We start from the raw sequence: 230686 nt of genomic DNA on the forward strand, positions 1-230686 counted from the left end.
GGCCATGTCTTGATTCTCCCATCGGTACCGCTGCTGAAGATTTTCATCCCATCGGGAGTGACGCACAGATCGGTGACCACGCAGTGATGCCCCGTGAAAGTTTGAACCAAGTCTCTGGTCGTGACATCCCAGACTTTGACTGTCTGATCGACGCTGCCTGACACGAGTCTGCTACCGTCGCTGGTGAAAGCCAAGCAGGTGATTGTGTCCTTGTGAAGTCCGGAGACCGAACGCATCGCGACACCTGGCGTATCAGGCTTCGACGTGTCCCAGATGATCAAATGGGAGCCTCCGGTTGCAATCAGACTGCCACGCGGACTCACTGCCAATGACCGAACATCTTCGATATCATCGGCCAGGATTGTCGGTTCGGTTGGGTTGCTCAGATCAATCCGTGACAAACGTCCGTCATCACTGACCCATACGACTGACTCCCCGTCGGCAGAGAACTGGATATCTTGAACGGCAGCCCCAGAACTTTGCAGCGACTGTGGCTCGACTTCCACGTCCACGCCGTCGAATTTCCACATTTGGATCACGCCTGATGCGTTGCCGCTGACCAGTCGCTTGCTGTCGGCGCTGAATTCCGCGCTGTTGATCGCATTGGGATAGACCCCGATGGGCAGCGATCTCGGGTAGATCCCCAGTGATACGCCTGGGGCGAGTACCTGTTGCCGATAATCACTGGTGTGTTGCAACTCGAGTTTTCCATCAATGTGTCCGACACAGATCTTCTGTCCGTCAGGACTGTACGCGACGCATTTGATTTCAGAATACTTGCCCGCACGCGCGCCTTGGATGCCGCCGTGGTATGCATCGACGGTGTATACCCCGTACTGTTCGTTCTCTCCTCCTCCAGCGACCAACGAATAGGTGAATGACTCCGAGGAACCCGTTCTGACGGAATGCAGGGAACGTGTCGGTGGGCTTAATGCGATTGATTTGATGGAGTTGTACGGAAGTTGTAGTTCTGAAAAACCATTTGCAAAGAGCTGTTTCAGATAAAAAAACTCCCAGTCTCGCTGGTCGTCTTGCGTCGATTCGAGGTTTTGAAATGCGGATCCGGGGCGACCCCGTTGCCAATTGAGTAGAGCCAGTTTGACTTGGCTGCCGTAGGTGATCGATTGTGCTCGCTGGCTTTCGATTTCGGCCCGTTCACGTTGCCGATTGGCATTCTCTTGGGCGGTCGTGGCAGCCAGCGCGGACGCTTGCGCGTCTGCAAACGCTGCATTGGCTTCTTGGGTTGCCAATTGTGCTTGTGCCAACGCGTTCTCGGCCAGTCTTTCCTGTTTGGTTGCCTTGATGCCGAAAATGGTGGCGATGATTCCGACCGCTACGATCAGGTTCACCGCGATCACGCCGATCACTTTCCAACGCCGCCGGTCTCGCATGCGACGGTCTCTTGCGATTCGGCTCGCCTCGATCATGCGACGTTCGTCGGGCGTCCAGTCACGCATCCCATTATGGCCGGCTTCGACGATCGAAAGGTCTTCATCATCCAAAGGAGTTCCGATTTGACCGTTTTCCCATTGGCCCACACGATTCTCAAGGATCTTGCGCGCATGTTGGCCGGGGTATGGCGAGGCCTCAAAACGTTCTCGCACCAGTGGGGCCAATGTGTCGTGGGCCAATCGTGTTGAAACGATTTCATTGACGACTTGCGCATCCGGCATCGTCAGCAAATAGGCGTCCTGAAATGCCGTCAGTAGCTTGGAAAGGTTGCCTTCGTGATGTTGATACGTTTCCCTCAACTGACTCATGGCGATTTGATTGGCCGTCCCCAATGGCGTTGTGTGCATCGCTAGAGCATCGATCAACAGATCGGGCGGAGCATATTCACCGCATTCCTGCTCCAACAATCCGAGTTGCTCCTTGAGGAAATCGGTCATCAGCATTCCTTTACGCCGTGACGCGTAGAGTTCACGTGTGAATCGGGGTGATGCTGAGTTTGCCGCTTTGGCAGAATCCCACATCCGTGAGAGCAGAATCTGTAGAGTCGGCGCGATATTGCCTTGCGAATCCTCCAGCAGATCATCGCAGATTTGATCCGCCAATCCGTCATCGATACTCAGTTGATAGTGAGTCGCCAGGTCGGGATCGACGATCGGCCCCAGAATGGCATCGATCACACCTTCCCGATCCAGGTGCTCCAAGAAGACTTCGTTGAACAGGACTTCCCGCTGCTCAAGCTGTTTTTTGACATCGGCCAACCACTCTTTTCTGAAGCCCAGTATCAATCGACCTTGGGGACGTTGCTGCGGGTTTTCGAACACTTCTTGGACCGCGTCCATGAACCGTTTCATCTCGTCGGAGAGCGACGCGTTGGGACGAGTTTCGATTTCTTCCAGTTGATCCAGGATGATGGTCAACGGTCGACCGGTTTTCGCTTCATGCTCAAGCCATGTTTCCTTCGGTGAGCGATCCTCGACAATGTCAGGAAACGCATCGATGACGGTTCCCAAGAGTCCCCTGTCTCGATCGCGTCTCAGATAGGTGACTTCGTGTTTGGACTCCAGTCGTGGGATCAGTCCCGCGTCGAGCAACGATGACTTGCCCACCCCGGATCGACCGTAAAAGAGAATGACAGGTGCTGATGTTGGCGTTGTGATTTTTTTGTACAGGTCGCGGATTTCCTTGCCACGTCCAAAAAAGACCGCTGCGTCTCGCTTGCGATACCAGTTCAAGTAGCGATAGGGTTTTGCCGGCAATTCCATTCTCGGCAGTGGCGGCAAAGCCAGTAGAGGATTCTTGGATGCGGCGGGCAAGTTCCATCGGGCAACGTGGGGGTGTTTCTCTGCGATCGTCATCGTCCATGGAAACACATCGACGTTCGAATCCGCGTCCGTTGGATCATTGGAAACCAACCCGAGAGCACGCGTTCGTCCCGTCATCTTGGTCCGGGCTGCCGCTGTCGCCGTCTCAAATGCAGTCTGCAGATCGCAGTGGTTGGCAAGTGCGCGATAGAAGCATGTTGAAAAATCGGTGGCCACCTGATCGTTGATCGGCTGGCGCGTGCTGATCACACAAGGCATGCCGGCATCCAGCAAGGCCTGTGTTTGCTGGGCGGTTGAGCATCCATTGAGAAACGCCAGCTGCAGAGATTGTTGAAGCCCGAGAAAACTTGCCATGCCCTCGGCACCGGCGATTTCCGCATCGCCACCGACAGACTCCAACAGCAACTGAGTCGCTCCAGCGTGGCCCGCGAAATGAAAGATCGCGATTCGATCTTGATACCGAGGGTCCAAAAACACTTGAAACACGTCATCGGCTGCCGCTCCATTGCGTTCAACCACTTCGCAGAGACCCTTGGCAGCGGCCGACTGCAATGCGTCGCGAATCTGCTTCAACTCAACCTTCAGACTGGCCAGATGTTTACCATCGTTCACATAGTCGTTTGCGAAGGCAAGGAAGATGACGGGTGGTCGAAACATGGCAGTTGTGGTTTCGCATTCACGTATTCACGACGGTGGACGATGAGCCAATCATAGTCTATCCGTTGTCATGTGATCGCAATGCTCGCTGTCGTTGCCATTCAATCATCCTCGTCAGCAAACTCGTCGTCGTCATCTTCCATGTCGTCATCTTCCATGTCGTCATCGTCCATGTCGTCGTCGTAGTCGCCATCGTAGTCGTCATCGTCTTCATCACCGAATTCTTCTCCGGCAGCCATTTCTGCCGGGGACAAACGGATGCCTTGCCAAACGATGCCGGGCGAATCCTTGAATCCTTCTTCGATAAGTTGCATGCCTGCAAACTCCGCGGGCAGTTGAAAACACAGTGATTGCGCCGCCAAGACTTCTTCTTCTGCTTGCTCTTCACTTTCTGCCAACACGCCCCATTCGCCCAAGTAGGCCGGCCAGTCTTCCTGGTGCATCATTCGTCCGGGGAAGGACTGCCAGGAGTCGTCCAAGGGTTGCGAAACGAGACAACGATAGTAGTTCACCTGACCCGAGTCACGTTTCTCACGTTGCTCGGCAAAGAACTCCTCTGAGGCACATCCGGCCTGCAGCATTCGAGTCTGAAATCGGCTGACGAGATCCGGTGCGGAAGCCCGAGCGGCAGCTTCACAACGATGCAGCAGCGCGGAAATGCCTGCGGGCGAGAGCATGTCCGCTTCGTACAGCGGAGTTTCCGATGCCCGTTTCAGGAACTCCGCCGCCACGGCATGCTCACCCAATTGTGAATTGGCGCAGCCGGTGATCACATCCAAGTGAAACGCGTCTTGGCCGATCAGCTCTCGTTCACGTGTGATCGCTGCCTTGGCGCCCGCGGGGTCACCTTGTTCCATCAGCCCGATGCTGCGGTAATAGTCGATCCAAGGTTCGACACCGGCATCGGCTTGGTATTTGTCCAAGTACGACAGCATGACCTCGAAACGTTCGAGGCTGAAAGCCAACAACGCGGCTTCCCAGGCGACGCGGGTTTCCTCGGTGCCCTCTCGGATACACAAGTCCAGCACGTGCAAGGCATCCCGTGGCCGATCGGTGTCGCGGTACAGCGACGCCAAGCGCAAGGCGATGTCACCTGCATTTCGCAGCAGCCGAAATCCTCTCGCGTAACATCGTTCTGCTTCGCCATGATTGTCTTCGGCCATGAAGTGGTCGCCGCAGCGCATGTAGGTTCTCGGCCCGACATCATCCTGTTGCAGCGTTTTGCGAAAGATCGGATCGAGACGTTCGCTGGTGATCGTTGCCCCAAACTCTTCATTGGGTCCAAAGCGGATGCGATTGCCGAGATCTCCCAACAATGAAAGCGCCGCGGGATCATCATCGAATTTGCCCACCAATCGGTTCGCCCATTGCCAGACCGTCTCAGCTTCGGCGTGGTCACCGAGCATGTAGCTGATCATGAAAACCAACCCGCACGCGTCTTCACGATGGGTGATCGTGTCCATGTCGATCGCCATGACCTCATCGCGGAGTCCCTTCAACTGTTCCAGGTATCCTTCCTCGACCACTTCGCTCAACCGTCGACCGAACTCCGAGATCACGGGCGCCAAAGGTGTGTCCGGTGCCGATGTTTCCTCGCCCTGCTTGTCGGAGGTAAGCTCGGAATCATCGTGGCTGGACGAACTGCTGTCGCCGTGCCCGTTGGCGGATGTCGCGACAGGACGTCCGTAGATCGCCAGTGGAGTGGTTGGAAAGTCTTCGTCTTGCAGAGCGGTCAATCGCCGCAACGACAGCCAATCACTTGCCGCGCTGGCTCGTTTTTGCAACTGCTTGCCGAGTTTTTCAGCAAGTCGATCTTGTCCAGAGAGCAAGCTATTGGCGATCAGTCTCAGGCGAACTTCGAACCACAGGTTGGTGCCGTGCAAATCTTGTAGTTTCTTGTCCCAACGGGTCAGGATCTCAGCCGCTGCTTCGTACTGCTGCGAAACCGTCAATGCCAAGGCTTCGTTCAGCATTTTCAGATAGTCGTACATGGGGCACTCGCCTTCGGGCGGATGATGCTCCCAAGCCGGGTTGCTTTGCATCTCGGCGGGTTGGCCGGCGGAAATCAGCAGCGCGTCCAAGTCGTACAGCACACGGATTTTGGCTTCCAACGGCAAAGTGACTTCTTCGCTCTCGGCCAACTCCAACGCTTCGCGACACAGCTTGATCGCTTCGTCGTGTCGTCCGGCCAAGCACGCCAACGAGGCGAGTTTCTTCTTGACCAACCAGCGTCGATCGCCGCGGTCGGACAAAGGAGATGAGCCGTCCAGGACCAAGCTGCACTGGTGCGACGCCATCTCGGCATCGTCCGCAGCAAGGTAGACATCGCACGAGTATTCGCGAAAGCATCCCACACATGCCAGTTTGCCGGTCTTGCGACAAACGTGCAGTCCGTCGGCGATGCACGCTTGCATTCCTTCGCTGTTGTAACCTTCGATCTGCCCCGTGGCTTCGGCCAAGTTCTCGTAGGCGCAGGAACTCATCTGGTACACCAGAGCTTCGTAAAGCTGTGGTGGCATGTCGGGCTGGATCTTTCGACATTGCTCTTCGCTTTCCAGCAGCGAGATCAACTCGATCGCCCGTTCTCGCATGGTTTGAAAGTCCAGCAAATACTGGGCTTCGTCCATCTGATGGAACACGGAGGTGATATAGAAATAGGCACGCTGCTCGCGTTTTGCTTTTTGCCTCAATTGTCCGTAGAGATCGAACGACGTCTTGTAGATTCCGGGTTGAATCAACTCACCGGCTTGTTCGGCCAGCGATTCGAGTTGCTTGTCAATTTCGCTGAGGTCATCAAAGTCGTTCATGGACGGTTTCCGTGATCGATGGAATAAAAGTACGTCAGGCTTTCTAGCCTGACACGGAGTGTTGGACGCAACCCGGAAAGGCAACGCTGTGAAGCATTTTGACGGTCAAAAATACTAGCACGAAGCGCAAGCGAGTGAATAAGGTGACTCACTCACTTGCGCTTCGTGCTGGTAATTCCTGCGTTTCAGCAAAGAAAATGTTTTACAGCGTTGCCGGAAAGGCTGACGCAAATGTCTCTGGCGGTGGTGGATCAGGTATCGCGGCCCCAGAGGACTTCTGCGATCCAATCGAGGTCCTCGGACTGCATTTGTTGTGTCTTTCGATCCGAAGCGGCACCGGCGGCATGCAGTGCATTGCTGACAAGCAAACGAACAACGTTGGCCAGTGGGCTGCGTGTGCCACGTTCCAAGGCTCTTTTGACGAGTCGGTGTTCGCGGTTGAGGATGACTTCGTTTTGATCGGCCGGTGAGTTTTCAAAGTGGGCGTCGATCATGCGTTGGAACCCTCGTGGGATCTCACCTTCTTTTTTGAGATCTTCGAACGTTTTGGCCAGTTCGTAGCGTTCGTTCAAGAAAGCCATAACGGGTTGGTTTTGTCGATAGGACGCCCACAGCACTTTCGCCCCCGTGCCACTGAGGAACTCCGACCACTCCGCACTAGCGTCTTCCATGTCGGACATGCCCAAGACGCATTGATCGAACCCGGGACTCGAGGGGCTCGCGACACGAACGTCGACGACACTTTCCTGAGTGTCGGCGACCATGGACGCCAACAGCAATTCTTCGAAACTTCTCAACGCGTGCACACACAGCGTCTCGGTGCCGTCGAACACGTCGCTCAGATACCTTTCTTGGCGACGATCCGCGTTGTACCAAATCACCTGATCGGCTTCGGACTCATAAAGCGGATCGGCTTCGCATCTTTCGAGGATCTGTTCGAACGTCAGGTCGCCCTGGGTCGTCGAAAACCGGTAGCAGCTTCTCAGCAATTGACGCAGCGGTTCTTCGTCGAGAGCGGAACCTGCGATCGTGAATCGGTGCCAACTGATGATGGCTTCCAATCGTGCCGGCTGTTTTTCCGCCAATTCGTTCAAGTGGTCATAGATGATCTTGGCCAGCGTCGCTTTGGTGCGAGCGAACTGACCGTCTCGCACCAGGTCCTCGCGACTGGCGGTGGGCGAGCAATCGGGCAGCTCCAAAATGCCGCGCAGGAAAGATCCCCAGGAGGGCAACAAGTCTTGGACGTGACGTGAGATCACCATGCGGCGGATGGTGGCGGCAACCACGGAGTCGTCGGTGAAACCCGGCGTGCGTTGAGGCGAGATGTACAGGGCACCTTCGATCACCACCGGCTTTTCGACTTTGATCGGAATCACGTCCAGGGGTGTTTCTTCGAAATAGCTGGCCAAGTCCAGTTCGATGGTTTCTTCGTCATGGCCGCTCTCAAACCAAGACGCTTGGATCACATTGATCCGCTGCGAAGATCCGTTGAGAAAGATCGGCACCGGCAAGAAATCCGCATAACGTTTGACCGCCAGTTCCAGCATCTCCGGGTCGATGGCAAAGGACACGTAGTCTTTTTTCAGATGCAGACAAACGCTGGTTCCGTTCTTGTCGCGTTCGCAGGGGGACAACTCGATTTCCGTCCCAGCGCCGGCGACCCAGCGGACCGGTTCGACGTCGTCCGACTTGCGGCTTTCCACGACGAGTTGGTCGGCCAACATGAAGGCGCTGAACAGGCCGATTCCGAATTGACCGATCAGTTCATCGCCCGATCCGCTGACACTCTGGCGAGCTTCCTCGCTGCCGCGTCCTTTCAACAGACCGGTGATCCCGATGCCGAGCGTTCCCAAATACGATTCGGCTTCCTCGGCACTGAGCCCGATGCCGTCATCGGTGAAAGTGATCGTTCCATTTTCGGCGTCTTGGACGATATCGATCCGTCCTTGAAAACTCAGATCGCGACTACGACGACGCATGATCGCGTCATGCGAGTTCTGGATCAGTTCACGAATCGGAGTGTCCAGCCGGCTGTAGAGCGAGGACCCCATGATCTCGATGATGCCGGCAATGTCGACCTTAAAGGGAATCCGGCGATTCCACATGTTGGTTGGATCCTGGTGATTCAAGATAATAATGACTGAGAGAGAAAAGGAAGCGGAAGATCAGGATCGAAGTTTTTGCTTGATCGTCTTGAGTCTTTGTTGGAGCTCAAGTTCGAAACCGCGTGAGACGGGATGGTAATACGTGCGGTCGTCGCCCAAGTAGTCCTGTGTGGCCACGCCGTCGTTTTCGTTGTGACTATAAATGTAGCCATCTCCGTGCCCCAGTTGTTTCGCACCGCCGTAGTGAGCGTCTCGCAGATGAGCCGGGACCGGTAAGAGCTTCTTTTCTTGGACGTCCTTGACCGCCGCACCGATCGCGGTGGTCGCGGCATTGCTTTTGGGAGCAAGTGCCAGATAGGCCACCGTTTGGCTAAGCGTCAGTTGACATTCTGGCAACCCGATCCACTCACAGGCTTGCATGGCAGCGACGGCAAGCGGCAGGGCTTGTGGATCCGCGTTGCCGATGTCTTCACTGGCCAGGATGACCAACCGACGACAAAGGAATCGGATGTCTTCGCCGCCCTCGAGCATTCTCGCCAACCAATAGATGGCCGCGTCGACGTCACTGCCTCGGATGCTCTTGATCAGAGCGCTGGCCAAGTTGTAGTGGTCGTCTCCCGTCGCATCGTATCCCCCCAGTCGCTTGCCCAATGATTCGGCGACCGCCGACTTGTCCACCACCGGCGGACTCGATTGGCAGCTGCCCACCGCGATTTCCAATGCCGACAATGCTCGACGGGCATCGCCTTCGCAAGCATCTGCCAAGTAATCAAGTGCGTCTGCCGTCACGGTGACGTCGCAATCACCCAGTCCACGCTCATGGTCTGACATGCAGCGATCCAACAGCGATCGAATTTCCTCCTGTGACAGCATGTTGAGTTGAAAGATCTGGCTGCGGCTGAGCAACGCTCCGTTGACAGCGAAATAGGGATTGCTGGTGGTCGCGCCGATCAGAGAAACAATGCCCGCCTCGACATCGGGCAGCAAAGCATCTTGCTGGCTCTTGCTGAATCGGTGAATCTCATCGATGAACAACAACGGACGCGGTGCGCCGGTGGCGACCAAATCACCTGCCCAAGCGAGCACTTCGCGAACGTCTTTGACCCCGCCCGTCACCGCGCTGAGTTTGCGAATCTCGCTGCCGGTCTCGGTGGCCAGCAGGTGCGCCAATGTGGTCTTTCCGGTTCCGGGAGGACCGAAGAGAATGACGGACCCGAGTCGACGAGCGTCAATCATCCGCCGCAACAGTTTGCCTGGGCCTAAAATATGCTGCTGACCGACGTACTCACTCAAATTCTGCGGACGCATGCGAGCCGCTAGAGGCTGCGCGGCGCTGAGAAAATCCTTTTCTTGGGCATCGAACAGCGACGGAATTTGATTCATGAACATGCCCGCAAAAAGAACGGCTCCTCGAAAAATGATTTGGTTCATCATCTTAGCGTCCATCGGGATTCCGCTGGCCCTGGTGGTCTGGCGGGTGGACGACTGGAATCGCGATTGGACCACTAATCACGCGTCGTTGGAAGACACGGCAGTGCGTCCCGAGTTGCGTCCGCAAATATTTACGGGGGCGGTCGCCGATGTAGCTGACCGGATTGAACGCTGGAGCGAGCAACAATCCCACTGGGACTTGGTGCAGCGCAACGACACCGAATGGGAAACGACACTCAAAATGACTCGCACAACGGGACTATTTCGCTTCGTCGACGATGTCACGGTGCAGTTGCGTTCAGCACCGGAGTCAGAGGGGCATGTGACAATGTACGCGACAAGTCAGTCTCGGATCGGAAAAGGTGACTTGGGGCAAAACCCGAGAAATCTCGCCGAACTGGTGCGTGGCGTGAATGCCATGTGAAAGCGACGTGCGGCGGAGGAAACAACTGACGGCTACCTTTGCACTGTCACCTCCCCCAGAGAACGAGACTGCTGATTTATTGAACCGCAAGGCTGGACTGCTCGAAGTTTGGTGTTGTGTCTTTTCGGGTTTGCGCAAGTTCATGTCCCTACTGCCGGCGCAGCTCGTAGCCCCAGTGAGCCTCAGGCGCTAGCCGTGGGCCTGAGGCTGCCGGCGCAGCTCGTAGCCCCAGTGAGCCTCAGGCGCTAGCCGTGGGCCTGTTGATTTAATCGATATTGGGAACGCAAGGGTGAGCCGTGGGCCGTAAGGCCAATGCCACCTATTCTCTACTCTATCGAGTGGCGCGTTATGTTTTTGGCACGGAATTTGCGCTGCTGAATTGGTTTCAATTTGTCCGCCAATTTGTCACCAATTCAATGCTCGATCCCAAATCACACGCCACTGAGAACGAACAGCAATTCTGTCGCGCAAAAACATTGCTCGCGGATTTGCTTCAGCTCCCTACGATCGTTAAAGAGCTTGAGCAACAAGACGCCAGTTCCGCTGCAAAGATTTACACACAAGCACCAACACTTTGGCTACTGGTGCTGCAACGTCTCGGGGGAGGCCTCACTCTTGATCAAGCCGTCAGTGATCTGATCGACAATCACAAAGACCTCCTGCCCCCTAACCGGCGAGTTACTGAAGGGACGCTTTCAAAAAACAATTCCGCTTACAACCAAGCGAGAAAAAAACTGCCGATTAAGGTTGTCCAAGACTTTTCCAATCGCATTTGCGATCACCTGGCACGCAAGGCCCAGCCAGCTTTTCTTGAGCGGCGTGTGTTCATCCTCGACGGAACGACGATCACACTGCCACCCACACCGGCGCTCAAGAAAGCATTTCCACCAGCATCCAACCAGTACGGTGAATCCGTTTGGCCCGTTGCGATGCTCATGGTCGCCAATGAAATGCAGACCGGTTGCGCGTTAATGCCACAGATCGATCCGATGTACGGCCCCAACAATTCCAGCGAAACCAGACAAGCCGAGAAAGTCATCGACCGACTTCCAGAGAATTCGATTGTCAAGGCCGATAGCGGTTTCGGCGTGTTCTCAGTGGCTTTTCATTGCCAAACGCGTGGGAAAGAGTTCTTACTGCGTCTGACCAAACAGCGATACAAGGCATACCTCAAGAACGCCACGCTGGTAGAGGAAGGGCCTGGCTACGTAACGCACCATTTGATCTGGAAGCCATCGAGCAAAGAACGCAGGAACCACCAGAATCTTCCTGAGGATGCAGCTTGTGAAGTCTTTATTCACCAAGTCGAATTGGACAACGGTCAAACGCTGGAGTTGGTCACCAACATCGAAGCGGACGCCTTGTCCGTGGGCGAGCTTTACCGTCGCCGCTACGATGTGGAATTCGACATCCGGGACCTGAAAGTCACGATGGACACCGAGAATATCCGTGCCAAGAGCGTGGACACGATGAAAAAGGAGCTGATGGGATCGGTGATCGCCTACAATCTGGTGTCCCAGTTGCGCAAGCAGGCCGCCAAGTTGATTAATATCTCGCCTCGACGACTGAGCTTCAGTGGCGCGTGGCAGGACTTTCAGAGTGGCCTGCTTCGCAAGGAATTAACGACACTGGAGCAATGGACGCTTGCGTACCAGAAGACGCTCATTGATGCCTCGACGAGAAAGCTTCCCAATCGCAAGACACCGCGGAGCTACCCTCGAGTCGCGCATACTCGCCGCCAAAAGAGCACCAAGTTCCAACGTTTGGAAAGAAAAATAAAATCCAAAGCCTCCGAATCACCACCCGATTGACGACAAAGTAGGTGGCATTGGCCGTAAGGCCCACGGCTCACCCTTGCGTTCCCAATTTCGATTAAATCAACAGGCCACTAGGGACCGACTGTTCAAAATGAACATACAATGGTTGGCGACGACAAAAGTCGGCGCATAAAAAAGGTCGATCCGGTATGGATCGACCGATCGTTGGGCATCGTGGCCTGGCGGGCCGTTGTACGACATCTATTAGGGCCGACATGTGACGGGGGGCTGTAGCCGATCTAGCGGCTCAGCCGGACACCTCACGCGAAGCGATTCTTATTTCTTGCGGTGACGAATCTTCGCACGCATACGTCGTTTTTTTCGTCCCACTTTACGTCGGCCCTTTCCGGTTCTTTTCGTACCCACCTAGATCGGTCTCCCAATTGGTTGTGTCCGTCACGATTTTGAGGCGGCGGACAAGACAATGTGTTGATGTGTGAATGACTCGACCGACAGAGAGGACTGTCGGTGATTTCTGTAAAATCCTCCCCCCGTTAATGGGTTACCCGTCTGTGAGTTACCCGTCTGTGAGTTACCCGTTGATGAGTTACCGGTCGACAGGTTACCAAGTGACGAGTCACCAAGCGACGAGTTGCGTCCAGAGGTGGCAGCAACGGGGCCAACGGCCTCGTGGGGGCCCAATAGCGTAACAGAATGGCATCCGCAGGCAAGGTGGAATCAAGAGAGCACCAGGTTACTGCGGTGAACAACACTCTCGTAGGGTCGGTGGCCCAGAATCTCGCCGATCTGGTCACTGGGGCTCCCCAAGATTTTGGCCAGCTCATCGGACGGGTAATTGCACAACCCGCGGGCGATTTCGTGACCATTTGGATCTCGGATGGAGACAACGGCTCCTTGAGAAAAACGCCCCTCGATCGCTTTGATACCGATGGCCAGCAAGCTGCCACCGCCCACGGTCACGGCTTTTGCGGCCCCCGCGTCGACCGAGAGCGCCCCGGCGACGGGCGCCGACGCGCTGATCCAGCGACGTCGTCCACGGATCGACTTGGTGGGTGCCAGGAAAAGGGTCCCCACGGACTGCCCAGCCATGATTTGGTCCAAAACGTCGTCTTTTCGTCCCGGACCGATGATCACGTTGTGTCCGTGCGACGTCGCCAACTGGGCCGCCTTTAATTTACTCGTCATGCCGCCTTTGCTCATGATCCGTTTGGGCGATGCATTCTTGGCTTGGGTGTCGCTGCTTGCTTTCGGTTTTGGGAGTGCACCGGCTTGGCTCGTTGGGCCATCCAGGATGGCGGATGACGGGGAATCGGCGGCCAAAGCAAAGACAGAATCGTCCAAATGCTCGACCAACGGCACCAGCTTGCTGCCCGGCGCGGTAGGTGGGCCGGTGTAGAGACCATCGATGTCGGACAAGATGATCAACAGGCAATCGCTCAATAATCCCGCTACCTGTGCCGCCATCCGGTCGTTGTCACCAAAGGTCGTCATCAGCTCTGCGACGGCGACCGAATCGTTTTCATTGACCACTGCGATCGCACCGAAATCGTGGATTTGTGTCAGGGCGTTACGAACGTGCAGGTATCCGCTCCGTCGTCTGAGGTCGGAACTGGTCAGCAAGACCTGAGCAGCGTGACGTCCTTGAGCAGAGATCGCAGTCTCGTAGGCTTGGATCAGGTCCGTCTGCCCCACCGCCGCGACGGCTTGCAATTGAGCCAAGCCGCTGGGACGCTCCTCCAAACCCAGCTTTCCCATTCCGGCCCCCACCGCTCCGCTGCTGACCATCACCGTTTGACGCCCGGTATCGGCGATCCGACAGAGTTGTTGGCTGAGCAGGGCGATACGATGCCGGTCCAGCTTGCCCTCCGAATCAGTCAAAACCCGTGTTCCGACTTTGACCACAATCGATTTTGCCTGCGCGATCACGTCTCGCCGGCTGGGTGGGCTGTCAGAGAAGGAATTCGTTTGGGTCACTGGTTTTCTCAGCGGGGGCCGTTGAATGAGTGGGCTCGGGAGCGACGGAAATCTCGCAACAACTTGGTCCATTGTCACTTCGGCTCGCCGATCATGAAAGGGAGCGGTCGCCTTCGTTTGCCCGAGTCGACTTTTTTGATCATTCTGACCTGATCGACTATGCGGGCGGTTCGACAAACTCGCAGCGATTTGGACAATAGAGAACTGTGAGTTTTGCTTTCGGTGTTGTCTGCATTTCCCCTCTGGAACGTTTCGACGTTACCTCGCATCCCCCCAACTCTGGACCCATCATCGGTATGAGCGAATTGCATCATGAGTGCGGTGTCGCAGCCATTTATCACTTGTCGGGGCGTGGGCGTAGCCCCATGTGTGGCGAGGAGGGGCCGCGACAAATCTCTCGGTTGTTGCCCAGAATGCTGCTGGACATCCAAAACCGCGGGCAGCTCGCCGCCGGCATGACCACCCTGAACACGGAACGCCCGGACCTGCTACGGACCCGACGTGACGTCGGTACGGTCACGGAAGTCTTTCGGTTGAACCACCGAGCCAAAGCGGAATCGTTGATGAAGTCCTTGGCGGGACGGGCGGCCATCGGACACGTTCGCTACGCAACTTGCGGCCAAGACGACCGCAGCTACGCACAACCCTTTGAACGAAAGCACATTCACAAACGCAAGTGGTTTAGCTTTTGCTTCAACGGTCAGTTGGCCAATTACGGCGTGCTGAAAGAACGGTTGCTCGCTGACGGTGATCATCACCTGTCACTCGATACGGACACCGAAATCATCTTGCACGAGATCGGCCGCATCCTCAGCGAAGCGCCCGGTCGCATCGAGTGGATCGACGTGCTGCGTCAAGTCGCTGCGGGATTCGACGGCGCCTACTCGCTGGCGCTGCTGTCGGCCGAAGGAGAAATGATCGTCGCTCGCGATCCGCTGGGCATCAAGCCGATGTGCTACGTCCACGAGGGACCGCTGTTTGCCGCCGCCAGCGAAAGCGTTGCCCTGCTGAACTTGGGTTTCGAGTCCAGCCAAATCAAATCGTTGGCACCCGGACACGCCATCGTCATTCATCCCAAGAAAGGGCTTGAGATCCTGCAGTTCGCGAAATCCCCCAAGCCGGCGCACTGTTTCTTTGAATGGATCTATTTTGCCAACGTCGCCAGCACGCTAGACGACCGAAGCGTCTATCTGAGCCGAACTCGATTGGGCGAAGAATTGGCCAAGGCCGAGCGTGAAATGGGACGCGTGCCCCTGGATGACCCTGACACAATCATCGTGCCCGTTCCGGACACCAGCAAAGCCGCTGCAGACGCGATGGCCTACGAACTGTCGATTCCGTGTCGCGAAGGACTGATTCGCAATCGCTACGCCGGACGGACGTTCATCGAAGGCGGCCGGGCCAGAAAGGCCAAGGCGGCCACGAAGTACACGCCGCTGAGAGAAGTCATGGAGGGCAAACGGGTGATCTTGGTGGAAGATTCGATCGTCCGCAGCACAACGATGAACGTGCTGTTGGATCGGATCCGAGAAGTCGGCGGGGCCAAAGAAATCCACGTCCGCGTGGCCTGTCCGCCCATCATCGCGCCGTGTTTCTACGGCATCGATATGAGCACCATCGACCAACTGATCGCGCCCAAGTACTTCGGCGTGACAGGCGAACTGACCGAGAGCTCACAGCAGAAACTCGCCGACGACCTTGGCGCCGACACGCTCTCGTACCTGCCCGTCGAAGCAATCGCCCGCGCCATCGGGTTGCCCGCAGAACACCTCTGCCGAGCTTGCGTCACAGGCGAATATCCAACCGATTGCGGCCAGCACCTCTACCAAATCGCCCTGGATAACCGCGGTTCGAAACAGGACTCGCAACGAACCTACGAGCAACTCGCAGCTGCGCTACAGAAGTAAACTTGCTGGAGTATCGGCTTTAGCCGAAATACGCTGAACGACTCCAGCGACGATGACCCACCCTGGCGGCAGAAGCCTGTCCCAGGGTGCTGGTTGCGAACACAGAAAGAAAAGCAATAGGGCTGACAGGAGTCGAACCTGCACTTCCGAAGAAACTGGAACCTAAATCCAGCGCGTCTGCCAGTTCCGCCACAGCCCCGGTATTGCCGGTGTCCAAGAAATGATTGCCGACCCAGCGTCGCTGCCCGCCGCATACACGCTGGGTGGTGAATGCGGCGTATCGTGCGAAAACCTAGTTGGCGTTCGCGTTGTCTTGGCCCCTGAGGCGGCGGGGATGTTGCAAACCCCGGCCGCACTTACCGGCTTGTTGATTGACTCGTAGGTTGGCCACTGCTGGCCGACACTCAATACGCAGACGGGCACGAGCGCCCATCCTGATGCCATTCCCCCCAACGCGGACTAAAATCAACAAGCCGCTTAGGTCTCGCGACTCACAAAACAGGAGGCGACTAGCCCTGGACGTCGTCCGAGGCGGTGGGGACCACCCAAACCTTGAGGCTTGCGTCGACTTCGCTGTGCAGGTGAACGCGGACGGTATACAGACCGAGCTCCTTGAGCGGGCCGTCCAGGCGGATCTGATCGTTGGCCAGGCTGAAACCGGCTTCCTTGAGCGCGCCAACGATTTCTTGCGGACCGACGCTGCCGTACAAGTGGCCTTCGTCGTTCGCGTTGGCTTCGATCGTGATCGACTGTTTGCCCAGTTCGTCGGCGAGCGTTTGGTAGCTCTTGAGTTTCTCAAGCTCCATTTCACGAAGCTTCTCACGGTGCTTGTCGACCATCCGTTTGTGGTGGTCGGTGGCGATGGTCGCCATGCCGTGGGGCAGCAGGTAGTTGAGCGCGTAACCTGGCTTGACTTCGACAATGTCGCCCTGCTTGCCAAGGTGTTCGATGTTGTGGATCAACAGCAGTTGGATCCCGCCATTTTCGCCGGTGGGCAGTCGTTTGTAAGGTCGTTTGAACTTGCGTCCGCTACGGGTTTTGGTCATCGGAAAACTCGTTTTTCGATTCTGCTCAGTAAAAGCTGTTGATTGGAAAGTGTCTTAACGTGTTGTTCTGAATGGCGGGCATGATCAGTAATCAGATCGCCGATCAGAACGGTATCTCGGGGTCGTTGTATCCTGCTCCGCCGCCGGTCGGCTGGGCTTCGGCCGCCCCTGCAGATTCCCGGGCTGGCCTGGAGGGTTCTGGCCTGGAGGGTTCTGGTCTGGAGGGTTCCGGTCTGGAGAAGTCGGGTTCGTTCATCGGGGAGGAATCGTAGTGCATGCCGTGCTCGGCGGTCTGGGCTCCCTCGCGGGTTCGTCCGCTGCTGAGCATTTGCATTCGGTCGCACACGACTCGCAGTTTACTTCGTTTCTGGCCTTCCGATTCCCAGGTATCCAATTTCAATCGGCCTTCCACCAAGATCGGCGATCCCTTGCTGAGGTATTCGCTGGCGACTTCGGCGGTTCGCCCCCAGAGGGTGACATCGACAAACGTTGTTTCGTCGACCCATTCTCCGGTGGCTGTTTTTCGGCGGTCGTTAACCGCCATCCCGACGTCCGTGACGGCTGTCCCGCCTGCGGTATACCGCAATTCGATGTCTCGGGTCAAGTTACCGACCAAGATGACGCGATTGTAGCTGGCCATCGAAGGGGTCCTCTTGTCACGGGGAAACAAAAATCACTGTCGGAAAGTGCCACTGTCAAACGAGTGTCGCTGCCGAACGAGCCGAGCTCAGTCAACTGCCTCGACGGCGTCATCATCAGCAGTGTCCGCTGCCGCTTCTGCAATCTCGGTGCGGGGGACGATGTTCTCGCCGCGTGCGTTTGCCAAGATCGGCTCCACCAAACGGGCATCGAGCTTCAAGGTCATCTGACGCATCACTGGCTCGCAAAGCTGCAGGGCGCGGGCGACTTTGGTCAACGCATCGCCTTCCATCTCGTAGTAGGTCAGCCAGTAGGTGCCTTTCTGGTGCCCATCGATCGGATAAGCAAGCTTTTGTTCCATCCACAGTCGATTGACGAGGACGGTTCCGCCGGCGTTGGTGATGATGTCGTCGAGTTGCTTGGCGACGCCACCTGGATCACGCGCGTAGTGGTTGCTGTCCAGGATGCTCAGGGTTTCGTAAGTGTTGATGGCCACGGCTGTTTCGACTCTCCGTCAGACTGGTTCGCGATTTGGATTCAGGTTTTGTTGGATTTAGGATTCGTTTTTGGGGCCGGGCGATTGCTCGCCGGTTTCCGCATCGATCCTGGGCTTCGCGGCCGATGGTTTGTCGGCCACTGGTTTGTTCTTGGTGTTCACTTTCTTTTCATCGGTGTCGGCAGACGCGTTGAACTTGTTCATCGCGGCACCAATCCCATCATTCACCCAGCTGATCGCAGCATAGGCGGCTTGAGTGGTCGCTGATTCTATCGTTTCGATTTCATTCTTGGCGAATTTTCCAAGGACGTAATCGGTCACCGTCCAGCCATCGGGTGGACGACCAATCCCAATTCGCAACCGGGGAAACGATTCATCTCCCAGATGGCGAATGATGTCTTTCAATCCGTTTTGCCCCCCGGCACTGCCGCGAGGTCGGATGCGCAACCGACCCGGTGCGAGATTGAGGTCATCGCACAAGACCAGGATGTCATCGTGTTCCAATTTGTAAAAATCAACGGCTTTTCGAACACTTTGGCCGCTGGCGTTCATGTAAGTGTGTGGGCACAGCAAACAGACCTTGGTCCCGCTTGCGGATGCCTCTGCTAACTCGCCTTCGAACTTTACTTTCGAAGGACTCGCGGACAGCAAAGCGGCTATTTTAGCCACTGCGATAAAGCCGACGTTGTGGCGGGTGTCCTCGTATTTTTTTCCGGGATTACCCAGCCCAACGATCAGCTTCATTTGTTCATTTGTCGCGTTTCGGTCCGACAGCGGCAGGCTGCGATCAACCAGTGATCATACACTTAGCCACCGACCGAAGGCTTGACTCACTCCCCAGCTTCGCCTTCCTCACCCGTGCCTGCATCCTTGGCACCCTTGGGAATTTCGATCGTGTACACGACGGTTTCCACGGGGGTCAATAACTCAACGCCTTCGGGCAGCGTGATATCGCCAGCGGAGCGATTTTCACCCGCATCGACATCCAGCACGGTCAAGACGACGTACTCGGGAATGGTAACGGCCGAGCATCGGATTTCGACTTCGTGAACGTTTTCGACCACGATACCGCCGTGTCGCGCACCCACGGGCTCGCCGCGGAAACGAATCGGCACTTTGACTTCGACCTTTTCGCTCAAGTCAACGCGTTGCAGGTCGACGTGCAGGATTTCGATTCCCAAGGGATCCCATTGCAGGCTGCTGACCAGTGCGGTCTCGGTGACGGCACCTTGCAATTCAACAATCTTTGCGTGGTGACGCACGATCGACTCGGCGTCAGCCTGTGAGATCGCCAAGTGCTCGGTATCTTGTTTGTGACCGTACAAAACAGCAGGCACCCGGCCGCTATTACGCAGGCGTCGCGAGTTTGCCGATCCCAAGAGATCGCGTTTCTCTACTTGCAGAACTTCCGCCATCGCGGGTCTACCCTTCTGAGTCCAGTGAATGATTTGGATTCGTCATTGTCGTCGAGATGTCGGCCTGACAGCTCACCACAAAGACGGGGGGCGGGTCACACGTTGACCAACGCCAGCCCTCTGATGTTGCCGGGGCATTTGCCGCAGCGAAGCGGGTTAGTATGGCGTAAGACGGGGTCTTCGCAAGCCCAAACGGCGGACGATTCCGTCAGAGTTGATCAACCCCGTCCCCAAGTGGGCTGTCGAAGAGCCGCCGGTCGGTCACTCATGGCCGACATTCGCGAGTTTAGGGGAACAAGAGTGACCGTCCTGCTGGCTTTTTCAGTGCATTCGCGTCTCGCAGAGACGCGTCTAAGTGGAGTTCTTTTCGCGTTCCCAGAGACGCGGCTACGTGAATTGTGGGCTCCTGCTACCGACGAACAGGGCTGTGGGGTACGTTTTGGGGGCGGGGAAAGTTGCCAGCTCACGGGTTGCTGGACCCCGTTTTGCCCATTTTACAGTGACGTCCACGCCAAGTGACCTTTGCCCCCGAACGATCCGAATCTGCCGACATCGGCACGGCCGTCCTGCTGGGGACCGGGACGAGCGTGGGGGTTCCGGCGATCGGGTGCGATTGCGCGGTCTGCCAAAGCAATGACCCCAAGAATCAACGGCTTCGCTGTGCGGTCCTGATCCGGCTGCCCGGCGGCACGGTACTGATCGACACGCCGCCGGATTTGAGGACTCAGTTGCTGCGTGAACGAGTCCGCTTGGTGCATTCGGTCGTCTATACCCACGAGCACGCGGATCACGTTTTTGGGCTCGATGACTTGCGACTGTTTCCTTTTCGGTTGGGGGCACCGATACCGCTTTACTGTCGCCCAGTCGTGGAAGAGGCGATTCGACGCTCGTATTCTTATGCGTTTTCGGATCGGCAGCCGACGCATCCCGGCGCAACGCCGAAACTGGAGATTCGTTCGATCGATGAGTCGCCGTTCGATGTAATCGGGACAAAGTTCATTCCGATTCCGATGAAGCATGGACCGCATTTCAATGTCTTGGGTTTTCGGATCGGTGACTTTGCCTACTGCACCGACACGAACGAAATCCCCGAGTCGTCCATGGAAAAGTTGGCCGGTGTGCAGACGCTGGTGGTAGGTGCATTGCGATATGAGCCGCACCCGACGCATTTCAATGTGGAGCAAGCCGTCGAGGCGTCGCGTCGAGTCGGCGCGACGCGGACCTTTCTGACGCATGTTTCGCACGAACTGGATTACTCCGCGACGAACGAAGCATTGCCCCCGGGAATCGAGCTGGCCTACGACGGGCTGAACATTCCGATTCGGCTGTCACGCACGACTTTCTAGACGACGACTTCCGGGGGCCGTCAAGCACAACACCCAAACACAGCGGGCTGGCAAGCGAGTAGACTTTGCATTCGCAACTTTGCCATCAGGCCATCCTGCCGCGTGCCTTCTCTCATCACTCCTTCCCCCCTGACTGTGAGATCATCGTCGATGCACTCCGCTTCCGACTCGCGACAGTACAACTCCCGGCTGGGGTTGATTCTGTTTGCGATTTATCTATCGATTTACCTGGGTTTTGTCGTCCTCAGCGCCTTCGCATCGGGTGTGATGGAAAAGCGAGTCCTGATGGGCTTGAACCTGGCGATCGTGTACGGTTTCGCGTTGATCATTGGCGCGTTTGTGATGGCGATGATCTACGGGCTGATGTGCCGCAGCGAGCCGATCCCAAGCACCAAGCCGATCTCAGGCGTTAAGCCCAACCCTGACGTCAATGCGGCAGGAAAGACGAGCACCGCCAACGAGGAGGCTCAGTCATGATCTATGAACCATCGGTCATCGCCGTCGTCGTCTTCTTTGTGTTCGTCGGTGCCACGGTCGGATTGAGTTTCTTTCTCGGTCGCAAGGCCAAATCATCCGAAGGCTATTTCGCTGCTCACGGGCAGATCCCCTGGGCGGTCAACGGGATCGCTTTTGCTGGGGACTATCTGTCCGCGGCATCGTTCCTGGGCATTTGCGGAATGATTGCCAATTACGGCTACGACGGATTTCTGTACTCGATCGGCTTCTTGGCAGGCTGGATCGTTGCCTTGTTCGTGATCGCCGAGCCGATGAAACGTTTGGGCAAGTTCACCTTTGCCGATGCACTGGATTCCCAGTTTGATTCTCGGGGCATCAAAGCGGCTGCGGGGATCAGCACGCTGGTCGTCAGCGTGTTTTATCTGATTCCCCAAATGGTCGGCGCCGGGTCGTTGATTCAACCGCTGTTGGGGTTTCCGCATTGGGTCGGTGTTGTTCTGGTCGGGATCGTGGTGATCACGATTGTCGTCACCGCAGGCATGGTCTCGACGACATGGGTGCAATTCCTGAAAGGGTCGCTGCTGGTGATCTTCAGTGCCGTGCTGGTGGTGCTGTTGCTGATGCGAGGTTTTGTCGCCGAGCCGGACAGGTTTCGCGAGCTGGGACCGATGCCGGTCGCTGATCTGCAGAATGAAACGGTCGGCGGCTTGAAAGTGATCCAGGTGACCGACGGTTGGGAGTCGGTTCCACAGTTCGTGCGACTGCAGCGCGACGGCCAATCGGGATACGACATCTATGACGTCGTCCCGTCGAATGACCAGGAAACCGAAGTCGTTCTGCGTCAAGCACAGGCGGTCACGAAAACATCCGACGGCATTCTGATCAATGGCGCACCACGCGGCGTCGGTGAGCGAGAGCAACTCCTGCAGCCGGTGGGGACGATTTCCCGATTGCCTGACGGAGAAAGCGAGTCTGGGCCGCTCGGTCCCGTCGAGTTCTTCAACACGCTCAACGACAGTGAACTGATCTTGTGGAGAAACACAACGGTCGCGCACGCTGACGGCACCAAGACCGTGGTTCACTTTCAAAAACCCACGGCGGGCAGCGAAGTGCTGCGTCCGGGCGAGCATCCCAAGTTTGCCGGGATTCGCGGCGATGCGCTGATCGGCAAGCTCGATTTTCTCTCGCTGATGTTGGCGTTGTTTTGCGGAACCGCATCCTTGCCGCACATTTTGATTCGCTACTACACGGTCAAAGACGGTGCGGCGGCAAGGAAGAGCACGATCGTGGGCATCGCGAGCATTGGGTTCTTTTATGTGTTGACGTTGTTCTTGGGGCTCGGTGCCATGACCAGCGGCGCGATGGACTTGACCGACACCAACATGGCGGCACCTTTGCTGGCACGCAGCATCAGCACATGGCTGTTCGCGATCATTTCAGCGATTGCGTTCACAACCGTGTTGGGAACCGTCAGCGGTTTGATCTTGGCCAGCAGTGGCGCCGTGGCGCACGATTTGTTGACCGGCGTAATGGGCATCAAGATGTCCGGTGAAATGCAAGTCCGCGTGGCGAAGTTTGCTGCGGTGGTGGTGGGCGTGATCGCGATTGCGTTGGGGATCCTGTTCCGTGAGCTCAACGTCGGCTATTTGGTCGGCTGGGCATTCAGTGTTGCCGCCAGTGCGAACTTGCCAGCCCTGGTCATGCTGTTGTTCTGGAAAGGCACGACGCGACAAGGAATCATTGCCAGCGTGTTGGTCGGCATGATCAGTTCGCTGGGCTGGATTTTGTTGTCCGCGGGAACGTACAAGAGCGTCTACGGCCTGGACCCGTCGACGGCAATGACACCGTTTGATCAACCTGGGATCGTGACGATTCCGTTGGCATTCGTGACGTTGATCGTGGTGTCTTTACTGACGCATTCTGATCGTGTGGCGGTGAATGCGGAGTAGGTGTGCTTAGAGTCGGCGCCAGATGGCGCGTTGGCGGTCTGGGCCGGCGGCGGCCGTGATGGCTTGCCACTGATTGGCGACTTCACTCAACGCTTCTGCCGGTTTTGCTTGGCCGTCCAAGCAACGGACCACCTGAGACTCCAACGCGTCGAAATACTTGCCGCCGTCGATCAGTTGCAATCCGGGGCGCACGAGAGAAGTTCTCAATCGATCGGCAAGCCAGCGGTTGTATCCAGAAACATTGACCGCTGTGGCCTGCGTCGAAGTGCGTGACGGCGTCATGGAGCTCATTTGCCCCAGCATGGCGTCACGATTTTCACCGCCGGAGATCCAGGAGAGGAACTGTCTGGACACCCGCGTTTGACGACACGCGTTGCTGATCGATGCTACCGGCGAGAGTGAGTCAAGCAGGACTCGTGGAGATTGCAACTCGCTCGGCAAATCGCTGGCGGTGATGTCCAGCTCTATCTTTGCAACATCAGTGGCTGCTGAATTTGGATCTGCAGAGTCTGGATCGGATGCCTGTCCGGCCCAATCCGATCGAGCTTTCGCGGGCTGAAAACCGATACCGCCCTTCAGTTCCCCCGACCGCAGCGCCGTCCAGATTTCGGCGGACGTCTTGCGTTGCCCTTGATAGAGTCTTGCTGTGTCGAGCATCTGAGAGAGCACATTGATGTAGGGCTCGGTGTTGATCAGCGGTGAGACATCGTTTCGATCAAACAGCCAAGTATCCAGTACCGTCGAGGCGGCACGCTGCAGGAACGAGGACGCCGCCCAACCTTCGGCGAGAGGCTCGGCGGCCTTGCCATCGAGCGTCTGGACCCAATCGTGATAGTCCGACCACGTCGGCAGCTCATCGACTTCCTCGACAGACAACAACGCGGGCACTTTGGAGCCCAGCGAGACGGCAAAATACTGGTCGGCAAATCGACATGCTCCGCTGATCAGCGCGGGATAGGTCTTGCCCAGCTCGGTTTCATAGTCGTCGAACGACTCGTCCGTTTCGGCGACAATGTGCTCACTGGCGGCCAACTGACTCATGACGATCAGCGGATAGATTGCAACGTCGATCGATGCCAGTTTGTCCGAGACGATTTGGCCGATCCCTGACAAACGGGAACGATCCGCAGCGACCACGGTCACGTCCAGCGGCACCGGTGACAGTGCCCCCCAGCCTCTGCGTACTGCCTCTGCCTCGCTGTCGCTACCAACCAGCAGTAACCGCAGGGGAACGTCGGTACGTGTCTCGCGAGTCGTTTCGGTAGGCGATTCCGTGGGGCGATGACCGCAGCCCACGGTCGCCGTCGCGGCAGCCACGCCCAGCATCCATTCCCGCCTGCCGATTGAGGTCTCGTGTTTCATTTGCAAAAGGAGTCGTGTATCAGCAGTGTGGGAGAGGGGGAGTTCGACTGCGGTGTGCTACGCACTATATTGGCCGACTGTTCGCTCGCGTCTAAGCCCTCATTCTCCCCCACTTCATTCGAATCATCACCATGAGTCACTACATCGGAATCGACGTCGGAACCAGCGGAACCAAGACGCTCTTGATCGAAGCGGGGGGGCGTGTGGTCGCCGAAGCCGATGCGAACTACCCGCTGCATCAGCCGCAACCCGGATGGACCGAGCAGGACCCCGAGGACTGGTGGCGGGCAACGGTAAAGACGGTCCGCGCGGTCATGAAAGCGTCGGGGCTGAAACCGGAGGCCGTCAAAGCGATCGGGCTCAGTGGGCAGATGCACGGCAGCGTTTTCTTGGACAAAGATCAAAATGTGATCCGTCACGCGTTGCTGTGGAACGATCAAAGGACCGCCGCCGAATGCGACGAAATCACATCCTCCGCCGGCGGCAGAAAAGCGTTGATCAAGATGGTCGCCAACCCCGCGTTGACCGGATTTCAAGCACCCAAGATCCTCTGGCTGAGAAACAACGAGAAGCGAAATTTTGATCGCTTACGCACGGTGTTGTTGCCCAAGGACGAGATCCGTCGACGCCTGACCGGTGAACTTGTCACGGAAGTCAGTGATGCAAGCGGCACGCTGTTGCTCGATGTGGTCAAACGTCAATGGTCCAAGAAACTGCTTTCAAAATTGGACTTGGACCCGGGGCTGTTGCCCGCCGTGGTGGAGAGCGATGAAGTCACAGGCACACTGACGCCCGCGGTCGCCAAACAACTGGGGTTGTCAACCGATTGCAAAGTCGTTGGTGGTGCCGGTGATTGCGCTGCAGGCGCCGTCGGTAACGGCGTGGTGAAAAAAGGAGTCCTGAGCACATCCATCGGAACCAGTGGCGTGATGTTCGTTCACAGCGACGAGCCCCAGTACGATGCCGCCGGTCGGCTTCACACGTTCTGTCACGCGGTCAATGGCAAATGGCACATGATGGGCGTCAACTTGACCAGCGGAGGTTCGCTGCAATGGTGGGTCGAGTCCGTCCTGCAAGGACTCGCCGGACTTTCTGGCAAAAAGACATATGCGGCCGCGACAGCGGAAGCAGAAAAGATCGCAGCGGGTAGCAATGGACTGCTGTTCTTGCCGTATCTCAACGGCGAGCGAACACCCCACGCCGATCCCAATGCGCGAGGTGCGTTTGTCGGTTTGAACCTGACACATGATCGCGGTGCAATGACACGTAGTGTCATGGAAGGCATCACGTTCGCGCTGCGTGACTCGCTGGACATCATCCAGTCACTCGACGTACCCGTTGGCGAAATCCGAGCATCAGGAGGCGGCAGCAGGAATCCATTCTGGCGTCAGATGCAGGCGGACGTGTTCGGCAAGAAAATCACCACCCTGACGGTGGAGCAAGGCCCGGCGTTCGGCGTCGCACTGCTGGCGGCGGTCGGCGACGGTGCTTACAAAGACATCCAATCGGCATGCAATGCGACCATCGAGGTGGCCAGTCAAACGACTCCTGACAAAGATGCGGTCAAGCGATACGACAAACTGTTTCCGATCTACCGTCGCCTCTACCAAGACCTCGCCGAGTCGATGGGCGAACTGGCGTGCTACCAAGCCGGAAACTGATCGATTTGGCGGTAGATTTCGCTGCGGGATTCCAGTGCGGGATCCCGGAAACTTTCACGCGTTTCTAATCATCGAGTCCTTATGCCTGCAGGCAGGACGCGTCCTGAGTCAGTAACTTGGAGATGGTCCGCAAACGAGTGAATCTCTATTACCAGCACGAAACGCAAGCGAGTGAACCTTCATTCAGTGCGTCAATTCACTCGCTTGCGTTTCGTGATGATATGATGCCCCAAATGGTCGCGACACCACGTTAAACAAAAACACGGAGACAATCGATGGACGCAATGGATGTTTTGGGAGCGTTGCTGGGGGCGCAAATCCGGCGGCGGTTCTGCCGGCGGTAATATCCTGAAAGATATTTTGGGTGGACAAGCACAAGCGGCGCCGTCGCCTCAGCCGCGTCGAGCACCCGAGCCGCGTCGAGCACCCGAGCCACAGCGAGCCAATCGCCCAAGGACCATCAGCGATGCGGCACAGAGCCTGGAGGATTTGCTGAACGTATCACACGAAGAACACACACAACGTCGGCAAGCTCCTGCTCCTAGCCCTACGCCTCAGCGAGTCCCGCAGCCAACGCCGCAACGTGCTCCCGCACCGCCGTCGCGCAAGCCGTTGCCCCCGCGCGAAACGCTCAATGAGCAGTCGGCCGTCTTAGTTCGAGCGATGATCGGCGCGGCCAAAGCCGATGGGCAAATCACGCAAGACGAGCAGCAGCAAATCATTGATCAGTTGGGGCACGTCGACGAATCGACCATCGAGTTCCTGCGTCAAGAGTTCTCGCGACCAATCGACGTTAAAGAATTGGCTTGGTCGGTTCCACTGGGAATGGAGGAGCAGGCCTACACGATTTCATTGATCGCCATTGATTTGGATGAAAACAAAGAGGCGCAGTACCTGGGTGATCTTGCCCACGGATTGCGTCTGCAACCAAGCGTGTGCAATTCGATCCATCGCAAGTACGGCGCTCCTGAGATTTTCCACGACTAGTAGTTGGCTCGGTCAAATCCCCGGTCATTCCATTTTTCTCGTTGTCCGCCCCCCCCCCCTTTCTCATCACGGCAACCTCCATGTCAGAACTACTAGACATCGTCGGACAGCATCTCGACCAAGACGCAATCGCAGCACTGAGCCAGTCGCTCGGAGCTGATCCGGATCAAACCGAGAAAGCGATCGGCGCCGCTCTGCCGACATTGCTGGGGGCACTGACGCGTAATGCCGAAAATGAACAAGGTCAGCAGCGACTACACCATGCCTTGGTTCGCGACCACGATGGATCCTTGCTGGACCAACTGGGCGACTGGTTTGCTCCCGGGCAAGCACCGGCGGGAGTGAACGAGAAAGCGACGCAGGGCAACGCGATTTTGGATCACATCTTGGGCAATCGAAAGGAACGTGTGGAAGAGGGCGTCAGCCGCGCGAGTGGCTTGACCGGCGGGCAGACCATGAAGCTGATGGTGATGCTAGCACCACTCTTGATGGGAGCACTTGGCAAACGAACACGAGACAAAGAGCTTTCGCCAGGCGGTTTGGGCGACTTGCTCAACAGCGAACGCAAAGAAGTGGAGTCGAAAACATTTGGGGGCGGTTTCATAGCCCGGATGTTTGATCAAGACGGTGACGGTGACTTTGACATGATGGACATCATGAAATTCGGGATGAGCCGATTCTTTGGCCGTAAGTCATGACAGGATGACTTCCAGCAGTGTTCAACTGTCGAACCAAGTGTCCTCTGGGCAACTGCGTTGGCAAATTCATCCCGGCAGGCGACAAAAACCGACCAAGTTGGACATTCTGGCGGTTTGCTCTTGGTAATCTCCTGCCAGGGAGGTACAGTTCTGCTGACCGGAAAGAAGTTGGATCGATTTCTGACTGGTTAAACTGGCCGAAATGGAACGAGAAACGAAGTTGAATTCAACTTGCGTGTTTCGGCTCAGCGAGATGTTTTGCTGATTAAGGTCTCAGCCTCTCGCTCCGACGAACGGAGATTCGTCAACTGCTGCTTACCATCGGTCGAGTGTACCGCTCTGGATTGCCGCTTGAGTTGTTTCGACAACGCCCCGATTTCGAGACTTTCTTGTTGTCCGAAATCCATGAGCATCGCTCTGGGTCGCTTAACCAATAGCCGACCAGGACACGCTGCCGAAAAACAACCGGTCCCATGGTGCGCATCAACCCGGCACGCTGCCAAAACAGCCGCCGTCTGAACGCCCAGGGTCTCTCAATCAACACCTTGTGTTCCGACAAGCGAGGCGATGATCGCTGCCCAAATGATGGGCCGATGATCGACGATCCCACCGCAGCCGGCATACAGAAAATCAAACAAAGCACAAAGAGCATGAGCACTTTTGAATCGATGGATCTGTTCGCACCCATCAAGCGAGCCCTGGCAGAAGAAAAATACGAAACTCCGACACCCATCCAGGCACAGACGATCCCCGCGGCGATCGAGGGACAAGACATTCTGGGATGCGCCCAAACCGGCACCGGCAAGACAGCCGCATTCGCTTTGCCGATCCTGGATTTCCTGGGGCATGAAAAGCCTCCGTTGTCGTCCAAACACGCGACAGCACTCGTGCTGGCACCCACGCGGGAATTGGCGATCCAGATCGGAGAAAGTTTCAAGGTCTACGGCAAACACATGCGGTTTCGCTCCGCATTGGTCTACGGCGGTGTCGGTCAAGCACAACAAGTCAAAGCCATGCGGACGGGCGTCGATGTCCTCATCGCCACACCCGGTCGTCTGCTCGATCTGATGCAGCAAGGACACATCAGTTTGGCCAACGTTGAGATCTTGGTTTTGGACGAAGCCGACCGGATGCTGGACATGGGATTCATGCCCGCGCTCAAAAAGATCATCGCCGAACTGCCCAAGGAACGTCAGTCGCTGTTCTTTTCGGCCACGCTGCCCCCCAAGATCCGCGAGTTGTCGCAAGAACTGCTGTTCAATCCGATCTCCGTCAACGTGACGCCCAAGACGACCAGCGTACAGCAAATCCAACAAAGTGTTCGAATCGTTCCACGTGGTGACAAAGTCGCGTTGTTGAGCAAGACGCTCAAGAGCCAAGGGGTCGATCAGACCATTGTCTTCACGCGAACCAAACACGGCGCCAATGCGTTGACTCGCAAGCTGGAGAAAGAGGGCATTGCAGCCGTTGCGATTCACGGAAACAAAACGCAAAACGCCAGACAAAAAGCCCTCGACGCGTTTCGCCGAAAGAAAGTCACCGTCTTGGTGGCAACCGACGTGGCCGCACGTGGTATCGACATCGATGGTGTTTCCCACGTCATCAACTTTGACATGCCCAACGAACCCGAGAGCTACGTACACCGAATCGGTCGCACCGGTCGTGCGGGAGCCGAAGGCGTTGCGATCTCATACTGCATGCCCGACGAACGCGAGATATTGCACGCCGTCGAAAGCTTGATCGGTCAAAAACTGACGATCGAAAACCCCGAAGTCAAATTTGTTTCGGGCAAGCCCGTCGCCACCGGTGGACAGACTCAGAGCCGCGGTCGCTCGGGAAACCGACGCAATAACTTCAAGTCATCCGGATTCAAGAAAGCCAAGAAAGCCGGTCACACCGGAGGCCCCACCGCTTACGCCAAAGACAGTGGCAAGCGTCGGCATAGGAGTGCCTCTGCGTAGTGAAAAGCCACCATTTCGTCTGACCCACACCGCCGACGCAGACGAGGCAGTCATCCGTCGCCGTCACATGTCGTCGCAATCGCTTGTTGACGGCTACAGGGTCAAACAGTCGTTCCTCGAAACTAGGGAGTATTTGTTATCGGAAAGAATCAAAACACCATCGTCAAACGTCAACGCGAAATGGAAAAACGGCGCAAAGCCGAAGACAAACGAACCCGGCGACTGCAGCGCAAAGAGGCCGAGTTGAATCCGCCACCGGTTGCCATCGTCGAATCAGATGAGACAGACGAGAACACCCTGTCCGACGAGTCCGATGCACCAGTCGACAACAACGAGTGACGCATTCCGTAGTGGACGAGGTCACGAGTCCCGTGCGATAGGACTCATCACCTCGTCCACTACGCCAGTAAAGCATCGCTGGTTGCTAAACCACACCAACACACACGCGGCGTTTTCCATCACGGTTAGCAATGCACACGGCGGCGAACTTCGGTTCGTCGACACAGGTCGCCCAGTCGGCGACACATTTGGCCCGTTATCGGTCGCACTGAGGAATGACCTTCCTCGGAGATAACACGGTTTTGAGAGACGCCCGCCGAATCACGTGAACGTTTCACGCGAACTGGCGGCGGGTACTACTATTTTTTTGAAGTGAACTGGATAGAGACAATGGAACAAGGCACCATCAAACGCATTACGGACAAGGGATTTGGATTCATCGCCACCGCTGGCAAGGACACTGATATGTTCTTTCACAGCTCATCGGTGCAAGGCATTGATTTCAATAGCTTGCGTGAAGGCCAAGACGTGACTTACACGATCGGACAAGGCCCCAAGGGTCCACGCGCTGAAAACGTGCAACTTCGCGACTAAGCGTCGCCAACGCCAAGGCTCCGCGATCAGATGCGTACCGAAACCGACTTCAACCATCAGGTCGGTACCGGGCCGGCCCAAAAACCGGCGTCTGACGCGAGCCTGTCTTGGCATCTCTCCTTCTTTTTGTCGTCACTCTACAGACGACTCTGGCGTGACAACTCCGCTCCTCGGCGGGCTTGGGCCGTTTTTTCCTGAAAACATCTGCCAACACACCACGCGAAATCATCCGCGACTCAAGCTAAACTGTGCGATTCGTCCTTGCACAGCTTTTGCGCCGCCCCCCCGGGTCTCATGTCCCAGCTATCGCTCCAAGACTATTGCAAAACCCTTCAGGCCAGCGGCTTGATTTCGGTTGATGCGATGCGTGAACGCTACAAGGTTTTTCGCGATATTTGCGACGGCGATCCCAAGTCAAAATCAGCACTCGCCTTCGCCGACTTTCTGCAGTCCGATGGCAAATTGACCGAGTGGCAAAATGAAAAACTGCTGCGGGGCAAATACCGCGGCTTGAAACTCGGCAAATTTCATATCCAGGATCTGCTCGGCGTCGGCGGCATGGGACGCGTTTTTCTAGCCGAAGATGAGATTCTGCAACGCAGGGTGGCGATCAAAGTCCTGCCCAGCGAGCGATGCCAGGAAAGCGATTCTCTGCAGCGGTTTTACTTGGAAGCGAGGGCATTGGCGCGACTGAATCACAACAACATCGTGCGTGTTCATGATGTCAGCGCAGAGGGTGCTCGACATTTCATCGTCATGGAGTACGTCGATGGAATCAACCTGTACAAGAAAATTCGCCGTGACGGTCCGTCCACACCACGCGAAGCAATTGATTTCGTTCGCCAGTCGGCGTCGGGGTTGCAGCACGCTCACGATGCGGGATTGATTCACCGTGATATCAAGCCGCCCAATTTGTTGCTCGATCTCGATGGCAACGTCAAGATTCTGGATCTCGGGCTGGCGCGATTGATGGCCGACGACGCGGAGAACGTGGAATCGGGAAACGGTAAAACCGTCGGCACAGCAGACTTCATGTCGCCTGAACAAACGCGTGGCCTCAGCGACGTGGATCACCGCACGGACATCTACAGCCTCGGTTGCACCCTGTTCTTCTTGCTCACCGGCCGACCACCATTCAAATCGAGATCGATCAAGCAGAAGCTGATGGCTCACCGCACCGAACTGCCACCGGCGATCAATCCGTTTCGTACCAAGAAAGGATTGCCAACGATCTCACCGGAGCTAGCGATCTTGTGTGGCCGCATGATGGCCAAACAACCGAGTGAACGATTTGAATCGGCTGCGGCGTTGATCGAGTCACTCAATGAACTGCCCGAAAAACAACACGAAGAACAACACGAGCAGCTTGACGAATCGGCTGAGATCGCAACCGACGAACAAAAACGAACGGGTTGGGACGATCCCTTTTGGGACGAGTGACGATCAAGTGCCATGCTGCTGGGAAAGTGATTCACCAGATTTCCCACAACTCAGCCAACTGACCCACGCCGTCAGTTGATAGACCCATTGGTCTTCAAAGTTGGAGACAGCTGCCGCGCCGGAAATCAACCGTAGCAGCAAGGGCGCGCACAGCAACAAATAAGTTTGCGTCGCCCAACGTCGATCGGAGATCATACGTGCCCGGCTTGCCTGCCACGCGGCGATCACCACGAACAGTCCCGTCAACATGCAATGAATCGCGAACCCGAGTCCCGCAACCGGTCCCGCATAAGCGTGTCCCGACATCGCCAATCCGCTGGGATTCACCCAGCAGAACGACGATCACGACCAACACACGTCCAGCCAACCGATGGGCACCACGGAAACGGGCACGTCCGCCGGAAATCATCAGGGCGGTGCTCAACAAGAACGCCAACGGGCTGAAAACAATGTGGGCGTAGAACGCGATGCGATACCAGCCGGTAAACGTTTCGCGTCGGCCCAGTAAGAAAGTCGACTCGAAGTCGGCGGGGAAATAGCCGCGGTACTCGTAAAGCATCACGAGCAGGATCTTGGCCATCAGCAAGCCGATGGCACACACCGCTAGCCTCATCAACTTGCGTCCTCGGCGAGAATCCGCATGCAGCATGTTCATCGAACAGAATCCGCCTTCCTGAGTTTCAGGCTCTAGCGTATCAGATTCTGTACGAAAGCAGGCTCATTTCGGTTCGGTCAAGCGTTCAGACGACACTCAGGTGGAGTGCCATGTATATTCTTTTCATGCAAACCGGACGACATCATTGCTCAGAATTCCGATAAAGTGACCAGCCAGCCACCAAGTAGATCAAGCGAATTTCAATCGTTCCAAAAGCGATTGCATGACGGCGATTCGGACGCAATCAAAGCGTTGTTTGATCAGTATTCGCAACGTCTGATTCACTTGGCGAGCAAAAACATTCACCCTGCGTTGCTGAAGCGATTTGATGGTGAGGACGTCGTCCAGTCCGTGTTTCGTAGTTTCTTTCGGCGTCAAGAACAGGGCGCGTTTCACATCGAGCACTCAGAAGAACTGTGGCAGCTCTTGGTGACTTTGACACTGTGCAAGACCCGCTCTCAAGCTCGCAAGCACACCGCAGAGAAGCGAGATGCCTCGGCGGACGTCGTGATTTCCGACGTCAATCAGATGTTCGACCGACAGCCTTCGCACGAGGACGCGTTGGCGCTCTGGGAGGAAATGGAGATGGTTTTGCAAGGACTGCCCGATCGCACCGCTGAAATCATTTCGATGCGACTGGAAGGTTTGAATCGTTCGGAAATCGCCAAGCAACTCAACCTGTCGCGACAAACCATTCATCGAATCCTGAAACTCGTCCAGGAGCGTATTAAACAGCGTTTTGAGCAATTCTCTGCATTCGATACCAAGGATTCTGAAAAAGAAAGCGATTCTGGTTGACACTTTTTTCCCTCACGGCGATGAGACCTTTAGAACCGGAATTCAATTCGATCTGTCCACGATCAATGCCTTGAACACCAGCGACTGGAGCTCTCATGTCATCAGCTGATCCACTGGCCGTCCTGGAGGTCACCGACCGGAATGAGTTGGAAGCTCTCATGATGGATTTTGACCAAACTTGGGAGCCGGACTCGCTGGGGGAATTTGGGCGGCGTGTCATCTCGCATCCAAACCCACAGTTCCGCGATCTTGCCCTGTCCGAATTGGTGAAAGTCGACTTGCAGCGGAGTTGGTCGGCAGGCAGCGGTCGCATGCTGGAAGCATATCTTGAGAAGTTTCCATTCCTCGGAAGCCAGGAATCGGTTGACGTCGATTTGATCGTTGCCGAATTTGAAGCCAGATATGCCGAAGCCAGATGCGGTGACGCCCAACCCAATGTCGAACCAGCTGTTCTTTTGAACAGTTACGAGTCTCGGTTTTCGAATCAGTTTCCGCAGTTCCAACAACTCGCTCGCCTCATTTTGACTTCGAGCGAGACCGATTCGTTGCTGGGTCTCAGAAAAGCTGAACCGGCACAAGCGTCGATCGATACCAGCCGTATCGATCCATTGCGAGATACCAAAACAAGCGTTCAAAAACGCAGAACGGTTGTTGACTTGCCCGCCGAGTTCGGTCGCTACCGAATCATCAAGGCATTGGGCGCCGGCGCGATGGGCAAGGTCTACCTTGCGCACGACAGCCAACTCGACCGTCAGGTTGCTCTCAAGACGCCCAGCTTTTCTGGTGGTGACGATAACGGCATGGTCACGCGATTTTATCGAGAAGCCCGTGCGGCGGCCAAGGTTCAACATCGAAACATTTGCCCCATCTATGACGTTGGTGAAATCGATGGACGACATTTCATTTCGATGGCGTTCGTCAAAGGGAGATGCATGTCGGAGTTCATCAGGCCTGACAAACTACCCCCAGCGAAAACGTCCGCGATTCTGGTCCATCGATTGGCCTTGGCGTTGGCGGAAGCACATCGTCACCAAGTCATCCATCGCGATCTGAAACCGGCCAACATCATGATCGACACCAAGCGTGAACCGATTGTGATGGACTTTGGCTTAGCCCGACAAATGGATGTTGAAAGCCGCGTCACCCAAAGCGGAATGGCTGTCGGCACTCCGGCTTACATGTCACCCGAACAGATCCGTGGCAGCTTGGAAGAAGTGGGGGCGACTGCGGACATCTATGCGTTGGGCGTCATCCTCTACGAATTGCTTACCGGCCAGTTGCCGTTTCGTGGGGCCATCGCGAAGGTGGTTTATAGCATCGTGCATGAAGAGCCCGTCGCACCCACGAAAATCCGTGGCGAGATCGATCCTCAGCTCGAATCGATCTGCGCCACGATGATGGCCAAGAATCGGAGGGATCGATTTCAGTCGATGAGCGATGTTGCTGAGGCGTTGAAAGGGTACCTAAAAGGTCCAAAGACAACGGTCGAGGCGGATGTCTCGACCGCAGAAAGTTCCAGCGATTCAGCCGCTGATTCAAATCTTGCACAACTGACCGAAACCGGTGCATTGAATGCCTTCTTCGCTGCTCAAGACCGCGAGAATCCGATCGCGACGATGATTGAGTCCGCCCCGGCAATACAAAAGGCGACAAAGACCGCGACGCCACAGCAGAAAGTAGATGCGGGATTTCGTGGGGGTGACCGTGGTCGCAAGTTCCTGCTCGCGTCCGGCTTCTTTGGCGGTTCGCTGCTACTGGGAATCATCATCTATTTCAAAGGCGGCAAAGTCGAATTGGATGAAAATTCGGATGCGGTGGTCAACGTTGATGACGCGGGGAATCTCACGATCAAGCCGGGGTCGGCTGAAACGAACCGTGACGTCGGCTCTCCCGAAAAAATCGCCGGCCCGGTCACCGCAGCCGATTCGACGCCATCTGCTAACGATCGTCAGCGTCCTCCGTTGTCAGTTGATTTGCAACTCGACTTGCTCAATGAGTGGCCGCATGCAGATGCCAACTCTGGGAATTGTTACTTGGCCTCCCTCGCTCCAAACGGACGCCGTCTCGCATTCCGAATCGGTGATGGCCCGCTGCAGATTTTTGACACTGCATCAGCACGTGACATTGCGGTTCCCCCAGAAATGCAGGATGCGATCTCAATTGCGTTTTCTGCTGATGGTCGTCTGGTTGCGACGGGACATGAGAACAAGAAGATTCGCTTGTGGGACGCCGAGTCGCTCGCTCCTGTTGGCGAACCTTTCGAGTCGCCGATCGAGCCGAGGGTCGCATGGGTCCATTTGTCTGCGGACGGATCGAAACTCATTGCCGTGGCAAATGACCGCGAAGTGAAGCTCAAGGGGATGTCAACTTTTCTCACTTGGGAGGTATCGACTCGCAAGTTGATCAGTCGTTTTCAGGCTGAAATGGCCGATCAAAACTATTCCAGTAGTATCGACGCTTCAGCCAACGCGCAGACGGTCGCGGTGAACAGCGTCCGAGACGGCGTGAGTCTATGGGATACGAGCACCGGAAAACGACTGCCGGTGACATTCAATTTCCCTGAGAACATCGCCAACACGAAACGTGTGACGGGAATGGACCTTTCAGCGGATGGTTCTCGGTTGGCGTACGGTGTGCTCAATGGTGCCCCTTCGTATGCTGCGATATTGGACACTTCGACCGGCGAGGAAATTTGGAATAGTGGCAAACAAGGCGGTCGTGTGCATGCGGTCCAGTTCTCTGCGGACGGCCAGTGGCTGGTGTCGACGGCAGGTCGGATCAACGCTCACCAGTTGAGTCTGTGGGACACCAAGACAGGAGCCGAGATAAAACGCTGGAGCTATCCGTTCGAATCAGACAGCGAACACGCGGACCGCGTCAAATTCCTTTCGTTTTCGGACGATGGTTCGCGGTTGATGCTTGCCGGCCCCTATATCCCCGTGGTCGTTTGGAAAATCAAATCGGCTGTACCAGTGGTTCAAACTCCGAAGCCTGCAGTTGTGAAGGAGTTGAACGAGTCGGCGCAGGATCAAATCGGGGCGGAATGAAATGGCCACCAGAACCAGATGACGACGATCTCGCACCAAACATTTAACGCGTCTGGTGCCCACCATCCAACCAGTCCCATCGCGATGCAGAAACAGTAATCCCTCGACAAGCCAATGAACCGAAAATCATCACGCGACACAGACGAAGAACCCGTCATTCAAACGGTCGCCGAGCCGTTGCAGCAATTCTTGCAAAAGCAGGCTTTGCCGCAAACGCCACCGAAGAACGTTTCGGCCGCCGAGACCTCGCAGTCACCACAGGTGCGCGCATTCCGCCCCACCAATCGCCAGCCCTTGGCCCTATTGACGATTCTTGATGACGGCAGTCGAGATGAAGGTGAAACGGTTCGACTGCGTGATTCCAAGTTCACGATCGGTCGTGAGAAAGGCGATCTAGTCATTCCGTTTGATAGCGACATTTCTGGTCAGCACGCAGAACTACGTTGTCAAAAACAGAAGGGGCGTTTCCGCTGGTATTTGATTGACCGCAAAAGCACGAACGGGACGTTCGTCCGCGCATTCCGTGCATCGCTCTCTCGCGAAAGTGAACTCGTCCTCGGCGGTCGCCGATACCTCTTTCAGCTACCCGAAACTAGTGTCGAAGCCACGGAGACAGAAGCTCTGCAGACCAATGCGTATCGAGCGCCGACTCGCACCATGCTGGAACAATTTGTCCCGCGGCTGACCGAGGCCGGAACCGGCGAGAAGAACTCACGCTCGTTCTCACTTGGAGGCAACGAGATCTTTCTTGGTGGAGATCCTCGCTGCCAAATTGCGATCGAAGACGATCCGTTCATCAGTCCCAAACACGCCCGTCTGTACCAAGACGAAACGGAACGATGGATGATTGAAGACCAGAAATCATTGAACGGCATCTGGATTCGAGTCAAAAAATTCCCAATCGACAAACAAACGGAATTTCAACTCGGACAGCAACGTTTTCGCTTCCAGCCCAATGTTGCCTAAACAACCTCATTGAAAGAATGGAACACAGAACATGCCTCAGCAATCCTGGACGATTGGATCCGACTCATCCTGTGACGTTGTTGTCAACAACTCGACCGTTTCTAGCCAACATTGTCGGCTTGTTTCCGATGGTAGTGAATTGACTCTGACGGATCTTGGTTCGACCAACGGCACGTTTGTCAACGGAAAACGCCTCTCGGGACTAAGCAAAATCTCTACAACGGATCGAATCACACTCGGTCAAACACTGCCAATGCCTTGGCCAGAAAGTCTAAACTTCGTCGATGCCAGGCCGCTGGTGAATCCGTCGAGATCAAATCGCTCGGCCAAGACACCGCAGATCATCTCACTGGGCCGAGGATCCGACAACACCGTTGTTCTGAGCGGATCGAACATCTCCACGCATCACGCGCGGATGCTCGTCAATGACGCCGAAATCGTGATTGAAGATCTCGGGTCGACGAATGGTACTTCGATCGGAAAAGTTGAGAACAAGATCAGTCGCGCCATCGTTCAAGAGTCTGATACGGTTTTCCTCGGCTCCATCGCGTATCAAGTCTCTGATTTGCTCAGTCGATCGGAACCTAATTCTGTCGCTCCAATGAACCGTGGAACGAACTCAGCTCAGCCAGAAAATGTAAAATCCAATCGCACCGTCGTATTCGCGGCACTCGCGTGCAGTGCGTTACTGGTCGTTATGATCGGTTGGTTGGCAATGCGGAATCGAGGCATCTCGCAAACGGAGCCATCCGAGATGCTGATGACTGCGTCAGCGATGCCGGAATCGGAGGACACCAAAATTCCATCTGCAACAATGAGTGCAGAAAACGTCGAGATTCAGTCGGTGACTGAATCTGCTGAAGTCGGACTGTCGCCCGAGGAAGTATCGCCCGAGGAAGCATTGTCGCGGTCGATATTCTTGATCGTTTGCGCGGATACTGAGCGCGAGACTCCATTTCGCGTCGGCACCGGCTTTGCGATTGATTCCGAGAGCATCGTGACCACGGCAGCCGTGATCCAAGCGATGCGAAGTTTGCAACAGGACGGTTACCCCGATGCATTTTTGTTCTCACCCGCAACCGATAGTGAATTGGAAATCGCGTCCGTCACCACCCACCCGCAGTTCGAGTCTGCCGATAAAGTAGCACGGGAGGCACAGCAGGAACACGACACGATCTTTGATCAGTTGGAATCACAACCGCCCAACCCAGAAGCGTTCGAGAGCGTCAAGGATCGCTTGGTCGCGGCACGTATCAAAGCGTTGGAGGCGATTGATCAAAAGACGACTTACGATGTTGGGATCTTAAGAGCGAGTCGGCCAGTGTCGCATTGGTTGCCCGAGGCAGATGTCGACATCAAACTACGGGCGAATCAAAAGCTGAACGTCGCCGGCTTTGCGTTTGATATCGAAGACCCGTACTTTGATCGTACGGCTCCCATTGAACTTTCGACGATTGCAAGCCGCTTTGGCAGGCTGGTAAAATCGACTGAAGGTTCGACGAATCGTATCGTCGCCAAGGGAATTGCCCAGCAGAATGACCTTGCCTACCTTGGCAGCCCCGTGATGAACGCCACGGGGCAAGTCGTGGGAATCTATTCGCGACCGACACCGCCGATGGCGGAGAGTGCATTGGCCCCCGATCCATCGTTCGATGCTCCATTGATCCAGCGTGTACTTGAATGTCTGCATCCGTAATTGAGTTTACTTGAGAGCTTTCGGAGAATCCAAATGACCAAGAACACCATCACGGTATGCCTTCTGTGTCTTGTGGCCGCACACGGGGCGATGGCTCAGGATGTCGTTGTTGTCGACCCCGTTTATCGATATCCGACTCGAGTCCGCTGGGCGGTCTACGACCCGTACTATGCGGTCACCTCGCGAATCTATGCACAAGCAGATTTGATTCGCGCACAAGGCGACGCGGCCGTTGATTTTGCACATGCACGAAACCTGCACGCGGACGCGTACAGCAAGGAATTGGACAACTGGAAAAAGGAGCTGCGCATCTATTGGGAACGCAAAACGCTTGCCGAACAAAAGAAACTCGAGCTGGACCAGGTTCGTCAAATCGCTCGGATGAAGTACTTGAATGATCAAAAATGGCAAAACAGCCGTTTGTGGGATCGATTAAAGAACCATTCCGAGCTCAGTGGGCCCAACATCCGCAACGGTAGCGCTCTGAATTTCATGCTCGCTCGAATTGCCGCATCATCATTGCCCTATCAATTTGATCCCAAAACCAGCCGCTACAGCGAAGAAGCGCTGCGGCAGCTGGATCTCAATGACGATCTGCTTTCGCACATCACGTTGGCACAGGGACCATTCAAGTTTTCAGCGAGTCAGACGGTTGACGGTACCATCAGCCTGTGGCCCTACATTCTACGCTGGGAAGACTTTGAGACCACTCGTTCGGCGTTTGAGGCAGCTCGTCTGGCGGTCGTGAAGGAATCAGAAGCCAGCGGGCAGGCGTCCGTGGAAAGCATCCAGCGAATGGAAGCGTCACTCATGAAACTGACGAACGAATTTCACAGTTCGCAGAAAGTCAGACAGTGGGTCAAGCAACGCAATCGCTTCACGCACTTCTATTCGGGAGATCGATTTTTGCAGGAATTGGATCGTGAGATCTTGCAGCTTGAAAAATCAGGCGACATTCGTCCGCTGAGCGGGCAAAGCGGATATGACCCGAAAATCGATGCCGATCACGTCGTCGGCTTGCTTTGTTTCATGAACCGCAACGGTGTCGAATTTGCGCCGGCAAAACCCGGCAGCGAGTTTGCCTATCACAATCTATTCGTTCTGATGCGTGGCTTGTACTTGACCGTTGCGGAAGACGACGAATCACTCCAACCCGAGAATCTTGGAGAACTCGCCAAGTAGATCGCCGTATCTGTTGATTTCAAATTCGCCGTCGCTGATCAGGACGTCGCGACCGCTTGTTTTTGTTCTTCGGCGTGGATCATCTGAGACAGGATATCCTTGAGCGATACTCGGATGTCCCAGTCGGGATAATCGCGGCGAAGTTTGGCGAGGTTGCTGATGTAGCAGATGTGGTCGCTTTTTCGATTGTTGTCACCGAGGGAGAAATCGACTTTGTGTCCACCGATCTCTTCGATCATCGTGATGCACTCCAAGACGCTCGCCGCGTTGTCGCGACGACCGCCAATGTTGTACACCTCGCCGGGGCGCGGATTCTTAGAGAACGCTTCAAACGCTTTGACCACGTCGCTGCATTCGATCTGATCGCGAACCTGCTTGCCTTTGTAGCCAAAGATCGTGTACGGCTTGCCGGTCACAGCGACGTGCACGAGATAGCTAAGAAACCCGTGCAATTCCACGCCGCTGTGGCTGGCACCGGTCAGGCGATAAGTTAGAACTCGAGCGCGAATGACCGTTCGCAAGCTTTTTTGCCAACCGAAATCTCCTCGATCTGTGGATTCTAGAATAGTGCCTGATTATCAAGTTGACGTATTGGGTCTCGACCTGGACGGCGTGATCACCGACGCTCCCGGATTTTTCTCCGCCTGGACTCACGCCTGGCCCGGCAAGGTGATTGTGATTACGTATCGCCGCGATCGAGCGAAGGCGATTGCGGATTTGGAGGAGCGGAACATTCGTTATGACGACGTGGTTCTGGTCGATCGATTTGAAGCCAAGGCGGAAGTGATCGCCGAGTACGGTGTCACGATCTACGTCGATGATCAACCGGAAATGCTCAAGCACATTCCCGCAGGAGTGCAGGTGATGCTATTTCGCAATGAGGGCAACTACGATTTCGATGACCGCCGCTGGATGTTCAGCGGCGCTACGGGAAAGCAGGTATGCTGATACGACAGCAACTCTTCCAAAGTACGCGAAAAGGGGAAGGGGGTTTTAAAACAGGTTCTTCCGGGACGAGTGATAATGTCGATGAGTTCAATACGGTAAAGGGCCCCCGCGTGATCCAAGCAAAGTACGGTCGCCCGCGCTATTGGATGATGTATGTATTGGCGGCATGCTTTTCCGTGCTCCTGCTCGGCTGCGGGCATGAGTCTCCGCGTAAAGACTTGCTTGGCGCAACGCGGCATGAATTTGATATTCATTGGCCACCGCGTGATCCCAATTCGGAACGCCCGACCAATACGCCACCTCTTTTGCGGGGAAACGTCTGCTTGGAAGAATCTTCACAAATTGGACCGAGACGCGCTCTTCAAATCACCGTTGCGATCAATCGACCATCCACCGACTCGGCGCGGGAGCACTGGAACTCACAACTGGCTTTCGCTAACGTTCCTTGGATGGACTCCGTGAGAGTTTGGGATGCGGAAACAAAGTGGCAATGGCCTAATCTGCCCTACCTGTTGCGTTACCACGGAGAAGAACGCGTCGAGCGATACGGTGGCATCGATCCGGGAAAGCTTGTTGACAACGACTTCGCTGCCGTGCTGATACGGAAGTTTGATGCCGACGGACACGAAGAATCTCCAGCGAGTCTCAATATGCCCCTGGTGTCGGCAGAATGGAATGGAGAGATGGGAACCGAGACGGACATCCACACCGTGGTGCACACCGCGACCTCTGAAACATTCATCGTTGACGTCGGCGGAAGCGACGAGCATTCGCGGGGTATGTTGAAACTGTGGCTCATCTACGCCGATTTCCTCGGTTCGCGTCCCCCCAGTTCGTGGCCGAAAGAACCAGAGTGGGCAGGCGGAATCCTTGCGTACTGCGAAATCGGATGGGAGAAGCTGCCAAGAGATTCATGCCGCGGAACCGTCCGCTTCAAAGCACCTCCCACTGCAACGGGTTTTGATTGGAAAGAATGGTGCAATGACGTGGATTCTCCCGGAAAATCGCGACTGAAAGAAGAAGTGCCAAAGTAATTGAATCTCGAGGGATATGATCGGCGTCGAAAAGAGTTTCTGACGCAGTTAGCCGACGCCCGTGCAGCTTTCATTTTTTGTAGAATCGAAACACAATTGCGATGAGCGTACTCGACACTGAGAGTCGTGATGAGATTCGGACTGAGATCACTGATAATCGTCTTGATACTATCAGTTTTTGCCACAGCTTGGTTGCATGAACGTGAACAAACCCTGCCGCTTGATTGGGAACGCTATTCAGCTCAGCGCGTTCGGCAGGCGACAGAAACTGGTCGCGTCGTCTTGGTCTCGTTAATCGCTCGCTGGGACGTCGCCTGCATTTCGAACGAACCGTATGCAATACACAATCAAGAGATGATTCGCTTCATCAGAAACAATAAGGTCGTGCTGCTTCGCGCCGACATTACCGACGGGGATTTGGAAGCAACGCGACTGATGCAACGGCTTGGCCTAAAAAGCGTACCCGCTTTCATCGTGCACTCGCCATGCAGCCCAGACGCTCCCGTTGTTTTGTCCGATCTAACCAAAGAACAAATCCTACGTGATTCAATCTCGCAGGCGCGCAATTGTGAATGACGGATACCGTCGTGCATCAACTCGTTGCAACGCGTTTTGGCAAAGAAGATTAACGAAGTTCATCAATCCCAAATTTCCCAATTCAAATTGGCTTGCAACGTCCGATGCTTTGGCCCCTTGTCCTTCCATTCAAAATCACGGCCGTTGTATTGTCGCTTTTGGTGATCGCTGCCACTGCGCTGGGTTGGCCGCGATATTGGAGGCGAACGAAGACATTCGCGATGGGGTTCGCAAAGGGGAAGGGGGTTTTAAATGGGTTTTGGTTACACCCTTTTAGAATCACGTTTTATTGGCAGTTTTTATGCGGTTTCGAATCAGGACGGTGTTGAGCTTGACATTCGTCATTGCAATTTTGCTCGCTTGGTATTTGGACCATCAGAGGCTCAAGCACCAATTGGACGCTGCAAATTCGGCAAGGTTGGAAAAAGAGCGAATGCTGGCATTTCAAGAATCTTTGAAACTGTCAGATGCGTTGCGAGCACAACTAAACGCTGTAGATAATTGTACGGAGGGAAAAGCGAATTCGGTTGGGTCTGATGCGTATCGACGACAGCAAAAGGAGCTGCTTAAACATTTGGATGATTTCAGATTGGCCGAAGAGAACGAGCAATAAAGGGGACGGATTTTTACAAGCTGATCAAAGTGACTGATGTCGCCAATCAACATTGGTGCCCGTGCACAGTCGCGGATGCGACGGCAGCATTAAGCGTGGGGCGTCAGCCCCATGGGGTGTTACATTGACACGTCAGCGAAGCCACGAAGCGGCGACAGAAACGGGAGGGTATCAATCAGAATCTGTCGCCACCTTCGGGGCTTAATAGGGATCGTTGCGAAACGAAACCTGGGACTCACATCCCAGGCTTTACGCTTCCGCCGCCTCCGCGGCTCGACATTATGGGAGCGTTCACTTCTTAATACCCGATCCGTCTGCAGACCGCGCAGACGTTGAGTGAGGGGTTCTTTCTTTGGGACGTTACCAGCGAGAGCTTGCTTGTTTACCTGGTTGCCAAGACTGCCAGTGTGACTTGGGTACGCATAGCGTTTTCATTCTCTTGATCGTTTCAATGGAAGACGAAATGATCAACCTTGGCGACAGATTCTCGTCGCGATGAGACGTGGGAACATGCCAACTTGTGCCAAAATCTTCGTTGTGTGACTTCACTGACAATTGGCGAGCCTGATCGGTTTGCGAATGTAAACCAATGGGTGTGAGAGAGCGAGATTGAGAACGCTTGGTCGATGTCATGGCGTTCTCTCTGTGCAGTCCGGCCACTCTGCTTCTTCACTCACCAGCTCAAACATTGATCATCAGGCTGTATCAGTCCGCTGCGGATGCCATTGATGAATGCGTTCTTGCTCGGCATCCACCCCGTCACCTTCTCTTCCAAGACAGTCGTATTCATCACGAAGGTCAAGCGATTCAGTTGGTCAATTACGATTTGGTAGAAGATTACGGGTAGAAGATTGCCGGCGGGGACCGCGCGCGAAGAATCATTCTCTGCGACATTTTTCACCCGTAATCTTCTACCACCTTGGATCTGAGCAATAAGCACTGTCACGGTCGAACTTTGATTTGGCCGCCTTGGTAAGGTGCTCGCGTGTTTTGGTTCAGCGTGAGTTGGAGTGGAGATCGTAGCGAGAAAAGGGGAAGGTGGCGCGAAAAGGGGAAGGGGGTTTTAAAACAGGTACTCCGATCGAACCCGACACGATCACCGAGTACGGTCGCCGGGGTATCCAAGCTGCCAGCACCCACAAACCGGGAGCCTGTCACGTCTTTCGACACAGCATGGCCACCGCGATGCACGAAAACGGAGCGGACCTGACGCTGATCCAGCAAATCCTCGGCCACGCCAAGAGCGACACGACGCAAATTTACGCGCGAACGTCATTCCGCAAGCTCTTGGAAATCCACGACAAAACGCACCCTGCAGAGCGAAAAGAAAACTAACCGCCTCGCCACCCGATGCCGTACAATGACCTTCATACAACTACGACAAAAACTCCCCGCCGCCCTGTCTCCAGCAGCACCCGTGCGAGCGAGGGAAGTCGTAGTTGCCATTAGCCCGTGCGAAATTGTCTCACCAACGCCCCGCCGCATCAAACGCCACTGCACCTACGAGGCAGTCAGGCAAGTGATGAATTGGAATTGTTGCTTTGACGTAAATACAGCACACATCGACGCGAGGCCCTGAAAATGTGTGATGCTTTAGTGACTCATTCGGCAAACGTAATACTTTGTTTTGTTACCGTGATGCTTTCCGGGGTTGGCGTGCGAACTTGCTGGTCTCAGGATAGCCAATCAACTGGATATGCCTTTACTTCTCCAATGCCAATCAGCCTAAAGGTCGGCGACGAATTAGCGACCACAATCGATGATGTGGAGAACCTTTACTCCAAAGTTCAGTGGGGCCCGACGAAGGGAAGACTCGCAAGAGTCATTGCAGAGTTTTCAAATCCTCAGTCTGCGCAGGCACTGAGCGTGAGCGAAGATGTTGACTTGAGGATACTCGGTCAACGGCTTGTTGCGTTTCAGAGGTCGAATGCCGACGAAAAAACGGTGTCGAATGTTCAAAGCGATTTTGTACATGATGTTTTTCAATTGGCAAAGTCTCGCCCTTCCGCAGCGATGAGTGAGCTTTTAATGAGTCGACTCGATGAAGGGTCATGGGAGAAATATCTGAAAGATAGATCGTTTGCTGTCTCGCAAAGCTTTTCCGCGTCTAACGACCGCATTGCTCTAAACGATGGTCGCTTATGGCCAGTTCAAAAAGGCGTCGTTACTGGCATCGAAGACTTGATGCCCTTAGGCGCTGCACATGATGAGCGGCATCTTTTACTGAGTTTTACTAACGCCAATTCTAGTGATGTCCAGTCCCTAGTGATAGTTTTTGTGCTTGACCGATCCGGACAAGTGCTTATGAAGCATCACTGCATCGCGTGGTCTGATCGCGTATTCGATCAAGGCGGACAGTTCGCAATTGAAGTGGGGTTCAACGAATCAGCTGATCAGGCAGTTCTTTGGATCGCTCTGCCGGGCTCATTTGGTGTTGAGTGCCTCGCACTGGCAGAGCAACGGGTAGAGTGGTCATTCTTTTCCGCATGGCCAAAGGAACTTTTTGAGATCGGAAACAAACCGGAGAGAAAAACGGGACGGGAGAGAAAAACGGGACGGGGGTTGAATCGAATCAGTAGCAGGTTACGAAACGGTCACTTCTAAAATCCCGAACCCTCCTGCGAGCGCGCGGACGTTGATTGAGGGTTTCTTTCTTTGGGGTGCTGCCAGCTGGATTTTGCTGGTTTAGCTGGTTGCCGAGACTGCCCAGTGCGACTTGGGTGAGCAACGCGGTTTCTTGCTCTTGGTTGGCTCGATTGTAGACGATGCGATCACTCTGAGCGACTCGAAACAGTCGCGCTTTGAACGAGCAATAAAGAACGAGCAATAAAGGGAAGGGGGTTTTAAAAGCTGATTGAAGTGACTGATGTCGCCAATCAACATTGGTGCCCGTGCACAGTCGCGGATGCGACGGCAGCATAAAGCATTGGGCGTCAGCCCCATGGGGTGTTACATTGACACGTCAGCGAAGCCGCGAAGCGGCGACAGAAACGGGAGGGTATCAATCAGAATCTGTCGCCACCTTCGGGGCTTAATAGGGATCGTTGCGAAACGAGACCTGGGACTTGCGTCCCAGGCTTTACGCTTCCGCCGCTTCCGCGGCTCTACATTGTGGGAGCGTTCACTTCTTAATACCCGATCCGTCTGCAGACCGCGCAGACGTTGAGTGAGGGGTTCTTTCTTTGGGACGTTACTAGCGAGAGCTTGCCGGTTTACCCGGTTGCCAAGACTGCCCAGTGTGACTTGGGTAACCAATGCGTTGCTGTTCGCTTGATCGAGACGAACGCGAAAAGGGCAAGGGGGTTTGGAATTGGGTTTGAATGTTTGCACGCGAAGGCGCTAAGACGCGAAGGAGAGAGCACCTTTCTTCGCGCCTTCGCGTCTTAGCGTGAGCAAACTTGAGGAACGGAGAAACAGGAACAGCACTTTGTTGAGGCATCGTACTGTCTCAAACCGAGCAGAGGAAAAAGCGGGACTAAGATCGATTCGGTGAACCCGGCGGCAAGCAACAAAGTGCTGTGTCCCCGTAAGCCTGGCGACAAAACGCACCCTGTGGAGCAAGTAGAAAAGTAGCCGCATGGCAGCCCAATGCCGTACAATGAGCTCCATGCAACTACGACAAAAACTCCCCCGCCGCCCTCTCTCCAACCGCACTCGTGGCCAACGCGAAAAGGGGAAGAACGCGAAAAGGGGAAGGGGGTTTTAAATGGGTTTCGCTGCATTGGCGGCCGGTGAATTAAAGGAATTGCGAACCTGCGTCGATCGCTCTCGACCCTACGGCAGTGAGCAATGGATCGAGCAAGTGGCTGAAAGGCACGGGCTATGGCACACCTTGCGTCCCGCAGGCCGCCCACGCAAACGCCCAAAGCCAAAAGTCACTTCAGAGTGACCAATTCAACCCCCGTCCCGTTTTTTTTCCTGTTGTTTTTCCTGGTGCATTTGGTTTCCATCAATACCGCGTTGGCAGATGAGCCTGGAAAAATGAAGATCCAACCAGTCAATCACAATACTGTGCTCTCGCTCATTCAGGGGATCGAAGATCTTGAGCAACGGGAATTTGATTTGGGACAATTGAAGAAGATTACATCGGATCTCGGGCCGCCTGCGTTCGCGGACTATTATATTTTTGAAAAGGGGGCGGGAGACTGCGACTTCTGCACGAAGCTAGGGGGGCTTCCGTTTGTCGACAATAGGTTTAGCTGGCCAGTCGTGAACAATAAGCCGATGACATTTGTCGCACAGCTCTATTTAGGTGAATCTTGGGATATATTGAACGCCCGCCAAGGGAATCGTACATTTGCATTTGATGTGATTTCAATTTTCGCGGAATCGACGTTTCCAGACGGTAGCAGCCATTCGATCCGTGTGTACGGCTCAAACTCTCGTACTGGAAAGCGTGCTTCGGCGAGCGAAGTGCCTGATGGTGTTCGCGTCCTTACTGAGGCTAGAGGAAAGCGATTTAGGTTAAGCATCTTCCCGAATGCGCAGCACAAAGGAGTTTTCGTCAACAATCACATTGATATTGACATCGCATTCCCAAGAGGTTCATTTGTTTCATGCTATACAAAAAATATTCAGCCGAGCGACTGGAGGGCTAACGAAATTAATGAGCAAGGTTCAGGTGTAGCGGTATTTTTCGGCATCGACTTTGTAAACTTACCAGAATTGGGATTAAATCTTCCCAAGTTACTGCAGGGCGTTCATCCAATTGATCGCAATTGGCTGTCGCTAGGAGGGGGGCAGGTTATTGTTTCGTCGAGCTCTGGTGAGCTATCATCTTTTTTTCAGCGTTGAACGCACGTAACCGTTCACTTCTTAATTTCCGGTCCCTCCGACGAGCGCGCAGACACTGATTGAGGGTTTCTTTCTTTTGGGGAGTTGCCAGCAAGAACTTGCTGCTTGGTGCCACAATCGGCGTCGGGTAATAGAACAGACGTTCAGCCGCCACGCGATAGTGTCCGGTGCTTACACCTGTACTCGAGAAGTTGAGAATGGGTTTGGAATAGCCAAAACGACCCCATCCACTTTACACGCGCTCGGCTATGGGGCGTGAGCTGATCGGTGAGTCAATTTCCAGCGTGATGGCGGTTCATCGACCATTCAGACCAGCTACGACGGATTGAAAGACTGGTCAATGATCGCTCAAACGGTATTTAACCTTGACGAATGACCGCTATGTGCCGATGATGGATTTGAATCTGTTTTCCGTTTTGCATAAGCCGTTGCCGTGTTTCAGCATCTACTTCACCTGCTCATTTGCATCACCGTGCTGGTTTGTCCAGCGACGGGTGGGCGGTGTTGTGGCGGTGCGGATGATTCGCAATTGGCGACGACGGTCAGCGATTGTGATGATTGTTGCTGTCACGAAAAAACGGACGACTCGCGAAACGATGCTCCGGTTTCGCCATCGTGTCCCGACGAATGTCACGATTGCTTCTGTGCGGGAGCGTTGCCGCCCGCGTTTGAAACACCGATGCCGCAACTCGATTTCGATGCGTTCTTCGTCGTGTCGATGGATGCTGCCGTATCGCCTTCTGCTAACAAGGTCTCTCGAACAGACGACTTTCCCGACAGCTTCAAGCCGCCGAGTGGGCGTGCGCTGCTGACTTCTTATTGCACACTGCTTTTGTAACGACTCCCTGCTCTGAGTCTACAGCCTCCCTCGTTGGATGATTCGTGAAACGTGCTGCGCATGCACGAATTGCGATGCAAGGGTTATGGCTGGCGTTCTCTTTCGTTGCATGTCGTCTCTCCGGAAAGCATTGCTATGTCTGAAGCTAAAGTTCTTGAACAACCCGTCACTTCGCCTCAGCCAATCTCCGCCATACCCCTCTCACGCGAGCAACCGCCATCGGATCTGCCATCGGATGCATTGCCGACTCGTTTGGGAATCGTTGATCGTGCGAGAGGTTTCGTTTTCGGTTGGATGCCCTCCGTCTTGGTCGTCGCTGTGTTGGCTGGGATGGCTTGGTTCGGTCATCAAAACGATTGGAAACTGCCAAAGTTCAGTAGCGTGGCTGAGGATGTCGCAAATGCCGATCCCGCTTGGTGCGACAGTCATGGGGTGCCCGAGGAAGCGTGCATCGTTTGCCAACCGGGCCTGATCGAGGACGCGGCCGAGTTGACGTTCTGCCGAGAACATGGTGTTCACGGATGCGTACTGTGTCACCCGAGGCTGGCTGAAACGAAACAGCCAACGGAACCCACCACCAGCGACCTGGCTCGGGCGGAACGTGCCTTGATGTTGACACATCGCAAAGAAAACATCGCTGTCAGCAGCACTCCTGGAACTCGGATTCAGTTCGCGTCACTCGAAGCGATGACCAAAGCGGGCGTTGACGTCGAGCCCGTTGAGAGGCGTGCCATCACCGAGGAAATCACTGCGGCTGGCGAGATTCGATACGACGAGACCAAGACGGCCCAAGTCTCGCCGCAAATCGATGGGATCGTGCGGCGAGCGATGGTGCAAGTCGGTGACTGGGTGAAAGCCGGCGACGTAATGGCCGTGATCGACTCGCAAGAAGCCGGACGGCTGAAGACCGCGTTGTTGTCTGCGTTGCTGTACGAACAACTCAAGCAAGATCAACACGATCGCGTTGCCAAGCTGGCCCCGAGCGGTGCCATTTCCGGCAGCCGAGTCATGGAAGCAAAAACGGAATTGCGGCAGGCAAATGCGAACGTGGAACAAGCGATCCGTGCGTTTACCAACCTGGGTTTGCACGTGGACATCGAGAGACTGCGTGGGGAGGATCTCGCGAAGGCGAAAGCGATCATTCGTTCGATTGGTGCAGACCACATCAAGGATGTCGAGGACAGCGACAATCTCGTTGCCGTCACCGCGCCCATAGAAGGTCGTGTCGTCGATCGACTCGCGACGATCGGGCAAGTCGTCGATCGTGGCAGCAATATATTCCGCATCGTCGACACTCGCGCTGTGTGGCTTGATCTGAGAGTCGCGGCGGAACAAGCATCATTGGTTCGGATCGGTCAAACCGTTCGCTATTTGCCGGACGGTCAAACAACGACACACGAAGGAAGAGTTTCTTGGATTAGCACAGACGTTGATCCTCAAACGCGCACCGTTCGGGTTCGTACAGAGCTTTCCAACACGGATGAAAGCCTACGAAATGAATCATTCGGCGCGGGACAGATCGTATTGCGTGAGGAGTCCGACGCGATCGTTGTCCCCGAATCATCGTTGCAATGGGATGGGACAGGACATGTCGTTTTTGTGAGGGACGCGAGGTTCTTTGAAAAGAATCGCCCCAAGTTCTTTGTCGCGCGCAGTGTGCGGCCAGGCGTAAGGCGAGACAAATTCGTCGAAATCATCGCGGGCGTTTTGCCAGGCGAAGTGGTCGCGTCAAGCGGCAGCGACGTGCTGCGGGCTCAGTTGCTCAAGAGCAACCTTGGTGCCGGCTGCACCTGCGGCCACTGATCACTGCAATGTTGGACCATGAAAGGGAATTTTAGTGCTTGAACGACTAATTGAAGTATCGCTGCATCATCGCGTTGCCGTCTTGCTGGGCGTCATCGTCTTGATCGCCACCGGCGGCTATGCACTCAGCCGCCTGGACATCGATGCTTTTCCCGACACGACGCCGGTGATGGTTCAAGTCAACACGACGGCGGCATCGCTTGCACCGGAGGAGATCGAGCGGCAGATCACCTACCCGATCGAGCAATCATTGAGCGGATTGCCAGCTTTGGAGAACATTCGTTCGGTGTCAAAGTTTGGATTCTCACAGGTCGTCGTCACTTTCGAGGACGGCACCGACATTTACTTTGCTCGGCAGGTCGTTGGCGAACGACTGGCGACCGTTGAGCTGCCCATGGGAGTTAGTCGTCCCAAGATGGGCCCCGTCGCGACGGGACTTGGTGAAGTGTTCCATTACATACTGACTTATCCTGGCGTCGACTTTTCGGCGTTGCCCGACGAAGAGCGATTGCATTTACTGACTGAACTGCGGACGACGCATGACTGGGTCGTCAAACCACAGCTAAGAACGGTTCCTGGTACGGCAGAGATTAACAGTTGGGGCGGGTATGAAAAGCAGTTTCAGGTTCGGCTTGATCCGGCCGGATTGGTGTCACGCGGGTTGACGTTTGGCGAGGTTGTCACGGCACTTCAGCAAAACAACCGTAACGTCGGAGGGGGCAACATCGACCGCATGGGCGAAATGCTGCTGGTGCAGGGTCTCGGACGAACGACGGACATCGAACAGATCGGCAACATTGTCATCAAAGCCGTTGATGGAGTGCCGGTTCGCATTCGCGACGTTTCAACCGTCGATATTGGTCATGAAATTCGCCGCGGAGCGGTGACAGCGGATGGGCGAGGTGAAGCGGTGATGGGACTCGGTTTCATGTTGATGGGCGAGAACACTCACCAATACACCGAAGCGTTAAAGAAGAGGATCGAAGAAATCAAGTCCAACCTGCCGTCCGGTATGGCCTTGGTGACCATGTACGATCGAACCGAGTTGGTCGATTCGGTGATCGACACGGTTCGCAAGAACCTTTTTGAAGGCGGTTTGTTGGTTGTCGCGGTGTTGTTCTTCTTTCTCGGGAATCTGCGAGCCGGATTGATTGTGGCTTTGGCGATCCCGTTGTCGATGCTGTTCGCATTCACCGGCATGTGGCGTTTCGGAATCGCCGCCAGCTTGCTCAGTCTCGGTGCGATCGACTTTGGGTTGGTCGTCGACAGTTCCGTCGTGATGATCGAGAACTGTACGCGACATTTGAGCGAAGCCAATCCATTGAAGCGAAGTCGCTTGGAGATCGTTCGCGACGCAGCCGTTGAGGTGCGTGGACCGACGATGTTTGGTGAGCTCATCATCATGATCGTCTATCTGCCGATCCTGACGCTGGAAGGCATCGAGGGCAAAATGTTCCGTCCCATGGCGATGACGGTCATTTTTGCACTGGCCGGATCCATGCTGATGTCGATGACGTTGATGCCCGTGTTGGCGAGTTTGCTGTTGCCGAAAAAGATGACCGATCGCGAACCATTGCTCGTTCGTTTGCTGAAGCGTCTTTATCACCCCGTGTTGCATTTTACGATGCGGCAAAAGTTCGCCGTGATCGGTTTCGCATCAGGCGTTTTGCTGATCGCGTTTGGAATGATCGCTCCGAATCTCGGAACCGAGTTCATGCCACAGCTTAGCGAGGGTGCCGTTGCCATCAATGTGGTTCGCCTGGCGGGAACCGAACTCGATGATTCCCTGCGTTTCAATTCGCAGATGGAACGTGTGTTGCTCGATGAGTTTCCCGACGAAGTGGCGCATGTTTGGAGCCGTATCGGTTCGGCAGAGATCGCGACCGATCCAATGGGACTCGAATTGACGGACGTCTTCATCACGCTGCGTCCCCGCAGTCAGTGGAAACAAGCGTCCAGCCAAAGTGAGTTGACGCGGCGATTCGAGCAGACCCTCCGCGATTTGCCCGGCCAGCGACTCGCCTATACCCAACCGATCAAACTGCGACTGGATGAACTCGGAACCGGCAGTCGTAGTGATATCGCCGTGAAGCTGTACGGTGATGACCTGGATACGCTGTCTGCGAAAGCAGCTGAGATCGAGCAAGTGCTGCTCGCTGTTGAGGGCTCAGCGGACGTGGGTGCGACCCAATTGACAGGTCAACCGATGCTGCAAATCAAGATCAAACAGGACGTGATTGCTCGCTACGGCATCCCTGCGTCATCGGTGCTAGATCTTGTCGAAGCGATCGGGAACCGGCCTGTCGGTGACGTTTTTGAAGGTCAGTTGCGTTTTCCCTTGGTTATTCGTCTACCGAAGGCGAACCGCGATGACCCGGATGCGATTGCCGCGATTCCGGTGACCACACCGGCGGGCGAGCAGATTCCGTTGGGGCGTTTGGCAGATGTCGTCTTGACGACGGGGCCTTCGCAAATTGCCCGTGAATGGGGGCAACGACGCGTGACGGTTTCGGTCAATGTGCGAGGCCGTGATGTCGGCGGTTTCGTTGCCGAAGCTCGGCGAAAGCTTGACGAAAAAATCGTGATGCCATCGTCGCGTTACTACATCGAGTTCGGCGGACAGTTTGAACACATGATCGCTGCTCGCCAGAGGTTGATGATTGTGGTGCCTGTGGCACTGGTGTTGATTTTTTCATTGCTGTACATGACCTATGGAAACATCGTCGATACGGTTCGGGTTTTCACGGGAATCCCCTTCGCGTGGACCGGCGGCATCATCGCCTTGTGGCTTCGTGACATGCCGTTTTCGATTTCGGCAGCGGTCGGGTTTGTCGCTTTATCGGGTGTGGCGGTACTTGACGACATGCTGTTGGTGTCGTGCATTCGACAGCTTCGCGAAAAAGGCATGGCACTGGAGAAAGCGGTCGAGCAGGCTGCTTTGACTCGTCTGCGTCCGGTGCTCATGACGACACTTGTCGCGGCGTTGGGATTCATCCCGATGGCATTCAGTACTGGAATGGGTGCCGAGGTTCAACGACCGCTCGCAACCGTCGTGATCGGCGGCGTCATCAGTGCGATGGTGATGTCGCTGCTGGTACTGAGAGTGCTGTACATGGTCTTTCAAGGTCCGATTCATGCGGACGAACACAACTCACCGGGCAATGGCCCAACTCGCAAAGTCGATGGCGAGTCATTGTCTGATGTCGAAGCAATCGGCAGACATTCCGTTTCAAGGCAACCGAATCGTCTCGGTGTCGATGTTTGCTGATGCTTTACACGAAGGGAGAATGGAAATGAGATTGTTTTTTTCAATGATGTTGGCAGCGTTGGTATCCGTCGGCATCACTGGGTGTGGGGAGAAAACTCAAGAGGTCGTCCATGAGCATGCGGAAGGTGACCATGCGGAAGGTGAGCATGCGGCAGACAAGCATGCGGAAGGTGAGCATGCTTCGCACGACCACAGCGGTTGGTGGTGCAATGAACACGGTGTTCCCGAGGAAGAGTGTGCATTGTGCAAGACTTCGCTGATCGCTGACTTCAAAGCGAAAGGGGACTGGTGCGATGAGCACAATCGCCCTGATTCGCAGTGTTTCATCTGCAACCCAGACAACTTCAGCAAGTTTGCGTCCCGCTACGAAGCCAAGTTCGGCGAACAACCGCCCAAGCCAACTGAATAAGCGACGCGATGGCGGCAGCCAGTTTGTGGGTTCAGCGACGAGCCGCAGAAAAACCGGCGGCTCGTGGGGTGGCTCGTGGGGTGGCTCGTCCTGTGGCGGGCAGCGTTTACTTGCGTGGTTTCAGGGGCAGACGGTAGAGGAAGATTTCATGCGGGGCGTCCGTTTCAACGGATTTGATCGTGATCCTTTGCTCCGGTTGGAACGCTTCGATGGGAAAATCGTGACAGACGATGCGGGTTCCGGCCTTCATTTTCTGGATTTGTGGGACCAGTTGATCATTCATCTCGGGCAACAGATACAACGTCAGCACCGTCGCCGGTGCCAGATCCACTTTGAAAATGTCTTTCTGTTCGATGCGAACCAACGACTGGACGCCCGCTTGTTTGACTCGTTCACGAGATTGATCGATCTTTAACGGGTTGATGTCGAATCCAACCGCGCGACATCGATACTTGACCGCCGCGGCAACGACGATCCGTCCATCGCCACATCCGAGGTCGTACAACACGTCGTCCTTTTTGACTTTGACCAAGTCCAGCATCTTGGCGACGACATCGTCCGGCGTTGGGACCGTGATGGCACTTTCGACCGGTTCAACGGACCGGTCATCTGCCGTCGAGTGAGCCACAGTGGTGAATAAGCCGACGATTGTGACACTCCATGCAATGGCCGCAAAATGAAATCGAAGCATGGTCTGCACAATCCTATTTGGGGTGCCGTGAAAAACTGGGGACGGGAACCCAGATTCTAGCTCTTTTGTGCACGCGGGAGGTGTTTTTCTTTTTCAATCAAAACGCTCCGCCTCCGAAACCGCCTCCCATGCCGCCGCCGACGTTGCGGTTTTGGAAACGCAAGTCGGATTGGATCTGGTCGGCCAGTTCATTGCCGACAATCGAATGCTGCTTGTCCATTTCGACGCTGTAGGTGTAATGGTGATCCAACGCGTTTGCGCCGTGTCTCTCAGCCGGGATCGTCATGTCCCACCGCAGGATTCCGGCGGGGCGAGAAAGACGCAGGTACAACGGGTCGTCGGAAAGATTGGTGGTCTGCTCAGCGGTCAACTGAATGTCGATTGAACCGTCGGTTGCTGCGATCGGCATTCGGTCGAACAGCCGAATGTCGATCGGCGAGGCATGAAAATTACTGACAACCAATCGGAAGGCCATTTCATATCGTCGGTTGCCGCCTTGGATGGACTCACGCCGATTGAGCAGTTCTCGTCTTGTCCGCACCTGTCGGTCGCTGCCGAATCCCACGATCATCGGCTGCCCGGGTGCGGTGGGCTCAAGAGTGGTTTCTCCGATAAAGCGACCGTCAAGGTAGACGTCTGCATCGCCGCCGGGTAATGGGATGTCCGAATTGTTCGTGATGCGAGCTTCATGGTACGCGTAGCTGCTCAACAACGGCATGACGACGCGATACATTTCCGTAGGCAATGCTTGCTCCATCACAGGCAGTCGGTGCGGTGTTGCTCGGCAGTTTAGATCAAGTTCGCCGGGCACCGAAAACTGCAGGTCCGCAAGATCTTGATCCGCATCGGGGGCGATCTGACGTTGCACGCTACTGGCTCGTGATAATTCCGCAATTTGCTGATGGGAGGCCATTTGGTTCAGTGCGGCATCCTGTTGCCAGGACATCGGATTTGTGGTGCCGAGTCCCGGCATCACCGTGGTGGGAAACGCATTGTCCGTCGGCAGGCCCGACTCACTGTCGGCCGTAGATATTCTCAGGGGCACCATTTGCGGGTGACTCGTACGATACTCTGGCGACGTGCCGGCTAGAGTGACTTTCACCATGGGCCAATCCTCGCCACTTTGCTGAATCACGTTGGCGTCCATGGCCAATCTCACGGGCTCGCCGGCGTTTTGGCCAGGCTTCACGCTGGCTGTCGTGCCAAACACTTTGTAAACCGGCACCCAACTGACGTTGTGTACTTGGTAGGTCAACCGCAGTGACCCGCCGCCGGGAGAGCGTACGGTCAGGATCACATCGGAGGTCTCCTTGGCGTCGGATCGTAGCCATGGTTTCGGCTGTGACTCAAGCCGCTCGATGGCATCGGATATCTCCTGGACTTTTGCCTGCTGCTGAAACAGCTCGGTGGCGAGTTCACGGCGTCGTGACATCGTGAATTCAGCCAACTGAGTTAAGGCCCCCACATCGAGGCGAGCTTGATTGAGATCGTCTCTTGTTTTCTCTGCGGAGAACGCAACGAGTTTTTCTAATGTTGCGAGATCCTGCTCGACGACCGACTCGGTTTGCTGCGCGGTTCGAAGCTCCGTGTCGAGCTTTCGACGCTCATCCGCCCAAGCCTGTTTCTCCTCCTCAATTTGAGGGTTGAGAACTGCGTGGTGGGTATCAAGGTGCAGGCCGATCAAGTCTATGTCGTGGGCATCCTCCACCCGAACGCTGTCAGCGACGAGTGCCGATGGCAGACCGGTGCAACGGATTCGTTGAACCTCCATGGACGGCTCAATGACGACGCTTCTTTGCACTCTCGCTTGATCGCGGTACACAGTTGCCGATACCACTTTCGTTGCAACCGTTTTCTCCACCGCATCGTCACTCCATGAGATTTGGGCGGATGTGGCGGTGAAAAAGCACAGCATCAAGCATGTTGTCGCGGCAAACGCGTTTTGCGTGGTACCCAAGGTATGCGTAATCATGTCCATGGTTTCCTGATGTTTTTTGAGATTCGATTCGTCCGTGGCAGTTCAATCTGTTGCGATTTGCAACAGACGGTGTCGGAACCGTGTTGCCAAATCAAACGTGCTGATCGATAGGTGCTTGGAATCGTTGATGTTGATGATGCCGTTGCATTCGGCATACCAATTGCATCAATGGAAATGCATTCAAGCAGAACTGCCCCGCAGACTTCTTCAACTCGATCCCAACCCGAGCAATCAGGCGTCCTATGTTGAAACGAATTCGATCGATCATCCGGGCGTGTCTCATTCTCGGTGCGTTCATTCTGATGCCGAGAGCAATGCCTGCCTTGTTGATGGCACAAGACACAAGTCCTGCGTCTTCACGTTCTGTGAAGTCTTGGATTGCCGATTCACAAATGAGTTCGTCGCAGGAGGAAAATCTGGAACTCGTTTTGCAGGCACCATCACCTTTTGCTTGGGATCATCAGACAACGATTCTGGACATACATCGCGATCTCTCCACGGTCGTTCAGGCGGTCATCGATCAGCGTTCGTTCGATGAAATCGGTGTCGACTGTAACCGAGCCACGCGACCAGAATTGGCGAGTTCAATGTTAGCCAAACGCACTCGAGAGACTCGCGTGATCACGTCCAACTCGGACCCGTTTGGCAGTCCTGTCGTGGACGACGAACCGGCTGGCAATGAGTCCGCTGGTAATGAGTCCGCTTCGGACACGCCGTGGTGGAAATCTATTCCGGTCAAGCCTCGGGCGTCAAGCGATGTGACGAGCAACTCAATCAGCCTGTTGTCTCACTTGGATTCCTTTCTTGCCCCGGTGGATGCGACGATCACCATTCGATCGGGGCAGATCACGATCACCACGATCGAGTCTGCCGAGATGAATGGATACTTGAGAGTCTATGATGTCACTTCGCTGGTGGAGAAACTCAACGCGGCAACCAAGACTCCCGTTTTGACGCTGGATGGTTTCGTTCCCAATGATTCCAATGGCTGGCAGCTCACCGAATCGCTCCAGCAGATGGTCGAATCGGATTGCTGGGTCAACATGGGTGGAGCTTCAGATTGCAGAATGCATTGCCTTGGCACGCGGCGATACTTGGTGGTGCGGACTCGACTGATCACCCATTGCCAAGTGCAAGCGTACTTGGATTCCTTGGCACGCTAGCCTTGATCATTCACGCGGCTCGCTGCAGTCTTCGCAACACGTTTGCACAAAACGGTTTGCGCGGATTAGCACGAAAACAGTGTGCGCATATCAGCCGCCACGCGATAGCGTCCGGTTCTCACGCCTATAGTTAGGAACCGGACGCTATCGCGTTGCGGCTGATGAATAATCCGGACTAGAGACTAGAGAGGCAAAGTCGAGTGAATGTCGCTCGATTTTCCAAATCGATAGCGTGCTTCATCATACGGTCGGGCAAGTGGCAACCGCTGACCCACGGGCTCGCGGCGTGAATGCGTTTAGTGGATGGTTGATTTTAAGGGGCCGCACGCTAACGACTCGGAGAGTCGAGCGACAATTGCGACTCGGAGAGTCGAGCGACGATGGCGACACATCGTTCAGGCAAACCACTTCTCGATGGCACCGATGATATTGTCGGGCAAGGTCGTTTGTTGGTAATCAACCGTGCCGAGGAACTCGACGTTACTGTATCGTCGGATTTGCTCTGCGTTGCCTGTGCATGACGAGTCGGTGGTTGATTGCACGGCATTGAGCAGTAACCCTGACACCTCGCAGCCCAGCTGCTGTGCTGCCAGACAGGTGGCGAGGGATTGATGAATGGTTCCCAGGCGGTTGGCCGCAACGACCAGGAGTTTCGGTTGGCCCAGCTGACGATAGAGATCGATATTCAGCAGCCCGTCTGCCAGAGGGCTCATGAATCCACCGGCTCCTTCGACGATCAACCAGTCGTACCCGGAACGCCATTTGGCTGCACCATCGACCAACAACTTGGCGTCAACCTCGCGGTTTTCGGCTGCCGCTGCGGCGGGTGGGGCGACCGGCAGGGCAAACCGTTGAGGGCAAACGTCGTCCAATCGCCTGGGCATGCCAGCCGCTCGCCACAATTCAAAGGCATCGGTGGCAACCATTCCCCCAGAATCCCCGGACTGACCTGGATTCAGTTCCGGTTGACCGTCCACCATCATGATCGTAGCCGGGATACAACCGCTGGCTACTGGCTTGTACACTCCTACTCGCTGGCATTTTCCGACGAGCGTGCGAGCTAGCAGGGAAGCCACGTAGGTTTTGCCGACGTCGGTGTCCGTGCCCGTTACAAAAACGGTTTTTGTCGGATGCGTCTCCATTGTTTTATTGATTGCTCAAAAGGGAAAGAAAAGTGACAAGAACGGTTCGCTTGGCATTGCTACAGATGCGGTACGCAGGATCGCGAGACAAGACATTGGAAGCGACCGAGCGGCTGATTCGCGAGGCGACCCAGGGAGACTCTGGCGCACAAGTCATTTGTTTGCAAGAACTCTTTTGCGACGCTTATCCTTGCCAAACGGAGGACCACTGTCGATTTGACGATGCGATGCCGTTGGACGGCCCCGTGATCCAGATGATGGCTGGACTGGCTCGCGAATTGGCCATCGTGATTGTTGTTCCGATCTTCGAAAAGAGGGCGGCTGGCGTGTACCACAACACGGTCGTCGTCGTGGACGCCGATGGCAGCGTTGCGGGGACATACCGCAAGATGCACATCCCGGACGACCCGCTGTACTACGAAAAATTTTATTTCGCCCCCGGCGATCTCGGTTTCAAACCGATCCAAACGCGATACGCAAAACTGGGTGTAGGCATTTGCTGGGACCAATGGTTTCCCGAAACCGCGCGGCTGCTGTCGCTGGCCGGTGCGGAGATCCTATTGTTTCCCACGGCGATCGGTTGGATCGATGGTGAGAAAGAAGAGTACGGTGCCGGGCAACATGACGCTTGGCAAACGGCGATGCGAGCCCACGCGATCGCCAACGGTTTGTGGTTGGGGGCTCCCAACCGCGTCGGCAAAGAAGGCAAGGTTGAGTTTTGGGGAGGATCGTTCATCACCTCTCCGCGTGGCGAGGTCGTCGCCAAGGCCGATCATGAAAGTGAAACCTTCCTGGCGTTTGAATGTGAACTCGATGAAATCGATGTCGTTCGCACCCACTGGCCTTTCTTGCGAGATCGACGCGTGGACGCTTACCAGGATCTGACCAAGCGTTACTTGGACTGAGCAACACCGTCGCTCGGCTTTGCGAGGATCTTTGGCAATTGGCGGACCATGAATCGTGGCAACACCATTAGCGCACGTTCGGTCGTGGCATCGACCGCGATGTCAAAACGGATGGCGGCGTTGACTTCCGTCGCGACGCTGCTGGCCGCATCGCTGGCGAGTGCTGCACGCATGCGGGCAACAAAGTCATCCTTGTCGGCCAGTGGCTGGGTCCACAGGACCACGGGCAATCGATCATAAGTCGCTTCGCTGCCGACCCACCAGTAGTCCGAGTCCACGACTCGGACTTGCAATTCGAATGGCGACAAAGTATCGGCCAATGCCTCACCCGCACTGACGTCGTCACCCATGAAGGGCATCACGCGTTGGATGGGCGAAAACCGTCGGCGAATGCCGTCGTCCCAATTCACAAAGCAGTCTGCGTTGTTTCGCGCGGCGACCGAATGGAGCAAATCGATCGCGGTGATAGGCATCAACAACGTCGGGCCAGATCGTTGATCGGCCAAGACGGGCCAGTCGGCTTGCGCGGACTCGACGGGCTGAGCCCACTTGGCGAAAACGCCGTCCTTGATCCGAGGCGTCACGCCACGTATTCGCCGCATCGCGTCAGCGGCTAACGCACCGAGTTGCTTCTGAGTCAGAGTTTCGGGCGGCAGCACGCGATCCGGATTTGCTTGATTGGATTTGCCAAAGATCAGTTGATTGACGCAGTCGACACCGGCCGCGGTATCATTGCCGAGGTCCGCCAGATCCAACAAGGCATTCGTCGCGGCATCCAAGTTTGCTTGCGTGGGGCCGATTCGGATCACATAGTCTTCGATCGTCACTTCGGCTCCCGCTTGCTCGGCGATGTGGTTGAGCAAATCCTCGGATGTCTTCCATCCTTTGGGTACCGTGATGGGTTGCGAGATCCCTGATCCGATCAAATCAAAAGACACCCATTGCAGTTGAATCGGTGCGCCTGTCGTTTGGCTGATCAGGGTTACCAAGTCCATCAGGGGCATGGTGTCGCCGTCCGTGCTGAGCGCGTAACGCATCGCTAAGGCGCGACGAACGTTGATCGGGCTGGGAGGACTGGCGATCAACATCGGGTCCAAGCTTTCCTGAGCCGGTCGATCCACGATGACTTCATCCAAAGTCGGCGGAGCAGGTTCAGTGGGCGGTGCTTGGGGCCGATCCATCTCAAGATCAAAAAAATCTTTCCGCAAACCCTTCGGCAACGCCATCATTTCAGTCGCAGGGCCGGCATCCTTGGGATCATCGGTCAGTGGAGACTTCAATGGCGAAGGCCCCAACAGATCATCCAAGGGCGACTGTGGAAACAAGTCATTGGGGATCGCCGAAGTGTTCGCTGGCGGGCTGTTGTTGGGAGACGCGGCCATTTGCTCAGGCTCTGCCGCATCTGCCGCATCGTGGGGAGCGGAGGGATCGGATTCGTTGGCTGCGTCCCCAGTGTTGACGTCCGTCGCATCACCGGGCGGCATCGACTCGTCATCGGTTGCTACGTGCGAATCATCCGTCGGCGTCGCATCATCTGGTGGGTTGGGAGCATCGTTGATCGGTGATGGACTGGGATCGACCGAGCCGTCATCGACGACTCCAGTTGCGTCTGCCGTTGTTTCCGTTTTCCACGTGCGAACGAAGTAAACAAAGACAAAGACGGTGGTGATCAGCACGGAGGCCATCAATGCGACCAGCATCGCGATTTGTCGTGACCGCTGCGTCCGCTCGCTTTGCCAATCCGGCCGCAACGGATCACCAAACTCTGAGTAGTCTTGGCCTTCGCCCGTTCCTGCCAATGTTGAATCCGCGAGCGACGCGGTGTCCGCAGGCGCGGAATGAAAGCCGCTGACGGGAGGAGCCTGTCCGTGACCAGCAGTCTGCGAAGCGTTGGCATCTCCGACCGCGGACCCGCCATCGACGGAGTCTTGCGTCAGCGCTCCGCTGTCGACGGGGTGATCGCCGACAGCGATCTGTGGACCGCCGACAGGTGAGTATCCCGCAGGCACAGATCCCTCTGGCATAATTTGCTCTGGCGCAATTTGCTCTGGCGCAGCGATCTGCACCATCGATTGACAGCGTGGGCACGCCACGATCGTATCCACCAGATGCGGGTCGGTGACTCGCAGCCGGCTGGAGCATGTCGGGCACTGAACGGAAAAGGGCTTGAAGTTCAAGCTAGCGTTCTCTCGATGGGACTCGAATGATTCGTGGCTGGTTACAATCTATCATGCTTCAGTCGTCTGCCGCACGTCATAAAAGATGGCCAGGCCGGTCAGAAATCCACCACAATCCATCCCGCCGCCCTCACGACCTGTTCTCAAATGCGTTTTTTCCCCATCGCAGCGACTTTGTTGCTGGTAAGTGCCGGATTCCACCACTCCCCATTGCGGGCAGATTCTCCCTGGATCATCGACACCCACACGCATTTCAAGGGTACCGAGCAAGTCCTTGCTGAGCACGCCGCCCGATCGTTTGACCCACGAAACACACTGGGCCAAGTTTTTGTGCCCAATGACTACGCGCCGATCGCCGAGCGTCTGGGCATCCGTGCCACCGTCGTGGTCGAGGCGGTCGATCAAGATCTGTTGCGATTCAACGACTGGGTGATCGATCAAGCGGATTCGGATTTGATTTGTGGCTACGTGGCTCATGGCGATTTAACAGCAGACGACTTCGCCAGCCATCATCAGCGTTACATGGAAAGCGGTCACCTGAAAGGATATCGAATTCGAATGGGGGAACTGGCGTCCTGTCTGGAAAGCGAACAAGGACGCAAGCATCTCGCCATGCTGGAACAACAGGGCCTGGTTGCGGATTTGTTGATCGATGCCAAGCAGATCGATGACGTCATCACACTCTCCAACGATTTCCCCAAGTTATCGGTCGTCATCAATCATGGTTTTCGTGCACGCATGGTCGACGGCAAGCCAACCGAGCAGTGGCTCGCCGCCGTGCGCCGCGCGGGAACGCTGCCCAATGTGCATTGCAAGTTCAGCAGCCTGATCGATTTCTCTGGCGTCAAACCTTTCTCCGGCGAGGCGCCGAGCGATCTGAAGGCTTACCTGCCCGTGTTCCAACCGCTGATGGAAAGCTTTGGGGAAGACAGGCTGATCTTCGGCACCAACTGGGGCGTCTGCACTCACTACGGTTCGGTGGACGCTGTTGTCAGTTTGGCTTTGGATTATTTGAATCAACACGGTAAAGCGGCGGTGCAGAAAGTGATGCGAGACAACGCGGTTCGCGTCTATCATTTATCCGCCGCAGACGTTGAATAACGGATAAACTGCGTTCGGCATTGATGACACATCATCAATCGTTGGCGTCGTGGTTTTGGCAGAAAATCATTTGTGCAAGGAATTCTGGCGAATCCCATTACCTGATGCGTCAGTGAATGTATTGTTCTACTTAGCACATCCACCAACACCAATCGTTTGGAACTCGGCCACTCATGCGATCACCTTGGATCATCGGATTGTTTGTCATTGCGTTCGCGGTGGTTGTCTATTATTTCACGACCACCGGCAGTGACGGCCAACAAGACGATGTCGCAGAACGTCTTCGGCAGCGTCAGATGCGAGAGTCCGTCGGGTCAGCGGTTGTTGAGAACGACGTGGTCGCTGACGAGCCCGACTGGGCCGCGTTGGAAGCGGCGGGGAAAGGCGTGCCGGTTCCCAAAGTCTTGGATGTCAGGCCGGGCGAAGGTGGCATGTTTTGGTTCGTCGGATATCCAGGTGAGCCGTTTGGAATCGAGATCCCGTTCGGCGCAGGCCGCTTCAGAACGCCGCCAGCCGAGCAAGAACCGGTCCATGAAAACCCGGGATTCCTCGGCGCCAATGTCTGCGCGGAGTGCCACCAGGAAAAACACGATTCGTTCATTCACACCGCTCACCATCGCACAAGCCGATTACCTGAAACCGAAGCGTTTGGAGGCTCATTTGAAGAAGGAAAGAACGTCTTGTCGACAAAGTCACCTCAAGTCGCGTTCAAAATGGTGGAGCGCGACGGCAAGTTCTATCAGCGGGTGTCCTATTACGGCTGGCAATTCGAAGTCCCGATGGACATCATCGTCGGCTCCGGAAAACTCGGCGAAAGCTATTTGTACTGGCACGAGGATGGACTTTATCAAGCCAACGTCAGCTACGCCGAGACGGCAGACGGCTGGATCAACAGCCCTGGTTACCTTGATGGCGATGCAAACTATTCACGCAGCATCGGAAGCCGCTGCGTCGAATGCCATTTCACCTACGCGGACTCGCGTGGCGAGGGAAACCAGTTCACCGAAAGCAGTTTTATTCTGGGGGTCTCATGCGAGCGTTGTCATGGAACGGGCGAGAAGCACGTCGAATTTCATCGCCAAAACAAGGATGAGAAAAAAGGGCAACACATATCCGTCCCCACACAGCTTTCGCGTCAAGGGCAATTGGATCTGTGCGGACAATGCCACTCGACGGTCACGCCTGCCAAGGGAGAACCCTTCGCCTTTCAACCGGGCGATCGCTTTGAGGACCGATTCGAAGCCCCCGATCCCAACGAAGCCGGCAATAGCGTCCATACCAGCAATCAAGTCGCACGCTTATCGCTGAGCAAGTGTTTTCAGGAGACGGAGATGGCGTGTGCCGACTGCCATGATCCACACAAACATGAACGTGGAAACAAACGGCTGTTTTCCGAGCGTTGCATGAAATGCCATGAAGTGTCCGAGTGCGGGATGAACGATCAGCCCGTTGATGGATTGGACTTGGCCGCCAACTGCGTTGATTGCCATGTCCCCGTAAAGGAATCCGAACGGATGCGGATGGAACTCGGCAGCGAAAGCGTTTTTCCACCGCTGCGTGACCACTTCATCCGAGTCGACCGAGCGGCCACGAAGGAGTACCTGCAGTCGCTGAAAACGGTTCCTCAATAAATGACGTAGTGGACTTCGCCAGAAATCCCAAGCGAAAGGAAATCTGGCAAATCTCACTACCAAGTGCGCCAGTAGATGAATCGTTTTTCCTAGGATTCCCAACCATCGCTTAGTGAGCCGTTTCGCGGTTCTACTCAGGACGTCCTGTCCAGTAACGAAACGCTCGGATCGTTTGCCGCGCGGCTTCGTGTGGATCGGGCCAAGGAAACGCTTCGGCGCACAAGTATCCCTGGTACTGGATGCTTCGCAACGCATCAATGATCGGACCGTATTGCATGTGACCGCAGCCGACGGGCCGGCGATTGCTGTCGACGAAATGGATGTGCCCGACCCACTGTCCGCCCGTGATCAGGGCCGCAGCGATGTCTTCTTCTTCGATGTTCATGTGAAACAAGTCGCACAGCAAACGAACATTGTCGGTCGACAGCGACTCCAGAATCTGAACGCCGTCAGCGACGGTACAGCACTGGTTGGTTTCGTATCGATTGAGCGGTTCGTAGATCAAGGGCACGCCATACTTTGCGGCAGCGTCTCCACCGTCCTCCAGCGCTTCGCACAAATACGCCAGCGCGGTCTGCTTGTCCACCGCTCCTTCGCTACGGCCCTGCATCGAACCGATGATGGCTGCCGCCCCGAAACCGCCTGCCAGGTCGATGATGGATCGAACAAACGCCTTTGCCTGTTCTCGCTTTCCCGCGTCTGCGTCGGCGAGTTGCAAACGATGCTTGACCCAACCGGCACCGGTTCCCAACGCGGCAAGCTGCAACCCTGCGGAATCCAACATTCGCCCCAAATCATCTGCATCGATCGACTCAGGTCCGGGAGCAAAGATTTCTACCGCGTCGTAACCCAACTCGGCGGCAAAGGCGATGGACTTGTCCAGGCCGTCCCAAAGAACAAAGGGGCCGCCTCGCGATTCTTCGACAAGACTGATGGTGATGCAGGATTTCATGGAGCAGGAAGGTGTTTGATGGAGAGGAAAGTTGTGATCGTGGGTGGTGTTCCAGATCAACCGTCGTTGTTTTCTGGGCGTCCTTCGACGTAGACCCAATTGTGGATCGGAGCCAGGATTTCTTTGACCTCCGCGACCAGTTTTTCGTCCAAAGGTTCGTCCAGCCAATCGCACCACTGGCTGACCCGTTCTGGACTTGCCGACCCGGTCACACAACTGGCGAAGCTGGGGTGGGCGACCGAGTACTGCAACGCTAATTTCGCGATGTCGGTTCCGGCGTCCTCGCAGTGCTTGGCCGCTTTGGCAGCCACGGCACGAACCTCGTCCGTGGTTTTGTGCCACACGGGCAGTGGTGCGTTGGTCAGCAGTCTTGCGGAAAACGGCGCGGCGTTGATCAATCCGACACCGCGTTGCGAACAGGGCTCGATCAGATCCAACGCCATGTCGTTTTGCAGCGTGTAGTGGTTGTACGTCAACACAACATCCAAGTCCGCGCGAGACATCATTTCGTGAAAGATCTTCATCGGGTAGCCGCTGACGCCGATGAAACGCACTTTTCCCTTCTCGACTTCCTTTCGCAGCGCCGGGATGGTTTCATCAACAATTTGATTCAGGTCCACAAACTCGATGTCGTGGCAAAACACAATGTCGATGTGCTCGACTTGCATCCGCTCCAGCGAGATATCAATGCTTTCGGCGACGCGACGAGCGCTAAAATCAAAGTGGGCTGGGGCGTAGCGTCCTAGCTTGGTGCTCAGGACGTAAGAGTCGCGAGGAATCTCGGGCAACACCCGCCCCAGCATCACTTCGCTCATCCCGCGCCCGTAGTACGCCGCCGTGTCGATGTAGTTCATGCCCCGCTCCATCGCCACGTTGACACATCGAAGTGCCTCAGCGACATCGATCGGCCTGAATTCCGCACCGATGGACGATGCACCAAAGCCGAGTACAGAGAGTTCCAGACCGGTGTTTCCGAGTTTTCGTTTTTCCATTGCCGCGAGCGAAAGGAGTGAAGGAAAGAAGGAATTCAATATCGAGACTAGCGTACCAGATTCATTTCTCGTGACAGCCGGCAGAGGCGTCTGAAACGATCGGAACGAGCGGCAAAGCGATTCGGTACCGCAGGTTTATTGCCTTTGAGACACTTTTTGGGAGCAGTGCCGTTAAGGCGATCGCGTGGGAGGGGGCCGGTATGCGCAAGTTAACGATTGGCAATGGCAAGACGTTTGGCGGGGCACGCTATCGACTTGGAAAGTCGAGCGACAATTGTCGTTCGACTTTCCAAGTCGAAAACGAACACCACCATACGCCCCGAGATGTAACAGTGGACAAGAAACGGCTCAATGAATAACGCCGAAACATCAAGTCAACGACAACGTTTTGACAGACGAGCCTATCGCCCTAACTGACGCATCACTTTTTGGACGATTTGTTCGATCGTTTGTGTGGGCATGGTCAGGGTGTCGCCCGAGGCGTTGCTACTGGCGTCGGTCAGATGTGCGGCTTCATTGACCAACGCGTCGATCTCGCGTTGGGCTGCGGCGACCATGTCACGTTGGCGATCCGACAGCGGTGCGCGTCCTGCGCCAAGGTTCCATCCCCGTGATCTTGCTCCGGCCCGGAAACCTTCGGGGAACTCGCCTACTGAAATCAGTGCGTCAAACAGCGGCAGCAACTGAAACTGCAGCCGCATGGCTTCATCGATATTCCCCGACTGAACATTGCGATGGATCGCGCGGGTCAATTCGGGAACCACGCCGCTGGTCGCATTCGTGCCTCCGTCGGCGCCGATGATCAACATCGGTGCCAGCGAAGCGTCCCATCCGGTGAGGAAACTGAACTCGGGACGCATCGGGCGGATTTGTGAAATCATCCGCATCATGTTTGGCAAATCGCCACTGCTATCTTTGATGCCGATCACGCGTGGGCACTCCGACGCCAATCGCACCACCGTGCCGACTTCGATCGGTGAAGCGAACAGGGGGATGTTGTAGAGCGTGACGTCGACCGAGACGGCGTCGGCGATTTCGCGAAAGTAAGCGTAGACGCCTTGTTCGCTGAGTCGGTAATAGAACGGTGCGACGATCGCGACGGCGCGGACCCCCATTTCGCCGTAAGCATCACAGGCGGCAATCGTTTCTTTGGCATTGGCTTCGGCTGCCCCAGCCAGAATCGGAACACGCCCACGCGTTTGATCGACGACGATCTGGACGATGCGTCGGCGTTCGTCGGCGGTGAAGCGTACGAACTCGCCGGTGCTGCCGTTGGGATACAGCCCGTCGACGCCCCTTTCGATCAACCAGTCGACATAGCCCCTCAAGGTGTCTTCGTCGACTCGCCCCAGTGCATCGACCGGCGTGATGTTGGGCGTCAGGATTCCGGAGATTCGTTCGGACATGTGGGGCAGGCTGGGTCTAGTCGGTCGTGATTTGTTAGTGAATCGGGAATCAGTGAATTGGGAGAAGGCGACACCGAGAACGCATCGCCGAAACTACATCACTTCGTCGTCGGTTGCGATCACGTAAGCGGTCGCGTGAGTGCGGCAACCGCCCAAGCTGACGTGCAGTTTCTCGACGTCGTTTCGCATCGCGACTTCGGCCGCCGTTCCGTGCAACACGATCACGGGGCCTTCGGCCGGACGCACTTCCAACTCGATTTCGTTCCAGCGAACACCTTGGCGGCGACATCTCAGTGCCTTCATCGCCGCTTCCTTGGCCGCCCAGCGGGTGGCAAAATTCAGCGATGCGTTTCCCGAGCCCACACAATAGTCCACTTCATCGGCCGTGTAGACGCGTTCCAAAAATTGTTCACCGTGCGTTTCGATCATCGTTGCGATCCGCACAATCTCGACAATTTCGGTACCGATTCCCAGGATTGCCATATGTTGCGTTCCAGCCGTTTGCGTTTTGAGCTCTCGTGAGCCTTTATCTTAGCCCGCAAGCCGATTGGGCGCGGCCCAAGACTTTTGCGGCGACATTGCGAGCCTTTTCCGCTCCCTCTGCAAGCACTTGGTGGACGTAATCCACATTCTGTTCCAATTCTGCACGTTTTTCTCGGGCGTCGGCAAAGTAGGCTTCACTGGATTGGGCGATCGCCTTCTTGACGTCCCCGTAGCCGAAGCCTCCACGTCGGTACATCGCGGCCATCGCATCGATCTCGTCCGGGTTGCCGAATAATCGGAACAGTTGGAACAAGTGGTCGTCCTCGGGTTCTTTGGGATCCTCCATCGGCCGACTGTCCGTCGTGATCCTCATGATCTGTTTGCTGATTTTTTTCACTTCGCCGAACAGCGGCAGCGTGTTGTCGTAGCTCTTGCTCATCTTTTCGCCGTCGGTGCCCGGTACTTTGGCGCTGGCGTCCAACACATTGGCTTTCGGCAAGACAAAGGTGTCGCCGAACTGATGGTTGAAACGACTAGCGATGTCGCGGCATACCTCGATGTGCTGAACTTGATCGGCACCCACCGGCACCAGTTGGCTGTCATAGGCAAGGATGTCTGCGGCTTGCAAAACCGGATAAGTAAACAACCCCACGTCGGCCGGCAATCCTTTCTCAACCTTTTCTTTGTACGCCACGCAGCGTTGCAGCAATCCCATCGGCGTGCCGCTGAGCAGCAGCCAGCACAATTCGCTGACCTCGGGGATGTGCGACTGAACGAACAAGGTTGCTTTGGTCGGGTCCAGTCCCAACGCCAGCAGATCCATCGCGGTGTCGAGCACATTCTGACGCAGCACGGCGGCGTCTCGAACGGTGGTCAATGCGTGCAGGTCGGCGATGAAGTAGTAGCCTTCATTGGCCTCTTGCAGATCGATGTACTGACGGATCGCGCCGAAGTAGTTGCCCCAGTGCGGTCGTCCGGTCGGCTGGATCCCTGAGAGAACGCGTAAGGGACCCTTGGCGGATTTCTCGGTTGGCTCGGATGGGGACACGGGACGATCAGCGGACGACATGAAAGAATCCTCAAACGGATCTTCCGAGCATTGCTGTCGTCGTAACGATTCGACAGGACGCTCGGAATGGGGCAGCAATTTAGGACCGAGAATTGTGGTCGATTCGACGCAGAAAACAACGCCGGGAGCGGCAAGCGACTGATTTGCGTGCATTTCCTGGGAATTACACCTTGGGGAATCCACGCCAACGGTGCGAAAACCCGGCCGGGGTACGTAGAATCAACGAATGCCATCCGTGGCGAAACGCTTTGCTGCTGTCTTATCTAATCCAACCTCCCTGAGAGCTTGTCATGCTGATTCGTTGCCTATTGATTGCCATCGTTGTCGTCGCGACCTGGAGCGGAGCGGCCCGCACCGGTTCGGCGCAGAACGGCCAATTGATCGAAGGACTCTTTCGGACGTTGGCGGAAAGTCAACTCGAACGCGAGCGACAGAAACGTGCCGAAGCCGAAGAGCGGGCGCGACGCGAAGCAATCCAACGCGAACAAGAATCCAGGCGGGATCCGTACGAAGTGCGTTTGCCCAGTGGATTCGGTGTCCCGCAACCGAACTTGCCCGCACGTCCGCCAGTTGGCACGCCTCCTGGGGCTCCCATCAGGCCGGATCGCGGGCCGGAATTAGGCTCGATCAATGTGCGGAGTGAAAAGGCGGCCCAGTACGCGCAGAACCTGGTTGCGTTCAATCAATCGTATTCGCAATTGGTCGCCGAGTTGCGTTCTGCCGCGACGCGAAACGCTGAACTGCGTACGTTGATGCCACAAGTCTATGAGGTTTCCGCATCGGGACGAACGTTGCTCAGGCAGTGCGATGGACTGAGCGTTCTCTCGCCAATCATTCCCAGCCATCAGGAATGGGACAGTCGCTGGCGTAACATTTCGTTTCAACTGCGCAGGGTCGGTGGGCTGAGCGACAGTTGCAACGATGCCATTCGCACGTGTGATCAACTTTGCACTGCCATGAGCAGACAACTGAACATCCAACCACAGTTCGATCGGATCGCGTTACGAGATCAAATGACGACCGCTGCGGCGCACATGCAAACTTTGATGGACGATTTGGAACTGTCTTCGATTCCGCGGGACCAGTGCCATCGGCTGGAGCATGACTGTCGATTGTTGAGGCAGCAACTGCTGGCCGATGCACAACGGATCGACCGCTACGGGTACAACGAATGCGTTTCCAAGTTCAGTGACTTTGCCTCCCGTTGGCGAGCGTTCGGCGCGCAGGCCTACGCGTTGGGCGACGCGCACATCGCTCGACGTTTGGATCGGATCAGCGAGTGTGGCGAAGCGACTTATGAATTGTTGTGGATCCCGCCGCCGTCGTCGGTGACCGAAATCGGTCCAATCGCGACACGGCTGAAACAGAAGTTGGATTTGGTGACGGAAAAGATGACGCTGCGGGCGCTGACCAGCCTGCCGCCGGGTGATCAAGTCCGAGTGTTGGAATCGGTGCGCCAGTTGACCCAGCAGTCCGTACGCTTCACCAACCTCGCCACTTCGTCGCGTCCTCAACGAGCAGAATTGCAGTCGGCCTTCCGATCACTCGATGAAACCTGGTGTGCCGGGCAGCCTTTGTTCGTCAGGATTCCCACGGTCAACTTGGGGCACGTGGCCGAGATCAACCGAAGCTGCGAGCAACTGCGCGAAGCGTTGAACTTGCGTGCCGACTATGCGTCGCCGGTACGGTTGGCGGATTTGGTGCACTCGGCTGCGGCGTTGGAGGGGACCGCAGAGGTATTGCGTGACCATGTGTTGCGAAATCAGCGATACTTTCAGCCGAACGAGTTTCGGGCTGGGATCACCGAAAACGTGCAGAGTTTTTATCGCCATGCAAAAGAAGTCCACGAGTTGCTCAGCCGCGGTGACCGTATGAACGACCGCCGGCACATGGCGGAACTGCAGGAGGAGACTGGTCACCTGCTGGAGGATTGGAACCAATTGGCGCCGCAGCTCAGTCAGATTCAGAATCATGGGTTGTCGGGGCCGCGTGCCACCCAGATCCAGCAAACCGGGCAGGAGGCCGTCCCACCGATCGCTCAGCTCGCAGCCGCGTTGCTGGACCAAAGCTGAGGGCGGGCGTGCCGAAACGAAATCGGATCTCGGCTGGTTGAAACCTTGGCGTTGCCGTATCGTTTGATGGTGGCCGGGGCGACAGCTGAGCCGTGACGCGTAAGCGGCCGGGCCAAAGACCAAGCAGAAAACAAGCGTCCGATCAAAAGGTAGTGGACGAGGTAACGAGTCCTACAAGCTGGGAATCGTTACCTCGTCCACTACGACAGTCATTTCCAGTTCCCACTCACGTTTCATCCTATGACCATCGAGCGTAACACGACACGCGAAGTCAAGATCGGTTCCATCTGCGTCGGCAACCACAACCCGATTGCCGTTCAGAGCATGACGGCGACGAAGACACAGAATATCGATGCCACTGTCCAGCAGGCCGAAGCGTTGCGGGCGGCCGGTGCAGGTGTTGTCCGAATCGCCGTTGACAGCGACAAAGATGCCGCAGCCTTGGCTGAGATTCGCAGACAAACCACGGCGAACTTGGCCGTCGATCTGCAGGAGAACTTTCGTCTCGCCCAAATCGTCGCACCAAACGTGGACAAGATCCGGTACAACCCCGGACACTTGTACCATCATCAACGCGACAAGCCGTGGCAGGACAAAGTTCGGTTCATCATCGACCAAGCCGTCGAGCACGACTGTGCCATCCGCATTGGTGTCAATTGCGGCAGCGTCGATCCGGACAAGAAAGAAAAGTATGATCCGGAGGACTCGATCACCCCGATGCTCGAAAGTGCGTTGGAGCATTGCGACTTCGTCGATTCGCTCGGATTTCATCGCTACGTCGTTTCACTCAAAGACAGTGATCCGCAGAAAGTGATTGAAGTCAATCGTCGGTTTGCCGAGCGGCGTCCCGATGTGCCTTTGCATTTGGGGGTCACCGAAGCAGGCATGCCTCCGGATGGGATCATCAAGACTCGGATCGCCTTTGAACAGTTGATCGGCCACGGCATCGGCGACACCGTGCGTGTCTCGCTGACCGTGCCCAATCCACGCAAACCGGAAGAAATTCAGGCGGGATTGCAGATCATTGAAGACATCCATGCCGGTCGCGTGCGCACGGTGGTGAAGCTGAATGACCATTCGCTGAACATCATCAGTTGTCCGAGTTGCTCACGCGTGGAGAACGAGGCGTTCATCGATTTGGCGCAAAGCGTGAAAGAAATGTCCGCGTATGCCAAGGATTACGACATCACGATCGCCGTCATGGGCTGTCGGGTGAACGGTCCCGGCGAAACCGACGACGCAGACCTGGGGCTTTGGTGTGGTCCTGCGAAAGTCAATCTGAAACGTGGAACGGAAGCCTTGGGGGCGTTCGGCTACGACGAAATCCTGCCACGTCTGAAGCAAGAACTCGATCAACTGATCGCGTCCAAGTGAACCTGAGAAACCAGTCGGATTTCAGTTGTTTTGAATGTTCTGCTCACCAATGACGACGGGATCGACGCGCCGGGTTTGACGACGCTGCATCGATGCGTTACCGAAACCTTGGGGGACCAAGTTTCTCAGCTCGTTGTCGTCGCGCCCGACCGCGGACGGAGCGAGTGTTCGCACAGTGTGACGACGGGTGAGGACCTGTACATCGAAGAGATCCGACCGGGTTGGTTTGCGCTCAATGGGACGCCGGTGGACTGTTTGCGAGCCGCACTGTTCGGTTTGAAGTTCGAGCCTGACTTTGTTTTGTCGGGCGTCAACGCCGGTGCCAACTTGGGTGTCAATCTGATGGTCAGCGGTACGTTTGCCGCAGCCAGGGAGTCGGCAACGTTGGGCGTACCGGCGATGGCGGTTTCGCACTACCGACGACACGATGTCGCCAAGACTTGGGACCACGTGCCACGTTGGGTAGAGCAGACATTAAAGGAGTTCGCCGAAGTCGCACTTCGGTACCGGCAGGCCAAGAACGTGACCGACGAAGCGAAGACGCCGCCTCTGTGGAACGTCAACTTGCCCGCCGTGGATCCGTCGACACCGAGCGTTCCCCGGGAAAGATGCCCGGTGGACTGCAACCCGATCACACGGACGGCGACTATCGATGAAGGTCGCGTCGTGTACGAATTGGATTTCCACGGTCGACCGAGAAGTCGTGGAAGCGATGTGGAGCGTTGCTTCGCAGGCTCACTGACCATCAGCGATCTGTCCCCGTTCTTTCGTACGTTAGCCTCTCGTACGTCAGGCTTTCTAGCCTGACTTACTGCCGGCTCATGTCAGGCTAGAAAGCCTGACGTACGTAAGTCAGGCTAGAAAGCCTGACGTACATAGAAACCCTGACGTACTTTTTACGAAGCCATTTCTGGGCGTTGCGGGCGATCCGGGCGGTTGCCTTGTCCGCCACCGGGGCCACCTCGCCCGCCACGGTTTCCGCCGCGTCCGCCACCGAACATCGCGGCCATTCCGGCGCGGTACTCCTCTTGCGAGACCGCTTTGTCGCCGTCTTTGTCCATCTGATCCATGCGATCGGCCATCGGGCTGCCCGCCAGTTCATCGGCCGTCAGCTTGCCGTCTTTGTTGGCGTCACGCTCGTTGAAAATCGCCATCGGATCGAAACGGCCACCGCCACCCGCACCCCCAGGGCCGCGTCCGCCGCCCGGTCCGCCGCCCGGTCCGCCGCCCGGTCCGCCGCCCGGTCCGCCGCCCGGTCCGCCGCCTGGTCCACCTCGGCCACCACCAAATCCTCCGCGCTGCGGCGATTCTTCTGCTTGTGGCTCATCGGCCTTGGTGACGGAGTCCGCCGGGGCAACCTTTTCGTTCTTGTTCGTCACGCAGTACAGATGCTTGGAGCTACGCAAGACCATGCGTCCGTCGCTGATCGCCGGAGTTCCGCCAAAGGATTCGCTTTCTGTGGTGACGCGGTTGACCGCGATCTGTTTGGTCTGGTCGCCCAACTGAAACACAAACATTTGTCCGCTGCCGTTGAGATAGAACAATCGATCACCGACCGCGACGGGTGAGGGATAGTCCAACGAGCCGAAGCGGCCGCCGCCGCGTTGAGCGCCCTCCAAGCGGACTTGATCAAGTTTGTCTCCGCTGGCTGCATCGACCACGGTGACGACACCGTTGGAAACGACGTAAATCTTGGAGTCGTGTTTGACCGGTGTTGCAAAGCTGCCCGTGTCGTTGCCCGTCCAGACGGTTCTGTCGTCACTGATGTCTCCTTTGCCGCCGACATCCACGGCAACGCTGCCGCCGCCGCGTCCGGAGAAGACAAACGCGCGTTGACCGTCCAGGATCACGCTGGAGTGTGCTTGGTCAGCACCGGTCGCATCGGCATACCAACGCAGTTTGCCGGTCTCGGGATCCAGGCCCCAAAGTTCTTTGGCGACACTCATGACAAGGTCCGTTCGTCCATCGTCGACTTGGACCAGGGCCGGTGTGCCCCACATGTTGTCCAGTCCTTGGGCTTCCTGACGCCAGAGTTCTTTGCCGGTCGTTTTGTCCAGGCCCACGATCGCTTGGCTTTCGGCTGCTGCGGTCACGATGACGGTGTCTTTGTGGACGATCGGGCTGGAGGACGAGCCCCATTTCGGCGGATCGGACTCCTTGCCCACATCGGCTTGCCACAACGCGTTGCCGTCAAGATCGAACGCGTGGACGCCGCTCTTGCCAAAGAACGCGTAGACGTTCTTGCCGTCCGACACCGGTGTGTGCGACGCGTAGCCGTGGGCGGTCACGCCGATCCCGGAATAGGGATCCTCCGGCAGTGCTGCGGGGACGTCTTTCTGCCATAGTTTTTCGCCCGTTTGCAAGTCGACACAGACGAGGTGACGAACCAGGTTGTTCATGTCACCTGGGTTTTGCTGGTCCAGTCCGTAGCCCGAGTAGCAGGTCACAAAGACTTTCGAGCCGACGATGATCGGGCTGGAAACGCCCGGGCCGGGCATTTCCGTTTTCCAGGCGAGATTTGCCTCGGGCGACCATTGCGTGGGAATCGAGTCGGTCGAATCCACGACGCCGGCGCCTCCCGGTCCCCGGAACCGGGCCCAATCTTCGGCGTGCAGCAGGTCGGAGGAAACCAAAGCGGCGGTGACCAGAACGGCCAGAAATGAAGCGATCGGCTTGTTGGCCAATCCGCTGGAGAACAGGCGACTCATGACGGAACTCGCATGGAAAAAGAGAGAATGACGGGAGAAGCGATAGACTACCACAACCATTAAACGCCAGTTCGCCGATCGGGTTCCTGTGGTTTGGTGTACTTCGCCAGTGCGGTAGGCAGGGGTGTTCAAAATTTGGCGTTGACATTGTTTTTTCAGTCCATGTTTTTTTCCATGCATCGGAATCAAAGTGAGCCTCAGGCGCTAGCCGTGGGCCGGCACCGCAATCCGCCTCAGGCGCTAGCCGTGGGCCGGCACCGCAATCCGCCTCAGGCCCACGGCTAGCGCCTGAGGCTCACTGGGGGCCACCAGCTGCGCCGGCAGTAGCAACAACGAAGGTAGCCGTCATTAGTTTCCTCCGTTGAGACAAGCTCGGCGGAAGGAGCTTCGCGGAACAAAACATGCAAAACCAAAGTTTTCCTGCTGTCCCGGCTACGCGCGCCGGCGTTGGGCATCTGGTACAGTGGTAGCCTGCCGAGATCCCCTGAAAAGAATACGTCCACGAGATCCATTGAACATGAGCACTACCGTCGAAGCGATGCAAGCCGAAGCCGAAGCGTTTCGCAGTCGTTACACCGAAGTTCGCGAGATGATCGGCCGAGTCATTGTGGGCCACGATGACATCGTCCATGGCGTCCTGACGGCGATGTTGTGCGGCGGCCACTGCTTGCTCGAGGGCGTCCCAGGGCTGGGGAAGACGATGCTGGTGCGGACGTTGGCCGAAGTCATGCATTTGAACTTCAACCGCATTCAATTCACGCCCGACCTGATGCCCGCGGACATTTTGGGCACCAACATGATTGTCGAAGACGACGCGGGGCGGCGGAAGTTTGAGTTTCAAAAGGGGCCTGTTTTCACACAGATCTTGCTTGCCGACGAAATCAACCGCGCCACCCCCAAGACCCAGTCGGCGATGCTGGAGACCATGCAGGAAGGCACGGTGACCGCGGGCGGGCATCGATACACCCTGGACAAGCCATTCTTTGTGCTGGCGACCCAGAACCCGATTGAGCAAGAAGGCACCTACCCGCTGCCCGAAGCCCAGTTGGACCGGTTCCTGTTCAAGCTGGTGGTCGGCTACAGCAACCGAGAAGATTTGAACATCATCGTCGATCGGACCACGCGTGGCGAAAAGGCCGACTTGCATCGGGTGATGGACGGCGAAGAAGTCATCAAGTGGCAGCAATTGGTTCGCGGAGTCATCTTGGCACCGCACGTCCAGGATTATTTGGTGCGTTTGACCATGGCGACGCACCCCGACGGACCTCAATCGGTCGACGCGACCAACAACTACGTCCGCTGGGGCAGCAGCCCACGGGGGGCTCAAACCCTCGCCCTAGCCTCCAAAGTGCGTGCGTTGCTGGAAGGCCGTTACAACGTCAGTTTCGAAGACGTCCGACGGGTCTACTTGCCCGCCATGCGACACCGTGTCCTGCTCAATTTTGAAGCTCAGGCGGAGGGCATCGAAGCCGACAAGGTTTTGCTGGATATCTTGGAAAAAGTGCCGGAAAAAGCGGACTGAACGCAACCGGCAGGGGCGAAGCGAGACGTCAACCCCGGGAGCGATGGGGGATCCGGCTCGTCAATCCTCATTGAATCTTAACCGAATTCGAGGCCCTCTGACGGTCGTCAAAATTGGTGCGTGCTGGTATTTTGCCGGCTTGCTAGCGGTGGGCACCCCAGCCACCGAATAATCGCACCTTCCCCTCGACGACTGAAAGTTTTCGGATGAAACGTTTTCTTGGAAATGGCTTCTTGGCCTGCCTCGTTTGCCTTGTCGCCGTCACAGGCTGTGGGCCAAAGACCACCACCGCGACAACCGATTCGACCACGGCTGAAGCCACGTCCAGTGACCCAGCCGGCAGTGATTCAGCAGGCAGCGGCACGGCAGAAGTGTCGAACATGAGTGGCACGATCAAGATCAACGGCAGCTCGACCGTCGCGCCCATTAGCGATGCTGTTCGGGAGAAATTCATCAAGCAATACCCCAACGTCACAGTCAACGTCGACGGTGCTGGCACGGGCAACGGATTCAAGGACTTTCAAAAGAAAGCCACCGACATCTCCGACGCCTCACGTCCGATCAAACCGGGCGAATTGGACGCATGCCGCGAAAATGGCGTGCAGTTCATCGAGATCCCCGTCGCGTATGACGGACTGACCATCGTCGTGCACCCCGACAACGACTGGGTCAAGACGATGACGATCGAGCAACTCAAGAAGATCTTTGTCGCCGGTTCAGAAGCCAAGAAATGGAGCGATGTCGATGCAGCTTGGCCCGCCGAAGAAATCAACATCTTCGCCCCGGGAACCGGATCGGGAACCTACGACTATTTCCGTGAAGTGGTTGCCGATGGCGAGGGTGAGTCGCTTCGCAACGACATGAACCTGAATGAAGACGACAATATCTTGGTCCAAGGCGTTGCGGGCAACAAATACTCCATCGGTTTCTTTGGCGTCGCCTATTACGAAGAAAGCAAGGACAAGCTCAAGGCGGTTGAAATCGTCAACCCTGAGGACGGGACCGCGTATCTGCCGACCACCGAAAACATCGCCAGCAACAAGTACGCTCCGTTCAGCCGCCCGCTGTTCATCTACGTCAGCACGGCATCGCTGCCTCGCGCCGAAGTGGCGACCTTCGTCGACTTTTACCTGGAGAACGTCTCGGAGTTGTGCGAAAAAGTCGGCTACGTGCGTTTGCCCGAGGAAATTATCGCCAAAGGCCGGGAAAACCTGGACAACGAGGCGATCGGCACCCATTTCGTCGATGCCGAAGGCAACAAGCGAAGTGGCCCCCTGGCAGCCAATTTCAAAGCAGAAAACCTGACCAAGTAGGGGTTTGGCCTTCTGGTCGTTGACAGTCTAATGGCGTGGTGAGATGCCGCTTCCCACGCCATTGTTTTTTTGAGAATCCTGACGCATGTCCGTGCCCAAAGCGCTCCAAAAACGCGAGTTTCGATCGACGGATCTCAGCGTCCTGGTGGAACGCGTGATCGTTTTTATGCTGGCCGCCTGTGCGCTGACGACGGTGCTGATCACCGTGGGCATCATTTACATGCTCGTCAGCGAAAGTGCGGGCTTTTTCAGTAGCGAAGAAGTCACGGTCAAAGGCTTTTTGACCGACACCGAGTGGACGGCATTGCAATCCAGCGAACTGGAGAATGCCAAATTCGGGATCCTGCCGCTGCTCAGCGGAACGCTCCGAGTGACATTCATCGCGATGATCATCGCCCTGCCGCTGGGGTTGATCACCGCAATCTACCTGAGCGAGTTTGCGTCCAAGCGGATTCGGTCGTGGCTCAAGCCGACCTTGGAAATCATCGCGGGGGTCCCCACCGTCGTGCTGGGTTACTTTGCCATCCTGGTCATCAGCCCGTCGCTGCAACTGATCAGCGGCGGCGCGTTCGCCACGTTCAACGCGACCAGCGCGGGAATCGCCGTCGGTATCCTTTGCCTGCCGATGGTCTGCAGCCTTTCCGAGGACGCGATGCGAGCCGTCCCTCGTTCGCTGCGAGAGGGCGCCTACGGTTTGGGGTGCACTTCGTTTGAGACCGCCGTCAAAGTCGTCGTGCCGGCGGCGCTCAGTGGAATCATCTCCGCGTTCCTGTTGGCCTTCAGTCGTGCCATCGGCGAGACGATGGTCGTTGCCTTGGCTGCGGGCACGTTGCCCACGTTGACGGCAGACCCGACGCGTCAAGCACAAACGATGACGGGTTTCATCGTTGAGATGATCAAGAGCGAGAGCGAATACGGCACGGTCCAGTATTACAGTCTGTACGCGGTCGCGATCACCTTGTTCCTGATCACGTTCCTAATGACTTTGGTGGGCCAAATCATTCGACGCCGTTATCAGGAGTCGTATCAGTGAGTAAGGTCAAAGCAAGAGCGGCCGCCAAAGCGAGTACCCCCAAAGCCTTGGCCGAGCCGGATCTGGAGTACCAAGCACGCAACAGCAAGCGACGTGAGGCGACCAGTCGCTGGTTTTACGTGCTGTGTGTCGGCATCGCATTGTTGAGCGTGCTGATTCTGGTCGTTTTGTTGGTCTCGATCGGCTATCAAGGACAATCGCGGTTGCGGCCCAGTTTGCTGACCAACGCACACAGCGAATTGGAAATCGAACAGAGTGGAATGTGGCCTGCGATCCTCGGCTCCCTCGCGGTATGCGGCGTGTGTGCTTTGGCCGCCATGCCGCTGGGAATCGGCACGGCGATCTTCTTGGAAGAGTTCAAACCGACCAACAAGATCGCCCGAATGATTCACGGGTTCGTGCAACTGAATATTTCAAATCTCGCCGGTGTCCCATCGATCGTTTACGGGCTGCTGGGACTGACGGTGTTTGTCTACATGTTCAACGTGTTCGGGCAAATCAAAGTGAACGAGTCCAACGGTTGGGAAATCGTGGGCGCCGAGCATTACTATCAAGTCCTGTCGCTCGAGAGAGGCCAGGTGGTGATGATTCCACAAGCCGATCCCGAGCAGCGGCAGTTGACCGTCACGGAGCCCACCGTCGGTGTCGATGCCGACGGAAACGAAGTATCCATCGCCATATGGGAACCGGGCACGCCCAAACCGACCGATCCGGAAGTTCGCAAACGAACCGTCCGAAAGGGCGCGATCGGCGGGACGATCACGGAGCGCGCCTGGTACTATTTTCGCCTGCCCTTTGACAAAAGCTTCCTGGCTGCGGGGCTCACGCTTGCCCTGGTGATTTTGCCGATCATCATCATCTCCTCCCAAGAAGCATTGCGGAGTGTGTCGCCGTCGCTGCGTGAAGCCTCCTCCGGTTTGGGCGCCACCACATGGCAAACCGTCCGCAACGTTTGTTTGCCCGCGGCCTTGCCCGGCGTGATGACCGGCGCGATCTTGGCCATGGGCCGTGCCATTGGCGAAGCCGCCCCGATCCTGGTGGTCTTGGGAGCTGCGGTTGCCAAAGGAACCGGTCCTCAGAACATGATGGATACGGCCGTGACGATGCCGGTTTTGATTTTCAACTGGTCGGGACGTCAGCAAGACGAATTCAGGGAGCTTGCGGCTGCCGCCATCATCGTGTTGCTGATCATTCTGCTGATCCTAAATTCGGCTGCGATCTACATCCGCCATAAAATGCAACAACATTGATCCTGCCCCTGAGAATCAAATGATGACGAACGATTCAAAACAATCCGACGACACGATACTGGATTCGGGCCGGTCCGCGTCGACTTCGGAAGGCTCCAGCGTCTCCCCGGTGCTGTCCGACGCCGGAAAACAGCCTAAAGATCAGACTGCGGATTCGCGACCGGGCAGCGGCGCCGCTCAGACCCTGATCGAGATTCGAGATTTCAACTCGTGGTATGGTGACTTTCAAGCGATTCATTCGTTGTCGCTGGAGATCCCACGACACCAGGTCACGGCGTTTATCGGCCCCAGCGGTTGCGGCAAGAGCACGCTGCTCAAGTGGATCAATCGGATGAACGACATTGTCCCTGGCGCCACCGCCAAGGGGCACATGCAGATTCGCCAAGACGAGGGACGAGCTGACTTGAACATCTTGGACCCATCGCTTGATGTGGTCTCACTGCGACGGCGGATCGGGATCGTTTTCCAAAAACCCAACCCGTTTCCCAAGAGCATCTACGACAACGTCGCGTTCGGCCCTCGGCTGCACATGAGACTGACGAAGTCTGAGATGGACGAACTGGTCCAATGGTCACTGCAGAAAGCTGCGGTCTGGGAAGAAGTCAAGGATCGGCTGCATGCACCAGCGCTTGGACTCTCCGGCGGTCAGCAGCAACGGCTCTGCATTGCACGTGCCATCGCCGTCGGACCAGAAGTCTTGTTGATGGATGAGCCCTGTAGCGCACTGGACCCCGCCAGTACACTGGCCATCGAAGACTTGATCTTTGAATTGCGTTCACAGTATACCATTGTGATCGTGACGCATAACATGCAACAAGCATCACGTTGCAGCGACAAGACCGCGTTCTTCTTTGAAGGTCGATTGATCGAGTCCGGTGACACGGAAAAGATCTTTACCAAGCCAGAGAACAAACAGACCGACGACTACGTGCGTGGAAAGTTCGGTTAATCAGCCTCGGATAACAACACTCGGACGATACTAGATGTCAAAACATCTTCAGCGCGAATTGGACTTGCTACGTGATCGGCTGTTGCAGCAATTCACGGGCGTCGAACAGATGATCCAGCTCGCGGTCCGGTCTCTGGTCGAACGTAGCATCACGCTCGCCGATCGAGTGATCGAAAGCGATGCCGCGATCGATGCCACGGATATCGAGATCGAAGAAGAATGTTTGAAGCTGTTGGCGCTGCACCAACCGGTTTCCGGAGACATGCGCTGGCTGATCACGGTCGTCAAAGTCAACGCGGAGCTGGAGCGGATGGCCGACATTTCGTGCAACATCGCAGAGCGTGCCAAGGCGTTGGCTTTGTTTCCGCTGTTTCCCGTTCCCGATGAAATGAACGAGATGGTCAACGCCGCCGTCTCGATGGTTCGCAAAGCACTTGATTCATTTGTCGTCGGTGATGCCGATTTGGCGGCCCAAGTGATCGTGATGGACGATCGAGTGGACGCGCTCAACCGCGTGGTGATCGACAAACTGCAAGAAATAATGAAGGACGATCCCGAGCAGATCGAACCCGCCGTCCACTGCTTCAGTGCGTCTCGACACCTGGAACGGATCGCCGACTACGCAGAAAACTTGAGCGAAGAAGTGATCTACTTGGTCGACGGCGAAATCGTCCGACATCAACACGGCGTTCGCCGCGAGCCCAAGTCCAACGGCAACCACGCCTGACGGTTCGCGTTTGAGCGGTTGATGGTGTTCGTTTTCGAATCGGAGACCGTGCGGAAAATTAGTGTCGCGAAATCCACGTAGCAATCATCGCTTCGCGTGATTTTGGCAACGAGAGTGGACACTTATTCTCCAACCCGACCACGAAGTGGTTAAACAACATAGCCTGGGGTCGCAGCGAAGCCAGCGCACCCCGGGTTAGCTCCGATAGCTGCGGAGCAGCGACAGCATACAGCATGGGGTGCCAACCCCATGTTTCTGCAAGCGAGTCCGCCCAGAAGCTGCGGAGCAGCGACAGCATAAAACGTTTGGTGTAGCCCACAGCACGCGGTGGTCCGGATGCAATCTGTCGCCGCTCCGCGGCTTGTTGGCGGCGTCGGGCGGTGTTCACCTGGGGCTCGCGCCCCAGGCTGTATGCTGTCGTCGCATCCGCGACTGAGGGGATTGCTGGGAACGTGAAGAACCGGCGATGATCGCTGCGCTCTATCGCCGGCTACCGTCTGTGACCGCTTCACGGTCATATGCAGATAACCCAGGGCGTCGCTTCGCTTTGCCCTGGGCTTTCTTGTCCATGCCCTTTCAGGGCATACGCGATCAGCTCCTTTTCATCATCTCCCCCAGCTTCATCGGCAGATGACGACAGAAACCTGCGGCACACGGCTCTACCACGTCCCCTGATTTTGCAGCAACACGCTACGCCTCGACCTCCAGCTTCACTTCGATGCATCCGTCGTCGGATTCTCGGACCTCGAACGTCTGCTGCAGTGGTTGCCGATTGACGCATTGAATTCCGGTGGCCAATTCGTATTGCCAGCCGTGCCACGGGCATGTCACACAGCCGTGCGCGACGACGCCTTTGGCCAACGGACCGCCTTGATGGGCACACATCCCGTCGATCGCATGCAACGCCCCGTCGCTGCGAAAAACTGCGATGATGCGGCCTTCCAGGACGATTTCAATCGCCCCGCCCTCGGACAGCTCATCCGATCTTGCGATGTTTCTCCACTCTGACATTGCGATGGTCTCCTCTAGGCCCGTTATCGGTGATTGCCCACTGCGTTACAATCCGTCATACGAATCCAGATTCACTCTCCGCAGGAGCTTTCCCCGTGAATACCCCTTCCCTTTGGTGCGATCGAGCCCCTTGGTGCTATCGAGTCGGAGCGTTCTTGCTTGCGATTTGCTGCACGGCAACGTTCGCCCTCTCATCCGCCGACGCGCAAGAAAAATCCTCCGAAGACCAATCGATCATGAAAGTCACCGAAGTCGAAGGCATCTCAGAATACAAACTGGACAACGGAGTACGCGTCCTGCTCTTTCCCGATGACAGCAAAGACGTCGTGACGGTCAACATGACCGTTTTCGTCGGTTCTCGACACGAGGGCTACGGCGAAGCCGGTATGGCGCACTTGCTGGAGCACATGCTGTTCAAAGGCACGCCGGAGCATCCTGAGGTTCCCAAAGTCTTGCAAGAACGTGGTGCACGATTCAACGGCACGACGTGGGTCGACCGAACCAATTACTACGAAACACTGCCGGCGACCGAAGACAATCTCCGCTTCGCGCTGGAGTTGGAAGCGGACCGACTGATCAATAGCTTCATCAAAGGCGAAGATCTCGAGAGTGAGATGACGGTCGTTCGCAATGAGTTCGAACGAGGCGAAAACTCGCCGTTCCGCATTTTGATGCAACGTATGCAGTCCGCAGCCTATGACTGGCACAACTACGGCCAAAGCACGATCGGAAACCGCAGCGACATCGAGCGAGTGCCCGTGGTCAGCCTGCGACAGTTCTACCGCAAGTACTATCGCTGCGACAACGTGATGCTGATCGTCGCGGGCAAATTCGATCCCGAGAATGCACTGTCGCTCATCCAAGACACCTTCGGAAAACTCACCGCTCCTGATACCCCGATCGACCCGACCTACACCGTCGAACCGCCTCAAGACGGCGAACGTACAGTCGTTCTCCGTCGCGTCGGTGATGTTCAGTTGGCAGGTGCCACATATCACATCCCATCTGGCAGCCATCCCGAATACGCGGCCGCCAAAGTGCTCACGTACGCGTTGGGCGACGAACCGAGCGGACGTCTGTATCAACAGATGGTCGAGACGGAATTGGCCAGCAATGTCTTTGCCTTTGCGTTCGCCTTTGCCGAACCAGGTGTGTTGATGGCGATTGCGGAAATTCCCGAAGAGAAATCGCTGGAGGAAGCTCGTCAGACGCTGATCGATACGATCGAAAAATCCTTCTTGGAGAAACCCGTCACGGATCAAGAAGTCGACCGGGCCGTTCAACAGTTGCTCAAACAACGTGAGTCCGAAGCCGCCGACACCGATCGCTTGGCCGTTTCGCTCAGCGAATGGGCTGCCCAAGGCGATTGGCGTTTGTACTTCTTGTTTCGCGACACGCTGGAAGCTTTGACCGCGGAGGATGTTCAAGCCGTGGCGACGAAATACCTGGTGCGAAACAACCGCACCGTCGGCTTGTTCATTCCCAGCGAAGAAGCACAGCGGGTGTCGATCCCGCCATCGCCTGATTTGGCAGCCAAGCTAAAGGATTACAAGGGACGCGAAGTGGTCCAAGCAGGCGAGATCTTCGACCCCGAGCCCTTGGCGATCGAAGAACGCACTCAGCGAGGCGATTTGGTGGAGGGAGTCCGATACGCACTGCTGCCTAAGAAAACGCGGGGCGAAGTCGTCTCGTTGATGTTGACGCTCAGGTACGGAACCCCGGAAACTCTCCACGGTCGCATGGGCGCGGTCGAATTGATGGGCATGTTGATGTCTCGCGGTACCACGGACCTGAACTACCAGCAACTGCAAGATGAACTGACACGACTGCGTGCGGAACTGTCGATGAACAGCACCAGCGGCCTGCTGCAAGTCACCGTGAAAACCAAACGCGAGTTCTTGCCCGAAGTCATCACGCTCTTGAAGGACCTGTTGCGTCAGCCCCGATTGGATGCCAATGAGCTGGAAATCATCCGTCGCCAGATCGTGACCCAGTTGCAACAGAGCAGCAACGATCCGACCGCCAAGGCCGCACTTCGCGTTCGTCGAGAATTGTCACCCTACGAAAAAGGTGACATTCGTTACGTCCCGACCAACGAAGAAGAGATTGAGATGTACCAAAAAGTCTCGATCGACGAGATTCGCGAGTTGCATCGAGACTTTTTGAGCAGCCAAGCAGGCGAGCTGTCCGTTGTCGGTGATTTCGATGCCGACGACGTCAAACAGAGATTCTCTGACGCGTTGAAGGGCTGGACGACCGAGAATGAGTACGTGCGTGCCGGGCAACCAGCAAACACGGACGTCCCCGGCTCGCTGGAAATGATTGAGACACCCGACAAAGCCAACGCGTTTTTCTACTCGTCCAACCAACTCGATTTGGAGGACACGTCGGATGACTATGCGTCACTCGTGCTTGGCAACTTCATCCTCGGCGGCGGAACACTCAGCAGCCGGCTGGGCGATCGCGTCCGGCAACAAGAAGGCCTTTCCTACGGTGTCCGGAGTGGCGTGACGGCACGTACGAAGGACGGACGCGTGGACTTTACCTTGTACGCCATCACCAATCCGGCCAACATTCAACGGCTGATGACCGTGATCGAAGAAGAGATTTTCAAGCTACGGGAGAGTGGAGTGACCCAGGAGGAACTCGATCGAGCCAAGGGCGCGTACTTGCAAGCCCAACGTGTTTCGAGAACCGACGATGCAACGCTGGTCGCACAATTGCTGGGGACGATCTTCAATGATCGCACCATGCAGTACCGACACGACTTCGAAGAACGCGTCTCGTCGGCGACCGTCGAGTCGGTCAATGAAGCGATCCGCAAGTACATCGATTACAAGAAACTGGTCCAAGCCGCCGCCGGCGACTTCGCGGCCGCCAAAGAAGAGTAACCCGTACGTCAGGCTTTGTACGTCAGGCTTTGTACGTCAGGCTTTGTACGTCAGGCTTTGTACGTCAGGCTTTCTAGCCTGACCTACAGCAATCCGTACGTCAGCCTTTCCAGGCTGACACACAGCGCAATGTCAGGCTAGAAAGCCTGACGTACATTCCCAAACCTACACTAAAGCGAGTTTTCGTAGAAAACGGCGTGGGCGAATTTGTCTTGATAACATTGGCCGCCCACGGCGTTGAACAAGTCGATTGCGATCCGCGCCAGCGAGTACTCCGATTCCACGATGGCTGACTCTGCTTGCTGCAGTTGCGTGTACGCATTGATCACGGTCGTGGCGTCCGTGCGATCGGAATCGAACTGTTGCAGCGTCAACCGCAGCGATTCCGCAGCCTGCTGTTGAGTCTTTCGTAGCTGCGAAAGTTGATCCTGCGTTCGAAAGTACTCCGTCAGTCTCGCTTGCACTTCATCGGCAGCGTAAACCACAGCTTGCTGATAGCCGCCCATCGATTGTTGCAGTGGGGTGCGGAACTGGGAGGCGACTCCCAATTTGCTGTAGGGAGTCACGAATTGCCATGACTGTTGATTGCCCAAATCGATGCTCAAGGCGTTTTCGTCGATTTGACGAAACGCGTCGTCCATCGGCGATTGGCTTGCCGTCGGCGGCGTTGGGGTTGCTCGGATTTCGCCAGTCAACCCGAGGTGTGGATACAGTTCGGCTTCCGGGATTCCCGCTCGCATTCCCAACTGGGTCACCTGCTGCTCGGCGGCGCGGACATCGCAGCGTTGTCGCAAGATTTCGGCCGGCAGACGGTTTTGCAAATCATTCAAGGCGAGTTGCGGTTGGTCAGCCAAACTTTGCACCAACGCGGCCGTCATCGGTTGACCGACCAAATCACGCAGTCGACGAACGGCGGCATCCAACGCTTGGTGGTGCGTGGACGCGTTGGCTGCGCTGGTAGAGAGCAGCACGTTGAATTGATCGACATCCAATCGCCCCACCGAGCCCACTTGCATCCGCACATTGGCGCGTTGCAAGCCTTCGGACTGTCGTTGCTGATTGTCGGAGGTCACGACGAGCATGCGTTGGTGACGGTGTATCTCGGCGGCCAGGATCGCGATTTCAGTCAACAGATCACGGCGTAGCTGAGAAACCTCGTTGGACATCGGCAACGAAACATTGCGTCCCTGACGTGCCTGCGTCAATCGAGCTTGCAAGACACTCGCATTGCCCGCATTGCGAAGCCCCATTTCTTGCAGGACTTGCAAGCTCGGGTTTTGAAACCGCTCCCACGGATGCAGCAGTTGCTGATCGCTGGGCGGCTGAACGGGATGGTAAGCGACTGCGGCAGCATGAAAATGAGATGCTGTGACCGGTGTCGATTGGGCACTCGATGGGGCGGGAACGTACGAAGCGATTCGTTGATTGTGCAACGACGGTGGGCCGGACGAGAACATGTCCGTCGGCGTGGTCGAACATCCAGAGAATGAGAGCGTCGCAAGTGTCAGCGTGGTCGTGGCCAATCGTGCAATGGTTTTGGCGGCACTGGTTTTGGAGGCAAAGTGCGAGGGCAGCCTGCGGCCACGCGTCGATCGCACCCTTGGGTGAGCGTGAGTGTCAGGGTTCAGCGGCATGGTTGAAACTCGGCGAACACGTTGGGGGAACGACGTCTATTCGTTGTTTTCGTCTATCGAGCCCCCTCACAATGCTCATTGCTGTTGCCGCGGTCAGAATCGGCACAGACGTTAAAGTTGACACAGGTCGAGCGGCGGTTCAGTCAGTACCCTCCGCAGTGGACGAGGTCACGAGTCCCGGTAGCGAAAAACCAGTTCGAAAAACCAGTACGGGGACTCGTGACCTCGCCCACTACCGGTGAACTTTTCATCTGCCTCTCGCCCAACGATGCGTTCGCCCGCTTTCACAGCGGCGGTGAGACGCAAGTTGTTGCGGCAAAACGACTTAGGAAGGGCCAGTTGCGGTCTCAAAAGAATGTTTTGGGAAAGTCAAGCGAATCCCGCCCGCAATCACTCGCTTTTGGGCGTGTTTTTCCCCGACAAGCCCCCGACAATCGCTACATCTTGGCGAAATCCCCCGGCTTCAAGCCCTGCCAAGGCCACGAGCCATTGAAACAACGATGGGAGTGGATACCGTGAACAAAACGGTTTTCAGCATCTTGATGTAAACGGCAACGATACCATGCCCGCCAACGATCCTAGTCTGCCCAGCAAGTCCCCTTCGCAGCATTCCGCCGGCAGTCATGCCGCTGAGGAAACCACCGACAATCGCTCCGATGTCGCCCCGAGTTCTGAGCGGCCCCGCGTCGCTCCAATGGACAATTTGGACGTCTTGGTGCTGAACTGGCAGTCAGAGTCGTTCGCCGTGATGGCGATCGATGAACAATTCTTTGTGGTCGAAAGCCGAGAATTGGCCAGTGGATTCAAGGCAAGCGAGCCTGCCAAGCTATATGCAGGGGCGATCATTTCATGCAACGAAGCGTCCGTGCGGGTACGTGATCTACAAGAGCACCACATCCCGGTTCGCTTTTACATCGCCGAAACACACGACGACTTGGTGCGATGTCGATTCGCACCCCAGAGCGATGCCGTCAAGTCCGAGTTGCTGGAACTGCGTCAATCGTTGCATCGACTTGCGATCGACCCCACCGGCGCGGACACCGATTCGACTGAACTCGATGAGGTTTCCGCGACGCCTCTTGTTGCGACAAAGAAAGTCTCAGCAAAGGGCTCCAGCAACCATCCACAGCCGGAACGTATTGTTTCGGTTGGCAAGAAGCATCGTGGAGTGAAACCTGCTTTGGTCGGTGGTGCGTTGTGTGCCACGTGTTTCGCAATTTTTGCCACGGCCAAACCTGCGCCGCAAACCATTTCGTTTCGCGACGTCTCGCTGACATCCCAACACGTCACGGTCAAGTCCACCGCAGGTGGTCGTGTCACCGAGTTGTTGATCCGCCCCGGCGACCACGTCGAACAGGGACAAACGATCGCCAAGGTGCAGTATGCCGTCCATGACGAAGCCTCCGAGACGCTGGCACAACAGATCGCGGATGGCAATCGAGACTTGATCACGATGCAGCAACGATTGGCACGATTGCAAGACGCCTCGCGTGTCGCTCGGCAGAAAGCGATCACGGATCAACGCATCGCCGCCGCCGAATTGGCGAAACTCAATGCGATCGTGGACGAGGGCGAAGCCAAGTTGCGACGGATCGCACCGCTGATTTTCGACGGCAATATCGGCAAAGCCGAGGTGGACGAAATCAAAGCCTCCGTCGCGAAGGCGCGGGCCGAAGCCGAATTGCAACGCGCCGTGGTCGACCAGACGCAGTTGATCGCCCAGGCCGCAGACGACGAGATCTTGGTCACTCCCGAAGGCATCACACCGCTCCGCGAACTGCAAGCCCAGATCGCTCAAACGCGTGCCGACGTGCAACGGATGACGGTCCAGAGAACTCGATCGATCAATCAACCGCTCAACAGCATCGTGGTCGCGACAGCCAGCGGCACGGTCAAATCGGTTGATGTCGCCGTGGGGGAAACGATTGGATTGAACGAGTCCGTCGTAGTGATCGATCAATTGAACACGAGCTGGGCGACTGCCAAGCTGGCTCCCGAGTCAATCGACGCGATCAAAATCGGTCAAGCTGTCTCGGTTCGCGTCGCTGACAGCGATGTCGTCATGGCCGGAACGATCAAGTCATTGGGCGAATCGGTCGATGGTGAAGCGGTACCGGTGACGGTTGCGTTGGAAGAAATCGAATCTGTTCTGGCGGGACGACAACTGTCGGCCGATACTGAGTTGAAAATCACCGTTCCGGTCGAGCAGCCCAGTCGATGGAGCCAGTGGATGCAAAGTCTGAAGTCGCAACCAGAGCAAACCAGTTAGGGAGAACGAGGAAATGAAAGTCCACCAACTGAATCATGTCGCGATTCACGTGGCCGACGTGGCCAAGAGTGTTGAGTTTTATCGGGATGTGTTGAAGTTGCCGCAGATGGATCGCCCCGCCTTCGATTTTCCAGGTGCTTGGTTTCGACTGGGAGTCGATCAAGAATTGCACTTGATCGGAGACCGCGAACTCCCCGTCCATTCACACCATCGCGGCGGCCATTTCGCATTGATCGTGAGCGACCTGGATGCGTGGGAGTCGCATCTGGATGCAATGAACGCAACTCGCTTGGCCCGCAAAACACGCCCCGATGGTGCCCTGCAAACGTTCGTCAGCGACCCCGACGGCCACTGGATCGAACTGTGCGTCCCGCCGGACGATCAATAGCTTGCCCGCCGCTGATCGATAGCGTGTTTGTGTGACACGTGACAGACACCTCCACCAAGGAACTTGGGGGAGGTCGAGCAGAGCCGTTTAGGCGAATGCGAGGGAGGGGGCGGTCTGCGCAAGTCACCGATTGAGATTGATCTACGTTCTGCAGGGCACGCTATCGACTTGGAAAGTCGAGCGACAATGATTCGACTTTCCAAGTCGAAAACGAATCCCTCAAGGAACAGCTCTGCAACACAAGCCTTAACAGACGCAGTTGGCGATTGAAGTTCTTAGGCCTTCTTGATGGCTTCCACCACGGCGGTGCCCATGTCGGCGGGGGTGGGGGCGACGACGATGCCGGCGTCTTCCAACGCAGCGACCTTTTCCGTTGCCGTTCCTTTGCCGCCGCTGATGATCGCGCCGGCGTGGCCCATTCGTTTGCCGGGAGGTGCGGTGCGGCCGGCGATGAAGGCGGCGACCGGTTTGGTGACGTGTTCTTTGACGAACGCCGCGGCTTCTTCTTCCGCCGAGCCACCGATTTCGCCGATCATCAAAATCGCTTCGGTCTCATCGTCTTCTTGAAACAACTTGAACAAATCGATGTAGTTGGTGCCGACGATCGGGTCGCCCCCGAGTCCCACACAAGTGCTTTGGCCGAGGTTCAGACCGCTGGTTTGCCAGACGGCTTCGTAGGTCAGGGTTCCGCTACGGCTCATCACACCGACCTTGCCCTTCTTGTGGATGTAGCCGGGCATGATGCCGATCTTGCATTCGTCTGGCGTGATCAAACCGGGGCAGTTGGGGCCGATCAGGACGGCGTCGCTGGCGCGGACTTTCTCGTAGACGCGGACCATGTCCAAAACCGGCACGCCTTCGGTGATCGCCGCGATGACTTTGATGCCCGCGTCGAGAGCTTCCAGGATCGCGTCGGCGGTGAACGGTGGCGGGACGAAGATCATCGTGGCGTCAGCGCCGGTTTGCTCGACGGCTTCACAAACGGTGTCGAACACCGGAATGCCTTCGACGTCCTGACCACCTTTGCCCGGTGTCACACCGCCGACCATTTGCGTGCCGTAGTCACGACAGCCCAGCGTGTGAAAGGTCCCGGCGTTGCCAGTGATGCCTTGGCAGATGACCTTGGTGTTTTTGTCAATCAGAATGCTCATGATCGATTCGCGATTTATTGAGGGAGCAGCGAGGCTGTGATTGGTTGAGTGAAAGCGATGACAGAAAAACAGTCGCTCAGGCGACTTCGGCAGCAGCGGCGACGATCTTTTTCGCCGCGTCGGTGATGTCGACGGCGGAGATGATGTCGACGTCGCTCTCGGCCAACATCTTGCGTCCTTCCTCCACTTCGGTGCCTTCCAAGCGAACGACCAGAGGCACGGTGAATCCGACGGTCTTGCTGGCTTCGATCAACGCGCCGGCGATCGTGGTGCAGCGAGCGATGCCGCCGAAGATGTTCACCAAGACACCCTTGACGTTGGGGTCCGAAAGCAAGATCCGGAACGCCTCGGTGACTTGCTCTGCATTGGCACCGCCGCCGACGTCGAGGAAGTTGGCCGGTTGTCCGCCGCAGTACTTGATGATGTCCATCGTGGACATGGCCAAGCCGGCACCGTTGACGAGGCAGCCGATGTTGCCTTCGAGTTTGACGTAGCTCAGTCCCGCGTTGCTCGCACGAACTTCGCTCGGCTCTTCTTCGCCCAGGTCACGCAGTTCCAGCAGTTCCTTGTGCCGGAACAGGGCGTTGTTGTCAAAAGTGATCTTGGCGTCCAAGGCGATCATTTGGTCGTCGCCGGTGATGACCAGCGGGTTGATCTCGGCAAGTTCGCAGTCGTAGTCGACGTAGAACCGGCACATGGCGGGCATGAACCGCATCGCCGCTTTGGCTGCATTGCCCGTGATACCGAGTTTCTTGCAAAGCTTGCGGACCTGGAACGCTTCCAGTCCGACCGCGGGGTCAAAGTGTGCTTTGTGAATCAGTTCGGGGGTTTCTTCGGCGACCTTCTCGATCTCCATTCCGCCTTCGGTGCTGACCATCAGCACAGGTTTGGCCGCGGCGCGGTCCAAGACGATGCCGAGGTACAGTTCGCGAGCGATATCACAGCCGGCTTCGACAAAGACTTGGTTGACCGTTTGGCCTTCGGGACCGGTCTGGATTGTGACCAATTTTTTACCCAGCAAGCCTTCCGCCGCCGCGCGAGCTTCGTCGGCTGATTTGGCGAGCACGACGCCCTTTTGGTTGGGGTTGTCGATCACGTTGCCTTTGCCGCGTCCACCCGCGTGGATCTGGGCTTTGACCACCGCGATGGCACCGCCCAGTTTTTCATAAGCCGCTGCGGCTTCGTCGCCCGATCGGGCCACAATGCCTTCAAGAACCGGCACACCGGCTTGGCGAAAGAGCTCTTTGCCTTGATATTCGTGAATCTTCATCGATGATCTGGGACGCTGCGAAGGGTCGGCGATAGAACAGGGGAAAACAGAACGCTTTCCCGAACGCTGCGAATATAAGCCTCGACCGGTAACCTCGGAACCCGTGGATCAACACAATCCTGAGGAGGGCCAAACAGTCCTGAGGATAGATTCATGGAGCCGATTCGGACTTCGGTTCTGCTCGCTGTTACTTTCAACCATCATTCCTGTCTTTCTCACAACGCCATGACTCGCCTGATTCACTTGGACCCCATCGACAATGTGGCGATCGCAACCGAGGGAATCGGTTTGGGCATTACGGCGGTCGTCCGTGACCGAGAGGTGACCAGTCGGACGGCGATCCCGCGAGGGCACAAGATCGCGGTCTGTCGCGTGGAGAAGGGGCAGCCGCTGGTGAAATACGGCCAGCCGATCGGTGTGGCAACCGTTGATATCGAAATCGGCGACCATGTCCATACCCACAACGTTCGCGATCAACACGACGTCAGTAGCGACCTCAGCAGCGTGTCGCCTCCGCCCTTTCCTGAAAGTCAGCGACGTACGTTTCAGGGTTTCAATCGACCGGACGGCCGCGTCGGAACTCGCAACTACGTCGCCGTCATGTCGACGGTCAACTGCAGCGCCACGGTCTGCCATCAAGTCGTTGCCCGGTTCGATGCTCAGCGAATGCAGCGATGGCCGAACGTCGACGGCGTCTTCGCCGCCACGCACACCACCGGCTGCGCGATGCAGTATCACGGCATCAAGCATCAGATGCTCGGTCGCACGATGGCCGGGTACGCCAACCATCCCAACGTCGGCGGTTGCCTGATGATCGGATTGGGATGTGAACAAAACACTGCGGGCTACTTGGCTGAACACCACAACGTGGTCGCATTGTACGCCCCGAGCGGCGAAAAACTGACGCGCGATGACGGCATCGCCATGCTGACGATGCAAACCGAAGGCGGCACGCGGGCGACGATCGACAAAGCAGAGAAGTTGCTGGAGCAGGTGCTGGACCAAGCCGATCGATTTCAACGCAGCGAGACCGATGCCCGGCACCTGATGCTGGCAGTCGAGTGCGGCGGCAGCGATGGTTATTCCGGCTTGACCGCCAATCCCGCCGTCGGCGTCGTTTCGGATCACTTGGTCGCGTGTGGCGGCACGGTCGTGCTCTCGGAGACCACCGAGCTTTATGGTGCCGAGCACTTGTTGGTGCGACGCAGTCGTAACCAAGCGGTCGCGCAGAAACTGCTTGATCGCATCGAGTGGTGGAAAGAATACGTGGCACACTACGGCGGAGAGATCAACAACAACCCTTCGGTGGGCAATAAAGCCGGAGGGTTGACGACGATCACGGAAAAGTCACTCGGTGCGGTTTCCAAGAGTGGCTCCACTGCATTGGAAGCCGTCTACGACTACGCCGAGCGGGTGAACACGTCCGGCTTGGTCGTCATGGACTCGCCGGGTTTTGATCCCGCCAGCGTGACGGGCAAGGTCGCTGGCGGTGCAAATCTGGTGATGTTCACGACCGGTCGCGGCAGTTGCTTTGGCTGCAAGCCGTCACCGGTGATCAAGATCGCGTCCAACTCGATGCTATTTGACGCGATGCGTGAAGACATGGACCTCAACGCGGGCAGCTTGCTCGAGGGCGGCGACTTGCAGTCGCTCGGGGCGGAGTTCTTTGACTACGCGTTGCGAGTCGCCAGTGGGGAGCAAACCGCAAGCGAACGTCAGGGTTTCGGCGACCACGAGTTTGTGCCGTGGACGGTCGGCCCCACCGTCTGAGATGGCAAATGTACGTCAGCCTTTCCAGGCTGACCTACCTCCTAACACGCATTAGACGACGTAGGTCATGCTGTGCATGACGCCATGCGTAAAACGCAATCGAGCCAAGCCGGATGTTACCAAGAGGGGTAGTTCTGGGCTGTTCAAAATTTGGGGTTGTGGCACTATGGCGCTCCGCAAGTTTCTGTCACCTCTCCCGGCGCAGGTGGTGGCCCCCAGTGAGCCTCAGGCGCTAGCCGTGGGCCTGAGGCGGATTGTGGTGCCGGCCCACGGCTAGCGGGCCGTTGATTTAGTGAGTCGCGACGCGTAAGCGGCCGGGCCTACCGCATTGCCCGGTGCCTTACGGCCCACGGCTCACCCTTGCGTTCCCAATTTCGATTAAATCAACAGGCCACTAGCGCCTGAGGCGGATTGTGGTGCCGGCCCACGGCTAGCGCCTGAGGCTCACTCTGATTGCGATGCATGGGGCAAAAACATGGACTGAAAAAACAATGCCAACACCAAATTTTGAACAGCCCCGGGTAGTCCTGGCCACTTACGAGAGCGTACCGTTAGCATGGTCCAGTCTTAGAACGTGAGTTCGGTAGATGAGCCGTTTTGGCGTTAGCCACGGTTTTCGTGACACAACCGTGGCTAACGCCAAAACGGCTAACCCCAAAATCAAGACCGGACGATGCACTAGTCATGCAGAGCATGACCTACGAATCTACTTGGTTGGTACGTCAGCCTGGAAAGGCTGACGTACTTGGCAGGCTAACGATTACTCTTGGTCGCTCTGCTCTGGTTCGCCGCCGCCGCCGAGGAGTGATCCCAAGCTGGGCTCCGATTCCATCTCGGTGGATGCCGATTGGCTCATCGGATGATCCACGGGCGTCGCTGCCCCGAGGAAATCATCTCCGGCTTCGAGCAACGGGAAGCTTTCTTCCAAGCTCTGAACTGGTGCGGTGGCAAGTTCCTCGAGTGCTTCGCGGCGGTAGTTGACCTCCGATTCTTGGAAGATTCGGAATCCGGTACCGGCGGGGATCAAGTGTCCCAGGATCACGTTCTCCTTCAAGCCGACCAAGCGGTCGACCTTGCCGGCCAAGGCGGCTTCCGTCAACACCTTGGTCGTTTCTTGGAACGACGCGGCGCTGATGAAACTGTTGGACTGAACGGCGGCCTTGGTGATCCCCAGCAGCTGAGTACTGGCGGTCGCCGACTTGGGCTTTTTGCCCTTGGCCGGCGTGCCACCTTCGGCTTCGATCTGGGCGTTGATCTGTTCGAACAACTCTTTTGGAATGATCGTGCCTTCGCTGTAATCGCTATCGCCGGGGTTGGCGATCTTGATGCACTTGGCCAACTCCTGGTTGGCACGACGGAACTGGAATCGGTCCATCACCAAACCGGGCAACAGATTGGTGTCACCGGCGTTCTCGATCTTCACCTTGCGAAGCATGCGGGCGATGATGATTTCACAGTGCTTGTCGTTGATCTCAACCTTTTGCGATTGATAAACCTGTTGAATTTCGTGCAGCAAGTACTGCTGAACGGCTTCTTCGCCCGAAACGCGGAGGATGTCGTGGGGGACCAGCGGACCGTCGACGAGCGACTGGCCTGCTTTGACCACGTCTCCGGTGTGCACCAGGAATCGCTTGCCGGTGGGCACCATGTGCTCGCGTTCGATACCCGATTCACTGCGAACCACGATCGTCGTCTTACCGCGTTTTTTCTCGGCCAAGATTTCAACTTCCCCGTCCACCTCTGAGATGATCGCGGGATCCTTGGGCTTTCGAGCTTCAAAGATCTCGGTAACCCGAGGCAGACCGCCGGTGATGTCCGAAACACCACCGCTGTCACGCGGCATTTCGGCCAGCGTCATCCCCGGCTCAACGGTCATTCCGTCGGTACAGGAGATAACGGCCCGTTCGGGCAGGAACTGAACGTCCAGAGCTTTACCGGTGTTGTCTTCAACGACGATCTGCGGGTGCAGGTCACCCTTGTGATCGATGACCAACAATCGGCTCTTGCCGCTGGCATCCCGTTCGGTACGGACGGTTTCGCCTTCGACGACGTCTTCGAATCGAACTTTACCGGCGACCTCCGACAGAATCGGAACCGAGTAAGGATTCCATTGGCAGAGTGTTTCGCCATTGACGACCTTTTGACCGTCTTCGACCAACAGAACCGAACCGCTGGGGATCGGATAGCTTTCGAATTCGCGACCTCGATCGTCGACCAAGGAGATTTCACCGTTACGGGTGAGCACCACCATACGGCCTTCGCTATTCTTGACGGCGCGGATGCGGGTCAAGCGAACTTCACCGGACTTCTTGCTCTTGATGTCTGACTCTTCCATCGTCTTGCTCACGCTACCACCGATGTGGAACGTACGCATGGTCAACTGGGTACCGGGTTCACCAATACTTTGGGCAGCGATGATTCCGACGGCCATGCCTTCTTCCACCATGGCACCGGTGGACATGTCCATTCCGTAGCAGCGGCGGCAAACGCCCAGCGGAGCATCGCAGGTCATGGGCGTACGAACTTGGATCTTTTCCAAGCCCATCAGTTCGATCTTACGAGCGATTTCGGGGGTGATCATTTCGTTTTCGGCCACGACGACTTCGTCGGTCACCGGGTTGACGATCGACTTGCGGCTGACACGACCGTTGATCGAGTCGGCCAAACGGACTTCGACCTTTTCCCCACGATAGACGACACCCTTGGTGATGCCCTGAGTGGTCCCGCAGTTGTCCATCGTGATCACAACGTTCTGTGCCACGTCGGCCAACTTTCGAGTCAGGTAACCGCTGTCGGCGGTCTTCAACGCCGTATCGGCCAAGCCCTTGCGAGCACCGTGCGTGGAGCTGAAGTACTCCAACACCGAGAGGCCTTCGCGGAAGTTTGCCTTGATGGGCGTCTCGATGATCTCCCCGGTCGGCTTGGCCATCAGACCCCGCATACCGGCGAGCTGGCGAATCTGAGCGATACCACCCCGTGCACCGGAGTGACTCATCAAGAACACGGGGTTGATGTACCAGCCGCCTTCGCGGACATCGCTTTCCATCGCCGCCATCATGTCGGTGGTGATCAATTCGCGAGCCTTGGTCCATTCGTCCAGGACCAACTGATAGCGTTCGTCGTCTGCGACTTGACCGCGATCGTACGCCTTCTTCAGTCGCATGACTTCCTTTTCGGCTTCCTTGATGTACTCGGTCTTGGAGTCCGGCGTGACCAAGTCGTCGGTTGCGAAGGACAGACCGCTACGAGTGGATTCGCGGAAACCCATCTGCATCATGTCGTCCAGCAGGTGAATCGTCGCCTTTCGGCCCAGACGCTGATAGCAATCGCTAATCGCACTGGCCAAGTCACCGCTGCGCATCGCGCGGTTATAGAAATCCATCCCGTCGGGCAGCATGTCGTTGAACAACACGCGACCCGGGGTGGTTTCGATGATCGCACCGTACTTCGAATCTTCTTCCTCGGTTTTCAGGCGTTGGTGACGCGGCAGACGCATTTTGATCTTGGCGTGCAAGTCGACGGCTTTTTGCGCGAACGCAAATTCGACTTCTTGGTAGCCGGAGAAGATCATGCCCTCGCCCTTGCGACCGGGCAGCTGGGCCGTCATGTAGTAGCAACCCATCACGATGTCCTGTGAGGGGCTCATGATCGGCTTGCCGTTGGATGGTGCGAACACGTTGTTCGTGCTCATCATCAACGTGTGGGCCTCCACCTGAGCTTCGATCGACAGTGGCAAGTGGACTGCCATCTGGTCACCGTCGAAGTCAGCGTTGAAACCTTTGCAGACCAGCGGGTGCAGGTTGATCGCGTTGCCTTCGACCAGTGTCGGTTCGAACGCTTGGATCCCCATGCGGTGCAGCGTGGGGGCACGGTTGAGCAACACCGGGTGATTGGTGATCACTTGCTCCAGGATATCCCAAACCTCTTCGTCCTTACGCTCCAGCATCTTCTTGGCGGACTTGATCGTGTCGGCGTGGCCGAGTTCCTTCAAGCGGCGGATGATGAACGGTTGGTAGAGTTCCAACGCGATCTTCTTGGGCAGACCGCACTGGTGCAGTTTCAGTCGGGGGCCGACCACAATCACGCTTCGGGCGGAATAGTCGACGCGTTTACCGAGCAGGTTTTCGCGGAAACGTCCCTGCTTGCCCTTGATCATATCGGTCAAGGATTTCAGGGGACGGTTGGACGAGCCGAGCACGGGACGTTTGCAGCGGTTGTTGTCGAACAACGCGTCGACGGACTGCTGCAGCATCCGCTTTTCATTGCGAATGATGACTTCCGGCGCGTTCAAATCGACGAGCTTGCGCAAGCGGTTGTTGCGGTTGATGATCCGGCGATACAGGTCATTCAAATCGCTGGTGGCAAAGTTGCCGCTGTCGAGCAAAACGAGAGGACGCAAGTCGGGTGGAATGACGGGGATGACGTCGAGCACCATCCACTCGGGGCGGTTGTCGCTGTCGCGGATCGCTTCCACGATTTTCAGCCGGTTGATCAAGTCCTTCTTCTTTTGCTTGCTGCCGGTCTCGGCCAAGTCGATACGCAGTTGCTCGGACAATTGAACCAAGTCCAACTGGTTGAGCAGCTTGCGGACCGCTTCGGCACCCATGTCGGCTTCGAAAGACCCCGGGCCGTACTGAGTACGGGCGGCGCGGAACTCTTCTTCGGTCAGCAGTTGTTGGTGCTCCAAGTCGGTCGTGCCTGGATCGACGACGACGTAGTCTTGGAAATAGATGACCTTTTCCAGCGAGCTGGTTTTCATCGCCAACAGGTTGCCCAAGCGTGAGGGCATGGCTTTGAAGAACCAGATGTGTACGACGGGGGCGGCCAGTTCGATGTGGCCCATGCGTTTACGACGTACGCGGCTGTGGGTGACCTTGACGCCGCAGCGGTCGCAGATCATCCCCTTGTACTTCATTCCGCGATACTTGCCGCAGGCGCATTCCCAGTCCTTTTCAGGGCCGAAGATTCGTTCGCAGAACAAGCCGTCTTTTTCGGGGCGGTAGGTTCGGTAGTTGATCGTTTCCGGCTTCTTGACTTCGCCAAACGACCAACTCTTGATGTCCTGGGGACGTGCCAGGGAGATGCGAACGGATGCGTAGTCGTTAATGCGATCGTAGTTGCTGGTTTCGCCAATCGACATATGTGGGCTCCTAGCTATTAGCGGTGAGCAATTAGCTGTGATGGATGACTGTGTGAGAGGGAAGGTGCGGCCAAAGCGTGATCAGGTTCGGCCGCTGATTGAAATCAAGCGGATTGGCGGCGGTCACGTGTGCGTGACGGCCGCCGGGCTGTGGAGCGTCAGATAGGACGTTTTTCGAGTTGCATGTTCAGTGCCAGACCACGAATCTCGTTGGTCAACACGTCGAAACTGGCTGGCGTACCGGCCTCGAGCGTGTTCTCGCCCTTGACCATCGACTCGTAAATCTTCGTACGGCCTTCCACGTCGTCGCTCTTGACCGTCAACAACTCTTGCAAGATGTAAGCGGCACCGTAGGCTTCCAACGCCCAGACTTCCATCTCTCCGAAGCGTTGACCGCCGAAGCGAGCCTTTCCGCCGAGCGGTTGTTGCGTGATCAACGAGTACGGTCCGGTGCTGCGTGCGTGGACTTTGTCGTCGACCAAGTGGTGTAGTTTCAGCATGTAGATGTAGCCCACCGTGGTTTCTTGCTCCATCGGCTCGCCGGTACGACCGTCGATCAAACGAGCCTTGCCGTGCCGAGGCAATCCGGCTTCGGCCAAACACTCGTTGATGTCTTCTTCGCTGGCACCGTTGAACACGGGCGTGATCGCTTGGAAACCGAGTTTGGCTCCCGCCCAGCCGAGGTGGGTTTCCAAAATCTGACCCACATTCATCCGGCTGGGAACGCCCAGGGGATTGAGCAGGATCTGCAGAGGAGTTCCATCGGGCAAGAACGGCATATCGGCGATCGGCATGATCTTTGCGATCACACCCTTGTTCCCGTGACGTCCGGCCATTTTATCGCCGACGCTGATGACGCGTTTGGTGGCGATATAGACTTTGGCCATTTGCAACACGCCGCTGCGAAGCTCATCGCCTCGCTTCATGCTGTTGAGCTTACGGTCACGCGTATCGATCGCGTATTCGACGTTGCCCCAGTGGGTCTGATAGGTTTCTTCGACGGCCGCCTTTTTGTCGTCTCCGTTGACTTGATCCAAGACATGTTCCAGGCGGAACGCGATGGCGCGCTCGGCGACGAACTTGGGATCTTGTCCGTCGGCCAATGGTGTTCCGGTGGAATCCTTCAGCTTGGTACCCGCTGCGGCTTCGAGTTCCCGGATCAGGGCTTCAAAGGTGTGGGCGATCTCTTGGTTGCCGACCGCTTCGACCTCTTTGAGTTCACGCTCAAATTCCTTTCTCTCGTCTTCGGAGAGACTCATGCGACGCGAGAATTTCTGGGTGTCGATGACGATCCCCTCGATGCCCGAGGGGACTTCCAGCGAGTCATTCTTGACGTCCTCACCGGCACGGCCAAAGATCGCGTGCAGCAGTTTTTCTTCCGGCGTCAGTTCCGTCTTGCTCTTGGGGCTGACCTTGCCGACCAAGATATCGCCCGGCTTGACGTAGGTTCCCACCTGCACGATTCCGGTGTCGTCGAGATTGCGAAGCGCTTTCTCGGAGACGTTGGGGATGTCGCGGGTGAATTCTTCACGTCCCAGCTTGGTTTCACGGATCTCAACGTCAAAGTCTTCGATGTGGATCGACGTGTAGGTGTCGTTCCGCACCAGTTCTTCGCTGATGATGATCGCGTCTTCGTAGTTGAATCCGTCGAACGACATGAATCCGACCAAGACGTTTCGGCCAAGTGCCAGTTCGCCGTTGCGAGTCGCGGCACCGTCCGCGATGATCTGATTCTTCTCGACTTGGTCACCGAGCTTGACCAATGGCTTTTGGTTCAAACAGGTGCGTTCATTGAGACCTTGGTATTTCTTGAGGTCGTAGTGGTCGCTACCGATCTCGATCTTGCACGAGTCGACGTAGGTGACTTGGCCCGCGTTGCGAGCACGGACGACCATCGCACTGTTTCTTGCGACTTCGCGCTCCATGCCGGTTCCCACAATGGGCGGCTCAGCGACCAACAACGGCACAGCCTGCCGCTGCATGTTCGAACCCATCAACGCGCGGTTCGCATCGTCATGCTCCAGGAAGGGGATCAAGCCTGCCGAGACGCCGACCATCTGACTCGGTGCGACGTCCATGTAGTGGACTTGATCGGGCAACACGATCTGGAAGTCGCTTCGGAATCGTGCGATCAAGTTGGGGCCGGCAACCAAAGCACCATCTTTGACTTCCGTGTCAGCGGGAGCCACGATGCTTTCGTTTTCCTCGTCGGCTCGCAGCCACACGACGTCCTCGGTGACCTGGCCACCTTTGACACAGCGATAGGGCGTGATCAAGAAACCATAGTCATCGACGCCGGCGAAAATCGCCAACGAGCTGATCAAACCGATGTTCGTACCTTCGGGAGTCTCGATCGGACAAATCCGTCCGTAGTGCGAAATGTGAACATCGCGGACTTCGAAACCCGCACGTTTACGGTTCAAACCACCTGGGCCCAGTGCCGACAGACGACGCTCGTGAGTCAACTGACTCAGCGGGTTCGTCTGGTCAACCACCTGCGAAAGCTCACCACGGCCGAAGAAATAATCGATCGCGGCGGAGACACTCTTGGGGTTGATCAGCGAACGCGGCGACATGTCCTGGGCGTCTTTGACGCTCATGCGTTCCTGCACCGTACGACGCAGTTTCAGGAACCCCTTGCGGAGTTCTTCGCATGCCAGCTCGTCGATGGTTCGCAAGCGGCGGTTGCCCAAGTGGTCGATGTCGTCGATCTCGGCGGCGCTTTCGGGGTCGAACAAGTCGATCAGATAGCGGATCGCTTCGATCATGTCGTCCGGACGCAGGCACATCTCGGACTCATTGACCGACAGACCGAGCTTACGGTTCAAGCGGAAACGGCCGACCTTGCCCAAGCGATAGCGGTTGTCGTCGTAGAACTTTTCGTTGAACAACGTGCGTGCCTTTTCCAGTTGCGGCGGGTTACCCGGACGCAAACGCTGGTAGATACGCAACAGGGCTTCTTCGTGGCTGGCCGTGTTGTCTTCGAACAAGGTGTTGAAGATCAACGGAATCTTCGGCGCGTCCATGCACTCGACGCTGGTGACGTCGGCGGTGCAGATGGTCTCTGCGAGTTCCTTGGTCATGCGCTGGCCGGCTTGGACGATGATCTCGCCGGCGCGGTCGCTGCTGCTGGGGTAAACCACGTCATCGACTGCGATCTTCCCTTCCAGCTTCGGCGCGCTCTTGATCCCGCTGACCTTTTGCGTTCCCGTCGGATAGAACGCTTTGAGCAAATCCGTGTCCGTGGAAAGCTTGGGGTCCATGGCGCGCAGCAAGGTCGTCGCGGCGAACTTGCCGCTCTGGTCGATGCGAACCGTCAAAGAATCTTTCTTGGTGACGTTGAACTCCACCCAGCTACCACGCTCGGGGATCACCCGGCAACTGGGCAGCTTGCGGTCCGTCGTGGTGTCGGTGTCCCAAACGAAGTCCACGCCGGGACTGCGGTGCAACTGGCTGACCACCACGCGTTCTGCACCGTTGATGATGAACTCGCCGCCACCGAGCATGATCGGCAGGTCGCCCAAATACACCTCTTCCTCGTGCGGCTCCTCGCGGTTCAGACGCAGCCAGATTCGCAGCGGCAATCCGTAGGTCAGTCGCAGTTGGCGACATTCCTGGCTCGTGTAGCGAGGCTTGCCCAGCTCATAGTGCAGATAATCCAGCGTGATATTGCCGTCATAGCTACTGATCGGAAAGATCTCACGCAAAACGCTTTCAAGACCCCTGTCCTCGCGCGACTTGGGATCAGCATCCGCCTGCAAGAACTCCGCGTAAGACTTCGTTTGCAGAGCGGTCAGATCGGGCAGCTCAAAGCTGTCCTTGTCTGATCCAAAGTGTCGGATTTTGGTAGGTTCCAGGCGACGTGTGGAGGTGACTGCCATCGGATGAGAGGCTCCTGAGGGGTTCACGCAGGACCGACATGGATCGGTGCCGTACGAAAAACCTGGGTCAAAATGAATCGCTAGTGGGTGTGTTTGGTGTGTGTAACCAAGTCGCAAATGCGTTTCTTGTGTCGTTTTCGGACCAGTTGGTCCGCCGCAATCGGCAAGCTCTTTGCCGACCGGGCGAGATCAGCGATGAGAGCTTGGACCCTCAGCGCAAACCTTCAGCGGATCATGTCAATTCACTGGCAACCAACTCGCTGGCAACCAAGCGTGAAACACGCATTGAACTCGCATCAAACTCTGGGGCAACTCGTACGGAGTCATGCAATTCCGCACCAGTTCGGGCATGGCTGGGCGGCATGGGAAAGCGACGGGACAGCGGGAACGCAAAGATTTGGCCTGGGTACACTCACGGAGAGTATCACATTGAGCCAAATCACGAAAGCCCAACCGGGCAAACTGGCCCGAATTGTGCTGCTAAACCCGACTGTCAATCGCAAGTTGTTTTCCGGCAATGGTTTAAGGTGCAGGATTGCCACCGCCGATCGTGCTCGATGGGATCGAATCCCACGTAGGAGAAGGATTTTTTTTCGAGAAGTCTTGATGGCTTTTGACCGTGGCGAACAATCCGACCACAATCACTGCTGCCCTAACAGCCGATTTCAACACCGCGAGTTCACGACTCGTCACCCGATCAAACCAACCGATCGCCAACCGATTCCTCTTCCCTCCAGGACTACCCGCATGTCGCGTTTTCGTACCGTCCCTGCCCTCTGTGTCCCTGCCCTCTGTGTCCCTGCCCTCTGCGTCGCCGCCCTGCTTGCCTGTTGCCAAGCACGACTTGCCAGCCAAGCCCAGGCCGCAGAAACCCGCGCCGCCGAAACACCCAATGTGATTGTCATCATGGCGGATGACTTGGGCTACGGAGACCTCAGTTGCTACGGAGCAACCGAGTTGTCGACTCCGAACATCGATGCGTTGGCGGAGAACGGACTGCGATTCACCCAAGGCTACTGCAGCGCGTCGACTTGCACGCCCACTCGCTTTTCCTTCCTGACCGGCATGTACGCGTTTCGTCAGCCCGGTGCCGGCATCGCGCCGCCCAACGCGACTGCCCTGGTCAAGCCGGGAACCGAAACGATCGCTTCGATCATGAAGCGTGCGGGCTACGCAACCGGCGTGGTGGGCAAGTGGCATCTCGGGCTGGGCGAAGGTGACGCGCCGGACTGGAACGGCGAGCTGAAACCCGGGCCGTTGGAGATCGGTTTCGACTACTGCTACTTGCTGCCCACGACCAACGACCGCGTGCCCAGTGTTTATGTGGAAAACCATCGAGTCGACGGCCTTGATCCGGCCGACCCACTCTGGGTCGGCAATAAACGCCCCAGCCCCGATCATCCCGTTGGCTCGGATCCCGAAGTTCGCAAGACGCTGAAGATGGACTGGAGTCACGGGCACAACAACACCGTCCACAACGGAATCGGACGTATCGGTTTCTACACCGGTGGCAACGCGGCGCGGTGGCGCGATGAGGACTTGGCGGACAAGTGGGTGGAAAAATCGGTCCAGTGGATCGAGCAAAACCAGTCCAAACCCTTCTTTCTGTTCTTCGCCTCGCATGACTTGCACGTGCCTCGAATGCCGCACGAGCGATTCCAGGGCAAGACCAAACTGGGCTATCGCGGCGATTCGATCATCCAGTTGGATTGGTGCGTGGGCGAATTGACGAAAACGCTCGACCGACTGGGGATTCGCGACAACACCATGATCTTGTTTTGCAGCGACAACGGTCCCGTGTTGGATGATGGATACGAAGACGGCGCGATTACGAAACTCGGCAGCCACCAGCCCTCTGGAATCTACCGGGGCGGCAAGTACAGCATTTACGAAGGCGGCACCCGCACGCCGCTGATCGCTCACTGGCCCGGCACGATCAAGCCTAGCACCTCGGACAAGATCGTTTGCACGGTCGATTTCGCAGCCAGCATGGCGGCATTGACCGGTCAAGAATTGGCCGATTCGGCGTGCCCGGATAGCTTCAACGTGTTGCCCGCGCTGCTCGGTCAAGACGACGCAAAGGGACGCGACCACTTGCTGCAACAACCCAACAAAGGACCGACGTTGGCACTGAGAATCGGCGACTGGAAAGTGCTCTCTTACGAAAACGCCAAGCCGATGAAGCACCTGACGTACGAGAAAGGGCCGGGCAAGTACGAGCTGTACCACTTGGCCGACGATCCGTCGGAGACAAAGAATCTCGCCGATCAAGAACCCGAGCGGCTGAAGGAGATGCTGGCCGCCTTGGAGAAGATCAAAGCCGACGGCCGTTCACGTTGATAGTCGTTCGACTTTCCAAGTCGAAAACGCGAATCAAATAGTTGAACGCTCCTGCGATTAACGCCAATACCGTTCAATGTTCGTAGGAGACACGTGGGGCAGGTTTGCAACCTGCCGACGCTCCAGGAACGAATGCCCGCATTTTCATAGTTTCTGCTGCGCCTTCGGCAGGTTACAAACCTGCCCCACTTGGAAAAGTGAACGGTATTGCGATTAACGCCAGGCCAACGTCGTACGGTTCACAGGTCCGTCGCGACACCGTCGAGCGTATGGCGACGCACGCTATCGACTTGGAAAGTCGAGCGACGTTAAGCAAGCGACGATCACGCGGTGTCGCCCATGCTCAGTCTTGCTTCGTAGCGTTTCATCATTTGCTGCTTCAAATCCGCCAGAGACGGATCGTCCATTTCCGGGTCATCGTCGATCATTTCCTGGGCGACCGCCCGGGCAACGGCCAGGATCTCCTGATCTTCGACCAGGCTCGCGATGCGCAGCGGCGGCAAACCGCTTTGGCGTTGCCCCAGCATGTCTCCCGGACCACGCATCCGAAAATCGGCTTCGGCGATCTCAAAACCGTCGTCCGTTTTTTCTAAGACTTGCAGTCGTTCGTTGTCACTCGCAGCTTGTGCACCATCGGTGAACAAGGCAACGTGCCCGGCGTGAGTCCCGCGAGAAACGCGACCACGCAACTGGTGCAATTGGGCCAATCCGAATCGCTCGGCACCCAAGATCGCCATCACGGTCGCATTGGGTACATCAATCCCGACTTCGATCACCGTCGTGCTGACCAGCACATCAATTTCTCCTGCGGCAAACGCGTCCATCACGGATTGCTTTTCCTCGTTGGACAATCGGCCGTGCAATAACGCCACGCGATGATCGGCAAAGACTGTGCTTCGCAAGTTCTCAAAGACGGTCAGCACAGACGAAACGTCTTCTTTGCCATCCTCACTATCGGCTTCAGCGTCCTGGTCGGTGTTCCTTTCAGTGTTTCGTTCGTCGGGCGAGACTCGCGGGGCGACCACGTACGCTTGGCGGCCTTCCGCGAGGCGTTCTTTGACGAACTGCCACCAGCGTTCTTTCCAACCGTCGTGGGCAAGGTACGTGTTGACCTCGCATCTGCCGGGCGGCTTCTCATTCAGCGTACTGAGTTCGACGTCGCCGAACATCGTCATCGCGACCGAGCGGGGAATCGGCGTGGCGGACATGACCAAGTAGTGCGGATCGATTCCGCCGCCACGCAACTGTACGCGTTGTCGGACTCCGAATTTGTGCTGCTCGTCGATCACGCAAAGTCCGAGCTTGGCGAACTCGATCGAAAACAACAGGGCTTGAGTGCCGACGAGCAAATCAATTTCGCCCGCCGCGGTTCCCGCCAGCACATCGCGTCGCTCAGCGGCGGTCAGGGACCCGCACAGCAAACCGACCCGTACACGGCTGCCATCGAGCATTTTCTGTAGCGTGCGAAAGTGCTGTCGCGCGAGGACTTCGGTCGGAGCCATCAGCACCGCTTGGTATCCGTTGGCCACCGCCAGCATCATGGCGTAAACCGCAACGACGGTCTTGCCGCTGCCCACGTCACCCTGCAGCATTCGGTTCATGGGGAATTGACGCGACATGTCCACACAGACTTCGTCGATCACCCTTTGCTGATCGCCGGTCAACTCAAACGGAAATCGATTCTTGATTCGGGCGTCCCACAGTCCGGTGCGTGAGATCACCGGCGCCTGCAGTGCGCTGGTCAGTCGTCGGCGTCGGATGGCGAGCGCCAACTGCATGACCAGCAGTTCTTGAAAGATAAATCGTGTCCGCGCGGCAACGATGGCTTCTTTGGAATCGGGTCGGTGAATCGCCCGCAGAGCCGTAGCGATATCAGGTAAATCGCCCACGACATTGATGCCGGCATGTCGAAGCCGAATGGCTGATTGTCGACGAAGCGATTCCGGCATGACTTCGCGAATGGCGTGCGCGGCGGACGCGGTTGCCAGATCGGTCAGCTTGCGCAAGTCGGCTTGTTTGATGCCGTCGGTCAACGCGTAGATCGGCAAGATCTGAGGTTTCGGGACGGCTTCGTCACCATCCAGAATGGTGACCTTGGGGTGCACGAATTCCCAACGCAGTCCGGTGAGTTTCGGCGCTCCGCTGATCATGACCTTGCGATCAAAGGTCAGTGTCTCGGCGCGAAAGGGCTGATTAAAAAACAAGATCCGGACGCTGCCGGTGGAGGTTTCGACGATCGCGCCGAATACAGATTTTCCGGGCGTGCGGGACACGATTTCGGCATCCGTGATCACGCCGACCAAAGCCGCCTCGACGCCTTCTCGCAATCGGTCCACGGGGACCGAAGGTGCGGGGAATTCGTAGTCGCGGGGGAAAAAGAACAGCAGATCACGGACGTTTCGCAAGCCGAGTTTGGCGAGCTTTTGGGCGCGGTCGCCGCCCACACCGGGCAAGAATTGCAGCGATGCGGTCAGCTCCAGTTCGGTGGCATTGTCCTCGCCTTGCATATCAACCGTCACCTCGTAAGTCGCATTGGCTCGCAAAAAAGCCGCCCCATAAAAAACTTGCTTCCCCTCCCCCGGGGCGTCACAATATCGCCTTTCCGAGAGACGATGTCGAGCGTATCGAATTCCGGTTGCTGCGTAGCCGATTCAACACGATTCACTCGATTGACCCGGGGCACCCAGTGGCGGACTGTCAGGCTTTTGTTGACGTGCTTCATTGCGGGGCAACAACGCTAGTTTACCGATGACCAGCAACAAAGCATGCGATGAAAGAAATCAATAGCGACGATGCTCCGATGGATGAGGGATTTCCTGGTGAATTTCTGGGGGAATCGCAGGAGGATTTCCAAGAGAAATCGCCGGAGAGTTCGCCTGAGGCACACGGCAGCGATCATTCGTCCAGCGAAGTAGTGTCCGGCGAAGTAGTGTCCGGCGAAGTAGTGTCCGGCGAAGTAGTGTCCGGCGAAGTAGTGTCCGGCGAAGTAGTGTCCGGCGAAGTAGTGTCCGGCGAAGTAGTGTCCGGCGAAGTAGTGTCCGGCGAAGTAGTGTCCGGCGAAGTAGTGTCCGGCGAAGTAGTGTCCGGCGAAGTAGTGTCCGGCGAAGTAGTGTCGATCGAGGCTGTTTCCAATGATTCACCGAACGATGATTCACCGAACGATGATGTGACGTCCCAACAAGACGACTCCGCAACTCCTGCGACATCACACCGCGCCGCTCGGCAGTCCGCGATCGCGATTGCCGTTTTGCTTTCCGTTCTCACCGTGGCTCTGAATTGGCCGTTGCGATATGCGGAGATCGGATCATTGGGGGGCATGGATGCGGTGGTTGATTTTGATTCATCGGGCTTTTACGTCATGCCCAGGATGGCGGGCTGGCCTTGTCATTACTGGATCCACTACGACGAACAGGGCAACGTTCCCGCAGTCAATGTTTTTTCAGGGATCGGATTGCTAATCAATGTCGTGTCAGGCGCGTTGGTCATCGGATTGATCTGCTGGTACCTGTACCGTCGCGGACTTCGTCAAGTCGGCGGCCGCAAATCCAATATCCGGATTGCGGACCTGTTGCTGATCACACTCCTGCTGGCTGCCCCGTTTGGTTGGTGGCAATATCAAAAGACACAGCAGCAAGCCGTGGTTGAGATCGTGCAGCGATATGCTAAGGATGGTGACTCGGTTCATGTCTCGGCATGGGTGCCTGCTCTGCTACGAGATCGGCTTCCGCAATGGCTGTCCAGCAATTTGCAGCGAGTACGTGGTGTTCGATTGGAGCATCCCAGTGATGCGAAGGTCGCCGAGGCAGTTGCGATCCCCACCCTGACGCACTTCCGCGTCGGTGGTGGAGAGTACGACTTGTCGTTGCTCGATGATTTGGGGCGTCGCATTCATTTGATCGATGTCAGGATATCAGGACGCCAGTTGGACACGCCGACGGTCGAGATGCTGGCGTCGAATCCACGAGTACACTCGTTGAACCTGATGCGGACCAACGTGGATGCTGGTGTGTTGAACGCAATGGGCCAGTTGCCCGCTCTACGACGCCTGAATCTGATGCACTCCGATGTGCATTTGGCCGATCTTGGTCGCCCGCCCTGGGCAGACTGGATCGAGATCATGATCTTGCCTCATCCGGAGTCTGGAGGCGCCGATGAATTGATCCTTGATCAATGGCCGGAGCTACAAGAATTGAACATCAACGAATTGGATGTTCCACTGAACGCCACGGCGATGAAGGTTCAGTTGTCCGGGCTGCCGAAGCTCACGACGTTGCGATTGGATCGCTTTCAAGCGTTTGATTTGACGCTCACCGATTTGCCCAAGCTGACCGTAGTGAGCAGTCAGAAGGACAACTGGACCTCCAGGATCGCACGCGGTGGCAAGATGCCAGGGTTGAACTGGCTGAAGCGATTTCACGGTCGCAAGCTTCCCGAGTTGGAAACTTTGGAGGCGTTCGTCTGTGATCTGGAATCGCTTTCGATCAACGAAGTCCCCATGCTCAGGGATCTAGGGCTCGGGGTTTATCAGATCCATGCCGAGCAGGGATGGAATGAGCGGGGCGGGCCACAGGAAGCCTCGACTTATCCGGAACAACTCGACCCAGAGGTTGCCAAGGCGATCATCCAGGGAGTTGGCAGCAGCGATGGACCGGCAACGATTGACTTAGATGCCGTTCCGCTTTCCGGAGTCGACCTGACGCCACTGGCTGGCAATCAACAGATTCAGAATCTGTACCTGGGATACACCAACACGAATCTGAAACAATGGAAACAGCTCGCGGGACTGAAAAGGCTCAAGCAACTGCGACTCGATGGAAACATGGTTGCGATGGACGACGTCGAGATTCTGTTGGATCAGTTTCCTGAGCTTGAGTCTTTGGAGTTTGCCAACGACGGGCGGCGAGGCTCTGGTATGTTCATGTCCTACCGCAGTGGAGGCGATTTGGAATTGATCGGTCGCCCGAATTTGAAATCGATCACGATGGACCATTCGACGGGCGGAATGTTTGAGACGGTCCGCGTCGTCGACATGCCGATGCTGCAAGCCGACTTGGATTTTCAGTGGATTTCTCAAGAGCTGGAGATTCGCAATTCACCTTCCCTGACGGGACTTTCGATCGCAACGCCGCTGCCAGAGAAGATCACGCTCCGCGATCTGAGGGACCTCAATCATTTTGCCGTGGGTGGACAAGCCGTCGACGATGCGTTTCTGTCTCAAATCGCTGGCTGTGACAAGCTGTCAAAACTGACGCTGGCCTACGTCAGCGCCTCCGAAGATGCGTTGTCGAAATTGCCACTGCAATCCATCACCCATTTGTACCTGCCAGGTTGCAATGTCGACGATGCGGTGGTCGAAAAATGGCCGGAGATGACTTCACTGACCTCGGTGGACTTGAGTGAAACCAAGATCACTAACGCATCGCTGAATCGATTGCTTCATTCTAAACTGCTAACCAACGTCAATTTGAATCACTGCCCCATTGATCCCGCCGCTCTCAATATCTTGGCAACCAAAGACAGTCTCACCTCCCTTTCGCTCGCCGGCATCGGATTGGATGCCAGCACATTGGAATCGCTGCTGCAAGTGAGCCTGCTGGAGTATATTAATGTTTCGGGAACCACAGTGCCGGATGATGTATTGGATGCTTTAGCGAATGTGCAGTTTTCTCCGAAGCTACTGGTGCTGCGTGATTGCAAGTTGGACTCTCAGCGATTGCTGGCGTTGATGCAAAAACAACGAGGATTGTTGATTGACCCGACGGGCAGCAATTTAGCCACCGAGGTTTACACTCGTCTGCTATCACAACAACGCATCGTCGATGAAGACGAGTTCAATCAACGTAGGGCAATGGAGGCAGCGCTGGCTGCCGCTCAACCAGGGATTCGAGTGGGATTTCCAGCGACAGGGACACATGATTCCATCATCGACACGGACAGCTTTTCACCGGACGGCCAGTTCGGAGAGCGGGCGATGGCCGCCAGACAAAAAGCGATACAACGACGACAAAGTGAATTTGGGAGGCCGTCGACGACTGCACCATCGACCGGCGTGAGCGGTTGGCTTCAGCGTATGCTGCTGGGCAGTTCAACAGACGAATTACCAAGCGATTTTGACGAAGATGCGACCCCGCCAGGCGAATTGAGCGAAACCGAATCAGTGGATGCCAATTACAGCGAAACTGAATCAGTCGACACCGATCCAACCGTAGAGAGAGAGGCAGCGGAATGAAGATTCCTTCGTCCCACCGATCCGTTTGTTCGTTACTGATCTCCGGGTTCTTGGCTGTCTGTGTCGGCTGTGGTGAGCCGATCTATCATGCGGTCGACTATCAGCGTCCCAGCTTGGACATCAAATGGAGTGAACCGTCTGACAGTTCACGCTACGAATGGCCGCTGAAGAGGCAGAATTACATTGTCACCAAGCCGCCACCGATGGCCTATTTGACATCGTTTTCCGAGAAGTTCTCGTTCGACAATGTGTATGAGGAGCCGTTGGTTCCTTGGGACGATCTCCCGTTGGGGGACGAGGCCAAAGCGTTCTTGGCCGAGATTTACGATCCGTTGCCAACACAATTGGAAACCTCTCTAACGATCGATCCCAACGAGATGACGGGCGATCAGGCGTTCGATCTCTCACTCGACGGCAAGCGATTGGTGTTGCTGCGCAATACACAATTGGTGCTCTACAACACGGAGACGAACAAGCGAATCGGCAGCATGCCATTGCCTGGCGACTGGTCCAGTGCTCCACCTCATGCTGTCCGCTTTTGTGGCCGCAGCAAAGATTTTCTCGTTGCATCCACGAAGCAAATTTGTCGTATAAGCGGCAAGGACGGTCAGATCAGCAGCCAAGTCGATGGCTGCAACGCGTCAATCGTTCGATGGGACATCACACCCAATGATGATGCGATGGTGTTGCTAAGCGACGAAGGCAAGATCTACTTGGGGCATCCAGATTTGACGTATTTCTCTCCCGCCAATGTGGAGGATCGCACTTACACCGACGTCGCAATCACAGAGGATGCCAGTCACGCAATTGCGGTTTCGGAGTCCAGTGGTGCTTATTTTTCGCACATTCTGAATACTAAAGACCATCGAGTCACTGAATTTCACACGATCGATGCGGAAGTTGTGCATAAAGCAATTCGAGTCGTGGGTGGCTTGAACGCTGATGCCTGGCTGGACCAGGCTACATGGGTCGTGGCGCTAGAACGCAACAAAGAAGGGTCCGATGAAAAAGAAAACTATCTGGATCTGCGTTGGGGATACTGGCGTCCTCACTTAGCCGTCAGTTGCACTCGCGACGAAAAGACGAACTGGTTCTTGACCGTCGGTATGCGGATCATCAATGATCAAGCCCAGTGGATCCTGTTTGATTTTGGTCCCAAGAGCAGAAACCACTCTGTCGCGATACCGCTGCAGGAAAAGCCCCGTCGGATGGTTGCCAGTCGCAATGGTGGACTGGTGGTGCTGCTTGACTCCGCAGGGTTGCATCTCCATCCACGTCGTGCTTGGCGATCCCCAAGGAGAATCGATATACCGGAACTTGGCTACGCCGTCGTCAGAACGGCCGATGTCAAGCAAATCGAGTTGCTCTACGAAGCACTCGGACGCCAGAAACGTTGGTCCGCTGGCAAATGCCCCAGTGAGCTACAGGACTACCTCCTCAGTTTTGCATCAGAATTATGGAGATCGTTGGATCGAAAAGGAGATGAGATCTCGGAGCAGGACAAGCGAGTGTTGCAAAGCCTGGTTCAGTGGCGAGAGGAAGGCAGCGTATTGTCAAAGACCGTTTCGGGGTACCGACATGCGATGGATGCTTGGGAAGCACGCGGCAATGGGATGAGCGATTCCGTTTCACAGGGAGGCTGGAAAACGTTTGAGGAATCCAATCGCAAAGCGCAAGCAGATCTCAAGGCGGCTGTGGAGTCAGACAATCCGCCATCACTCGCACTGCTGCAGTTGACGCAAGTCAGCTTGGATCTGGACGGCGATCTGACGGCTGTTGATCCCCTGGCCAGACGATTTGTCGAACTGTACCCAGACAACTTGCGGATCGCGGGTTGCCTTGGCATCAAGCTGTTGCCCCAGTGGCATGGCGCTCCAGGTGACGTTGTCAGCTTCTTTACCGCACATTCGAAACTCTACGAAGGCAAGCACTCCGACATCGTCTATGCATTGATGGCCGGCCGATTGTCTCGACACCTCTACAATGACTCAGCACTGGATTGGAAAAGTTTTGATATCTCGCGCATGATGTCGGGCATCACCGAATACGATCGGCAGAATTGGCCGGTGGAATACGACATGTGGTACGCCAAGGAATGCTTGAGCCGATTGGCGACAAGGGAACAAAACGAACAGATGCTACGTTACCTGATGAAATCGGTCGCCGTTTTCCCCGTCGTCGACAAGAACACATTCTGGTACACCAGAGACACGGTGAGTGTTCCCAAACAAATCTTTGATGATGTGCTGGCTCGTGAAAACAAGTCGCCGTGAGTTTGCATTAGCTAAGCGATCGTCAGTAACGCAACGCCTGCCAGGATCATGGCCACGCAGACGGCTTTGGCCCGGAAGTTCACTTCACGCAGTGCTCTGGCCCCGAACGCCAGGGCGATCACGACGCTGCTGCGACGCAGGGTTGAGACGATCGCGATCATCGCATCGGGATCCGACAAGGCAGTGAAATACGCGAAGTCAGCGGCCAGTAGCAGCGGGCTGATCCAAAGGATCGTGCGACGCCACTGAAAGGGATGCTTCGGGCGGTCGCGGAAGTACCATCGCACCGCCATCGGCAGCATCACGGGGACAAGGTAGACCGTGAACCATGCTTGAACGGTCGCCGGGCGAATCATCGCACTCTGCAGCAGCCACTTGTCGTAGATCGAACTGATTGCACCGAGCAACGTGGCAATCACCATGCACGCCACCCAACGGTCCCGAGTGAATCGGATGCCTTCGCGATTGCCGACCAGCGAAAATCGCCAGAAACCCGCCATGACGATTGCGATGCCCAACCACTGCATCGGCGTGGGACGTTCCCCCATCGCGATCGTCGCGATCAGGATGGTCCAAAGCGGACTGGTCGCACGGATGGGAGCGCCGATGGAGAGCGGCAGATGCTTCAAGGCAGTGAACGCAAACGTCCACGACGCGCCGACCAGTATGCTCTTGGTGAGCAACAGGCCATGCTGCGCCCAACTCAGTGCGTCCACACGGAGCGATTCCACGGGCACGCTACTGGGAAAACCATGTGACCACACGATCATCGGCAACCAAATCACCGCCCCCACCGTGACGCTGATCAACAACACGATCGGCACCGCGTTGCCGCGCACGGACAGCTTTTTGGAGACGTCGTAAACGCCCAGCAATACTGCAGAAATCAAGCTCAGGAAAATCCAGTTCATCCCTGCAGCATCACGCGGGCAGACCGCTTTGGGAAGCCGTCAAGCAGCGATCATGAAAAACACGTCGTCGAGCCTCTCGGGACGTGCGATAAATCATTGTCGCTCGACTTTCCAAGTCGATAGCGTTCTCCGCTGTACGTTGTCGACTCGGAGAGTCGAACGACAATCCGCAAGCGGCAACTTATTAATCGCACGTCCCCCGAGGCTCGAAGATTCGCGTCTCGGAGAGACGCGTCTACGTGTTCACCACTTCGCTGGTCTTGGAAAGCCCCAGCTGGCGGCCAGGGCGTCGGCGGCTTCTTCGCGGTCGGTGATTTCGCCCCAGCCGCCGTTTCGCAAATAAGCATGAGCGAACTCGTGGGCGATCACATACCAGGCAAACGCTTCCTCGGCCTGGGCGAGCTTTCGTCTCAGCACGACGCATCGGCTGCCGCTGCCCGTCGGACTGGGCATGTCCATCATCAGACTCCAGCCCTTGCCCGGCTCGTAGTTGTCCACCGTGACGCGAAATCGGGGATCCTCCAGGAAATCACGTTGGACCTCCAGCGGTAATGAATGCAACACGTGGTTCACACGCTGAGGCAGCGGCTCGTGGCCGACAAACGATTCCAAGTAGATCTGAAAGATGTTGAAGCTCCCCATGACCGAGCCGTTGCAAAAACGAAGGGATCAGCGAGGCAGGATCGCGTTGTGATAGATGTCTTGGACGTCGTCGCAATCGTTCAACATGTCGATGAACTTCTCGAACATCGGAACGTCATCCGGGTCGATCTCGGTGGTGGTTTGTGGGATGAAGCTGATTTCATCGGCATCGAAGTGGACACCGGGATACGCAGCGAGCAATGCCTGCTTGGTCTTGTGGTGCTCGGTCGACGGAGCATAAACGATCAGTTGCCCGTCTTCGTTTTCAACGTCCACCACGTCGACTTCGGCCTCCAGCAATGCCTCCAAGACTTCTTCGGCATTGTCACCTTTGAAGGAAAGGATGGCAAAGTGATCAAAGCCGTGAGCAACCGAACCCGGTGCACCGAACTTTGATCCGGTCTTGCTAAAACAATTGCGGACGTCGGTGATGGTTCGGTTGTTGTTGTCCGTCAAGCAATCGATGATCACGCTGCAGCCGCCGGGGCCGAAACCTTCGTAGCGAGCCGGCACGTAATCCTCGCCGCCGACACCCTTGGCTTTTTCCAAGGCCTTCTCGATCACGTGCGCGGGCACTTGGTCTCGTTTGGCTTTATCGATCAAAGCCCGCAGAGAGGGATTGCAGTCCGGATCGGCACCGGAGTTCTTTGCCATGACGTAGAGCTGTTTGCCATATTTTGAATACACCTTCGTCTTCTGTGCCGCCGTCTTGGCCATCGACACCTTACGGACTTCAAACCCTCTACCCATGACTGGTTCTCACTGCTGGTTGTTTTGATCCTACGCATCAAGGATGCAATCTTACCGCGATACAGGGATGAGAATCCAGCGGGCAGGTTTACGATTCACGGCTCAGGTCTTTGCCGTTTGGGGCTCAGACGCGGGAGCTTTGATTGTTTTCGCATCCGCAAAAGTTCAGACAGTAGACGCGTCCCAGAGAGTTGCTTGTTCGTCTTTCTGTTGAACATTTCGACGAGGTGCTGAAGTTCTCGAGGCGACTGACTGAGGCGATCTACCGGTATGCAAAGGTCACGATAAATCTCCCTTAGCACCTGACGTTCATCGTCCGCAATTGGTTCTAAGTTTCGGCGGATTTGGGTCAGAACCTCGTCGATTCGATTGCGAGGATAGACTTGATAACTTCCGAGTGCCTCGGGGACATGTGTAGAGGCCGGCCCGTTCAGCAGCACAAAGATTGGTTTATTCCAAGCCGTTGCGGCCCCCAATTCAACCATGCCCATTGCATCAGGCGTAGAGTCTGATGATACAATGACAATGAATGCATGGCACTCTGCAAGTGCGTCCCAAATCGCCTTGCTGATTTCTTGTCCGACCGGGACGCTTGCGTCGTGAAACGGCTGCAGACCCTCTGCCTTCAACCGATCTGCGATATCTGCAGCAAAATCGCGATCACGAGAGCTGTGAGAAACGAATACGTCAAAGGTTGGAGTTGCTGTAGCCGTCATTTTTTTACCCGACGCTTCAATTCGGCTAGGTACGTGTCAAAGTCGTTGATGTGAAACGCCTTCTTGCCCTCAATTATATCAGGAATCGCGTCAAACGTGACATGGCAAAGCACCGGAACAATTCGGTAGTCCTTCCGTCGGCCCCACGCAGCTCCAACTTCGAGCAAGACCCACGGTCGTTCGATCGATTCTGGTGTGAGCAAGACCACCAATTCGCGTGACACCTGTATTTCGGTGCGTATCGACTGCGGAATGCTATCGCCACCGTTAATGTCCCGGTCGTCGCGGAAAGAGGTTGCCCCAGTTGCGTCAATCTTTTCACAGAAGGTAGTTGCGATCCACTTGTCGGCCGTAGCATGGCTAACGAAGACCTGATACTCCGGCTTAGCTCGAGTCCTCTTGGTCGTTTTCTTCGTCGATTTTCGCTTCACCATCGATCAGTGTCTTGAGCACGTACGAGCGTAGACGAGTCGTAAGGCATGGTTTTGGCTCTTTTGGGGGCTCGGACTCAGCATCGCGATGCTCGTGTTTGTCACCACACACCAGTTCATAGTCTATTGGCGACTTCTTGACACTGTCAAACCTTCATTGCCATTCAAGTCAGCGTGGATTTCGAATTGCGTAATCAATGGTGCATAAGACTAGGCACTGTTGCCCGTCCGAGCGTGATGATGTCGCGGGCAAGAATGCCCAAGCTACGGATGGGACTTCACGCCCGGAACAAACTCAAACAACCAGAGCCAATCAAGTCGATCGCTCACGATCAACGATTGGGGGCCGTGCGGAATTCGGTGAGCCATTGCTCACGTTGTTCTTGCAGACGCTGGACAACATCCGGATGTTGTTTGGCTAGATTGGTCGTTTCGCTGGGATCGTTTTTGAGATTCACTAGAAAGAATTCCTCTGGCAGCCTGCCCCCGTTGACGCGGCCTTCTTGTGGCGCCGTGGTGTCGAGGGGATTTCCGATCAGTTTCCATTCACTGTCGCGGACCGCCCACTGAGGATTGTTTCCGCCGCCGGTGTGCCAGTAAAACGTTTCACGCGGTGCGGGGGCATTTTCCGCAAGCACTTGTTTCATCGAAACGCCGTCGAGATGCACATCAGGTGTCGCGACGCCGCAGACATCACAAAGCGTTGGGAGCCAATCGCACGCCGTCATGAATTGGTCACGGGTTTGTCCGGCCTTCCATGACTTGGGATAACGCACGACCGCGGGCACTCGAATGCCGCCTTCGAACAACGAGAACTTTGCGCCGCGATAGGGGCCAGCGTTTCCTCCGCCGCCGAAGGCACGTGTTTCGGTGCTGTGTCCGTGATCGGGTTGATAGATGACGATCGTATTGTCCGCTTGTCCCGACGCATCGAGGTGCTCGATGACTTTGCCGATCCGTTCATCCATCGTCGACAGGAACGCGCAGTACTCACGGCGTGGAGAGGGCAGATCGCGGTACTCGTTGAGCCAGAACTCGGTGCCCTGGTAAGGATAGTGGGGTGCGTTGAACGCCCAGTACAACAACCACGGTTTATCGTCCGATTGATCGATGAACTCGTTGCATTTGTTCACCATCATGTCGGGAAAAAACTCACCGCCGCGATGGATTTCACGACCGTTGTCCCACAGGTCGTGCCGATTGGGACCGCTCCAGAAAAAGAAGTGCGAGTAGTTGTCGATGCATCCCTGCAAGTGTCCGAACCAATTCTGGAATCCTTGCCCGGAGGGAATCTGCTCAGGTGTCGTGCCGAGGTGCCACTTGCCGACCTGTCCGGTGCGATAACCGGCCTGCTGAAAGACCTCCGCGATCGTGATCTCGTCGGCGTCGAGCGGACCGTTGCTCGGTTGGCCCGCTCGAATCGGGAAACGACCGGTCAGCAGGCCGACACGACTGGCCGAACACACCGGTGCGGGTGCGTACATGTTGGTCAAGCGAATCCCTTGGGCGGCAAGCCGGTCCATGTTGGGCGTTCGCAGGTCCGCGACACCGAAACAGCTCATGTCGATCGAGCCTTGATCGTCCCCGTAAATGATCAATACATTGGGCCGGTCCGCGGCCCCCAAGTCAGAAACGTTCAAAATGATGGCCAAGGTGATGACCAGGGCGACCGACAAAACTTGGCCGAGGAAATAAAAAGTGCTGTGTTTCACGGGGTGGCTTCGTTGGCGAGGTGGGAGTCGGGCGAGTAGTCTACGGTGATCAGAAAGCGAGGCGATCGGGTATATTGTACGAGATGCCGTTCTTCGAATTGACGAAACGTGATCGAAACTTTTGCGAATACGAAGCCATTCCATGTCCATTGATCTGACCAACCTGACCCGCCGCTCGTTCTTTGGTCAAAGCGCCGACCGATTGGCAGCGGTCGGTCTGGGAGCCGCCGCGCTGGCCGCATTGGACCAGCAAACCGGGTACGCTGCGCCCGCCGATGGGGCAACACTCGCGCAACGCAGCGGCGGTTTGCCGGCACTGCCTCATCACGAGCCCAAAGCGAAACGCGCGATCTATCTGTTCATGTCCGGCGCCCCGAGCCAGATCGACATGTGGGATCACAAACCGCAGATGGGCGAGTGGTTCGACAAGGACTTGCCGGACTCGATCCGACAAGGTCAACGGTTGACGACGATGACCAGTGGACAAGCTCGCTTTCCCATCGCGCCGAGCATCTACAAATTCGCGCCGCAGGGAGCTGCCGGAACGATGGTCAGCGAACTGCTGCCTCACACGGCAACCAAGGTCGATGAGATCGCGTTGGTCAAATCGATGTACACCGAAGCGATCAATCATGATCCGGCGATCACCTACATCTGCACCGGGAATCAACTGCCCGGAAAAGCGAGTTTGGGATCTTGGCTGAGCTACGGGCTGGGCACCGAGAACGAGAACCTGCCGGCTTTCCTGGTCATGACCGCGTCCTGGACCGGACGTAAGGAGGCGCAAGCGTTGTACAACAGGTTGTGGGGCAGCGGATTCTTGCCGAGCAAGTACCAAGGGGTGGCGCTGCGAAGTAGCGGTGATCCGGTGCTGTATCTTTCCAATCCCGATGGTTTGGACGCCAAAGTCCGGCGTCGGATGCTCGACTCGCTTTCTCGTCTGAATCGTCAGACGGCACAGACTGTCGGTGATCCGGAAACGGTGGCCAGGATCGCGCAGTACGAGATGGCGTTTCGCATGCAGACCAGCGTGCCGGATTTGACGGACATCAGTGACGAACCGCAATACATCTTGGACATGTATGGCCCCGATGTGACCAAGCCCGGGACGTTTGCAAATTGTTGCCTGCTGTCTCGGCGAATGGCCGAACGTGGCGTCCGCTTCACACAGATCTTTCACCGGGGTTGGGACCAACATGCCAACTTGCCCGGTGATTTGCCCAATCAGTGTCGCGATGTCGATCAACCATGTGCCGCACTGCTGACCGATTTGCGTCAGCGGGGAATGTTCGACGACACGCTCGTTGTTTGGGGAGGCGAATTTGGCCGGACGATTTACTGCCAGGGCAAATTGACCAAGGAAACCTACGGCCGAGACCATCACCCCAAATGCTTTTCGATCTGGCTGGCCGGTGCCGGAATTCAAGGCGGCGCGGTCCACGGCGAGACCGACGATTTTAGTTACAACGTGACGAAAGATCCTGTGCACATCCGCGATCTCAACGCAACGATCCTGCATCTGATGGGGATCGACCACAGTCGATTCACGTACCCGTTCCAAGGACTCGACCAAAAGCTCACGGGTGTGGAGGAGTGCAGTCTGATCAGCCCGATCCTTGCCTAGCAGACGGTCCCCTGACCGGATTTGGTGCACGCCGGTAAACTGACGGACCGTTGTCCGTATTTTCCTCAGCGTTTTGGTCAGAAATTGTCTGTCGTCGAATCACTTTCTCACCTGTTGGGTGCCGACGCCGATCCCGTCGCCGCCGGTTATCATCTTCGTCAACTCGCCGAAGGCCCGCCTGACACCGGCATTGTGCTGCTGGCACAGTTGGCCGCCGCCGATTCCATTTTGGAGCAATCTGATCCGGCGATTTTGGGTGCCATCCTGCGAGTGATGCACAACTCGATCGCCAAGTCGATTCAGGATCAGCCCCAACAGACGATCGAAAAACTCGATCACACCGTCATCCGGTCGGTCGCGGAGCGATTGCCTGAGGCGGCGACGAATCGACATCTCTTGCTGCACTTGCTGGCGATAATGCGCAGTGCGGAATCGTTGAAAGCTCTGGTGGCGATCTTGATCCAACGCCCGCCGCAGGATTGGATGAACGCGGGACTGGTGCTCAGCCCGTTGATGCAGAGGAACGATTGGCCGATCGAAGCGTTCTTTCCAGAATGCCTCGCTTGCTTGCCCCATCCTTCGCTCGCCGCGTCACTTTTGGACTTGGCTAACTACCTCACACGCAGCGGTCGTGTCGACGGCCATTTGGCTGCCGATCACCTGGAAACGCTGAATCACTTGCTGGGCAGCGTCGCGACGCGACTGGGACACTTTGAAGAAAACCCCAGGACGCTGGGCAACGACGTCGAGGAAGTGCAAAAGCGGCTCAGCGAAGCCGTCGCGTTGGCAGTCTCGCTGTGTGATGCCGTTGCATTGATCGGCGACGAATCCTCCATCGGCAAGCTGAATCAGGCGGTTGGATTGAGGCACCGACGCGTCCAGTGTGAGGCGGCCGGGGCGCTGGCGAAACTGGGTGACGAAGAAGGCCGCAAGCGTTTGATCGAGTTGGCAGGCGATCCCGCAGCAAGACTACGCGCGATCGCCTACGCGGACGAGTTGGGTTGGGGTGACGAAATCGATGAAAGCAATCGAAGTGATGCCGCGACGGCCGAAGCCGAGTTGGCGTTGTGGTTGACGCAACCGCATCAGATGGGCGTGCCGCCCACGCACGTGGAGTTCATCGAAACAAGACGGTTGATGTGGCCCAGTTTCAATGACCCCGTCGACGTGCACTTGGTACGGTTTGAATACAGCATGGGGGCGAACGTCTACAGCAACATTGGCATGACGGGACCCTCGGTGTACACGATGTCCTGTGACTTGGCCGATATGCCCGTCGATGACATCTACGCGATCTATGCGGGATGGCAAGCCGAGCATCCGGACATCTTTACCGTGGCCGCCGACTCACTGAACGAAGCTCAACATCGAGTGATGGATGTCTTTGGACAACATCTCCAGCATCTCGGTTACGAATCGATCCGCCCGGAGTTGCTGGGTTTGTTCTTGGATGAACGCGCGGGTGTCTTCCGCGGAGAACGCGAAGGAACGCAGTGCATCATCGTCACGGATGGACTGGAGACCATCGATCAACCGACCGCCGGACGTCTGCGTCCGCTGACGGCCAGCGATGCGTTCCATCTCTACAAAGGTCGCAAGATGTTGCGGACGTTCAATTCGTAGTCCATGTTTTTGTCCCATGCATCGCAATCAAAGTGAGCCTCAGGCGCTAGCCGTGGGCCGGCACCACAATCCGCCTCAGGCCCACGGCTAGCGCCTGAGGCTCACTGGGGCCACCAGCTGCGTCGGCAGTAGGGACATAAGCTTGCGCAAACCCCAAAAGAAACAACACCAAACTTTGAGCAGTCCAGTCCATGTTTTTGTTCCATGTATCGCAATCAAAGTGAGCCTCAGGCGCTAGCCGTGGGCCAGCACCACAATCCGCCTCAGGCCCACGGCTAGCGCCTGAGGCTCACTGGGGCCACCAGCTGCGTCGGCAGTAGGGACATAAGCTTGCGCAAACCCCAAAAGAAACAACACCAAACTTTGAACAGTCCAGTCCATGTTTTTGTCCAATGCATCGTAATCAGAGTGAGCCTCAGGCGCTAGCCGTGGGCCAGCACCACAATCCGCCTCAGGCCCACGGCTAGCGCCTGAGGCTCACTGGGGCCACCAGCTGCGTCGGCAGTAGGGACATACGCTTGCGCAAACCCAAAAAGAAACAACACCAAACTTTGAGCAGTCCAGTCCATGTTTTTGTCCAATGCATCGTAATCAGAGTGAGCCTCAGGCGCTAGCCGTGGGCCAGCACCACAATCCGCCTCAGGCCCACGGCTAGCGCCTGAGGCTCACTGGGGCCACCAGCTGCGTCGGCAGTAGGGACATAAGCTTGCGCAAACCCCAAAAGAAACAACACCAAACTTTGGGCAGTCCAGTCGATGTTTTTGTTCCATGCATCGCAATCAAAGTGAGCCTCAGACACTAGCCGTGGCCCAGCACCACAATCCGCCTCAGGCCCACGGCTAGCGTCTGAGGCTCACTGGGGGCACCAGCTGCGTCGGCAGTAGGGACATAAGCTTGCGCAAACCCAAAGAGAAACAACACCAAACTTTGAGCAGTCCAGGGCAAGCCCGGCGGAAGCAAGGTGTAAGTTTTGCGTTAAACGCAATACCGTTCAATTTTCGTTTAACCCGTTCCGAACGGCAGGTCTCGCTGCATCGAGCATTCGCTTCATTGCGTTCGCCCCCGTGGCCAGACGGTCGGCGGCTCAGGCGTATGACACCACCGAACGCTTGGTAACACGACCACGCGATACGGGACGCTGATGAAAAAAGGTTCGACGCGTTCGTCCCGGCTGGGTCGGTAAATTTCGATCGATGGTGCGAGCCGACCGAAACTTACCCCGGGACGATTGCGTCTGAACCTCTGCGACGGATCCCGTCGCGTGAAACGTTTGCAGCGAAATGTTTAAGACACGCCACAAACGGTGTGCCGGGTTGCTCCCGGCTGTTTTCGTGAGCCGCGACGCGTAAGCGGCCGGGCCAAATGTACTGCCCGGTGCCTGCCGGCCCACGGCTCACTCTTTCTTTCTCAGTGCCGGGTTGTCCCCGGAACGGCTGCAAACTGCAGGTGTCCGAACAACGTCTGCTCACGGCGAACGATGAAGAACTTTGCTTTCGGGCCGCTTTGGATCTCTGGGTGCTCCAGGATGCCGGCCAAGTCGTTCAGGGAAGCGGTTTGCCAGCCGTGGATGCCCAACAACACGTCACCGACCTGGATGCCCTGCTCGGCAGCAGTCGAGCCGGGTCGAACCGCTGTGATGTACAGACCGCCGCGATACGGAGTACGCATACGGGCGTTCAAGCGTTGCATGGCGATTGAACTGACGGGCTTGACGCGTACGCCGACCATTTGCCACGCCGCATCGGTGACATCTTGGGGCCGCTCAGCAGTGGCTTTCTCGGTCCCCAAAGCCAGCTCGACGACATCGTCTTGACGTTGCACTCCGATTGTCAGTGGGTCGCCTGGGTTGGTGTTCAACAATGCCAGGGCCAAATCCAGACGATCGTCCACTGGCTGCGAACCGATGCGGACCACGCGGTCTCCAGGCTTCAATCCCTCCCGTGCGGCAGGACTGCTGGCTGAAACATGGGAGACCACAATACCGTCTCCATCGCGAGGTCCGCCTTCGGTTCGCATTCCGGTGATGAGACGACTTTCGTTGTGACGATCGATCATCTCGGTGACAATTTCGACGACTTGATCGATCGGGATCGCAAAAGCAATTTGCTGAGCGCCGACGCGGACGGCGACGTTGATACCGATGATTTCGCCATCGATGTTCAACAGCGGTCCGCCGGAGTTACCCGGGTTGATGCCGGCGCTGATCTGGATCAAGTCTTCATATTCTTGGGTTTCGTTGACTGGTACGTCACGATGCAACGCACTGATGATGCCTTGGGTGCACGTGTGAACGTAGCCATACGCGTTGCCGATGGCGATCACGTTTTCACCGACCATCAGATCACTGCTGGTACCACGCGGAATGGTGGGCAACGATTCTGAGGTGCGGATCTTGATCAATGCCAAGTCGTTGCGCATCCTTGCGGCAACGAGCTCGGCGGACGTGACCGTTCCATCATGGAGCGTGACACGAATGTCTTCTACGTCCTCGACCACGTGATAGTTGGTGATCACGTAGCCACGTGGATCGATGACCACGCCGGTTCCCATCCCGTTGACTTGCCGGAACGAGTCCGGCCCCGTGGCGCCGGCCATTCCGGCCGCTGTCGTGCGAACGGTTTTCTGGCCGTGAATATTGACCACCGATGGGCCCGCTCGGCGAACCGCCAGCACGGTCGGAGTTTCACGGTGGTTGATATGATCGCCGACTTGAATGGAACCAGTCGCTGAAACCAATTGGGCATCAGCGTTGGAGGCGGCGAGAGTCAAACCCAGTCCAGCCACGCCAAGCGCTAACCGCTTGAACCATCGCGTCCGGGAGGCCTGAGCAATTTGTTTGTTAGGTCGCATGTATCCCCGCACCGGTGTCGCTTCTGGGGGTTTGGGTCGGCGGACGTTACGGGATTCCGCCGGCAGTCATGCCGTCATTTTCGGCACGAGGGTTTGAATCGGACCAACCGGCCTCGCCGCTTGATGTGGCAAAACCAATGCCGCAAGGTTTACCAGCCTTAACATTCGACCCCGCCTTTGGAGTCCCGGTGCAGGGCGGCATGGTGGAGTCAAATGGATCGGCAAGCGGGACTGCAGCAAAAAAAGCCGCCCCGGTGCATTTTCCTGCTGCTTTCCCGCGGCATTTCCGCCAAGGGCGAGCGGCGGATGAATCTGCATCCACCGTTTTGGACGAGGTCACGAGTCCCTGGAGCGAAAACCCGTGCCGAGGACTCGTTACCTCGTCCAATACAGGAAATTTTTCGTGTGCCTCTGGCCAAAAGATTCCAGGCATCCCTGCCAAGATCACCGACGTGCTAGCGAAGACTATGATTGGTCCCACGATGATTGGCTGTTGGGTGGACACATCGGGCTTTGGTGCCTGCGGAGTTGAAGAACACGACCAGCCTGTCAGCAGCCAAGAATGTCACGCGAAACGGACGAACCGAGCTACCAAAATGCTTGAACTGGCAAACTCCGAACCCGTCGAACGACTCGACGCCAGCGATCTCTCGGCCAGTGATCCTACGGCCAGTGACGCTGCCGAGATTGACCCGTCGCACATGACGCCATCGGCTCCTCGGGTCGGTTTGATTCGCCGGGGATTTCGCGGTGTGGGTTGGCTGATCTGGACCGCCTTTCGAATCGCCTCGCTGATCGTCCTGCTTGCGATCCTGGCCGCGATTCCGATTTTTCAGCTGGTCACCTTTGGTTATTTGCTGGATGTCTCTGGCAGGCTTGCTCGCGGCGGACGTTTTCGCGACGCGTTGCCCAGTCTGGACGCCGCCGGCAAGATCGGCTTGGCCGGCTGCGGACTCTTTCTCGCCGCATTGCCGGTTCAATTGCTGGTCCACTGGGAATCGGTCGCGCAATTGATCCAGCCCGGATCTGCCCAAGCCGTAACGATGCGGATCTTGGCGATCGGAGCGGCCATCGCTGGCACCGTCTATCTGCTGTGGGTGTGGGTTCGAGGCGGACAGCTTCGACACTATCTCTGGCCACAGCCGATTCGCTTTCTCCGCCAAGGTTGGCGACCGAGCACGTACCGTGAGATGCCGGACAAGCTGTGGGAGACGACGGTGTCGCTTGAGCTGCCGAGGCTGTTTTGGTTGGGCGTGCGTGGAGCGATCGGCACTCTGGTTTGGCTAGCACCCGCGATGATCATCATCGCCGCCAACCGCAATGGCGAAACAGGACTCGCTGGGCTGGTTGGCGGACTGAGTCTGCTGGCTCTGGGCGTCGTGTTGCTCTATCTGCCGATGTTGCAAACACACTTCGCCGCCGAAAATCGGCTATCGGCCTTGTTTGAACTACGCAAGGTTCGCCGACTGTACCGCCGCGCCCCTTGGGCTTGGTTGCTGGCGATGATCAGTGGCCTCGTTATTCTGCCGCTGCCGTTGTACCTGCTGAAAATCGAAGCCACGCCGCAGGAAGTCGTTTGGCTGCCCACGCTTGTTTTCGTCGCCTTCATTTTGCCGGCCCGAATTGCTGAAGGCCTGGCCATCCGACGCGCCAATCGTCTCCCCGATCCGACCTCTTGGTGGGCATTCTTTTCGCGTTGGATCGTTCGATTCTTGATGGTCGGTGTGGTCGCGATCTATCTCACCTTCGTCACGCTTTCTCAATTCACGAGCTGGGACGGCCTGCAAACGTGGGTTCAGCAACATGCCGTCCTGATCCCGATTCCTTTCCTGGGTGGCACCTGACGGAGCCAACTGACAGCGATTCTTGATTGCCGAAATTTTTTCTCCGATGATTTCGGCGACCGATGGTGAAGGACCGGCTACTGCTTGTCGGGGCTCATCTCACGATGTGCCCGTTTAGTGGCGTAGATATCCACCGCAATCCGATTTCCAAATCGGTTCCCCTCCTAACGTGTGGCCAGACCTAAACTTGCATCAACATTGACGCTACGGATCAGACGACTACGATCCGCTTGTTTTGTTGGACGCCAGCTCAATGGCGATTACCAATGGCGATAGGGAACGATGGCACCGGACGCCCGAAATGGCTGGCGGAAAAGCAGCCCGTTGAGGCAGTGAGTTGATCGTTCCGCAATGGACTGATCACTCCTACCTGACTCAATCATTCATGCTCCAATTCTTTCGGTCTCGCAGCGCAACTGCCAAAGATGACCTGCTCTCTGGACTGACCGTTGCCCTGGCACTGGTCCCAGAAGCCATCGCGTTCGCTTTCGTCGCCGGGGTCTCCCCCATCATCGGCCTCTACTCAGCGTTCTTTATCGGCCTGATCACTGCCGTCTTTGGCGGTCGTCCAGGCATGATCTCAGGTGCCACCGGTGCGATGGCGGTCGTCGTCGTCAGCCTGGTTGCCATCCACGGGATCGAATACTTGTTCCCGACCGTGATTTTGTGCGGAATCATTCAAGCCGCGATCGGCATGGCGAGACTGGGAAAGCTGATCCGCTTGGTTCCCCATCCCGTGATGCTCGGTTTCGTCAACGGACTGGCGATCGTCATCTTTTTAGCGCAGTTCGGCTCCTTTCAAACATTGGATCGAACCGCCGGCAAACTGACCTTGTTGTCCGGCATGCCACTCGCCGTCATGCTCGGTTTGGTCGCGCTGACCATGGGAATCATTTGGCTGTTGCCCAAGGTGACCAAGGCTTTCCCGGCTTCGCTGGTCGCCATTCTCTCGGTGACCTTGCTGTCCGTGGGAATCAACCAAGTCAATCGCGGCCAAGTCAGCGGCGACTCCGGCGGCACGAAAACCGAAAACCTCGTTGCCACTGTCGGCGACATGCTGAGAACGAAAGCAGAAGCGGTCGCGATCGAAAAACAACGACTCGCGATGGCGGCCGAGTTGGACGTCACGCTGGTCAACGCCAACCTGGAAAACATCGCCGATTCAGATCCGATGGACTTGCCCGCCGATCAGGCCTCCGCACCGATGGTGATCGAACTGTCTCAGTCGGCGATGGATGAAGTGGCCGCCAGTGCGTCGATCAGTGGCGGGTTGCCCGAACCGTTCTTTTGGAAATACACGCTGCCCCCGCTGACCTTCCACACCCTGTGGATCATCTTTCCCTTCGCACTCACGCTCGCCGGAGTCGGTTTGATTGAGTCGCTAATGACACTGACTTTGATTGACGAAATCACGGAAACTCGCGGACGCGGAAACAAGGAATGTATCGGCCAAGGTGCCGCGAATATCCTGTGTGGCCTGTTCGGAGGAATGGGCGGATGTGCGATGATCGGTCAGTCTCTGATCAATGTCAATTCGGGAGGTCGCGGACGCCTCTCCGGCATCACGGCAGCGGTCTGTTTGCTGCTCTTCATTCTGTTCTTGTCACCTTGGATCGAACAGATTCCGATGGCGGCTCTGGTCGGCGTGATGTTTATGGTGGTGATCGGGACGTTTGAATGGGCGTCGCTCAAGATGTTTCGCCGCATGCCTACCAGCGATACCTTGGTGATGATCTTGGTTGCCGGCTACACGGTGATCATGCACGATTTAGCCAGCGCCGTGATCATCGGAGTGATCGTCTCGGCACTCGTTTTTGCCTGGAAACACGCCATGCACTTGGGAGCCGATGTTCAGTTCAACGAGTTCGGCAGCAAGATCTATCAACTGCACGGCCCGCTGTTCTTTGCCTCCGTGTCGTCCTTCAAAGATCTCTTTGATCCGGCAGCGGATCCCGACGACGTGGTGATCGATTTCTACTACACCCGCGTTTACGATCAGTCGGCGTTGGAAGCCATCAATGGACTGGCCGAGAAATACGATGCCCTGGGCAAGCGTTTGCATCTGAAACACTTGAGCAATGAATGCCGTAGCCTCTTGGACCGCGCAGGCGACTTCGTTGAAGTCAACGTGTCAGAAGATCCACACTACCACGTCGCCACCGACCGCCTGGGTTGATGTCGCGCGACGATTGTCGTTCGACTTTCCAAGTCGAAAACGAACACGACCATCCGCCCAAGCACAAACCATACGCCTTGTGCCGTGCTGCATAACTGTCACCTACACACCCCAAAGATTGAGCGGACCAACATTCCGCTACGGGTCAAACGCTCACGGCTGCGGCGCGTTTCGAGGGCCGCCAATCGACGATGTGCACTTCCACGCTGCGGTATCCTCGGTACTCGTTGATCACCGGTCGGTACACGATCTCGATCGGCCCTTCACACGCGTTGATCTCGTCGCACCAGTCTCCGGCGCCGAAAGCGACCGCGCGGATTTTTTTGTTGCCTTGGCTCAGCCGAACGGTCAAGTGCCGATCCCCGCTGCCCATCTTTCGCGCCGGCTCGTCAAGTGTCACATCGCCACAGAACAACGTGGGGCGAGGGTTGCCGGCACCAAAAGGCTCCAGCATCTCGATTTGCTTGACCACATTCAAATTCAGCTGACCGATCGGAGCTTCCGCGTCCACGATGATCTCGGGCACGATCTCTCGTTCGCTCCATTGCTGCGAAACGGCTTCGCAAAACTCGGCGCGGAAAGCATCGATCTGACGTTCATCGATCGTCAATCCGGCCGCTGCGGTGTGTCCGCCGAAACGCACCAAACGTTCCCGGCACTGCTCCAACGCCTCGTACAAATTGACTCCCGTGCCCCCGTTTCGACCGGAGCCCACCGCGTCGGCTTGACCAGCCCCATCCATTGACAGAATGATCACCGGCTTGGCGTACTTCTCCGCCAAACGTCCGGCGACAACCCCGATCACGCCTTGGTGCCATCCCACTCCGGCCAGCACCAATGCTGGATCCGAGTCGATATCAAAATCGCTCTTGGCTTGCTTTTGCGCAGCCAGCGTCACGCTACGCTGCAATGTGTCTCGGTTGCCGTTGAGTTGATCGATGTACTCGGCCAACGCCGTTGCACGCTCAGGCTCTCCGGTCGTCATCAACTCCACCCCCAGTTGCGCTTGGCCCAATCGGCCCGAGGCGTTCAGTCGGGGTGCCAAAGTGAATCCGATGCTTTGCGTGTTCAGCGTCGACGCTTCGTCCAATTTCGTGACACGCATCAACTCGGCCAGCCCCATCAGCGGCTCCGCTCTGAGCATCCGCAAGCCGTGCGCGACCAAGATCCGGTTCTCGTCGAGCAAGGGGACTACGTCAGCGACCGTTCCGATGGCCGCCAACGACAGCGACTGCATCAAGTAGCGACGCATCGGCTCGGTGACCTTCTTGCTGCCGCATATCTTTTGGCACAACGCCCATGCCAGCTTGAACGCGACGCCCGCACCGCACAGATCGCCAAAGGGATAGCTGCTGCCAGGCAGTCGCGGATGGACGATCGCCAAGGCATCAGGCAGCGTTTCGCCCGGGGTATGGTGATCAGTGATGATCAAATCGACGCCCAGTTCGCGGCACAACTCCGCGCACGCGACGCTACTGATGCCACAGTCGACCGAAACGATCAGCTTCTTGCCTCGCTCGGCTAGTTTGCGAATCGCGTCTTCATTCAGTCCATAACCTTCTTCCAGTCGGTTCGGAACGTGATAGCTGACGTCGGCATGCAGCATTCGCAATCCGTTGTACAGGATCGCGGTGCCGGTCATGCCGTCGCAGTCATAATCTCCGTAGATGACGATCGGCGTCTTGGCTTCAATCGCCGCCGCCAAATGTTCCGTCGCCTCGGCCACTCCTGGCAGTTCCAGTGGGTCGCGCAAACCAGCGAGCTTGATGTCCAGGAACGACTTGGCGTGGTCGCCATCGTAGACGCCGCGGCTGACCAACAATTGGGCGACGACCGGAGGAACGCCGGAACTGCGGATCAACTCATGGACACGGCCCGCGTCATGGGGGACCAAACGCCATTTTCGCTTCATCCTTGATTCCCCCTTGCTCAAATTGCACCACGCAAAGATGTACAGCCGGCCGGCAAACGGCCCGTGATTCTGTCATCCCGTGCTTCTGTATCCCGTAGCCCCCGAACGCCCCGTACTACTTTTTCTTTTCGGCGTGCCAAGTGTGCTTGCGGACCCGTGGGCAATACTTCTTCAACCGCAATTTCTCGCCGCCAGGCTTGCGTTTGAGGGTGTAGTTGTAGTCACCGGTTTCTTCACAAACCAAGAAGATCGTCTCGGCTTTTTTCTTACTGCGTCCAGCCATGGTCGGTATTAGGAGGTTCTAAACGGGTTGATACGGGTTAAATAGGGCCCCGGATTATGCCAAGAACCTGCCGTCTTGACCAACCCTCTTTTGCAATTTGCTCAGGAATGCAGCCCGAGAATTGGGCGGGGAGGCACGGAAATGCCTGCAGGAGATCCAAAGAGCCTCGAAATCACCCGAGAAAGCCGGCTGTTAGCGGCATTCGTCCACCCGCCAACTTGCCCCACCACCCGCCATCAATCACTCGTCGTCATCGTCGTCCATCGGCGGCGAGTCACCTTTGATCTTCACCATCGTGATCTGGTTGCCGGTTTCATTGTAAGTGACGCTGCTCATGATTTCGTGAATCAGCAGGCAACCACGTCCGCCAGGGACTTCCAGTAAGTCGTCCTGCCGGGGATCGGGGATGGATTGGGGGTCAAACCCTTTTCCTTCGTCGGTGATCTGAATCCAAACTTCCTCATCGCCGCACGTCATTTCCACAAGCACCTTCTTGTCCAGATCGCAACGATTTCCGTGGCGAATCGCGTTGACGATCGCTTCCTCGTAGGCCAGTTGCGTCCGGAAAAGGTCTGCGGGCGGCCAATCTCGCTCCATCATTGCTTCCAGCAACTGAGAAACCAGTCCACTTCCGATAGAAGTGTCACTGGGGATCGACTGTGAAAACTTCCACGGCCCGTCTGTGGTCATCGGCTGGACTTGTTAAACACGTGGATGAGATGAGTAAGACTTGGCCGGGATCGTTACGGGCTCCGTATCGGATTTCCGGCGATAGGGACACGCTGGTCCGAACGATTGTAGCCCGAAATCCATTGCGTTGCGTCCTTGCCAATGAAGGCATTCCAGACGTTTTGGCGTGACCGATCAAGCCCCCCAGGGAGCCAGGACGCGGCGAGAATGGCTTTCTACACCCTGCACGCTGCCGCTCAACGTCAAAACAAGGGGCAGCCGACCATGAAAGTGGGCCGTGAATCAGCGGATTCCCAACGCACTAGATAGCTTCCGCCTGGGTCAACTTCGCCTCGACGGCAGTCTCATCAATCGAAAACTGGCGGTCCAATCGCGTGATCACAAAAATCTGACGAACCGTATGCTGCACTCCCGCCAGCACCAAAGCGACCCCCGATTCTCTGGCCCGACGACGCAAGCGTATCAATTGATTCAAGGCGGCACTGGAGAGCCACGCCGCATGCTGCAAATCTAAGATCAAATGCTCCCCTCCGCAGTCCTCAATCGCTGCTTCGATTTCTAACCCGATGTGCTGGGCAGAGGGGACTCGATTGAAATCCGAAATCTCAAACGAGATCACGGGAGCATCGTCCCGGTATCGCACTCTCAGCAGGTTGAAATCTCTCATGGGGCCTCAAGGTTCGGTTGATTGGTCCTGGCTTCTCACCGCCTCATCCATTCGCCTGTCCAAGCAATGTTCTTTAAGCAGCATATTGGTGCAGCCTGTTCAAACGATGCTCGAATCAAATTTGCCTAACTGGGTACTCAAACCGAGCACCAAGCCACCGCCCGAACACACAGAATACAAGCTTTCCACCAAGACGGCAACGAAGTAATCGCCGATTCAGCCGCGACAATTCGAATCACACCGGTGTCAGAAACAACCTAAATCGCCCCATCGCGTTGTCAATCGACAAAGACACGCGGCTTTATCCAATCGCTAGACTGCGACTGTTCATCAACAAGCGATTGCCGTGAGCCGCCGAAGTCATCGGACTCAAATCTCGCTCCCGAGTAGCGATCCATTGCCGCTCCATCCAACGCGCATAGCGGCCCCATTAACGCGATCATAACAACGCTTGCGACCGCACTACGCATGGTTCGACGCCCAAATTGCATCGGGCGTGGCGCCCAGTAGATTAGCAGCGGCAGCAATAACATGGCGGGGCGGGGCGTCTTCATGAAACCAGCCCTCGGGCCGTTTCACCTTGGCGATTGTTTCGCCATCCCTGACGCACTTGCATTCATGCCGACTCATCCAGACCCGACGACAACAGAAAAGAACACATGCAGAGTGCTCAGTCGCCACCCTTTTTGTGCTGTGGCAAGGCAAACGCGTGCAAGCTGATCACGGTGCCCACCGCAATCAACGCCAAGCCCAACCAGCGCGGTGGCTGCAATCGCTTGGTCGGCTTCGGCGTCACGGTACTGAATATCGAACCCATCGTTGTGGAGTTGTCCACGATCGGTGTGTTGGTGAACTTCGCCAACGCTCGCGTCGTCGGCTCGTTGAGTACGACCGAGTCGATCATGCGAAATTGGGTGCCTAGCAAAATCAACAGAATGCCGGCGAGAAAGAATCGGTTGCGATAAATGGACATTGGCGATGGGCCCCACGTCTTGGAAGGAGGTTTACCTGGGGTTGCCCGCGCATCAGACACGAGCGTTCTCCTTCATCGACACCCCGACAGCATGAAATGCACGCGATTGGTCAAACATCGCGTCGCAACGGTCATGCCGCTGACGACCACACGCTGGTGTCCCGGCTTCAGCCCAATACCGCTCAGTTTTCGTTTAACCCGTGCCCGAAGGGTAGGCGGTGCTCCATGAAGCGTCGCCTACGGCTACCGGTTAAATGAAAATACCACAGCCGGGTGCTTCGCTGAACGGTATTGGGCTTCAGCCGGCCACGCCCCAAGTCGCAGCGTGAGAACCCCATAAGAACCGTCCCCAACCGATCACTTTGCGCCCAACAAAGAATCCACCATTCCGGCGACAGAGCTGCCGAAGGATTCCCGGGCGGAGTCCTGCATCAAATCGGCTTGATTACTCCGCATGATGGCGGCGGCAAGCGGTTTGTGGCTCCGCCAATCCTGCAGCTCAAAGTTGCGAATGTCGGTGTAGATGTCCGACAGGTTGTTTTGGATTTTGGGGACCAAGACGACGCCGTTGTTGCCCCGCACGACGTGGTAGTGCATTGCCACGAATAGGATCGCCGCACCACAAACCATCCCAGCTAAGAATCGAGACATCGCTTACCTACTCCATCAAACCCGTGATCCATCTTTTTCCCTGCAAAAACAGTTTTAGGCGTCCCCCCGGGCAAAAGACAAGATGAACCTGTGCTGTTGGCTCGCCCCTCTACACCGGCGGCGATTCGTTTTCATGCCGATTCATGCCGATTCATGCCGAAACCGAACCGTCGTTGCATGCCTGAATCTTGGCAAATGCCGTGTATTTGAGCCAAAATCTAGCCTTTGGCCCTGGATTCAGCTTCCGATTTGGCAGCCTACTCGGCTTCGGAGTCGTCGAATTCCAAGATCACGGGACACTTCGGCCTGCCGTGTGCTATCGCGGCATGCGATCCCGGAAAAAAACCTCGTCAAAGGGAGACTTGACGGTTTGCCACAACCGTTGCAGACTACGCATTCGGTCATCGACTCAACGGGAATCAAGGTCGGATATCTCCTGTGCCGATGAGACCCAACACTGGCAAGCAGCACCCGCGTGCGGCCCGCCAAGTGAGGCTTTCTCCAAAGCCCACTCCCTTATTCAAAGGGCGATTAGCTCAGTTGGTTAGAGCGCCACGTTGACATCGTGGAGGTCACAGATTCGAGTTCTGTATCGCCCATTTGCCCCAAACCCCGTGAAACCCAGCGGTTCGCGGGGTTTCATGTTTGTCGGCAACCGTTCGGTATCGTCAGACAATTGGCCGGCATTTGTGGGGCGTGCTCCGCAGGAAGAAATTCCTCATGAGGATTTCAGGTGCGCCCGTCCTTACCCCCTGGCGGCCTGGTTTCGGGGAACACACTTGGGGACATTCAGTTCGGTCGGGTTGCGTGAAGCCGATCGTGTCCTGCACTGGACGACTTACCAGAACTGTCAAGGGAAACAAAAGCGATTCAAGACCGGAGACGAATCCGAGGCTACCATAAAAAAACGACGAGAAATGTGACCTGGAACTTTTTCTCCTCCTGGAACTTTTTCTCGTCCAGCGGCATCTGTTCGGCGCACCATGCGTGATGCTGCCTTCGCATCCGTGACTGTGGACCGAAGACCACCGAACGCATGGCTCGTAGTTGAAAGCCGCGGAGGCGACGGAATCGCAAAGCCTGCCTGGGACGCCAGTCCCAGATCTCGTCGCCGATATTACACGTGACGCATCTTCCATCAACACAAGATTCCAGCATTAGCCCTCATGCTGTCGAATTGAGCGTGGCAAAGTGCTCTGTCCCAGCAGGCTTGTTTGTCGTCGCAAATGGTCCGCAGTTAATCGCCCCCACTTAACAGTCGTTTTACTTCTTTCTGAGTTTCTGCATCATCGACTGCACCCAACTCTTCGAGCAACTGTGCTAACCCGGATTCCAATCCTAACTTGCCATGCAGCACCCACTCGGGTCGCATTGCCCTCAGCAAAGCAAGATGATCCTCTGGCTTGAGATCATCGCCTTCCAACATTCTCGCCAGCGCCCTGGGCAACTGTCGCCCCACTGGATCGAAGTCGCCAAGCCGGCTCAGAGTGTCAATCAGAATCGGGAAGTCGACTCGTTTAAACTGCAAGGAAAAGTTCCAAACCCAGTCTTCATAGCTTTGGAGCGATTTCACTTTTCCGCTCTCGTCCATTGTCACAAGAAGAAAAGCCGGCGAGAGCGAAGGCGGTGTTACGTACAGACTCGCTGTCTTGTCGTAGACGTGAGGCTCGATGGCGACGACGACCTTTCGCTGTTGCCCCATGTCCGGCCAGTTCGTCATCCCACGCAACTTCTCACGTGTCATATCGATTGTCGCCTTCAAATTGAAATTCCCGCTTCCATCTCGGGCGAGTTCCTTTCCTTCTGAATTGTCCACATCGTATGAAACTCCTTTGGGAAAACTCGCATCCCCTAACAAAGGACCGAGTACTCCTGCTTGTTCTTGAACACGGACCTCATAGCGAAGGACATAGAGATGCCCTTTTGATGGCTGTGCCACATGAATGCCGATGGTGACAACTGCGCCCATTGGCGGACAATCGCGTTCCACTTCGCACTCGATTGTTAGCTCAGGTAGATGCTCTCCTGCTGGCGGACTCTGTCCAAACACTGTCATAGGGAGAATGAGTAAGCCAAGGATCACGTGGCCGCTGCAGGCTAATGCGCGTTCAGTCTTCATCTGAATCCTCAAGAGGGCTTCTGCTATCGACCAGTCGATCGCCAAGGACAGCTGATATTTTCAATCGAAGGTCCGGATTTTGAAAGCTGATGGTACGTCGGCTTGGTTCCGAATGCAAAGAAATGTTGTCGTGGTCCACAATATTTGGCATTTGGTGGCTGTGGTTTGCCACTGGTGACTTTGCCCGATGACACCTATTGTGTGACAATGCCCGAGTTGCTGTGAACGGATGCGAAGTCGATGATTCGATGACGGATCTGTTGAAGTATTTTCGCGGATTCCCATACATAGACATTGTCTTCGACTGCGACGGCAATTCGTTCGCCGTCTGGAGTGATGTAGATTTGGACGGGGGCTCCGAATTCGCTCGGCACCTGCAAGCTTCCAATACTTTGACACGACCTTGAATTCCAAAGCTGAAGTGTTTGCGGTCCAGTAACCACTGCCACCACATCGCCGCTCGCTTGGATCGCCAACGCGCCTTGGCCGATGGCATCAGAAACCGGTATCTTGTCCACGACTTGCCAAGGTGATCCGCTCCAAATGCGAAATGCATCGGGAGACCCGGTCACCAAACGCAAATCAGAATGCCCTCCCGAAAAACCGACGAACCCACTACGTGGACCTTCCAAAAAGGTGGGACGCATAGTGGACACCGGGCAAACGACAAAGTGCATTAAATTGCGGCGGCCCATGGCGATCCACTGACCGTCTCTACTGAAACTGATGTTCGGTGGTTCCACGTCAGGAACCAACAATTGGGTTTGCTGTTGCCCCAGTTGATGAAGCCACACTCCTTTTTCGCCGGCTCGGCTATAGGCCACTTTTGCAGCGTCGCCGGTGTCAATCGCGAACTGAGCCGCGATGTGCTGATTCGGCAATTGGATGAGACTTTGATCCGTTACGTCCAAGTGGAAAGTGCCGTCAGGCTCCGTAGTCGCGGCTGTGGTGAGACGAATCATTCCTGTTGGCGTGGCAATCCATAGTTGCTCGCAACGGTGATCTGCGCAAGTCGATTTCTGAAGGCATGTTGCCGCACCTAAATCCAAGGATTGCAATTGTTGACGGGTTTCCAGATCCCAAAGGTTCACTCCTTTTGCGTTGCCAACGGCTAGGACGCGCCCCGCATGGAGCCCGGCGAGCACTCTCGGTTGAGCAGCCACTTGTCCGCCTCCTAGATCCCAGCGAAATCGTTCCACTTCAATCTCATAGAACTGAACGTTTCGCGTGTTACGAACCGCCAGCAGCCTTCCATCCCCACTCGGTTCGGTGGCGTGTCCATCGAGTTCGATCACCGCCGTGTCATTGCCGATCCGCCAGAGTCGCGATCGGCCGTCATATCCGTGCGACACGACGAATCGTCCTGTCGCATGAAAGTACAGTTCATGGATCGGCGCGGTTTGCTTGCCCATGGTGTGGGCAAGGATCCAATTACCATCCATCTGTTGATCCCAAATTTCAATTTCATAGCCGCTGCCAATTGCCACGCGATTTGAATCGCTACGCCAAGCCAGCGAGTAAGCGGTTTCACTCGTATTAATCGACTCGCGTGGAGACATCGAATCGGTGGAAAAAATTTCGACTTTAGCCGCATCCATACAGGCAACGGCAAGGGACTTGCCATCGGGTGAATATGCCAAGCTATGTGCGGTCGAAGGCAAGTCGATTGCTGGTCCCAGGCGTTCCGTTGGTCGAGTCTTTGTTGAAAAGCCCTCCAAGTCAACGATCCGCACACTGGCGTTGTTGAGGCCGATTGCTAATGAGTGGTCATCAGGGTGAAAGTCGACTGCCATTCGTTGGATGCTTGCAGGCAAGTCCTTTGCGGAAAGATGCAAGACTTGGCGGCTGTTTCGCCAATCGAACACTCGCAATGTGTTGCGGTTGGCCGATTCATCTTCCCCGATGACTGCTAAATACCGACTATCGTGGCTGAAGCGACAACGCAATGGAAAATCGATCAGCTGAATGCTGGCGACTTCGCGGTCTGTCTTTGTTTCTCGTATGGAAAGTGTTTGGTGTCGATGCTGAGTATAAAACGAGTAGTCTCTGGTCATCGCGGTCGCTTCGATCATATGCGAATGACCAATCAACGGCCAACTGTTGTTTAGACGAAGATCATCACTGACGAGGGCCGCAATCTTGAGATCACGTAACCGAATGAGTTCGCTTTGTGACACCTCAATTCGCTTCGCAACATTTTCAGCGTCGGCGACGGCACGAATCGCCTCGCCACGACGGCCAGCTTCTCGACTCGCAAGCCAAAGCTGTGTTTCACTCAGAGCCGATTTCCAAAGAGCTTGATCAGTCTGTTCTCGCAGTTCGATCGCTTCGGCCCGTTGCTGTTCTGCCACTACGTTTAGCTCGGCCAGCCTCTTTCCACTCGCAATGGCTCGGCGCTCGCCATCGAGGGCTCGTCGCCGAGCCCGATTGATTTGCAAAGTTCCCACTGCCAGAACAATCAATAAGAGACAACCCGCGATGGCAGCGGCGACCGTCATTTCGCGATGCTTTTTTACCCAATAGGTCACCCAAAGAGTGATTCCCGGTGCACGCGCGGAGACTGGTCGATCGTGCAGGTACGCATCCAAATCATCAGCAAAGTCCGCGGCTGTTTGATAGCGGTCTCTGGGGTCAAAAGCGCAGGCTTTGGCGACGATCATGTCGAGCGGCTTTGGGACCTGCCGACACCGTTGTCGAGGCGCGCGAACGGCATAGTTTGATAATTCCTCCAGGACTTTACTTCGAGGTGCGTCGTCGATGACCGGCCGCAGTGTCAACAGCTCATAGAGGGTGGCACCCAAAGAATAGATGTCGCTGCGATGATCCAGCAACAAAACATTCCCCAACGCTTGTTCGGGACTCATGTAACGCAGTGTTCCCAGCAAATCACCTGATCGGGTCAGCGTCTCGGTGCCTTCGCAGTGAGCCAAGCCGAAGTCTGTGATCCATAGCTTTCCGTCGCAATCGACCATCAAGTTTGACGGTTTGACATCCCTATGAATAACGCCAGCTAGGTGAGCATGATGGAGGGCGTCAGCAATTGTCCTCGCAGCTGCCGCACACCAGCTCCACCACGAATCGCTGGCATAGCGGGGTAGCGAGGGTGTTGCGGTTTGATCGACGGTCGCAGCCGGCTTGTCACTCTCGCGAGAAGGTTGCTCTTGAATGATCGCAATCACTTCACTGAGATTCCAGCCGCGAATCAATCTCATGGCGTAATAGGAAACGCCGCAGTCGACACCTACTTCATGGACGTTCACGATCGCGGGATGATCGAGTTGGGCCACTGCTCTTGCTTCATTCTCAAAGCGTTGCAGCAAACGAGTATTGCTAAGCGGCTGCGGCAACACTTTGATTGCAACATCGCGGTTCAGTGTTTCGTGTCGCGCCGCGTAAACGATTCCCATTCCTCCGCGTCCAAGAGGATGCAGCAATTGATAGTGTCCGAGCCGATCACGTCCGAGCGTCGTCGGGCAATGCGGGGACTCGGTCTCCCTGGCTCCACCGGAGAACTCATGTTCGGACGGCACGCGATCGGTGAACTGCGCCGAGGTGGTTCGTGAGTCGGCTGTATCCTCAACGATGTTGGGAGCCTTTTCGATAAACTGATGCAACGCCTGCAGACTCTCCAGGCATTCAGGCAGCGAATCTGCTAAATGCGGGTGCTCGGCGAGCAACTGATCCACATCGACGGACTCACCTCGCTGACGTTTCGTCAGATAGTCGTCGAGTATCATCGCCAATTGCTCGCTCGGTGCGAGGTCGGCAAGCAGTTCGGCTCGTGATTTCGGTGTCATTGATCGCTCGCACTCAACTGTTTCCGAAGTGCTTGGAGTGCTCGTAGCCACAGCATTCTCACCGCCGGACACGAACGTCCCATCTCTGTCGCAATCTGGTCGAATGACAACTCTTGAAAATTCCGCAGCATCAACACGTGACGATAGTCTGGACGCAATTGCGTTAGGGCACTCGACACAGCCGCGATCTGAGCATAGCGGTCAACATTGTCTTCGGGCCGATTCGACTGGTCGACCAGGGACTGTTCGAAGCGGATGGCCGATTCCTCGAATCGATCCAGTTGTGAGAATTTGACCTCACGACGTATATCGCGACAGGCGGCACGAACATGAGCTTCATGTAGCCGCAATAACGTATGGTGCAAGATCTTGCGCAGCCACGCCACAAACTCGTATTCGTGTGTCCCGCGGTAGTTTCCCCGATCACGATACGCTTCCAGCAACGTTTCTTGAACCACGTCCGATGGACTGACGCGTTCTCGCAAACGTTTCCCCAGTTCGGCTTCCGCCAACAACGACAGGTACGAACGATATCGATTCAGTTGATCCGATAGCGAGCTGTCTGATCGCGATACGTCCATTGGTGACAACCGAATCGATTCCCAGCAAAAACCATCTGTACTTCCCGTCGGTGAGGGCCGACGCATTGCCAATCGCGCAACGCAGAAAAACAAGAAAATAGCAGATTCGGCAATAAAGTGGGACGCTCAAAACGGTTTGTCGTTGAGTACTGAGTTTCACGAAAAAACGTCGTTGCGCATGACGGTCGCTGTCTGCCAATCTCCCATAGCAACGAATTCACGTCAGGCTTCTAAGCCCAGATCACAACAGGGAAACGGCTGAACCGATGACCCCAGTCGCCGTGTACCGCCCACTCACCGACCAATCTTCATGCCCGTCACAGAAACCCCCAATGCGCAAGAACTCTCAGTCACGCAACCGTTTCAATCATTTACCCATCACGGCAGGTATTGTACTCGTCGTCCTGGGCATTTGGACTCCTGCCGCTGCGGGGGTGATCACGTCGATGCAATTGAGCACGAACGGATCGTCGCAGTTGGATGCAATCGATTCGTTCGCATTTAACGACGACCAAGACCTGGGCAGATTTTGGACATTTGCCGGGACGATGGGTGATTCGCTGACACTGAGCGTGATGCGTTCCGAACCCCAATATGATCCGTACGTTTGGCTGTTTGAAGGCGCGTTTACGGATACGAGTGAGTTTGGTGGTGGGGCATCCAGCTTCATTGATTCGGGCGATCCAGGATTTCTCGGCTTTTTCGACGATGGTGGTGCCGCCTACGCCGCGGATTACATCCTGCCGGGCGAGTTCACTTACGACGTGCAGTTCACATTGTCTTTGCCAACCAGCGGCACTTACACCGCGATTGTGACCAGCTTTAACAGTGGCGACGACGGTGGAGATGGTTTCTACGACTATCAAATTTCCGCCAATGTTTCATCCGCCGCCGTGCCCGAACCGTCGTCGGTTTGGCTAATCGCTGGAGCCATCATTCTGTGCGGCCGACAACATCGGCGGAAACGACGTTAGAAACAGGATCGCGTGTGCGCATTGGCAACTGAACGCCCTTTACTTCAAGAATCTTAACGTGCCTACAATCCGCCCATCAAGAAAGAATTCCAACCGTCGATCCATACGCCTTCGCGACCGGCGGCGTCGACATGTCTTTGAATCGCTTGAACCACGGCATCTGCTGTCGGCGGATGCGATTAGCGGTTTGTCCGGCGTCAATCGTCAATCTGGCCCCGAATCCGACGCGTTGACAAGCGGCATTCTGAGGACGTTTTATGAAGGCGTCTCTCAACTTGAGGCAGTTGCCAATCAACTCCAATCGACTGCCGAATCGATCTCGGACGTTCCAATCGTCGACGAAATCGCGCTGTTCGATAAACCGCTCGATGGCCTGTTCGCAATTGGCGACACGGTAAGGAAGTTCGCACAAAATGCGTCCTTGCGTCCCGAGGTCATCTTGATCGATCACGTTTCCGGCAGCCCAGTTGCCCCGACCTTTGCCGCCGGGTCAGGCAATTTGAGCTTTAATCTGTCGATCGATGGCGGCAGTCCGATGACACTGATTGCGGAGGAGCCGTCCGATCTCAACGGTGACATTCTGCAACGCGCGAACGCCTGGAAAGACAGCCTTAACAACGCTGCGTCTGAGGTAGGCATTGACGATCAAGTCGTATTCGAAGTTGTCGCGCAAATCAGTGAGATCAATAACTCGCCAGCTATAAGAATGCGGGCAGCAGACAACACCAACATTGACACCATCTCGCTGACCACGCCGCTGTTGGAAGCGACTGATCCAGTTCCCGCATTCGGACAAGTGGATGATGTGATCCGCTTCGATATGACGTTGACACTGAAGACGCTTGATGGTGACGGAAACGAGCAAACGATCGACTTTGACACCAGGACACTTGTTCAGCCCGATGGATCGATCGCACATGTCCCGGTGAAGATCGATCGGACGCTTGGGATCCCCCGAGCGTCGGCAGCCGATTCGATTGACAACGCCGTCGCCCAAGATCTTGTCGACGATTTGAACCGGGCGTTAGGAAACGTTGATTTACGTTACCCCGAAGAGATTTTCGACAGCAACGAGAACGTAAGCGGCGACGACACGGATGAACGACAGATCGCTCGGTCGCTACGATCATTGGGGACCTACTTGAAAGCCGTTCTGGTGGGCAACGAGTGTGACCGGCAACCCGCGAGGCTTCTGCGGAGCATTGCGGAATCTGGGTAAACAAAAAGCGGCCAACCTGCCATGATTTGGGTTCTAACTTCCAGGTATCAAAGGCAGGAGGCCGCTGAAATGAGCGTCGAACATTCAAGCGATATTGACAACCCCACTTCGTCTTCTTTTCCGCAGTCGCCCGAGCAAATCGCCGAGAAACTGCAGCAGTGCGGCGACACCATCCGAGAACACGTCGTCAATGCTTCTAAATGCGGCCAGTCTTTCGATGAAACCGAGCGTGCCGTGTGGAATCTTGTCTTGAAAACCGGCTTTCTGGCGATGGAGCTCTTCACCAAACTCCAAGGCAAGGGGGACCTTGGTGATCAAGCGGTCAGCGAATCAGGCAAAACACTGCGACGCAGCGAGAAACCGACCGACACGGTGGTTCGGTCGATTTTCGGTGAACACGCCTTTCAACAGTACACCTACAGCCCGGGAAAGAACAAGAGAATCGAACTGCATCCGATCAGCGCCCGCATGCAACTGCCGGAGCACCGCTGGTCGTACCTGCTCCAAGAGTTCTCCCAAATGTTCTGCGTCGAATCCGCATTCAACCAGGCCGCTGATAATCTCGAACTCGTTTTCGGAGCGAAATTCTCGATCGACACGCTCGAACAGACCAGCCAGAGAATGGGGGTCCAGGCCGATGCCTTTCTGGACGACTTGCCCACGCCCAAAAAGAAGGATGAAGCCGAGCTTCTCGTCGCTTCGGCCGACTGCAAGGGCGTTCCCTTGATCAAAGACGATGCCGCCAAAGTTGCTGCTTTTGAGACAGCAAAGAAACGGCCCGGAAACCGTCGCATGGCAACGGTCACGAGTGCTTACACCGTCGATCCCTATGTTCGCACAGCCGAGCAAATTGTCGCTGCCTTGTTCCGTGATGACAAAGAACCCGGCACGCAATCACGCAAGAGCAAAAAGAAACGACCGCGGCCAAAGCACAAGCATACATCGGCTCACTTTCCCGCGACCTTCGTGGACGACGATACGGAGGTTCCCATCAGCGGTATCCACGAGGGGATCGCATGGCTCGCAGATCAAGTCAGTGTCCGCCGAAAGAAACTCCAAGTGATCATTCTGTTAATGGACGGTCAGCAGAGCCTCTGGGAAGTCGCGCAGTTACACTTAGGCGACGATCCATTAGTGGTGCCAATCTTGGACATCATTCACGTAGCGACTTACGTGTGGGAGGCTTCGTCATTGTTCGAGAAATCCAGCGAAAAGCGAGCAGCGTTTACGCGGGAGCGATTGCTGAAAATCCTGCGTGGTGAGGTCAACGGGGTGATCCGAGGGCTACGTCGAATGGGTTCGCTTGGGAAACTCAAGGGCGATAAACTCAAAGACCTTCGACGCATCTGTGGTTACTTCGAGAAACACAAGGATCGGATGCGTTACGACGAATATCTTGCTGCAGGCTACCCGATTGCCTCGGGTGTGATCGAAGGCGCGTGCGGGCACTTGGTAAAGGACCGCATGGAACGAAGCGGGATGCGTTGGACGCTGGAAGCTGCACGGAGCATGCTCAACGTGCGGGCGGTATTTCAGAGTGACTACTGGGATAAATTCTGCAAACAGCGAGTCACGGAGTTGAGCGAGAGCACCCATCCAAACCGTAACATGGTCTGCCACTACACTCCGCTTACCATGGCATGTTAACCGGCGGGTTGCCGGTCACACTCGTGGGCAACGGCGATGAGCAGCGGATCACGATCGTGGCGAAAGGATCCGATGTCAAAGCATTTTCGATTGACCATGCTGGTGCCGGAGGAAACGCCGCACTATTGGGATTTTCGACGACACAGAGCGTGAATGCAGACACGCTCCCACATCGCAGCGTCTTGGGCATGACCAGCCGCCGGGCGACGCGGGATGTGAATCCCGCCCTGCTCAGTCAGTTACCCGAGGATGCTTTGGAGGAACTCCGGTCGCGACTGGGTATCGCACCCGAGGCATGGAGCTACGACGCCGCGGAGAAGACCTTGATTTTTCGTTTGGAAGGTTCGGTTCCAACGCAATCAAAATCGGTCGCAATGAATTTGGATCGTACGATCAACCTGGGAGTGTTTGGAGAGCTTGAATTGATTGCTCAAGCCACTGCGAGCGCGTCCGCCTCAAACATTGGGTTCCAGCTAAATGTCGGGCTGAATCTGGATCCCAGCGACCGCTCGATGATGATCAACGCCGGCACAAGGCTTGCCGAGTTAAACGATGGTCGAGGTGTCGGCACTGCGGTCGGCGTGGCAGGAACGGCAGCACCAGGCTCACGTCTGGAGCGAAACCGCGACACACCGTTCGACATTCAGTACAGGCGTGCCGGCAACAGCAAGGTTTTCACGCAAAAGATCTATTTGCGCAACGTCGACACGGTGGATAATCTGACGGCGCAAGATTTAATTGACGATCTACAATCCGCACTGGATGATTCGGGACTGGGCAGTTTGTTCGAAGCCGTGCTCATCGAGGACGCCGACGATAGCTCACGCAATCGCTTGCACATTGTCGCGATCGATCCGTCCATTGCTTGGATGGAAGTTCGTATTGACCGTCGCTTGGCGACGCCGTTCGGGATGTTGGCAATCAACGATAGTGACTACCGGCAGGCTCCGACACAACCGGCAACCGGCGACAACCGCACGGCCTATCCCGATTTATTGGTCAAGGATTTGGCGAGAGATCAGGAGTATTTTATCAGCCTGGATGGTGTGATCACACTCGGACAAGCGTTGCAGGCAATTTCGGCTCAGACCGGCGGACTGGTCAGTGGATCGATCCGCGATCAAAGCCAGATTGTGTTGACGTCCGATACGCCATTCGAAGTTAGCAACCTGGATACTGGTCAGCTCACCTCGCATGCCGCGTATGATCTGGGGCTGCTGGCGACCAGCGAGTTTGTCGCAGGGAACTATGAAATCGCTAGTCCTCTCTTGAATGACGTCCCCCTTTCCGACCGCGTTTTCTTGGCAGAATCGTTTCCCGGGGATGCTGCCAAAAAGACAAGTTTGTCAGCCAACATCGACTTGGAATCTCGCAACGTCGCCATCGGTGGCGCTCTGGGCATGATCGGGCTGGAGGCGACGACGCAGAGCAACAACCCGATCAAGATCGGTTATGGACTGGACCTGGAATTGACCGACCCGGGAACGTCAGCGGACGACGGGCGTATAACGCTACGAGAGCTGATTCAGGCTGAACCACTCGATCTGTTTTCCCCGCCAACGTTGTCCGATATCACCGTCGGTGGAAAGATCGACGTACGAGGGGAGCTGCAAGGCGTTTTCAGTTCCACGCCACTGTTAACGATGACGCTCAATAAGCCAGAGTCGGGTTTGGACTTGCTGACGTTTGACACCTCGGCGATGGACGACGTGCTGAAACAGTTGCGAAGTCTGCAGCCCCAAGACGTCGCGGCAATACTATTGCGTGTCGTCGACCAATGGACAAATGGTGAGTCGACCGCATTCTTGCGAGAAAAGCTACCGATCGTCGGATCGGCACTGGCCGACGTTGCCGATGTGTTGACGAAAGTCCGGGCGGCGATTCGCAGTGTCGTCAGCGAAGTAAACTCACCTGCGGTTGCGGAAGCGATCGATGATGTGCAAGTGACAATCGAAGACTTGCCACTGGCCAGAAGCGAAAAACAATCGATCTTTGATGCTCTTCAAACTGCTCGCGAACTGCTGGCCGAGGTGCGATCGCTGGCCAATACCGAATCGATCACGCCGACGCTGACCAAACTGCTTGCGGCAGTGGGAACGATTCGTCAGGAAGCGAAGAACCTTGGCATTCCCCTGACACCCGCAGCATCCGCTGCACCGGTTGCTGCTCCAGCGGCTTTCAGTCGCGTTCCGGAAGGAGAATCCGTTACGAGAGAACCCAGCGAGCTGGAGCGGTTGGTGATCGAAGCATTGGATCGATTGTGGGACGCATTGCCTGCGGCGAATGACCTCGCAAAGCGTTTTAGTGATGCGATACGCCGCGAGTTGCCAAACAGCGATGATGTGACGTTCCAATTTGATGCGTCGATCGATGACAACAACCGGCCGATCATTCTGGTCGGTCTAAGTTTGTCGCAGGCCGGTGAGATCAAGTTCGATCCCAACTTTACGGTCGATAACTTCTTTATCGGGGCGGATGCGGCGCTCGATGGGGTCTTCGGAGTTGATGCTGAGTTGGGACTCGGTGCCAAGTTGTCCTATGACGGTTCGTCGCCAACGGTGGAGTTGATCACGGCGAACCCCGAAGGCAACCCTTACTATGTGCCGACGCATTTGTCACTCAAAGCGAGTGCGTTGGCGAAAGGCAGCGCCGCCGTGACCGTTGGCACGGCACCGGTTGCCGGCGGTGATGTGAATCTAAGACTGCAGAAGTCGACTGCCGATTCCAATCCCGCAGAGATCATTGTGTCGCTTGATGCCGATGCCGACGGACTGATGCCGGTCGATGAATTGGCGAGCAAGATTCAGTTCGAGGCCAGTGGCGTGCTGACCGGGAATCTGAATGTCGATTTGATTGGCGAGCGTGCGGACAACGTGGTCACGCTGGAGTGGGACATTGCTTCCGGTGAAGCACCGGAATTCGTTGTCGATGAATCCCGTTTGGTCGGACTGTTTGCAAACTTTGATTTTGACTTGGCAACGATCATTATAGGCATTGATGAATTCTTGAGTCTACTTTCCAACACGTTGCGTGAAGAGTTGGACGAATTGCCGATCATCGGCGGCGGCTTGGAAGACATCGGCGGCTTCATTTCAGACCTGCGAACGAAGCTTGTCGAGCCGATTCGCGAGCTTTTCGCCGCTAGCACCATTCGCACTTTTGCTGATCTGGAACGTGAGCTACACGATCGTATCTTTAACGCACTCGGCGATTTGATCACCAACGAGGACTTACTCGATATCACGCTGACGGCAGATCGTTTTGAAATCGAAGTCACCCTCGGCAAATTGTACACGGTAGTCGACATACCCTTCGACACCAATCTGCCTGGGCTTTCCATGCGTGATGGAAGTGGATTGGAGGTTGACATCACACCGACGCTGGATATCGGTTTTGGTGTCAGCCGCTATGAAGGGTTTTATTTAATCAATGGCACCGGCAACGAACTGAGTCTACAGATTGACGCTCACTTGGCACCGGAAACCGAATTGAATCTGGACCTCTTTGTGCTCGATGTCACGGCATCCCAATCGTCTGATGAACCAGCAACCGGGGTTTCTGGTTCGATTCAGATTGATCTGGGCAACCAAGAAACGCCCATCGGGCAACTCAACCAATTCGATGTGCGTATCGCTGTGGATGCCAATCTGAACCTGGATTTGAAGACGCGAGTTGCGGGCGGTGTTTTGCCGTCTATCACCGCCGACTTGGTCGGCCATTGGGGATTCGACACTGACATGGGCGGTGTTCAATCACCTTCGTTTTCTCTGAACAACATCTCGCTGGACGCTGGCAGATTCCTGGGCGAAGTGATTGGTCCGGCGGCACAAAAAATCAACGAGTATTTGGAGCCGGTTGCCGACATTATCGAGATTCTGGAAACCCCGATTCCCGGCGTTTCTCAGCTATCGCAATTGGCTGGCAACGGCCCAGTGACGCTGTTGGATCTGGCGCTATCGCAATTGGATGCGAGTGATCGCGAATCGACGAAGAAGTTTATTCAGTTCCTGAAGACGGTTCAGTCGGTGACGGAACTCTCGAATCGTATTTCGGCAGCGGGTGAGATCAACTTTGGCAGCATTTCCTTTGCGGGCGAGGGGCTGACCGAGGCGGGTTGGAACTTGAATGTCGGTGAGACACTGGGAAACCTTCCAGGTATTACGGTTGATTCCGGCGTTCGTTCTAATCCGCTGGCTACCGCCAACGCCGAACTCGACTCGCTCGTGGCAGAACTTTCGCGCGAACCGAGTTCTGCAAAGCGAAAGGATCAAGGACTCGGATTGAGTTTTAAAGTTTGGGACGAGCCGAGCAGTTTAATACGCATGCTGTTGGGTCAACCGATCGATTTGATCACATGGAACGTTCCGGAGCTAAAACTTAGCTTCGATTGGGCCCAACGATTCCAAATCATTCCGACACCACCGATCAGCGTCGAGATTGGTTTGGAAGCCGTGATGGAGATCGATCTTTCGTTGGGACTTTCTAGTCGAGGACTGCAAACGGGTAATTTGCTGGATGGATTCTTCTTTGGTGATCGGGCGGACGTTACCACCGGTGACGACATCGACGAGTTGACGTTGCGTTTGGGCGCGACGTTGGCGGCGTTGTTGGACTTGGGAGTTGCCTCGGCGGGAATTCAAGGCGGTTTGTACGGTCAGATCGCGGCCAACTGGCGTGACCCCGACGGCGACGGAAGATTGTATTTTGATGAACTCGGCAAAATGCTTCGCGACGATGGGTTCGAATGTCTGTTTGATCTTCGTGCCGAACTGACCGCTGTGATCCGCTTGGTTTGGCAGGTGTTGTTTGCCGAGGGTACGATCGATATCGCCGAGATCACGTTGTTCGAAACGGACAACAGCAGCGTGTGTCCGGCTCGCTTGGCCGCGCACGTTTCCGACGGCAATGAGAAAGACAGTCGCGATTTCCCGAATATACTTCCGGAGCATTTGCTCGAACAAATCATTGGCCCTGAACCAGACTCCCAATATGCCCCGGCAGGCACATTGATCATTCACGCCGGGGCGATGGCGGGATTGAGGCATCGCGGTAGCAGCAAAGATGTAAGCGAATCGTTCACGCTATCCAATCCGGCACCTGGCGTGGTTCGTGTGCAAGGAATGGGATTGGACAATACATTTGGAGGAGTCACCTTGGTCGCCTTCGACGGCGGGCTGGGCAATGATGAATTGAACGTCATTGCGGATCCGGAAACGAACCGTACTTTCAGTTTGCCAATTGTTGCCTTTGGCGGTGTCGGCCGCGATCGCCTGTATGGTGGCAACAAGGAGGACCATCTATTTGGTGATGCTGGCGATGACTTTTTGTTCGGCGGCGATGGGGGGGATCAATTGTTCGGCGGTGATGGCGATGATCAATTAGACGGCCAAAAAGGCGATGACTCGTTGTGGGGAAATGCTGGACGGGACACGCTTTTTGGTGGTGATGGCAACGACACCCTCCACGGCGGATTGCAAGACGATCATCTGTACGGCGGAGATGACTTCGATACGCTCTACGGTGACGACGGTCATGACTGGATCGAAGGCGGGGCTGGCGATGACCCGCTGATCGACGGCGGCACAGGAAACGATTATCTGGTTGGTGGATCTGGGGCCGATTTTCTGCTCGGCGGTTGGGGTAACGATAGCCTGATCGCCTACCAGATCGATGGCCCGGTTGTGCAAGGTCAAGCCGACGATGATGTGCTTGAAGGCGGCCCCGATGACGATTTTCTGTGTGGTTCCGCGGGTTCGAATTCTCTCTATGGCGGAATCAGCTACAACACGTACCGCAACGACTTGATCGATTTTGACAACACCATCCCAGTGCTGCCTGGAGGCTACCTACTGGAGTCGTGCACCTCTGAATTGCCCGATTCGTTACCAACGCCACAATCCGGGTCGGTCACGGTGCGAGTGTTCCGCGACCACAACGCGGATCACGCCATGGGCAGCTCCGAAAAGTTCGAGAACGATTGGGAAGTTGAACTCATCGATGCCGAGGGAGGCTCGGTCGCGACGGCGTTTTCGCAGGACGTCGACTTGAACACAGACGACTACATTGATCCGACGCTAGAACGTGGAATCGTTCGTTTTGACGACGTGATTCCAGGAACCTATTCACTGCGAATAGTCAAAACGCTCGGAAAGGATTTCGAGCGCATCATTCAAACTGCACCGCAACCGACAGGCTCGGACGACTTGATGCCAATCGTCGTTGCCGTCGGCGACGCACAAAGCATCGATGCTGGTTTGATCGGCATGCACCTGCGTCCCGAAATTCGCGGCACGGTTTTCCATGACATCAACGGCAACGGAAGACGTGATGAAGGCGAGCCAGGGTTGGAGGGTCGTAATGTGTACATCGATGCGGACAACGACGGCACCAACGACAGTTTGGCTCAAACAATCACGTTTCCGACCGAAGTCTATCTGGGGAGCAGCAAAAACGGAGACTTCCGGTTCATTCTGAAGGATACGCAACCTGGCGAACGTATTGTCCGATTGGATTTAACCAGCGGCGTGCAAACATCGCCAGCGGATCAAGAGATTTATTTTTCTAACTTGAACTCGAACGCCGACCTGGAACAAAGCTGGAGTTTGCCGAGGCATTACATTGCACCCAATCAAAGCGAACGCATGTTGGGCTTGTTCGGCAACGAGTCCACGTCGCTGTCGTTGTCGAATCTGCCGGCACACGAAAGCTTGGAGATTGAATTTGATCTTTGGATCGTCGGTTCATGGGACGGTAAGCCAGCCGACGACGAAGGTAGCAGCGGTCCTGGCGACGTTTGGAGCTTCCAGGTCGATTCGCAGACGGAATTCATCACGACATTCTCGAACCTTCAGGGATTCGAGGTAACGCCACGACTTCAGGATTACCCCGAACAACTCGACCAGGCAGCGGCGAACCAGCACGCCGGAGGAACCGGTGCTTTTCGCGCGCCTTACTTACCCAACGGCACCGGACTCAACCCACTGGGCGAACCCAATAGCCGCCAAGCGGCCTATCGGATGTCCCTCTCGGTTGATCATGTCGACTCGAACGCAGTCATTCGTTTCTTGGGCAGCCGATTGGAAGCGGGTGAGACCTGGGCGATTGACAATGTACGCGTCACCGCAAAACGAGTCGGCTACACGCTCGATATCGACTACGAACAGTCGGTGACGGAAATCGACTTTGGGATCAGCGACTTTGTTTCGACCAGCCAAGCGATCGTCCAAACAACACAAAAATCGTCGGCTGCGTCCAACGAGGAGATTGAGGGCTTCAGTTCTCACTCGGCCGCACCGACCATCATGGCGCCGACGCTGGCCGCGCCAGCGGTCATGGCGGCAGGCGAATCTATCAGTACCTATGCGGTCAGCGGAATCCGTTTTGAGGATACGGATACGGATGGTGTCTACGACTGGTCGGGCGGCGATCGAGAGTCTGGCATCGCTGGGCAACCTGTCTATGTCGACCTCAATGGCAATGCTGCATATGACGCAGGCGAACCGTACACCTTGACCAACAGCAACGGTGCTTTCACGTTCCAGCTTGAACCCGGCACCTACACCGTTCGCGAGCTGATGCCGCCTGGATGGACCGAGACGTCGCCAAGCGAAAGACCTTGGGGCATTACCAGCGACGGCTACTTGGCCGAAATCGATCCAGAAACCGGTCACTACACCCACGTCAAACCGATCGAGTTGCCTGACGGGTATGCAGCCACGCAGTGGATCGGGTTGACATACGACACTTCGGGGCTAGCAGGCCGCTTATTGGCGGTCGGAAATTTCTCCCTCTTTCCCGTGGGCGATTTGCTGAGTTTTCTCTTCGAGATTGATTCAATCACCGGAAAAGCGACATTGCTGACACAGCTCTCCGAAGGCATCCCTGAGGGCGATCTCGTCGCCGACTTCGGTGGCCTGCATGCCGTCAAAACGTACGGAAACGCCGCTTGGTTGGTTGACATTGACACCCAGTCCGGTCAAGTCACCCGACGCGGCATCTTTCATGTCGGCTCGGAGTTTGGACCTCCGGATGCATCTTCACTGACGTTTCACAATGGTGACTACTGGTCGGTCGTCTATGACGGACAAGCTCAGTTGGTTCAGATCAATCCGTTCACCGGTCAAGCGAAATCGAAACGTCCGCTTTCGGATCCCTTGTTCGGCAGTGTTGCAGGAATGGTGGCTTATCGCGGTGAGCTAACGCCGAGATTCTTGTTCGCTGCGGGTGAACCACGCACGGGCGAGAATGCACCCGCCATATATGACCTGGATTCCGACGGTTCGCTAGCGAATCTGCATTCGGTTCCGCTTAGCTTCTCGGGCTTGACCTGGGTTCCCGACCGCGGACACATCGTTACCGTCATCGATCAACCGGTCGACAGCTTATATTTCGGCAACATTCGCACAACGATTGTCCCCGACGGAAAGGATCACATCGAAGGTCACGCTGGCGTTGATTGGATCTGGGGAGACAACGATGTCAGCTACGACCCGTATATCATTTCGCTCGGTGATGACGACGAATTGATCGGTGGCGCGGGAGCCGACTATCTCAGGGGGGATTTGGGAAACGATATTCTCTGGGGGAAGACCCATGAGGTCGCCGCAGCATCGCCAACGAGTGCCTCCGAAAACGATGACCTGGACGGTGGTGAGGGAACCGATACGGTGGTCAGTTGGCTGGATGCGGATCAAACACTCACCAATGGCAACATCTCTTTCAGCCCGTCGTTGCTCGTTTCCGACAGCCTCTATTCGATCGAGCACGCTGAGCTTCGAGCGAGTTCGATGAATTCGCAAGGCCGCACGCTTGACGCATCTGCTTTCACCAGAGGCAACGTGAAGTTGGTCGGCGGTGGCGGCGACGACACACTGATCGGATCACCGCAAAACGACGACCTGGAAGGCGGCGAGGGCAACGATAGTCTGAGCGGCGGTTCGGGAGCGGATCGTTATTTGTTTACCGTGCCGACGAGCCAAGAGAACGACGTCATACGCGATACCGATGGCATCGACACGTTGGATTTCGGCCGTTACGACGATTCGGTGAACGTCTTTCTGAACCGACGTATGATGCTCACGGGAACTCGTAATCTTGAGAATCTTGATTGGGACTCAGACCCCTATGGGATTGAGAACGTCGTCGGCGGTGGTGGCGATGACTGGATCGAAGGAAACGACGGCGCTAACCGGCTCGAAGGCGGCGACGGCAACGATACGCTGTTGGGGCTGGATGATGAAGACTTCCTCATTGGCGGCGCTGGCAACGACTCGCTCGATGGCGGCAACGATCGCGACGTGTTCTTTTTTTCAGACGTTCTCGGTGTCGATGAAAACGACATCGTTAGCGGTGGTAACGGTCGCGATCTGCTCGATTTCTCATCCCTTTCGGGCCAGCAACATTTAATCGTCGATCTGGACGCGTCGACGACTGTCGCAAGCCATGATGGACGAACCGTTCGCTGGAAAACCAAGGCGATAACTGATATCGAAGACATCGTCGGTACGTCCGGCGACGACCAGTTCTACAACGGCATCGATGGGAACCGAATAAGTGGCGGCGACGGCGATGATGTTTATTACTTTCGACATCTTTCCGCGCTCGATTGGATCAATGAGTTCGAAGGTCAAGGTCGAGATCGAATCGACTTCAGCTTGACCCCAGCTTCGGTGTCGCTGTCAATTGACTTGTCGAGCCAGGTTTTAGCGGAATTGAATCAAGCCGGTACGGCAATCCGTGTGCGTGCCGGTGGTGATCTCGAAGCCATTGAAGATGTCGTTGGCGGACAAGGTGACGATGTGATACGAGGCAGTTCCCGTGATAACCACATCGACGGTTGGTATGGCAGCGACCAAATCCATGGCGAATTGGGCGACGATCGATACATCATTTCGCCAGATCCCTCCAATCGAGTCGATACGTTCTTCGAAAACGCCGGCGGCGGCAGCGACACAATCAGTTTTGCGGAACACTACGCGGACCGAACCGACCCGATCATCGTAGAACTGTATGGCGGCACCGCCAGCATTGCCGGTGTGCCGCGAGTCACCCTGGATGATCCGCAGCGATTCGAAAACGCGATCGGCGGCGGTGGCAACGACACGCTCCTTGGCAATGACGGTAACAATCGCTTGGTTGGAGGCGATGGCAACGATCGGTTTAGTGGACGAGGCGGGAATGACCGATTGATGGGAGGAGCGGGTGACGATCGATACGCCTTCGAATCGCTGCGATACGTCCAAAGCGGAGGCTCCAATCAGTATCAAGTGATTCCCGAAAACGATGTGATTCTGGATCCGACCGTGGTACTGGATGAGTTCGGGGTACTGGTGTTGGATGCGGACGGGCGTCCGATCCCGTCGACGAACTCCGGCAACGATACGATTGATTACGTCGACGTGCCTCCAACATCGATCTACAGCCTGTCTATCGACCTGGGGAATAGTCTGCCTCGCATGTCCGAGTACTATGCGGTTCCACCTCTACCGCCGCAGGGAACGGTGGTCAATCCGGTCCTAGCCTATCGCTGGATTGATCGCACATACTGGAGTTGGAGGGACCAGATTTTCGGCACCGTTCTCGAAAACATCATTGGCGGTCCAGGCAACGACACATTGATTGGAAACGACGCATCCAACATCATTCAGGGTGGTGGCGGAGACGATACGATTTACGGTCTCGGCGGCAACGATTTATTGCTTGGCGGAGGTGGAAACAATGTGATTTATGGTGGCCGAGGAAACGATCGATATCAATTCAATTGGATCAGCGACTCTTACGATATTTTGGTCGAGGAAGGGGGAACCGTAGTCGGCGAATCGCTTCGCGTTGGTGGAAACGACACTCTCGACTTCACCGGTGCACCAATGGAGATTTCATTTGATCTCTCTGACTTTGCCCCGGGCACCGGCGATCCCTCAAGCTATCGCGACATCGGCATACTGCCAGGAACCCGACTCCTGTTGAAGGCACAGGGTCAATCGATCACATCGCCTGATCAATATGACGGACGACCTTTCGAAAACGTGATCGTCCCCCCGACGCCGGCGTTAGCGGCAAGTTTGAAAGTGTTCGATAGCAACGATGACGATGCCTTGTCGTCACTTGATGCACTGTTGATCGTCAATTGGCTCAGGAACAACCGTGCTGATGGCCAAGAAGCACGGTCTCTGAATTCGAGCATTGACCGATTTGATAACAACGGCGACGGCCGAGTTACCTCACTCGACGCGCTGCGGGTCATCAACGAACTTGCGAAGCAGGGCGTAAGGCGACAGCAATTGAAGACAGAACCGATGAATCACGCGGCAGTGTTCCAAGGCGATGAGACGACACGCCCGTGGGCTTTGACCAGAGACTTAGACCTCGAATGGCTCGAAGATGATGAACTTCGGGAGCGAATCCTGTAGTTCGCCCGACGGTTTGTTGGAGTTTGCCTGGACCATCAGTTCACTTGCCACACTCCTCGCGATGGGACTCGGTACACCTATGCCCGATGAGTGAACGAGGATATCGAAAGAAGAAGGTGTCGAGAAAGAGGTGTCCGGTCGAGAAAAAGGTGTCCGACACCCTTTCTCTTTCGACACCCTTTCTCTTTCACTGCCTACGGCGTCGCGAACGATGTATGAAAGTCGCCCCCGCTATCAACAACCACGCAAGCGTTGACGGTTCCGGCACGGCGACGGCGTTGTTGACGGTAAACAAGCCATTCATCACGGTGGTGAACGACGAGATGTCCACCAATCCGCCCGTATTGGCAGTGCCGCGTTTGGCATCCACCAGGGTCAGATCCAAGTCAAAGGTTCCGCTTTGGACCGAACGGTCCAACAGAAAGTCGACAGACATCAGGCGCATCGTTTGGCCACTTCCAACGTTGTACTCGGTGTCGTTCGACGCCGCTCCGAATGAGTACAAGCCGGTGTGCTGGGACAGACTGACCATCGGAGTTTGAGAGAAATTAAAATCCGCTTCTTGGGCGTTGGAATACCTCAAATTGCTGCCGGGATCGTTTAATCGAAACGTGAATCCAGAAAACACCGACGGTTCTGCTGAACCATCGTGCGTCACCAAAACGTCAATCGTGAAGACTTGGTCAATGCCATTACTTTCGACGGTCGTCTGCCCCGGATTGAATTGAAGGACGAACGCCGCGTCCGCAGAACGAGTCAGCATCCAAAGCAACACAATCGCCGCCAACCCATTGAGACAAACCCGACTCGCAAGTTTTAGAGTTGCGCATTGCAAAGCAAGGGCCCGCGAACTTGCGTTGAATCGGGCTCTCTTACCTGCAATGAACCCAACTTGGAAACGCGTCAGTGAGGAAAGACGTTCAATCGTCCCACATACCAGCGGTTCTACTCGCTCGCGCGTCTGGCTTGTAAGAGCGAAACGATTCATGACAACTCTCCGTCAAGGAACAAATCCGATAACGCCGCGTCGACCATCGATGCTTGCGATTCAGCCGGTTCTAAGTCTGGCAACTCCACCCAATCCAACGTCTCGGTTTCATTCGAGGTGATCACGCCATCCGTCTTCAGAATCGGTTCGGACCACAAATCCGCCTCCGTCACATCGCGAGTCGCCGCGATCAACATCGGTTCCGATGGCCCGCTCACGATCATCCGCGCCGAATCGGCGATCACGTTCATCGTGGGGCCGCTGATCGATGCGGACTCGGCGATGAAAGACTCTTCGCCTTCCAGAGCAATGTGTCTGAGGTTGTTGATCACCCATAACGCGTCCAATGCCGTCAAGTTCCCGTCGCCCGTCGTGTCGTAGAACTCCATGCCGAACACGTCAAGCACCGCCGGATCAACTAACGTCACTGCTTCGCCGACAATGTCGTCTTTGTTTCTGAGTCGATTGATGATCTTCAGCGCGTCGAGCGCGGAGACTCGCCCTGACGCGTCGACATCGTAACGGTTCAATGGGTTGGTCCAATTCATTCCTGAGAATTGCAAGATCGTGTCTTCGAAACGCGCGATCACGTGCAAGCTTCCGTTGCCGACCCGAGTGCTGGTGATTTCAAACGGATCCGTCATGATCACACGGTCGTTCGGTTCAGCCGACACCATCAAAGTATTTGAACCTGGCGACATGGTTCTAATCGCTGCGGCGCTGACAACCACGTCGTTGGCCCCAAAGCCGGACAAGTCGACGATCTCGACCGATTGAAGGGTTCCGTTGGCAAGGAGATTGACCAAGTCGATCGTTTGTTCGTCAGTCTGCGGAATCAGACGGTCCACGCCCCCCTTGCCGTCCACTGAAGCGTTCAATTCGGATGAATCGGACAGCGAGATGGTGTCATTGAGGGACGATCCGCTTACCGTGATCGCTTGCCCGATCGGCTGAGATTCCAATTCCACGCCATTGACGGATAACGTTTGTCGAGAACCTGCTGTGTCCAAAGAAACGCGGTTGACGGTCAGCCCACCCGAACCGGCCGTGCCGCTGGGCAAGCCCAACGCGAAGTGATCGCTGAACGCTTGCAGGTCGCCGATCGTCACCAAGCCGTCTCCGTTGACATCGGCACGGATACTGTAATTGGCGTCGCCCGGTTCGCTGAAGTAGGCCGCATTGTAGATTGACAGTTCTGCTTCATTGACGACTCCGTTGCCGTCGAGGTCACCAGGCAAGATGCTGAAGTTCAACGTGTATCCGCCCGTGATGGAGAGTTGGTAACGGTCCAGACCGAGCGGTTGACTTAGTCCCAGCGTGGCGAGTTGACTTGCAGCGTCGTAGTTGAACGACGTGACTTGTCCCGAGTAATCCGTCGTGTTGACACCTGCCAATCCGAAATCGCTTTGTTGCAGGGTCGCTCCATCGTCATCGGCAAACTGGATGTGTAGGGTATCCAGGACTTCGGACGAAAACGCGGGGGAGTCGACTGTGCTGGCCGTGATGTCAAAACCAAGAGACTTGGCAGGGTCCACATGAGAGGCCACGAAACTTGGCCAAGCACTCGCGGCGAGATTCACGGCAACAACGTTGGGCACTGCGGAGGCTTTTTCAACGGCAGTCAGTATGACTTCGGTGGCCGTGTAATTGACTCGCAGATCCACGTCGCCAAAAGCAAGCGTGGCACCGTCGGGAGCGTTGGTGAAGGTTCCGACGATCGAGTTCTGGACGGTCAAGATCGTGAAGGTGTCGCCGATCGTGGCTTCAAAACCGTTGAACGGTATGACAATCAAATCGCCTTCCAACAGCACGGAGCCACTGGAGTTGATTTGATCGTGGCTGTCGTTGGTGAATCCCGGCGAAGTGCCACCGATCTCAATTTCCACGTCATTTAATCGGACGTTGCCAATGTTGCTGATGCTGGGACTTAGTCCGGGTGCGAATGTGCCAGACACAAAGACAAAGTCGAAAGAGCCGATGCCTTTGACATATCCGGTCAATTCCAACTCTTGACCGAAGAACACACCCGACATCGCCCCGTTGTTGAAGACAGGTTGAAAGACGCTGTTGGGTGAATCGATCGTGCCGATCCCGGAGACGTTGTCACCCGCGTCAACCAATACGCCATTGGTGGCGATGATGGTTCCACCATCCAACGTGGTCAAGGTCCCCAATTGCACCTGATTGCTGTCGAGCAAGGTGACCGTGTGACTGCCCACGTTCAGTGTTCCAGCGGTGACAAATCCCGCCGGACTGGCGGCATCGCCCATGCTTAAGCTGCCGGTGGCAGTGATGGTCGAAGCTGCTTGGCCCAGGATGTTGGCGTTGATGGTGCCGAAGGCGTTGAGCGTCTCGTCCCCGCCGATCGAAATCGGGCTGGTCGAGTTGATCGTGCCGCCGGCAAGCGTGGTCAGCGTGCCCAGATTGATCGGTGAAGCCACGTCGAGATTGATGACGCGGTCGCCGAGATTCACGGAACCGGTCAACTGCAGTGATTGGAAATCTCGGATCTCGATCGGTTCGACGCCACTGAAGCGAAGCGTGCTCGTTCTGGCGCCGTCGCCCGCGACAAAACTGAATTGCGCTGGATTGCCGTCGGCGGCGGGAGTGAAGGAGAGTTGGCCAGACGTTTCCAAGCGATCGCCAATGACCAGGATTTCGTCGCCGTCGCCCGCACCGCCGGTGAAGAAAATCCCCCCCGGCAGGTCAAAGAAGCCACCTGCGGCGTAGTCGATCGTGAGTGTATCGATGACGTTGTCTGCGCCCGTGATTGTGAGCGACTCGGTGCCAGCAAGTGGTTGAGATTGGATCACCGTGTTGCCATTGGCCGTGTCGACAATCTCGAGTTGATCGCCGTTGAGGCGAACAAGTAATTGAGGCGGATTGGTGTCCGGCAGTACGATTTGAATATTCTCGTCGATGGGGTCAGCGACGACGCGGATCGGCAAGACCTGTGTCAACGTTTGCCCCTGGCTGTCGGTCGCTTGGACAGTCACCAGGAAAGGAACGTCGGAAACCTCCAACCCGGTGACGTTGTTGATGCGAAGTTCCGAGCCGACCACCGAAAAACGGCCGCCTGGGTTGTCGACGATGATCAACGTGTGCGTGTCCCCGGCATCATCGTCGAGCGTGGTCAACGTCGCAATGGTGCTGCCGGCGGTCACCGACGGCGTGATCGTTTGGCGATTGGCGATGATCGCCAGGGGCGAGTCATTCTCGCCAGTGATGGTCACGGTCACCGTGGCTGGATCACTGACGGCTCCCTGCGAGTCGACGACGGAGTAGGTGAACGTGTCCGTCGTGGTTTGACCGTGGGCGAGCGAGGCAAACACACCATTGGGATCGTATCGGTAACTTCCGTCAGCTTCGACACGAACAATCGCACCGGAAGGCAACGTGACGTTGCGACTTACCGAATCGGCATTTCCTTGAACACTGGCTACGAGTCGTGTGTCGCTCGTGTCCGCATCGGCATCGCTGGTCAATAAGCCGAGAGCCCGGGTATGAGCCATGATTCGTTCGGCGGGAAGAGCGATGTTGTAAAGAGCGACTTCATCAATCGTTCCGGTGAAGAACTCACCATTGACTCCTGAGACGCCGCCGGTGTGATAGCGAGTGTCTTGAGAACGTCCACCGATGGCGCTGGGAAAACTGTCGTGTCTTGAGACTTCACCGTTGGTAAACGCTGTGTTAGTGAAACCGACGTTCCGCCCGTTGACGTACAGACGGAGAGTCTGACTTTCCCACACGCCGACGACCACGTAGGTTGTGTCGTGAGCGATCGGTGTTTTGACGAACTGAAAATCTTCCGAATCCCATGCGGCAAAGTAAAGTTCGCCAGCGTCGATGTAGAGGTTGAACCCATTGTCGGTGCCTCCCTGTTCATAGAGCGTTTGACGCGAGAATACTTCGTCGGCGTTGAAGATTAGTTCGATGGTCTTCTGCGCGGCGTCGTCGTGGATCGACAGGCTTCCGGGAATCTCGATCAGATCCGTTCCATCCAGACGCACGGCTCGGTCGCTGGCGGTGGGCACGAGTCCCGGTCCACCTAGCGTGACACCTTCGCCGATCAGACCATCGGGAGAGGAGGGCGATCGTTCATTGCGGGCAACCGTTCCCTCGGTTTCGCCGAGACGCCAGTACGCCGCAGGTCCGTCACCGATCACCGCGTCGTCATACTCACCGGTACGCACCGTCACGATGCCTCCGGCTTTCACCGTGATGTCGTCGGCGATGGCGACCGGTACGTCATTCGTTCCTCTGATCGTGATTTCCAGCGTTGAGGCGACGTTGGATGCTTCGTCCGTGATCGTGGTCTGGAAGGTGTCCACCAACGTGGCTCCCGTGCCCAGCCGTTGGACGGCGGGGTGACTGGAATCGAGCGTGTACTCGTAGTTCCCATCGACCGACCAGTTGAGTGTTCCGTACTCACCAATTACGTCTGTTGAATCATCCGTTACGCCGTTGACTTCGGCAACCGACAATCGCCGAGCGAAGAACTTGACTTCGTTCAGACCGACCGCGTCGCCCCCTTGTAAACCAGGTTCGCCGAAGTAGTTGTCGGTGATCGTCAGACGCACCGTATCGGCAACAATAAAATCGCCGAACAGGAACTCGTCGGGCGTGACATGGCCGAACAGCGACCTGCGTGTTCCTTCGATCGCTGAACCAAAGGTCTCGCCGTTGTCGCTTGAGAATTCGAGACGGAAGCTCTTTGCATCACTGGCGCTGGGCTGACTTGCGTCCAGGAAGTATGAGAGAAACAGGATTCCTTGCAGCTCGAACGTGCCACCCAAATCGAACTGCAAAACCGGAGCTTCCCCTGATTCAAAATAATCCAAACCGCTTGACTGCGTCACCCAGGCGTTTTGATCGGTCGCGATCGCATCAGGAAAAGAGAAGAAAACACTGGTCGAATTGATGAAGACGTTAATGCCGCTGTCATCAACCAATCGGTCCACGGAAAACGCCTCGCTGCCAGCGTTCAAAGCGGCACTGGCTGGCGTCACCACGATTCGCTGATCGACATCGACATCGTTGGCGACCAGATTGCCCGAAACGCTCTTTGATGCGTCCTCATCGATTTTGTTTCGATCGACAACTGGAATCGGCAGGTCGTTCACGCCAGCAACGGGAATCGTCGCCGTAGCGATCGCTTGGCCTCCCGCTTCATCGGTAATGATGTATGTGAAGGTGTCGAACACGCCATCACCACGCGGAATGGAATTGATTGTTTCCGACACGGTCGGATCGAAGGTGACGGAGCCATCGGGGTTCAAGGAAACACGAGCTCCGTTGGCCGATAGCGGACTAACGGAGAGGATCGAAAGCGTGTCGTAGATTCCAAAGTCGGTATCGTTGCCCAATAAGTCGGCGCTAGCAATCGTCAGAATCGTGTTCTCATCACTAAAGGCGAGCGTCTCATCCACCGCGACGGGTGCGACGTTTTGGACCGTCACCTGGATCGCTTGTGTGCGGGACGCGCCGTCGTTGTCGGTGACCGTCAACGTCGCGGTGTAGATTCCGTCTTGTGCGTAAACGTGCGATGATTCGATCGCCCCACCGACGACCTGCACGTCGTCAATCGTGTTGCCATCGCCCCAGTCCAGATCGAAGGTATGTGTGTCGCTTCCGAAATCAAAGATCGTAGCGGTCAGCGTTACCGATGAACCCTCGAAGCCTTCAATACTGTCGACAGTGATCACCGGTGCAGCGTTTTCGATGTTGAGCGCTAATCCGCCGGCCACTCGCGAGATCAGCGTGCCGGGGCCGTCCTCGACGATGCGAATGGTATCGGTGACTGCCAGTCCGATGGTGTAGGAACCCTGATCAGTCGGGGTGAACTCGTACACCGCGTCGGTGCTGACGTTCAAGACCGGACCGCTGCCGACCTGCACCGTCCACTGGTAAGCACGCTCGCTGATGACATCGATTTCAGGCAATCCTGTCACTGAAAATCTGAGCGTGTCGCCTTCTTTAGAAGCCGCAGTCGGAGCGACGATCTGGATCGGATTGGGGGAAGCGACGGTGAAGGTGGTCGTTTCGGTATGTGAAAGTCGCGACTGTTCGACACCATCGGTTAGGAAGACATCATCGATCTTCAGTACGACGGTGTAAGATCCCGGTTGGTCAGGAACGAACCGGATGTCCGCCGAAGTTCCGACAACAGGTTGCGTACCGCCGGTGATCGTCCACGCATATTCACGTGTTGCCGTTTGACTGGTTCCACGAAGTCCGCCGGCCGGAGCGAGCAGGCTGGAACCAGTTGACGAAAGCGTCACGACGCTGCCCGCCGTCGGGTTGGTTTCCGGCAGCGTGACAACAGCGATTGGATTGACAACGAACGTGGCGGCTGATACCTGAGCCGAGTTGAGCGGATCAGGGAACACCGATACACCGCCATCGGAGTCGGTGACCGTCAGCTTAACGACATAGGTTCCGGCAAACTCCGGTGTGAAATCGAACTCGATCTCATCGGAGGCTAGGTTGGCTTGACCGTTGTTCGTGGTGACTTCCCACAGATAGGTAAATGTTTCCATTTCACCTGGATCGAACACATCACGTGCGTCCATAAAAATCGGCGAACCGACTTGCAGAGGTCCGGTGTCGTTTGTATTCAGGCTACCAATTGTCGGTGCTGCGTTGCCTACGTTGAACGTGACATTCGACGTGTCAACTCCACCGTCGCCGTCGTCAGCCGATACCGATATTGTATAAACCCCATCCGTGTTGAACGTATAGTCACTGCTAAAGATGTCCGGAACGTCTAGCGATTGCGAAACCGTCTTCGCAGTGAGCGGTATGTCAATCGAAATTGAAGTGCCGATTGATTCACCTGGAAACGCTTGCGTGAAGACAACATTTGCCGGTTGTCCCGAACCATCATCATCCAATACAGACACTTCGATGTTGTTGAATGAACCGGGAAAAGGACCATGGATGCGGAGGGTACCTAAATCACGATGCGGACCTAAATCCAAGACAAACTCGTTGCCAAAACCATCGAGCGTGAACACTTGAACGCCATTCTGCAAGATTCCGTCGAAGGCGAGGTCAGGGTTGCCATTAATGACTGTCCCCACAAACGACTCAAGCGATGCGTCGAACTGTGGCAACGCAAGGTCAAAGTCTTGAACGAACCTGACCGTGTCTGGTTGAATTCCAGCTGCAAAGGCTTCGATCTCGGCGATTTGAAGCCTGTCACTTGTGGGATTCAGTGAGCGAATGCGAATATATCGGCCGGCAACGCCTTGATCTAAGAGTGTTGCGTCTAGCCCCAGAGGGCTGCTGTCTTTCAGTACGTTGCTGGAACCGCCATTGAATGTCAACCATAGTCGCAAGTCGGACACGTTCCCACGCTGGCCATTGACGAGTTGTTGTATTTCGGATTCTGACAAAGTTCGATTCCAAACTGCAAACTCGTCCAGCGTCCCGTGAAGCGATGCTTGAGGATCAAATCCTGTCTCGCGAATCGTTTGCCCGACGAATAGTCGACCTGGCTTGATGTCGAGTCGCTGCAGCGGATCGATGAAGGTTCGAGAACCAACAGACTGACCGTCAACGAAGAACTCCGCAGTATTTGACTGTTGATCTACCACCAACGCCGCATGATGGAAGGTTTGATCGAGGAACTGTGGCACAGACCAGAACACACTCTCACCGTTGACAAACAAAACTAAATTCTCGTTCTGAATGTTGATCTGAAACTCTTGGTCGGACACATTTGGTTCGCTCGAACCGCTGATGACCGTGTGTCTATCCTTGTCGACGGACTTAAACCAGAACGTGGTGGTCAGATTCGAGGCGCCATCTAGCACCCGGTGATCTAGCGAAACCGTATCGTTTTCGAAAAACATCGCTTTGGGATTCAGATCCGTTGTTATCCCATCCGGGGCTGTGACCAGGATCTCTGTTGTCAATTTGTTGATGTCGGCTCGGCTCGGATCAAAGACAGAAACTTCACCGACCAGTGCGTTGTCAATGGCGATGGGGATACGAACCCTGTTGGTGGGCGGTTGTGGTACATCGTCCGACCACAATGCGGGTGCGAAGACTCGTGCTTCGTGGCGACCTGTTTGGTCCGCGGCGACGGTTCCCTCGCCTTCATTGAACAGCCATGCGCTGACAAGGCTTGGCTCGCCGACAATGGAGTTTTCTTGCAAGAGAATGGGGATGACGTCGCTCGGAAGAGCAATGTTCCACATCCGCGTTGAATCGAGATTGCCGAAAAAATTTGGGTTCAAGCGGTCATCGGCGGCAAGATTAAATGGCCGCGAAATACCGGTCACTGGTTGATACGTCGCACTCAGCGATTCAGCGATCAGGTTGCCATCGACGTACAAACGCTTGACGCCAGTTACCACTCCCGAACCATTCGGGGCACTAGTGGCTTCAAACGTTGCGGCGACATGAACCCACTGGCCGGCTTGTGCGACAGGGCCAGAGCTACCTACAAGCGAGTTCGCACCCGTGATGAACTGCCATTGGTTCTGGCCGTTGAGTTCAATCGAGAATCCATCATCGCCTCTGCGCCCCGTGATCGCGATCGTTCGTGCGGTGTTGGCACCCGTCGCACTTACGTTGACCCATGTATCGAAGGTAAAACTTTCTGGGTTGAGCTGCGACGAAAACGGGATACTGACAAAGCTACCACTTCCATCAAATTGGAGCGAATGGTCGCCAGAGAGCGACAGCGTTTGTCCTTCTTTAATGTTAGTGTTCTCCAAGAAGTTCGGTGCAAAGGAAACTTCAGGAGCGACATTTCGAATCACCAGCGGGAATGTTTTGTCATGAACCGTGACGGTGGCGATACCGTTATCGAGCGCAACGAGTTCGGAGTTCTCGATCACAACGGGTCCGGTGAGAACAACGTCCGTTCCCCAGCTCGGCCCGTTCACGAAAGTGCCATTGGCTCCGGCGATGCCAATGTCCGCTACGGTTGTTCCCGAACCTTCGTTGAGTCGCCAATAAGCGAGGGGATTTCCCGTTACGAGGGTTCCCAAATCGCCACGGCGGACTCCATTAATCTCAGCAACGGAAAGTGATTCGTTCCACACGCCAACGTCATTAAGTTGCCCGACAAATGCTTCTGAGTTTTGTGTACGACCGAGGAAAAAAGCGGATGTCGATGTGCGTGCGGGTGTCGTTCCGGCAACCGACCCCAGCGAGACACCGTCGTGGAAAAACTCCACGGAATTGTTAGGCTTCATTACGGCGGCAACATGGGCCCAAGCGTTGAGAGGGATCGTGACGGGAACCTTGTAGTCTTGAACACCGAATGCCGTGAAAACAAGTTGGGAATCGACCAAGCCAAATCCCCAACCACTCGTGCCCGATCCTCGGCTGATGATGCGGCGGAATCCCGTGACGCTCTCCGGTTTGATCCAAGCGGCGACGGTAAAGTTGTTGGTCAAGTCTCCTAATGCCGGCACAACGCCGAGGCTCACTCCATCGTTGATGCCATCAAAGCGTGGCGATGCGTAACTTATGATTCCTGGACTTGCTCCACTGCCTTCCCTGACAACAAAATTGGTGAATTCAGGAACAACTGTCGCGGCTGGATCGAGCGTCAGCGTTTCAAGATTTGGCAGTTCGCTCAGCGTGTCTAGCGTTTGGGTTGCCAAGAAATCGACGCCGGTCCCTTCCAAACGAAGTTCCGTCAGCGACCCTAGATTCGCCAACTCCGAAATATCTGTGATGTTCGATTGGCCGCTCAAATTGAGTGACTTAAGGCGAGTGAGCCCTACCAGTTCACCGTCCATCGTGCCGATGAAAGCTAGCTCGGCAAGATCCGCGTTATCGAGCGATCCGGATGAACTCGATGACAGATCGAGATGCTGTAAGTTTGTCAGTCGTTCGATGCCTGCAAAACTGGATACGTCAAAGCCAGACGCATCGAGCGAAGTAATCGATCCAACTTGGCTCAATGATATCGGTTCATGGAATTGGAACTCTGGCAGTTTTTCCAAAGTGAATGCATTCAGAATGGGGTTGTTCCCAAACGAACTGCGCAGTTCGATGCTCAGCGTTGAACTCGTTGCGACAAACGTGTGCGTCACAACAGTTGCCTGAGTTGGATTAACGACGCCAACTTGCGATGAAGGAATCTCTAGATTGGACGCTACTTGAACCCCATCAATGAACACATCGGGCAACTGATCGAGATCCAAGATTCCAATCCCCAGCAATATCTGCAGTTTATACGCGTCGCCTGGAATCACGTTGGCGAGGTTGACTTCGAGCGGCTCATCACTAAAGTCGCTGGCGCGGAGATGTTGCATCGCCTGTTCGAGAAGATCGTCGTTGACCGAAGAACCGAACTCAGCGGGGAAAGCGTCTGAGCGAGATGACGTCCTGTTTAATCTTGAGATAGTCACACCGGATACATTTTCGTCCGTGAAGTCTGCGTCAACAATTTTGCCAACGGCCGCTCCGCCAGCGTTTACTGCGTACACAAATTTTCCGGTGAGATCGAGCCCTTCGCCTGGATCGCCCCCTGAAAATGTCGACACGGTCGTTGATGCAAAAGTGGGCTTGAAGGCCGCCGTAATTGGATTTCCGAGTGCGTTATGAATTGCAGCAAGAAGATGTTCGTCCGCGACCGTAAAGATCGGATCAATCTCTGGCAGACTGCTTCCGGCAACCGTTTCACGGTCAATCGGCGCGACTAAGATTGGATCAGCCACATCGCGATCACGCACTTCCGTCGGCTCGGCGGTAAAGCTGTCGGCACCACTGCCGCCAAAGATGCGATCAAGGTCGCTGTTGCCAACAAGCGTGTCGTCTCCTTCGTCGCCTGAAATGACATCGCGGTCGGGATGCGTTTCGTTTCCACTGGCTCGACCTCGGATCGGTGCGTCGAACTCGATTTGAAAACGCAATCCTTCGTCACCGGTTACTCGCAAGAAATAGGTTCCCGCTTCGAGTCCTCGCAGATCGTAGGCACGTTGATTGTTCAACACGACGCGGCCTTCGGCGTCCAGCAAATCGCTGCTGACATCGTCACCTGAGAAACGAATGGCGTCACCGCCAACAGCATCACCGAGCGTGGTGAACTGGAACCAGCGTTCTTGTGTGTTATCAATAAAGAACGGCTCACTGCCATCCGCAAAAACTTCCGTTCTGCCCGTGCCGCGATCAACCACAAAAGATCCGCTTCCAGCAACGGAGAAGTTCTCGAGAACATCAAACGATTCCGGGACCTCAACTGTGGGACGACTGCCGTAGATAACGAACGAGTTCTGTCCAGCAGGGATCGACAGGTCGTCGATGCCGTCGGCATTCAAATCGAGGGTCGATGGAGCAAACGACGGCACCGATTCAACAGTCGCCCCCAGGATGACGAGACGGGAGCCACTCGACGTCAGCTTCTCAATCGTCACGCTCTGCAGTTGACGATTCGGATCGACGGCAAACCGATGACCAAACACTGCGGGGTCGTTGGCATTGGAAAAGACATTCCCCGCAGCACGGTCCATACCATCGATCAGATTGTAGCGAACGGCATCGCCCTGCACGCTTCCATCAACGATTTCATTGAACCAATCATCAACGCGAGTGCGCAGCCTCACGTCCCCATCGGCATAACGAAGCGTGACCGCGATGTCGCTGCTGCCGATGGTTGAAAGTCCGAATAGATGCAGTGCCGAGACCGAATGATTGGAAACGCTGAAGGTTCGCGAACTGCCGACCTGTTGCAACAGCAAAGCATTGAGACCATCGTCGGAATTACGATAAGCGAGTTGGACATCGGGATGAAATGCATTGGCGGGAAAGAATCCGTCATCCGGCAGACCGTTTCCATTTTCCGGACTACTATTCTTCGCCCACACATCGGTCAGCAGGCGATGTCCAGAGTCGTCGATCGCATTGTCGACATTGTCATCGGTACCATCGGATCGGTTACGGATCGCATCTGCATTGAACACACTTCGAAGGTCAACCTGATCGACGCTGACAAAGGGTGTTCCATCGAAAGGAACAACATCGTCTGCGTCCGTGAGCGACAACGTTCCCGTTCGGTCGCCGATGGAATGGAAGACATGAATCAGATGCGCACCGTCCGCTGCGAAGGAAGTGACGGCAAGATCTGCTTTGCCGTCACCAGAATAGTCGCCTGCGGTGACAGCTAGATGTTGACCGGGGATGATCCATTGCGGCTCATTTGAAATCGAGTTGAGGTCCTCCCCTCCTTCGTAAATGCGAATCTCGGATGGCGTGCTCAAGGCGACTTCATCGAATCCATTGCTATTTAGATCCCCTAACGGAGTCGCCAACCCTGCGTCTAGGAAATTATCGACTACAACCTTGCTCTTTCGCTCAATCAACGGGATTCCGAGGTTCGAAGTGAGACCAGTGGCGATGCTTGTTTCCGAGCCAGTTGAGTCGACTCGAATGGTTTGATTAGCCGTGGTGAAAGTCATCGACCAACTTTGGATGACTGCGGATGTACTACCCGCAGAATTGAACAACAACAGACTCCACGTTCCATTGGCAGACCGGCCGTTGAAATGAGAAAGTGGTTCGGTGGGACGAAAGGACCCTGTAACCGGTTGGCCAGCGGTTCCACTACTGACATCATCGATCAGACTCGATTGCGCATCGTCGAGTTGAATATTGAAGCCGTTTCTATGTCCCACATCCGAGAGGAGCGTAACCGTAGCCGCGTTAGGCGACAGTAACATCGCCTGGAAACCGCTGTTGCCGCCACTGAGTCCAGTAACGTTTACGTCAACGACTACCTTTTGGATTTCCGACAAATCTGCAATCTGTACCTCAATCGACTGTGACCGTGAATTGGAGGTCGGAATCGTGAGCGGTTCGTTTTTATTGACCGTCGTCGTCCTGGTGACTGGTGTCGTATTACGAATCCCCAGTGGTGTGACACCTGTTTCGATCACTTCGAGTTGATTGGTAGCAGCGCCGGTCGCGCCCGAGAATCCGGTAAAGAACAGGACTCCAGCGGATGTAAACCCAGCTCTTACAGAACTGCGAATCAATACATCGCCTTCATTGCCTAGCAATTTGGTGACATTTGCTGATTGGATCGCCGCATTCAGTTTCGTCAGGAACGATTCACGTGTTTCGCTTCCATTCGCTGCAACTGCCACGCTTATGTTCGTCGTGGCAAGATTCTGCGCGATGCTATTGCTCAGTAAATTTCCGCTATATTCGGCTTTGATTGTAAACCTGACGGTCGAGCCGGGAACCAAAACGATTGGGGCATCACCAAGTAGCAAGGCAGTTATTCCACGCTGGCCTTTCACACCAAATCCAGCTTGGTAAACGGCGGGTTCATCGATTGCAAGCGATATTCCGCTTCCCCCTTCGGCCGTCGCAAACGATAATCGCCCGCCCTTGATGGTTGCTTGAACCCTATTGGCCAACACAGATTCGTTGATCGCTGAATTGATACGATCTCGAATTTCAGTTGCCGTATCGACCGCTGTTGGCGTTACCTTGATTTCTGACACGTGATCGCCGACGGATATTCGCAGCGTGGACTCGACACCAGGCATGATGGATATCGGCGACTGTGCCGCAATGATGGCAGGATCGACTTCCAGAATATCGATCGTTGCCTGGGCAGATCCAAACCCTAACAATGCTAATCCGCTACCTTCTAAGTCTCCTAGAACACTCGGCTGGAGCGCAACGGGAAACCTCGTGTCGATCTGAGTCAACGCATCGCTTAAGCCAAGTTCTTCGGCGGTCGACAATGCCAATATCTGTCCCGAGAATACGTAACCAAGTGGAAATTGACCGGGAACCGTCGAAGTAGCACCGATGGAGGTTCCCGTCGTCAATAGAAGGTCACTGAGTCCGTCTCCCGTGAGATCGCCAACTTCGACGCGCGTCGTCGGACGGTTTCCAAGGACGGCAATCCCTGCCTGACGCTGTGCTTCGTTCGACTCAATGCGAATAACAGTCGAGTTCTTGTCGTTGCCGGTTGTCCTCAGATCGTTGACTGCAAACGTTTGGTTCCAATATCGCGGCCAAGCAAGTCTCTTTGTCGAATCGTTTGGGTTCACCCCCACATCGACACCGCCAAAAACAATCGTGACGACTGTGTCGAAGTCATCACTGCGCACAAAAGCCAAGTCTGCGATGCCGTCTCCATTGAAGTCGCCAAACTGCTTTGCTGGTGATCCTAACACGGATCGATCGATCACGATGTTGGCGGCGTGCGTGGTCAACTCCAAATCGCTGACAGAGTAGGGACCGAATATGATGTAACTGGTGACCGCGTCTGTGAACAGAAAATCAGCGTGTCCATCCGCGTTGAAATCGCCAATGTTCGTCAGTGCCGACAACTGGCCCGGTTGTTGACTCGCAACGCCGAATGCATGGTCGTTAATTGGCTGGGGGATGTCCGCGTTTAAATCGATTCCGCGGCGAGCAACGTCGATCGGCAACGTCGGCGTAGCAAGATCATAACGATAGATTTCCGAAACAAACTGGCCCGGTACGAAGCCCTCTGGTAGCAGCGGAGTCGATGGGTAAGCGGTCGTCGCGTTTTCAGGTGTGTGACCGAAGACGGTATCATTGCCACCATTACCCTGAAGATCGTCATTTCCTAAACCTCCGACGATGAAATCATTTCCGGGGCCACCGAAAATGGTGTCGTCTAGCGGAGTACCAAAAGCGATGTCGTTGCCTGAACCTAAATCAATCGTTACAGCGGTTTCTCGAGCACCTTGCTGGAAATCGCCGCTATCGATTCCCCATTCTTCGAAGAGATCGGGATCAAAACGGCTGTCGATCACGGTTGTCGAACCGCTCACATCAATCGGCAGGAACTTGAACTCGGGATCGGCCCGAACGACATCGTCCCCGCCGCGCATGACGAACTCCGTCCGCTCGATATCGCGCGTCTGATAGAACAGATATTCTTGCTCGTAAACGGTAGGTTCATCGTCAGACTGCGTCGGAACGCCGCTAGTGTCCACACTTCCGTCGGTGTTGACGAACGTGGTCTGGTACTGCTGTAAACCGATGTCCCAAACCAGACTCGTGAACTCGTAGCGATGCAAGCCTGTGTTGTAACGAATCGACGCAAAATCGGGGACCGGTAAACCGCGTCGATCCAAATCGCCACCGAGGACCAAAACACGATCCTCGCCATCGCCGCCGATGAATTGATCGCTGAAGGTGGGAATGAAGGTCTGTGTCGCCGGATCGAATTGCGTGTTGGGCTGGTTGCCCAGCAGTGGCAAGGCATCGGGAATGATTTGGAAGGTGTCGTCGCCTGGGCCACCGAACAACAAGTCGCTGGCACCGCGATCGCGTCCACCGGTCAGCACGTCGTTGCCAAGGCCGCCAAAGATGAAGTCCTCGCCCGCGCCGCCTTGCAGGATGTCGTTGCCAGCACCGCCCAAGATCACGTCGCGGCGGACGGTGTCCGATCGCAACGACATCGCGATCGCCGGGGTTCCGTCGCCCGTGGTGACCGCATCACCGGTCAAGTTGATTCTCAGATCGTAAAGCGTCGGAATTCTGTTGCCGCTGACCTTCAACAGGTACCGCTGACCACCGGACAATCCAGCCAATGAAACTTCCGACCGATCTCCCGAGCCCGTGACCGCAATCTCCGAAATCAAGGATTCCTCGTCAAACGGATCGTCTGCCGTCGCGTCAACGCGGAAAATCTCAAGGTCCAGCGCATCGATGGCCGAACCGCTGGCAAGTTCAATCCTTGCGCCAGGATCAAAGTCGGCTTGGAACGTGAATGCGAACCAGTCCACATCGTCGGGGCTGTCCAGTGACAGATCGTTGAAATTCACAGCCGACGTTTCGAACGTTGAATCATTGAACACGCGATCAACGAGCGCATCGACAGGGCCAGCCGGACTGACCAAGTCGAAGGCAAGCAACGGGATGTCATTGCGTCCAGCGATATTGGAGTTCAGAGCACTGCGAGAGCTTTCCGCACGGTCGACCAGAATCGCGTTGCCTCCTTGAATCGTGATCACGTCATCTCCCGCACCGCCATCGACCCACACGGTCTTCTGAACCGTCGGTCCGACATTGATGATGTCGTTTCCATCGAGAGCATCGATCAAGATCACCAGGAAGTCACCTTCGGGTGGAAGCAAGCTGGCGATCAGCGCATCGGCCACAGGCGGGGCAATTCCCGAAGCCGCCACGCTGGCAAGCGTTTCGCCACGGGCCGCTGGATCGGTTTCGCTTTGCAATTGATCCAGCTTGAACGCCAGATCCTCGGCGCTCCAGACTGCATTCCCTTCACCATCAGTTGCGTTGAAGTCCAGCTTGACCTGAGCGGCAAAGGAGAAGTTGCCATTGTTTTCGGTCAACCTCGTGATCAGGTGATGATCGGTCAACAGTCCCGGTTCGGTGACAAAGTCGACGTTGATTCGGTCGTCCGCATTGCTGCCGCCCACATACCAAACTTGGTCGGACTCGCGGGCGTACTCTTTCCACTCGTCACCGGCCAGCGATCCGTCAAGCGATTCGAACGTCGTGCCATCGCTGCGAAACAACACGTCATCGCCACCGTTGCCATACATGAAGTCCAGCGTCGTGCCGCCATACAATTCGTCCGCCTGCTCGCTGCCAAGCATCCGATTCAGACCGGTGACTTCTTGCACCCGCGCCAAACGGACCGGACCGATCACGATGGCATCGTCGAGATCCAAAATGCCGTTGTCGTTCAGGTCGCCATCGTCGGTTGCCAATTTTCCTTCGTCATCGACAAAGACGCCGAACTCACTTCCATCGAGCTCGGGATCGAAGCTCCATGCAAACATTTGATTCGTGCCTTGGCCGCCGATCAAATCATCATTGCCCTGGCCAGCAAACAAGACGTCCTGATCGCCGGTGGATCCGCCGCCACCATCACCCCACAGTCGATCGTCGCCGCCAAAGCCGAACATTGTATCGCTGCCAATGCCGCCGTCCAAACGATCGCGACCATCGCTGCCGATCAATAGGTCATTGCCGCTGTTGCCGTCGAAGACGCCCACAAAGTCGTTCGACCGATTGGACAACGATGAAATGTCAGTAACATCAAAATTTGCCGGCAATGAAAAGCCATCCGGCAGCGCGCCAGCGATCTCCGCCACGTCCGTAAAGAATCCAATCGTATCATCACCCGCAAGACCTGCGATGCGGAATTGTTCGATCAGAAAATCGCCGTTGCTATCCAACATGTCAACGATGATTTCCTTGCTCTGCCCTGAACCATTGTCATAGAACACGACGGCCTTGCCGAAATCAGCGCCAGCCTCTGTGTTGGTTCCGATCAAAATCGTGTCATTGCCGCTGGTACCATCGATCGACAAGATATCCGTCGCGTTATCATCGGGCGTCGTGTCGCCAGGCGCATTGCCAACGTGACCTTTGATCGTATCGGTTCCCGGATCCAGATGCCCGTCGGAACCAAGCGACGTTGGCAAAACAAAGATGTCAATTCCCCCGCCGCCAAACTGAAGGTCGCTTCCCTGTTGGCCGTCGATGTAATCGGTCCCCGCCCCGCCCCAGATCTCGTCATCGCCGCCACCGCCGAAGAGTTGATCTTCGCCGCTGCCACCAAACAGTTTGTCGTCGGCTCCATCAACGTCCGCCTGCGTCCCCAATGCCGCCAGATCATGTGTCAGATACTCGGGGCCAACAAACTCGTCTCCAGAAATGAAGTCGTTGCCGCCGCCTCCGTCGAGGACTTCTTTGCGTGCATTGCCGTGCAAGAAGTCACCGCCGGATTCGCCGAACAATTGATCGCCGACCAGAGTTGATTGCGTATCGTATCCTGAGAGATTCGCCATCGCGGGGGCAAAGGCGAACAGCGTATCGCGACCTTCGCCGCCGTACAGTCGCTGGCCCGCTTGATCGGCCCCGTTGCCAGCGTCCCCTTTCAGCAGATCGTCGCCACCATCACCGTACACTTGATCAATGCCATCTCCACCGTGTAAGACATCATCACCCGCCCCGCCGCGAATCACATCGTCGCCAGCACCGCCAAGAATCTTGACGTCGTTGCCGGCACCAGCATCCAGATAATCAACGCCCGCGCCCCCTTCAAGACTGTCCGCATCGGCTCCGCCAAACATCACATCGTTGCCCGATTGGCCAAGCAGCACATCGCGACCATCCCCAGCGGTTCCATCGACCGACAGTATTCGACCACTAATCGGATCAGCAACAATCGCTGGAGTGATCAATATCGTTGGTAGGTAATCCGTCGGAAACGCAGCCTCGGTTTCCGCGAACTGGGGTGGCAGCGTAAAGTCGCTGGTTCCGAGTCGATAGTTGCTCCGCAAACCAACGGGCAAGCCGCCGAACATCACGTCATCGCCATCGCCGCCGGTCAGTTGGTCGTCGCCTAGCATTCCGACCAACCAGTCGTTGCCGCCCTCGCCTGACAGATCATCGAGGCCGCTTCCGCCGATGACGTCGTCGTCTCCGTCGCCCGCGTCGACTTGGTTGTCCCCGTTGCCGGTAAACACGATGTCACGGCCCGATCCCGTGGTAATCTTGTCGTTGCCGTCGGCTTCGGTCAGGTTGTTGGTGCTGGTGATCGGCAATCCGGAAAGGAACAAGATGCTGCCGTCATCGCCGAGAACAAAATTGTTGCCATTGCCAGCGGTAATCCGATCGTCTCCTCCTCCGGCGATGATCGCGTCGGCCGCGTTGCCCGTCACAATCGTGTCGTTGCCGCTGAGTGTCGAGAACTGACTTTCAGCGAACGTCGGCAATCCATTGGCCAGCTGGATGATCCCGCGATCGCCGAGGATCACGTTACGTCCCCCGGTGTCGGTGATGAAATCAGATCCGCCGCCGGCGACCACATAGTCGTTGCCGGTTCCCACATTGATCGTGTCGTTTCCGCCAGTTGCGGGCTGAATACTTTGCAACGTTACGACGCGTCCACCCGAAAGCGTCACGATCACGTGGTCGCCGCCGATGAAGTTTTGACCTTGTCCGGTCGTGGTGAGCCGATCATCCCCGCCACCACCGAGCAGAACGTTATTGCCGCCGCCGGCGCTGAGAATGTCGTTTCCGGAGAACGTCGCGATCGTTCGAATCGAGGCGATCGCGCCATCAATGATTTCGATGTTGGCCGAATCGCCGATCACGAGATTGTCGCCGTTCTTGGCATCAATCGTGTCGGCCCCGCCCATCCCGATCAGCCGATTGTCGTCATCGTTGCCTGTAATGGTATCCCCAGCAGACGAACCGGTGACGTCTTCGACGCCGGTCACGGTACCGACTTGATTGTTGCCGTCCAGGGTGACGTTGATGGCGGTTGTCCAAGCCGAGTAGTCCAGATGATCTCGCAATCCGCCTGCTCCATCGGTTTGCCCGGTGATGGAGGCGCCGGGAAACATTTTGAAAACGTCGTTGGCCGATCCGCCACCGATGTTTTCGATCGACGCGAAGTCGACGCGTAGCGCAGTATCTCGCAGCGAGCCTTCGTTTCGAGCGGTGACTTGGTATTCCAACGGAACGTTCACGGTGGCCGCTTCGATCGCATCGTCGTCATCATTGCCGATCGCGCGAGTTCCGAGAAGTCGTCCGGTCAGTCGTCCCGACGCTGCGATCACAAAACGATCATTTTGATCGCCACCAGTGAGATTCTCGAAGCCCACAAAATCGACATCGCCCGCTGAGCCACGGTTGATCCCGTCGAGTGTCCACGTCGTCGACGCGTGGGCACCCAGCAGGTGATCATTGGTCGCCGTTGAACCAAGAATTTGATCGATCGACGCGAACGTACCAAGGTTGTTGGCCAGGCCGGACTGCAAGTCGACCGTGACCGTGGTGGTCAGGCGACTGTAATCCAACGTGTCGCGTCCGCCCCGCCCGTCGATCCGACCAATCACGCGATCACTGGGATCAAAGACAAAGGTGTCGTCTTGCTCACCACCGGCCAGATTCTCGAACCCTTCGAAGAAGAACGAGTTGTTGATGTCACCGCGTCCGATACCGTTCAAATTCCAAGTGTTACGAGCTGCCGATCCGACGATTTGCCCGACGGTCAGGGTGTCGACGCCACTGCCGGCGATGAATGTTTCAATCCCTTCGGTTTGAACCGTTTCACCGGCTTCATTTTTTCCACCGTTGACAATATTGGTTCCTGAAGAAACGGACACGCTTCCGAAGGCAACTTCGAGGCTGGTCGTGACGCTCCCAAAATCGAAGATGTCTCCCAGGTTCGCCGAACCGGTGGCGTTTTCCGGTTCGATGGCGGTGTCAGATCCCCAGTTGTTGCCGAACACATAACGATCACGACCCAAGCCACCGGACAACGTGTCGTTGCCCAGTCCACCCGTGATCACATCATCGCCGCTGCCGCCCACAAACGTGTCGTCGCCCGCACCGCCGATGAATTGAATCGGAATATCAAACGCTATCTCGCTCTCATCGACGGTCAGCTTGTCATTGCCGTCGCCTCCAGAAAAGTAGATCTCCGTGACATCAGCGGCCAGGTACGTTCGCACGACCGTGTCCGGATCCGTATCGCGATTGGTGTAAAGGAAAGTGACTTCGACCAATTCTTGATCGAAGGTCTCACTGTTTTGGTCCGTGTCGATGATTTTGCGAACCGAGAATTCTTCGTTCGGATCGTCGCCATAGATCGGTCCGCGGGGTTCCGCATTCTCTCCCGCGAAGAGCATCAGTTGACCGGCCTTCACATCCGAATCGGTCGTTCCCAACTCGGCGATTCCTGGTGCGGGACAGGAATGACTGAAACTGAACAATTCGACGTTGGCAATATCGATATTGAAGGTCTTGAAAGGAACCTTCAAATACGCTCGCAAGAACGCCGTGAAGACGCCTGTCGCGTCGAAGACACAGATTCCCGGGAATCCACCCCCGCCTTCGGGACGAAGTTCGAACAAATCAGCGATCTCGTCCAAGTACAACTTGCCGTCACCGTCCAAGTCGTTCCAGTTCAATCCGATGTCGGCGCGAAGTCCTCCTTCGATGCCCGCACTGATCGGTCCGAACTTCAACGCCGCGCCGACGGTGGCTTCCAACCCGATGGAGATCTCATCAATGTCAAAACCTTCGGTCACATTCTCGAGGTCACCGAAATACAATCCGTCAATGATATTTCCCGTTTTGGCGATGCCTCGGGTATCAAAGCCCAATGAAAAATCAACAGCCGCTTCGAGCGCCGCACCGAATGTGACGTACAGCGGACTGGGGGCAAACGGAATCGGGCCGAGTTCCATCTTGAAGGGGACATCCAATGACAAGGTCGGAATGTCCCACTGAATCAGATCCGCCTTCTCGCCGGTAAACAGTTTGAAGATATTCGATGGATCGGAAAGCAATGGAATCTTGATTCCAAAACCACCGTCACCGTTGCTGTCGGCAGCCCCGGTCAATCGGCTCAGAGCGGATTTCGTTCTTTTACCCTTCTGGCTGGTTCCCGTTTGTTCAAGAACGCCGGGCGAAATACCGTCCGCCGGTCCCATCCCCACCGAATCGAGCATGCCCGTGTCGACCGCGATTTCGGCGTCAGGGTCCGTCAAGTCTGGGCCGCCTTCGGTTGTGATGTAAGTCGCCGTGATCGCGCCGCTGGCGGGATTAGCCAAACGAATTTTGGTCCTGGCAACGTCTTCGCCGTTTTCTTCGACGGAAAATCGCACGATGGTGAACGCGTCGAATGGAATTTCCACGCCGTCATCGAACACGCGGACATGGGTGCCCGTCTTGGGATTGCTCGGCAGGCCGTGTTCGTTCTCGCCGAGTCCAGTCGTGCTCGTCGCGGAATTGTTGACCTGAGTCGGTTTGCCGGAAATGTAGAACGAACCGAAGTTGATCTTGATGCCATCGGAATCATCCGTTGCCGCCTGAACGACATCGGAGAATTCAAAGATGTTTTGAATCAGTCCAACGACTTGGTTGGCGATCTTGGCCGCCTTGAGCGAGCTTTCCGTCACGCCGGTGCCCAAGATACCGAGCGTCAAGAAAGTGATCTTCGGCCCGGAGACCAACTCAGACAGATCGTTGAGCCCCGGAACGGGTGAAGCCAGGAAATCGATCAGCGGGCGAATCGGGCCGACGTATTCGTTAAACGAGTCAAAGATCGGCTCGATCGTCGTCGAAAAGATGCTGCCGACGTCGATCGTCGCGTTGCGAATGGCCAGATCCGGAATTCCGCCGCCGACCAAACCGTCACGCACTGTTAACCCGATCGCCCAATCGAGCGTCAAATCGGCGGAGACTTCCGGCAAACCCTTCAGGTCCGTATTGGCCTTCAGGTTCAAGTCAACGTAAGCCTCCGTTGAGATGCCCGCGTTGAACAACTGCGTGACCGGCGTCTTGACCAATTCGGTGAACGACAGCCGACCCTTGCCGTCATCGCCCGCTTGGCCTTCACTGGGATTGTTCACATCGATGAAGATGTCACCACGCAGTCCTGTGCCTTTGCTGAACCGACCGTCATCACCCACGCTCTCGCTCAGAATGTCGGACTTGTCACCATCCAGGTTATAGTCACGATCATCAACGGCTTCGTTCAATAGAGGACCACGCACCAGCGTCAGTCCGCTGTCTGGATCAACGAACAGTCCCGTGCCACCGTCGTTGAGAATCCCGTCACGGTTCAAGTCCTCAATCGCGTTGCTTTCAGCGATCACGTTCAAGAAAAACAGCTCGCCGGTCAGCGACGTACCGGGTTTCAAGTTGACCTCGGCCTGAAGTGAGATTTCTGGCTTGCCTCCGGCCTCAGTCGGCAGACCAATATCCGTGCCTGCACCGCTGGACATCGTGCCGTTCTCGTAGACCACGTTTTCATTGAGCTGGAAGAAGAAACCCTCTTTCAAGTTGACCCCGATCCCGAACTCAAAGGCGTATTCAAACGCGAGCTCCAACCCGCCTTGCGTTTCGAGTTCAAAGATCAACGCATCGACGCCCAGATCGAAATCGACGTCCAACGAATCCCGACCGGCCAAACGCAAGTTGATGAAGAACTCCAGGTCCTCGAAGCTGGTGGTCAGAATGTCCGATACAAACACCTCCACATCGCGGAAGTCGGCAACTTCGTTGGCGTTGGAAAGCTCAGGGTCGTCGTGGAACAACGGATCGAGATCCAATATTCCGGCACCCGCCGGGCCGAGAGCCCGGAAGATCTCTTGCTGAACCCGAGCCACCATGGATTGAATGGAATCGTCGGCCGACTGGATCACGGTTTCCAAATCGTCGATGACGCCTCGCAGATCGCCGATAAAACTCTGCCCCAGGTCAACACCGTCACCGATCAACGGCAGCTTTTCGAGAAGGTCCGACTTCAATCCCGACTCAACTGTATCGAGAATCGTTCGCGTGCCATCGATGATTTGATCCAGACTCAAATTACCGAGCCCGAGACCCGAACCGGGGTCATTCAAAAAATCCGTGATCCCGCCGAAACCGAACACTGGCTCCAGCGGGTTCTTTAAGTCCAACCCAACGACAATCGCATCGTCGAGTTGCCCCAAGACGGGAATCTGGCCGTCCAATGAAGCGATCGCGACGCCGGACAAATCAAACGTCACCAAATCGGCGGGCGAGTTCGCGAACAGAGCTCGTATCGGAATGCCGCCGATCGTGTTCCCGAAATCGTCCTTTGAGTTGTTGTCGTTTTGATCGGAATCCAGGCCGATGGTCATGCTGGCCGGATCGGTCGAAGTCGCGTAAAAGACCTTGATCGGACCGGCCGCCGCGGTGATCACGGTCAACGTCGTGCCTGTCAACGTGTAATCGCCGCCATCTCCGACGTCACGTCGCAGAACTTTGGCACCGTCATGAACGATGACCTGATCATTCAGAGGTGTCGCCGCGAGCGTGTACGTTCCCGAACCATTGCCAACGGTTTCGGCATTGCCTTGGCCGAGAAGAAACTGTCCGGCCAGTCCCGCTTTGAAACCACCGATGCCGGCTTCCAGTCCCAACTCAGAATCGATGCCGAGCTGAAGCTCGATCGAAGTCGTGTCCAGAATGTAGGGCGTCGCCGAGTCAAAATTGAATCCAAAACCGAGATTGACGCTGCCGCCAACGGTGACGTCCAAGTTGGCATCGGTAGTGGCCGTGATCGGCCCCAGGTCGGGAAGCGTCAGATCAAAACCGACCGTTTCGGTGATCGCGTTCTCGCCGGTGAAATCAAACCCAACATTCACGGTTAACGCGGGTTGCATCCCGGCAATGGACGAGTCGGCATCCACGAATGCCAGGTCCAGACCAAAGACACCCTCGGGCAGTCCAAGCTCTTTTTCGATCGTGTCGGTGAGGAACTTTTCAAGATTGGCGATCGAACCAAATGAATCCTGAATCCCGTCAAGCTGCGCGAGCAATTCGGATCGTCCTGCCACATCGGCGCCCACGCTTTCGATGGTTTGCCGTACTCGAGAAACCGCGGCACTGAGCTTGCCCACGCTGACCAAGGTCACGATCTGAACTTCGGCTTCGCCCGGACCGCCGTCGGTGGTGGTTTCGCTCTGGATCTGCAATCCCGTGGGGCTGCGTCCGATGATGGGTGCGACGTTACCTGCACCTTCGGCAAACGTCACGGTGAACGGGCCGCCGCGACGTCCCGTAACGTTCGTCACCGTTGAGGCCCCCAACGCCGCATTGAGTGCATCGCGGACTTCGCCGGCCGATGCATTGGCGTCAAGCAGCTCGGTGGCGACTGACGGAGCGTTCTCGAGAGCCAACGTCAGCATGTGTTCGGAGTTCGCGGCCGATCGCAGTGCCGTGATCTGGTCTTGGATTTCGTTGACCTGAGACGAGCTGCCGCGGAAATCATCCAACAAAGCTTCCAGTTCGTCGATCTTGCCTCCGATCAATGCTTCATCCGGTCCCGCCAATAACTTTTCAGCCGCGGCGGCCAGCGAATCGACTATGCCGAGCATTTCGTTGGGCGTCTTACCGACGACTGGGATCTCGGTGTTGAAGCCTTCGATGTCACTGTCCTGCAACAAGTCAACGACTTTTTGTAACAAGACGGCCACGTCGCGCAGCGAAAAGTTCTTGAAACCGCCGACAACATCTTGCAGCCCGACCGCGTCGAATGACACCGTCGGAGCCGTCGTGATCCCTTCGCCGCTGAGCGTGGCGATGATCCCCAAACCACCGGGGGCTCCCGGCAACAGTTCCACCAAATTTCCACCAACCGGCAGACCGAGCGTTCCGCCGTAGGTGAACGAAGGCGTCCCGATCTCGCTCAGACTCGCCGACGTGAACTCGCTCAGCCGCAACTTGCCGTCGCCGTCGCCAAAATCGTTGAGGCCGAGTTCGGCTTCGATATTGAAATGGGCCGCTCCGTCTTCGATACCGATCTCCAAAATCCCCAACGATCCGATCAGCTCAATGTCAGTCGCCGTGATGCTGACGTCGGCAAAGACCTTGCTACTGCCGGGAACCACATAGAATTGATCGATCACGTCACCGGCTAACAACGAATCACCGATCAGTGTGCCACCGGTCAGGCTTTCGTCGACATCAGTTGTTTCAAGATCATCGACTGCCGATTTCAGAATTCGCAACGACGCACCGGCCACGCTCAGGCCATTGGCATCGGTGACCGCCGCTACCCGTAGCACATCGCTGCCACTCGGGGTGCTCTTATCTTCCAGGCGGATTTGATCGCCATCGAAAGTCACTTCCAACACGGCCGAACCACCGGCGGCGGATTCAATTTGGTTCTTGATGTCGCCCAGCGTTTCGGCGCGATCCAGATTGACGTCGAACTCAGCGCCACTGGCCAATCGAATGCTCAAGTCGGGCAGGTCGCTCGCTTGATTGTCGGCAAACCCAAGCCAGTCGATCGTGGCGGGCAACACCGTCAATCCATTGATCTGGCGATCGATCGCGAACAGCATCAACTTGCCATCGACCGCTTGAACTTCGACCGGCAAGACGCCGTCATCGATTTGCAGCCCAGTCGTATTGCCAGGACTTTCCAAGAACGTACGCAGCGCTCGATTCAAATCACTGACCAAATCGGTCACCGATTCGTTTTCTTCGATTTCGTCGGCTGATACCGTGACGGAAATGGAATCGGTGCGACTGCCGAAGCGATGCACGTCGAACGCGAGTGTCACATCACCGGCGGTCGCATCCCGTCCGCTCGACGGCACGCGATCATTTGCAATGACACCGACTTTCACGGCAAAGTTCTTTACAAACGGATCGGTGTTGCCCGGATCGTGCAGCTTCGTTCCGACATCAATTTGCAAATCACTGCCGGGTCGATCCAAATCGATCCCGACCAACAAATCGACCCCCGCACGGGCGGCGAACGTTCCAGAAGCACCACCGGCGACGCCAAGTTGTGCGAACCCGACATCGATGCCTTGGTCAAAGTTCAGGTCAATGGACTTGGTAAAGTCCGCCGCGAGGGAGAGGCCAAACGTGACCGTACGTGTCGGCGTTTCGCTGTATCCGAGCGTTGCCGTGAAGGGCGAGTCGTCAAACTGTTTGTTGATCAATTCGTTGATGATCGTGACAAGATCTTGAATCGTGCCGGCGCGGAACTGGGCTTCGGCGATTTGCCCCGTGGACAGTCCGAGTTGTGTTCGCGCGGAGTTGACGTCTTCGTTCTTCGCTTCGGAAAAGCCGAGAATCGTTCCGCCTTGAATTTGGACGGCATCGATGGTGTTATCGATCGATACCAAACTCACGGTCGGTTGCCCGGCTGCCGTGGACGACAACAACGCGACGAACTTGGTGTTCAGTTCCGCCGTTTCCAAAGCGGCATTGATGGACGCGATCATGTCGTCAGGATCAAGATTCCCAGCGGTCGAGGCGGCCGGAATCGTGAAGGTCTCCGGCTGATCCTCCTCACCATTGATGATCAGCGTTACGTTGAGATCTTCCGCCAATTGTCGTGGCAGAACGCCGCCCGCGGTGACGCCGACCGTGCTAATCGCCATCGAGACACCAAACCTGGGATTACGAGTCGCCAACGACAAGCGATTCGCGTCATCCGATTCGAGCGTGGGACGCTCGGCAACGATGGCTTCGCCCAATCCGGCAGCGTCCAATGCCGCATTGACGTCCACAAACAGGTCATCTATCGAGGTGTTATCAATCGTTGAAGCCGCCTGCACCGTCACAATGAATGGCTCACTGCCTTCGAGCCGAATGATGAATCGGGCATCGGAAGTGAGCCGGCCGTTGGTGACGGAAATCTCTTGATCGCCCAACATCGAGGCGTTGAAGTAGAGCTGGCGAGTGAAGTCACCCAGCGTCTCGGCGAACTGAACCACACCGTCGATCGCGTCTTGGACAAACGGGATGCCATCGGGGATGTCGAACGTCTTGACGGTTTCCTGCAAAGAGTTTCCAAGCTGCAGGAACATCGTCGCGATGGCGTCCGGTGTCAGCGACTCAAAGCTACCGATCGTATTACGGATCACCAATCGATTCGCGGCGTCCGCTTCACCCGTGGTGGCAATCTGAAACAGCCCGGTGAGATCGGCAAAGCTATCGAACTCAAACGCACCGCGGGTTGAATCCGGCTTTGTCGTGTAAATCGAAATCTCGCCGGGAATCGTCACGTCCAAGACTTTCGGCGAAATGTCGATCCCGTCGATGTTGAGCGTTCCCGAAAAGGAAGGATCGAACGTACTTGAGAAATTGACGGTGTTCAAAATCTCGGTCATCGTCGCACCAGCGATCGCGTCCGTTCCAGGATCGTCGATATCGATGGTGAAAGTGGTTTGCAGCACGACGCCGTCGTTCGGGTCTTGGCTGCCATCTTCGGACAATTCCACACTCAAGAATCCGAGCGACGCGGTGGCCGAAGGGTTGTTCAAGCTGGCCTTCAATTCGATGCTGATCTCTGGATCAACGTCGTCGACCACGATGATCCGGTCCGACGGAGCGATGCTGTCATCGAGTTTGAGGTTGATTTTCAAAGGCAAACGAATCGTCGGTGCGGCTTCAATCAGGAAGTTGCCCGAGGCGTTAAACTCAAGTCCCGACACACCGTCGCCAAAATCGAGCTTCGTTTCATATTTCAGCGGCGTGGGCGTGAACGCTGGGGTGAGCGTGAGTGTCTTGGTCAATTCGTCAAAAGCGATCGCGCCGAAGTCAATTCCCAGCGGTCCAGAGAGCGCATTGAGAACCACACCGATCGAAGGGGCTGCTGCTTCGGGATGATTGAAGTTAACCAGCGCCGCTCGCAAAGAATCCCCGATGCTCCCACCGATATCAAACCCGATCGATGGATTTGCCAAATCAGGCACATCGGTTCGGGACGCGTCATAGCGAAGCGTCACACGTTCGCCGTCGATCGAAGTGACTTCGGCCGGAAAACGTTCACCGGTTTCCGTTGAGAACTTAGCTTCGTCACCTACTTTGACACCGATCGAAGCAACCCCAGTACCAGCCGTGTTCAGCGTGACCGTGAATTGGTGAAAGTCTTCGCCGGTGATCGGTGCCGTGATCGATAGTATTTCCGCATCGCTGAACTCACGGTGTTCCGCGGGAGATGAAAGCAGTTCTCCGATCGACCGGTTGATCAGCGGGATCTTCGCCTCACCCACGTCTCCATCCAGAACACGCTCATCCAACCATGTCGCCAAGTCCAGTAAACCATCGATCAAACTCTCGGCCGAAAAATCCATCACCAAGGGCGAGATGTCGACCGCGAAGGTTGGTGCGGTCTGATCGAACAAGTCGACGTCGCTGACTTCGATGGACGCCGCACCGAGTTGATTACCAAACAAGTTGCCATCGAGATCAAACTCCAAGTCAAGCATCTTGCCCGAGGCGGGCACGATGGCGTTGATCGTTACTCGGTCGGCGAATGATGCGGCGCCAGGAGTGATCGCGATGGCCATCGCCGCGGCAAGTTGCAACTTGTTGGCTGTGATCTCACCTGTGATCGGCCCCAGTTCGAAACCTAGTGTCGAACCGTCGGCGTTGATCGCTGCCGAAACGTCGAAGCTGTTCAAGTTAAAGAAAGGATCGACTCCGGTGTCTCGATCCAGTCCGATGCCGAACGAAAAGTCAATGTCGGCGGCGAAGTCCAGATCCGCCCGAACGTCGGCGTCAAAGCTGAGCCCGATGTCGGTCCAATCGGTTCCCAAAGAGTCAAAGTCCAATTCGACTTCATTTTGAAGGCTTTGATCGATCACGACATTGAATTGCAATCGGTTGTTCGCCAAATCCAAGCCGCCCGATAGGCTCAGTGGCAACGCGTCACCGAGCGCGTTTCGCAGTCCGATCACCGTTGGCAACTCACCGGCCGACCCTGGATCAAACAAGTCGCTGGTGGGATCAAACTTTGCAAAGTACGCCGCCATCGGAGCACCGAGCTTCAACAAATCACCCAACCCGTCTCGCCCATCTGCCTCCGAAGCGACGAGCTGATTGAGAGACTGGCCGATGCCCGGCAATGTTTCGTTGAGCGCACTGGCGGCCGAAATCGCATCGCCGGCGTCGTCCAGGGGAGTGATCAGTGACAGCAATTGATCTTGCAATGCCGGAGTGATCGTCATGTCGACCAAGACATCGGGCGCTTGCTGAAAGAAGTCTTCGGCAGCCAATTGGATCGTCGGAGTTCCAAACTCATTGAGATCGAATGACCCCACTTCAATCGTCAGCGGGAGCGAGACATCAAACGCACCGCTGGGACTCACGTTCAATAGCTCACTCAAGTTCGATAGTCCGCTGGTGATTTCTCCCAGACTGACTTTGCCATCTCCATCGGGATCGACGAGTGACACATTCACGCCAGCGTCGAACGCCACGCGTCCGTTATCGATACTGCCCGAGACACCACCGACCTCGATGTCCAAGTTCAAGTTCGGTGCGTCGACGCTGCCTTCGACCTGCAACGCAACATCGCGGAAAAACAGACCACTGGCAAAGTCATACCCTGAGCTGAGATCCCATCCGAACTTGCCCGAAAATGTGAGATCGCCTGATAGCGTCAGTGCTCCGTCGCCGGTCAACGGAAATTCGTCGCCCAGATCCAAGTCGAAGGACGTTTCCACCGGGCCGCCCAAGTCACTGACGTTGAATGAAAAGGCAAGAACCACTTCTTCGGCCGTTGATTGATTGGTGACGTTGCTTCCCAACCGATCCGCGATACTTTGGGCCGCCGCGATGTGGTCGACTTCGCCGGAGGAAGTGTAACCTGCCAGCGGAGCGACAATCTTATCCTGCCAGAGCTGGTCGAATGGTACGAGTTCGCCCAGACTGTTTTCGGCAAGGACGACATCCTTGCCCAACTCCGCGTGCGTTTTCACGCCGACCAACAGTTCCTTGAACCGGTCCGCGACCTCGCGAAACGCTTCGCCCAAATCAATGACGTCAAGTTGGTATGCCTTCAAGGCGGAGCCAGCCGTGCTGCGGACGCGATCGGTGGAGATGTGCTGACGCAAGTCATTGTCGGTATCGGTCACACCCAAAGCCCGCAGGACCTGTTCTTGGGAGAACTCGTTGATCAGCAAGTCCGTGTGCAAGACCGGGTCGCCGCCGGCGTCCCCGGCGCGAATATTAACCAGTTCCAACGAAGACCCCAGACGAGGATCATTCAAAAACGGATCCACCGTAGAGAACGTCGCAACGGTCCCGTCGCCACCGTGTCCCGTTTGCTTTTCCTCGTACCAGACTTGGCTATCACCCGGACGTCGCCCGATGTAGTTACTGAAGGACAACAGTTCGTCTTGGCGGAACCCCAAGAAATCATCCACCGGACCTGTACGCTCGATCACTTGGTCGACCGTGTCTCCATCGGTGGCGTAAATGATGACGGTCTGATTCGTCAAATCCAGATAGTCGTTGTCGTTGTTGGTTGCGTTTAGATCGGTCAACAGCTCGTTGAAGCGGGGATCGGTGGTCGCAATGAGATCCAATGAATCATCCCCGTCAAAATCGAAAGCGGGGTAGGTTGCCGATAGATGTTTTGCCGCTTGGACGTACTGACGGGCAAAGTCCAGCTTGCTGATTGCGGGGTCGGTGATGTCGTCGGTCGCCGAGCCGGAGTCAGGACCCAGAATTGGAGTTCCGGCTTGCAAGGCGTCGTAGGCGTTGTCGACGATTTGGCCAAGGATTCGGGACGCCGGTTTTCCCGACCAGTCATCACTGAGCAGATTCCACGTTTCGACCGTTCCTTCGTTAGGCACCCCAACCATCAGAAAGTCGTCGATCCGTGGCAAGCCACCCTGCCCGTATGCGGGACTTTGGATGTAGCTTCGCGTGACCAAACCGCCTGTGCTGTGCGATAAAATATCGACGTTTTTGCCGGGGTTTTTCGCTGCCGCCTCGGCCAGGGTTTTACCCAGATAGTCCAGTCCGGTTTCAAATACATCGTTCGTGATCCCCTCAACCGTGACCGTATCGAGCGTGCCATTGACAGAACCATCTGTCGGTCCGACTGGCAAACGCCAGTCCCAAGTCACGACGAAAAGTGTCTGGTTCTCGACGTACCCGACGTTCTCGAGGGTCTTCACGATGTCGTGGTAAACGTTGCCAATCGGCTCGAGTTGCAACTGGTCGGGTGGCAGACCGCGATGGGTCAGCCAGTGATCGACTCCAGCGGGGGACTCATCGGCGGCGAACGTGCCCCCGAACCCGGGCACGAAGACGATCGGTTCCAGACCTATCTCTGCCGCCAACAACATTCGCGGTTCGAGCGACTGAAGTTGCCGACTCAGATCACGACGGGCGTTCGATTTGATGGTCGAGGTGGTCAGTGCGCGGCGAGGTCGGCGACGGAAGATTTTCATCGTTTACGTGTTCGTTTGTCCAAGTTGAAGTGGCGGCTACTCCGGCATTTGGATAGCCCGCCAATGGACTTACCCCTCTTGGCCGTAGAAACTACGCCTTGATTTGACTACGATTGGCAAACGTTCAGAATTCTTTCGCAAAGTGATGTGAGCGATGTCCAAAACGGAAAGCAGCACAAACATCAGTTTGATCGCCCGAATTCAGGCCAGTGAGCGGGAAGAGGATGCCTGGATAGAATTCGTTGAGCGTTACGGACAACGCATCTTTCAATGGTGCGAAAAACGTGGCCTGCAGCCCAGCGACGCCGAAGACGTGACCCAACAGGTCTTGATTCGCATTGCCAAGTACCTCCGAAATTTTCGGTATGACGCGAAGCAGAGTTTTCGCGGTTATCTGCAACGAATGACGGGAAATGCGATCAACGATTTCTTCGGTCGCCAGCATCGCCAGCTGCCTGCTGAGCAACCCGACAGCATTTCTTGGATTGATTCGGTCGAGGCCAAATCAGAATTGCTGCAACAATTGAGCGAAGTCTTCGACTTGGAGCTCTTAGAATTTGCCATGACACGCGTGCGGTCTCGGGTTTCCGACAAGCGGTGGCGTGCTTGGCACGAAACCACCATCCGAGGCCGCGAGAACAGAGAAGTCGCTGATGAATTAGGCATGCCATTGGGCTCGCTGTACGCTGCGAAGAATCAAGTCGCCACGCAGGTTCGTGCGGAGATCGAAGTGTTGGAATCAGCCGACGAAGAGAAACTTTGTGCCGATACGCCTGTGGATTGAGCGGAACTCGCCTGACGACCTGCGACTCATCGTCGGTTCGCGGACAATGTCTCTATTCGCAAAAAGGGAAACAACTCCGTTCGAAGTTGTTTTGATCTCGAGAAAGTTGGATGGAATTCATGACACTCGACTGCCCGAATCGTGACGAGCTGGATGCTTTTTTGAACGAAAGGCTTCCAACAACACAGGTCAGCAAGATTGAAACGCACATCGAGACGTGTGTCGTATGTCAACGGGTTTTGGATGATTGCTGCGCTGATTCGATTTTCCCCCCACCCCAAGCAAGCGGCTCAACGAAACTACCTCTGGGGCGCTGGAACGCGGAGGTGGTGGCGCGGTTGGTAAACGCCGTCCACATTTCAAACAACGCGTCTTCTGCGGCGTCCGAGAACCCATTGGTTCCTCCCGAGATTGACGGCTACGAAATCCAAGCCCTGCTGGGTCGTGGCGGAATGGGGGCTGTTTATCAGGCTGTGCAGTTGGATTTACAGCGTAATGTTGCGATCAAAATTCTCGATCGGATTCATTGCAGCGATCCGGAGATGCTGCAAAAACGCTTTTCGAGAGAAGCACGCATCACGGCGAGATTGGATCACACCTCGATTGTCCCTGTCTTCAATGTTGGCACCGATTCATCGGGAAGATTCTTTTACACCATGCGAAGCGTGAGCGGACGCACCCTCTCCGAAATCTTTCGACTGGCAAGGGACGAACGCGAAGGTTGGAATCAATCTCGTGCGTTGGGCGTGATGGTGCGGGTTTGTCAAACCATCGCTTTCGCTCACAGCCAAAGGATTGTTCATCGTGACATAAAGCCATCGAATGTCATGGTGGGTGACCTGGGTGATGTTTATGTCTTGGACTGGGGGTTGGCGGTTGAATTAACGAATCAGCGCACCAATGGCATGGTAGCCGTTGATTCGAACGAGGCAAACGATCCGATTGACCCCAAGATCGCCAATGAGGTGAGTTTTTTTGACGATGAGGCTCGGCAATCCCAGCTCGACTCAGAGACTCAAGGTCAGTCGCTCGTGTCGACCGTCTTCGCGCCCCAGATCGATCACTCCCGGGGCGGTGAGCGAAGTCTGCTGACGATTGACGGCACCGTTCTAGGGACGCCGTCTTACATGTCTCCGGAGCAGGCTTCCGGGAATGTTTCACTGATTGGCACCCATTCGGACATCTATTCGCTCGGAGCCATCTTGTATGAATTGCTCGCCGGATGTTCCCCCTTTCACAAAGAAAGACAGTCTGGCGGGTCACGTGGCGTGATCGCCGCCGTTCTGCAACGCGAGCCCACAAGCGTTCTCCAATTCAATCGAGAGGTCGCACCCGGGCTGTTAGCGATTTGCCAAAAGGCGATGGCACGATCGATCGATCAACGCTACGAATCGTCACGTAGCATGGCGGAGGATCTCCAGGCATTCTTGGATCAACGAGTCGTGCAAGCCTATCAGACGGGCGCGATAGCTGGTGTCAAATTATGGATCCGTCGAAATCGTGGGCTCGCCGCTGCGGTATCACTGGCGTTCTTTTTTGCGATCATGGGGCTAACCACGACAGCACTGGTTCAATGGAAAGCAAAGAAGCAATTGACCGAGGTCAATGCCGAAATCCAAACCACGTTGGTCCGAGAATCCAGGGAAAAAGATCGAGCCACAGCAGCTTCGCATCGGGCTCAGAGCGTCTTGGCGGATATGTACACGTCGCGTGGGTTGCGATTGGAGAATGAATCTCGGCACAATGAATCCCTGCTTTGGTATGCGGAAGCGGCGATTGAGGCCGAGAATGATCCGACGAGATACAACGCTAATCTCCTCAGGGCTCGTAATGCGGCCAAACAAGCAACCGTCCCCGTCGGTGCTTTCATGATCAACGCAGATTACCTTCATGACTGTCATTTCCTCGACGATGGACGGCAATTATTGATTCATGCTGGTGACGACGTCACCATCAGGGACTGGTCGACACCTGATTCTGATCCGACTTATTACGCCAAGTGCACTGCGGTCTGCCCGAACGTTCGAGGCGATCAAGTTGCCGTCGGACGACCCGACGGCCGAATCGAAATTCTCGGAATGCCGGCCGCCACGCTGCAGCAAGAACTGCAGATGAAATCGGCAGTATCCGCGCTGTGCCACAACGAATCAACATCGACCTGGGCGTTCGCATCTGGCAATCAGATTCGTCTTTGGCGCAGCGAACAAGATGATTTTTTCGGTGGCTATGGACTAGTGGATGGATGGATCGATTCGGTCACGTTTTCCCCTGACGGAAAGCGGCTGGCGGTCGCGACCAAACAACACCAAGCATTCGTCTTTGAAATCGATGCAAACGGATTGAGCGAGACGCCTGTCCTCGGACCTGTCCCCCATCGACACATTGATCACACGGGACCACCTCGAGGACCGGTTTTTTTCGATCGCGGTAGCACACTGGTTTGCATCCCCGTCGAACAGCAACTTTCGTTTTGGGACATTGACTCAGAACCCCCCAGCCAACCTCGTGTGCAGAATTCCCAGGCTAATTACGATGCGGACCGTATCGTCAGCAACCTCGCTGCGGATCGATTTGCAACGATCTCCAACCATCGGATGGAAGTCTATCACGCCGGGGCCAAAGGTGTTGCCAATCGAAAGCCTCACTCGAATGCGATTTTGGCGGTTGCACTGAGCAGCGATGGCACACTGTTGACCGCGGGGCGTGAAGGGTTGGCTCAGTTAGCGGATTTTGATACGGGAGATTCACTCAGCGGGCCGATGCTGCACGAACATCCGGTACGTGGGGCCGCCATTTCGAATGATGCTCGCTATCTGGCGATGATCGAAGAAAAGGGATTGGTTCGGATTTGGAAACGGCAAAGTGAAAAGGTGGTACGCAGGGCATTCACTCATTGGGGCCGTGCGGTACGCTTGAGCGCAGATGGAACACTCGTTTCTCCTGGATTCTGGAACGAAGATTCATCGCCCGAAGCGTTGACGCTGACCCGTTTACGCGTGGTCGATGCGCGGTCCGGCGATCGGGTAGGCACGGCAATCGACACGCCGGTTCCCTTCCGGGAATCCTGCGTATGCTCGGGAAATGAAATCGTCGCGATCGCTTGGAACCGTAACGAGTTAGGCTTTCTCGCTTTCTTTGAAATCAAGACAGGTAAACCGGTTTGCGAACCACTGCCAATGCCGACCCCGATTCTGTCAATCGACGCTCATCCCACAGCTCCTCAGGTCGCCGTTCTGCATCATACAGGTGTGCAAGTCATTGACCTTGGTAGCAGCCAACGGCTTCACGAACGACATCACCCAAAATCGGATTCCTATTTCAACAAAATTCGATACAGTCGTGATGGCACCAAGATGCTCATGCACCGCGATTCCCACACGATTCAGGTCGTTGACGCCAGTAGCGGCGCATCCGCCCCGTTGCTGATGCAAACCGATCCTGCTTCTTTCATTCGCACCTTTGAAACTTCATCGGACGACCGTTGGCTTGCGATCGGAGCGGTCATCGAGGGACGTGAATCAGCCGTTGTGGTTTTTGATCTGAGCACTGGCCGCCAAGTCAGCGAACTGCTTCGGATCCCCGGCGGATGGTTCGCGATTTTCGACGTTGCCTTCAGTCCCGATGGAAAATACGTGGCGGCAGGCGGAAATGCGGGTGAGGCGAGGTGTTGGGACTGGCAAACGGGACGCCCAGTTTGCTCGGCGATGACAACCGATGGAGAAATCTTTAGCTTGGCGTTCACTCCCCAAGGTTACCTGATCACTGTTGCATCGCGGTGTCATGACGTTTGGGATATCCGAACCGGATCTCGGGTTCTCGCATTGCACAGCGATTCGTCAAAGAGCGACTATGCCGAGAGCCATTGCTCCGCGATCCTGACTCCCGATGGCAACCATTTGGTGGGGTGCAACGCGCGGAGCGAAATGCTCGGCGTGACGCAACTGCATCAATGGCTATCGGTGCCTCAAGACACCTTAGGGGCATTCAAACTATTGGGGCAGCTTGCCTCATCGACGGATGTGAACATGGGAAAAGCACAATTTATTTCATCCTCTCGATGGTTTGATCATTGGAAGACGCTGTGTCGCTTGCCGGACTCACCACAGATCCAACCGGATGACTGGCAAGCTCTAATGACGATCTATGCAATGACCGGCAATTGGCGGTCCATGATCCGGCTCGCCAATGAGTTTCCCCAAAGTGCGGTCGAAACTGCCGAACATCTCATGCAAGCGAGGCGATGGGACGAGGCCATCGAAGTACTGAATCTCGCCATTGAACGCACGCCAGCCGACAGTACCCTCGTCGCGCAACGAGCCAAAGCTTTCATCGGGGCCGGTCGATACGAGCAAGCCGCGATCGATTTGCAACAATCTCGAGCGAACGAAACCTGGGTGATACGAGATGTGTACGATCAGCTACGACGTCAAAACCTGATCGCGCCGGCTGCCCAGACCGGGCTGATGCTACTCGAACGCGAAACCGACGACATGTTATCTGTCTGGCAAACCCTTGCACCGATGCTTGTTTTCACAGACAGGGAAGAGGATTACCGAACTTGGTCGAGCCGAATCGCTTCGCGATTCTCAGATGTGTCGGATCCTGAGATCGCCTCGACCGTATGTTTTTCTTGTGCACTGATACCGAGTACCGACATCCTGTCCGTCTTGCCAGTCGATGCATTGGTTAATGAACCCGCCGACAAACGTGGACCGACCGTTGGTGGCATTTGGACAACCCGGGCACTGATGGCCTACCGGCGAGGAAAACTTGAGCAAGCCAAGGAGTGTTTGGATCAAGCGATCGCGCATGGTCCATGGCATTTGCAGCGTTCGATCTGCATGACCTTGCAAGCCGCCGTGGCTTGCGCTTCTGGTCGAGCCGAAGAGGCGAAGGAGCACTTTCGGAATGCGAGAATTCAGCTCGACAACGCAAGACGCTACGCCGAGGACAACCGAAAGTGGCCAAACGACCTTGAGGTCTTGGTTCAGGAAGTGTCCTTGCAACTGGATAGAGCAGCGACCATCACGACGACCGATCGAAAGGGCAGCGGTTGATCCACGAAATCATCAGCAGGTGCTGGAATGAAAGCCGGTGTGAGGATTCGGGAAGTTTTCCACGTAGTTTTGGGTTGAAGCACCGGTATCACTTATCGAACGAATCCATCCTTCCGCATCGCTCTTGAGGCTTTCTGGTCTCGTGCGTGGCGTTGTCTTCACCAATTAACAGCTACTCCCACAATCGATCGGATGACCATGGATCACTGTCCCAGTCACGATCTGCTCGACGCATTTCTCGACGCGAAGCTCCATCCGCAACAATATCACGACATGGAGTCTCATATTGAGACTTGTGTTGGGTGTCAAGAGACGCTCAACGCGCGTTGTGAGTCTCACGACACCATTGCAACACTTCACCGATCCGCGAAGTCGCAGCAAGGTAAAGGGCACTGGTATTTGGATCGCGTTGAGCGTTTGGCACATGCATTGAGGCAAGCGGAGACCGATGACCTTGCCAAATTGGCTCAGGATTCGGTCACGATGAGATCAGTGCCAACGCTGACCGGTTACGCAATCGAGGGGATCTTAGGGCGTGGCGGGATGGGGATCGTGCTCAAAGCACGGCACCAACGAATGCAACGCGACGTCGCGATCAAAGTTCTGCCAGAAAGCGCCGTTCGGCAGCCATCGTTTATTGGTCGTTTTTATCGTGAGGCTCAAGCGGTAGCCAGATTGGCTCACCCTAACATCGTTTCGGCTTACGATGCTGGTGAACAAGATGGAATCCACTACCTCGTCATGGAGTTCGTCGATGGGCACGATCTTGAGGAAATCCTTAAACGGCAAGGTCCATTGGCGTTGGATGATGTCCTCGAGTGCATGATTCAAGCCGCGCAAGGTTTGGCGTACGCGCATGGTCGAGGCATCATTCATCGCGATATCAAACCTGCCAATTTATTGCTGCAGCCCGATGGTGTCATCAAAATCTTGGATATGGGCTTGGCGCGTATGACTGAATTGGGACTTGAGGGCACCGACACGAATGCTCAATTCACACTTGCCGGCCAGATCATGGGCACGGTCGACTTCATGGCACCCGAACAGGCACTCGACACCCGATCGGCAGACGCCCGCGCCGACATCTACAGTCTCGGCTGCACCATGTTTCGGTTGCTCACGGGCGCCAGTCCCTTTCCAGGCGATACCGTGATGAAGAAACTCATCTCACATCGAGATGATGCGATACCCAAATTGAACGAGAAGCGGCCCGACATCCCAATGGCAATCGATGTGATCCTTCAAAAGATGATGGCCAAGACCCCGGATCAACGATATGAGTCGATGGACGAGGTGATCTCTCATTTGCGTACCGTGCGCGACGAAGAAACGGGCCTGGGCGTCCCTAATTTGGTCGGCCTGGCTGAACAAGCCAACCGGATCGGAGCAACTCAAGTTGACGATTTTGTCGAATCCTACGGTGAAACTCAGACTTGTGCTGGCTCAGCTTCGACGTTGACGGAACATTACTCGATCAGTGCAGAGGGATATCCAAATGTCGATGCCGCAACGAGCGAACCGGTAACCAGCTTGCCTGAAACCGATTCTGAAGGAAACGACCAACATCACCGCTGGCCATCGATTGTCGCGATGTTAGGTGGTATTCCCCTGCTTGTCGCCGCCGTTGTCTTGCTCATCCAAACACCGCACGGAGTCCTGAAGATCGAGATCGAAGATCCGTCCATTGAAGTTTCTGTCGGTGCTGACGAACGACTTCGTGTCACGGGAAGCCATGGCGAGTTCCAGGTCGTGCCGGGACCACATCGTTTGCAAATCATGGTAGGCGATCAAACCTTTCAAACCAAAGAATTCACAATCGGCAAAGGGGATGACGTCGCTCTTCGCATTGCGATGATCGACAATCAGAAGGTACGAATCATCCGTGATGGAAAGTCTATCGAAGAGCTTAAGATATCGAATTCTTTGGAGCTGAAATCTATAAGCGACGCCGCTTCGCTGCCTTCCCAAATCTCTGCTTCCGATGGAACCAATCGTCCACCAAGCCCCAATAGCGACCGCGAATCGCTGATGGTTATGTCAGACGAATATCCCGGAAACCACGCCTTGTGGCTGAGCGTCAGGAACGAACATTACGTCGATGTGCCGACGCTGACGGCGAGTACAGTCTGGGATCGTTTTCAGAAAACGGGAGCGTCGACATTGGAGATATGGATCCAACGCGACCGCAAAGGGATGGATGTGCACGAAGCATATCTTGGCATCCAGCACTTCGCGATCAACAGCGCTCCAGGATCCGGCTTCATCGCGGACGGCGAAGCGTCCGGACGTGGGGCTCCTTCGATTCGCTTTCGTGACCTCTACGGGCCACTCTGGCACCAAGAGCAAGCCTCCCGTTGGATGCATGTCGCCGCCGTCGACGAGTTGGAGAAGCAACGGCGGTTGTACATCAATGGAAAACTTGTAGGAAGCGGACCATCGGATTCCGATTGGGGCGCCGGTGGCGGAGGCAAGTGGCAAACCACGATGAAACTGGGGGCAACGATGGTGGGAGCGATCGGTGAAGCCCGAATCTCGATGAACGCCAGGTACCACGACGACTTTGTCCCCGAATTCAATTTTAAAAGCGACGAACACACTCTTGCCTTGTACCATGTGAATGAAGGCAGCGGAGACATTCTGCATGATTCGTCAGGAAACGAGCATCATGGAAAAATCATTGGGGCTAAATGGCTCACCTTATCCCCACATTGAACCTGGACATCCCTAGCCTTCATTTGGTCGTTCGATCTTAGATTGATTCGATTGAACCTTCATCACCAACCACTCACGTGCCCGATTGCCCTCCCGCCGAGATTCTCCAGCGATTCGTCGACGAAAGACTTTCGGCGGATGCGTGTTCGCGATTGGAGGGACACATCGGCGATTGTGTCGACTGCCAAAGCAAACTCGATCATCTCTGCGCGAGCGTCTTGCCAGCCGTGCACGTGATGATCGATCCACAGCACCTTCCGATTCCTGACAGAGCTTGGAGCCCAGCCCGCGCCGAACGCTTGGCAGCGGCCGTTCGCAAAGCCAACTCGCCGCACCCGCCAACACATTCAAGTGAAGTCCCGTTGCTGTCGTCAGTGGACACTGACGACGGCGGGACGTACGGCGAAGAAACCACTGGCGGCGACTCGCAGCAATTGCCGGAAACCATTGATCCTGGTGAAGACGATTCGCCAAACTCGGAAATCTCATACGCCGAGAAAGCTCGCGTTTCTTCCCCCATCAGGAAAATCGACGACTACGAGATCGTCAGCGAAATCGCTCGTGGAGGGATGGGAATCGTCTACAAAGCATGGGACGTCAAACTCAAATGCTTCCTGGCACTAAAAACGATCGTGTCGGGTGAACTCGCCAGCGAACGAAACTTATATCGATTTCAACGCGAAGCCGAAGCGACCGCAAAGCTACGACATCCGAACATCGTTCGCATCCACCGAGTCGGTGAATGCAACGGACTGCACTATTTCACGATGGACTTCATCGCGGGACCAACTCTTCAGCATCTGGCGAAGCAACAATCGTTGAGCGAAGCGGACGCAGTTCGCCTAACGATTGAAATCTGTGATGCCATCGCTTATGCACACAAGAACGGGGTGTTGCATCGAGACCTGAAACCCTCCAATGTGCTCACCGATGAAACCGGGCGAGCCATGGTCACTGATTTTGGCTTGGCCAAGTGTTTGGAAGACGACAGTGACTTCAGCCAAACCGGTCAAGCGATCGGAACCCCCAGTTATATGCCTCCCGAACAAGCGGCAGGTCGTAAAGATGAGATCGGATTTCAAAGCGACGTCTATTCCATCGGTGCCCTGCTGTTTCACTTGTTGACCGGTCGAGCACCGTTTGTCGGGGAAACACATCATGCGATCATTCATCAAGTGCTTGAGTCAGAAACCGTCTCTCCCCGAAAGCTCAACCCTAAAGTCAGCCGATCACTTGAGATCATTTGTGTTAAGTGTCTCCAGAAAGAATGCTCGCGTCGTTACACCACGGCTTTAGAACTCAAGCAAGATTTGGAACGATTCCAGTTGGGATATCCCATCCTCGCTCGACGCGCTTCCCCGTTTGAACGTTTGCAAAGTTGGTGCCGCCGAAATCGGGCGATCGCTGCCATGATCGTCATCACGTTGTTAACATTCGGCATTGGAATCGCGATGACAAGGCATCGCAGCCGCATGGTGACTGAAAACATGATGGCACGTGTCGACTCTGCGTGGGATCGTCTGAATGCCCAGATGCAGTCCGTCGACTTGACCCATCAATCTTCCCATGACGAGCTCGTGCCGCGACGCGTCGGGATGGACGCCGATCAGCTACAGGCGGCGTTGGACGGTTACGACGATGCGATCGCCGCATGGCAAACATTCAATGGAACCAGCGTCCTCAGCGAGCAAAGGCGTTTCGATATTGCCGAGGCATCGTATCGTGTGGCAAAGGCGAGTCGGTTGCTCGGCGACTTCCCTCGCTCTGAACATGCCTTTCAAACGGCGATCGATCGATTGCAGAAGTTGAGCCAACAGGTTCCGGCCAATCCTCAATATGCAACGTTGCTCGGCGAAGCCTACGACTATCTCGGTGAACTCTATCGCGACCACGGACATCGTCAGCAAGCGGAGTCGGCATACCAGAAGTCCTTGTCACTGCTCAAAGACGCTCAGGCAAAGTTCCCAGAGAATCCCGCAACGAGTCAAGAGTTGGCGCGCGTCGAGAATAACCACGGACTACTGCTTGAGAGCGAGGGGAAACTCGATGCCGCCGCGCGACGATACGCTCAATCCGAGAAGATCTTACGTCAACAGAATTTGCGAGATTCGGAAAATATTGAGTCGCAGATCGATTTGGCTCGTACGCTGATCAACCTCGGGCGGATGGAACGTATTCGTCATCGCTACGAAGACGCGGAGAATGCGTATCGTGAAGCGATCGACGAACTTCAGGGGCTCTTTGATCTGGAACCCGACAATCGCCGAATCGAGTTTCTGCTTGCCGTGACGCAGCGAAATCTCGGTTATATGTTCAGTGAACAACTCAACGACCCTGTCAAAGCCCAACGCTGGTTGGTGTTGGCGCTAGATCACTTCAACGATTTGCCAACAAGTGTTCCCGAGTATCAGTTCAACAAGATCATCTGCTTGGTGAATTTGACCAGTCTCCATGGCCTCAGTGGCGACGAAGCCGGCTTGGAAAAATGCCGATCTTTCTACAAGAGTTCACTTGAGGCGATGAATCGATTGATCACCGAGTTCCCAGGGATCGCAGAATACGAATCCTGGATGGGTTTGATTCAGGGAAACGGATCAGCCATTGCCGCGATGGAAAAACAAACGTCGTTGGCCAAGGACCGCATCACTGAGGCGATCAAGCACCAACAGCAAGCGGTTGAATTACAGCCCAACAACCTCGACTATCAGCAACGTTTGGCCAGCCATCGGCAGTTTCAATCGACGTTGTCAACGGGCCAATCATCCGACTAGGTAAACTGGGTCCACCCTGCGGGTTATTTGCTTTTTTCACCCTTCAGATTCTCAATCCGCCGATTTCAGATAGGAATGCAGATCGTAACGCTTGCATCTGTCGTCTCACCGCAGTCAACGGCGGACCGATGGATGCAGCCTCCCTGACGGGCCACTGAACATAATGAACCGACACGCCCTGCCAATTCTTGTGACTCTCGTCTGGTTCTCGCAGGTTGTGGCTCAATTTCAAGGCGGGGATACCGGTGTGGGGTACATCGATTCGTCAATTGTTCGCAACCAAATTCGGTTTCGCTACGACTCGGCGTACGATAGTCCTACTCCCTATCGAGCGGAATTTCTCTATCCCAAGTCCTCTGCACCCATTGGCGGAGTCGCTGATCCGAACGCACCGGGACCTCCGTTGCCAGAAACCGGAATCGATTTCCAGGAATTTCGTTTCTACGCCGAATCACTGCTCGTCGACGATCTGATCTCCGGATTCATTGAAGTTCCTTTTCGCTTGATCAATCCCGATGTCAATGAGAACGCCGCAGGCATATCGGATATCCAGTTGGGTTTGAAAGCGGCCTTATTGACCAGCGACCAAGAGTATCTCACCTTTCAATTCCGGACGTCGTTTCCGACGGGCGATGGTTCCAAAGGACTGGGAACGGAGACCGTGCGTTTGGAACCAGGATTACTGTTCCTAAAACGTCTTTCGTCGGGCACGCTGATCGAAGGCGAAGTGCGAGACATCATTCCGATCGGGGGTACGAATTGGGCCGGCAACGTATTGCGTTATGGAGTAGGTGTCTCACAGCCCTGGTTCTTCAACGAATCTTATCGCTTTTCACCCGTTGTGGAGACGGTCGCTTGGTCCGTGCTCGGCGGCCGAGTCGGCAAGGGAATCAATACGCCGCTTGAACGAGTCGAAGACGCAAATACGACGATCGCGAACATCAAGGTCGGCGCGAGGCTCGACCTTCTCAGCTCGTCGCACGGCGACGGTTGGCATTCCATCTATCTCGGCTATGGTCGTGCACTGACCGGTGCGCAGTGGTACGACGACGTGATTCGGGCTGAAATCCGGCTCGCATTCTGATGGGCACTTCTATTGCTCAATCGGGACCGCCTCGGCCAAGGTCAACAATGCAATCGATGCCGGGATGTTCAAACCAGGTTTGTTAGAAAAAAGACAACAAGCCAACGTTCATTTCCGTCGGGCTCGTCCCGGCGGGATCACAACTGGTAGCTACCCATGGCCGACATTGCGACTGCAGTCCCTTGCTTTCCCCGCGAATCGCCTAAGGCGATTCGCGGGGAAAGCAAGGGAGAGCGTGGATCGCGTATTGCGTAGCTGCCAGTTGGCGCTCCGACCGGGGCAAGCCCAGCGGAAGCGAGAGGTACTGCCGGGGACAGGTACTGCCGGGGACAGAGCACTTCGCTCCTCGGCCACTTTACCGATGGCGGGGTCTTTGTTGACAAACCTCTGGGCTGGCCCTGTGTCAAGCAGAAAGCGAATCATTGCCCGTCCCCGAACATCTGCTCTCGCACCGCTTGGACATTGAATTCCGCAAACTTCCGATCGAAATCATCAGCCCGAATTATTCACCAAACACTTTTAGATTTTAGAGCCCCATCGCGAGATTCGTTGCGTTTAAGGAGTTATACAACGACTTCAAAACCGCAATGAGGATCACGCAATGGGTGAAAGCAAGACTAACATTCTTGAGCCTGAATTCATCCGTTCAATCAAGGTTCAAACCACGGATCATCGACTCACGTCCAACTCTGGCGTTATTCTCCTTCGCGAGGCAGATCATCGACTTGGAATACTCTCTTCCATCGCCCAGAATGTTGATGATCCCAGACGCGACGATCGTATCCGCTACACCATCACAGAATTGCTCCGAGAACGTAATACGCGATGGCCGTTGGCTATCGGCTCAAGATGATCTCGATCGTCTTGCACACGACCCTGCCTTTCGCGCTGCTGTCTGGGATCGCCCTGGTCAGAATGTCATCAACGAGCGGCTCGCCAGCCAACCGACCCAGTCACGGCTCATCAGCACCTTGACCGCGAACACTGGCAATCTTGAAGCGGTTCGCAATGGCCTTACACATTCTATCGAGCAACACATCAAAGCCTCTGGCAGTGGGCGGCGTGCTCGGCACGCAACGATCGATATCGATAGCTTTCCAATCGAAATCCACGGCAAGCAAAAAGGGGCCTCCTACAACGGCTACTACAACGGCTACTACAAGAAAACGGTTTACCATCCCCTGGTAGCTTCATTCTCGGTTGCTGGCGACTACGACAGCGGGCGCAGCGGCAAACGATTGGGAAATGGCTTCATCCACGCAACATTGCGTCAGGGGCAAGTGCACACGGCAAACGGTGTCAACCGATTCATTAACACCGTTCAAAAGCAGGCTTCAAAACTTGCGGTCAATGTGGACTACCCAATGGATGCGGGCTACACGATCCCATCTGTGATGGACTGCATGACTGACCGGAACTTGCGTTTTGTGGGGCGTCTGAAGGGGAATTCAAAACTAGACGCCCTCGCCGCCGAGCATGTCTATCGTCCTGCAGGGCGTCCACCTGAAGGCGGATACGAATACACCAGCTGGGTGCCTATCAAATCGATACATGGAAACATTCTCAACGGTTGATTCTCGTTGTCGTCGACAAGCCAGATCCTCAAACTGGCCAATTGGATTTAGTGCTCGCTATTTTTTCTTGGTAACCAATTGGCAGGAAGATCAGCGCAGTGCCGAGGAACTGTTGGCACACTACCGTCCACGAGGAACGTTTGAAGATCGCTTGGGAGAGTTCAATGCAGCAATCGGCCCTCATCTGTCGTCACAACCGTTCAAGGCGAACGAAGCAACGATGCTGCTTGGTCTGCTTTCATTCAACCTCAGTTCGATCTGCCGCAACGAATTGGAAGACGCAGTAGGCGGGTGCTGGGACCTGACGCGGTTCCAACTATTCATTTTGAAAATCGGTGGTGAGATTATCAAGCACAGTCGTCGAGCAGTGCTTCGCATCGCCGAGTCGGCTCAACCATTTTGGTCACGATTGATTGAACGATTTGAATCGTGGACATCGCCTAGAGACGCGACAACGACCGCTCCATCGCCACGCCCTTGGATGCCTCCACCGGCACATTCCCATCTGTGCGAAGTTTTACGCACGTGACGGAGCCCATCGCTGCGAAACACGAATTGGGGGTAGGGGGAACTGCGCTCCGAACGCAAAAAAATGCGTTAGAATCAGCATTCGCTACCGAGATCGAATCGAGTCAGACAAAAAACGATTCACCGACGTAGTTGGTGAATAATTCGGGTTCAAAGTACTTTTGTGGCTCGCATTAAGGAGATCCAACAGGAGAAGAAGTTACTCGCGGCATCCCAAGATGAGCTAGACCAACTCTTCGCCTCCCTCCAACACCTTGCGTTTCGAGGGGAACTTTCATGACGGCAAACGAGGGCACGCGATGAGCAATTTTGACTTCCTCACCTCCCACCATCAGCCGATGGGCGTTAGCCCCGGTTCCTACACGGTGGAAACTGACGCAACAAAAACCGCGGCTAACGCCGTACGGCTAATTGGACTAAAACGACCTGCGGCTTCCACTATCAGCCGATGGGCGTTAGCCCCGGTTCTTACACGGTGGAAACTGACGCAACAAAAACCGCGGCTAACGCCGTACGGCTAATTGGACTAAAACGAACTGCGGCTTCCACTATCAGCCGATGGGCGTTAGCCCCGGTTCCTACACGGTGGAAACTGACGCAACAAAAACCGCGGCTAACGCCGTGCGGCTAATTGGACTAAAACGACCTGCGGCTTCCACTATCAGCCGATGGGCGTTAGCCCCGGTTCCTACACGGTGGAAACTGACGCAACAAAAACCGAGGCTAACGCCGTGCGGCTAATTGGACTAAAACGACCTGCGGCTTCCACTATCAGCCGATGGGCGTTAGCCCCGGTTCCTACACGGCGGAAACTGACGCAACAAAAACCGCGGCTAACACCGTGCGGCTAATTGGACTAAAACGACCTGCGGCTTCCACTATCAGCCGATGGGCGTTAGCCCCGGTTCCTACACGGTGGAAACTGACGCAACAAAAACCGCGGCTAACGCCGTACGGCTAATTGGACTAAAACGAACTGCGGCTTCCACTATCAGCCGATGGGCGTTAGCCCCGGTTCCTACACGGTGGAAACTGACGCAACAAAAACCGCGGCTAACGCCGTGCGGCTAATTGGACTAAAACGAACTGCGGCTTCCACTATCAGCCGATGGGCGTTAGCCCCGGTTCCTACACGGTGGAAACTGACGCATCAAAAACAGCGGCTAACGCCGTGCGGCTGATTGGGATAAAACGAACTGCGGCTTCCACTATCAGCCGATGGGCGTTAGCCCCGGTTCCTACACGGCGGAAACTGACGCAACAAAAACCGCGGCTAACGCCGTACGGCTAATTGGACTAAAACGACCTGCGGCTTCCATCATCAGCCGATGGGCGTTAGCCCCGGTTCCTACACGGTGGAAACTGACGCAACAAGAACCGCGGCTAACGCCGTGCGGCTAATTGGGATAAAACGAACTGCGGCTGAATTTGTGGGGCTGAACCGATGAATGATGAACCACTCGCCTACTTCATTACCTTCACGGTCTACGGGACATTCTTGCAGGGCGATGCTCGTTGGTGGCGTTCCCGGAATGAAGGCTCGCGACCGCCTCAACCATTTCTTGAGCAATGGCATCGTGATCGACTGAATCACGATGTGGTGCTGCTCGACGATGAACAACGCTCCGTCGTCGAGGCCGAGATCCAACGCCTGTGCGAATTTCGCGGCTGGGAACTTTGGAAAGCGAACCCGCGCAGCAATCACGTTCATGTTGTGGTGACGGCGACAGGATACAACGGGGCGAAGGTTAGAGATCAGATCAAGGCAAACTGCACAAGGGTGATTCGAGAACGTTGGCCATCATTCATTGACCGGCCCGTCTGGACAGCCGGCGGCGACTGGCAATGCGTCAACACGGAAGAAGAATTGGAGCAACTGATTCAGTACGCCGGTGAAGCTCAGGATCGGAAAGATCGCGATGTCGGGTGAACCCTTCATCAGCCGATGGGCGTTAGCCCCGGTTATTTACACGTAACAGAGAAAACCGGGGCTAACGCCCGTCGGCTGATTTTTCAGTAGGAAACAATCATGCGCAACTTTGACTTCCTCACCTCCGAATGGAAGGACATCCACGAAGCGGCCAGCAAAGCCGAGTCGGCGGCGATCCCCGATCCTCGCACCGTTCACCAAGCGACGCTTTAACGTCAAAATCGCAGAAAAACGGGCACATTCGTTCTTTTTATTCAAATTGCAGGCGAACTGGCAGCTTGACATTTACGTCTAACTCTACACATAGTTAAAGTGTGTGCTAAAATATGACCGACAAGATACCTGAGTTCGACTCCGCTGGATTGCTGGCCATCGGAGACTACGAGGTGACGCTCGCTGAACTACGGGATTCCATCCTGGTTCAGGGGCCGCGCAATCGCATTGAGTATCCGACCTGGGATGCGAGCTGGCGATTGTGGTTGGTTGATCACTTGGAAATGATGGTGAGGCAACTTTGGTTAGTCGGTGTGGACGAGATTTACATCGATGGCTCATTTGTGGAGGACAAAGATCATCCGAATGACATCGATGGCTATTTCGTTTGCGATTTGGATCGGCTTGAATCAGGTGAGCTTGAGCGCGACTTGAATCTGTTAGATCCGCAGAAGATTTGGACGTGGGACCACGCAATGCGAAAACCCTACGCCGGTTATCCCAAGGCTCAATTACCGATGTGGCATGTCTATCGAGTCGAACTGTACCCGCACGTTGCTGGGTTTGGCTGCGGGATTACCGATGAAAATGGTTACGAACTCGAATTTCCCGCAGCGTTTCGCCGCTCTCGGCGTGACGGGAAACCGCGTGGAATTGTTAAGCTCCGTCAGGAGGTAGATCATGATTAGAAACGAACAGGAATACCGCGAAGCCGTCGAAAGACTGACGGCTGAGAAAAAGCGATTCGACGAACATCGCCAGCGACTGATCGACGACGGTATTAAAAAAGCGGGCGTCCAACGTGTGATGGAACCTTTGATTTCGTTTCACGAGCAATTGCGGGAAGAAGTCGAGCATTACGAGAATTTGAAACGAGGGAAGTTTCCTGACCTGCCGAATTTGAAAGGACTTGGAGTGCTGCTGGTTTCTCTGCGGATTGCTCGAGGAATGTCGCAACGAGAGCTTGCGGCGAAACTAGAGGTGCACGAGTCTCAGGTTTCTCGCGACGAACGTAACGAGTACCACGGCATTACCGTTGATCGCGCAATCAAGATCCTGGATGCGCTTGGTGTGAAACTGCAGACCACGGTCGTCGACGCCCCACTGGGAACCGAAGTCGACGAACTTCAGAGCACCTAAACAGGTAAGGCAGTCGCCATCATTTCGCAGTTTCAATTTCTTTTCGCTGAGTGGAAAGACATTCACGAATCGGCTGCCAAGGCTGAGGCATTAGCGATCCCCGATCCACGCACCTCCTGCTTCTACGCTCGCCGTACGTTGGAGTTGGCGGCGCGGTGGCTTACAAGTTCGACCGGGCTTTGAAACTGCCATACCAAGACAACTTGTCGGCGCTGATTCACGAACCCACGTTCAAGCAAACCGCTGGCGATGCGGTCTTCAACAAAGCGAAGCTGATCAACAAGCGGGGCAATGATGCCGTTCACAGCCACCGGGACGTTTCCGATGCGGATGCGGTTTCAACGGTCCAGGAACTGTTTCACTTCTGCTACTGGTTTGCCCGACTATACGCCCGACGCGATCGGCCGGATCCCGCGCTGACGTTCGATCCGGCGCTTTTGCCGACGACCGCGATCCCCAAGCAAACGCTTAGCCAACTGAAATTGCTTGAGACGCAACTGAAGGAGAAGGACGAGGAACTCTCCGTCTTGTTGGCCGACAAGGACAAGCTGGATGCCGAGATCAAGCTGCTTCGCACGGAAGTGGCCAAGGCGAAAAAGGCGGCCGAGAAGATTCAGGACGATCACGATTACAACGAAGCCGAAACCCGAGATCGCTGGATCGACGAACTGTTGAAAGAATCCGGCTGGCCGCTGGATCAAAAGCGTGATCGCGAGTTCCCCGTGACGGGGATGCCCAATCGCGGAAACATAAGCCGAACGGCGTTAGCCGCGGTTGAAGATGGTAGCGATACCGACGGCGAAGGAACCGGGGCTAACGCCCAGCGGCTGACAGGAGAAGGCTTTGTCGATTACGTGCTGTGGGCGACGATGGCAAGCCGCTGGCGGTGGTCGAGGCCAAACGGACGCGACGCGACCCAAGAACCGGGGAACAGCAGGCAAAGCTGTATGCCGATTGCCTGGAAGCAAGGTATGGCCAGCGACCAATCATTTTCTACTCCAACGGGTACGAACATTGGATTTGGGACGATGCCATGTACGCCCCGCGCCGAGTTCAGGGCTTCTACAAGAAAGCGGAGTTGGAACTGCTGATCCAACGACGCAGTAGTCGCCGTGATTTGGCTTCGGCGACGATCGACGACACGATTGTGGAACGCTATTACCAAACCCGCGCGATCCGGCGAATCGGCGAGTCGTTTGAAAAGGACAACGAACGGAAGTCGCTGCTGGTGATGGCGACGGGCAGCAAAACAAAAGGGGACGAAAACAAAAGGGGACGGGGGTGATTCGCAGGATGTGGCGACGCGGGCATAACCGGGGGGCGTAACCGGGGACAGAACACTTTGCATTTGCTCAACGCAGGCTGATAGAACTGATGCTGAACTCCCCAGCAAAGTGCTCTGTCCCCACGAATTCCATATCGCGTTGTGATGCGTCAGAGTTTCGTTTCTTCCACGAAGATCATAGAGCGTTTGTCGATGACTTGCCGGCGCCACCGCAGGGCATCTTCTCGACGTTCGCTCCGTCACTGGAGATTGGGCTGTCGCATCTTGGTGCTAAGACTCGCGTGAGGCTACTCGATTGCTCTGAACTTTCGGATCGCGTTTCCAGCGGTAACATCTTCGTCGCGATATCCAACGACCAGTATTCCTTTTGGGACGGACGCGTTGTGGATCGAACAATTCAGTTCTTGAAGATGGGGGCGATCTCAAGCACGCCGTTTTGGCGATCTCCGTTGCAGCCGATAGAGGTACACCTCATGCTTGAACGCTACCCCGATATCAAAGAGGGCAGGACTCTTTGATGGGTGGGGCGTTCGGATTTATCGGGGACTTCTTGATCGCAGCGACCTCGCAATACCAGGCCATGTCGCGCCGACGAAGCAGATTAAGCTGTATGCGTTTCAACTCATGCCAAATCGTTTCCACCTGGCTTCGCGACCGCTTGTTGATCGCGAAATGAACCGGCTCAAAGAGTGAGTGATTTGGCGAGTGAAGTTCTGCACCGACAACTGCGAAATGAATCGGACCAGGGGCTAGAAAAGGCAGATGAGATCACCATCGTGCTGACCTGGATCAGGGGTCGGCGAGCAGAGAACGGTACATCGCGGCTTCTTCCTCTGGCAGCGTCTTCAGCAAGGGACGCATGGTGTAGTTGCCGTGCATCTTGTCGTCACGCATGAACATCCAGTCCGAGATCTCCGACTTCTTGATCGTCCACTCTTGGCCGATCTGGACATTGTTGACGATTCCAGGATCGTTATTGATCGTTCCTTTGAACTCGCCGTTCTGAAAAGAAACTTCGGTGAGCCAAAAATGCTCGGTCTGGCCGTCATCCGTGATCGGGGCTTTCACGGCGTGATCCGTGCCAGTGGGAGCGGATAGCTCGGTGATGAAGGAATCGACTTCGCTGCGGGCCTTTGCAATCGCGTCGTCCATCTCCTGTTGGTCGTAGCCCGAATCGACGAGCGTTTCCGGTTTGGATCGTTCGCCGCCACATCCGCAAGCCACGACGCACAACAGAGCAATGGAGAAGAACCGATTCATGGGATGCTTCGTTGTGTGGGAATGACTTGTCGACCTGAAATCCGGCTGGCTCGCACGAGCGGACGATAATACGAGGCGGGGAAATCGCCGGCTGAAGCCGGTACATCAGCAGGACGGGGCCAACGACGGGCGACAAAAAAAGCCACCACGTGATGTGGTGGCTTTTTCAGACAGTACCCCCGGTAGGGCTCGAACCTACGACCCACGGATTAAGAGTCCGTTGCTCTACCAACTGAGCTACAAGGGCGGGTTTGTTTTTTGATGGAGCCGGCAAACTGGAAAGCAGCGACGTCTCATCTCAGCCCTCAATGTATCGATTGCATCGTGATTTGGCTACACCTTGAACAAGGATTTTTCGCCGCGGGGATGGGGGTGGCCGTTCAGGAGTTGTGGCTCATCGGGGAACTTGGTTGCGGACAATTTCTATGTTCCATCGTGGATTTGAACCGCACGCAGCATTCCCTCGGCTTTGGACCACGTCTCGGCTTCTTCGCCCGCCGGCTCGCTACGAGCGGTGATTCCGCCGCCCACAGGGATTTGCCAATAGCCGCGTGTGGCCGTGATGGTCCGAATCAAGATATTGAAGTCTGCATTGCCTCCGCAACTGATGTAGCCCAACGAGCCACAGTACGGGCCTCTCGGATTGGGCTCCAGAGTGGCGATCGTCTTCATGGCTTCGATTTTTGGTGCCCCCGTGATGCTGCCGCCGGGGAAACAGGCACGCAGGAGATCGACGACGTCCTGATCGGCACGCAAACGGCCGGTGACGACGGAAACGAGATGCTGCACATAGCGATACCGCTCGACTTTGCACAGCTTTTCGACTTCCACGCTGTCGTCTTCACAAACCCGCGACAAGTCGTTTCGCATCAAGTCGACGATCATCACGTTCTCGGCGTGGTCCTTTTTGCTTTCACGTAGCTGCTGGGCAAGTTCCTCGTCACGTCGATCGTCGCCGGTCCTTGGTACGGTTCCCTTGATCGGCCGGGTTTCGACTCGGCCGCCACGGACTTGCAAGAACCCCTCGGGCGAACTGCTGAGCACTTGAAAGTCGCCGCCGTCGTAATAACCACTCATCGGCGCGGGGTTGGCCTTGCGAAGTCGATGGTAAAGCTCGCTCGAACAACAATCCGCTTGGCGAAGTAGTCGTTGGGCCAGGTTGACTTGGAAGCAATCGCCGCCCCGAATCCGCTGAACAATGTCGGCGACGGCACCGCGGAAACCGGCCCCGGTAAAACTGCTGGTCACTCCGGTGTGCTGAGTGGCAAACTGGTTGGTCGGTTTCGCGAGAACGCTCAAAGCCTTTCCTGCGGATTTGCCGTACGCCGGCGTTGCGTCGTTCGAACTCTCAAGGCACCGCATCACGGCATCCGCACGTTGCCGGGCGGCCGTCTCGCGCTGGCTTTCGTCGTCTGCACCGAGACCTTGGCTGACGAGCCAAGCTTCCCCGTTGATGTGATCGACGGCAATGACCCAGTCATAAACGCCCAGTGAGATTGCAGGGGTGGGCAGGTCATCGATTCGACTGGTGCCGACATTTTCCAACCACGTGCCGGCTTCGTATCCGATCAGGCCGGCGATGCCTCCTTGAAATGGCGGCAACTCGGGAGCGTTCGTTGGGGGCAATGACTTGGCCAGGACTTGAAAGTCGTCCCACGGGGCGGGGGCACCGGCATGAACGTCCAGCGTTCGCACCGGATCGGCGGCCAGAAACGAGTAGCGACCACGAGGTGTGTCTTGAACGCTAGCCGCAGGATCGATGCTTGCTGCCTCACTTAGCTGTCCCGTGTTTGCCGCAGTATTCGAATCGAGCCAGATTCGACGTGGCATGTCACCCAGTCGATCAAACGCGACGGCCACGTCAAAACCGGGCGGCAGTTTGCGAACGACAGGGAGCGATGGCGAAGTCATGGTGCGAGTTTGATCGATTTGGGCATCGATGCGAATGGCGGGTCACCAGCGGATGACCAAGCCGCCCTCACGCCCCAACGGTTCCGCCTGTTGAACGTCTGCGAAATCAATCCGGTCACCCATCGTTGTTTTGATCCTTCGCACCAGTTCACGCAAGTCGCCTGGTGGGCCATCAGCGTCCAGCAGCACGCTGCCATCTGGTTCGTTTCGCACGAATCCATGGACGCCCAAACCTCTCGCATGCCCGACGGCGGTGGCGCGGAACCCGACTCCCTGAACGTGCCCTGTGAAACGGACAATGAACCGTCGTTTGTCAGAGGTCATCGGGGGTGCCCTTCCAAGTTTTTGACAGATTCAGTCGATACAAAGGGTAACAGTAGGATTTGCGTTTGGGCGGATGGTGGTGTTCGATTTCGACTGGACTGCTCAAAGTCTGGTGTTGACATTGTTTTTTCAGTCCATGTTTTTGTTCCATGCATCGCAATCAAAATGAGCCTCAGACGCTAGCCGTGGGCCGGCACCACAATCCGCCTCAGGCCCACGGCTAGCGCCTGAGGCTCACTGGGGCCACCAGCTGCGCCGGCAGCAGGGACATAAACTTGCGCAAATCCAAAAAGAAACAACACCAAACTTTGAGCAGTCCAGCCACAACCCCAGCGCTTTATAGCCCAGGCTAATCACAGCTGTCTGGTCAAAGCACGGTTTCGATCACGTCCTCATCGACGGTTTCAACGCCGACCGCGACGGCGGTTTTCGGATTCTCGGTCCGCTCGATGACGACCAAGCACATGTCATCAAAGGGGGGAGCTGCCCCGATGTGCTGATGAACCGCTTGCACAATCCGCCCACAGATCTCTTCGGCGGATCCACCCTTACGCGTGATTTCCCGAACCGCCTCCATGCCGAACTCGTTGTCTTCGGCGTCCATGGCTTCGTTGACGCCATCGGTGTACATCACCAGCACATCACCGGCTTCGACCAGCACCTCGACGGCTTCGTAGTCCATGCCGGTATCGATCGCGATCGGCAATCCGGATTCTTCTTCACCTGGTTCTTCGATCGAACCATCGCAAGCCTTACGCATGACCGGTGCCATGTGGCCGGCGTTGACAATCGTCACATTGGGATTCGCAGGGTCAACGACGATCAGCAGGAACGTCACGAAGCGTTCGACCTCCAGTCGGCTCATGCGATCGTTCAATCGCTCGACCGCGCGGGCCACGTCATGATCACTTGCCAAACAAAACCGTGTCTCTGCCGACAGCTTGGCCATGAACATGGCGGCCGCAACACCGTGCCCGACCACGTCGGCGACCACGATGCCAACGCGTCCGTCACCGAAATGGATGTAATCGAAGTAGTCGCCACCGATGTGGTTGGCGGCTTGATAGTGACTGGCAACGCAAAAGCCTGGCGCGTCGGGCGGCGATTGCGGCAAGAACGCCTGCTGGACTTCAGTCGCCAATTTCAAATCCTGTTCGACTTCGCGTTGATGCAATGCTTGTTCGTGCATCTTGGCGTTGTGGATCAGAATGCCTGCTTGCGCGGCGACGCCGGAGAGCAGGTCAATGTCTTTTTCGACAAACTGCCCGCGGCCCTGCGTGGAGTCGATTTGAATGGCTCCGAACGCTCGCCCTTCGCCATCGGTCAGCGGGGCGCAGATCATACTTTTGATGGAAAAATCCGAGATGGACTCGCTGTTGTCGAATCGACTGTCCTCCATCGCGTCGAAGGACAGGATGGCTTCGCCGCTGCTCATGACTTTGCGAACGATCGTTCGGCTGATGCGAACCGTCTCTGTTTCGTCTCTCACCGCACGAGTGCGAACGAAGCGAGTGACCAGATCGCCCTTGTCGCCTTCCATCACGACAAAGCCGCGGTCGGCGGAGGGGAAGATCACAAACAAACTGTCGAGGACTTTCGGCAGCACCTCGTCGACGGCTTGCACGTTAGCCATGTGTCGACTGATTTCGGTCAACGCGTCCAACTTGGCTTCGGCGGTCGCGCGAACCATCAGTCCGTCGGCGGAGCTTTTGTACTCAACGCGACTGGCGGGCACCATCGAATCGGAGTCCGGTTCGTCGTCGACCATCATGACGCCGAAACTGGAGCCGTCGAAGGTCATTTCTGAGTTCGAGCTACTGCTGGCAAATGCCGGCGTCGCCAAATGATGAAAGACCAACTCGACGTCGCTGATTCGGATCCGGTCACCTTCGTGCAGCGATTGAGCGTTCTGAAGCAACTGGCCGTTGAGGTACGTTCCGTTTCGGCTGCCCAAGTCGAGGACAGAAAAGTTGCCGCCCTCGCGTGTGACCTTGGCATGAAATCGACTGACCGCCCCGGCATCGACCACGATGTGGCAGTCCGGGTGTCGACCGATGGTGGTTTCCGATTCGGTCAACTCGAACCGGCTGGCTCCAGGTGTTCCCGCGTTGGTCGACAGAAAGGCCATCCGAAATACTCTGGGTGTCAATCAATTGAAGGGGCGATAGCACCTGTGCTCTGTCGATCGCGAGAGTTCAGCTATCGTGTGTGATCAGCTATTGCGAGAAACCAGCTGTGCGACGCCCATTGCCAACGATGCGGAAAATCGCCACCCCGGTCGAGGTGGCGATGAACTGTCAAGACAAAGCTCTCAGTCTTTGTCCTTGTCTTTCTTTTCTGGTTCGGTTCCGGGAACCGTGTTGTCGTCGTACTTGGCTTCTGGGATGGCCGAGTCGTCTTTGGTGTCCAAGACGCTGTGCATGACGGCAAACTCTTTGTTGTCCTCTTCGGCTTCATCCTTTGGCACTGGTACTTCGGTGACATCGGCCTCTGCGATGATCAAGTCGACGACCTTGCGTTCGACAATTTGATTGCGGAGCGCGTCCATTTGGCCGGACTTTTCCAAGCGAGCACGAACGCGACGTTCGGGCATGTCGCTCTGCTCGGCGATCAAAGCGATTTCGTCATCGTAGTCGCTCGGCTCGGCATCGATCTGCAATTCCTCTGCGATCTGCTCCAGAACAAAGTGCTCACGCAACGAAGCTTCGGTGGCTTTTTGTGCGTTCTGCCTTGTAGCGTTCACGATGCGTCGGATGGTGTCGTCATCAAAACCACTGCGTCGCAATTCCAGAACTTTGCGTTCCAGTTCGCGTCCGGTTTGGCGACGCACCAGGTCGATGGGCAGCTCAAACTGAACAGACTCGGCCAACAGATCAGAGACGCTCTTGCGGACGGCTTGTTGAGTACGGTACTCGGCTTGGCGGGTCAGCGAATCACGAACAAACGAACGCAGTTCTTCTTCGGATTCAAAATCACCCAGCTCTTCGAGCAGCTTTGGCGTCAACGCGGGGCGTTCCAGTTTCAGAACTTCCAGCACGCTGACCTTCGCGTCGATTTCTTTGTCACGCAGGTCTTCCGGTTCGACGTTGGCACCCAGTTTGACTTTCACGTCGACCGTATCGCCTTCTTTGGCTCCGGTCAGTTTTTCGCCAAAGCTTTCGCAGACGGCATCGGCAAAGGAGACGCGTTCACTGAGCGTGATGCGTTGTTCTTCGAGCTTGGAAAGCATCTTGCCGTTGTTGGAGAACTCGATCGTGACCGACAAGCGGTCTTTGAGTTCCGCGGGTTCATCGGTGGCTTCTAAAGTTGCTTGGCGATCCAGCACGCGATTGAGCGCTTCGGTGACATCTTCGTCTTCAATCGCTTCGACCGGTTTCTGGACTTTCAAGCCCTTCCACTTTGGCGTTGCGAACTCGGGACGCACCTCGATGGTGAACTGATAGATGAAGTCGCCTTCTTCGGGTACTTCGATCGACTTGTATTCAAAGTCGGGCTCACTGATCGCCGAGAATTCTTGCTTCTCGGTGACCTGGGACAGGCTGTCCATCAGCAAAGATCCCTTGACCTGCTCGATGACTCGTTCGCGGAATTGTTTTTCCACCAATTTTCGAGGAGCGCGGCCGGCTCGGAAGCCAGGCACTTGGGCCTCGGGAACGAGTTCGTCGTAGGCGTCTTTGAGGTAACGCTGGACTTCGGACTGCGGGATGGTGACCACGACTTCGCGGACGCAAGCTTGCGGCGATTTGACATCCACCGACAACTGAATCGGTGGTTTTGTTTCCGCAACGTCGGTGGTTTCGGGCTCGGTTGAGGTGGACATCCTTTTTACAGACCTTCAGATCTCGTGAATTGTTTGGGAAAGAAGCTTTTGCCGCTGACGAGATTTTCAAGGAAAGGAAATCCCGAGAGTCGGATTCAGCGGGCGAACCCAAGAATTTACCGGCAAAGCGACGAAATCAGCAAGCGGGTTCTTTGCCCAAGATCAAACTTTGCGGCTCAAGTTTCGTTGGTGGGGTTGCCGATGGAAAAATTCTATCGATAATCTCTGATCTCGATGACATGCGGCTGTAGCTCAGTTGGCAGAGCATCACGTTGCCAACGTGATTGTCGTGGGTTCGAATCCCATCAGCCGCTCTCGTGAAAAAACAAAAAACGCCCCGTGGGAAACTCCTCACGGGGCGTTTTTTATGCCTTTTCAGCGTTTCTCTCGCTTGGGTCTCACGATGAAGTTCCCAATGTCGACCAAATCAACGACCCGCTCGCCCGGATTGTTCACCGGATTATTCATGCGGATGATTGATTTTACCGCAAGCAGATTCCTGACAATGAGTTGTGACATCGTTGGGAAATGCAGATTGTTTTTCACAACCCGACGCGTAAGCGAGGGATTTACCGAGTATCCCTCGCTTGCGCGTCGGGTTGTGAATCATCCGGGCTAGCGGGCTTCTCACAGGTCGGCCTTCTCGTTGCCATCTTCGTCGTAGCGATTGATCGCAAAATACACGAAGGGAACGGGCAAACAGGGGATCAGCAGAGCAAAAAACCACTCGATCGCCATCGCCAGCACCACGCTGATGACGACGAACCCCAGCCAGAGCCACCACGTGTCTCGCCAAAGCCCCAGCAATTGTTTCACCGCTCGCCTCCCAATTGATTCGATCCCGACGTCCAGAGTTTGCCAGCGCAAGTTGTAGCCCACGCGACCGCATGCGATCCAGTCGGTGCTTTCCCGCGTCGGCGTGATGCCCCAAGATACGTGTCCACCGCTTGCGTCCATTTCGCACGCAGAACTATGCCGTCCAGCCATCCACCAGGACTCGTCATGCCGGAACTGAAAGAATTAGTCGAGGACACATATGCAGAAGGATTCCGCAGTATTTACGGGGAAATTCTGATCACCGCTCGAGACGATCGCTGGCTCAAGCACTGCGTCCACGCGGTCACCGGTCATGCATCGAGCACGATCCTGTGCGACTGCGAAGCCGGCGTCGCCCAGTGGATCGATGCCGAGTCGGCCGCCGCCGGAGCGACCCCGGACGGGCGACCGGGAGCAGTCGTGCAGTTTCACGTCCCGAGATTTCGCAAGGACAGGGAAGAGCACCTTGGAAAAGTCATGTTGGCCCGCATCAGCCAAAACGTGCTCACTTGCCCTACAGCCGCCTGCTTTAATCGCCTGGACACCGATCCGTACTTCAAACTTGGTCGCAAAGTTGCCCTGTTTGGCGACCGGCATCAATTTCGTGACGTGCGGCACGGCCACAAAGGCTGGGTCGTTCCGATTCTCGGGGGCGAATTCTTTTTGTCACGCCGATTCGGGTTTCGTGACGGAGTGATGGGCGGAAACCTATGGTTCTTGGGTTCCAGTGTCGATATCGCGTTGGACGCCGCCGAGCGAGCCGCGATTGCCGCAGAGGAAACACCGGGAGTCATCACGACGTTTCCAGGCGGAGTCGCGGCCAGCGGATCCAAAGCCGGCAGTAGCTACGATTTTTTGATCGCCGCAACGTATGCCGAGTTTTGCCCCACGCTACGTGACAAATTAGGCGAAAAAAGTAAAGTTCCCGAAGGGGTCGCCAGCATCATGGAGATCATCGTCAACGGCCAAGACCTGGAGTCGATCGAGAACGCAACGCGAGCAGCGATTCTGGCGGCCGCGCAAACGCCGGGCTTGACGCGAATCACGGCGGGGAATTACGGAGGGCGACTGGGCAAGTCGCTTGTCTATCTTCACAAGTTGATAGCGTAAAACGCCGAAAAAGCAGGGTTGTCGGTCGTTTTGGCGATGGTCCCAAAAAGAAATTTCACGAAACCTACAAAAGCCGTTGACGACAACCAGTCGCGGCTCTACATTCTCGCCCTCCCAGCCGGAGAAATTCCTGATGGGCCGGACGCGGTTCAGATTCGCAGGCTTGCCTGCCGATGAAGACCACTTCCTAGTCAGCAAAACTCAAACCCAAAACTGGATAGCCGAACGTGTCAGCCGGAGCAAGCGAAGTCATTCGAATTCGTATGGAAGCGTACGATCACTCCGTGCTGGATCAAAGTGCTCAGGAGATCGTCGACACGGTCAAGCGAACTCATAGCGAAGTTCACGGACCGATCCCGTTGCCGACTCGCATTGAGCGATACACCGTGCTGTCCAGTCCGTTTGTGAACAAGAAGGCTCGTCAGCAGTACGAGATTCGGACCCACAAACGCTTGATCGACATCGTCCAGGCAACTGCGAAGACGATCGAAGCTTTGAACAAATTGAGTCTGCCTGCTGGTGTCGATATCAAAATCAAGGCATCGGCAAGGTAGTTTGCTTGCACTGCAGTTCATCGACTTGATGTCGTTGATTTGCGTGTGTGGCACTGATTTTTTTCTGTCGAGCGGGAGCGTTTCCCGCATGGCAGTGTAGTTGTACCAAGTTTCAGGTTGGTTTCCGGATGAACGGAAGCTGGCGCGAAAACGCGGAGATGCCAATTCGGGCGTAGCCGGCTGATCGCGTCAGTGTGCTTGAAATTCAACACGAACGACGAGCGTCTCGGTGAAGCCGAGGCGGGATAGCTATGTCACCATCAATTTTGGGCCGCAAAGTCGGCATGACTCAGATTTACCTGGAAGACGGAACGGTTGTTCCTGTCACCGTGGTGAAGGCTGGGCCCTGTCAAGTGTTGCAGGTTCGTACGCAGGAGCGTGACGGCTACCAGGCAGTTCAGTTGGGTTTTGAGGACAAGCCACGTCGCCTGGCCAGTCGCAGCGAGCGAGGTCATGTCGCCAAGCTTGAGAGCAAGCGGTCTAAGAAACGCTCCGCCAGTGGTGTTGAGCTGGTTGCTAAGGCCGGGTGCGAGCCTCAGCGATACATTCGCGAGTTCCGCGGTGAGTCGGATCTGCAAGTTGGCTCGACCGTCACGGTTGACTTGTTCAATGATGTCAAGCGAGTGGATGTCACCGCGACGAGCAAGGGCCGCGGCTTCAGTGGCGTCATGAAGCGACACAATTTCTCGGGTCAGCGTGCAACGCACGGTGTCAAGAAAGTGCACCGCCACGCTGGTGGTACCGGTTGCAGTGCTTCGCCAAGCCGATTGTTCAAGGGCATTCGGATGGCCGGCCAATATGGGAATGTAAAGACCACGACCCGCAATCTGGAGCTCGTGGGTGTCGATACCGAAGAGAATCTGATTTTGATTCGCGGTTCCGTTCCCGGCCCAAATGGTGGCTTTGTCACTGTCCGCAAAACGAACAAGGTGGGTTGAGGATCATGGCGACATTACCAGTATTTAGCGAGACCGGCGAAGAAGTCGGGACCTACGAAATCGATACCGACGCAATCGTCGATCGAGTGAGCAAACAGTTGCTGCATGACGCAGTGGTGATGTACCAGGCTAACATGCGAATGGGCACGCACTACGCACGTACGCGTAGCGAAGTCAGCGGAACCAACAAGAAATTGTATCGCCAAAAAGGTACCGGTCACGCACGTGCCGGTGGTAAGCGATCGGTCGTCCGTCGTGGCGGTGGTGTTGCCAAGACGATTAAGCCTCGTGACTACAGCTATCGGTTGCCCAAAAAGGCGTTGCGTCAAGCGACGAAGATGGCGATTCGTTCGCGAATCGATGATGGCGAACTGATGGTAATTGACACTTTGGCGTTCGATACGCCAAAGACGTCCCGCATGGCTTCGGTCCTGAAGGCTCTTGGGCTGGAAGGCACGACCACGTTGGTTGCCGTGGCCGACCAAGACCCGGCAGTATTCAAAAGCGGGCGAAATATCCCTGGAGTGGATGTCCAGCCTGTTCGGCAGCTCAACGCATTGTCGGTGTTAAAGCCCAATCGTGTGTTGGTAACCAAGGGTGCGTTGGACAAGATCAAGGACGGATCGTTCGCGGCAAACGGCGCGGAAGCCTGATTGGCACCGGAGCTGAGTCAGAACCAAGCCGAGTCAGAACCGAGCCGAAGCAAACAGACGCTGAGTATCAAAAAGACAGAACGAAACCATGGCACACATCCAGCCTCCCAAGAAACCCGAAACGAAAATCCAGTTGGAGCCGCATCAAGTATTGTTGCGCCCGCTGGTGACCGAAAAGGGTGTGCACCGAGCGACTCGGCATAACCAGTACGCGTTCGAGGTTCATCGCGACGCGACCAAAGATGAAATCAAAGCTGCAGTAGAAGAGTTGTTTAGCGTCAAGGTCGCAAAGGTCCGGACGCAGAATCGTAAAGGAAAGTTTCGTCGTTATCGTTTCCGCATCGGACGCACGTCGGATTGGAAGCGGGCGATTGTCCAGCTTCAGTCCGATCACCGTATTGACTTCTTCTAAGCCGATCCGCTGTGAAGAAAACGGCTGGGCTAAAAATGGCTCAGTAAACATGGCTCACCAGGCCGCGATCATACGCAACGCAAACACGCACTGACAATTAGCAGACGATTATGGGTATTCGAATTTACAAGCCGACCAGCGCCGGACGCAGAAATGCATCCGTTAGCGATTTCGCTGAGCTGACGCCAGGCTACGACGTCGAAAAGTCGCTGTTGCGTCCCAAACGCAAGACTGGCGGCCGGAACAATCAAGGGAAGATCACCGCGCGGCACCGCGGCGGCGGTCACAAGCAGATGTACCGCGTGATGGATTTCCGTCGCGTCAAAGATGGGGTGCAGGCCACGGTCGATTCGATCCAGTACGACCCCAATCGCTCGGCTCGCATCGCATTGTTGAAGTATGCGGACGGCACCAAGAGCTATGTCGTTGCCCCGATGGGCGTCAAGGCAGGCGACAAACTGATGAACGGTCCGGATGCACCTCCGACCGTCGGTAACTGCTTGCCAATGAAAAACATCCCGTTGGGCACAGAAGTGTGCTGCATCGAAATGCGAATCGGTGGAGGAGCTGTGCTGTGTCGTTCAGCCGGAACGCGTGCGACATTGATGGCACGCGAAGCCGATTGGGCTCAGTTGCAGTTGCCCAGCGGCGAAGTCCGCCGAGTTCCGAGTGTCTGCCGGGCAACGGTTGGCCAAGTCGGAAACAGTGAACACATGAACGTTCGCCTGGGTAAAGCCGGGCGGGCAAGATGGTTGGGTCGCCGTCCACATGTTCGTGGTACCGCGATGAACCCGATCGACCACCCGCACGGTGGTGGTGAGGGTCGGACCAAGGGCGGTCGTCACCCGGTCAGCCCGCAGGGCAAGAGCGCCAAGGGTGGAGCGACACGCCAGAAGCGAAAACCAAGCAACAGCTCGATCGTTCGCCGCCGCAAGAGCAAGCGGTACGGTCAACTGAAGCTGCACAAGTAACCAAGAAACACACAAAACCCTCCGTCCGAAGCGGTAGCTGAGCGATATGAGCCGAAGTAGCAAGAAGGGACCTTACGTCGACCCGAAGTTGTTTTTCAAAGTGCAAAAACAAGCCGAGTCGGGTAAGCCAGAGCCGATCAAAACCTGGGCACGTGCTTGCACCATTGTTCCCGAGTTCGTGAACCTGACGTTCATGGTGCACGACGGACGCAAGCACGTTCCGGTGAAGGTCACCGAGGACATGGTCGGCCACAAGCTGGGTGAATTTGCTCCGACGCGGACGTTCAAGGGCCACGGCGGCAAGAAGAAGTAGTAACGGCGTAAGTTAGAAGTCCGGCGCGACGCTAAAACGACAGAGAAACAAAATGGCACAATTCACCGCACGATATAAAGGGGCTCACATCAGCGCACGTAAAGTGCGTCTGCTGGCGAACCTGGTTCGCGGAATGTATGCGGACGAAGCTTTGGACGCGTTGAAGTATCAGCCCCAGCGTGGCGCTCGGATGCTGGAAAAAGTCATCCAAAGTGCAGTCGGAAATGCTCAGGACCCCGATCAAAATGAAGGCGTCTCGCGCCGAGCCGAAGAACTGGTGTTGACGGACGTTCGCATCGACGGCGGGCCGATGTTCAAGCGGATGCGTCCTCGCTCACGCGGAAGCGCATTCATGATCAAGAAACGCAGCAGCCACATCACGGTGGGGCTGACGCCGATCGAAGAGATCTAACGAAGAGACATGTCGCCAAGAGGCATGTCGCCAAGAGGCATAGTGCGACCCGATCCAGTCGCACGGAACGCTGGCAGCACAACGAATCAGCAGCGCAACAAACCACTGTTTAAAACAAAAAAGCGAGAGTCCTGAGCAATGGGCCAAAAAGTAAATCCGATCGCATTTCGAACCGGCGTCACCCGTGGCTGGACGAGCCGTTGGTACGCGTCGAAGCAGGATTTTGCGGACCTGTTGGTCGAAGATCGCAAGCTGCGAAACTTCATCACCAACCACCCGAAAAAGACACAGTACAAAAGTGCCGGAATCGACCGGATCGAGATCGAGCGTACCCGCGACGAAGTTCGCGTCATGATGTATGTCGCTCGCCCCGGTTTGATCATTGGCAAGAAGGGACAAGAGATCGAGATTCTGCAAGCAGAATTGCAGAACTTGATCGGACGACGGATCAACTTGAAGGTCGAGGAAGTCGGCCGGCCTGAGTTGCAGGCTCAGTTGGTCGCAGAAGACATCGGACAGCAGTTGCAAAAACGATCGAGTTTTCGTCGGACGATGAAACGATCGTTGGAGCAGACGATGGACGCCGGAGCCAAAGGGATCAAGATCCAGTTGGCCGGGCGATTGGGCGGTGCCGAAATGGCTCGCCGCGAAAAACAAAGCATGGGCTCGATTCCATTGAGCACGTTGCAAGCGAAGATTGATTACGGAAGGACCGAAGCGATGACGCCACAGGGGCACATCGGGATTCAGGTCTGGATAAACCAAGGTACTTACGGAGACGACGCCGATGGCTCTGATGCCCAAACGGGTCAAGCATCGAAAAAGCCAAAGAGGGCGCATAAAAGGTAGTGCGACTCGAGGCAACACGGTCGTCTTTGGCGATTTTGGCATCCAGTCCCTAGATGCGGGATGGATCAAAGCCACGACGATCGAAGCAGGACGGATTGCGGCTCAGCAATACGTTCGCGGTGAAGGCAAGCTGTACATTCGAATCTTTCCCGACAAGTCGGTGACCAGCACCCCGCTGGAAACACGGATGGGTAAAGGTAAGGGTGAGCCTGACTTCTGGGCCGCGGTCGTTAAGCCAGGAACGATCCTGTACGAACTCGGTGGTGTGACGGAACAACAAGCAAAGGTTTGTTTTGCCCGATTGGCAAGCAAGCTGCCGGTGAAGGTGCGTTTCGTGCATCGCCGGACCATGTGAGTTGTGTCGTCGACACACACAAACCATCGTCAGTGACCCACCCGGTCGCTGACGCTCGACAAACTAGACAACGTCAGACAAATCAAACGATCGATCCTCCGATCGATCAATCACCCAGCGATCAATCGTCAGCAAGGTCCCACCATGACCACCAATGCCGAACTGAGAGAAATGAGCGACGAGCAGTTGCAAGCGACCGCCAATGAAGCGGCGCAGACACTGTTTCGTTTGCGGTTTCAATCACAATCTGAGCGTTTGAACACGCCCAGTGATATCCGTAAAAACCGTCGACTCATCGCGAGGATCAAAACGATCCAAAGCGAACGAGTCCACGCGGCCGCCACCAAGTAGTTAGCAGAAGCGAACGAGCATGCCAAAACGTGTTGTTTCAGGGATCGTGACCAGCGACAAGATGGATAAAACCCGTCGTGTCGAAATCAACCGCTCGGTCAAGCACCCGAAGTACAAGAAATACGTCAAACGCCGCACCGTCTGTCACGTCCATGACGAGAACAATGAGTCCGGCACAGGCGATTTGGTTGAGATCATCGAGTCGCAACCGTTGAGCAAGCTGAAGCGTTGGAGCCTCGTTCGAGTGATCGAAAAGAGCACCGCCGTGGACGTCGCCGCTCTGCGTGCTGCTCGCAAGGTCGCCGAAGAAGCAGAAGCCGCGGGTGTCGGTGTGACACAGTCGGAAGAGTCGGACTCCTAACAGTTACCCGCAAGCCTTTACCAGTCAACAGTCATGATCCAACAAGAATCCCGTCTGGACGTTGCCGACAACACCGGTGCTCGAGAAGTGATGTGCATCAAGGTGCTCGGCGGTAGCCGTCGGCGTTTTGCCGGCCTGGGTGACATCATCGTGTGCAGCGTCAAAAGCGTGATCCCCGGCAGCGATATCAAAAAGAAAGCCATCGTGCGTGCGGTCATCGTTCGCACCAAGCAACCCACACGTCGGCCCGACGGCAGCTACATCAAGTTTGACAGCAACGCCGTCGTCATCATCGACAAAGACAAATCACCACGAGGCACTCGAATTTTCGGTGCCGTCGCTCGCGAGTTGCGAGACAACAGTTTCATGAAGATCGTCAGCTTGGCAAACGAAGTCGTCTGATCACGAAGTTGTCTGATTGCGAGCCCCAGTCGACATTCGACACTCGCCAGCGGACTCTCGCAGTCGACCGCCAAACCACGTTCACTACCCTCCCATACATTCCTAAGACAAAGCGTTCAGAGCCATGCTCCTCCGCGTCAACGACGAAGTCATCGTGATTGCCGGTGCCAGTAAAGGCCACCGAGGCAAAGTGCTGAAGATCGACCGCAAGAAGAACAAAGTGGTCGTCGAAGGTGCCGCGTTGGTCAAGAAGCACGTGCGTCGAAGCCAAAAGAATCCGCAAGGCGGACGTTTGAGCAAAGAGATGCCGATCAGCGCCAGCAATGTGATGTTGATCGATCCCAAGACCAACCAGCCCACCCGCGTCGGTGCTCGGTACTTGGCCGATGGCAGCAAAGAACGTTTTGCTAAGAAGACCGGCAACAGCTTGGGCACCATTGCTCCGGCACGCGAAACGTACGCACAGAAGTAATTAACGCAGCAGATTCGCAATGACCAACAAACCAAGACTTCAAGTGGCCTACGAGGATACCATTCGCAAAGCGATGGTGGAAAAGTACGGCTATACCAATCCGCATCAAGTCCCGGCGTTGACCAAGATCACGCTCAACATGGGTGTGGGGGCTGCGATCGGTGACAAAAAGATCCTGGATCTCGCCTACGACGCGATGACCCAGATCGCAGGTCAAAAGCCGGTCTACACGCTGGCTCGCAAGTCCATCGCAGGTTTCCGTCTGCGTGAAGGCATGCCGATCGGCTGCATGGTGACTCTGCGTCGCCAGCACATGTACGAATTCCTCGATCGTTTGGTGGCGGTCGTCCTTCCCCGAGTACGTGACTTTCGCGGTATCAGCCGCAAAGCGTTCGACGGGAACGGTAATTACACCATGGGATTGACCGAGCAGTTGGTTTTCCCGGAACTGAACCCCGACAAGTTCACTCGCCCTCAGGGCATGAACATCACGGTGGTCACGACGGCGAAGAGCAACGACGAAGCTCGTGATTTGTTGGAGATGTTTGGCATGCCCTTCAAACAACTCCCCAAGAAAGAGAATGCCGCCTGATCGGTCAGGCAGCAACATTTTGGTCGATTCACTTGGTAGTGGGTCGAATGGAACGCAGTCCTTAGAAACGTTTTTGAAACCTAAAGGCAGTCCGTGGCAAGTAAATCGAAAATCGCCAAGGCAAACCGGAAGCCGAAGTTTAGCAGTCGTCAGGAGAACCGTTGCAAGTTCTGCGGACGTCCGCGATCGGTGTATCGCAAATTTGGCCTTTGCCGAATCTGTTTCCGTCAAAACGCGGACTTGGGGTTGATCCCCGGTGTCCGTAAGGCCAGTTGGTGAACACACGCAGCGGAACTTATTAGCCATGATGACAGACCCCATTGCCGACATGCTCACCCGCATCCGTAACGCCGTTCGCGTCGAGCGAACGTTCGTGGATGTCCCCGCCAGCCGCGTCAAGCGAGGAATCGCCGACGTGCTCAAACGCGAGGGATTCATTTGGGATTGGCAGGAAGTAGAGGCCGAACCGGTCGCTCACCTTCGTTTGGAACTTAAATACGGTTCCAACGGTGAACGCGTGATCCAAACGATCCGCCGAATGAGCAAACCCGGACGTCGGTTGTATACCCGATCAAAAGAATTGAAGCCGGTCCTGGGTGGACTGGGCATTAGCATCATCAGCTCCAGCAAAGGCGTGATCAGCGACCGCGAGGCGCGACGCGACAATGTTGGTGGTGAAGTTTTGTGCGAGGTCTCCTGATCGAGTCTCACTGCCACCTCGTTGAGGTGGCCCGAGCCGATTTGGAAACGCTTCGCCGCGACGACAAACAACAGCAGATTGAATTCAATCGTAAGTGAACTGATATGAGCCGAGTTGGAAAAAAACCGATTCCGATCCCCAGCGGTGTGACCGTCAGCGTCAACGATCGCTTGGTCGTCGTCGAAGGCAGCAAGGGCAAGCTGGATTACCAGCATCGCCCCGAAGTAACGGTCGCTGTGGAAGACGGTCAAGTCGTCGTCGCCCGTGGTGGGGACGATCGAACGCGACGTGAAGTCCATGGACTGACTCGCGCACTGATCGCTAACATGATCGAAGGCGTGACCAACGGTTACGAACGCAAACTGGAAATCGTCGGTGTGGGTTATCTGGCAGCCATCGCCGGTGACACCCTGCAGCTGCGTGTCGGCTTTGCGAACGAACTGCACCAAAAAATTCCGACCGGTTTGACCGTCACCTGCCCCGACCAAACCCACGTGGTGGTTCAAGGCTGTGACAAGCAACTGGTCACTCAGTTCGCTGCGGAAGTCCGCTCGCTGAGAAAGCCTGAGCCGTACAAGGGCAAGGGAATTCGCTACCAAGGCGAACAGATCAAGCTGAAGGCTGGTAAGGCCGCGTCGAAATAATACGATTTACTCGCCTCCGCGGGTGATTTCACAAGCTGCAATACAATTGGCGTCCGCAGAGAGTCGTTTTCTTCGGATCGCACACCACAACCCTTTATCCATGGGCCGGTCCAAATCCGATCGGCAAAAAAATGGACAAGAACAAGAAACTACAGAAACAGCGCAAGCGACGGAGCAATCACGTTCGCAATTCGCTCAAAGGCACCGATGGGCACCCACGCCTATGTGTCCAGCGGTCGCTGAAACATTTTGCCGCTCAGTTGGTCGACGACAGCAAAGGCCACACCGTGGTCAGTGCCAGCACGCACAGCAAAGACGTCAAGTCGGCCGTCAGTCAAGGCGGAAACTGTGATGCCGCCGCTGCCGTCGGCAAAGCGATCGCAGAGAAAGCGATCGCAGCCGGAATCACGCAAGTGAAGATGGACCGCGGACACAATCGCTACCACGGACGAGTCAAAGCGTTCGCAGATGCGGCTCGTGAAGCCGGTTTGCAGTTTTGATGATCAGACAAGACAGAGACTCACTCAACGCCCATTTCGAGGGTTGGTACCATTAGTAACGCAAGAGATTCAAATCAACGCCGCAAACGTGACAGCAAGCCAAAGGAAGAGGGCTTGGCCGATGGTTTGCTCGATCGCGTGGTGAAGATCAAACGCTGTGCCGCTGTGGTCAAAGGCGGTCGCCGATTCAGCTTTGCCGCCATGGTCGTCGTCGGCGACGGTCGTGGTCGTGTGGGCTGGGGTTATGGCAAGGCCAACGAAGTGCCCCCAAGCGTGCAAAAGGCTCAGAAACAAGCCAGTCGCAGCATGATCGCCGTCCCTTTGGTTCAGGGAACCATCCCTCACCAAGTCTGGGGCAGCTTTGGCGCCGCCAAGGTGTTGCTGATCCCCGCCGGCGCAGGTACCGGTATTATCGCCGGCCAAGCTGTGCGTGCGGTCTGCGAAGCCTGTGGGATTCACGACATTTTGACCAAGTCGTACGGGACCAACAATCCTGTCACGCTGGTCAAAGCGACGGTGGAAGCACTGACGAAGTTGCGAACTCGCGAAGAAACAGCCGCATTGCGTGGATTGACGGTCGAAGAACTGACCGCCTGATCCAAAATCAAATACATATCGGTCGATCGGTTGCCTGTGGCGACGGTTCGACTGCCCGTCGCGATCGGACAATCACTCGCGAAACTCAGTTGCTCCAACCTAAGCATACGTAGAAAACGGTCACGTCATGAATTTGAACGACGTCCATCGCGGGATTCAGAAGTTCCGCAAACGCAAACGAATCGGTCGTGGTCCCGGTAGCGGACACGGCAAGACATCCGGTCGTGGACATAAGGGTCACAAGAGCCGCAGCGGTTACTCGCGTAAACCGAGTTTCCAAGGCGGTGCCATGCCCATGTTCCGCCGCATCCCTAAGCGTGGTTTCAACAACCGTTGGGCTGTCACTGTCTTTGCTGTTAATATCGGCAAGCTGAACGATCACTTCGACGACGGCGCAGACGTGACCTTGGAGTCGATGGCGGCCAAGGACGTTGCCAAAGGCAGCTTTGACGAGGTCAAGGTGCTCGGTGACGGCGAGTTGACCAAGAAGCTCAACGTGCACGCACATCGCTTCAGCAAATCGGCCGAGGAAAAAATCCTCGCCGCAGGCGGTACCGTCAACAAACTGGTTGCCAAACGCACGCCGGCAGAACGCGTTGCCTCGCTAAAGGCTGAAAAGTAATTCGCCTCCCGGCAAAGATTTGCCCTCCGTGAGCGAAAAGTCCGCTATCGCTCCAAAAGAGCCGAATCGATACACTTTGGCAGGTTTGAGCCGGGACAAGAGGTTCCGGTCAAATACTGACATGAATTTTTAGGCACGGTACAACGCATGTACGAAAAACTGCGAATCATTTTCTCGATTCCGGAACTCCGCAAAAAGGTCATGCTGACCTTGGGTTTGCTGGCGATCTATCGAATCGGGTTCCACATCCCCCTGCCGATGATCGCGACCGATTTGGGCGCGTCAGCCGGTGGCGGCGGCGCTGCGGACTTCCTGGAAAAGGTCAGCTTGTTTGCCGCGAGCGATTTGCGTCAGGCAACCATCTTTGGTCTCGGGATCATGCCTTACATTTCGGCATCGATCATCATCCAGTTGCTCGGAACGGTCTACAAACCGTTGGAGGAACTGAAGAAGGAAGGCGAGGCCGGCCGTAAGAAGATCAACGAATACACTCGATACCTGACCGTCGCGATCTGTATCATCCAGAGCTGGATGTACCTCAAGTTCATGTTGATGGCCGGCGGTCCCAGTGGCTACGGATTGATCAATGCAAACTTCTTGAACGCCTCCGGGGAATCGCTGTATTTCGGTTGGCAGATCGTTGCAGTGATGGTGATGACCTGCGGAACGGTGTTCCTGATGTGGTTGGGCGAGCAGATCGATGAACACGGGATCGGAAACGGGATCAGCCTGCTGATCATGGCGGGGATCTTGGCCCAAATGCCCAAGGCCCTGTATGAGCTGGTTCGAAACATGAAGACCGAACTGACGGGCTTGAGCCGCGGTCAGGTCGGCATTGAAACGTTGATTCTGTTGGCGATCCTGTTCATCGCGGTCGTCGTCGGTGTGGTGTTCATCACCTTAGGACAGCGAAAGATTCCGACGCAGTCGGCCAAGTTCACTCGTGGTCGCCGTGTCTACGGCGGCTCGCGTCAAAACTTGCCTCTGCGAATCAACCAAGCCGGCGTGATGCCGATCATTTTCGCCAGCAGCTTGTTGATGATCCCGAGCGTGTTCTTTGGGTTCATGGCCGGACAGTTTGATACCGAAGGCAGC

At 55.9% G+C, this 230686-nt stretch carries 150 protein-coding genes and 4 tRNA genes (2 of these 154 running past the window's edge); 95 read left to right on the forward strand and 59 right to left on the reverse strand.

Going from position 1 to position 230686, the window contains the following annotated elements; translation table 11 throughout:
- The 4 genes from Pla52nx_RS24790 to Pla52nx_RS24805 form a co-directional block, all read right to left on the reverse strand.
- Nucleotides 1-3431: the 5' portion of a CHAT domain-containing protein gene (locus tag Pla52nx_RS24790; RefSeq protein WP_146522912.1), read on the reverse strand. 916 nt of this gene lie to the left of the window's left edge; only the first 3431 of its 4347 coding nucleotides appear in the window; its start codon is at nt 3429-3431; its stop codon lies beyond the left edge, outside the window.
- 101 nt (nt 3432-3532) lie between these two features.
- Complete coding sequence (locus tag Pla52nx_RS24795) at nt 3533-6238, reverse strand: tetratricopeptide repeat protein (RefSeq protein WP_146522911.1); 2706 nt, start codon at nt 6236-6238, stop codon at nt 3533-3535.
- A gap of 251 nt (nt 6239-6489) precedes the next feature.
- Nucleotides 6490-8343 carry an ATP-binding protein gene (locus tag Pla52nx_RS24800; RefSeq protein WP_146522910.1) on the reverse strand — a complete coding sequence of 618 codons (1854 nt, stop codon included), beginning with the start codon at nt 8341-8343 and terminating at the stop codon, nt 6490-6492.
- 60 nt (nt 8344-8403) lie between these two features.
- A complete protein-coding gene (locus tag Pla52nx_RS24805; RefSeq protein WP_146522909.1) occupies nt 8404-9726 on the reverse strand; it encodes a replication-associated recombination protein A in 1323 nt (440 codons plus the stop codon).
- Between Pla52nx_RS24805 and Pla52nx_RS24810 the strand changes: the two genes are divergently transcribed.
- Both Pla52nx_RS24810 and Pla52nx_RS24815 read left to right on the forward strand, forming a co-directional pair.
- Entirely contained in the window at nt 9725-10198 is a 474-nt protein-coding gene (locus Pla52nx_RS24810; protein WP_146522908.1) for a DUF1499 domain-containing protein, read from the forward strand. The genes Pla52nx_RS24805 and Pla52nx_RS24810 overlap by 2 nt on opposite strands.
- Nucleotides 10199-10614: 416 nt before the next feature.
- The gene (locus tag Pla52nx_RS24815; protein ID WP_342190252.1) at nt 10615-12009 is read left to right on the forward strand and encodes an IS4 family transposase; all 1395 of its coding nucleotides are present in this window, start codon (nt 10615-10617) and stop codon (nt 12007-12009) included.
- Between the two features lie 684 nt (nt 12010-12693).
- Here Pla52nx_RS24815 and proB read toward each other — a convergent pair.
- Entirely contained in the window at nt 12694-13950 is a 1257-nt protein-coding gene (gene proB / locus Pla52nx_RS24820; RefSeq protein ID WP_231742017.1) for a glutamate 5-kinase, read from the reverse strand.
- Between the two features lie 296 nt (nt 13951-14246).
- Here proB and Pla52nx_RS24825 point away from each other — a divergent pair, with 296 nt between their 5' ends.
- Nucleotides 14247-15857: an amidophosphoribosyltransferase gene (locus Pla52nx_RS24825; RefSeq protein ID WP_146520422.1), complete on the forward strand. Its 1611-nt coding sequence runs from the start codon at nt 14247-14249 to the stop codon at nt 15855-15857.
- Between the two features lie 117 nt (nt 15858-15974).
- Here Pla52nx_RS24825 and Pla52nx_RS24830 read toward each other — a convergent pair.
- A tRNA-Leu gene (locus Pla52nx_RS24830) sits at nt 15975-16056 on the reverse strand.
- Nucleotides 16057-16077: 21 nt separating this feature from the next.
- Here Pla52nx_RS24830 and Pla52nx_RS24835 point away from each other — a divergent pair.
- The gene (locus tag Pla52nx_RS24835) at nt 16078-16239 is read left to right on the forward strand and encodes a hypothetical protein (protein WP_197454640.1); all 162 of its coding nucleotides are present in this window, start codon (nt 16078-16080) and stop codon (nt 16237-16239) included.
- Nucleotides 16240-16366: 127 nt separating this feature from the next.
- Here Pla52nx_RS24835 and rplI read toward each other — a convergent pair whose 3' ends face one another.
- From rplI to Pla52nx_RS24860, 5 genes are all read right to left on the reverse strand, one after another.
- On the reverse strand, nt 16367-16903 hold the full coding sequence (rplI, locus tag Pla52nx_RS24840) for a 50S ribosomal protein L9 (RefSeq protein WP_146520421.1): 537 nt from the start codon (nt 16901-16903) through the stop codon (nt 16367-16369).
- A gap of 103 nt (nt 16904-17006) precedes the next feature.
- A complete protein-coding gene (gene ssb, locus Pla52nx_RS24845; RefSeq protein WP_146520420.1) occupies nt 17007-17543 on the reverse strand; it encodes a single-stranded DNA-binding protein in 537 nt (178 codons plus the stop codon).
- Nucleotides 17544-17630: 87 nt separating this feature from the next.
- Nucleotides 17631-18038, reverse strand: a complete 408-nt coding sequence (rpsF, locus tag Pla52nx_RS24850) for a 30S ribosomal protein S6 (protein ID WP_146520419.1) — start codon at nt 18036-18038, stop codon at nt 17631-17633.
- A gap of 57 nt (nt 18039-18095) precedes the next feature.
- Nucleotides 18096-18782: an aminoacyl-tRNA hydrolase gene (pth, locus tag Pla52nx_RS24855; protein WP_146520418.1), complete on the reverse strand. Its 687-nt coding sequence runs from the start codon at nt 18780-18782 to the stop codon at nt 18096-18098.
- Between the two features lie 86 nt (nt 18783-18868).
- Entirely contained in the window at nt 18869-19453 is a 585-nt protein-coding gene (locus Pla52nx_RS24860) for a 50S ribosomal protein L25 (protein ID WP_146520417.1), read from the reverse strand.
- Nucleotides 19454-19968: 515 nt separating this feature from the next.
- On the opposite strand from Pla52nx_RS24860, the gene Pla52nx_RS24865 reads away from it, so the two are divergent.
- From Pla52nx_RS24865 to Pla52nx_RS24875, 3 genes are all read left to right on the forward strand, one after another.
- Nucleotides 19969-20799 (forward strand): MBL fold metallo-hydrolase, encoded by an 831-nt coding sequence (locus tag Pla52nx_RS24865; RefSeq protein WP_146520416.1) that lies wholly within the window; start codon nt 19969-19971, stop codon nt 20797-20799.
- Nucleotides 20800-20949: 150 nt separating this feature from the next.
- Nucleotides 20950-21276, forward strand: coding sequence for a DUF485 domain-containing protein (locus Pla52nx_RS24870; protein ID WP_146520415.1), 327 nt, complete (start codon nt 20950-20952; stop codon nt 21274-21276).
- Complete coding sequence (locus Pla52nx_RS24875) at nt 21273-23204, forward strand: cation acetate symporter (RefSeq protein ID WP_146520414.1); 1932 nt, start codon at nt 21273-21275, stop codon at nt 23202-23204. The genes Pla52nx_RS24870 and Pla52nx_RS24875 overlap by 4 nt, the downstream gene beginning before the upstream one ends.
- A gap of 6 nt (nt 23205-23210) precedes the next feature.
- On the opposite strand, the gene Pla52nx_RS24880 is transcribed toward Pla52nx_RS24875, so the two are convergent.
- Nucleotides 23211-24566: a hypothetical protein gene (locus Pla52nx_RS24880; RefSeq protein WP_146520413.1), complete on the reverse strand. Its 1356-nt coding sequence runs from the start codon at nt 24564-24566 to the stop codon at nt 23211-23213.
- 131 nt (nt 24567-24697) lie between these two features.
- Here Pla52nx_RS24880 and xylB point away from each other — a divergent pair, with 131 nt between their 5' ends.
- From xylB to Pla52nx_RS24915, 7 genes are all read left to right on the forward strand, one after another.
- Entirely contained in the window at nt 24698-26227 is a 1530-nt protein-coding gene (gene xylB, locus Pla52nx_RS24885; protein ID WP_146520412.1) for a xylulokinase, read from the forward strand.
- A 288-nt stretch (nt 26228-26515) separates the two neighbouring features.
- Nucleotides 26516-27214 (forward strand): DUF533 domain-containing protein, encoded by a 699-nt coding sequence (locus Pla52nx_RS24890; RefSeq protein WP_342190253.1) that lies wholly within the window; start codon nt 26516-26518, stop codon nt 27212-27214.
- A gap of 80 nt (nt 27215-27294) precedes the next feature.
- A complete protein-coding gene (locus Pla52nx_RS24895; RefSeq protein ID WP_146520410.1) occupies nt 27295-27912 on the forward strand; it encodes a DUF937 domain-containing protein in 618 nt (205 codons plus the stop codon).
- Nucleotides 27913-28505: 593 nt separating this feature from the next.
- A complete protein-coding gene (locus tag Pla52nx_RS24900; protein WP_342190254.1) occupies nt 28506-29873 on the forward strand; it encodes a DEAD/DEAH box helicase in 1368 nt (455 codons plus the stop codon).
- Between the two features lie 180 nt (nt 29874-30053).
- On the forward strand, nt 30054-30212 hold the full coding sequence (locus tag Pla52nx_RS24905) for a hypothetical protein (RefSeq protein ID WP_197454639.1): 159 nt from the start codon (nt 30054-30056) through the stop codon (nt 30210-30212).
- A gap of 330 nt (nt 30213-30542) precedes the next feature.
- On the forward strand, nt 30543-30746 hold the full coding sequence (locus Pla52nx_RS24910) for a cold-shock protein (protein ID WP_146520408.1): 204 nt from the start codon (nt 30543-30545) through the stop codon (nt 30744-30746).
- A gap of 294 nt (nt 30747-31040) precedes the next feature.
- On the forward strand, nt 31041-32186 hold the full coding sequence (locus tag Pla52nx_RS24915) for a serine/threonine protein kinase (RefSeq protein WP_146520407.1): 1146 nt from the start codon (nt 31041-31043) through the stop codon (nt 32184-32186).
- Nucleotides 32187-32189: 3 nt separating this feature from the next.
- On the opposite strand, the gene Pla52nx_RS33020 is transcribed toward Pla52nx_RS24915, so the two are convergent.
- The gene (locus tag Pla52nx_RS33020; protein WP_146520406.1) at nt 32190-32492 is read right to left on the reverse strand and encodes a DUF2306 domain-containing protein; all 303 of its coding nucleotides are present in this window, start codon (nt 32490-32492) and stop codon (nt 32190-32192) included.
- 568 nt (nt 32493-33060) lie between these two features.
- Between Pla52nx_RS33020 and Pla52nx_RS24925 the strand changes: the two genes are divergently transcribed.
- The 5 genes from Pla52nx_RS24925 to Pla52nx_RS24945 all read left to right on the forward strand — a co-directional run bounded on the left by Pla52nx_RS24925 (nt 33061) and on the right by Pla52nx_RS24945 (nt 40530).
- Complete coding sequence (locus Pla52nx_RS24925) at nt 33061-33639, forward strand: RNA polymerase sigma factor (protein ID WP_197454638.1); 579 nt, start codon at nt 33061-33063, stop codon at nt 33637-33639.
- A 95-nt stretch (nt 33640-33734) separates the two neighbouring features.
- Complete coding sequence (locus Pla52nx_RS24930; RefSeq protein WP_146520404.1) at nt 33735-36686, forward strand: WD40 repeat domain-containing serine/threonine protein kinase; 2952 nt, start codon at nt 33735-33737, stop codon at nt 36684-36686.
- Nucleotides 36687-36800: 114 nt separating this feature from the next.
- A complete protein-coding gene (locus Pla52nx_RS24935; RefSeq protein ID WP_146520403.1) occupies nt 36801-37652 on the forward strand; it encodes an FHA domain-containing protein in 852 nt (283 codons plus the stop codon).
- A gap of 31 nt (nt 37653-37683) precedes the next feature.
- Nucleotides 37684-39348 carry an FHA domain-containing protein gene (locus Pla52nx_RS24940; protein ID WP_146520402.1) on the forward strand — a complete coding sequence of 555 codons (1665 nt, stop codon included), beginning with the start codon at nt 37684-37686 and terminating at the stop codon, nt 39346-39348.
- Between the two features lie 33 nt (nt 39349-39381).
- Nucleotides 39382-40530, forward strand: a complete 1149-nt coding sequence (locus Pla52nx_RS24945) for a hypothetical protein (protein WP_146520401.1) — start codon at nt 39382-39384, stop codon at nt 40528-40530.
- A gap of 38 nt (nt 40531-40568) precedes the next feature.
- Here Pla52nx_RS24945 and Pla52nx_RS24950 read toward each other — a convergent pair whose 3' ends face one another.
- The gene (locus tag Pla52nx_RS24950; protein ID WP_231742015.1) at nt 40569-41051 is read right to left on the reverse strand and encodes an NAD-dependent epimerase/dehydratase family protein; all 483 of its coding nucleotides are present in this window, start codon (nt 41049-41051) and stop codon (nt 40569-40571) included.
- Between the two features lie 46 nt (nt 41052-41097).
- Here Pla52nx_RS24950 and Pla52nx_RS24955 point away from each other — a divergent pair, with 46 nt between their 5' ends.
- The 3 genes from Pla52nx_RS24955 (at nt 41098) to Pla52nx_RS33025 (ending at nt 43088) form a co-directional block, all read left to right on the forward strand.
- Entirely contained in the window at nt 41098-41478 is a 381-nt protein-coding gene (locus Pla52nx_RS24955) for a hypothetical protein (protein WP_146520400.1), read from the forward strand.
- 458 nt (nt 41479-41936) lie between these two features.
- Nucleotides 41937-42512, forward strand: coding sequence for a hypothetical protein (locus tag Pla52nx_RS24960; protein ID WP_146520399.1), 576 nt, complete (start codon nt 41937-41939; stop codon nt 42510-42512).
- Nucleotides 42513-42641: 129 nt separating this feature from the next.
- Complete coding sequence (locus Pla52nx_RS33025; RefSeq protein ID WP_146520398.1) at nt 42642-43088, forward strand: thioredoxin family protein; 447 nt, start codon at nt 42642-42644, stop codon at nt 43086-43088.
- A gap of 973 nt (nt 43089-44061) precedes the next feature.
- Here the strand turns inward: Pla52nx_RS33025 and Pla52nx_RS24965 are convergent.
- Nucleotides 44062-44334, reverse strand: a complete 273-nt coding sequence (locus tag Pla52nx_RS24965; RefSeq protein ID WP_342190255.1) for a hypothetical protein — start codon at nt 44332-44334, stop codon at nt 44062-44064.
- Between the two features lie 405 nt (nt 44335-44739).
- Here Pla52nx_RS24965 and Pla52nx_RS24970 point away from each other — a divergent pair, with 405 nt between their 5' ends.
- From Pla52nx_RS24970 to Pla52nx_RS25000, 7 genes are all read left to right on the forward strand, one after another.
- Nucleotides 44740-45036: a tyrosine-type recombinase/integrase gene (locus Pla52nx_RS24970; RefSeq protein ID WP_146520397.1), complete on the forward strand. Its 297-nt coding sequence runs from the start codon at nt 44740-44742 to the stop codon at nt 45034-45036.
- A 246-nt stretch (nt 45037-45282) separates the two neighbouring features.
- Nucleotides 45283-46305 carry a hypothetical protein gene (locus Pla52nx_RS24975; protein WP_146520396.1) on the forward strand — a complete coding sequence of 341 codons (1023 nt, stop codon included), beginning with the start codon at nt 45283-45285 and terminating at the stop codon, nt 46303-46305.
- A gap of 1281 nt (nt 46306-47586) precedes the next feature.
- Nucleotides 47587-48495 carry a DUF1963 domain-containing protein gene (locus Pla52nx_RS24980; RefSeq protein WP_197454636.1) on the forward strand — a complete coding sequence of 303 codons (909 nt, stop codon included), beginning with the start codon at nt 47587-47589 and terminating at the stop codon, nt 48493-48495.
- 433 nt (nt 48496-48928) lie between these two features.
- The gene (locus Pla52nx_RS24985; RefSeq protein ID WP_146520394.1) at nt 48929-49333 is read left to right on the forward strand and encodes a hypothetical protein; all 405 of its coding nucleotides are present in this window, start codon (nt 48929-48931) and stop codon (nt 49331-49333) included.
- 135 nt (nt 49334-49468) lie between these two features.
- Nucleotides 49469-51136, forward strand: a complete 1668-nt coding sequence (locus tag Pla52nx_RS24990) for an efflux RND transporter periplasmic adaptor subunit (RefSeq protein ID WP_197454635.1) — start codon at nt 49469-49471, stop codon at nt 51134-51136.
- A gap of 34 nt (nt 51137-51170) precedes the next feature.
- On the forward strand, nt 51171-54404 hold the full coding sequence (locus Pla52nx_RS24995) for an efflux RND transporter permease subunit (protein WP_146520392.1): 3234 nt from the start codon (nt 51171-51173) through the stop codon (nt 54402-54404).
- A 25-nt stretch (nt 54405-54429) separates the two neighbouring features.
- Nucleotides 54430-54813: an RND transporter gene (locus Pla52nx_RS25000; RefSeq protein ID WP_231742014.1), complete on the forward strand. Its 384-nt coding sequence runs from the start codon at nt 54430-54432 to the stop codon at nt 54811-54813.
- A 106-nt stretch (nt 54814-54919) separates the two neighbouring features.
- Here Pla52nx_RS25000 and Pla52nx_RS25005 read toward each other — a convergent pair whose 3' ends face one another.
- Both Pla52nx_RS25005 and Pla52nx_RS25010 read right to left on the reverse strand, forming a co-directional pair.
- On the reverse strand, nt 54920-55504 hold the full coding sequence (locus tag Pla52nx_RS25005; RefSeq protein WP_146520391.1) for an SAM-dependent methyltransferase: 585 nt from the start codon (nt 55502-55504) through the stop codon (nt 54920-54922).
- Between the two features lie 97 nt (nt 55505-55601).
- Complete coding sequence (locus tag Pla52nx_RS25010) at nt 55602-57476, reverse strand: mucoidy inhibitor MuiA family protein (protein ID WP_197454634.1); 1875 nt, start codon at nt 57474-57476, stop codon at nt 55602-55604.
- A gap of 248 nt (nt 57477-57724) precedes the next feature.
- On the opposite strand from Pla52nx_RS25010, the gene Pla52nx_RS25015 reads away from it, so the two are divergent.
- Complete coding sequence (locus tag Pla52nx_RS25015) at nt 57725-58645, forward strand: hypothetical protein (RefSeq protein ID WP_146520389.1); 921 nt, start codon at nt 57725-57727, stop codon at nt 58643-58645.
- Between the two features lie 395 nt (nt 58646-59040).
- Here the strand turns inward: Pla52nx_RS25015 and bioD are convergent, their stop codons facing one another.
- Nucleotides 59041-59787 (reverse strand): dethiobiotin synthase, encoded by a 747-nt coding sequence (gene bioD, locus Pla52nx_RS25020; RefSeq protein WP_146520388.1) that lies wholly within the window; start codon nt 59785-59787, stop codon nt 59041-59043.
- A gap of 32 nt (nt 59788-59819) precedes the next feature.
- Between bioD and Pla52nx_RS25025 the strand changes: the two genes are divergently transcribed.
- Entirely contained in the window at nt 59820-60692 is an 873-nt protein-coding gene (locus Pla52nx_RS25025) for a carbon-nitrogen hydrolase (RefSeq protein WP_146520387.1), read from the forward strand.
- Here the strand turns inward: Pla52nx_RS25025 and Pla52nx_RS25030 are convergent.
- The gene (locus Pla52nx_RS25030) at nt 60680-62869 is read right to left on the reverse strand and encodes a hypothetical protein (protein ID WP_342190256.1); all 2190 of its coding nucleotides are present in this window, start codon (nt 62867-62869) and stop codon (nt 60680-60682) included. The genes Pla52nx_RS25025 and Pla52nx_RS25030 overlap by 13 nt on opposite strands.
- 147 nt (nt 62870-63016) lie before the next feature.
- On the opposite strand from Pla52nx_RS25030, the gene Pla52nx_RS25035 reads away from it, so the two are divergent.
- Together Pla52nx_RS25035 and Pla52nx_RS25040 are read left to right on the forward strand one after the other, a co-directional pair.
- Nucleotides 63017-63970, forward strand: coding sequence for an amidohydrolase family protein (locus Pla52nx_RS25035; protein ID WP_146520385.1), 954 nt, complete (start codon nt 63017-63019; stop codon nt 63968-63970).
- Nucleotides 63971-64143: 173 nt separating this feature from the next.
- Nucleotides 64144-65601 carry a multiheme c-type cytochrome gene (locus Pla52nx_RS25040; RefSeq protein ID WP_146520384.1) on the forward strand — a complete coding sequence of 486 codons (1458 nt, stop codon included), beginning with the start codon at nt 64144-64146 and terminating at the stop codon, nt 65599-65601.
- 130 nt (nt 65602-65731) lie between these two features.
- Here Pla52nx_RS25040 and Pla52nx_RS25045 read toward each other — a convergent pair whose 3' ends face one another.
- From Pla52nx_RS25045 to trpS, 5 genes are all read right to left on the reverse strand, one after another.
- On the reverse strand, nt 65732-66553 hold the full coding sequence (locus Pla52nx_RS25045) for a sugar phosphate isomerase/epimerase family protein (protein WP_146520383.1): 822 nt from the start codon (nt 66551-66553) through the stop codon (nt 65732-65734).
- A gap of 56 nt (nt 66554-66609) precedes the next feature.
- A complete protein-coding gene (locus Pla52nx_RS25050; protein WP_146520382.1) occupies nt 66610-67545 on the reverse strand; it encodes an aldo/keto reductase in 936 nt (311 codons plus the stop codon).
- Between the two features lie 401 nt (nt 67546-67946).
- Nucleotides 67947-68951 carry a dihydrodipicolinate synthase family protein gene (locus Pla52nx_RS25055; protein ID WP_146520381.1) on the reverse strand — a complete coding sequence of 335 codons (1005 nt, stop codon included), beginning with the start codon at nt 68949-68951 and terminating at the stop codon, nt 67947-67949.
- 93 nt (nt 68952-69044) lie between these two features.
- Nucleotides 69045-69434, reverse strand: coding sequence for a holo-ACP synthase (gene acpS / locus Pla52nx_RS25060; protein ID WP_146520380.1), 390 nt, complete (start codon nt 69432-69434; stop codon nt 69045-69047).
- 43 nt (nt 69435-69477) lie between these two features.
- Entirely contained in the window at nt 69478-70503 is a 1026-nt protein-coding gene (gene trpS / locus Pla52nx_RS25065) for a tryptophan--tRNA ligase (RefSeq protein WP_146520379.1), read from the reverse strand.
- Between the two features lie 290 nt (nt 70504-70793).
- On the opposite strand from trpS, the gene Pla52nx_RS25070 reads away from it, so the two are divergent.
- The 3 genes from Pla52nx_RS25070 to Pla52nx_RS25080 all read left to right on the forward strand — a co-directional run bounded on the left by Pla52nx_RS25070 (nt 70794) and on the right by Pla52nx_RS25080 (nt 74756).
- A complete protein-coding gene (locus Pla52nx_RS25070; RefSeq protein WP_146520378.1) occupies nt 70794-72575 on the forward strand; it encodes a hypothetical protein in 1782 nt (593 codons plus the stop codon).
- Nucleotides 72576-72815: 240 nt separating this feature from the next.
- Nucleotides 72816-73949 carry a (E)-4-hydroxy-3-methylbut-2-enyl-diphosphate synthase gene (ispG, locus tag Pla52nx_RS25075; protein WP_146520377.1) on the forward strand — a complete coding sequence of 378 codons (1134 nt, stop codon included), beginning with the start codon at nt 72816-72818 and terminating at the stop codon, nt 73947-73949.
- Nucleotides 73950-73979: 30 nt separating this feature from the next.
- Nucleotides 73980-74756, forward strand: coding sequence for a 5'/3'-nucleotidase SurE (locus Pla52nx_RS25080; protein WP_146520376.1), 777 nt, complete (start codon nt 73980-73982; stop codon nt 74754-74756).
- Nucleotides 74757-74845: 89 nt separating this feature from the next.
- Here Pla52nx_RS25080 and Pla52nx_RS25085 read toward each other — a convergent pair whose 3' ends face one another.
- Nucleotides 74846-76657 (reverse strand): PQQ-binding-like beta-propeller repeat protein, encoded by a 1812-nt coding sequence (locus tag Pla52nx_RS25085; protein WP_146520375.1) that lies wholly within the window; start codon nt 76655-76657, stop codon nt 74846-74848.
- A gap of 517 nt (nt 76658-77174) precedes the next feature.
- Here Pla52nx_RS25085 and Pla52nx_RS25090 point away from each other — a divergent pair.
- The 6 genes from Pla52nx_RS25090 to phoU all read left to right on the forward strand — a co-directional run bounded on the left by Pla52nx_RS25090 (nt 77175) and on the right by phoU (nt 83451).
- Entirely contained in the window at nt 77175-78179 is a 1005-nt protein-coding gene (locus tag Pla52nx_RS25090) for an AAA family ATPase (protein ID WP_146520374.1), read from the forward strand.
- A 206-nt stretch (nt 78180-78385) separates the two neighbouring features.
- Nucleotides 78386-79492 (forward strand): PstS family phosphate ABC transporter substrate-binding protein, encoded by a 1107-nt coding sequence (locus Pla52nx_RS25095; RefSeq protein ID WP_146520373.1) that lies wholly within the window; start codon nt 78386-78388, stop codon nt 79490-79492.
- Nucleotides 79493-79577: 85 nt separating this feature from the next.
- Entirely contained in the window at nt 79578-80525 is a 948-nt protein-coding gene (pstC, locus tag Pla52nx_RS25100; protein ID WP_146520372.1) for a phosphate ABC transporter permease subunit PstC, read from the forward strand.
- Complete coding sequence (locus tag Pla52nx_RS25105; protein ID WP_146520371.1) at nt 80522-81775, forward strand: PstA family ABC transporter permease; 1254 nt, start codon at nt 80522-80524, stop codon at nt 81773-81775. Before pstC ends, Pla52nx_RS25105 begins: the two co-directional genes overlap by 4 nt.
- 22 nt (nt 81776-81797) lie before the next feature.
- Nucleotides 81798-82724 carry a phosphate ABC transporter ATP-binding protein PstB gene (gene pstB / locus Pla52nx_RS25110; protein WP_146520498.1) on the forward strand — a complete coding sequence of 309 codons (927 nt, stop codon included), beginning with the start codon at nt 81798-81800 and terminating at the stop codon, nt 82722-82724.
- Between the two features lie 34 nt (nt 82725-82758).
- Nucleotides 82759-83451 carry a phosphate signaling complex protein PhoU gene (gene phoU, locus Pla52nx_RS25115; RefSeq protein WP_146520370.1) on the forward strand — a complete coding sequence of 231 codons (693 nt, stop codon included), beginning with the start codon at nt 82759-82761 and terminating at the stop codon, nt 83449-83451.
- 690 nt (nt 83452-84141) lie between these two features.
- Here the strand turns inward: phoU and Pla52nx_RS25120 are convergent.
- Nucleotides 84142-84462 (reverse strand): Rieske (2Fe-2S) protein, encoded by a 321-nt coding sequence (locus Pla52nx_RS25120; RefSeq protein ID WP_146520369.1) that lies wholly within the window; start codon nt 84460-84462, stop codon nt 84142-84144.
- Between the two features lie 95 nt (nt 84463-84557).
- On the opposite strand from Pla52nx_RS25120, the gene Pla52nx_RS25125 reads away from it, so the two are divergent.
- A complete protein-coding gene (locus Pla52nx_RS25125) occupies nt 84558-87353 on the forward strand; it encodes a M16 family metallopeptidase (protein ID WP_231742012.1) in 2796 nt (931 codons plus the stop codon).
- A 170-nt stretch (nt 87354-87523) separates the two neighbouring features.
- Here the strand turns inward: Pla52nx_RS25125 and Pla52nx_RS25130 are convergent, their stop codons facing one another.
- Nucleotides 87524-88987: a TolC family protein gene (locus Pla52nx_RS25130; RefSeq protein ID WP_146520368.1), complete on the reverse strand. Its 1464-nt coding sequence runs from the start codon at nt 88985-88987 to the stop codon at nt 87524-87526.
- A 562-nt stretch (nt 88988-89549) separates the two neighbouring features.
- Here Pla52nx_RS25130 and Pla52nx_RS25135 point away from each other — a divergent pair.
- Together Pla52nx_RS25135 and Pla52nx_RS25140 are read left to right on the forward strand one after the other, a co-directional pair.
- On the forward strand, nt 89550-91256 hold the full coding sequence (locus tag Pla52nx_RS25135; protein WP_146520367.1) for an HlyD family secretion protein: 1707 nt from the start codon (nt 89550-89552) through the stop codon (nt 91254-91256).
- Between the two features lie 13 nt (nt 91257-91269).
- Nucleotides 91270-91644: a VOC family protein gene (locus tag Pla52nx_RS25140; RefSeq protein ID WP_146520366.1), complete on the forward strand. Its 375-nt coding sequence runs from the start codon at nt 91270-91272 to the stop codon at nt 91642-91644.
- 275 nt (nt 91645-91919) lie between these two features.
- Here Pla52nx_RS25140 and sucD read toward each other — a convergent pair whose 3' ends face one another.
- Complete coding sequence (gene sucD / locus Pla52nx_RS25145; protein ID WP_146520365.1) at nt 91920-92795, reverse strand: succinate--CoA ligase subunit alpha; 876 nt, start codon at nt 92793-92795, stop codon at nt 91920-91922.
- A 76-nt stretch (nt 92796-92871) separates the two neighbouring features.
- Nucleotides 92872-94065, reverse strand: a complete 1194-nt coding sequence (gene sucC / locus Pla52nx_RS25150) for an ADP-forming succinate--CoA ligase subunit beta (protein WP_146520364.1) — start codon at nt 94063-94065, stop codon at nt 92872-92874.
- A 225-nt stretch (nt 94066-94290) separates the two neighbouring features.
- Here sucC and Pla52nx_RS25155 point away from each other — a divergent pair, with 225 nt between their 5' ends.
- Nucleotides 94291-95835 carry a UxaA family hydrolase gene (locus Pla52nx_RS25155; protein ID WP_146520363.1) on the forward strand — a complete coding sequence of 515 codons (1545 nt, stop codon included), beginning with the start codon at nt 94291-94293 and terminating at the stop codon, nt 95833-95835.
- Between the two features lie 760 nt (nt 95836-96595).
- On the opposite strand, the gene rpoC is transcribed toward Pla52nx_RS25155, so the two are convergent.
- A complete protein-coding gene (rpoC, locus tag Pla52nx_RS25160) occupies nt 96596-100975 on the reverse strand; it encodes a DNA-directed RNA polymerase subunit beta' (RefSeq protein WP_146520362.1) in 4380 nt (1459 codons plus the stop codon).
- A gap of 158 nt (nt 100976-101133) precedes the next feature.
- Nucleotides 101134-104856, reverse strand: a complete 3723-nt coding sequence (gene rpoB, locus Pla52nx_RS25165) for a DNA-directed RNA polymerase subunit beta (protein WP_146520361.1) — start codon at nt 104854-104856, stop codon at nt 101134-101136.
- A 747-nt stretch (nt 104857-105603) separates the two neighbouring features.
- Between rpoB and Pla52nx_RS25170 the strand changes: the two genes are divergently transcribed.
- Entirely contained in the window at nt 105604-107196 is a 1593-nt protein-coding gene (locus tag Pla52nx_RS25170; RefSeq protein ID WP_146520360.1) for a sulfatase family protein, read from the forward strand.
- Between the two features lie 323 nt (nt 107197-107519).
- Here the strand turns inward: Pla52nx_RS25170 and recG are convergent, their stop codons facing one another.
- The gene (gene recG, locus Pla52nx_RS25175; RefSeq protein WP_261344246.1) at nt 107520-109715 is read right to left on the reverse strand and encodes an ATP-dependent DNA helicase RecG; all 2196 of its coding nucleotides are present in this window, start codon (nt 109713-109715) and stop codon (nt 107520-107522) included.
- Nucleotides 109716-109966: 251 nt separating this feature from the next.
- Here recG and Pla52nx_RS25180 point away from each other — a divergent pair, with 251 nt between their 5' ends.
- Nucleotides 109967-113425 carry a hypothetical protein gene (locus tag Pla52nx_RS25180; protein WP_342190257.1) on the forward strand — a complete coding sequence of 1153 codons (3459 nt, stop codon included), beginning with the start codon at nt 109967-109969 and terminating at the stop codon, nt 113423-113425.
- Entirely contained in the window at nt 113422-115698 is a 2277-nt protein-coding gene (locus Pla52nx_RS25185; protein WP_146520357.1) for a hypothetical protein, read from the forward strand. Before Pla52nx_RS25180 ends, Pla52nx_RS25185 begins: the two co-directional genes overlap by 4 nt.
- Nucleotides 115699-115709: 11 nt before the next feature.
- On the opposite strand, the gene Pla52nx_RS25190 is transcribed toward Pla52nx_RS25185, so the two are convergent.
- The 6 genes from Pla52nx_RS25190 to Pla52nx_RS25210 form a co-directional block, all read right to left on the reverse strand.
- Nucleotides 115710-116609, reverse strand: a complete 900-nt coding sequence (locus Pla52nx_RS25190; protein WP_146520356.1) for a DMT family transporter — start codon at nt 116607-116609, stop codon at nt 115710-115712.
- 243 nt (nt 116610-116852) lie between these two features.
- Entirely contained in the window at nt 116853-117251 is a 399-nt protein-coding gene (locus Pla52nx_RS25195) for a hypothetical protein (RefSeq protein ID WP_146520355.1), read from the reverse strand.
- 27 nt (nt 117252-117278) lie between these two features.
- Nucleotides 117279-118001 carry a YebC/PmpR family DNA-binding transcriptional regulator gene (locus Pla52nx_RS25200; protein WP_146520354.1) on the reverse strand — a complete coding sequence of 241 codons (723 nt, stop codon included), beginning with the start codon at nt 117999-118001 and terminating at the stop codon, nt 117279-117281.
- A 95-nt stretch (nt 118002-118096) separates the two neighbouring features.
- Nucleotides 118097-118717, reverse strand: coding sequence for a toll/interleukin-1 receptor domain-containing protein (locus tag Pla52nx_RS33030; protein ID WP_146520353.1), 621 nt, complete (start codon nt 118715-118717; stop codon nt 118097-118099).
- Nucleotides 118714-119151, reverse strand: coding sequence for a toll/interleukin-1 receptor domain-containing protein (locus Pla52nx_RS25205; protein ID WP_146520352.1), 438 nt, complete (start codon nt 119149-119151; stop codon nt 118714-118716). Before Pla52nx_RS25205 ends, Pla52nx_RS33030 begins: the two co-directional genes overlap by 4 nt.
- Nucleotides 119152-119480: 329 nt before the next feature.
- The gene (locus Pla52nx_RS25210; RefSeq protein ID WP_231742011.1) at nt 119481-120860 is read right to left on the reverse strand and encodes a sulfatase family protein; all 1380 of its coding nucleotides are present in this window, start codon (nt 120858-120860) and stop codon (nt 119481-119483) included.
- 142 nt (nt 120861-121002) lie between these two features.
- Between Pla52nx_RS25210 and Pla52nx_RS25215 the strand changes: the two genes are divergently transcribed.
- Nucleotides 121003-122484, forward strand: coding sequence for a DUF1501 domain-containing protein (locus Pla52nx_RS25215; RefSeq protein ID WP_146520350.1), 1482 nt, complete (start codon nt 121003-121005; stop codon nt 122482-122484).
- A 24-nt stretch (nt 122485-122508) separates the two neighbouring features.
- Nucleotides 122509-124107, forward strand: a complete 1599-nt coding sequence (locus Pla52nx_RS25220) for a HEAT repeat domain-containing protein (RefSeq protein WP_342190258.1) — start codon at nt 122509-122511, stop codon at nt 124105-124107.
- A gap of 1407 nt (nt 124108-125514) precedes the next feature.
- Here the strand turns inward: Pla52nx_RS25220 and Pla52nx_RS25225 are convergent.
- Nucleotides 125515-126957 (reverse strand): trypsin-like peptidase domain-containing protein, encoded by a 1443-nt coding sequence (locus Pla52nx_RS25225; RefSeq protein ID WP_146523810.1) that lies wholly within the window; start codon nt 126955-126957, stop codon nt 125515-125517.
- 596 nt (nt 126958-127553) lie between these two features.
- Here Pla52nx_RS25225 and Pla52nx_RS25230 point away from each other — a divergent pair.
- Together Pla52nx_RS25230 and Pla52nx_RS25235 are read left to right on the forward strand one after the other, a co-directional pair.
- Nucleotides 127554-128801 (forward strand): DUF4013 domain-containing protein, encoded by a 1248-nt coding sequence (locus tag Pla52nx_RS25230; RefSeq protein ID WP_231742876.1) that lies wholly within the window; start codon nt 127554-127556, stop codon nt 128799-128801.
- Between the two features lie 385 nt (nt 128802-129186).
- A complete protein-coding gene (locus tag Pla52nx_RS25235; protein ID WP_146523809.1) occupies nt 129187-130977 on the forward strand; it encodes a SulP family inorganic anion transporter in 1791 nt (596 codons plus the stop codon).
- Between the two features lie 145 nt (nt 130978-131122).
- Here Pla52nx_RS25235 and recJ read toward each other — a convergent pair whose 3' ends face one another.
- The 7 genes from recJ to Pla52nx_RS25270 all read right to left on the reverse strand — a co-directional run bounded on the left by recJ (nt 131123) and on the right by Pla52nx_RS25270 (nt 136153).
- Nucleotides 131123-132889 (reverse strand): single-stranded-DNA-specific exonuclease RecJ, encoded by a 1767-nt coding sequence (recJ, locus tag Pla52nx_RS25240; RefSeq protein ID WP_146523808.1) that lies wholly within the window; start codon nt 132887-132889, stop codon nt 131123-131125.
- A gap of 115 nt (nt 132890-133004) precedes the next feature.
- Nucleotides 133005-133172 carry a 50S ribosomal protein L33 gene (rpmG, locus tag Pla52nx_RS25245; RefSeq protein ID WP_146523807.1) on the reverse strand — a complete coding sequence of 56 codons (168 nt, stop codon included), beginning with the start codon at nt 133170-133172 and terminating at the stop codon, nt 133005-133007.
- Nucleotides 133173-133412: 240 nt separating this feature from the next.
- Nucleotides 133413-133862, reverse strand: coding sequence for an ATP-binding protein (locus Pla52nx_RS25250; protein WP_146523806.1), 450 nt, complete (start codon nt 133860-133862; stop codon nt 133413-133415).
- 301 nt (nt 133863-134163) lie between these two features.
- Nucleotides 134164-134529, reverse strand: a complete 366-nt coding sequence (locus Pla52nx_RS25255) for an STAS domain-containing protein (RefSeq protein WP_146523805.1) — start codon at nt 134527-134529, stop codon at nt 134164-134166.
- A gap of 278 nt (nt 134530-134807) precedes the next feature.
- Nucleotides 134808-135083, reverse strand: coding sequence for a hypothetical protein (locus tag Pla52nx_RS25260; RefSeq protein WP_146523804.1), 276 nt, complete (start codon nt 135081-135083; stop codon nt 134808-134810).
- Between the two features lie 116 nt (nt 135084-135199).
- Entirely contained in the window at nt 135200-135502 is a 303-nt protein-coding gene (locus Pla52nx_RS25265; protein ID WP_146523803.1) for a hypothetical protein, read from the reverse strand.
- A 357-nt stretch (nt 135503-135859) separates the two neighbouring features.
- Entirely contained in the window at nt 135860-136153 is a 294-nt protein-coding gene (locus Pla52nx_RS25270) for a hypothetical protein (protein ID WP_146523802.1), read from the reverse strand.
- 525 nt (nt 136154-136678) lie between these two features.
- On the opposite strand from Pla52nx_RS25270, the gene Pla52nx_RS25275 reads away from it, so the two are divergent.
- Nucleotides 136679-136752: transfer RNA gene (locus Pla52nx_RS25275), tRNA-Val, on the forward strand.
- A gap of 638 nt (nt 136753-137390) precedes the next feature.
- On the opposite strand, the gene Pla52nx_RS25280 is transcribed toward Pla52nx_RS25275, so the two are convergent.
- The 3 genes from Pla52nx_RS25280 to Pla52nx_RS25290 all read right to left on the reverse strand — a co-directional run bounded on the left by Pla52nx_RS25280 (nt 137391) and on the right by Pla52nx_RS25290 (nt 142650).
- Nucleotides 137391-138317 (reverse strand): hypothetical protein, encoded by a 927-nt coding sequence (locus tag Pla52nx_RS25280; RefSeq protein ID WP_146523801.1) that lies wholly within the window; start codon nt 138315-138317, stop codon nt 137391-137393.
- Nucleotides 138318-138466: 149 nt separating this feature from the next.
- Nucleotides 138467-142069 carry a WD40 repeat domain-containing serine/threonine protein kinase gene (locus tag Pla52nx_RS25285; RefSeq protein ID WP_146523800.1) on the reverse strand — a complete coding sequence of 1201 codons (3603 nt, stop codon included), beginning with the start codon at nt 142067-142069 and terminating at the stop codon, nt 138467-138469.
- On the reverse strand, nt 142066-142650 hold the full coding sequence (locus Pla52nx_RS25290) for a sigma-70 family RNA polymerase sigma factor (RefSeq protein ID WP_197455168.1): 585 nt from the start codon (nt 142648-142650) through the stop codon (nt 142066-142068). The genes Pla52nx_RS25285 and Pla52nx_RS25290 overlap by 4 nt, the downstream gene beginning before the upstream one ends.
- A gap of 332 nt (nt 142651-142982) precedes the next feature.
- Here Pla52nx_RS25290 and Pla52nx_RS25295 point away from each other — a divergent pair, with 332 nt between their 5' ends.
- The 4 genes from Pla52nx_RS25295 to Pla52nx_RS25310 all read left to right on the forward strand — a co-directional run bounded on the left by Pla52nx_RS25295 (nt 142983) and on the right by Pla52nx_RS25310 (nt 157898).
- On the forward strand, nt 142983-143624 hold the full coding sequence (locus Pla52nx_RS25295) for a hypothetical protein (RefSeq protein ID WP_146523798.1): 642 nt from the start codon (nt 142983-142985) through the stop codon (nt 143622-143624).
- A gap of 58 nt (nt 143625-143682) precedes the next feature.
- Nucleotides 143683-144843: an LEPR-XLL domain-containing protein gene (locus Pla52nx_RS25300; protein WP_197455167.1), complete on the forward strand. Its 1161-nt coding sequence runs from the start codon at nt 143683-143685 to the stop codon at nt 144841-144843.
- 69 nt (nt 144844-144912) lie between these two features.
- A complete protein-coding gene (locus Pla52nx_RS25305; protein WP_197455184.1) occupies nt 144913-146490 on the forward strand; it encodes an ISKra4 family transposase in 1578 nt (525 codons plus the stop codon).
- Nucleotides 146484-157898, forward strand: a complete 11415-nt coding sequence (locus Pla52nx_RS25310) for a dockerin type I domain-containing protein (protein WP_146518711.1) — start codon at nt 146484-146486, stop codon at nt 157896-157898. The genes Pla52nx_RS25305 and Pla52nx_RS25310 overlap by 7 nt, the downstream gene beginning before the upstream one ends.
- A 187-nt stretch (nt 157899-158085) precedes the next feature.
- On the opposite strand, the gene Pla52nx_RS25315 is transcribed toward Pla52nx_RS25310, so the two are convergent.
- Together Pla52nx_RS25315 and Pla52nx_RS25320 are read right to left on the reverse strand one after the other, a co-directional pair.
- Complete coding sequence (locus tag Pla52nx_RS25315) at nt 158086-158661, reverse strand: PEP-CTERM sorting domain-containing protein (protein ID WP_197454329.1); 576 nt, start codon at nt 158659-158661, stop codon at nt 158086-158088.
- Between the two features lie 221 nt (nt 158662-158882).
- Nucleotides 158883-190574 (reverse strand): LamG-like jellyroll fold domain-containing protein, encoded by a 31692-nt coding sequence (locus Pla52nx_RS25320; protein WP_146518713.1) that lies wholly within the window; start codon nt 190572-190574, stop codon nt 158883-158885.
- A gap of 154 nt (nt 190575-190728) precedes the next feature.
- Between Pla52nx_RS25320 and Pla52nx_RS25325 the strand changes: the two genes are divergently transcribed.
- From Pla52nx_RS25325 to Pla52nx_RS25375, 14 genes are all read left to right on the forward strand, one after another.
- Nucleotides 190729-191358 carry an RNA polymerase sigma factor gene (locus Pla52nx_RS25325; protein WP_146518714.1) on the forward strand — a complete coding sequence of 210 codons (630 nt, stop codon included), beginning with the start codon at nt 190729-190731 and terminating at the stop codon, nt 191356-191358.
- Nucleotides 191359-191687: 329 nt separating this feature from the next.
- Nucleotides 191688-196415: a protein kinase domain-containing protein gene (locus tag Pla52nx_RS25330; RefSeq protein WP_197454330.1), complete on the forward strand. Its 4728-nt coding sequence runs from the start codon at nt 191688-191690 to the stop codon at nt 196413-196415.
- 192 nt (nt 196416-196607) lie between these two features.
- Nucleotides 196608-199127: a protein kinase domain-containing protein gene (locus Pla52nx_RS25335; RefSeq protein ID WP_146518716.1), complete on the forward strand. Its 2520-nt coding sequence runs from the start codon at nt 196608-196610 to the stop codon at nt 199125-199127.
- Nucleotides 199128-199204: 77 nt separating this feature from the next.
- Complete coding sequence (locus Pla52nx_RS25340; RefSeq protein ID WP_146518717.1) at nt 199205-201898, forward strand: serine/threonine-protein kinase; 2694 nt, start codon at nt 199205-199207, stop codon at nt 201896-201898.
- A 163-nt stretch (nt 201899-202061) separates the two neighbouring features.
- Complete coding sequence (locus tag Pla52nx_RS25345; RefSeq protein ID WP_146518718.1) at nt 202062-202982, forward strand: hypothetical protein; 921 nt, start codon at nt 202062-202064, stop codon at nt 202980-202982.
- A 601-nt stretch (nt 202983-203583) separates the two neighbouring features.
- Nucleotides 203584-203835: a transposase gene (locus tag Pla52nx_RS33035; protein ID WP_146518719.1), complete on the forward strand. Its 252-nt coding sequence runs from the start codon at nt 203584-203586 to the stop codon at nt 203833-203835.
- Nucleotides 203741-204556, forward strand: coding sequence for a transposase (locus Pla52nx_RS25350; RefSeq protein WP_390620375.1), 816 nt, complete (start codon nt 203741-203743; stop codon nt 204554-204556). The genes Pla52nx_RS33035 and Pla52nx_RS25350 overlap by 95 nt, the downstream gene beginning before the upstream one ends.
- Entirely contained in the window at nt 204534-205085 is a 552-nt protein-coding gene (locus Pla52nx_RS33040) for a transposase (protein ID WP_261344234.1), read from the forward strand. Before Pla52nx_RS25350 ends, Pla52nx_RS33040 begins: the two co-directional genes overlap by 23 nt.
- A gap of 162 nt (nt 205086-205247) precedes the next feature.
- Nucleotides 205248-205364 (forward strand): DUF3967 domain-containing protein, encoded by a 117-nt coding sequence (locus tag Pla52nx_RS33045; protein WP_197454332.1) that lies wholly within the window; start codon nt 205248-205250, stop codon nt 205362-205364.
- A 1164-nt stretch (nt 205365-206528) separates the two neighbouring features.
- A complete protein-coding gene (locus tag Pla52nx_RS25355) occupies nt 206529-207014 on the forward strand; it encodes a transposase (RefSeq protein ID WP_146518720.1) in 486 nt (161 codons plus the stop codon).
- A 326-nt stretch (nt 207015-207340) separates the two neighbouring features.
- A complete protein-coding gene (locus tag Pla52nx_RS25360) occupies nt 207341-207916 on the forward strand; it encodes a DUF6932 family protein (RefSeq protein ID WP_146518722.1) in 576 nt (191 codons plus the stop codon).
- Entirely contained in the window at nt 207909-208367 is a 459-nt protein-coding gene (locus tag Pla52nx_RS25365; protein ID WP_146518723.1) for a helix-turn-helix domain-containing protein, read from the forward strand. The genes Pla52nx_RS25360 and Pla52nx_RS25365 overlap by 8 nt, the downstream gene beginning before the upstream one ends.
- Before the next feature lie 155 nt (nt 208368-208522).
- Complete coding sequence (locus Pla52nx_RS25370) at nt 208523-209458, forward strand: DUF4145 domain-containing protein (protein ID WP_197454333.1); 936 nt, start codon at nt 208523-208525, stop codon at nt 209456-209458.
- A complete protein-coding gene (locus tag Pla52nx_RS25375) occupies nt 209446-209652 on the forward strand; it encodes a DEAD/DEAH box helicase family protein (protein ID WP_197454334.1) in 207 nt (68 codons plus the stop codon). The genes Pla52nx_RS25370 and Pla52nx_RS25375 overlap by 13 nt, the downstream gene beginning before the upstream one ends.
- A 789-nt stretch (nt 209653-210441) precedes the next feature.
- Here Pla52nx_RS25375 and Pla52nx_RS25380 read toward each other — a convergent pair.
- The 6 genes from Pla52nx_RS25380 to tig all read right to left on the reverse strand — a co-directional run bounded on the left by Pla52nx_RS25380 (nt 210442) and on the right by tig (nt 216967).
- The gene (locus Pla52nx_RS25380; protein WP_197454335.1) at nt 210442-210912 is read right to left on the reverse strand and encodes a YegJ family protein; all 471 of its coding nucleotides are present in this window, start codon (nt 210910-210912) and stop codon (nt 210442-210444) included.
- 174 nt (nt 210913-211086) lie between these two features.
- Nucleotides 211087-211159 (reverse strand) — tRNA-Lys (locus Pla52nx_RS25385).
- A gap of 176 nt (nt 211160-211335) precedes the next feature.
- Nucleotides 211336-212823: an anthranilate synthase component I family protein gene (locus Pla52nx_RS25390; protein WP_146518724.1), complete on the reverse strand. Its 1488-nt coding sequence runs from the start codon at nt 212821-212823 to the stop codon at nt 211336-211338.
- A 42-nt stretch (nt 212824-212865) separates the two neighbouring features.
- Nucleotides 212866-213147 (reverse strand): acylphosphatase, encoded by a 282-nt coding sequence (locus Pla52nx_RS25395; RefSeq protein WP_146518725.1) that lies wholly within the window; start codon nt 213145-213147, stop codon nt 212866-212868.
- Between the two features lie 367 nt (nt 213148-213514).
- Nucleotides 213515-215275 carry a SpoIIE family protein phosphatase gene (locus tag Pla52nx_RS25400; RefSeq protein ID WP_146518726.1) on the reverse strand — a complete coding sequence of 587 codons (1761 nt, stop codon included), beginning with the start codon at nt 215273-215275 and terminating at the stop codon, nt 213515-213517.
- Between the two features lie 183 nt (nt 215276-215458).
- Nucleotides 215459-216967, reverse strand: coding sequence for a trigger factor (gene tig, locus Pla52nx_RS25405; protein WP_146518727.1), 1509 nt, complete (start codon nt 216965-216967; stop codon nt 215459-215461).
- Nucleotides 216968-217208: 241 nt separating this feature from the next.
- On the opposite strand from tig, the gene Pla52nx_RS25410 reads away from it, so the two are divergent.
- Nucleotides 217209-217281 (forward strand) — tRNA-Gly (locus Pla52nx_RS25410).
- 61 nt (nt 217282-217342) lie between these two features.
- Here Pla52nx_RS25410 and Pla52nx_RS25415 read toward each other — a convergent pair.
- Nucleotides 217343-217486 carry a hypothetical protein gene (locus tag Pla52nx_RS25415; protein WP_197454336.1) on the reverse strand — a complete coding sequence of 48 codons (144 nt, stop codon included), beginning with the start codon at nt 217484-217486 and terminating at the stop codon, nt 217343-217345.
- 108 nt (nt 217487-217594) lie between these two features.
- Complete coding sequence (locus Pla52nx_RS25420; RefSeq protein ID WP_146518728.1) at nt 217595-217783, reverse strand: hypothetical protein; 189 nt, start codon at nt 217781-217783, stop codon at nt 217595-217597.
- Nucleotides 217784-217969: 186 nt separating this feature from the next.
- Here Pla52nx_RS25420 and Pla52nx_RS25425 point away from each other — a divergent pair, with 186 nt between their 5' ends.
- The 22 genes from Pla52nx_RS25425 to secY all read left to right on the forward strand — a co-directional run.
- Nucleotides 217970-218893, forward strand: coding sequence for a formylmethanofuran--tetrahydromethanopterin N-formyltransferase (locus Pla52nx_RS25425; RefSeq protein ID WP_146518729.1), 924 nt, complete (start codon nt 217970-217972; stop codon nt 218891-218893).
- A gap of 227 nt (nt 218894-219120) precedes the next feature.
- Entirely contained in the window at nt 219121-219447 is a 327-nt protein-coding gene (gene rpsJ, locus Pla52nx_RS25430) for a 30S ribosomal protein S10 (RefSeq protein ID WP_146518730.1), read from the forward strand.
- A 284-nt stretch (nt 219448-219731) separates the two neighbouring features.
- Nucleotides 219732-220385 carry a 50S ribosomal protein L3 gene (gene rplC, locus Pla52nx_RS25435; protein ID WP_146519600.1) on the forward strand — a complete coding sequence of 218 codons (654 nt, stop codon included), beginning with the start codon at nt 219732-219734 and terminating at the stop codon, nt 220383-220385.
- Nucleotides 220386-220390: 5 nt separating this feature from the next.
- A complete protein-coding gene (gene rplD, locus Pla52nx_RS25440; protein ID WP_146518731.1) occupies nt 220391-221038 on the forward strand; it encodes a 50S ribosomal protein L4 in 648 nt (215 codons plus the stop codon).
- 88 nt (nt 221039-221126) lie between these two features.
- A complete protein-coding gene (gene rplW, locus Pla52nx_RS25445; protein ID WP_146518732.1) occupies nt 221127-221450 on the forward strand; it encodes a 50S ribosomal protein L23 in 324 nt (107 codons plus the stop codon).
- 110 nt (nt 221451-221560) lie between these two features.
- The gene (gene rplB / locus Pla52nx_RS25450) at nt 221561-222421 is read left to right on the forward strand and encodes a 50S ribosomal protein L2 (protein WP_146518733.1); all 861 of its coding nucleotides are present in this window, start codon (nt 221561-221563) and stop codon (nt 222419-222421) included.
- Between the two features lie 46 nt (nt 222422-222467).
- Nucleotides 222468-222734 carry a 30S ribosomal protein S19 gene (gene rpsS, locus Pla52nx_RS25455; protein ID WP_146518734.1) on the forward strand — a complete coding sequence of 89 codons (267 nt, stop codon included), beginning with the start codon at nt 222468-222470 and terminating at the stop codon, nt 222732-222734.
- A 52-nt stretch (nt 222735-222786) separates the two neighbouring features.
- Nucleotides 222787-223146, forward strand: a complete 360-nt coding sequence (gene rplV, locus Pla52nx_RS25460) for a 50S ribosomal protein L22 (protein WP_146518735.1) — start codon at nt 222787-222789, stop codon at nt 223144-223146.
- Nucleotides 223147-223284: 138 nt separating this feature from the next.
- Entirely contained in the window at nt 223285-223995 is a 711-nt protein-coding gene (gene rpsC, locus Pla52nx_RS25465; RefSeq protein ID WP_146518736.1) for a 30S ribosomal protein S3, read from the forward strand.
- Nucleotides 223934-224350, forward strand: coding sequence for a 50S ribosomal protein L16 (rplP, locus tag Pla52nx_RS25470; RefSeq protein WP_146518737.1), 417 nt, complete (start codon nt 223934-223936; stop codon nt 224348-224350). The genes rpsC and rplP overlap by 62 nt, the downstream gene beginning before the upstream one ends.
- 144 nt (nt 224351-224494) lie before the next feature.
- The gene (rpmC, locus tag Pla52nx_RS25475) at nt 224495-224701 is read left to right on the forward strand and encodes a 50S ribosomal protein L29 (RefSeq protein ID WP_146518738.1); all 207 of its coding nucleotides are present in this window, start codon (nt 224495-224497) and stop codon (nt 224699-224701) included.
- 19 nt (nt 224702-224720) lie between these two features.
- On the forward strand, nt 224721-225062 hold the full coding sequence (gene rpsQ / locus Pla52nx_RS25480; protein ID WP_146518739.1) for a 30S ribosomal protein S17: 342 nt from the start codon (nt 224721-224723) through the stop codon (nt 225060-225062).
- A gap of 33 nt (nt 225063-225095) precedes the next feature.
- Nucleotides 225096-225464: a 50S ribosomal protein L14 gene (rplN, locus tag Pla52nx_RS25485; RefSeq protein ID WP_146518740.1), complete on the forward strand. Its 369-nt coding sequence runs from the start codon at nt 225096-225098 to the stop codon at nt 225462-225464.
- A 124-nt stretch (nt 225465-225588) separates the two neighbouring features.
- Complete coding sequence (gene rplX, locus Pla52nx_RS25490) at nt 225589-225936, forward strand: 50S ribosomal protein L24 (RefSeq protein ID WP_146518741.1); 348 nt, start codon at nt 225589-225591, stop codon at nt 225934-225936.
- Between the two features lie 19 nt (nt 225937-225955).
- On the forward strand, nt 225956-226528 hold the full coding sequence (rplE, locus tag Pla52nx_RS25495; RefSeq protein ID WP_146518742.1) for a 50S ribosomal protein L5: 573 nt from the start codon (nt 225956-225958) through the stop codon (nt 226526-226528).
- Between the two features lie 93 nt (nt 226529-226621).
- Nucleotides 226622-226807, forward strand: coding sequence for a type Z 30S ribosomal protein S14 (locus Pla52nx_RS25500; RefSeq protein WP_146518743.1), 186 nt, complete (start codon nt 226622-226624; stop codon nt 226805-226807).
- A 25-nt stretch (nt 226808-226832) separates the two neighbouring features.
- Nucleotides 226833-227228 carry a 30S ribosomal protein S8 gene (gene rpsH, locus Pla52nx_RS25505; protein ID WP_146518744.1) on the forward strand — a complete coding sequence of 132 codons (396 nt, stop codon included), beginning with the start codon at nt 226833-226835 and terminating at the stop codon, nt 227226-227228.
- A gap of 104 nt (nt 227229-227332) precedes the next feature.
- Nucleotides 227333-227872 (forward strand): 50S ribosomal protein L6, encoded by a 540-nt coding sequence (rplF, locus tag Pla52nx_RS25510; protein WP_146518745.1) that lies wholly within the window; start codon nt 227333-227335, stop codon nt 227870-227872.
- A gap of 131 nt (nt 227873-228003) precedes the next feature.
- Complete coding sequence (rplR, locus tag Pla52nx_RS25515) at nt 228004-228372, forward strand: 50S ribosomal protein L18 (protein ID WP_146518746.1); 369 nt, start codon at nt 228004-228006, stop codon at nt 228370-228372.
- A gap of 51 nt (nt 228373-228423) precedes the next feature.
- On the forward strand, nt 228424-228969 hold the full coding sequence (gene rpsE, locus Pla52nx_RS25520) for a 30S ribosomal protein S5 (protein WP_146518747.1): 546 nt from the start codon (nt 228424-228426) through the stop codon (nt 228967-228969).
- A 127-nt stretch (nt 228970-229096) separates the two neighbouring features.
- A complete protein-coding gene (gene rplO, locus Pla52nx_RS25525; RefSeq protein ID WP_146518748.1) occupies nt 229097-229591 on the forward strand; it encodes a 50S ribosomal protein L15 in 495 nt (164 codons plus the stop codon).
- 147 nt (nt 229592-229738) lie between these two features.
- Nucleotides 229739-230686 carry the 5' portion of a preprotein translocase subunit SecY gene (gene secY / locus Pla52nx_RS25530; protein ID WP_146518749.1) on the forward strand. It continues 456 nt past the right edge of the window, so only the first 948 of its 1404 coding nucleotides appear in the window; its start codon is at nt 229739-229741; its stop codon lies off the right edge, out of view.

The organism is Stieleria varia, from assembly GCF_038443385.1.
GTDB classification, from domain to species: domain Bacteria; phylum Planctomycetota; class Planctomycetia; order Pirellulales; family Pirellulaceae; genus Stieleria; species Stieleria varia.

Coding starts and splice junctions, on each gene's coding strand:
- rplV (WP_146518735.1), top strand. CDS start 222,787: ATGGCACAATTCACCGCACGATATAAAGGGGCTCACATCAGCGCACGT.
- Pla52nx_RS25270 (WP_146523802.1), bottom strand. CDS start 136,153: ATGTCTCGATTCTTAGCTGGGATGGTTTGTGGTGCGGCGATCCTATTC.
- Pla52nx_RS25305 (WP_197455184.1), top strand. CDS start 144,913: ATGAGCGTCGAACATTCAAGCGATATTGACAACCCCACTTCGTCTTCT.
- rpoC (WP_146520362.1), bottom strand. CDS start 100,975: ATGTCGATTGGCGAAACCAGCAACTACGATCGCATTAACGACTACGCA.
- Pla52nx_RS24815 (WP_342190252.1), top strand. CDS start 10,615: ATGCTCGATCCCAAATCACACGCCACTGAGAACGAACAGCAATTCTGT.
- Pla52nx_RS33035 (WP_146518719.1), top strand. CDS start 203,584: ATGGGTGAAAGCAAGACTAACATTCTTGAGCCTGAATTCATCCGTTCA.
- Pla52nx_RS25390 (WP_146518724.1), bottom strand. CDS start 212,823: ATGACTTCGCCATCGCTCCCTGTCGTTCGCAAACTGCCGCCCGGTTTT.
- Pla52nx_RS25265 (WP_146523803.1), bottom strand. CDS start 135,502: ATGTCCATTTATCGCAACCGATTCTTTCTCGCCGGCATTCTGTTGATT.
- Pla52nx_RS24945 (WP_146520401.1), top strand. CDS start 39,382: ATGACCAAGAACACCATCACGGTATGCCTTCTGTGTCTTGTGGCCGCA.
- Pla52nx_RS25415 (WP_197454336.1), bottom strand. CDS start 217,486: ATGTCACAACTCATTGTCAGGAATCTGCTTGCGGTAAAATCAATCATC.
- Pla52nx_RS25195 (WP_146520355.1), bottom strand. CDS start 117,251: ATGGGGAGCTTCAACATCTTTCAGATCTACTTGGAATCGTTTGTCGGC.
- Pla52nx_RS25135 (WP_146520367.1), top strand. CDS start 89,550: ATGCCCGCCAACGATCCTAGTCTGCCCAGCAAGTCCCCTTCGCAGCAT.
- Pla52nx_RS24910 (WP_146520408.1), top strand. CDS start 30,543: ATGGAACAAGGCACCATCAAACGCATTACGGACAAGGGATTTGGATTC.
- trpS (WP_146520379.1), bottom strand. CDS start 70,503: ATGTCGTCCGCTGATCGTCCCGTGTCCCCATCCGAGCCAACCGAGAAA.
- Pla52nx_RS25045 (WP_146520383.1), bottom strand. CDS start 66,553: ATGAAATCCTGCATCACCATCAGTCTTGTCGAAGAATCGCGAGGCGGC.
- xylB (WP_146520412.1), top strand. CDS start 24,698: ATGAGTCACTACATCGGAATCGACGTCGGAACCAGCGGAACCAAGACG.
- Pla52nx_RS25365 (WP_146518723.1), top strand. CDS start 207,909: ATGATTAGAAACGAACAGGAATACCGCGAAGCCGTCGAAAGACTGACG.
- Pla52nx_RS24805 (WP_146522909.1), bottom strand. CDS start 9,726: ATGAATCAAATTCCGTCGCTGTTCGATGCCCAAGAAAAGGATTTTCTC.
- Pla52nx_RS25255 (WP_146523805.1), bottom strand. CDS start 134,529: ATGAGAGATTTCAACCTGCTGAGAGTGCGATACCGGGACGATGCTCCC.
- Pla52nx_RS25235 (WP_146523809.1), top strand. CDS start 129,187: ATGCTCCAATTCTTTCGGTCTCGCAGCGCAACTGCCAAAGATGACCTG.
- Pla52nx_RS25360 (WP_146518722.1), top strand. CDS start 207,341: ATGACCGACAAGATACCTGAGTTCGACTCCGCTGGATTGCTGGCCATC.
- Pla52nx_RS24800 (WP_146522910.1), bottom strand. CDS start 8,343: ATGTGGAATCGCCGGATTCCCTTTAAGGTCGACATTGCCGGCATCATC.
- rplI (WP_146520421.1), bottom strand. CDS start 16,903: ATGACCAAAACCCGTAGCGGACGCAAGTTCAAACGACCTTACAAACGA.
- pstC (WP_146520372.1), top strand. CDS start 79,578: ATGTCCGTGCCCAAAGCGCTCCAAAAACGCGAGTTTCGATCGACGGAT.
- Pla52nx_RS25070 (WP_146520378.1), top strand. CDS start 70,794: ATGCTGATTCGTTGCCTATTGATTGCCATCGTTGTCGTCGCGACCTGG.
- Pla52nx_RS25395 (WP_146518725.1), bottom strand. CDS start 213,147: ATGACCTCTGACAAACGACGGTTCATTGTCCGTTTCACAGGGCACGTT.
- sucD (WP_146520365.1), bottom strand. CDS start 92,795: ATGAGCATTCTGATTGACAAAAACACCAAGGTCATCTGCCAAGGCATC.
- Pla52nx_RS24930 (WP_146520404.1), top strand. CDS start 33,735: ATGTCATCAGCTGATCCACTGGCCGTCCTGGAGGTCACCGACCGGAAT.
- rplB (WP_146518733.1), top strand. CDS start 221,561: ATGGGTATTCGAATTTACAAGCCGACCAGCGCCGGACGCAGAAATGCA.
- Pla52nx_RS25035 (WP_146520385.1), top strand. CDS start 63,017: ATGCGTTTTTTCCCCATCGCAGCGACTTTGTTGCTGGTAAGTGCCGGA.
- sucC (WP_146520364.1), bottom strand. CDS start 94,065: ATGAAGATTCACGAATATCAAGGCAAAGAGCTCTTTCGCCAAGCCGGT.
- Pla52nx_RS24870 (WP_146520415.1), top strand. CDS start 20,950: ATGCACTCCGCTTCCGACTCGCGACAGTACAACTCCCGGCTGGGGTTG.
- Pla52nx_RS25345 (WP_146518718.1), top strand. CDS start 202,062: ATGAACCGACACGCCCTGCCAATTCTTGTGACTCTCGTCTGGTTCTCG.
- rplF (WP_146518745.1), top strand. CDS start 227,333: ATGAGCCGAGTTGGAAAAAAACCGATTCCGATCCCCAGCGGTGTGACC.
- Pla52nx_RS25155 (WP_146520363.1), top strand. CDS start 94,291: ATGACTCGCCTGATTCACTTGGACCCCATCGACAATGTGGCGATCGCA.
- Pla52nx_RS33020 (WP_146520406.1), bottom strand. CDS start 32,492: ATGTCGGGACACGCTTATGCGGGACCGGTTGCGGGACTCGGGTTCGCG.
- Pla52nx_RS25185 (WP_146520357.1), top strand. CDS start 113,422: ATGAAGATTCCTTCGTCCCACCGATCCGTTTGTTCGTTACTGATCTCC.
- Pla52nx_RS25140 (WP_146520366.1), top strand. CDS start 91,270: ATGAAAGTCCACCAACTGAATCATGTCGCGATTCACGTGGCCGACGTG.
- rplR (WP_146518746.1), top strand. CDS start 228,004: ATGGACAAGAACAAGAAACTACAGAAACAGCGCAAGCGACGGAGCAAT.
- bioD (WP_146520388.1), bottom strand. CDS start 59,787: ATGGAGACGCATCCGACAAAAACCGTTTTTGTAACGGGCACGGACACC.
- rplW (WP_146518732.1), top strand. CDS start 221,127: ATGGCACACATCCAGCCTCCCAAGAAACCCGAAACGAAAATCCAGTTG.
- Pla52nx_RS25005 (WP_146520391.1), bottom strand. CDS start 55,504: ATGCTTCGATTTCATTTTGCGGCCATTGCATGGAGTGTCACAATCGTC.
- phoU (WP_146520370.1), top strand. CDS start 82,759: ATGTCAAAACATCTTCAGCGCGAATTGGACTTGCTACGTGATCGGCTG.
- ssb (WP_146520420.1), bottom strand. CDS start 17,543: ATGGCCAGCTACAATCGCGTCATCTTGGTCGGTAACTTGACCCGAGAC.
- ispG (WP_146520377.1), top strand. CDS start 72,816: ATGACCATCGAGCGTAACACGACACGCGAAGTCAAGATCGGTTCCATC.
- Pla52nx_RS24880 (WP_146520413.1), bottom strand. CDS start 24,566: ATGAAACACGAGACCTCAATCGGCAGGCGGGAATGGATGCTGGGCGTG.
- rpsQ (WP_146518739.1), top strand. CDS start 224,721: ATGCCAAAACGTGTTGTTTCAGGGATCGTGACCAGCGACAAGATGGAT.
- Pla52nx_RS25230 (WP_231742876.1), top strand. CDS start 127,554: ATGCTTGAACTGGCAAACTCCGAACCCGTCGAACGACTCGACGCCAGC.
- Pla52nx_RS25085 (WP_146520375.1), bottom strand. CDS start 76,657: ATGAGTCGCCTGTTCTCCAGCGGATTGGCCAACAAGCCGATCGCTTCA.
- Pla52nx_RS25205 (WP_146520352.1), bottom strand. CDS start 119,151: ATGGTGAAGCGAAAATCGACGAAGAAAACGACCAAGAGGACTCGAGCT.
- Pla52nx_RS25295 (WP_146523798.1), top strand. CDS start 142,983: ATGCGCAAGAACTCTCAGTCACGCAACCGTTTCAATCATTTACCCATC.
- recJ (WP_146523808.1), bottom strand. CDS start 132,889: ATGAAGCGAAAATGGCGTTTGGTCCCCCATGACGCGGGCCGTGTCCAT.
- Pla52nx_RS24810 (WP_146522908.1), top strand. CDS start 9,725: ATGAACATGCCCGCAAAAAGAACGGCTCCTCGAAAAATGATTTGGTTC.
- rpmC (WP_146518738.1), top strand. CDS start 224,495: ATGACCACCAATGCCGAACTGAGAGAAATGAGCGACGAGCAGTTGCAA.
- Pla52nx_RS25225 (WP_146523810.1), bottom strand. CDS start 126,957: ATGCGACCTAACAAACAAATTGCTCAGGCCTCCCGGACGCGATGGTTC.
- Pla52nx_RS25290 (WP_197455168.1), bottom strand. CDS start 142,650: ATGGACGTATCGCGATCAGACAGCTCGCTATCGGATCAACTGAATCGA.
- rpsH (WP_146518744.1), top strand. CDS start 226,833: ATGATGACAGACCCCATTGCCGACATGCTCACCCGCATCCGTAACGCC.
- rplE (WP_146518742.1), top strand. CDS start 225,956: ATGACCAACAAACCAAGACTTCAAGTGGCCTACGAGGATACCATTCGC.
- Pla52nx_RS24835 (WP_197454640.1), top strand. CDS start 16,078: ATGATTGCCGACCCAGCGTCGCTGCCCGCCGCATACACGCTGGGTGGT.
- Pla52nx_RS25170 (WP_146520360.1), top strand. CDS start 105,604: ATGTCGCGTTTTCGTACCGTCCCTGCCCTCTGTGTCCCTGCCCTCTGT.
- Pla52nx_RS25320 (WP_146518713.1), bottom strand. CDS start 190,574: ATGAAAATCTTCCGTCGCCGACCTCGCCGCGCACTGACCACCTCGACC.
- Pla52nx_RS24940 (WP_146520402.1), top strand. CDS start 37,684: ATGCCTCAGCAATCCTGGACGATTGGATCCGACTCATCCTGTGACGTT.
- Pla52nx_RS33030 (WP_146520353.1), bottom strand. CDS start 118,717: ATGACGGCTACAGCAACTCCAACCTTTGACGTATTCGTTTCTCACAGC.
- Pla52nx_RS25215 (WP_146520350.1), top strand. CDS start 121,003: ATGTCCATTGATCTGACCAACCTGACCCGCCGCTCGTTCTTTGGTCAA.
- Pla52nx_RS24795 (WP_146522911.1), bottom strand. CDS start 6,238: ATGAACGACTTTGATGACCTCAGCGAAATTGACAAGCAACTCGAATCG.
- pth (WP_146520418.1), bottom strand. CDS start 18,782: ATGAAGCTGATCGTTGGGCTGGGTAATCCCGGAAAAAAATACGAGGAC.
- Pla52nx_RS25015 (WP_146520389.1), top strand. CDS start 57,725: ATGTTGAAACGAATTCGATCGATCATCCGGGCGTGTCTCATTCTCGGT.
- rpsS (WP_146518734.1), top strand. CDS start 222,468: ATGAGCCGAAGTAGCAAGAAGGGACCTTACGTCGACCCGAAGTTGTTT.
- Pla52nx_RS25315 (WP_197454329.1), bottom strand. CDS start 158,661: ATGCTGACTCGTTCTGCGGACGCGGCGTTCGTCCTTCAATTCAATCCG.
- rplD (WP_146518731.1), top strand. CDS start 220,391: ATGGCGACATTACCAGTATTTAGCGAGACCGGCGAAGAAGTCGGGACC.
- Pla52nx_RS24825 (WP_146520422.1), top strand. CDS start 14,247: ATGAGCGAATTGCATCATGAGTGCGGTGTCGCAGCCATTTATCACTTG.
- Pla52nx_RS25010 (WP_197454634.1), bottom strand. CDS start 57,476: ATGATTACGCATACCTTGGGTACCACGCAAAACGCGTTTGCCGCGACA.
- rpoB (WP_146520361.1), bottom strand. CDS start 104,856: ATGGCAGTCACCTCCACACGTCGCCTGGAACCTACCAAAATCCGACAC.
- Pla52nx_RS24905 (WP_197454639.1), top strand. CDS start 30,054: ATGGAAAAACGGCGCAAAGCCGAAGACAAACGAACCCGGCGACTGCAG.
- rpmG (WP_146523807.1), bottom strand. CDS start 133,172: ATGGCTGGACGCAGTAAGAAAAAAGCCGAGACGATCTTCTTGGTTTGT.
- Pla52nx_RS33040 (WP_261344234.1), top strand. CDS start 204,534: ATGGAAACATTCTCAACGGTTGATTCTCGTTGTCGTCGACAAGCCAGA.
- Pla52nx_RS24900 (WP_342190254.1), top strand. CDS start 28,506: ATGATCGACGATCCCACCGCAGCCGGCATACAGAAAATCAAACAAAGC.
- Pla52nx_RS24975 (WP_146520396.1), top strand. CDS start 45,283: ATGTGTGATGCTTTAGTGACTCATTCGGCAAACGTAATACTTTGTTTT.
- tig (WP_146518727.1), bottom strand. CDS start 216,967: ATGTCCACCTCAACCGAGCCCGAAACCACCGACGTTGCGGAAACAAAA.
- Pla52nx_RS24890 (WP_342190253.1), top strand. CDS start 26,516: ATGTTTTGGGAGCGTTGCTGGGGGCGCAAATCCGGCGGCGGTTCTGCC.
- Pla52nx_RS25335 (WP_146518716.1), top strand. CDS start 196,608: ATGACCATGGATCACTGTCCCAGTCACGATCTGCTCGACGCATTTCTC.
- Pla52nx_RS25055 (WP_146520381.1), bottom strand. CDS start 68,951: ATGTCCGAACGAATCTCCGGAATCCTGACGCCCAACATCACGCCGGTC.
- Pla52nx_RS24990 (WP_197454635.1), top strand. CDS start 49,469: ATGTCTGAAGCTAAAGTTCTTGAACAACCCGTCACTTCGCCTCAGCCA.
- Pla52nx_RS25250 (WP_146523806.1), bottom strand. CDS start 133,862: ATGACCACAGACGGGCCGTGGAAGTTTTCACAGTCGATCCCCAGTGAC.
- Pla52nx_RS25130 (WP_146520368.1), bottom strand. CDS start 88,987: ATGCCGCTGAACCCTGACACTCACGCTCACCCAAGGGTGCGATCGACG.
- rplO (WP_146518748.1), top strand. CDS start 229,097: ATGAATTTGAACGACGTCCATCGCGGGATTCAGAAGTTCCGCAAACGC.
- Pla52nx_RS25050 (WP_146520382.1), bottom strand. CDS start 67,545: ATGGAAAAACGAAAACTCGGAAACACCGGTCTGGAACTCTCTGTACTC.
- Pla52nx_RS25120 (WP_146520369.1), bottom strand. CDS start 84,462: ATGTCAGAGTGGAGAAACATCGCAAGATCGGATGAGCTGTCCGAGGGC.
- rplX (WP_146518741.1), top strand. CDS start 225,589: ATGCTCCTCCGCGTCAACGACGAAGTCATCGTGATTGCCGGTGCCAGT.
- rpsC (WP_146518736.1), top strand. CDS start 223,285: ATGGGCCAAAAAGTAAATCCGATCGCATTTCGAACCGGCGTCACCCGT.
- Pla52nx_RS25200 (WP_146520354.1), bottom strand. CDS start 118,001: ATGGGTAGAGGGTTTGAAGTCCGTAAGGTGTCGATGGCCAAGACGGCG.
- Pla52nx_RS24875 (WP_146520414.1), top strand. CDS start 21,273: ATGATCTATGAACCATCGGTCATCGCCGTCGTCGTCTTCTTTGTGTTC.
- Pla52nx_RS25260 (WP_146523804.1), bottom strand. CDS start 135,083: ATGAAGACGCCCCGCCCCGCCATGTTATTGCTGCCGCTGCTAATCTAC.
- Pla52nx_RS25350 (WP_390620375.1), top strand. CDS start 203,741: ATGATCCCAGACGCGACGATCGTATCCGCTACACCATCACAGAATTGC.
- Pla52nx_RS25425 (WP_146518729.1), top strand. CDS start 217,970: ATGCCGGAACTGAAAGAATTAGTCGAGGACACATATGCAGAAGGATTC.
- Pla52nx_RS25180 (WP_342190257.1), top strand. CDS start 109,967: ATGAAAGAAATCAATAGCGACGATGCTCCGATGGATGAGGGATTTCCT.
- Pla52nx_RS25355 (WP_146518720.1), top strand. CDS start 206,529: ATGAATGATGAACCACTCGCCTACTTCATTACCTTCACGGTCTACGGG.
- Pla52nx_RS25190 (WP_146520356.1), bottom strand. CDS start 116,609: ATGAACTGGATTTTCCTGAGCTTGATTTCTGCAGTATTGCTGGGCGTT.
- rplP (WP_146518737.1), top strand. CDS start 223,934: ATGGCTCTGATGCCCAAACGGGTCAAGCATCGAAAAAGCCAAAGAGGG.
- Pla52nx_RS25380 (WP_197454335.1), bottom strand. CDS start 210,912: ATGAATCGGTTCTTCTCCATTGCTCTGTTGTGCGTCGTGGCTTGCGGA.
- Pla52nx_RS24965 (WP_342190255.1), bottom strand. CDS start 44,334: ATGACATCGACCAAGCGTTCTCAATCTCGCTCTCTCACACCCATTGGT.
- rplN (WP_146518740.1), top strand. CDS start 225,096: ATGATCCAACAAGAATCCCGTCTGGACGTTGCCGACAACACCGGTGCT.
- Pla52nx_RS25285 (WP_146523800.1), bottom strand. CDS start 142,069: ATGACACCGAAATCACGAGCCGAACTGCTTGCCGACCTCGCACCGAGC.
- acpS (WP_146520380.1), bottom strand. CDS start 69,434: ATGGCAATCCTGGGAATCGGTACCGAAATTGTCGAGATTGTGCGGATC.
- Pla52nx_RS25400 (WP_146518726.1), bottom strand. CDS start 215,275: ATGGCCTTTCTGTCGACCAACGCGGGAACACCTGGAGCCAGCCGGTTC.
- Pla52nx_RS24915 (WP_146520407.1), top strand. CDS start 31,041: ATGTCCCAGCTATCGCTCCAAGACTATTGCAAAACCCTTCAGGCCAGC.
- Pla52nx_RS25040 (WP_146520384.1), top strand. CDS start 64,144: ATGCGATCACCTTGGATCATCGGATTGTTTGTCATTGCGTTCGCGGTG.
- Pla52nx_RS25310 (WP_146518711.1), top strand. CDS start 146,484: ATGTTAACCGGCGGGTTGCCGGTCACACTCGTGGGCAACGGCGATGAG.
- Pla52nx_RS25095 (WP_146520373.1), top strand. CDS start 78,386: ATGAAACGTTTTCTTGGAAATGGCTTCTTGGCCTGCCTCGTTTGCCTT.
- Pla52nx_RS25090 (WP_146520374.1), top strand. CDS start 77,175: ATGAGCACTACCGTCGAAGCGATGCAAGCCGAAGCCGAAGCGTTTCGC.
- Pla52nx_RS33025 (WP_146520398.1), top strand. CDS start 42,642: ATGAGATTCGGACTGAGATCACTGATAATCGTCTTGATACTATCAGTT.
- Pla52nx_RS24895 (WP_146520410.1), top strand. CDS start 27,295: ATGTCAGAACTACTAGACATCGTCGGACAGCATCTCGACCAAGACGCA.
- pstB (WP_146520498.1), top strand. CDS start 81,798: ATGACGAACGATTCAAAACAATCCGACGACACGATACTGGATTCGGGC.
- Pla52nx_RS25000 (WP_231742014.1), top strand. CDS start 54,430: ATGAGATTGTTTTTTTCAATGATGTTGGCAGCGTTGGTATCCGTCGGC.
- Pla52nx_RS24935 (WP_146520403.1), top strand. CDS start 36,801: ATGAACCGAAAATCATCACGCGACACAGACGAAGAACCCGTCATTCAA.
- rplC (WP_146519600.1), top strand. CDS start 219,732: ATGACTCAGATTTACCTGGAAGACGGAACGGTTGTTCCTGTCACCGTG.
- Pla52nx_RS24860 (WP_146520417.1), bottom strand. CDS start 19,453: ATGGCGGAAGTTCTGCAAGTAGAGAAACGCGATCTCTTGGGATCGGCA.
- Pla52nx_RS25325 (WP_146518714.1), top strand. CDS start 190,729: ATGTCCAAAACGGAAAGCAGCACAAACATCAGTTTGATCGCCCGAATT.